Here is a 224032-nt window from a genome sequence, read left to right as displayed (position 1 = left end):
CGCAGCCGCTCGGCCAGATCGGCCGCGGATTGCACGGGCGACTCCGTGCGCACCGCCGCCACCACGAACTCGTCCTGGATCACGGCGATGGGAGTCAGGTCCCGATGGGGCAGGATGTCGAGATTGCCTGTCAGGTAGCTCGAGATGTAGCCGTGGGAATTGATCGACAGGTAGTGCGGATCGGCCCGTTTCTGCAACAGCACTTCGAAGGCGATCTTGCCGTTCGCCCCCGGCTTGTTGGTGACCAGGAAGGTCTTGCCGCCCGGCACGTGGCTTTCGTCGTAGAACTGCTTCATCGCCCGGCCGGTCTGGTCCAGCGCGCCGCCCGGCCCGGCCGGCACGACGAACTCCACGTTCTGGTCCGGCCGCCACGCGGCCCACGCGGGCCGTGCCGCCGCCCCCAGCAGCAATCCCCCCATGCCCGTCCCCAGCGCGGCGATGGCGCGGCGGCGGCCCTGATAGATAGTCTCCATGCTTCCCTCCTGACGGGAATGTGGTCTACGCGATCACTTCGGTCTCCAGCAAACGGCGGATCTCCCGCCAGTTCTCTTCCAGGCGACTGGCGAAAAACTGTTCAGCGGCGTCGGCATCGCCGCGCCGGATGGCATCGATGGCGCCGCGCCACAGGACGATGGAACGGCGGCGCCGATCCCGGGACTTCAGCCCCAGGCTGGTGTAGCGCAGCATCTGCATGGACAGCGAGGCGATCAGCGGGAACAGGCGGTCGTTGCCGCACAGCGCCGCGCACAGCAGGGTCATCTGGGCCGCGGTCTCGCCGTAGCGGCGCGCGGCGGCCGGATCGTCGGCCGTCTCGCCCAGAGTGCAGAAACCGATCTCCAGCAGCTCCAGCAGCCGCTCGGGACGGTGCTCGGCGGCGCGGCGCCCGACCAGGCGCACCAGGCTGGCGCGCACCTCGAACAGATCCTGGATTTCCTTCTGCGCCAGGAAGGTCGCGCGGGCGCCCCGCCTGGCGTGTATGCGCACCACGCCCTCGCGCTCCAGCAGACGCATGGCCTCGCGCACCGGACTGCGGCTGACGCCGAACTGCTGGCCGATTTCCTGTTCGCGTATCCATTCGCCCGGGGCGATGGCATGCGAGATGATGCGGTCGCCAACGCTGGCCGCGATCTGCTCGGGCAGCGTCAGCGTGTTGGACGGCCCGGCGAACACCCACCAGAACGCGATGGGCGTGCCGCGGTCCTCTTCGAAGGCCTGCAGGAACGCCGCGGCGCGGCTGGTGTCGGGCGGCGCGGGCCGTGCCGGTGTCACGGGCGCACTCCCGCGCGCAGCTTGGGCCCCAGCGTGGTCCGCAGCCGGCCCTGCGCGGCATCGATGAACTGGCACAGGTAGGGCCGTGTCTCGCGGGGATCGATCAGGTCTTCGACCGCGAAGGCCTCGGCGGTGCGGAAGGGCGAGGACAGCGCCCGCAGTTCGGCCTCGATCTCGGCTTCGCGCGCGGCCGGATCGGCGGCGCCCTGGATGTCGGCCCGGTAAGCCGCCTTGACGCCCCCTTCGATGGGCAGCGAACCCCAGCTGGCGGACGGCCAGGCGATCTTGAAGTTCAGCCCGGCGCGGTCGATCACGCTGCCGCCCGCGACGCCGAAGCACTTGCGCACCAGCACCGTGTAGATCGGCACCGTGGCCTGCGCCAGCACGTAGCGCTGCTGGATGCCGAAGCGCATGATCGCCTCGGATTCGGACTCGACGCCGATCAGCAGGCCCGGTACGTCGACGAAGAAGACCAGCGGGATGTTGAAGGCATCGCACAGGTCGATGAAATGCGTCTGCTTGCGTGCCGCCTTCACGTCGACGATGCCGCCGAACATGGGGTTGTTCGCCACCACGCCCACGACCTTGCCGTTCATGCGCGCCAGCATCGTGATGACGGCCCGGCCGAAGCCCGGCTGGATCTCGAACTCCGACCCGCGGTCCACGACCATGCCCACCAGCTTCTTCATGTTGTAGGCCTGGCGCTCGGAACGGGGCACGATGTCGACCAGCGCGTCCTCGCAGCGGTCCACGGGATCGCCCGACATCAGCACGGGCGGCAGTTCCCAGGCGTTCTGCGGCATGTACGCCAGGAAGCGCCGGATCTGCGCCAGGCAGGTTTCCTCGTCCGGCGCCACGTTGTCTATGGTGCCGGCGGTGTCGGCGGCGATCTTGGCGCCGCCCAGGTCGTTCTTGTGCAGCTTGACGCCGAAGGCACGCTCGACCACCGGCGGGCCGGCGGCGAATATCTGGCTGCTGTCGCGCACCATGACGGTCCAGTGGGCCAGCATGGCGCGCCCCGCCGGGCCGCCCGCCACCGTGCCCATGACCGCGCTCACCACGGGCACCATGCCCATCAGCGACACCGAACGCTCGAAGCCATCCTGGCCGTAGCCGGGCGTGACCGAATAGCCCTTGCGCTTGACCGTGTTGACGGTGCCGCCAGTGCCGTCGATCAGGTTGACCAGCGGGATCCGGTAGTGGAAGGCCAGGTCCTCGACGAAGCCGCCCTGCCCACCCTTGCGGCGGTCGCTGCCGAAGCCGGTGCCGGCGCGGATGGTGTAGTCCTCGCCCCCCACCGCCACGGGCCGGTCGGAGATACGCCCCAGGCCCATGACATAGGGCGCGGGCTCGAAGCCGGTCAGCTTGCCTTCCGTGTAGACCGCCCGCCCCGCCAACTGCCCCACCTCTTGGAACGAACCCGCATCCAGCAGCTTGCCGATGCGCTCGCGCACCGTGAGCTTGCCGGCCTCGTGCTGGCGCGCCACCGACGCCTCGCCACCGCATGCCCGCGCCAGTTCCCGCCTGCGCCGGATCTCGTCCGCTTCCGCCCGCCAGCTCATGCCGTCTCCTGGGATCGGTGAAATTCAGCTCACTATAATTGCCTGTTTTATTATTGTCGACAATTTTATTGAACAAGAAAAAAGGCGGACTCCCTGTCCGCCCCTTGCCCCGCCTACCTGCTCTTGCCTTCCCCTTCGTACGCGAATTTGCCGTCGCGCACGATACCCATCACGCGCGAACGTTCGTCGAAACCCTGGTGGTCGCTGGCCGAGATGTTCAGCACACCGTTGGGCACGGTCAGGTTGGAGGTCGACTCGATCGCGTCGCGCAGCGCGGCGCGGAAGGCCGGCGTCCCGGGCTTGGCCCCCTTCTTCAGCGCGCGCCCCACGGCGTCGTCCAGCAGCATCCAGGCGCCCCAGGCGTCGCCCGCGAACTGGGTGACCGAGCCGGCGCCGAACTTGGCTTCATAGCGGTCGACGAACTCGGTGGCCACCTTCTTGACCGGATGCGAGGCCGGCAGGCCGTGCGCCACCACACCGGGGCCGGTCGGGAACAGCGTGCCTTCCACGGCCTTGCCGCCCAGGCGCAGGAACTCGGGCGTGGCGATGCCATGGGTCTGGTAGAGCTTGCCGCGGTAGCCGCGGTCCACCAGCGTCTTCTGCGGCAGCAGCGCCGGCGTGGACGAGGCCGCCACCAGGATGGCGTCGGGCTTGGCCACCATCAGCTTGAGCACCTGACCGGTCACCGAGGTGTCGGTGCGGTTGTAGCGCTCGTTGGCGACGACCTTGATGCCGGCCTTCTGCGCCAGCGGCGAGAACTCGTTCCACCAGCTCTCGCCGTAGGAATCGTTGAAGCCGATGAAGCCGACCGTCTTCACGCCGGCGCGGGCCATGTGGCCGACGATGGCGCTGGCCATGAGCGAATCGTTCTGCGGCATCTTGAACGCCCATTTGCGCTTGGCATCGGCATGGGGCTCGATGATGGAGGCGTTGGCCGCCAGGGCCACCATGGGCGTCCGGCTTTCGGCGATCACGTCCAGTACCGCCAGCGCGGCCGGCGTGGTGTTGGGGCCGACCAGGACGTCGATGTGCTGCTCGGACGTGAGCTTGCGCACGTTGGTAACGGTGTTGGTGGGGTCGGACGCATCGTCCAGAATGATGTAGTTGGCCTTCTCGCCGCCCAGCGTGGGCGGCCACATCATGACCACGTTCTTGGACGGGATGCCGATCGCCGCGGCCGGACCGGTGGTGGCGAGGTCGATGCCGACGGTAATGTCCGCTTTCGCGGCCGACGCCAGCGCCAGCCCGGCCAGCAGGAAGCCGCGCAATGCCCATGATTTCATTTGAACCCCCGGAATGAGAACCGGCCGGAAAAAACCCACGCGGTGGGGCCGGCCATGTCCGCTAGTTTACGCCGCCGGGGGGGGCGGCGGCGGGCCGTTCCCGGGTCATTCGAGCAGGTCCGCCCCCAGCTCGCCGGAGGCGATGCGCACGTCCACTTCCGCTTGCATCACGGCCTCGAGCAGGTCCAGATAGGTGTTCTTCTTCTCGGCCACGGCCTGGATCGCATCGACCAGGTCGAGGATGCTGCCCCGGCCCAGCGTGTAGGAATCCTGCGCCATCTGCCGCAGCCGGGGGATCATGGACAGGCCTTCCTTCTCGAAGCGGTCGGCCAGTTGCTGGCGGCGGCTGAGCTGCTCGGTGGCGCGGCGCAGCTCGCTTTCCGCGGCCACGACGATGGCGCGGCTGCGCAAGCGCATGCCATCGGCCTCGGCGGCGGCACGCGCGATGGGGCCCTGATTGCGATCGAACAGCGGAATGGCCACCGATACGCCGTACTCGGTGCTGCGGCCTTCGCTGTTGTTCAGCCGCCCGACCATGAAGGTGGGCGTGGGATAGGCTTGGCGCCGTTCGGCTTCCAGCTGTTTCTCGGCGAAGGCCTGCTGGGCCAGTGCGGCGCGCACCGTGGGCAGGCGGTTCTGCGCCTGCGGCCAGATGGCGTCGAAGTTCAGCGCCGTCCAGTGCGAGACGATGGAACCGGCCGCGCGCGGCCGCCATGCCGGCGCGCCCACGGCGGCCGCCACCCGGGCCGACGCCTGCAGCGTCTCGGCCTGGGCCTGGGCCAGTTGCGCGTCCAGCGAGGCACGCTCCACCTCGAGCCGGGTCAGGTCGTAGCGGCTGCGGGCACCCGCCTGCACCTGCCCCTGCACGATGCGGAAGGCGCCTTCCAGGTCGTCCTTGGCGTCCAGCCAGCGCTTCTCGCGTTCCTGCGACACCAGCAGCGACATGAAATCCCGCGCCGCGTCCTGCAAGGCCTGGGCATAGACCAGGCGCAGTTGCGCCCGGGCCGCCTCGACCCCGCTCTTGGCGCTCTCGATGCGGGCGCCGCGCTGGCCGAAGATGGGAATGTCCTGCGAGATCGTGGTTTCCTTCTCGCCCCGCTTGTGGGTGTAGCCCACGCTGGGGTTGGAGAAGGTCTGCGCCGTCATCAGGTCGGCCTCGGCCATCGCCACCTGCGTGCGCTCGGCCTGCAGCGCGGGGCTGGAGGTCTTGACCAGCTCCAGCAGTTGGGGCAGCGACACCTCGGTGCCCAGCGCCGGGGGAATATCGGCGGCCCGCGCGGCCGGCAGGCACAGCGCCACCAGCAGGATACCTAGATACTTACGCATGATCGTTGTCCATAGTTGCCGCGTCGCGCTCCTCGGCGGTCAGCATGCGCCGGGGCCCCAGCCAGGCGTACAGCACGGGCAGGACGAACAGCGCCACCAGCGGCAGCACCGCCATGCCCCCCACCACCACGGAGGCGAACGGACGCTGGGTCTCGCTGCCCACGCCGGTGGACAAAGCCATCGGCAGAAGGCCGATCAGGCCCAGCAGCGCCACCATCAGGATGGAGCGCATGCGCTCGGCGGCCCCCTCGATCAACGCCGGGATCAGCGCCACGCCTTCGCGCCGCAGGTTCTCGACCGCGCTCAGGACCAGCAGGCCGGCCAGCGCCACCTGCCCCAGGAGCGCGATGAAGCCGATCGCCGCGCTGATGGACAGGTCGATGCCGGTCAGGTGCAGCGCGATGATGCCGCCTATCATGGCGAACGGCGCGGTCAGCAGGATGATGGATGCGCTGCGGGCGCTGCCCAGGGCGCTGAAGAGCAGGACGAACACCACCAGCAGCGAAAGCGGCACGACGACCTTCAGGCGCGCCGAGGCCCGCTGCTGGTTCTCCCACTGGCCGCCCCACTGGGCGATGTAGCCCTCGGGCATCTTCACGTCCTTCTTGAAGGCGGCGATGGCATCCTTCACGACCGAGCCCATGTCGCGCCCCTGGACGTTGAACTTCAGCGCCATGTAGCGTGCGTTGCCCTCGCGGAAGATCGAGGAGTTGCCCACCTTGAAGCTGATGCTCGCCAACGCGTGCAGCGGCACGTAGGTGCCGTCGGGCGCCGAGACCTGAATCTCGCGTATGCGCGCCTCGTCCATCCGGTCCACATACGGCAGGCGCACCCGCACGGGCACGCTGCGCTCGCCTTCCCAGGCGGTGGTGACCACCTTGCCGGCCAGCGCGGTCTCGACCGCGGTATCGGCCACTTCCATGGAAATGCCGTAGCGGGCCAACGCGTCGCGGTTGAACTCGATGTGCAGCTGGGGCGCCGGGGCGTCGCGGTACAGGTCCAGGTCGACCACGCCGTCGATATGGCTGACGACTTCCTTGGTTTGCTGCAGGATGCCGCGCATGGTCTCGATCTCGGTGCCGAACACCTTCAGCACCACATGGCCGCGCGCGCCCGAGGTCGATTCCTCGACGCTGTCGCGGATGGGCTGGGCGAAGTTGAACTGCACGCCCGGGATGTCGGCCAGCGACTGGCGCATCTGGGCCACCAGTTCGTCCTTGGTCAAGCCCTTGCGCCACTGCGCGCGCTCCTTCAGGCGCACCAGCACCTTGGCGACATTGATGGTCTCGTTGTCGGTGCCGTCCTCCGGCCGCCCCTGCTCGCTGGTAACGGAAATGGCCTCGGGCACCTCTTTCAGCCGCGTGCGTATGGTGCGCAGCAGCTCCTGCCCTTTCTCCAGCGAAATCGACGGCGGCATCTGCACGAGCACGTAGGCGTCGCCCTCGTCCAGCTCAGGCAGGAACTCCGTCCCCAGGTGCGAGCCGGCATACAGCCCCAGCAGCAGCGCCACCGTGGCCCCGGCAAACACGTTGCGCCGGTTGCGGCCGCTTTCCAGCACGCGCGAGATCCAGCGGGAATACGCATGATGCATGCGCAGGAACACCGCCGGTTCGGGCGCCACCACGTCCTTGGGGCGCAGCAGCAGCGCGCACAGCGCGGGCACCAGCGTCAGCGCGAACACCAGCGCGCCGATCAGCGCGAAGGTATAGGTCATAGCCAGTGGGCGGAAGATGCGCCCCTCGATGCTTTCCAGCGAAAACACGGGGATCAGCGCCGCGATCACGATGGCCATCGCGAACAGCGTCGGCTTGGCCACCGACATGGCGGCCTCGATGATCAGCTCGAACATGTCGCGGCGCGAAGAGGGTTTTCGCAGCCTGGCCTTGTGGATGATGGCCTCGGTCAGCACCACCGCGCCGTCGACGATGATGCCGAAGTCGATCGCGCCCATGGAAATGAGGTTGGCCGGCATGCCCAGGAAGTGCAGGCCTATGAACGCCACCAGCAGCGACAGCGGAATGACCACCGCGACGATGAGCGAGCCGCGCAGGCTGCGCAGGAACAGCCACAACACGCCCACGATCAGCGTCGCGCCGAACAACAGGTTGTGATAGACCGTCTGCAGCGTATGGCCGACCAGGTGCGAGCGGTCGTAGCTGGGTTCGATGCGCATGCCGGCGGGCAGCATGTGCGTGTTGATCTCGTCCACCTTGGCGTGGACCTGGTCCAGCACCTTGCTGGGATTCTCGTCGCGCTTGAGCAGCACGATGCCTTCGACGATGTCGTCCTCGTCGTTCATGCCCACCGAACCCTGGCGCGGCGTGTACGACTGCACCACGCGGGCCACGTCCTTGACGCGCACCGGCGTGTTGTTGTGCACGTCCAGCACGATGGTCTCGATGTCGCGCGGCGTGCGCAAGAGGCCGATACCGCGGATGATCAGGGACTGCTCGCCGCGGCGCAGCAGCCCGCCGCCGACGTTCTGGTTGGACTTCGAGACGGCCTCGACCACCTGGTCCAGCGTCAGGTTGTGCGCCATCAGCTTGGCCGGATCCACCTCGATGTGGAATTCCTTGACGAAGCCGCCCATGCTGACCACGTCGGCTACGCCCTGGATCTGCTTGAGGACCCGGGCCACGGTCCACTCCTGCTCCGAACGCAGCTGGGCCAGCGTGTGGCGGTCGCTATTGAGCCGGTAATAGAAGATCTTGCCCAACGGCGTGTTGTCGGGCGCCATCTCCGGCGTCACGCCGTCGGGCAGGTCGGCCGACGGCAGCCGCTGGGTGACCTGCACGCGCGCATCGAAGCTCTTGGTCTTGTCGTCGAAGACCATGGTGATCATCGACAGCCCGAAATAACTCTCTGACCGCAGCGACACCAGGCCGGGGGTCCCGTTCAAGGCCCGCTCGAGCGGGAATGTGACCTGCCGCTCGACCTCTTCCGGCGCCAGGCCGGGCGCGAGCGAGATGATGCCCACCTGGACGTTGGTGACGTCCGGATACGCCTCGATGGCGGTGTTCAGGAAGGCGTAGACGCCATAGATGGCGACGATCAGCGTCGCGGTCAACGCCACCAGGCGGCGATGGACCACCAGCGCGATTAGTGAACGCATGGCGGATCCTTACAGCAGTTGGTTGGCGGCGCCGTCGAGCAGCAAGCCGCCCTTGGTGACCACCTTGTCGCCGGGCTGGATGCCCGACAACACGGGGATGTAGCCGTTGGACGGCTGGCCCAGCGACACGGTACGTGCCTCGAACACGTTGTCCGACACCTGGATGAAGACGATGGAGCGTTGGCCGTCCTTGATCAGCACCGAGGTGACGGGCACCGACAATCCTTCGGCGGCACGGCTCTGGATGCCGGCCCGTGCCAGCATGCCGGCACGCAGGTTGGGATTGGACTCGTCCAGCGTGATGAACACCTGGCCGCGGCGGGTCTGGGCGTTCAGGGCCGAGCCCACGCGCAACACCTTGCCCGCCAGCGGGCGATCGAGCGAAGACACCACGACCTGCACCGCCGCCCCCTGGGTGATGGCGCTGAGGTCGCTCTCGAAAACGTCGGCGTTGATCCACAGCGCGGTCGGGTCGCCCACGGTGAACAGCGATCCGGAATCGGGCCCCACCGACGCGCCGGGCATGGTGTTGCGGTTGATGACCACGCCGGCGCGGGGCGCGCGCAGCACCAGGGTGTCGCTGCCGCCGCCGCCCAGGAAGCTGGCCGCCCGCGACGCCACGTCGGCGTTATGCTGAGCTTCCTGTAGCTTGGCCTCGGCCACGACCAGTTCGGCCTCGATGCCGATACCCTTCTCCGTCATCAGCCGCTGCCGCTTGGCTTCGGCCTGCGCCACCCGCAGTTCGACCTGGGCGTTGGCGTAGTCGGCGCGCACGCGCGAGGCGTCCGGACTGGACAGCGTCGCCAGCGGCGCCCCGGCCTTGACCACGTCGCCCACCTGGGCCTGGACCTGGAGAATGCGGCCGGACGCCGGCGCCACCACCTCGGCCACCTGTTCCTCGCGGAAAGCCACCCGGGCAGGCGCCCAGACGACGTGCATCGCGCCCTGGGTCCCCATTTCCTGGATTTCCATGTACTTGAGCGAAGCGGGCTTGACGCGGACCTGGCCGGGCGCGAGCGGCGCGGCGTTTTCGGTGGGAGCCGGGGGAGCTTCCTGCTTGTCCGAGCATGCCGCCAGGGCAAGCAGACAGGTGACGGCGACGAAATGGGCAAAACGCGGCATGAGAACCCTTTGACGATTTTACGGCTCGGACCGATCGTCGACGCGTCCCACGGCGCAACGTACTCGAAATCCGGATCGCGTGATGTTAGCGACCGGGCGAGCGGGAAAGCATGGCCGAAACATTACCGTTTAGTCATGTTCCCCAGCCTGGGCAGCGTGATACGGGCCACCAGGCCGGGGGCGGCGTCGTCCAGATCCAGCGACGCGTTGTGGAGGCTGGCGATGGCCGTCACGCTGGCCAGCCCCAGGCCGTAGCCCGGCACGCGGCGGTTCAGCCGGAAGAACCGGGTCCCCACCTTGGAACGTTCGATGGCCTGGATGCCCGGCCCGTTATCCTGCACCACCAGCGAAACCGTGTCGCTGTCGCGCCGCGTGCTGACCGTAACGCGGGCGGGACTGCCGGCATACTTGATCGCGTTGTCCAGCAGATTGGCCACCGCGCTGGCCAGCAGGTCCCGGTCGCCCGCCGCCATGACGTCCTCGTCCATGCGCACGCGCAGCTCCACGCCCTTTTCCTCGGCCACCGGCTCGTACAGCTCCACCACGTCGGCCACGATGTCATTCAGGGATACCGGTTGGAAAGCCTGGCGCCGCGCGCCCGACTCCGCCTCGGCGATCTGCAGCAGCTTGTCGAAGACGATGGTGAGTTCCTCGATCTCGCGGATGGCGAACGTCGTGGCCTGGGCCACCTGCGCCGGGTCCGTGCCCGGGCGGCTGGCCACCTCCAGCTTGGCGCGGATGCGCGACAGCGGCGTGCGCAGGTTGTGGGCGATGGTGTTGGAGACGTGCCGCACGCCGTCCATCAGTATCTCGATCCGGTCCAGCATCAGGTTGATGTCGTGGCTCAGGCGCGCGAATTCGTCGTCCTTGCCGGACACCGGGATGCGCTGCGTCAGGTCGCCGGCCTCGATCTGGGCGGCGGTGCGCCGGATCGCGCCGACCCGGCCCTCGAGCTGGTCGCGGAACACGATGGCGCCGATGATGGCCAGCAGCACCGAGACCACCGCCGCCGCCATCAACGCGTTGCCCACCAATTGTTCCAGGTCCTTCTGGTCGCGCATGTCGCGGCCGACCAGCAGGACGGAGCCGTCGGCCAGCAGTTCCGTGCGGAACCGGCTGTAGGAGATGCGCCCGTCCCGCAGCACCTGCTTTTCCACGATCCCGAAGGTGGGTTTGAGCAGGTCCCGGGAAACGGCGATGTTGCCGGCCACCTTCTTGCCCGCGGCGGTGGTCAGCAGGTAGACCTCGGTGTCGGAGTTGACGCCGTCGGTCAAGGTCTCGGTGATGTCGTCGGCCAGCCGCTCCAGGCCGTAAGCCTCGAAATGGCTGACCATGCGGTGGTTGGCCGAGATCAGTTGCCGGTCGATCCGGTTCTGCAGCACGCCGATGGTCTGCACGTACAGCACCGACAGCAGCACCATCATGAACAGCACCACCGACACGCCATAGCCCAGCGCGAGCCGGAACGCGACCGACTGCCACAGGCGCCGGACGAAGGCCAGCGGCCCGGTCTGGCGGCCGGGATAGTCGTCGTAGGCCGAGCTCAACGCGGCGCCGCCGAAATCATGTACCCCACCCCGCGCACGGTATGGATCAGAGGGGGCGTGAAGCCGTTGTCGATCTTGTTGCGCAGGCGGCTGATCTGCACGTCGATCACGTTGGTCTGCGGATCGAAGCGATAGTCCCAGACCGCCTCGAGCAGCATGGTGCGGGTCACGACCTGTTCCTGGTTCAACAGCAGGTAGACCAGCAGGCGGAACTCGCGCGGCTGCAGCGTGATGGTCTTGCCGTCTCGCTCGACGGTGCGCTTGGTCAGGTCGGCCCGCAGGTTGGCGATGCGCAGTTCGCGCACGTCGTCGCGCGCGCTGGCTCGGCGGTAGAGGGCCTCGACCCGGGCCGCCAGTTCGGAGAACGCGAACGGTTTGGTCAGATAGTCGTCGCAGCCGCCGCGCAGCCCTCTGACGCGCTCGTCCAGCCCCGCCAGCGCGCTCAGGATCAGCACGGGCGTGGTCTTGCCTATGCCCCGCAGCGTGGTCAGGATGGACAGGCCGTCCACGTCGTTGGGCAGCATGCGGTCCAGGATGATGACATCCCAGGCTTCGGTCATGGCGCGATTGAGCCCGTCGGCGCTGTCGCGGCAGGCCGCCACCTCGTGGCCGGCTTCCTTCAGGCCGTTGCAGATATAGCGCGAAGTATCGACTTCGTCTTCGATGACCAGGCAACGCATGGCGGCTAACGATTCCCGACTGATGAGGATCCGGCGCGCATGGACGGCGCCGGGCTCCTTATAGTCTACCCTTCGTTGCCGCGATGGGGGTCCGCCCGCTCAGGCCTCGATGACGGCCTCGAGGAACTGGCGCGTGCGCGCCTCGGCCGGATGGCCGAACACCTGGGCGGACGGGCCGTCCTCGACGATGCGGCCGCCTTCGAAGAACAGCGTGCGGTCGGAACTGCACTCGGCGAACTTCATCTGGTGCGTCACGATGATCATCGTCATGGTGCGCCGCGCGGACAATTCCCGCATGATCTCCAGCACGCCGCCAACCAGTTCCGGATCCAGCGCCGAGGTCACCTCGTCGAACAGCATGACCTCGGGCCGCATGGCCAGCGCGCGAGCGATGCCCACGCGCTGCTTCTGGCCCCCGGAAAGCTTGCCCGGATACTGGTCCAGCTTGTCTCCCAGCCCCACCATGTCCAGGTACTCGCGCGCCCGCTGCTCGGCCTCTTCCCGGCCCAGCCCCAACACGTGCCTGGGCGCCTCGGCCACGTTGCGCAGCGCCGTCATGTGGGGGAACAGGTTGAAGTGCTGGAACACCATGCCTATCCGGCCCCGCACCCTACGCAAGTGGGCGGCGCGGGCCGGGACCTCCTGGCCGCCCCGCGGCTCGGTCCACATGGATTCGCCGCCGATCAGCACGCGGCCGGCATCGGGCCGCTCCAGCGTCATCAGCAGCCGCAGCAGCGTGGACTTGCCCGATCCCGACGGGCCGATCAGCGCGACCGTCTGGCCAGCCGGAATGTGCAGATCGATGCCTCGCAGCACCTCGACGTCGCCGTAGCGCTTGCGAACATTCTCCAACGTGACACTGGCGCTCATGCTTCCTCCTTCATGTCGTCGCCCTAGCGCAGCCGGGCGCCCAGGCGCCTCACGCCCCAGGCCGCCAACAGGCTCAATGCCAGGAAGATCAGCCCCACCAGCGTGAGCGGCTCGGTATAGCGGAACGTGGCCGAGCCGGCGATCTTGCTGGCCTGGAGCAGCTCCACCACGGTGATGGCCGACAACAGCGGCGTGTCCTTGAACATGGCGACGAAGTAATTGCCCAGCGCCGGCACGATGGGCGGGATCGCCTGGGGCAGGATGACGTCGCGCAGCGTCCGCCAGCGGTCCAGGTTGAGTGCCAGTGCCGCCTCCCACTGACCGCGCGGCACGCTGTCCAGGCCGGCCCGGTACACCTCGGCGCAATAGGCGGCATAGTGCACCCCCAGCCCCAGCACGCCGGTGGTCAGCGGCGAGAACCGCACGCCCGTGACCGGCAGCACGTAGAACAGGAAGAACAGCTGCATCAGCAACGGCGTGCTGCGCACGAACTCGATGACCAGCGCAGCGCCCCAGGCCAGGGGCCGCACCGGCGCCCGCCGCATCAGCGCCAGCACCAGCCCCAGCGTCACGGCCAGCACCATGCCCAGCAGCGTGGCCTGCACGGTGATCGCCAGGCCGTCCAGCAAGGTGGGCAGCACGGCGCGGGCGTAGGCCCAGTCGAACAACGGCTGGCTGGCGGCCGCGGTCATGCCCGCTCCCGGTGGCGCGCGGCGCGCCGTTCCAGCAGCCGCATGCCGCCGTTCAATACCTGGGCGGCGACGAAATACATGAGCAGCGCGATGCTGAACACCTCCACGGTGCGGAAGGTCTCGCTGCGCAGCAGTTGCGCGCTGAAGGTCAGGTCGGTGATGGTGATCAGCGACACCAGCGCCGTGTTCTTGAGCAGTTCGATCAGCAGGTTGCCCGCCGGCGGCAGCATCAGCGGCACGGCCTGGGGCACCAGAATGCGCCACAGCGTGGCCAGCGGCGTCATGTTCAGCGCGACCGCGGCCTCGGCCTGCCCCTTGGGCACGTTGGCGATCGCGCCGCGCACGACCTCCGCACCATAGGCGCCGGTGTGCAGGCCCAGCACCAGGATGCCCGCCCAGACCGCCGGCAACCGCAGGCCCAGCAGCGGCAGCACGTAGTACACCCAGAACAGCTGCACCAGCGCCGAGGTCCCGCGGAACACCTCCACGTAGCAGGCCGCCGGCCACGACAGATAGGGCCGCCGCGACATGCGCCCCAGGCCGGCCAGCAGCGCCGCCGGCACCGCCAGCACCGCCGCGCCGGCGGTAAGCTGCAAGGTAACCCACAGGCCGCGCAGCAGCGGCGGCAACAGCTCCTGGAGGTCGATCATGACGGATCGGGAGCCGGGGCGGGCGCGGCGGGCGCCTGACCGCACAATTGCTCCGCGGTGACGCCGCCCGGCAGTTCGGTCCCGGTGAAGCCGAAGGGTTCGACCAGGCTCTGGTGTTCCGGCGTCCCGATGAAATGCGCCAGCTCGCGGTCGAAGGCTACGCGCAGCGCCACGTCGCCCTTGCGGAAGCCGAAGGCGCCGTATCCCCGAACCGCCTCGCCGTTCTCGGTGGGCTGGACGAACCGGGCCACCTTATCGATCTGCCAGTCCGGCACCTTGGTCAGCACATAGTTCAGGGTCAGGGCCGTCGCGGCATAGACGTCCGCGCGCCCCGCCACCACGCCCTCGACCGCGCTGACCACGTCGGGAAATACCACGACCTGCGACGGCGGCACGCCCGCGCGCGCGGCATAGTCGTTCTGCACCGCCCCGACCACTACCCCCACGCGGGCCGCCGGATCGGCCGCCACGTCCGCATAGCCGTGCAGCTCGCGGGGATTGTCCGTACGCTGGAGAAACCCGTCGCCCACGCCGTAGGTGGGGTTCGAGAAGGCGATCTGGCGGCACCTTTCGGGCAGCACGTACATGCCGGCGGCGATCATGTCGAAACGGCCGGCCAGAAGGCCCGGGATCAGCGCGCCGAACTCGGTCAGCACGCCCTCGACATCGCCTATGCCCAACCGCCCCAGGATCACGCGGGCGATCTCCGGCGCTTCGCCGGTCAATCGACCCGCCCGGCTGTCCATGTAGGCAAACGGCGCTTCGTTCGCGTAGCCGATGCGCAGCCTGCCGGCCTGGATGGCGCGCTGCAGGCTGTCGGGCGGGTTCGCGGCCCCGGCATCGGCCGCTCCCGCGGGAGGCGCGATGCCTGCCACCCCTACCGCCGTCCACATCGCGAGAAGAAAACGAGTCATGAGCTGCCCGGGTAATACCAAGGCAAATCATATCGCTTAATAATATTTCAGTTCAAATTAATTGAAGGCGAATGATCTGTACGGGATCGACGGCGCGGACGTGAAAACGCCCCCGCGTGCGGATCGAACCGCAGGTCGGGGGCGTCGGGACCAGGGGCTGCGCGGAGCAAGCCCCTGGCGCGCGGCGGCTAGCGGCCGCGCGGGATGCCGTCAGGCGGCGCGGCGACGGGAGTCGAAGCGGCGCACGGGGGCGTCGCGACGATCGCCTTCCGGACGAGCCGCGCGGGGGCGGTCGGCCCAGGCCTGGGCCGGGCGCTCGCGGCGGTCGCCTTCGGGACGGCCCTGGGGACGATCGCCCCAGGTGCGCTCGCCCTGCGGCCGGTCGCCACGCGGCCGGGCGGCGTAGCCCTGGCCTTCCGGCGCACGCTCGCGGCGGTCGTCCTGGATACGCGGCTCGTACCGGCGTTCGCCGTAGCCCTGGCGTGCGCCCTGGGGCGCGTCGCCGTAGCGGCGCTCCTGGCGATCGCCACGCGGACGGTCGCCGAAAGCCGGACGCTCGTCGCGGTTGCGCTCGAAATGGCCCCGGCCTTCGTACTGCCGCTGGCCGTCTTCGCGATTCTGGTAGCCGCTACGGCCGCCCTGGCGCCAGCCGCCCGGCTTGCCGCCAGGGCCGCCGCGGCGCGGACGGTCGGAACCGGGCCGCGGCGCGCGCTGCGGCTCGAGCCCGGGGATGACCTGGACCGGGATGCTCTGGTCGGTATAGCGTTCAATGGAACGGACCTTGTGGCGCTCGCCATGCGCGGCCAGCGTGAACGCCAGGCCATCGCGGCCCGCGCGGCCGGTACGGCCGATGCGGTGCACGTAGTCCTCGGCCTGCATGGGCAGGTCGAAATTGACGACGTGGCTGATGCCTTGCACGTCGATGCCCCGCGCCGCCACGTCGGTGGCAACGAGGATCTGCACCCGACCGCGCTGCATGTTGCCCAGCGTACGCGTACGCTGGCGCTGGTTCATGTCGCCATGCAGGGCTTCGGCAGCGAAGCCCTGGTCGGCCAGCGCATCGGCCAGTTCATCGGCCGCGCGCTTGGTCGAGGTGAAGACGATGGCTTGCTGGATGTTGGCGTCGCGCAGCAGGTGGTCCAGCAGGCGCATCTTGTGGGCCATGTCGTCCGCGTACAGCAGCGCCTGGGTGATGTTGGCGTGCTTTTCCTTCTGGCTGGCGATCTCGATACGCTGGGGCTCGCGCATCATCTTGGCGGCCATGCGGGCCACCGAGCCGTCCAGCGTGGCCGAGAACAGCAGCGTCTGCCGGGTGGCGGGCGTACGCGCCACGATGGCTTCGATGTCGTCGATGAAGCCCATGTCCAGCATGCGGTCGGCTTCGTCCAGCACCAGCACCTCGACTTCGGACAGGTTCACCTTGCCGGACTGGACATGGTCCAGCAGGCGGCCGGGCGTCGCGACCAGCACATCGACGCGGCGCGACAGCGCCTTCAACTGGGCGCCGTAGGGCATGCCGCCCACGACCGTGGCCGTGCGCAGCCAGCCCAGCGCCTTGCCATAGGTGCGCGTGGCGTCCGAGACCTGCTGGGCCAGTTCGCGCGTGGGAGTCAGCACCAGCACGCGCACGCCGGGCGTGCGCAGCGGCGAGGTCTCGACCTGCTTGTTCAGCGCCGGCAGCATGAAGGCGGCGGTCTTGCCGCTGCCGGTCTGGGACGACACCATCAGGTCGTGCCCTTCCAGCGCCAGCGGGATGGCCCGGGCCTGGACCGGCGTGGGTTCCACGAAGCCGGCTTCGGTCAGCGCGCCAACGATGGCGGGGGCAAGACCGAGTTCAGTGAAAGACATATTCATTCCTTACGTTACGTATGCGCAACGCAAGCCTTCCCTCGCGGGATGTTCCCCGGACGCGCAAAACGCGGCCATGGCCCCGCCAAAGGACGGTGCCGGATTCATCGAGCCTGGAAAGCTGGCGCTACGCTGCGGAGACGGACACGGCCGCTCCGGACGGATCATCGGCGCCGACCGATATCACCGTGCGCGCAACGCAAAGGGAAAAACGAGGTCAGAGACGATGCAGTTTTCGGTCAACCCATCTGGTTACCGATCGTCTGCATGAAGGCCACACCGGTGCCCGACAGGGCGATGGCGTGATTTGTGCAGTACAGCAATAATACCCCAGATTTACCCTAATAGATACCCCCACCCTCCGCAAAACCACACACCCCACAAGAAATGCCCCCACGCTTGCCGCTACGCGGCGGCGCTGCCCCCCGAGGGGGCGCTTTTTTGCCTTGGGGCGGCCCGGCGGCAAAAAATGCCCCCACGCTTGCCGCCATGCGGCGGCGCTGCCCCCCGAGGGGGCGCTTTTTGCCTTGGGGCGGCCCGGCGGCAAAAAATGCCCCCACGCTTGCCGCTACGCGGCGGCGCTGCCCCCCGAGGGGGTGCTTTTTTGCCTTGGGGCGGCCCGGCGGCAAAAAAACAGGCCGCCAACAACCGTCGACGGCCCCACACAGACCCAGGGCACAGCGGATCCGGCTCCGCCGGTCCGCCAGTGCCGCCCCCTGGGGGGCGCGCGTCAGCGCGTACGGGGGGGTCAGTCCGCCAGTTCCACCTCCGGCTGCGGCGCTGACTTGGGCGGTGTGTCGTCGAAGTTGAGCTTGATCTCGTCGTCGACCATATCCACGGTCACCCTGCCCCCGCTGACCAGCTTGCCAAACAGCAGTTCGTCGGCCAGCGCGCGGCGGATGGTGTCCTGGATCAGGCGCTGCATGGGACGCGCGCCCATCAGCGGATCGAAGCCCTTCTTGCCCAGGTAGGCGCGCAGCGCATCGGTGAAGATGACCTCGACGCGCTTCTCGTGCAGTTGCTCTTCCAGCTGCATCAGGAACTTGTCGACCACGCGCAGGATGATCTCTTCGTTCAGCGCCTTGAACGAAATGGTCGAATCCAGGCGGTTGCGGAACTCGGGCGTGAACATGCGCTTGATTTCCGCCATCTCGTCGCCCTGCTCGCGCGCGCCGGAGAACCCGATCACGTTCTTCTGCAGGGTTTCGGCGCCGGCGTTGGTCGTCATGATGATGATGACGTTGCGGAAATCCGCCTTGCGGCCATTGTTGTCCGTCAGCGTTCCGTGATCCATCACCTGCAGGAGGATGTTGAAGACCTCGGGGTGGGCCTTCTCGATTTCGTCCAGCAGCAGCACGCAGTGCGGCTTCTTGGTGATGGCCTCGGTCAGGAGGCCGCCCTGGTCGAAGCCCACGTATCCCGGCGGCGCGCCGATCAGGCGCGACACGGCATGGCGCTCCATGTACTCGGACATGTCGAAGCGCAGCAGCTCGATGCCCAGGATGAAGGCCAGTTGCTTGGCCACTTCCGTCTTGCCGACGCCCGTGGGGCCGGAGAACAGGAAGGCGCCGATGGGCTTGTCGGGCTTGCCCAGCCCCGAGCGCGCCATCTTGATGGACGCGGACAGCGCATCGATGGCGGCATCCTGGCCGAACACCACGGCCTTCAGGTCGCGCTCGAGCGTGGCCAGCTTGCTGCGGTCGTCGCTGGAGACGGACTGCGGCGGGATCCGGGCGATCTTGGACACGATGTCCTCGATCTCGGCCTTGCCGATCACCTTCTTCTGGCGCGACTTGGGCAGGATGCGCTGGGCCGCGCCGGCCTCGTCGATGACGTCGATGGCCTTGTCCGGCAGGTGGCGGTCGTTGATGAACTTGGCCGACAGCTCGGCCGCCGCCGACAGCGCCGCCGACGAATACTTGACGCTGTGGTGGTCCTCGAACCGCTGCTTCAGGCCGCGCAGGATCTGCACGGTCTGCTCGACGCTGGGCTCGTTGACATCGATCTTCTGGAAGCGCCGCGACAACGCGTGGTCCTTCTCGAAGATGCCGCGGTATTCGGTGTACGTGGTCGCGCCTATGCACTTCAACTGGCCCGAGGACAGGGCCGGCTTGAGCAGGTTGGAGGCGTCCAGCGTGCCGCCCGACGCCGCGCCGGCACCGATGAGCGTATGGATCTCGTCGATGAACAGCACCGCCTTGGGGCTTTCCTTGAGCTGCTTGAGCACCGCCTTCAGGCGCTGCTCGAAATCGCCGCGGTACTTGGTGCCCGCCAGCAGCGAGCCCATGTCCAGGGAATAGACGCAGGCGTCGGCCAGCACGTCGGGCACGGCGCCCTCGGTGATGCGCCAGGCCAGGCCCTCGGCGATGGCGGTCTTGCCCACGCCGGCCTCGCCCACCAGCAGCGGGTTGTTCTTGCGGCGGCGGCACAGCACCTGGATGACCCGTTCGACCTCGCTGTCGCGGCCGATCAGGGGATCGATCTTCCCGGCCTTGGCCGCCATGTTCAGGTTCTGGGTGTACTGGTCCAGCGGCGACTGCTTGGCCTCGGCCTCGGCTTCCGCCTCGGGTTCCTTGGGCGTGGTGGAGGCTTCCAGCTGCGGCTGCTTGGTGATGCCGTGGGACATGAAATTGACCACGTCCAGGCGGGTGATGCCCTGCTGGTGCAGGTAATAGACCGCGTGGGAATCCTTTTCGCCGAAGATGGCGACCAGCACGTTCGAACCGGCCACTTCCTTCTTGCCATTGCCCGTGGACTGCACGTGCATGATCGCGCGCTGGATGACGCGCTGGAATCCCAGCGTGGGCTGGGTATCGGCTTCTTCCGTGCCCGGGATCACGGGCGTGTTGTCATTGACGAAATTGCGCAGGTTGCGGCGCAGGTCGTCCAGGTTGGCGGCGCAAGCGCGCAGCACCTCGGCCGCCGACGGATTGTCGAGCAGCGAGAGCAGCAGATGCTCTACCGTGATGAATTCGTGCCGAGCCTGACGGGCCTCGACGAACGCCATGTGAAGGCTAACTTCCAATTCTTGAGAAATCACGCTTCCTCCATGATGCACTGAAGCGGATGCTGGTTCTGCCGAGAAAAACGGCTTACCTGGTCGATCTTGGTCCTGGCGATGTCCCGCGGATAGACCCCGCAGACGCCGCGACCCTCGTGATGCACCTTGAGCATGATCTGGGTGGCCTGCTCGCGCCCCTTGCTGAAAAATTTCTCCAATACCAGCACAACGAACTCCATCGGCGTGAAATCATCGTTCAACAACACCACCGTGAACATTGGAGGTGGTTTGGTCTTCGACGGTTCCCGCTCAAGCAGCGTTGTCTGATCCGGTTGAGAATCGAACCCGGTGCCCATGCGCCTATTCTATCCACTTGAAAGTGCCCCGCAAGCCGTCAGCATACTCCTATATGCCCGGGCCATCCCGAGCTTGACGCAGCGTGACATCTTTCCCATTATTTGATGTCCGGGGCCTGATTTATCAAGCCCCGGAAGTAGCAAACCCACCAAAACTCGCACCTGCGAAGCGCACAATCGTTTGCCTACGGCACCGGGGGAGCGCGCCTCGCATATGTTGTAACCGACTAGAAGAAGGCATTACGTCATGTCCAGCGATATCAACGAAGGCAAGAGGGGTAGCGGCACCGTCAAATGGTTCAATGACGCCAAGGGCTTCGGGTTCATCACGCCCGATGATGGCGGCGACGACCTGTTCGCCCATTTCTCCTCCATCCAGATGAACGGCTTCAAGACCCTGAAAGAAGGCCAGAAGGTCACCTTCGAGGCCGCCCAGGGTCCCAAGGGCAAGCAGGCGCTGAACATCAGCGAGGCGGCCTGATCCGCCGCGGCACCGCCGCCTGAACCGCCCCCGGCCCGCCAGACCTGTCCGCTCCGGCGGGCCTTATACATTCTGCCTCCAGCGCCGGCCCGACGCGCCTTTAACCTTGCCGTGGGCCAGGTCATGCTACCCTCGCCGGGAGCCTCCCGCGGCGGCCTTGCGCCGTGGCGGTCCACCTGTGTCCTTTTCCGCTCCCTGCCGACGTCATGACCCGCATCCGTTCCTTCCTGCCGCGCCTGGCTGCCGCCGCAGGCGCCTGCCTTACCGCCGCCCTCCTGGCCCCGGCCGCCTCGGCGCAGGCCACGCTGCCCGTGCAGACGCTGCGGGCCGGCATGCACCTCATCCACGCCGAGGTCGCCAGCACCCCGCCCACCCGCGAGCGCGGCCTGATGTTCCGCGAACAGCTGGGGCCCAACCAGGGCATGCTCTTCATTTTCGAGATGCCCGGCACCCAGTGCATGTGGATGCGCAATACGCTGATCCCGCTGTCGGTGGCCTTCATCGCCGATGACGGCACCATCGCGAACATCGAAGACATGGCCCCCAAGACGGAAGACAGCCACTGCGCGGTCCAGCCCGTCCGCTACGCGCTGGAAATGGAGCGCGGCTGGTTCGCCAAGCGCGGACTGAAGGCCGGCTCGCGCCTGGAAGGCATACCCCGCGCCCGCTAGCCGTCCCCCCGGCCTTGCGCCTGGCGTAAAACTCTTTTCCGATTTTTCCATTTCAATCGCTCCCGGCCACGTCTACAGTAGCCGGCCTGAGCACGCCCACCGCAGGCGGAAGACCCAAGCATCCAGGAGACCAGGCGCCATGCGCAACCTGAACGAAGACACCATCACCCAGGCCGTCCTGGCCCGGCACGCCCAGGCGCCCGACGCCCGTCTCAAAGAGATCATGACCAGCCTCGTGCAGCACCTGCACGAATTCGCCCGCGAGGTGAAGCTGACGGAGGCCGAATGGGCCGCGGGCATCGAATTCCTGACCGCCACGGGCCACATCACCGACGACAAGCGCCAGGAATTCATCCTGCTGTCCGACACGCTCGGCCTGTCGACGCTGGTGACGGCGATGAACCACCGCAAGCCGCCCGCCTGTACGGAAGCCACGGTCTTCGGCCCCTTCTTCGTCGAAGGCGCGCCCGACTACGCGCTGGGCGAGGACATCGCCAACGGCGCCAAGGGCGATCCGTGCTTCGTGCGCGGCACGGTCCGGAGTGCGGATGGCACCCCCGTGGGCGGCGCGGAAATGGAGGTCTGGCAGGCGGACGCCGAAGGTTTCTACGACGTGCAGAACCCGGACGACCCCACGCATCGGGGCCGGGGACGCATCCATTCCGCGCCCGACGGCAGCTTCCACTTCCGCTCCATCCTGGCCGAAGCCTATCCCATCCCCCACGACGGCCCGGTCGGCCGCATGCTGGCCGCGCTGGGCCGCCATCCCTGGCGGCCGGCCCACCTGCATTTCATGATCCGCGCCGGGGGTTACGAGACCCTGGTGACCCACGTGTTCCGCGACGGCGACCAGTACCTGGATTCCGACGCGGTGTTCGGCGTGCGCTCGTCGCTGATCGCACAATGGCTGCGGCACGAGCCCGGCCCCACGCCCGACGGCGGCACCAGCGCGCAGCCCTTCTACACCCTGGACTTCGACTTCGTGCTGAACCCGGCGTCCGGATCCGCCCCCTGACTTCCCTGACTGGAGGAGACATGTACGACCAAGAAAAACTCGCCATACGCGAACTGGTGGAGAACTGGGCGCTGTGGCGCGACGCCGGCGACTGGGAGCGCTTCGCCACCGTCTGGCATGAGGACGGCCGCATGAACGCGACCTGGTGCCAGGCCTCGGCCACCGAATTCATCCGGCAGAGCCGCGAAGGGATGGAGCGCGGCGTCAACATCCTGCACTTCCTGGGCGGCATGACCATCGACCGCGAAGGCGACCGGGCCGTCGTCCAGACCAAGATGACCATTTCCCAGCGCGCCACCGTGGACGGCGTGCCGTGCGACGTGGTGTGCACCGGCCGCTTCTACGATTTCCTGGAAAAGCGCGGCGGCCGCTGGGGCATGGTCGAACGCCAGCCGATCTACGAAAAGGACCGGATGGACCCGGTGGACCCGGCCGCCCGCCCGGAACTGGACGCGGCGCTGCTGGCCCGCTTCCCCGAGGGCTATCGCCACCTGGCCTATCTGCAGGTCAAGATAGGCATGGACGTCAAGACCACCATGCCCGGCCTGCACGGCCAGGAAGTCCAGGCGCTGTACGCTCGCGGCAAAGCCTGGCTGGCGGGATCCGCGCGGCCCTGACGCCTCGCGGGCAAGCTTGCCGCCGCCCCTGCAGCGGCGGCAAACCACAATAAGAAGCACCCAGGAGACTATCCATGTTCCATACCGACCCGAAACGGCCGGGCGCGTTACTGTGCGCGCTCGCCATGACCCTGGCCCTGCCCGCGGCCGCCCAGGACTGGCCCAGCCGGCCCGTGCGCATGGTGGTGGGCTTCGCGCCCGGCGGCGGTACCGACATCATCGCCCGGATGGTGGCCCAGCCACTGGCGGAAATCCTGGGCCAGCCCATCGTGGTGGAGAACAAGCCCGGCGCCGGCGGCACCCTGGCCGCGGGCACGGTGGCGCGCGCCGCGCCGGACGGCCACACGGTATTCGTCATGAACAATGGCCACGCGGTCTCGGCGGCCATCTACCGCAAGCTGCCCTTCGACTCGGTCAAGGACTTCGCGCCCGTCTCCATGCTGTGCGCCCAGCCGCTGGTGGTGGCGGCCGGCAAGAACTTCCCGGCCGCCGACATCGCCGGGCTGGTGAAGCTGGCCAGGGCGCAGCCCGGCAAGCTGAACTACGCGAGCGTCGGCATCGGCAGCACCCAGCATTTCGCCGGCGAGCTGCTGCGGCAGGTCAGCGGTATCGACATCGTCCACGTCCCCTACAAGGGCACGCCGAACGCGGTGGCGGCCGTGCTGAGCGGCGAGGTGGAACTGCTGGTGGACGTGGCCTCGCCCCTGCTGGGCCACATCCGCGCCGGGGAACTCAAACCCCTGGCGGTGACCTCGCCGCGGCGCTACGAAGGCCTGCCCCAGACGCCCACGGCGCTGGAGTCGGGCGTGGCCGGCTACGACGTGACGACCTGGTACGGGCTGGCCTTCCCGGCCGGCACGCCCACCGCCATCGTCGACAAGATGAACCAGGCGGTGCGCCGGGCGCTGGCCGACGAGAACCTCCGCAAGCAGACGCTGGCGGCGGCCTGCCTGCCGGAGGCCTCCACGCCGCAGGCGATGACCAGCCACGTCGGCGCCGAGATCGAACGGTGGCGCACGGTCATGCAGAAAGCCGGCATCGAACAGCAATAGGCCCGATCCCGGTGCCATCGGTCCCGGCGGCTGCCGGGACCGGACGGCGGGCCCGGAGGATCAGAGCAGCGTGGCGGCCTGCTCGAAAGACAGGCGCTGCTGGCGGTCGAACAGCTTGGACGTATCGCCGTAGCCCAGCGAGCAGATGAAGTTGGCGGTCAGGCGGCCGTCGGGGAAGAACTCGGCGTTGACTTTGGCGATGTCGAAGCCGCTCATCGGGCCGCAATCCAGGCCGATGGCGCGGGCCGCGATGATGAAATAGGCGCCCTGCAGCGTGCCGTTGCGGGCGGCGGTGGCGGCGGCCAGCGCGGCATTGCCCTCGAACATTTCCTTGGCGCCCTCGCGGAACCAGAGCTGCGGCATGAACTCGTGGAAGCGCGTGTCGGTGGCGATGATGGCCGTGACCGGCGCGGCCTTGACCTTGTCCAGGTTGCCCGGGCTGAGCGCGGGCACGAGCCGTTCCTTGGCTTCCTGCGTGCGCAGGAACACCACGCGCATCGGCTGGCAGTTCATCGAGGTCGGTCCCATTTTCGCAATGTCGTAGACTTGCTTGAGCTGCTCGTCGGACACGGGCTTGTCCAGCCAGCCGTTCTGCGTGCGGGCGGACGTGAACAACTGGTCTAGGGCTTCCTGCGAAATGATGGCCATGAAGAGCTCCGATTGGGCGGAATAGTCGTGAGGCTCCGGATTATAAGTGCGCAGCCCGGACAAAAAACACCGGTATAGCCCCGGCAAACGGAAATCACTTTTGCAATTCTGCTAATAATCGAGGGAGAAGCATGGACCGCTGGCGCGAACTGGAGCTGTTCGTCCACATCGCGGAACTCGGCAGCCTGACGCGCGCCGCCGAAGCCGCCGGCCTGTCGACCGCCGCCGCGAGCCGGCACCTGGCCACGCTGGAACAGCGCCTGTCGGCCCGGCTGGTCGAGCGCAACACCAGACGCCTGTACCTGACCGAGGTCGGACAGGAGTTCTACCGGCGCAGCAAGAACATCCTGGGCGAGATGCAGGAGGCCGAGTCCGCCGTCAACGCCACCGTGCTCAATCCGGTGGGCGACCTGCGCGTCACCTCGTCGCTGTCGTTCGCGATGCGCCACATCGCGCCGCTGCTGCCCGAGTACAACCGACGCTTTCCCAACGTAAACGTCCACGTGATCACCGCCAACCGCTACTACGACCTGATCGACAACGGCATCGACCTGGCGGTGCGCACGCGCGAATACGAATCCGACTCCAACCTGACCATCCGCCGGCTGGCCGAGACACGGCGCATCCTGGCCGCCTCGCCAGGCTACCTGCACCGCCACGGCACGCCGCGCACCATCGACGAGCTGGCCAGCCACAGGCTGCTGCTCTACACCTATTCCAACCGCTACGACGAGTTGCGCTTCTCGCGCGCGAACGAAGTCCGCGTGCTGCCGGTAAAGGGCGTGCTGGAAGCCAACGACGGCCAGGTGCTGTGCACCGCGGCGCGCGAGGGCCTGGGCATCCTGGTCCAGCCCAAGTACATCATCTACGACGACATCGTGGCCGGACGGCTGGTGCCGGTGCTGGACGACTGGGACCTGCCGCGCCTGACCATCAACCTGGCTTATCCGCACCGGCAGTACCTGCCGGCCAAGACGCGCACGTTCATTGATTTCATGGTGGAACACTTCCGCAAGATGGACTTCGACCGCAAGTGGGCCAGCTAGGGCCCTGTTCACGCCCCAAGCCCGGTTGCGTCTGCTTGCGAAACGCTCATGCCGCGAGCCGGCGCGCCGAAGTACCATAGCGGCGCCGCCGCGTGCGGCCTCCTCCCCTCCCTTCGCCCGGCACGGCGACCCGCGATGGAAGACACATGACAGAACCGCAACCGGTGCCTGCCCCAACCGAACTGGAACGCGACCTGCTCCGGATGGCCCGCCTTCCGGCCCGCCGGCTCGCGCTGGCCCGCATGCTGGGCGCGGGCGCCGCGGCGCTTGGCCTGCCGGGTCTCGCGCGCGCCGGCGATGCCGCGCCCTCGGGCGCCTGCATCGCGCTGCCCGAGGAAACCGCCGGCCCCTATCCGGCCAACGGCGGCGGCCCCACCAGCAGCGCGGCCAACGTCCTGGCCTCGTCCGGCGTCGTGCGCAGCGACCTGCGCGACAGCTTCGGCGGCCCGACCGGCACGGCCCAGGGCGTACCGCTGCAATTGACGATCAGGCTGGTCGACGTCAGCACCGGCTGCGCGCCGCTGCCGGGCCGGGCGGTCTACCTGTGGCATTGCACGCGCGACGGCGGCTATTCGCTGTACACCCGCGCACTGCGCGACGAGAACTTCCTGCGCGGCGTGCAGGTGGCCGACGCCCAGGGCGAGGTCCGCTTCCAGACCATCTTCCCGGGTTGCTACCCGGGCCGCTATCCGCACCTGCACCTGGAGGTCTACCCCACGGCGGACGGTACCCCGCGCTACGACCGCAAGTACCTGACGTCCCAGTTGGTGCTGCCGCAGGACGCCTGCGGCGCGGTCTACGGCGAGGCCCGTGGCTACGAGTCCAGCCTGCATGCCTACGCGCGCATCAGCCTCGCGAAGGACGGCATCTTCAGCGACAACTCGCCGGCCGAGATCGCCGCGCAAACCGTCGCGATGAAAGGCAATCCGGACCAGGGCTACGTCGGCCACGCAACCGTGGGCATGCTGGGCTGAAACGACGATGCCCCGGGGCTTGCGCCGCGGGGCATCGATACCGGGCGCCGCGTGGGCGGCGCCGGTGCCCGGGATCAGACCCGTTCGAGAATGACGGCGATACCCTGCCCCACGCCGATGCACATCGTGCACAGCGCGTAGCGGCCGCCGGTACGGTGCAGCTGGTTGATCGCCGTCGTGGCCAGCCGCGCGCCGCTGGCGCCCAGCGGATGGCCCAGAGCGATCGCGCCGCCGTTGGGGTTCACGCGCGCATCGTCGTCGGCCAGGCCGAGGTCGCGCAGCACCGCCAGGCCTTGCGCGGCGAACGCTTCGTTCAGCTCGATCACGTCGATCTGGTCCAGGCTCAGGCCGGTCAGCGCCAGCACCTTGCGGGTGGCGGGGGCCGGGCCCATGCCCATGATGCGGGGCGGCACGCCGGCGGTGGCCATGCCCACCACGCGGGCGCGCGGCGTCAGGCCGTGGCGGCCCGCCTCGGCCTCGCTGGCCAGCAGCAGCGCGCAGGCGCCGTCGTTCACGCCCGAGGCATTGCCGGCGGTGACGGTGCCGTCGGGGCGGACCACGCCCTTTAGTCGGCCCAGCGCTTCCATGCTGGTCTCGCGCGGGTGCTCGTCCTTGGTCACGACAACGGGGTCGCCCTTGCGTTGGGGAATCGTGACGGGGGTGATCTCGGCATCGAACACACCGGATTTCTGGGCCGCGGCGGCCTTGGCCTGGCTGGCCAGCGCCATGCGGTCCTGGGCTTCGCGCTCGATCTTGTAGTCGGTGGCGACGTTCTCGGCCGTCTCGGGCATGGAATCCACGCCGTACATCTGCTTCATCAGCTTGTTGACGAAGCGCCAGCCGATGGTGGTGTCATAGATCTGCGCGTTGCGCGAGAAAGCCGACTCGGCCTTGCCCATCACGAACGGGGCGCGGCTCATGCTCTCGACGCCGCCGGCCAGCATCAACCCTGCCTCGCCCGACTTGATCGCGCGCGCGGCGGTGCCGACCGCGTCCAGGCCCGAGCCGCACAGGCGGTTGACGGTCGATCCCGGCAGCTCCAGCGGCAGGCCCGCCAGCAGCGAGGCCATGTGGGCGACGTTGCGGTTGTCCTCGCCCGCCTGGTTGGCGCAGCCGAAGATGATGTCGGTGACGGCGGCCCAGTCCAGGCGGGGGTTTCGTTCCATCAGGGCCTTGAGCGGGATCGCCGCGAGGTCGTCGGTGCGCACCGATGCCAGGGCGCCGCCGTAGCGGCCGATGGGGGTACGGATCGCGTCGCAGATGAAGGCGTGTGTAGTCATGTTCTGTCTCGGATGGGGGATAAAGCTGTTCTAGGGGTTGCGACTGACGTTGGTAACCGGGCGTACACCCGCCCAGGCGTTCTGCAGCAGCGCGCGGATGGCCGTGCGCTCGATGGGACGCGGGTTCCAATAGGGATTGGACACCGCGATGTCGGCGGCGCGATCGAGATCGGCCTCCGGCATGCCGAGATCCCGCAGGGCAACGGGGGCGCCGTTGTCGCGGGCAAGGTCGTGGAGCCCCGCCGCCGCGTCCTGGGCACCGATGGCGCGCGCGATGCGCGCCATGGCGTCCGGCACGGCCGGGGCGTTGTAGGCCATCGCATGCGGCAGCACGATGGTATGGCATTCGGCGTGCGGCAGGTTGAAGCTGCCGCCCAGCGTATGGCAAAGCTTGTGGTGCAGCGCCATGCCGACGTTGCCCAGCACGATGCCGCACAGCCAGGCGCCATACAGCGCCTGCGACCGGGCCTCGATGTCGCCGGCCTGGCGCACGATGCCCGGCAGCGCGCGGGCGATGGCCGCCAGCCCTTCCTCGGCCATCAGCGACATGATGGGGTTGCTGTCCTGCGCGTACAGGCCCTCGGCGGCATGCGCCATGGCATTCATCGCGCTGGTGACCGACAGCGCCACCGGCAGCCCCGTCGACAGCTCGGGGTCGTAGATCACGGTGCGCGGCAGCACGCGCGCGTCCTTGCCCGTCTTTTTCAGGCCGCCTTCGGTGATGCCGTAGATCGGCGTCATCTCGGAGCCGGCATAAGTGGTGGGAATGGCCAGGATGGGCAGCCCGGACTCGAGCGCGATGGCCTTGCCCAGCCCCACCGTGGAGCCGCCGCCGATGGCGACGGCGCAATCGGCGTCCAGCCGGCGCGCCTCGTCGCGCGCCTGGCGGGCCGCTTCGATGGGCACATGCATGACCGCCCCGTCGAAGATGCCCGCCGCCTTCGCCCCCAGCAGGGCGGCCACGCGCTCGGCCAGCTTGCGCTGGCCCGGCGTGGACAACACCAGCGCCCGTTGCGCGCCCAGCAGCCCGATCTCCCGCTCCAGGTGCTGCAGGGAGCCCGCGCCGAACACCACGCGGGCGGCGTTGGCGTTGTAGACGAAGGCGTCCATGGCGTCAGGCCTTGCGCAGCGGCACGCCGCACAGGCGCTGCAATTCGTCGAACGACAGTCCGTCGACCACGTCGCTGGCGTAGACGCCGTCCTTCTTGATATCGAACACGGCCAGGTCGGAATAGACGCGGCTCACGCAGCCGACGCCGGTCAGCGGATAGGAGCAGGTTTCCACCAGCTTGCTCGAACCCGTCTTGGTCAGCAGGTCCATCATCACGAACACCTGCTTGGCGCCGATGGCCAGGTCCATCGCGCCGCCCACGGCGGGAATGGCATCCGGCGCGCCGGTGTGCCAGTTCGCCAGGTCGCCCTTGACCGACACCTGGAAGGCGCCCAGCACGCAGATGTCCAGATGGCCGCCGCGCATCATCGCGAAGGAATCGGCATGGTGGAAATAGGCGGCGCCGGGCAGCGCGGTGACCGGCTGCTTGCCGGCGTTGATCAGGTCCCAGTCCTCGTGGCCCTTCTCGGGCGCGGGGCCCATGCCCAGGAGGCCATTCTCGGTGTGCAGCAGGACCTCGCGGTCCGCCGGCAGATGATTGGCCACCAGGGTGGGCAGGCCGATGCCCAGGTTCACGTAAGCGCCCTCGGGAATGTCGCGCGCCACGCGCTGGGCCATCTGGTCTCGATTCATCTTGTTCATGTGCGTGTTCCTCAGGCGGCCTGTTGGGCGTTGGCTTGGGCCCCGACGGCCACCACGCGCTTGACGAAAATGCCGGGCGTCACGACCGCTTCCGGATCGAGCTCGCCCAGTTCGACGGTTTCGTGCACCTGGGCGATGGCCATCTTGGCGGCGGTCGCCATGATGGGCCCGAAGTTGCGCGCGGTCTTGCGATAGGTCAGGTTGCCCCAGCGATCGCCCTTGTAGGCCGAGATCAGCGCCACGTCGCCGTGGATGGGGTATTCCAGCACGTAGTCGCGGCCGTTGATGTGCCGCGTTTCCTTGCCTTCGGCCAGCAGCGTGCCGAAACCGGTGGGCGTGTAGAAGGCGCCCACGCCCGCGCCCGCGGCGCGGATGCGCTCGGCCAGGTTGCCCTGGGGCACGAGTTCCAGCTCGATCTTCTTGGCGCGATAGAGTTCATCGAACACGTAGGAGTCGGTCTGGCGCGGGAACGAGCAGATCACCTTGCGCACGCGCCCGGTCTGCAGCAGCGCGGCCAGGCCCGTATAGCCATTGCCGGCGTTGTTGTTCACCACCACGAGATCCTTGGCGCCCTGCTCGATCAGACCGTCGATCAGCGCGTTGGGCAGGCCGGCCGTGCCGAACCCGCCTACCAATATGGTGGAGCCGTCCTTGACGCCGGCCAGCGCTTCGGCCACCGAAGCCACGATTTTGTTGATCATCTATGTCTCCGCACGATGCCTGCCGTCCGGGGGGACGCAGGCGGCGTACCTGATTGCAAAACGGAAAAGTTCTATACGCGAACTATTGTTCGAATATTAAACATCGATTACGCACGAGGGGCAAGAGGCCAGAGTCATCATAAGCCTCCCGGGCCGTCATTCCGAGCGTGTTCCGGCAGCCCGCGCACGGTGAAGCGCACGCTGTCGTAGCGGCCGCCCTCGTCCATCACGGTGACGGTATGCGCCCCGTTGCGCGTGAAGCGCAGCGAGACCGGACCGGCGCCATCCGTACGGCGAACCGGCTTGCCATCCAGCATCCACCACAGCGCGCCGTCGCCGCCCAGCGTCCGCAGTTGCACATCGATCTGGTCGCGCCCCGGCACCGGGCGCAGGATCGCGCCCGTGTCCAGGCCTTCGAGCCGTACGCCCGTGCCCGCATGCGAGCCCGATCCGCACGCGGGATGCCAGCGCGCCGCGCCGGTTCCCGGCAGCATTCCCGCCTCCGCCCACGGCTGCAAGGCCAACGGCCAGCGCGCGACCTGCCTGGGCGTGCCCGGCACGCGGCAGCCGGGATCCGTGCGCATTCCCGAGCGTGGATCGACCCAGATCGTCTCCACCAGGCCCCCCTGTGTTCCGCGATCGGGCAGCGTGGGCGGCACGGCATCGTCCAGCGACCAGGCCTGGCGGCGTTGCAGGCACATGTCCTCGGGCGTGCTGTCGGCTCGCAGGCCCAGAGGCCAGCAGATGGACTGCGCGCGCACCGAGGCGGGCGGCATGCGGGGGATGGGTGCGGCCGCCGGCAGCGCCGCCACCAGGTCCTGCAGCAGCGGCGCGGCGACGTTGGCGCCGAAGAAACCGGGATTGGGCGTACCGTCGGGCCGGCCCACCCAGACGCCCAGCGTCCAGGCATCGGTCACGCCCACGGCCCAGGCGTCGCGAAAGCCGAAGCTCGTGCCGGTCTTCCAGGCCAGCCCCCGGCCGCCCGCGTAGAAGGGCCGATCGGGCCGGCCGCCGCTCTCCAGGATGTCGCGCACGATGAAGGCCGCGCCCTCGCTCATGATGCGGGACTCGACGCGCGGCTCGTCGGCGGTCAGCCGCACGCGGCCGGCCAGGCCGCCGCGGGCCAGCGCGCGGTAGGCGCCGACCAGTTCTTCCAGCGTGGTGCCCGCCCCGCCCAGGATCAGGCTCAGGTTCGGGGCCGCGCCCGCCGGGATGCGCAGGCGCAGGCCGCCCGCGCGCAGCACCGACGCGAAGCGCGCCGGGCCGATGCGATCGAGCAGGTCGACCGCGGGCACGTTGAGCGAACGCTGCAAGGCCTCGGACACGCTGACCGCGCCCGAGAAGGAGGCCTGGAAATTGCCCGGCCGGTAGCCGCCGAAGGTCTGCGGCGCATCGACCAGCAGGCTCTCGGAATGGACCATGCCCTCGTCCAGCGCCATCGCGTACAGGAAGGGCTTGAGCGTGGACCCCGGCGAACGCACGCCCCGGACCATGTCCACGTGGGCCGCCCGGCGCGCGTCGGAGAAATCGGCCGACCCCGCGTAAACGCGCGCCTCCAGACTGTCGTTGTCCACCACCAGCACGGCCATGGACACCTTGGGCGGCAGCGTGTCCACGCGGTCCAGCAGCATGTCCTCGACGATGGACTGCCATTCGGCATCCAGGGTCGACCGGACCATGCGGCGGGAGGCGGCGGTTCCCTGCTGCGGCCGCTGCCGCAGGCGTTCGGCGGCCAGCGGCGCCAGCCAGTGGCCGCGCAGCGGCTGCGCGATCACGCGTTCGATGCGCGCGTCGGCGACCACCTCGGCGCTCCAGCGGCCGCGTTGGGCCAGGCGGGCCAGCACCTTGTCGCGCGCGGCCCGGGCCGCCTCGGGCGCGCGGTCGGGGCGCAGCCGTGACGGAGCCTGCGGTAATGCCGTCAGCAGTGCGGCCTCGGCATGACTCAATTGGCGCGACGGCTTGCCCAGATACGCGCGGCTGGCCATCTCCACGCCTTCCACGATGCCGCCCATGGGCGCATGGTTCAGGTACAGGGTCAGGATGTCGCGCTTGGACAGGTGCCATTCCAGTTGCGCCGCGCGCGCCATCTGGCGCAGCTTGATACCCATGCTGCGCGGGGCGCCGCGCAGCGCCGGGTCGATCATGCGCGCGACCTGCATGGTAAGCGTCGATCCGCCCGAGACGATGCGGCCCGAAGTCGCCCACTGCCAGGCCGCACGCGCCATGGCGTAGGGGTTGATGCCCCAGTGCCAGTGGAACCAGCGGTCCTCGTAGGTCAGCAGCGCCTGCAGATACAGCGGGGACACGTCCTCGGGCGAGACGGGGTAGCGCCAGATGCCGTCCTCGCCCGGATAGGTGCGCAAGGGGCTGCCGTCGGCCGATGTGACCACCAGGCCCCCATCGGCCGGCCGGAAGGCCTGGGCCGGCAGCGGATGCATCCGGTCCGCCGCCCACAGCGCCCCCAGCGCGATCGCCCCCGCCGCCGTGGCGGCGCCCCAGCGCCGCCTCAGCGCGCGCCTCCGCGCGGGTCGTTGACCACCAGCGGGCCGGAAGACGCGCCCACCGCCCGGATCTCGGGACGATACATGTCCTCGACCACCGGCGCGGGCACGACGAAGCGGCCCGGCGTGACCACCCGCACGCGATAGAACACGGTGACCGGCCCCTGGATGCTCACGGCCGCGACGTAGCGGTCGTCGCGGTACTCGCGATGCTTGATGCGCGTATCGTTCAGCGCCTCGGACACCTGCACGCCGCCGACCTTCCAATCCGCCATGTCCGGCCCCTGGCTCAGGTTCATGTTCTCGACCTCGAACCCCGCCGGCACCCGGTCTACCACCAGCGCGTCCTCGATGCGGCGACCAGAGGCGACGTCCAGCTTGACGATCAGCATCTCGCCGGTCTGCAACGGGCGGCCGTTCCAGGGCCGTCCGTCCGATTCGTACCAGCTGCGCGCGATCGTGACGCCCGAGGCGCGCGGCGCCTCGGCCTGGCGCGGGTAGCCCTGCACGTCCACCTCGACGAACAGCGGATCGGCCTGCGTGTTGACGATGTCCACGCCGGCGGCCAACTGCGCGGCCGTGAAGCTGCGCGCCTCGGTGTCGCGCGAACTGAGCTGCTGCTCGCCCTGGCCCGTGCGCAGCGTCGCCGTCCATTGCGCCCCGGCCACGCCGCCCGCCGCCCGCGCGGCCAGGAACAGCGCCAGCTGCTCCTGGGTGGACAGATAGCTGCGGCTGCCCAGGCGGCCGGCCACGTCGCCCAGCAGGGCCTCGCGGCGCGGATGGTCGATCTGGTGCTGCATCATCAGCGCGTAGGACATCGCGTAGTCGCGCAGGGCCGAGCCGTAGTCGCCCAGCCATTCACCATAGCCGCCGTAGCGATTGGCGTCGATGCCGTAGCCGCGCGTCATCGCCTCGTCGAAGGCCGAGCGCGCGCGCGTCTCGTCGCCCATCAGCTTCAGCGCGATGCCCAGGTGAACCAGGGGCAGCGGCGAGCGCGACCGGTCGCGGTAGTTGTCGTACAGCACCCGCAGCGTGGACAGCGGCGCTTTCTGCTCGCGCGCCAGCACATAGGCCGCGTTGGCCAGCTCGGCGAAGCGGCGGTGGCTGTCGCGCAGCAGGTTGTAGTCATTGTCGCGCAGCCGCTGGCCAGGACCGGCGGCAAGCTGGGCCAGCAGGTTCTGCGGCAGGCTGGGGAAGTTGGCCGACGATTGCTGCAACTGGGCCAGCAGCCAGTCGGAGGCTCGGCGCGACACCAGGTCGGGCACGTTGAAGCCGGCCGTGCGGGCATCCTGCAGGAAGCTCGCCACATAAGCCGACAGCCAGATCTCCTGCGCGCCGTCGCCCCATAGCGCGAAGCCGCCGCCGGCCTTCTGCATGCCGGCGATGCGGCCGACCGCGCCTTCGATCATGCGTTCGCGCTCGGCCCGCGTGCGCGGTGTCAGCCCCCAGGCGCGGGCCTCGTCCTCGCCGATGAAGACGTGGGGATAGGCCGCGCTGGCGGTCTGCTCCAGGCATCCATAGGGATAGTCCAGCAGCCCCTGCACCAGGCGCTTCACGTTGAAAGGCGGCTTGTTGGAAATCGCCACGCTGGCGCTGGCCGAATCCGGATACAGCTTGTCGATCCAGCTGGACTCCAGCTTCAGGCTCTCGCCCTGCCCCAGCCGGACGCGACGCACGTCGCGCGTCGCCGCGACTGGCGGCTGGACCTGCAACAGCGACTCGCGCACGATGCGGATGGGGTTCGCGCCTCCCTGGCCGTCGACCGTCAATCGCAGCCGGCCCAGCCCGTAGGCGCCCGTGGCCTCGGCCACGAAGCGCAGGGTGGCGCGCTGCTGGTGGGCCAGGTTCACGCTTTGCGACCCGCCCCGTATCCGCACCGGGTCCAGGCCCTCCAGGTTCACCGTCAGCGTCTGCGGCGCGCCGCTCAGGTTGGTCACGTCCAGCGCGATCGCGGCCTCGTCGCCCGGGCTGATAAAGCGCGGCGTCGACAATTCGGCCACCACCGGCGCCGCCACCACCATCTCGGCCTGCGCGTTGCCGAAGCGGTCGGGCGTGAAGGCCGAGGCCATCAGGCGCAGCGTGCCGTTGAAGTCGGGCAGGTCCAACGGAATCTGCGCCTCGCCCTGCTCGTCCAGCCGCACCGGACCGCTGAACAGGTCCACCAGCCGCACCTTCACCGGCATGCTGCGGGTGTCGCGCATCGCGGCATCCCCGCCCCATTTCAGCTTGCCCTGCGTGCCCTCCATCTTCTCGATCAGCTTGCCGTACAGGTCCAGCAGCTCCGGCGCGTAGCGATGCTTGCCGAAGAAGAAGTCGAAGGGATCGGGCGTCGCATAGCGCGTGATGTTCAGGATGCCGACGTCGACCGCGGACAGCGTCACGTACGCCTGCTGGCCCTGCCCGGCGTTGCCCACCTTGACCTTCACGGTGGTCCGCTTCTCGGGCAGCACCTTGGGCGGCGCGGCCAGCTCCACGGCCAGCTTGCGATCGTCGCGGGACAGCGGCAGGTAGACCAGGCCCAGCGCGCGTGCCGGCGTGACGCGATCGCCCTGGCTGCCGGGCCGGAATACGGTCACCGACACGTACAGGTCGTGGCGGCTCCAGTCCTTGCCGATGGGAATCTCGACCATGGAGCCCGACGCCTTCACGCTGGTGCGCTGGCTCCACAGCATGGTGCCGCCCTCGACCGCGATCAGCGCCTCGCCGTCATGGGGCGGCGTGATCGACAGCTTGACCGTCTCGCCCTCGCGCACCGGCGCGTGGTCCAGCTTGAGCTGCACCCGGTCCGGCCGGTTGCCCATTTCCTCGGCATCCTGCGCGCCCCAGCCGGCATAGAAGCGGTAGCGCAGCGTGTCGCCGTTTTCCGGATCGCTCAGCTCCAGCCGGTAGCGTCCCCACTTGACCGGCACCCCGAACTTCACGCGATCGGGCAGCGCCAGCACGCGCGACTCGACCAGTTCCTCGGTTTCGGTGAATCCGCTGTTCCAGCCGCGCTGGTCGTCGAAGCGCCAGTAATACACCCGTTCCTCGCGGTATACGCGCAACTGCGCCTGCTTGAGCGGCACGACCTTGCCCTGCGGGTCCGCGCGCACCGCCTCGAACTCGGCCATCGTCCCTTCGCGCGCGACGTCGCGGTCGAACAGCGGCCGCACGCCGATCAATGCCGGCGCCGGCCAGACGCTGCGCTCGATGGAACGCACGACGGGCCGGCCGCCCGACTCCAGCAGGCTGAAGCTTGCCTTCACCTTCATGGGCGAGGCGGTGCCGGACACATCCACCGGGACGGCAACCGCCGCCGCGCCCTTGTCGTCCAGCGTGGTCTCGTCCAGGTCGCGCCGCTGCTTGCGGTCGTCGTCGGCGAAATCGCCGAACAGGAAGCCCGGCCATTGCTGCGGCAGCGCATAGCGGTCGCGATCGATGGACACCGTGCCCAGCAGCCGGTTGCCGGCCGCGGGCGCGCCGTACAGGTAGTCGCCCTGCACCTTCACGTTCAGGGGCCGGCCGGCCTCCAGCACGCCTTCGCGCGACTTCAGGTCCAGCTTCATGCGCTCGGGCAGGAACTCTTCCACCTGGAATTTCCACGAGGCATCGGCCGAGCGGGCCGCCGGGTCCAGGCGCGTCTCCAGCAGCCAGGTGCCCGTCTGCGCGTCGGCCGGCAGCTCGATGGCCTGGCGCACATAGCCCGGCACCTGCCCATCGGGCCGCCACAAGGCGGTACGCACGGTACGGCCGTCCGGCCGCTTCAGCGTGGCCGTGACCGGCGCGGCCTGCACCGCCCGTCCGTCGGCGTCGCGCACCAGCACGGAAACGTCGAAGCGCTCGCCCGGCCGGTAGAGATCGCGGCCGGCGTAGACGAACAGCTTGTTGTCGCGGGACGGATAGCCGCCCACGTCGAATTCGGACAGGTCCAGCGCCGGCTCGGCCAGCGCCACCACGGACAGCTCCGCGCCCCGGCGCGCCAACAGGATGCGCGCGGCCTCGAAGCTGCCCGAAAACACGGCGCGCCCCTGCCCGTCGGCCTTGGCGCGACCCAGCGACTTCGCGTTCGCGTCCAGCAGCTCGAACTCGACGTCGTCCATGGCCTTGCCGCTCTTGAGCGAGGTCGCGAACGCATCGAGCTGGCCGGCGTAGCGCCGCGTGTGCAGGCCGATGTCGCTGACGTAGAAATAGGTGACCTGGTATTCGTCGCGGAACCGTCCGGGCTGGCTCATCACGGCCACGTAGATCCCGGGCTCCTTCAGTTCCTTGATGCCCTCGACCGGCAGGAAGGTGACATGGCGGCGATTGGCCTTGTCGTCGGTCAGGAAACGGCCGGCATAGACGCTGCGCGTCACATCCTTCAGGCGATCCAGGTCCCAGCTTCCCACCGTCCCCTTCAGGCTGCGGTTGCCGCTGTAGCGCCACTCGTCGTCTTCGTCGCTGTCGTCCTCGGCATCCGGGTCGGTCTTGGCGACGGGCCGGCGCACGCCCAGCACCTGTTCGAAGAAGCGGGGGAATTGCGCGGGATCGATGCGCAGGAACTGCACGTCGACCTCGGGCGTATTGACCGTGACCACCGGCAGCCCGCCGTTCTGGCCTGCGGGCAGCACCACGCCGCGGCTGGCGAAATAGAAGGACGGCGGCATGGCCTCGCTGGCCACTTCGCAGCCGAAGGCCTCGGGCAGCGCCTGCCCGCCCGCGCCCTTGACGGACTCGGGCACCGCGATCGCATAGCGGCGGTTCGGCTGGATGTAGGGGAAGTAGGCGACGCGCGGGTTGTCGCCCAGCGACCAGTCGCCCGCCACCGGTTTGCCTTCCGGCAGGGCCTGGCCGGGCTGCGGCTTGCCCAGGGTCTTGGCGGCCTCGTCATCGCCGGAAGCGGCGCCCAGGTCCACCACCTGCAGCAGCTTGCCCAGCGACTGGCGGCGATCGAGCGGCTGCGAGAACGTCACGGCCAGCGCCAGCGACTCGTCAAACAGGCGCGTCCGGCATTCGAGCAACGTGAAGGGATCGGCACTGCCGACCAGCTCGGAAGCGGGCGGCTCGCCCCCTCCGCCGCCGGACTGCTTGCCCGCCCACCATGCGCCGCCCACCGCCGCGGCCAGCAATACCACGCCCGCGGCCCAGGCGGCCGCCTTTTTCCTGTCTGCCATGAAATCCCCCGGACACGCCTTCGTGCGTGCTTTCCGTAGCGCTATTAGAGGGTGAGAGCCCGCCTATTGTGAAGCATGGACTTCACAAAATTACATTTGGGCACCACTTGGCGGCGCGGTGCTTGCCGGGCCGCCGGATGGCCGATGGTGAGGGTGCATGACTTCCTTGTGAAAGCGCAGCGCCATCGCGTGATAGAACGGCCGCGGGCAGAACTGCCGGGACACCAGCGACGCGACGAGCGTGGCCATCAGCAGATGGAACATCAGGTCCTGGCTGCGCGTCATCTCCATGACGATCACGCTGGCCGTGATGGGCGCCTGGGTGGCCGCCGCCAGGAAAGCCGCCATCGACACCAGCGCCAGCGTGCGCGGATCGGCGGCGGGTCCGGCCAGTTGCACGATGTGTTCGCCCATGCCGGCGCCTATGGCCAGGGACGGCGTGAAGATGCCGCCGGGAATGCCGCACACGTACGAGGCCACGGTCGCCACCCACTTGGCGATCCCGAACCAGGCGCTCTCGACAGGATGCCCGTTCAGCAGCGCGGCGGTCTGCTCATAGCCCGTGCCATAGGTGGCGCCGCCCGTCAGGCAGCCCAGCACCGCCACGACCAGGCCACACAGGAAGGCCAGCCGCACCGGATGCCGCTGCAGCCAGGGAAGCCACCGCGCGGGGACCAGCCCCGTCACGCCGCGCACCATCGTGGCGGCGAACAGCCCGCCCACGGCGCCGTTCAGCACGCCGCTGGCCAGGGTCCAACCCCACGTCCCCTGGACGAAGCCGGCCGCCGCCGCGGCATGGAAGTAGGGATTGTTGCCGGCGATGGCCAGCGCGATGAAACCCGACGCCAGCACGCCGGACAACGCCAGGCGGTTCCAGCGCACGGCGGCGCTCCTCCCCAGTTCCTCGATGGCGAACACCACGCCGGCCAGCGGCGTGTTGAATGCCGCGGCCAGGCCGCCGGCGGCGCCCGCGGCGATCAATTCGTTCGCCCGGAATTCCAGCTTGACGCCTATCCGCTCCTGCCAGAACCGGCCCCAGGCCAGCATGGCCGCCGCGCCCACCTGCACCGAAGGCCCTTCGCGCCCCACCGAAGCGCCTGCCAGCAGCGCCACGGCGGTCAATGGAATCTTCCAGAGCGCCTGCCGCAGCGACACCAGCCCCGAGGAGGCGATGGGCGCCGGGATGGAGGTGGCCGCGATCACCTGGGGGATGCCGCTGCCCCGCGCCATCGGCGCGAGCCGCAAGGTCAGCCAGCGCAGACCCGCCATCGCCAGCGGGATGACCACCAGCGCGGCCCACGGCGCGGCCGAGGTCCAGTGGCGGTTCCACTCCAGCGCGATCTCGGCCAGCCAGGCGAACGCCAGCGACAGCAAGGCCACCACCGCCGCCCCGCACAGGACGAGCGCGTAGCGGAAGGTCTTGCGCGACACCCGCAGGACCTGCCGGCCCTTGCGTCGCACGGTGATGGAGGCCTGGTCGCGCCAGGGCACTGAGCGTCGGACTTTCATGGAGGCGAAGCAATGAGAAAATGCCCCCACGCTTGCCGCTTCGCGGTGGCGCTGCCCCCAAGGGGGCGTTTTTCATCTTGGGGCGGCCCGGCAATGAAAAACGCGCGCTGAGCATTCAAGCCTGAGCTTGCGACAGCGCGCGTCATGCGGCGGCCCCGCGGGGCCGCGACGGGAATCAGCCCAGGTTCTTGGCCACGAATTCCCAGTTCACGATGCCCCAGAAGCTCTCGAGGTACTTCGGACGGGCATTGCGGTAATCGATGTAGTAGGCGTGTTCCCACACATCACAGGTCAGCAGCGGGGTGTCGCCGGTGGTGAGCGGGTTGCCCGCGGCGCCGGTGTTGACGATGTCGATCGAGCCATCGGCCTTCTTGACCAGCCAGGTCCAGCCCGAACCGAAGTTGGCGGCGGCCTGCTTGTTGAAGGTGTCCTTGAAGGCGTCGAAGCTGCCCCACTTGGCATTGATGGCGTCGGCCAGCTTGCCGGCGGGCGGCGTGCTCTTGGGCGTCAGGCAGTTCCAGTAGAAGGAGTGGTTCCAGTGCTGGGCGGCGTTGTTGTAGATGCCGCCGGACGACTTCTTGACGATGTCCTCGAGCGAGGCGTTCTCGAACTCGGTGCCCTTGATGAGGTTGTTCAGATTGGTGACGTAGGTCTGGTGGTGCTTGCCGTGGTGGTACTCCAGCGTTTCCTTGGAGATGGTGGGGGCCAAGGCGTCCTGGGGATACGGCAATTGCGGAAGAGTGTGTTCCATCTGAGCTCCTGCTTCTGGTTGGGAGGTTTGCGGGGGCATTTTATCGGCAAGTATGCCGCTTGGCCCGGAAGTCCCCGCGTTACGCAAGGTTAACGCGCCAGGGCGACGCAGTCATGTCATGCCCTGGCGGCCGCGCGGATTCTGGCCGTCACACCAGCCCGCGATCGGCTTCGACCGCCGTCACCGAGGCCTGGGCCGCGCCTTCGGCGAAGCGGAGGTCGAGTCGGGCGCCGGGCTGCAAGCTGCGTGCCTGCCGCACGATGCCGCCCTGCTCGTCGCGCACGATGGCATAGCCGCGCGCCAGCGTCTGCTCGGGCCCGAGCGCGCGCAGATGCGCGGCATGCGAGGCCAGCCGCTGCTGCAGGCGGGCGAGCTGGTACGCCTGGCACTGCCGCACGCGCCGCGCCAGGTCGTCCACCCGCGCCGACAGCCGCGCGGGATCGGGCAACTGGGCGATCAGCCGCTGCCGCAACAGGCCGACCTCGGCCTCGCGGTCGCGCTGGGCGCCGGTCCAGGCCGCGTCCAGGCCGCGCACCAGCGCGGCCAGCCGCTCCTGCTGCCGCGCCAGGCGTTCACGCGGGGAAATCAACTGCGCCGCCGCCCGGTCCAGCCGCTGCCCGGCCTGCTCGAGGCGGCGTCGCTGCGCCCGCCGCAGGTCCTGGGCCGCCTGGCGCAGGCGCGCCAGCCACTGTTCGCGCGGCAGGCCCGCCATCTCGGCCGCCGCCGTGGGCGTGGGCGCCCGCAGATCGGCGGCGAAATCGGCGATGGTGAAGTCGGTCTCGTGGCCGACGCCGCTGATGACGGGGATCGCACTGGCGACGATGGCCCGCGCCAGCCCTTCATGGTTGAACGCCCACAGGTCCTCGATGCTGCCGCCGCCGCGCACCAGCAACAGGGTATCGACCTCGGCGCGCCGGTTCGCGAGCGCGATGGCCTGCGCCAGCCGCGGGCCGGCCTCGTCGCCCTGGACCGGAGCCGGATAGATCACCACCCGGGCGTGCGGCACCCGCCGCGCCAGCGCCGTCAATACGTCGCGCAGCGCCGCCGCCTGCAACGAGGTGACGACACCCAGCGCGCGCGGCACGGCCACCGGCGTGCGCTTGCGGGCCGGATCGAACAGTCCCTCGGCCGACAGCTTTTCCTTCAACCGCAGGAAGGCCTCGAACAGATCGCCCTGGCCGGCCCGGCGCATGGCCTCGACCTGCAACTGGTAGTCGCCGCGCGGTTCGTACAGCGATACCCGGGCCCGGATCTCGATGCGGTCGCCTTCGCGGGGCGTGAAGCCCACCAGCATGGCCCGACCGCGGAACATCACGCCGCGCGCGGCGGCGCCGCCGTCCTTGAGCGTGAAATACCAATGGCCGGAAGCCGCCGCGGTGAAATTCGACACCTCACCCCTCACCCATACCAGGGGAATGTTGCGCTCCAACAAGCCCGCCACCGCGCGGTTTAGCTGGGAGATAGTCAGAATCCCCCGCGAGAAATCGTCATGTGCGGACGCAAAACCAGAATTCATGAGGGTTTCCAGGCAAGAAGCTTTCCACAGGCTTGAAAACTATGGTTGTCAAGTAATTTCTCTGTCACAGACGGCATTATTTTCTTATAAGCCATTGATTTGATTGATTTTTTGACTTCACCAGCCACTGAATCAAAAGCGGGCATCCTAGCAAGAACCGCATATTCCGTGGCCCCGGGCCAAGTTACACACATAATTATCCACAGATTCTGTGGATACTTTCCGGCCGGCGACTTGCCCTCGTCCGTCCGCGCCCGTACATTCTCGCCTTCATCGAAAAGGAGAGGTTTCTTGCTCGCCATCGTCCGCGAGGCCGGCTGGCCCATCTGGCCGCTGATCGCCACTTCGTTCATCGCGCTGACGCTCATCGTCGAACGCCTGCTTGCCCTGCGCCGCAGCAGGATCGCCCCGCCCAGGTTGCTGGAAGACGTCCTGGCCCTGGTGCAGAAACGGCGCATCACCCCCGAGATCGTGACCCGGCTCGAAGCCGATTCGCCGCTGGGCCGCATCCTGGCCACGGGACTGCGCAACGCCCACCGCTCGCGCCCCGCGCTCAAGGACGCGCTCGAGCAATCGGGCGAGACGGTCGCGCACAACCTGAACCGCTACGTCGGCGCGATCGGCACCATCGCCGCGGTGGCGCCGCTGATGGGCCTGTTCGGCACCGTGGTCGGCATGATCGAGATCTTCGGCTCGTACGCGCCGGCCGGCAGCGACCCCGCGCAACTGGCGCACGGCATCTCGGTCGCACTGTACAACACGGGGCTGGGCATTTTCATCGCCATTCCCGCCATGATCTTCTACCGCTATTTCCGCGCCCGCATCACCGACAGCCTGCACGACCTGGAACGGGCCGCCGCCCGCCTGGCCGACAGCCTGCAAGCCGAGTGATGCCGCCCGGCGCCCAGCCATGAACTTCCGCCGCCACCTCGAGACCGACGAACCCGACATCAACCTGATCCCGCTGATCGACGTCCTGCTGGTCATCCTGATCTTCCTGGCCGCCAGCACGTCCTTCTCGCGCTTCAGCCAGTTGTCCGTGCGCCTGCCCGACGCCGCCGCCCAGTCCGCCGAAGCAGCCGCGGGCCTGACCGTCACGGTCGCCGCCGACGGCCGCTACGCGCTCAACGGCAAGGCGCTGCCCATCACCGACGCCGACCAGTTGTCCGAGGCGCTGCGCAAGGCGGCGGCCGGACGGGACGATCCCTCGCTGGTGATCGACGCGGACGCCTCGGCCACCCACCAGGCCGTGGTGCGGGCCATGGAAGCGGCGGGGCGCGCCGGCATCTCGCGCATAGGATTCACCACGCAGGCCGCGCCCGCGGGATCGGGCAGATGACGCCGGGCCCGGCCCTGCGCACCGTGCTGCAGCGCCAGTGGCAGACGGGCGGATGGCTGTCGTGGCTGCTTGCCCCCCTGTCCCTGCTGGCCGCCGCTGCCGTCGCCGCCAAGCGCCTCGCCTACCGGGCAGGCTGGCGACGGGCCGAGCGGGTAGGCGTGCCGGTCGTCGTGGTCGGCAACGTCTATGTCGGCGGCACCGGGAAGACCCCCTTCATCGTGGCCGCGGCGCACGCGCTGCGGGCGCGCGGCCGCCATCCCGGCGTGATCAGCCGCGGCTACGGCGTGCGGGTCGGCCCCGCCCCCCGCGTGGGCTGCGGCCGGCTGGATCCCGCGGACTTCGGCGACGAACCGGCCTTGATCGCGCACCAGGCGGACGTCCCGGTGGCCGTCCATCCCCGCCGCGCCGACGCCGCCCGCGCCCTGCTGGCGGCGCATCCCCATGTCGACGTGATCCTGTCCGACGACGGCCTGCAGCACCTGGCGCTGGCCCGCGACGTGGAAATCGTGGTGCAGGACGAACGCGGCATCGGCAACGGCCGGCTGCTGCCCGCCGGCCCGCTGCGCGAGCCGGCCTCGCGCCTGCGCGGCGTGGACGCGATCGTCACCAATCGCAGCGGCGGCACGTCCGGCGCCCTGCCCGCCGCGCCGGACGGCGTGCGCGCGGTGGACATGGACCTCGTCATCGACGGCGCCTGGCGCGTGGCCGACGGCAAGCGCCTGCCGCTGGCGGAGCTGGGCTCGATGCCTCGTATCGCCGCCGTGGCGGGCATCGGCAATCCCGAGCGCTTCTTCGCCACGCTGCGCCGCGCCGGCATCCGGCTGGACACCACGCTGGGCCTGCCCGACCACTATGATTACACCCGCTCGCCGTTCGCCGCGATCGAGGCCGATATCATCCTCGTCACCGACAAGGACGCCGTAAAATGTCCGGCTGCGGACGACCCGCGCGTGTGGGCCGTCACGGTTTCGGCGCATTTGTCCGACCCCGCGTTCTTCGATTGGCTGGAAACCCGACTCCATGGACATACGCCTGCTTGACATCCTGGTCTGCCCGCTCTGCAAGGGCCCGCTGCGCCACGATCGCGCCGCGCACCTGCTAGGCTGCCGCACCGACCGCCTGAGCTTCCCCATCCGCGACGGCATCCCGGTCATGCTCGAATCCGAGGCCCAGCCGTGGCAGGACGAATCCGATGCCCCGGCCGCCGAGGCGCCCCATGCCTGATCCGGCCGACTTCACCGCCATCATCCCGGCGCGCGCCGCTTCCACGCGCCTGCCGGGCAAGATGCTGGCGGACATCGGCGGCGTCCCCATGATCGTCCGCGTCGCGCGGCAGGCGCAGGCCAGCGGCGCATCGCGCATCCTGGTGGCGACCGACGACGCCGCCATCCGCGACGCCGTGCGCGCCCACGGCTTCGACAGCCTGATGACCCGCGTCGACCATCCGACCGGCACCGACCGGCTGGCCGAAGCCTGCGATGCGCTCGAACTCGACGACACGCAGATCGTGGTCAACATCCAGGGCGACGAGCCGCTGATCGATCCCGCGCTGGTCGCCCACGTGGCCCAGACGCTGGACCGCCACAGCGCGGCGGCCATCGCCACGGCGGCGCATCCCATCGACACCGCCGACGAATTGTTCAACCCCAACTTCGTGAAGGTCGTCTGCGGCGCCGACGGCCATGCCCTGTATTTCTCGCGCGCCCCCATCCCCTGGGCCCGCGATGCGCTGGCCGGCGGCGAGCGCGTCTTCGCGCCCGGCCTGCCCGCCCTGCGCCACATCGGGCTCTACGCCTACCGCGTCGGCTTCCTGCGCCGCTTCCCCACGCTGCCCCAGGGCCGCCTGGAACGCTGGGAGTCGCTCGAGCAATTGCGCGCGCTCGAGCACGGCTACGCCATCCAGGTCCACGTCACGCCGCAGGCCCCCGCGCCCGGCGTCGACACGGCCGCCGATCTCGAATTCGTGCGGCGGCTGGTGGACGCCCAAGGCTGATTTGACCGGCGCCGCGCGCTTGAGGTAAGTTTGGGGGCACTCGTGCCTGAAACACGCGGCCATAGGGGGGTCGGCATACCGACATCGACCGCATGCCGCAGCGCATCGGCCTTCATCACCATCCCGGCGACTCGCTCGCAGCCTGGACCCTGATGGGCCGGGCCAGCGGTGTGTGCGCCGGTAGCGCCGCAGGCCAAGAACACCAACTCAATCAGGAAGCATCAATGCGTCTAATCTTGCTCGGAGCGCCCGGCGCCGGCAAAGGCACCCAGGCCGCGTTCCTCAAGGACCGCTACGGCATTCCCCAGATATCCACCGGCGACATGCTGCGGGCCGCAGTCAAGGCCGGCACGCCCCTGGGCATCGAAGCCAAGAAAGTCATGGATGCCGGCGGACTGGTCTCCGACGACATCATCATCGGCCTCGTCCAGGACAGGCTGAAGGAAGCGGACTGCGCCAACGGCTACCTGTTCGACGGATTTCCCCGCACGATTCCCCAGGCCGAGGCGCTGCGCTCGGCCGGCGTGTCGCTGGATTTCGTGGTCGAGGTGGACGTCCCCGAGGAAGAGATCATCGAACGCATGAGCGGCCGCCGCGTGCACCTGGCCAGCGGCCGCACCTACCACCTGCGCTTCAATCCGCCCAAGAACGCCGGCGTCGACGACGTCACGGGCGAACCGCTCGTCCAGCGCGACGACGACAAGGAAGAGACCGTGCGCAAGCGTCTCGAGGTCTATCGCCAGCAGACCCGGCCGCTGGTCGACTATTACTCGCAGTGGGCCGCCGAAGGCGATGCGAAGGCGCCCCGCTATCGCAAGATCTCCGGTGTCGGCTCGGTCGACGAGATCAAGACCCGCCTGTTCGATGCGTTGAAATAAAGCCCCCCCGTACGCGCTTACGCGCGCCCCCCAGGGGGCGAAACCGGCGGACTGGCAAAGCCAGATCCGCGGTTTCCCCGGTCTGGGTGGAGGTGGGGTTGGGTCGGGTGCGGTAACTGCTTCACTGTTTTTGTTTGCTCGGTAGTTTTTGAAACTTTCGTAGTTGAACAAAAGGAGGAGTTGCATGGCAACCGGTCTGTCCTTTGCGCTCGTATGCGGCCTTCTGGCCGTCGCGTTCGGCGCGATTTCCACCTTCTGGATTCTCAAGCAGGAAAGCGGGAACACCCGCATGGTGGAAATCGCGACGGCCGTGCAGCAGGGCGCTCAAGCCTATCTCGCCCGTCAGTACACGACCATCGCCATCGTCGGCGTGGTGCTGTTCATCGTCATCGGCCTCGTGCCCGGCCTGGGTTGGCCGTGCGCACTGGGCTTCGCAGTGGGCGCCGTGCTTTCCGGCGCCGCGGGCTTCATAGGCATGAACGTCTCGGTGCGCGCCAACGTGCGTACCGCCCAGGCTGCCACGCGGGGCTTGAACGAAGCCCTGACCGTCGCCTTCCGCGGCGGCGCCATCACCGGCATGCTGGTGGTGGGGCTGGGGCTGACCGGCATCACCGTGCTGCTGTGGGTATTGCTGGGCACCAACCTGTCGGGCGCCGATGGCGCCGGGCTGCACGAGCAGTTGCAGCCGCTGATCGGCCTGGCCTTCGGCTCGTCGCTGATTTCCATCTTCGCCCGGCTGGGCGGCGGCATCTTCACCAAAGGCGCCGACGTGGGCGCCGACCTGGTGGGCAAGGTCGAGGCCGGCATCCCTGAGGACGATCCGCGCAACCCCGCCGTCATCGCCGACAACGTCGGCGACAACGTGGGAGACTGCGCCGGCATGGCGGCCGACCTGTTCGAGACCTATGCCGTCACCATCGTCGCCACCATGCTGCTGGGGTCGCTGGTGATCGAGGTGGCGCCGCTGCAGGCGGTCATCTACCCGCTGGTCCTGGGCGGCTTCTCCATCATCGCGTCCATCCTCGGCTGCATGGCGGTCAAGGCCAGCCCCGGCAAGCGCATCATGAGCGCGCTGTACCGCGGCCTCGCGGTGGCAGGCATCCTGGCGCTGGTGGCGTTCTATCCGCTGACGGCCTGGGTCTTCGCCGGCACCCCGCTGGACGACGGCAACAGCCTGGGCCGGCTCTACGGCTGCACCGTGGTGGGCCTGGTGCTGACCGGCCTGATCGTCTGGATCACCGAGTACTACACGGGCACCGAATACAAGCCGGTGCGCTACGTGGCGCAGGCCTCGACCACCGGACACGGCACCAACATCATCGCCGGCCTCGCGGTCTCGATGAAATCCACCGCCGCGCCCGTGATCCTGGTCTGCCTGGCCATCTACGGCGCCTACACGCTGGCGGGCCTGTACGGCATCGCCGTCGCGGCCACCGCCATGCTGTCCATGGCCGGCATCATCGTCGCGCTGGACGCCTACGGCCCCATCACCGACAACGCCGGCGGCATCGCCGAAATGGCGCAGATGCCCGAATCGGTGCGCAACATCACCGATCCGCTGGACGCGGTGGGCAACACCACCAAGGCGGTCACCAAGGGCTATGCCATCGGCTCGGCCGGCCTGGCCGCGCTGGTGCTGTTCGCCGACTTCACCCACGCGCTCGACCACCTCGGCAAGAACGTCGACTTCTCGCTGGCCGAGCCGGCCGTCATCATCGGCCTGTTCGTGGGCGGCCTCATCCCCTTCCTGTTCGCGGCGATGGCCATGGAGGCCGTGGGCCGCGCCGCGGGATCGGTGGTGGTGGAGGTCCGGCGCCAGTTCACCGAGATCCCCGGCATCATGGAAGGCACCGGCAAGCCCGAGTACGGCAAGGCCGTGGACATGCTGACCAAGGCCGCCATCAAGGAAATGATGGTGCCCTCGGCGCTGCCCGTGGTGGTGCCCATCGTGCTGGCCCTGGTCATCGGCGTGCTGATGGGCGGCGAATCGGCGCGCATGGCGGTGGGCGGCATGCTGATGGGCGCCATCGTGACCGGGCTGTTCGTCGCCATATCCATGTGCACGGGCGGCGGCGCCTGGGACAACGCCAAGAAATACATCGAGGAAGGCCACCACGGCGGCAAGGGCTCCGAGGCCCACAAGGCCGCCGTCACCGGCGACACCGTGGGCGACCCCTACAAGGACACGGCCGGCCCCGCGGTGAACCCGCTGATCAAGATCGTCAACATCGTCGCGCTGCTGCTGGTGCCGCTGCTCTAGCGGCCGGGCGCGGTGGCGGCGCCCGGGCCCCTCAGGCCCGGACCGCCGCCATCACCGTATTGCGCAGGCTTCCCACCTTCTCGATCTCGCATTCGACGACATCGCCCGGCCGCAGGTAGCGGCCGTCGGCCACCCCGCAGCCCGCGGGCGTGCCGGTGGCGATGACGTCGCCCGGCCGCAGCGTCATCGCGCGCGAAATGTGCGCGACCAGCGCCGGAATCTTGAAGATCATCTGCTCGGTGGACGCATCCTGCCGGATTTCGCCGTTGACCCGGCACTGAATGCGCAGCGGATACGGCCGGGGAATGTCCCGTGCCAGCGCGATGACCGGCCCCAGCGGGCAGGAACGATCCAGGCTCTTGCCCTGTATCCAGTTCTGGCCATAGCGGCCGGTCAGGGTGGGCGCCGCCTCGTTGGCCTGCAGCTCGCGGTAGCTCACGTCGTTGCAGACGGTATAGCCCGCCACGTGGTCGTAGGCGTCCGCTTCGGCGATGTCGCGCCCTTCCCGGCCGATCACGACCGCCAGTTCCGCCTCGTAGTCCATCTTGCGCGAGAAATCGTGGCCGCCGATGGGGTCGCCGGGGGCCACCACCGTGCCGGGCAGCTTGGTGAAGAAGAACGGCTGCTCGGGCGGCGTCAGCTTGCCCTCGGCGCCATGGTCGAAATAGTTGACGACGTGCGCGAGGATCTTCGATCCCGCTTCGATGGGCGCCAGCAGGCGCACCGACTCCAGCGCAACGGCGGGACCGGACGCGGCCAGGCCGGCGGCCGCGTCGCGGGCCATGTCGCCCGCCGCCAGGAACAGCCGCAGGTCGTGGAACAGCGGCGCCATCCATTCGCGACCCGCCGCATGGGCGGCCAGCGCCAGGTCGACCACGCGATCGCCCTCGATCGCGCACACGTGCGCTCCGGCCACGGTGGCCATGCGTCCTATCTTCATCTTCACTCCTCGCTTGGTGTCAGAATCCCGCCATGTCCTTCATCACGGCGTACAGGCCGGGCTGGCGCTCGAAACCTATGCCCGGCGACTGCGGCAGCGTGGCCTGCCCATCGGCGATGGCGACCTCCTGGCCAAAACCGCTGAAGATGCCGAACGTGTCCGGGTAGGACTCGCATCCCCCCAGCCCCAGGCCGCCGACCAGGTGCAGGCACATCAGGTTGCCGCCGTGGGGATACATCGCGGAGCGGGCGAAGCCATGCCTGCCGGCGACCGCCAGCACGTTCAGGTATTCGGTGATGCCGAAGGACAGCGGCGGATCGAGCTGGATGATGTCGCGATCCGCGCGAAAGCCCGCATAGGACAGGAAATGGTCCAGCTCCTTGCCGCAGGCCATGTTCTCGCCGGTGGCCAGCGGCCCCTCGTAGGCGCGGGCCAGGTCGGCGTAGATGCCGTACTCCAGGAAATCGCAGGGTTCTTCGTACCAGCGCAGGCCGTAGGGCGCGATGGCCCGCGCATAGTCCAGCGCTGTGTCGCGGCCGAACGCGCAACTCGCGTCCACGGCCAGGGCCCGGCCGTCGCCCATCTCGCTCAGCACCGCCTCGATGCGCCGGCAGTCCTCGGCCACGGACAGGCCCCCTATCTTCATCTTCACCATCCGGTAGCCGGCGTCGCGGTACCGGATCATCTCGTCCTTCAGGTCGCGCGCGTTCTGTCCCGGAAAGTACCAGCCGCCGCCGACGTACACCGGCGCGTGCGTGCGCGCCCGGCCGCCGCCGTGGCGCTCGGCCAGCACGGCGTGCAGCGGCTTGCCTTCGACCTTGGCCACCAGGTCCCACACGGCCACGTCCACCGTGCCCATGGGAATGGCGCGCTCCGCGTAGCCGCCGCGCCGCTCCCGCCGCTGCCCGCAGGCCAGGATCGCCGCGGGGTCGAAATTGCGTCCCGTCGCATCCAGCAGGCTGTCGGGATCGGCCCCCACGATGCGCGGCGCGATCCGGTCGCGGATCTGCTCGCCGCAGGCATAGCGGCCAAAGGAATTGAACGCGAAACCCACCAGCGGCCGCCCGTCGCGGATCACGTCCGACACCACCGCCACCACCGTGGCGGTCATCTGGCTGAAGTCGGAGCGGGCATTGGACAAGCGCGATTCCAGCGCGACCGTGCGCTCGATGATCTGGACGATACGCATCAGTTCACCGTCGCGCCGGAAGCCTTCACCGCGGCGGCGAACTTGGCCATCTGTTCGCGCACGAAATCCACGCTGCGCGGATACGGCACGACCGTGCGCTCGAACGAACTCTCGGCCAGCTTGGCCTGCATGTCCGGCCCGTCCATGGCCTGCCCGATGGCGGCCACCAGCTTGTCGTGGACGGCGGCGGGCAGGCCCTTGGGCGCGGCCACCACCCACAGCGACACGGCATCGACGCCCGGATAGCCCGCCTCGGCGAAGGACGGGGTGTCGGGGAACATCGGCGAGCGTTTGCCGCCGGTGACCGCGATCGGCGCCAACACGCCGCTCTTGACCTGCGGTGCGACCAGCGCCGGCAGGTTGAACATCATGTCGACCTGCCCGCCCAGGAGATCGGCGATCGCCGGCCCCGCCCCCTTGTAGGGCACGTGCAGCAGCTTGATGCCCGCTGCCGTCTTGAAGGTCTCGCCGTGCAGATGGACGACCGTGCCCGCGCCGGCGGACGCGAAGCTTAGCTGGTCGGGCCTGGCCTTGGCCTCGGCCACCAGTTCCTGCAGCGTCCGCGCCTTGACCCGCTTGGCGTTGACCACCAGCACGCCGGTCGCGGTAGCGACCACCGACAGAAAATCGAAGTCCTTCAGGCTGTCATAGGGCAGCTTGGCGTACAGGCTGGGATTGATGGCGAAGGCAGTGTCCAGCAGGCCGATGGTGTAGCCATCCGGCTGCGCCCGCGCCACCGTGGCGGTGCCTATCGTGCTGCCTGCGCCGCCCTGGTTCTCGACGAACACCTGCTGGCCCAGCGCGGTACTCAGCCGCTGCGCGAACTGGCGGCCCAGCAGGTCGGTGCTGCCGCCCACGACATAAGGCACCACCATGCGGACCGCACGGGACGGATAGTCCGCATCGGCCGCGGCGGCGGCTCCCAGCGCGCATGCCCACAGGCACGCGGCAAATCCCAGACGGCGTAACGGTCGATGCATGGCGCCCCTCCCTTTTTCCGGTGCTGAAAAGTATAGGAAGCGCGGCCGCCGCCGGCCATGGACGGGATTGGCGACTATTTGGACAAATCACGTCCGTGCGTGGCCTCGCCCCGCTGGGCCGGGTTCTCGCGGCCGCCGGCCTGGCCGCGGTAGGCGCTGGGCGTCACGCCGCGCAACTGGCGGAAACGCCGGGCGAAGTAGGCCTCGTCGGGAAAGCCCACGCTGGCCGCGATCTCGGCGATCGGGCGCGGCGACCCCGCCAGCATCCGGCACGCGAGGTCCATGCGCTGGTCGGCCAGGATCTCGGTGAAGGTCCTGCCGGTCTCCCGCTTGAGCAGGTGCGCCAGGTAGTGGGTCGACAGATAGGCGGCGGCCGCCGCGTCCGCCAGCGTGATGGGCTCGGCCAGGTGCTCGCGCATGAAGCGGCTCACGCGCGCCAGCGATGCCCGGCGGCTGCCCTGCAGCATCGAGGTCCGGGCCAGGGCCTGGAGATCGTCCTGGTGCCGGCGGCACACCAGGCCGATCAGGCGGAACAGGTCGGCGCGGATGAACTCGGCGGCATAGAAACCGCCCCCGCCGTGCTCGGCCTGCATGCGCAGGCACAAGCGGCGCACCTCGGCCAGTTCGTCGGCGCCGAGTTCGAAATCCAGGTGTTCCTGGTACAGGAAGGGCGCGAGTTCGGGCATCTCGTCGACGGCAACGTCCTCCAATTCCAGCAGGTCGATGCGCGACTCCGGCCGCAGGAAATCGCGACGGAAATTGATGACGAAGAACTCCGCCGGTTCGACGTGCCGGATGCAATGCACGCGCAGCGGCATGATGAAGCTGAGCGTGCCCGGCAGGATGGGCCGGACCGTCGCGCCCAGCACATGCTCGGTGCGGCCTGCCAGGTTCACATAGATCTGGAAATACTCGTGCTTGTGCAGCGGCGGCTGCCCGACCGAGGTGGCCTGGTCGCGGATCCAGAACGCGGTATGCGGAAGGTATTCGCTGGTGCGGTTGATCGGCGCCTCAGGCATCGCGTCGGTGCTCCCGGTTGCCGGCGCGGGCTATTCCCTGGGCGGGGCCGTGCGGCGCCGGAAGTCGCGCAGCCGGAAGCCCAGCAGGAACAACACGCCGAAATAGACCACGGCGGCGCCGCCTATCACGCCCAGCAGCAACGCCACCCGCAGCCAGGCGTGGGCCTGCAGCCCCAGCCAGTCCACGCGCTGCTCGGCCAGCCACAGCGTCAGGCCCATGGCCGCCAGCGCCGCCACCAGCCTGGCCAGGAAGCCGCCCCACCCGGCCGCCGGCCGGTAGACGCCGCGGCGGCGCAGTCCGGTCAGCAGGGCCAGCGCGTTGATGCAGGCCCCCAGGCCGATGGACAGCGCCAGCCCGGCATGATGCAGCCACGGCACGAACACCAGGTTCAGGCATTGCGTGGCCACCAGCACCACCAGCGCGATCTTGACCGGCGTGCGGATATCTTGCCTGGCGTAGAAGCCGGGCGCCAGGATTTTCACGGACAGGAGCCCGATCAGGCCCACCGCGTAAGCCACCACCGCCATCCGGGTCTGGGAGACGTCGGCGGCGGTGAAGGCGCCGTAGTGGAACAGCGTGCTGACCAGGGCCTCGGACATCAGCGCCATCCCCACGCAGGCGGGCAGGCCCAGCAGCAGCGTCAGGCGCAGCCCCCAGTCCAGCAGCGCGCTGTATTCCTCGGCGTGGCCGGCGGCATGCGCCTGCGACAGGTTGGGCAGCAGCACGGTACTGAGCGCGATGCCCAGCAGCGCGGTCGGGAATTCCATCAGCCGGTCGGCGAAGGACAGCCAGGTGACGCTGCCCGGCGCCAGCCAGGTCGCGATGTTGGTGTTGATCAGCAGCGATACCTGGGCCACCGAGACGCCCACGATGGCCGGCAGCATCTGCCGCAGGATGCGCCGCACGTAGGGGTCCGCCCAGGCCGCGCGCAGCCCGAGCCCGATGCGGGGGCACAGGCCCAGCCGCGCCAGGGCGGCGAACTGCACCGCCAGTTGCGCCACCCCGCCGGCCATCACGCCCACCGCCAGGGCGTAAAGCGGCACCTCCAGGTGTGGGGCCAGCCACAGGCTGGCGGCGATCATGGACAGGTTCAGCAGCACCGGGGTGAACGCCGGCACGCCGAAATGCCGCCAGGTATTGAGCACGCCCGAGGCAAAGGCCACCAGGGACATGCACAATATGTAGGGGAACATGACGCGGGTCATCCAGACCGCCGCCTGGAAATCGGCCGCGCGCTCCGCGCCCCGCAGCCCGCTGCCCATCGCGCTGACCACCCAGGGCGCCGCGATCACGCCGACCGCGGTCACCGCCATCAGCGCGAAGGTCAGCAGCGAGGCGACGTGGTCCAGCAGGCGGCGGGTGTCCTCGGGTGCATGCCGGTTCCGGGCCTCCCCCAGGATGGGCACGAAGGCCTGCGAGAACGCGCCCTCGGCGAACAGCCGCCGCAGCAGGTTGGGAATGCGGAAGGCCACCCAGAACGCATCGGTCAGGCTGCCGGCGCCGAAGGCCCGGGCGATCAGTACGTCGCGCACGAGGCCGGTAATGCGGGACAACAGGGTATAACTACTGATGGTGGCCGCGGCGCGCAGCAAATTCATGGATGACCTTGTACGCGGGGCGCCGCGCGAGTATGGTTGCCTTGCTCGTGGTTTTACGGGGACCCGGCCACGAAGCATTTGATTTTACGGCCATTTGGGGCTATAGTCTCTGGCTTTGCGAAGCTCCTGCCGCCGCGTATAGCATATATAGCAAGTCGTGACTTCGCCCTACCAGATACGGAATTTTCATGGCTAATACCGCCCAAGCACGCAAGCGCGCCCGCCAAGCAGTGGTCCGCAACAAGCACAACTCCAGCCTGCGTTCGATGCTGCGCACGTCGATCAAGCGCGTGCGCCAGGCCGTCGAAGCCGGCGACAAGACCGCCGCCACGGAAGTGCTGCAGAAAGCCACCAGCGTCATCGACCGCGTCGCGGACAAGAAGATCATTCACAAGAACAAGGCCGCTCGCCACAAGAGCCGCCTGGCCGCCGCCGTCAAGGCCCTGGCCTGATCTGATTCCGCTGCGCGGCCTGGCGCCGCGCGCGAGCAACGAAAGCCAGCTTGGCAGGATACCCTCCCGCCAAGCTGGCTTTCGTTCGTCCATACATTTCATGACAAGAGCCCGCCCCAACCCGGGGATCAGGCTAGATCAGCCCTTCAAGGCTGCTTCGGCTTGCCCGGCGCGTCGGGAATCAGGCAGGCCTCGACCGTGCGCAAATCGTTGTCGCGCGCGAAATCGTTGACGAACTGCCAGGCCAGGGGCTCGAGCGCCCGCAGCCGCTCGTCGACCACCACGCATTTGACGCCGTCGATGAAGGTGGGCACAACATAGGGGGAATAGGTAAAGGGGCTCGCCACGCTCCCCTTGGGCCGAAAGGGCGACATGACCCCGGCCAGGCGCTCGGCCCAATCGCTGGGGCGGAACTTGCTGCCACCGGAAGTGATACCCTGGATAATGAACTGCCTGACGCTTTCAGCCATCGTCGTTGTCTGCGGAAGGAGTCCGCGGTGAGGGGTCTCGTGAACCCGTTGGATCTTGAGCCCGGCCTGTCGCACACAGGCGCTGCATGCGCCGGCCGGACCGCCCCGCGCGGCGGCGCGGGACTCGACACGGGCCAGGCAAGACCCGATAGGGCCCGGCAGGACTCGCGACGGGCGGGGTTACGCCCCGCCAGAGAAGCTCGGCATTGTAGCCTATCGACCCACCCGGCCTCCACCCTCACGCTGAACGGCGCGAAAGCGCACGGCACGATTTCCGTCACCCCCAAACCATGACCGCCCACACCACCAAAACCCTCTTTCTTCCCGGTGCCGGAGGAAGCGCCTCGTTCTGGAAACCGGTCGCCGACCGCCTCGGGCGGGACGGGACCCTGCTGGCATGGCCGGGACTGGGAAACGAGCCCGCCCACCCCGACGTGAACGGGATCGACGACCTCGTGCACCTGGCGTTGCGCCACATGACCGAACCGGTCGACATCGTCGCGCAATCCATGGGCGGCCTGGTCGCGATCCGCCTGGCGCTCGCGGCGCCCTCCCGGGTCAACCGCCTGGTTCTGGCCGCCACCTCGGGCGGCATCCCTGTCGCGGACCTTGGCGGAGCCGATTGGCGCACCGACTATTTCCTGGCCTACCCCGGGGCGGCCCGATGGATCGCCGACCCACCGGAGGACCTGTCGGCGCACATCCCGTCGATCGCGGCCCCCACCCTCCTGCTCTGGGGCGACCGGGATCCCGTCAGCCCCCTGGCCGTCGGGCAGCGCCTGGCCTCGCTGCTCCGCCATGCACGGCTGCAGGTCGTTCCCGGCGGAAATCACGATCTGGCGCAGACTCACGCCACCTTCGTCGCCGACGCGATCGCGCACCATCTGGCCCCCGCCGCCTGTAACAATGCCTCGGGTATCATTGATCCTTTCCGCGAAACGAGCCGATGAGTCGATGGCCCGCGGCGCCATGGCGCCGCCCGCCGATTCGGCAACTCTCTGTCAGAGGCGTCGTATGAACGCAACTCCCCAGCAAAACTCGAAGACCAATCCTCCCCTGCGCCATTTCCTCCAGTTCAACGACCTCACGCGCGAGGAAATCGAATACCTGTTCAGCCGCGCCGCGCTGATCAAGCGCAAGTTCAAGAACTACGAGCCGCATTTCACCCTGAGCGACCGCACCCTCGCCATGGTGTTCGAGAAGGCCAGCACCCGCACCCGTGTATCGTTCGAAGCCGGCATGTACCAGATGGGCGGCTCGGTCATCCACCTGACCACGGGTGATTCCCAGCTCGGCCGCTCCGAGCCGGTCGAGGATTCGGCGCAGGTCATCTCCCGTATGGTCGACCTGGTCATGATCCGCACCTTCGAACAGACCAAGATCGAGCGCTTCGCCGCCTATTCGCGCGTGCCCATCATCAACGGCCTGACCAACGAGTTCCACCCCTGCCAGATCCTGGCGGACATCTTCACCTACATCGAGCATTGCGGCTCGATCCAGGGCAAGACCGTAGCCTGGGTGGGCGACTCCAACAACATGTGCAACACCTGGCTGCAGGCGGCCGAGCTGCTGGACTTCAACCTCCACGTCTCGACCCCGCCCGGCTACGAACTCGAGCCCGAACGCGCGGGCGTCATCGACGCCGAGCGGCTCAAGCAGTTCGCCGATCCCATGGAAGCCTGCAAGGGCGCCCACCTGGTCACTACCGACGTCTGGACCAGCATGGGTTTCGAGGCCGAGAACGAGGAACGCCGCGCCGCCTTCGCCGACTGGTGCGTCGACGGCGACATGATGGCCGTGGCCGACCCCGGCGCGGTCTTCATGCACTGCCTGCCCGCCCACCGCGGTGAGGAAGTCACGGCCGACGTCATCGACGGCCCCCAGAGCGTGGTCTGGGACGAAGCCGAGAACCGCATGCACGTCCAGAAGGCCCTGATGGAATTTCTCCTTCTAGGCCGGCTATAGCCCCCCCTACGCGCTTACGCGCGCCCCCAGGGGCGATGCGGGTGGACCGGCGGAGCCGGATCCACCGCATCCTGGGTCTAGTACCGGCTCTTTGGGTTGCGCACCCAGGCTTCGCTGGCTGCCAGCGGTAGCAACGGTGTGGCGTACCAAGAAACAGGCACTAGGCCCAGGGCGCCGCGGATCCGGCTTTGCCGGTCCGCCAGCGCCGCCCCCTTGAGGGGGCCCGCGAAGCGGGTAGGGGGTGGTACAATCACAGATCGTCCCTGTTAGGCCGGGGGGCGATTGCACGATCCCGCGCATATGGCACGGAGCGCCCCCTGGGTGCGCCCCCATATCCGGTGACCTGACCGGCCAGAAAGCTGCACCGCCCAAGCGCGGGCCGTCCATGCCCTGGGAACATCAATGAGCGAAGTAAAGAAGGTCGTACTTGCCTACTCGGGCGGTCTTGACACATCCGTGATCCTGAAATGGCTTCAGGACACGTATCAGTGCGAAATCGTCACTTTCACCGCCGACATCGGCCAGGGTGAAGAGCTCGAACCGGCACGCGCCAAGGCCCTGAAGTTCGGCATCAAGCCGGAAAACATCTACATCGACGACCTGCGCGAGGAATTCGTCCGCGACTTCGTCTTCCCGATGTTCCGCGCCAACACCATCTACGAAGGCGAGTACCTGCTGGGCACCTCCATCGCCCGCCCGCTGATCGCCAAGCGCCAGATCGAGATCGCGCGCGAGGTCAAGGCCGACTCGGTCTCCCATGGCGCCACCGGCAAAGGCAACGACCAGGTCCGCTTCGAGCTGGGCTACTACGCGCTGGAACCGGGCATCAAGGTCGTCGCCCCGTGGCGCGAATGGGACCTGCTCTCGCGCGAGAAGCTGCTGGCCTACGCCGAGAAGGCGGGCATCCCCATCGAGATGAAGCACAAGCAGGGCGGCGCGCCCTACTCGATGGACGCCAACCTGCTGCACATCAGCTACGAAGGCCGCCACCTGGAAGACCCCAAGGCCGAGGCCGAGGAATCCATGTGGCGCTGGACCGTGGCCCCGGAAGCCGCGCCCGATGCCCCCGAATACCTGGACGTCGAATTCGAGCACGGCGACATCGTCGCCCTGAACGGCAAGCGCATGACGCCCGCCGAAGTGCTGACCGAGCTGAACACGCTGGGCGGCAAGCACGGCATCGGACGCCTGGACCTGGTGGAAAACCGCTACGTCGGCATGAAGTCCCGCGGCTGCTACGAAACTCCGGGGGGCACGATCATGCTGCGCGCCCACCGCGCCATTGAATCCATCACGCTGGACCGCGAAGTCGCCCACCTCAAGGACGACCTGATGCCGCGCTACGCCAGCCTGATCTACAACGGCTACTGGTGGAGCCCCGAGCGCAAGGCGCTGCAGGTGCTGATCGACCATACCCAGCAGGCCGTGAACGGATGGGTGCGCCTGAAGCTGTACAAGGGCAACGTCTACACCATCGCCCGCGACTCGAAGAACACGCTGTTCGACCAGACCATCGCGACCTTCGACGACGACGGCGGCGCCTACGACCAGGCGGATGCCGGCGGCTTCATCAAGCTGAACGCCCTGCGCATGCGCATCGCGGAAAACGCCCGTCGCAAGCGCGGATGAACCAACCGTCCGAACCTGTGCCCAGCACCAGCCCGAAGACGGGCTGGCGTTGACTTACCGTCGGCGGCCCTCGGGCCGCCGATTTGTTTTTCGAGCGCCATGAACGAGAACACCCAACCTCCGCTGCTCATCATCCAGACCGGGCTCCCGCCCGAACCGGTGTCCAACCGGCACGGCACCTTCAGCTGCATGATCCGCGAAGCGGCCGGGCTGCGCGCCGGGGACATCGAGATCGTGGCCGTGCATCAGGGGGCCCAACTGCGCCCGCCCTCGAGCTATCGCGCAGCCATCATCACCGGCTCGCCCGCCATGGTCACCGACCTGGCCGACTGGAGCGAACGCACGGCCGACTGGATACGGCGGGCGGTGGACCTGGGCCTGCCCATCCTGGGCATCTGCTACGGACACCAGTTGCTGGCCCACGCGCTGGGCGGCCGGGTCGATTTCCATCCACGCGGCCGTGAAGTGGGTACCCAGACGGTCGAACTGCTGCCCGCCGCCGGCGACGTTCCCCTGCTGGCGGGGCTGCCCTCGCACTTTCCGGCGCACCTGATCCACCAGCAGAGCGTGATGGAGGTACCGGCCGGCGCCACCGTGCTCGCGCGCTCCGACCACGACGCGCACCAGATCGTGCAATACGGCGATGGCGTGATTTCCAGCCAGTACCATCCGGAGTTCTGCCCCGACATCATGGGGACCTATCTCACGCATTTCGGCCCCAGGCTGGGCGAGGAAGGCTTCGACGTCCAGGCGCTGAGCACCCGCCTGCGGCCCGCGCCCGAGGCCCGCGAACTGCTGCTGCGCTTCGTCCGGCAGCACGCCGCGATGCGGGAAGCCGCCTAGGAATCGATGCCCGGCACCACGACCGGCTCGATCTCCAGCTCCAGGCCGTAGCGTTCGCGCACGTCGTGCCGCACGGCCTGCGCCAGCGCCAGCACGTCGCCCGATTGCGCGCCGCCATGATTGACCAGCACCAGCGCCTGGCGCTCGTGCACGCCCACCGGCCCCATGCGGCGCCCCTTCCAGCCGCATTGGTCGATCAGCCACCCGGCGGCCAGCTTGTAGCCGCCGTCCTCTTGCGGATACGCCACCATGCCGGGAAAACGGGCATGCAGCCGCTCGTATTGCGCGGCCGGCACCACCGGATTCTTGAAGAAACTGCCAGCATTGCCCAGCACCGCAGGATCCGGCAGCTTGGCGCGCCGGATCGCGCAGACCGCCTCGTAGACATCGCGCGCCGTGGGCGAGCCCGCCAGGCTCTCGTGCCGCCGCAGATCGGGATAGTCCAGCACGGGCGTCCATTGCCGGGGCAGGCGCAGCCGCACGGCGGTGATGACCCAGCGTCCGGGTTCGCGCTTGAAGACGCTGTCCCGATAGGCGAAGGCGCATTGCGCCGCGTCCATCTCCACCCAGGCGTCGCGTAGCAGATCGTAGGCCGTCAGCCCCGCGAAGCGGTCGCGCAGTTCGACACCATAGGCACCTATGTTCTGGACCGGCGCCGCGCCGACCGTGCCGGGAATGAGCGCGAGGTTTTCCAGCCCGCCCCAGCCCTGCCCGACACAATAGGTAACCAAGTCGTGCCAGATTTCGCCCGCCGCGGCTTCGACCACGCGAGCCTGGCCATCCTCGCCCACCAGCCGGATGCCACGCAGCGCCATCCGCGCCACCAGGCCGCACACCCGGGGCGGCAGGACCAGGTTGCTGCCCCCGCCCAGCACCAGCACCCCCGCCTCGCGGGAACGCGCCAGGCGGGCCAGCGCCGGCAGGTCGTCGCGGCCGCGCAGCGTGACGCAGGCGGGTGCCGAACTGGCCAGCCCCAGGGTGTTGAGAGACGAAAGATCGCAGGCACCGGGCACGAGGCCCGTGCGAGCGCCGGAATCAGGAGCGACAGCCAATCTGGGCACCAGGCAGGACGAACAAGGACGGCGGGACGGATTTCCCGCAGCCCCGCCATCTTACTTGACTACAATTCCCCTATTCCAAGATAGGCCGCAAGCCGCATGCAAGGAGCTCACCCATGCCTACATTCGATGTCGTCTGCAAACCCAATCTGGTCGAACTGCGCAATGCCGTCGAGCAGACCAACAAGGAAATCACCACCCGCTTCGACTTCAAGGGTTCGGATGCCCGCGTCGAACAGACCGACAAGGAACTCACGGCCTATGCCGACAGCGACTTCCAGTTGAACCAGGTGCGTGACGTGCTGCTGAACAAGATGACCAAACGCAGCGTGGACGTGCGATTCCTCGATCACGGCAAGGTCGAGAAGATGGGCGGCGACAAGGTCAAGCAGGTGCTGACGGTGCGCAACGGCGTGCCCCAGGACGCCGCCAAGAAGATCGTGGCCCTGATCAAGAACAGCAAGATGAAGGTCCAGTCCAGCATCCAGGGCGACACCGTGCGCGTGCAGGGCGCCAAGCGCGATGACCTGCAAAGCGCCATCGCGCTGCTGAAGAAGGACGTGACCGACCTGCCCCTGGGCTTCGAGAACTTCAGGGACTGAGCGGTCCTGCTCGCGTAACGATCATGGACGCCCCGCCGGGACTCAAAGCACGGGGCGTTTGAACAGCATGGCGGGGTCGAGTTCGAGCGCCTTGGCCAGCTTCTCGATGTTGTCGACCGAGATGTTGACACGTGCCCGCTCGACCTGACTGACGAAGGTCCGGTCGAGGTGGGCGGCAAACCCGAGCTGCTCCTGCGACATCTTCTGCGCGACCCGGAACGCTCGTACGTTGTAGCCGAGGATCTCGCGCAGCGTCGTCAAGGACGCCGACGGATTGGGGGATCTCAGAGGTGCGGGCATTGACGCATACTCCCCACGACAGCGCGTTATATCTACCGCTTTTACATCACTTTTACTGGACGCGATTGCAACGCTTCGCAAAGCGCTTCAGCAAAAGTAATTCTGCGCCTGTCGGGGAGCGGCACACATACGGGGCTAACCCTCGGTCATGCACGGCGCGCCTGAAGCGGGAAGCGGCTGCTTCCCGCATTCGGGTCAACTCACCTGATCGGGAAAACGCCCGCGCACGGACGCTTCAATGCCCGCGGCGTCGAGCCCCAGGCCCGCCAGCAGCGCGGCCTGGTCGCCGTGATCGATGAAGCGGTCGGGCAGGCCGAGCTGCATCACCGGCACGCTCACGCCGGCCTCGCTCAGCACCTCGCAGACGGCGCTGCCGGCGCCGCCCATGATGCTGCCCTCTTCCACCGTCACCAGCGCCGCGTGCCGCGCGGCCAGGTCCAGGATGAGTTCGCGGTCGATGGGCTTGACGAAGCGCATGTCCGCCACCGACGCATCCAGCGCCTGCCCCGCCTGCAAGGCGGGAACGGCCAGCGTGCCGAACGCGAGGATCGCGACGCCCGCCTTGCCGCCGGGCTGCGCGCGGCCGCTTTCGCGCCGCACGACACCCTTGCCCAGGGCCACGGCATCGAGATTCGCCGCCGGCGACGCCCCCCGGCCCGCGCCGCGCGGGTAGCGGACCGTGGCGGGTCCGGGATGCCGATAACAGGTCGATAGCAGCAGCCGGCATTCGGCCTCGTCCGACGGCGTGGCCACCACCATGTTGGGAATGCAGCGCACGAAGGCGATGTCGTAGTTGCCGGCGTGCGTGGCGCCATCCGCGCCCACCAGCCCGGCGCGGTCCAGCGCGAAGGTCACGTCCAGGTCCTGCAGCGCGACGTCGTGGATCAACTGGTCGTAGCCCCGCTGCAGGAAGGTGGAATAGATGGCCACCACCGGCTTGAGCCCCTCGCAGGCCAGGCCGCCCGCGAAGGTCACCGCGTGCTGTTCGGCGATGCCCACGTCGAAATAGCGGTCGGGAAAGCGCCGCTCGAATTCGACCAGGCCGCTGCCTTCGCGCATGGCCGGCGTGATGCCGATCAGGCGCGTGTCCTCGGCCGCCATGTCGCACAGCCAGTCGCCGAACACCTGGGTAAAGGTCTTCTTGGGCGGCGTGGACGGCTTGCTGATGCCCACTGCGGGATCGAACTTGCCGGGTCCGTGGTACAGGACGGGATCGGCCTCAGCCAGCTTGTATCCCTGCCCCTTGCGGGTGACGACGTGCAGGAAGCGCGGGCCCGACAGCTTGCGCATGTTCTGCAGCGTGGGGATCAGCGAATCGAGGTCGTGTCCGTCGATGGGGCCGACATAGTTGAAGCCCAGTTCCTCGAACATCGTGGCGGGCGTGACCATGCCCTTGGCGTGTTCCTCGATGCGGCGGGCCAGTTCGAACACGGGCGGCACGTGCGACAGCACGGCCTTGCCCACGTTGCGCGCGGCGGCATAGAACCTGCCCGACATCAGGCGCGCGAGGTAGCGGTTCAGCGCACCGACCGGCGGCGAGATCGACATGTCGTTGTCGTTCAGGATCACCAGCAGGTCCACGTCGGGCATGACGCCGCCGTTGTTCAGCGCCTCGAAGGCCATGCCGGCGGACATCGCGCCATCGCCGATCACGGCGATGTGCTTGCGGTCGATGCCGGCATAGCGGGCGGCCGCCGCCATGCCCAGCGCGGCCGAGATGGAGGTGGACGAATGCGCGGTGCCGAAGGCGTCGTAGTCGGATTCGCTGCGGCGGGGAAAGCCCGAGATGCCGCCCTGCTGCCGCAGCGTCGCCATGCCGGCGCGCCGGCCCGTCAGGATCTTGTGCGGATAGGTCTGGTGTCCCACGTCCCAGACGATGCGGTCGTCGGGCGTATCGAAGACATAGTGCAGCGCCAGGGTCAGTTCGACCGTGCCCAGGTTGGACGACAGGTGGCCGCCGGTGCGGGACACCGACTCCAGCACGAAGGCGCGCAGTTCATCGGCCAGCGCCGACAGCTGGCAGCGGTCCAGTTTTTTCAGATCGGCCGGAGATTCGATGCGGTCGAGCATATCGGTGGGCATGTTTCGGTATCTCCGTTCAGCGGTCGCGCAGCACGATGAAATCGGCCAGCGCAGCCAGGCGCGCACCGCTCGCGCCCAGCGGAGCGATGGCCTCGTGCGCGGCCCGGCGCAAACGCTCCGCCAGGGTCCGGGCCTCGTCCAGGCCCAGTATGGATACATAGGTGGGTTTGTCGGCGGCCGCATCCTTGCCGGCCGTCTTGCCCAGGCGCGTCGAGTCGGCCGTGACATCGAGGATGTCGTCGACCACCTGGAACGCCAGCCCCACTGCCTGCGCATAGGCGTCGAGCGCCGCGCGATGGGCCGAGCTCGCGCCCACCACGATGCCGCCCAGGGCGGCGCTGGCGCGCAGCAGCGCTCCGGTCTTGAGCCGGTGCATGGCCTCGAGTTCGTCCCGCTGCAAGGGCTTGCCGACGCTGGCCAGGTCGATGGCCTGGCCGCCGGCCATGCCCACGCTGCCGGCCGCCGTCGCCAGCACCTGCACCGCCTGCACGGTCAGGCCAGGGGCAATCGGCATGCCCGCCAGGGCTTCGAAGGCCAGGGCCTGCAGGGCGTCGCCCACCAGCAGCGCGGTGGCCTGGCCGAACTCCACGTGCACGGTCGGACGGCCGCGGCGCAGGACGTCGTCGTCCATGCACGGCATGTCGTCATGCACCAGGGAGTAGGCGTGGATCAGTTCGACCGCGGCGGCGGCGGCGTCCAGCGCCGCCTCGCTGCCGGCGCCGGATGCCGCGCAGGCTTCGCCCGCGGCATAGGTCAACATGGGGCGCACGCGCTTGCCGCCGCCCAGCACCGCATAGCGCATGGCGCCGTGCAGCGTGCGCGGCTCGGCGTCCTGGGGGGGCAACAAGCGCGCCAACGCCTGTTCGGCGCGCACCCCGCACGCCGCCATCCAGGCGGAAAACTCTTCGCGACTGCCAGCCATCAAGTCAGTCCCCGGCCTCTTCGAAAGGACGCAGCAATTCTCCCTCGAGGACCCGGACCTGCTGCTCGGCGCGCGCCAGCCTGTCCTGGCAGACCCGCACGAGATCGACGCCGCGCCGGTAGGCGGCCAGCGAGGACTCCAGCGGCATGGAACCATCCTCCATCATCGCCACCAGCGCCTCGAGCTCGCCCAGCGCGGCCTCGAAGTCCTGAGGCAGGGCCTGCGCGGGGGCGTCGCCCTGCGCATCGGGAACATTCACGAATTTGTCGGCCAATCAAGCCTCCTGGATCTCGTCACGGCATCGAACCCGGAATTGTACGGGATGACGGGATTCCACCCCCGCTACAGGGCGGGCCGGGCCGGGGCGGCGGCGGGGACTTCTCGGGCCGTCCGGGGTACAATAGCCGGCTTGATCGGGCAGATCATTTTCTTCGCGCCAGTACCATCTGCGAAGTCCAAACACCGCTCCAGGTCGCGTAAGGGGTGGTTTCGCAGCGAGGGGGACTGGCTTCACAACTCTCGCGGAGGGAAGTCATGACCGATATCGGTCGCGTGGCACACGTGGCGGCGAGCCGAGCGCAGCTCCCAGTCAGTGCCTATTTCGATGAAGCGCGCTTCGCGCGCGAAATGCAAAACGTCTTTGGCCAGGCCCCGATGTACGTGGGCCACCAGAAAGGCGTCCCCGAAGTCGGGGACTACCGTACCCTGATACAGGAAAACGACGGCCGGGTGCTGGTGCGCAACCACGCCGGCGTCGAGCTGCTGTCCAACGTATGCCGTCACCGGCAGGCGCTGATGCTGGGCAAGTACCAGCCTGGCGGCGAACGGCAGGCCGCGCACTGCAGCGGCAACCTGGGCCGCCCGGGCAACATCGTCTGCCCGCTGCACCGCTGGACCTACGACGCCCGCGGCAAGCTGATCGGCGCCCCGCTGTTCAGCGAAACACCGGGCCTCGACCTGCAACGCTTCAAGCTGCAGGAATGGAACGGCTCGCTGTTCGAATCGCCTCGCGCGGGCGGCCGCCAGATCGCCACCGAGCTTGCCGCCCTGGACGGCAGGCCCGAGTTCGACTTCAGCGACTACGTCCTGGACCGGGTGCAGGTACACCAGTGCAACTACAACTGGAAGACGTTCATCGAGGTCTACCTCGAGGACTACCACGTCGGCCCGTTCCACCCCGGCCTGGGCCGTTTCGTCACCTGCGATGACCTGAGCTGGGAATTCGGCGACTACTACAGCCTGCAACGGGTGGGCGTGCACAACGCGCTGGCGCACCCCGGCTCGGGCGTCTACCAGCGCTGGCACGATGCCCTGCTGGCCTACCGCAATGGCAGCGCGCCGGAATTCGGGGCGATCTGGGTCACCCATTTTCCGACCCACATGATCGAGCTGTATCCGCACACGCTGGTCTTGTCGACGCTCTACCCCAAGAGCCCACAGGAAACGGTCAATATCGTCGAGTTCTATTATCCCGAGGAAATCGTCCATTTCGAACGGGATTTTGTCGAGGCCCAGCAAGCGGCCTATATGGAAACCGCCGTCGAGGACGACGAGATCGCGGAACGCATGGATGCCGGCCGCAAGGCATTGATGGAGCGCGGCGCCAACGAGGCCGGCCCCTACCAATCCCCCATGGAGGACGGCATGCAGCACTTCCACGAGTGGTATCGGAAGGTAATGGACGAACCGGAAGATATGTGAAGACGTAACTTTTGTCCGACTGCCCATCAAAGCGCCCTGCACGGGCGCTTTTCTTTTTTTCAATCGCCGCAAGCCCCCGTCGCTCATGACGGGTTTGAAGGCGCTACCCACCGATCTGTAATAAATACACGGTCACTCGACGGCATGCGCATCATTACAAATATATACACTGCCGCCTTGTCAACAGGGGAGCCGGCGCGTAGCTTTTAAAACGAAAGCCGGGCCCGGATGCATATAGGCCGGATTTTCGCCATAGCAAGAAAAGACGGGAGAAAAGCATGCTGCATTATGCAGTCGTATTTTTCGTCATCGCCATCATCGCGGCGGTTTTGGGATTCGGCGGCATCGCTGCCGGCGCCGCGTCGATCGCGAAGATATTGTTCTTCATTTTCATCGTGCTTGCGGTCCTGTCGCTGCTGAGCGGCCTGTTCCGAAAATGATTCACGCCCAAGGAGAAAAATCATGAACGTTCGTACCCTGCTCGTCGCCGGCATCATCGGCACCGCCACGGTCATGGGCGGCTGCACGGCAACCCGCACCCAGCAATCCGCGGGCGAATATACCAGCGACGCCGCCATTACCGCCAAGGTCAAGGCGGCCCTGGTCGCGGCCAAGGATGTCAGCGCCGTCGACGTCAACGTCGAAACCTTCCGCCGCACCGTTCAGCTCTCCGGCTTCGTCAACTCCCAAGCCGAAGCCTCCCGTGCCGTGGAAGTCGCCCGGGGCGTCGAAGGCGTCCAAAGCGTCCGCAACGACCTGCGGGTGAAGTCGTCCCCCCCTACGCGCTGACGCGCGCCCCCCAGGGGGCGGCACTGGCGGACCGGCAAAGCCGGATCCGCGGTGCCCTGGGTCTTCGGCACGGATGAAGTGAGAACGGCCTTGCAATCGATGCAAGGCCGTTCTTGTTTTCTAGCCGGCGGACCTGGTGGGAAACGCCAGTCCCCGCCAGCCGTTTGGTACCCCAGGATGCGGTGGATCCGGCTTTGCCGGTCCACCCGCATCGCCCCCTGGGGGCGCGCGTCAGCGCGTAGGGGGGGCCCTCTACTAGCCTTTTGCGTTCATCAGGGCGCGGATGCGCTGCTCGATGGGCGGGTGAGACGCGAACAAGGCGCCGAAGCCCTTGGCCGCGCCGGCGATGCCGGACGCCTCGAAGCTCTTGGGCAGGTCGCCCGGTTCCATGCCGCCCAGGCGGGCCAGGGCGCGGATCATCGGTTCACGCGAACCCAGCAGGTAGGCCGAGCCGGCGTCGGCGCGGTATTCGCGCAGGCGCGAGAACCAGGCGACGATGATGGAGGCCAGGATGCCGAACACGAGTTCACAGACGATGACGGTGGCGAAATAGCCGATGCCGCCGCTGCGTTCGTTCTTGAGCACCATCTGGTCGACCACGTAGCCGACCACGCGCGCCAGGAACACCACGAAGGTGTTGACCACGCCCTGGATCAAGGTCAGCGTGATCATGTCGCCGTTGGCGATGTGGGCCACTTCGTGTCCCAGCACCGCGCTGACTTCTTCCTCGGTCATGCCCCGCAAGAGGCCGGTGGAGACCGCGACCAGCGCGTCGTTCTTGAAGGCGCCGGTGGCGAAGGCGTTGGGCTCGCCCTCGTAGATGGCGACCTCGGGGCGGCCGATGCCCGCGCGGTCGGCCAGTTGGTGCACGGTGTCGACCAGCCACTGTTCCTCGGCCCCGTTGGGCGCGTTGGGGTCGATGACCCGGGCGCCGGTACTCCACTTGGCCATCGGCTTGCTCATCAGGAGCGAGATGATGGAGCCGGTGAAGCCGACGACGAGCGAGAAGATGGCCAGCGCCTGGATGTCCAGGCCGTTCGCGGTCAGAAAACGGTTGACGCCGAGCAGACTCAGCGTCGCCGTCAGGACCAGCATGACCGCGACGTTGGTCGCCAGAAATAGCACGATGCGTTTCATGAGGGCAGGAAGCTCCGAAAACCTTTGATGTTTTTTCCGGGGGTGGGTTTTCCCCTCGGCCACCGGGAACCGCCCCGCGCGGCGCCGAATGTGACGGCAACAGGCATCGGGAAGTTCCCTCCGGCCGCCGCAGAACGGCGAGAGGGACGATACCCGTTTCCCGGTTGGGGCTATATGGTAGCCGGGACGATGATTTCAAGGTGAATACTGGGGTTAACCCCAGCAGTTACAATCGAGGCCACCTCATCGCCGCCCGCCCTCCATGCAAGCCCTCTGGATGCTTTTCGCCTCGCTGATGTTCGCGATCATGGCCATGTTCGTGAAATTCGCCTCCGAGGAGGCCAGCCTGGGGCAGATCATCCTGTTCCGCGGGCTGCCCACGGCGGCGGGCATCCTGGCCTGGGCCTGGGCCACCCGGCGCGTCGTGATTCCGCCGACCTGGCGGCTGCACATCATGCGCAATATCGCCGGGGTGGGGTCGATCTGGCTGTCGTTCTTCGCCATGGGCCGGCTGCCGCTGGCGACCGCGATCACCCTGAACTACACCTCGCCGCTGTTCATCGCTGGCTGGATGATCTGGCGCCAGCACGACCTGACCGACCGGCTGCGCACGCTGGCGGTCGTCATCGGCTTCATCGGCGTGATCGCGATCCTGCGACCCACCCTGGACCACTCGCAGTGGCTGGCGGCGCTGCTGGGCCTGGCCGCCGGCAGCCTGACCGCGATCGCCGTGATGCAGGTGCGCTCGCTGGGCCAGTCCGGCGAACCCGAATGGCGCATCGTGCTGTTCTTCGCGCTCTCGTCCTGCCTGACGGGCGGCGTCGCCACCTCGCTCACCGGCTGGCAACCGCCCTCGCTCTATGGCTGGTTCACCCTGCTGGGCGTCGGGATCAGCGGCCTGCTGGGCCAGTTCGCGATGACGCGCGCGTTCAGCCGCGGCTCGGCCGCCCTGTCCTCGGTGCTCCAGTACAGCACCATCCCGTTCTCGGTCCTGCTCGGCTACCTGTTCTGGGACGACCATCCCGACATGCTGGGCTGGGCCGGCATGGTGCTGATCGCGGCGGCGGGCCTGGTCTCGACCTGGCGCACGCTGGCGCTGGCCCGGCGGGCCTGAGCCCGCGGTCGACCGCACCGAACTCTTCCCGCCGGCCATGCTGGGTTGCAGCAAAACGCCGCCGGGTTCACACTTGATGCGTTAACCGCCGTCCTTCCCTCCCCCATGTCCCTGAAGCTGTCCGTCCTCGACCTGAGCCCCATCCCCGCCGGCTACACGCCCACCGATGCCTTGTCCAACAGCGTGGACCTCGCGCGCCAGGCCGAGGCCGCGGGCTACCATCGCTACTGGCTGGCGGAGCACCACAACACGGGCATGCTGGCGTGCTCGGCGCCCGAACTGCTGATCTGCCGGATCGCCGGCGCCACCACCCGGCTGCGCGTGGGATCGGGGGGCATCATGCTGCCCAATCACAGCCCGCTGAAAGTGGCCGAGACCTTCCGCGTGCTGGAAGCGATGTTCCCGGGCCGGATCGACCTGGGCCTGGGACGCGCGCCCGGCACCGACCCCGTCACCGCCAGCGCGCTGCGCCGCGGCCATGCCGATGCCGATGAATTCCCGCAGCAACTGGCCGACCTGGTCGGCTATCTGAAGGACGTCATGCCGTCCGACCATCCCCATGCGCGGGTGCGCGCCACGCCCGTGGGCGTGCCCTGCCCGCCCATCTGGATACTCGGCTCGAGTCTGTTCGGCGCGCGCGTGGCCGCCGCCAACGGCTTCGGCTTCGCCTATGCCCATCACATCGTGCCCGAGAACGTCCATGCGGCGATGCGGCTCTATCGCGAGGAATTCCGCGCGTCGCCGTTCGGCCACGAGCCGCGCGCCATCCTGGCGGTGTCGGCCGTCTGCGCGCCCACCGCCGACGAAGCCGAGCGCCTGGCCTCCACCGCCGACCTCAGCATGATGCGCACGCGCAGCGGCCGCACCCGCACCCCGCTGCCCAGCGTCGAGGAGGCCCTGGCCTACGTCTACCAGCCCGACGAAGAGGCGCTGCGCCAGTACAACCGCACCCGCATCCACATCGGCACGCCCGAGGCGCTGGCCGATTCGATCGGCGCGCTGGCCCGGGCCACGCAGGCCGACGAGGTCATGGTCAACTCCCAGATCCACAGCCACGAGTACCGGGTCCGCAGCTACCAGTTGCTGGCCTCGGCGCTGATGGCCTGACCGCTTCCCCCCACGCGCATACCAAGGGATCCAACATGCAGCTTCATGGAAAAGTCGCTCTCGTCACCGGCGCCGCCAGCGGCATCGGCAAGGAAATCGCCGATACGCTGGCCGCGGCGGGCGCCGCCGTCGCCATCGCGGACATCAACCTGAAGGCCGCCCAGGCGGTGGTGGACGAACTCAAGCTCAAGGGCTGCCAGGCGATGGCGGTGGACTTCGACGTGACCGACGAAGCGGCGGTCGAGCGCGGCACCCAACTGGTGGTCGACACCTTCGGCAACGTGGACATCCTGGTGTCCAACGCCGGCATCCAGGTCGTCAATCCCATCGACCAGTTCGCGTACGCCGACTGGAAGAAGGTCATGGCCATCCACGTCGACGGCGCCTTCCTGACCACCAAGGCGGCCCTCAAGCACATGTACCGCGACGATCGCGGCGGCATCGTGATCTATACCGGATCGGTGCATTCGCACGAGGCCTCGCCGCTGAAGTCGGCCTACGTCACCGCCAAGCACGGCCTGCTCGGCCTGGCCCGCGTGCTGGCCAAGGAAGGCGCCCGGCACAACGTGCGCTCGCACGTGGTCTGCCCCGGCTTCGTGCGCACGCCGCTGGTGGAAAAGCAGATTCCCGAGCAGGCCCGCGAACTGGGCATCCCGGAAGACGAAGTGATCAAGAAGGTCATGCTGGGCAACACCGTGGACGGCGAATTCACCACCCTGCAGGACGTCGCGCAGACCGTGCTGTTCCTGGCCACCTTCCCCACGGCGGCCTTCACCGGACAATCGTTCGTCGTCAGCCACGGCTGGTATATGCACTAGAGATGGGAGCCCCCCCCTACGCGCTTACGCGCGCCCCCCAGGGGGCGGCACTGGCGGACCGGCGGAGCCGGATCCGCGGTGCCCTGGGTCCGGAGACATCCGCTACGTGCGCCATGGGTGACTGAAATGACTCGTTCCATCCAATCGCGGCGCGGCGAACTCGGCTACGACACCGTCGCGCTCGTCCTGCAGGGAGGCGGCGCGCTGGGTTCCTACCAGGGTGGCGTCTACGAAGGCCTGGCCGAGGCCGGGCTGCATCCGGACTGGATCGCCGGCATTTCCATCGGCGCGATCAACGCCGCCGTCATCGCCGGCAATCCGCCCGAGCGCCGGGTCGAACAATTGCAGCGGTTCTGGGACCATATCTGCCGTCCGCCGCTCTTGCCGCCCACGCCGGTCGACGCGCTGCGCGATGCGCTGGCGCATCTTCCCGGTCCGGCCGGCGCCGCGCTCAGCGCCTGGGAGGCCTGGCGCGCGGTGCTGGAAGGACAGAACGGCTTCTTCGTGCCCAGGCTGGTGCCCTCATGGCCCACGCAGCACGATCCCGGCACCGCCAGCGTCTACGACAGCACGCCGCTCAAGCGCACGCTGGAAGAATTCGTCGACTTCGACCGGCTCAACAACGGCGGGACCCGCATCTCGGTGGGCGCCGTCAACGTCCGCACCGGCAACTTCGCCTATTTCGACAACACCACCCGGGTGCTGACGGCCGACCACATCATGGCCTCGGCCGCCCTGCCGCCCGGCTTCGCGCCGGTGCAGATCGACGGCGAATACTACTGGGACGGCGGCGTCGTCTCGAACACGCCGCTGCATCAGATCCTGCAATCGAGTCCGCGCCGCTATTCGCTGGTCTTCCAGGTCGACCTGTGGAGCGCGCACGGCCAGGTGCCGGGCAACCTGAGCGAAGTGCCCATCCGCCAGAAGGACATCCAGTATTCCAGCCGCACGCGCCTGGTGACCGACTACATGCGCGAGGTCCAGGAGTACCGCGGCCTGCTGCGCGAACTGCTCAAGCACATGCCGGCCGGGCACGGCCGCGAGCCGTGGATGAAGCGGGCGCGCGAGCTGGCCAGCGACCGGCGCATCAACGTGCTGCACCTGATCTACCGCGGCGAGAAATGCGAGGCGCCCTACAAGGACTACCAGTTCGGCCGGCTGGGCATGGAAGAACGCTGGAGCGGGGGCCTGGCGGACATACGCCGTACACTTGAACATCCGTCCTGGCTCGAGGTACCCAGCGCCGACCATCCGTTCGTCACACACGACGTGCACCGGCCCCCGGACGGCCGCTGAACGTCATGAACGCCTATCTCACGCTCTTCGATATCGCCGGTTTCGTGGCCCTGCTGCTGTGGGGCGTACACATGGTGCAGACCGGCATCCAGCGGGCCTTCGGTCCGCGCCTGCGCACCACCCTGGGCGTGGCGCTGGGCAATCGCGTCTACGCCTTCTTCGCCGGCCTGGGCGTGACGGCCGTCCTGCAAAGCAGTACCGCCACCGGCCTGATCGTGGCGGGCTTCGCCGCCAACGGCCTGGTGGGCCTGGTGCCCGCACTGGCCGCCATGCTGGGCGCCAACGTCGGCACCACCCTCATCGTCCAGGTACTGTCGTTCGACATCTCGCGCATCGCGCCCATCCTGGTGCTGATCGGCGTGGTCATGTTCCGACGCGGCAACGCCACGCACGTGCGCGACCTGGGGCGGGTCTTCATCGGCCTGGGCCTGCTGCTGCTGTCCCTGCACCTGCTGCTCGCACAGCTCGAGCCCTATCGCGACCTGCCCGCCTTGCGCTCGGCGCTGGAGGCCCTGTCGGGCCAGCCCGGGCTGGCGATCCTGCTGGCCGCCGTACTGGCCTGGGCCGCGCACTCCAGCGTGGCGATCGTGGTCCTGGTCATGTCCTTCTCGGCCCAGGGGCTGCTACCCATCAGCGTCGCCTTCGCGCTGGTGCTGGGCGCCAACCTGGGCACGGCGATCAATCCGCTGCTCGAAGGCTCCGCCAAGGACGACCCGCAGGCGCGCCGGCTACCCGTGGGCAACCTGCTGAACCGCGTCGTCGGGGTGCTGATCGGACTCGCCATGCTGCACCACATCCATCCCTGGATGTCGCAGCTGGCGGGCGACAACGCGCGCGCCGTGGCCAACTTCCACACGGTCTTCAACCTGGTGCTGGCCGCCCTGTTCCTGCCGCTGCTGACGCCCTACGCCGCGCTGCTGCGCCGCTGGCTGCCGGCCAACCCCGCCGCCGATCCCGGGCAGCCCCTGTACCTGGACAGCGCCGCGCGCGACCTGCCGGTGGTGGCGCTGGGCAATGCGGCGCGCGAAGCGCTGCGCATGGCAGATACCTTGCAGACCATGCTGCACCACTCGCGCCAGGCGCTGGCCACCGGCGACCGCAAGCGCGTCGCGGAAGCGCGGCGCCTGGACGACGTGCTCGATCGCCTGAACGGCGCGATCAAGACCTACGTCGCGGGCCTGGACCCCGACGAACTGACGCGCGAAGACCGGCGCCGGGCCGATGAGATCCTGACCTTCATCACCAACCTGGAACATGCCGGCGACGTCGTCGACAAGAACCTGCTGAACGACATCAGCAAGCTGACCAAGCGAGGGCTCGCCTTCTCGCCCGAGGGGCGGCGCGAGCTGGACGACATGCATGGGCGGCTGGAAGCGAACCTGCGCCTGGCCGCCTCGCTGTTCGTGACGGCCGACGCGCGTGCCGCGCGGCTGCTCGCGGCCGAGAAGGAAACCTTCCGCGGCATGGAAGGCCAGGCCACGCAAACCCATTTCGAGCGCCTGCGCAGCGGCCGGGTCGACACCACCGAAACCAGCGCCCTGCACCTGGACGTGCTGCGCGACTTGCGCCGCATCAACAGCCATCTGGTGGCATCGGCGGCCTATGCCGCGCCGGAGGTGCTAAGCGCGCCCGGCGGCACGGCCCCGGTCGCGGCCGGCGCCCCGGAAGCCGCCGGGACGCCGGAATGACGCTCAATGCGTGGGCCGCGAAGGCGGGGAAACGGGGTCGGCGGTAATGGCCGCCTCGGCCGATTGCCCCACCTCCGGCCCATGGGCGTGGCGGTGGAACACGGAATTGACGGCGTAGATCGCCAGCACGCCGGCCGCGATCAGCACGAACTGCGGCAGGCTCTCGCGCACCGTGGTGCGGCGCTGCATCTGCGGCATCAGGTCCGCCACCGCGATGTACAGGAAACTGCTGGCCGCCAGGGTCAGCACATACGGCACCCACTGCTTGGAGCCGGCCAGCAGGTAATAGCCCACCAGCCCGCCGGCGATGGCAGTCATGCTCGACAGCACGTTGAATAGCAGCGCCTTCTTGCGGGTGAAGCCGGCGTTGACCAGCACGATGAAATCGCCCAGTTCTTGCGGGATCTCGTGCGCGGCGATGGTCAGCGTGGTCAGCAGCCCCAGCATGGGGTCGGCCAGGAAGGCGGCGGCGATGACGATGCCGTCGCAGAAATTGTGCAGCCCGTCCCCCACCAGCACGGCCATCCCGCCGCGCCCCGCCTCGTGAGCATCATGCCCCGGCGGATGCCCGTGGCCATCGTGCTCGTGGTGATGGTTGTGCCGCAGGATCGCCAGCTTCTCGAGCATGAAGAAACCCAGCAGGCCCGCCAGCAGCAGCGCGAACAGCACGCGCGTGTCGGCCTCGGACTCGAACGCCTCGGGCAGCGTGTGCAGCAGCGCCACCGACAGCATGACCCCGACCGAAAAGCTGATCATCTGGTGAAGAAAGCGGGCGAAATACCGGAAGGCCAGCCAGCCGGCAACGACCACCGACAGGACTCCGCTCGCCAGCGTGGCGAGCAGGATGTAGGTTAAGGTCACGGGATGCTCGTGAAACTCAGTTGCAGAAACAGAAGTATACGTAACTTCCGGAGTTTTACGAACCGATGTCGTCGGCCAACAGCCGCGCCGTGCGGAACAGGCGTTCGCGCTTCAGGATGGCGGCTGGCGACTCCTCGCGCCCCAGGATCCGGGCATAGTCGGGCAGGCGCCGCAGCGCGGCCACGAGACCGGCCCGGTCGCCGTCCACCCAGGCCGCCAGTTGCCGGTCAGGATCCCTGACGGACACGTCCAGGCGCCGCAGTTCCGAACGGTTGAAATCCTTCAGGTTCCAGGTCAGCACGCATACCTCGGGGCGCACCGCCGAGGCGCCGCGGGCACGGCTGGCCAGCCCCGCGGCCACCACATGCCTATCCTTGGGATCGCTGTAGTGCAGGCCAACCTCGTAGGCCGAGACATCGCCGGCATCGGCCTCGGGAAAGCGGCGGCCCATGGCCGCCCACTCCTCTTCCAGCAGCGCCGGCGCGACCTCCCAGATGCGAGCCGCGTTGCGCCGCCATTCCAGCCCGATGCGCTCGCTCCAGACCGGCCGGAACCAGCCGGACTGCGCCAGGTCCAGGAACAGCGGCCGCAGGATGCTGGACATCAGCACGCAGGCATCCAGGACCAGCCATAGCGGCGGGGGGTCCGCCACCGGCCGGGATATCGGAGGAACCGCGTTCACAGATGCCGCGCGAACCAGTCCCGGGCCAGCCGCCAGCCTTCCTTCGCTTGGGCTTCGCGGTAGCTTGGCCGGTAGTCGGCGTGGAATCCGTGGGGCGCGTCGCGAAACAGCACGAAGCTCGACTCGCGGGCGGCCCGGCCGCCCTTGGCCAGGGCATCCTTCATGGCGTTGAGGGAGGTGAGCGGAATGCCCGCATCCTGGCCGCCGTAAAGCCCCAGCACCGGCGCCTTCACCTGCGCGGCGATGTCGACGGGATTGAGCGGCTGCAAGGCGGTGGGATCGCCGACCAGCTTTCCGTACCAGGCAACGCCGGCCTTCACCGCGGGATTGTGGGCCGCGTACAGCCAGACGATGCGCCCGCCCCAGCAAAAACCCGTCACGCCCAGCCGGGAACGGCTGCCGCCATGCGCGGCGGCCCAGCGCGCGGTGGCGTCGAGATCGGCCAGGACCTGGTCGTCGGGCACCTTGCTGACCACTTCGGCGGACAGCCTGGCGATCTCGGTGTACTTGGACGGGTCGCCCTGGCGCGCATACAGCTCGGGCGCGACCGCCAGGTAGCCGGCCTTGGCCCAGCGGCGGCAGACATCGTGGATGTACTCGTGCACGCCGAAGATCTCCTGCACCACCAGCACCACCGGCGCGTTCTTCGTGCCGGCCGGCGCCGCCCGGTAGGCGGGGATCTCGCCGTCGCGCACGGGAATCCTGACCTCGCCCGCGACCAGGCCGTTCGTGTCGGTGCGAACCACCGTCTGGGCCATGACGGGCCCCGCGGCCAGCGTGAAGCCGCCGGCCAGCGTGGTGGTAAGAAAGCCGCGCCGGTTCAGGCCGAGGGGCGGCAGGAGACTGTCGAATTCGGTACCCGGGCTATCCATGGAACCCTCCTTGGGGGCACGGCGGTTTAGGAAGAAACGACTCAGCCCGGCGGGGGTTCGACCGTATTGCGGCCCCGTGTCTTGGCGCGCTCCAGTGCCGCCTGCGCCCTGGACAGCGTCGCCTCGAAATCCCCTTGTGCCTGGGCCACGCCCACCGACAGGGTGATCTGCGTGCCCAGGCTGCCCCGCAGCGCGAACTGGCGTCCGCCCACATGCAGGCGCAGGCGTTCGCACATGGCGAGCGTCTCCGCCAGCGAAGCCGGAACGAGCACGGCGAAGCGATCGCCGCCCACTCGCGCCAGCATGTCGAACGACGGCAGCAGATTCCTTGTCAGATCGGCCAACTGGCGCAGAATAGCATCGCCCGCGGCGCGGCCCAACGCCTGATTCAGGCGGTCGAAACGGTCGATGTCGATCAGCGCCAGGCACAGCGCTTCGCCGCCCCGTTCGGCGCGCGCCATCTCGGCGGGATAGGCGGTGGCCATCCACCGGCGGTTGTAGAGTCCCGTGACGGCATCGTGACTGGCCATGAAGTCGATGCCGGCTGCGGTCTCGCGCGGGTCGTGGCGCAGGTTGGCGGCCCGCAGCCTGGCGCTCAGCATGTCCAGCGCATTCAGCGCGATGCGCGGCACGGTTTCCATCACCGCGCGCAGCCGCGTCGCCTCCAGCGCCACCAGCCGCGCGGGCCATTGCACCGCCACGTACACGGTACCGCCTTCGGGCCCGACCAGCGCATGCTCGCCCAGGCCGTCGCCGGGGACGAAACGCGCCACTCGCTTCTGCAGGTCGGCGTCGAGGAACGCGGCCAGCTGCCCCTCGACCAGCACGTAGACATGGTGATTGGGCTCGCCCGGCTGCAGCAGAATCGCGCCATGGGCCAGGTGGGTGGCGAAGGCGAACGCCAGGACCAGGTCGCGCTGGTCGGCCGTGCAACCGGCGAACAGCGGCGAGCGAGCCAGGGCGTCCAGGTCCTCGGCGGTCAGGTCGCCGGGCGTGCCGTCGGGGGGAAGATGGGAGGGGATATGGCCGTTCATGCCCCGTTTATCGGCATCGCGGCGGGCAAATTGAGTTCGCCCTACAGTTCCGCCGGCCAGCGTCCGATAAGACGTTCATGAGCCCGCGAACCTTGCTTCTTCGTCCTTCCGCACTCCCGCCGGCCCGCCGCACGCTGCGCGCGGGATGCCGGCTGCTGGCGGCGTGCGTCCTGCTGGCGGCGGCTGGCTGCGATTACCTGGGACTGCAGCCCATCTCGCAGATCGAGGCCAGGAAGGATTCCGAAGGGCGTGCCATCGGCGGCGCCTGCCGCCAGGCGGGCCGAGCGCTGGAAGATTGCTACACGTTCAATCCGCACATGTCCAAGGCCGCCATCTTCACCGGCTGGAAGGAAATGAACGACTACATGCTGCAGAACAGCCTGACGGAAGTCCGCCCCGAGGTCGCGCCGGTGCTGCCCGCCGGCCGCGCCCGCGCCAACGCCGCGCCCGCCGGCACGTCGATGGCCAGCCCGCCCGGCAGGCCGGCGGCCCGCGCGACCGTTTACACTACGCCTTAGGACCGTCCCGACGCGGACGAGCGCCTTCCGGGAAACGCCGCGTTTCCCGTCCACAGGACATCCCATGTATCGCCGCTTGCCGCTTCTCGTCCTTGCGCTGGTCTCTCTGTACGCCTGCTCCAAGTCCCCCCCGGACTCCCTCCCTTCCGCCGCGCTGGCGGCCTCGGCCGACGGCCCGCCCCGCTACGACGCCGAACTGGTCTACGTCGACTTCGCCGCCCGCGATCCGCGCGCGCTGGAAAAATACCGCCAGGGTCCTTTCATCGTGACGGGACGCTTGCAGAAGATCCACATCGTCGGTGCCGGTGAATTGCAACTCGATCTGAAGGCGGCCGATCCGGCCCATCCGGTGCGGGTCTGGCTGAAATCCGATCCCGCCTGCGCCGGCGGGCGCGACTGTCCGGAGCAAGTGGCGCTGGATACGCTGCCGCGCGGCTTCAAGGTCTACCTGGAATGCGAGCGCGCCACGCTGCAGAACGGCATGCCCACCGTGGCCGACTGCGTGCTGACCGGGGCGCCGGGCCGCGCCAGCTAGGCGGGCGCCGTAGGCACGGGGGTTGCTGCACGCACGCTTTCCGCAAGGAGAGCCATCATGCCTGAACGCAAGACCATCGAGAAAGCCAAGCAGGACAAGCGCCAGGGCAAGTCCGCATCGACCCAGGCCGGCGAATTCGTCAAGGAACAGATCCACCACGTGCGCGAAGGCCGGCACGGCGTGCGCTCGACCAAGCAGGCCATCGCTATCGGCCTGTCGGAAGCCCGCCGCTCCGGCGTGGACCTGCCCGCTCCCAAGCCGGGCCGCGCCAGCGCGAAGACCCGGGCCAAGGCCGAACAGGACGTACGCAAGGGGGACGAGGCCCCGCACAAGAAATCGGCCACGCGCTCACGCGCGACCAAGACCGCGCTGAAACGGGAAGGCAAATCGGGAGCGTCGAAAAGCGCCCTGGCCGCCCATGCCAAGACGGCGGCCAAGCGCCGCAGCGCGGCGGACAGGTCGGCCGCGGCGAAGAAGGCGGCTCGTACCAAGGGCGCGGCCGGACGCTCGGCAGCCGCCAAGAAGGCCGCCCGGACCCGGGCGGCCAACCGGCACGCCTGAGCGGGTCAGTGCAGCCGCGCGACCTTGCGGGCGATGACCTCGGCGCATTCGTCGCTGTCCGACGATTGGAACAATCGATGGACGACGAATTCGGCGCCGGGGTCGACCCCCAGGGCTTCGGCGGCGGCGCGCCGCACTTCGGGGCTGGGGTTGCAGCAATAGACGCCGGCCTTTTCAGCCGCGGCCGCGGGTTCGGCACCCAGGTTGGTCAGCCACTCACGATCTTCGTTAAGCGCGCACCAACGCGACTCGCCGGCCGGATCAGTGGCCGCTACGACAAAACACACCAGCTTCTTACGATCAATCACCATTGTTGCCATGAATACGGCCCTCCAGCGTGCGCCCATCGTAGACCAACCGGGCCTCGATGTCAGCGCCACCATACTGGGATATCTACCTATCCCGTGGTTGGCGAAAACCCTTGTTGAAACACCCCAGGCAGGGAACCGTTAACATGCCGGTTGGACTCGAACCGAGTCTTGCAAATTCCCCAGAACAAGCCGTAGAAGGAGCCAACGTGACCGACCCTGAATTCATGAAGGGACAACTCACCGCCTTGCAGAACGTCGTGAGCATGCTGATTTCGGCCAACCCGAACGCCGAACAGCTACGCCAGGTGATGCAAGCCATTGCGCAACAGGTGGAGCCCACGCTGAACGAAGCCCACCCCTCGTTCAAGAAAGGCTGGCAGAACGTCATCGCCACCCTGTGCCAGACCGAGGAAGCCGGGTCCGACACGACCGGGCAACACTGAGACGGCGACGGCCGCGCCCTTTCAGGCGCGCGCTGCAAGATCCGCATAGTGCGGCAGGCGCTCCAGCGCATGCCGCGCCGCCCGCTCCCGGATGGCGTTGCGCCCGCCCGAGAAGCGGCGCGTCTCGCTATAGACGGTGATTTTCCCGCCCTGCCCCCGGAACACCCACGCGTAGCACTGGGTACCCGCCGGAACGCTGTCGCCTCCCCCATCCGCCACGCCCGTGTTGGCGATCGCCACATTGGCCCGGCTGCGCGCCAGCGCGCCCCGGCCCATGGCCCGCGCCACGTGCTCGCTGGTCAGGTTGTAGACGCGCAGGATCCGTTCGGGAACGCCCAGGGCATGCCGCTTCGCATCGGGCGAATACACGACGAAGGCGCAATCGAGCAAGGCGCCGGCCCCCTCCACGTCGGCCAGCATCGCCGCGATCAGGCCCGCGGTGCAGGACTCGGCGGTAACCAGCAGCAGCTTGCGCGCACGCATCTCGCGCGCGATTTCTTCCACGGTCCGCATGCGGATCTCCCGGATTCCGACGCCATGCTCCAGCACGCACCGTACCCGGCGCGTCCGGAAGGCCAGCTCCCGGCGGCCGCATGCATAAATCGCCAAGACTGCGTGTAAATCCTGCCCGCCGCCGTAGCGTCCGGCCTGGCCAGGGCCCGATACCGCCGGGCTGCGCAGCCCAAGCAGGCTGGCACGGGGATTGCGACCCGGCGGGCTCGTCAGCAGAACCCTTCCCTATCTTGGAGAACTTCATGCCTACGCTTACGAGCCAGAAGCGCCCCCGGGGCTTTGCCGCCATGGATCCGCAGAAACAGCGGGCCATTTCCGCCGAGGGGGGGCGCGCCGCCCACCAGTCGGGTAACGCGCACGAATTCAATTCGGAAGAAGCCCGGGCCGCGGGCGCCCTGAGCCACGCTCACCGCCAGCGCCGCGCGGCGGAGTCGCAGGCCCAGGCCCAGAGCCCTTCCCGCGAGGAAGCGGTGCAGACGAGCCCCGGAAGCTCGTGACCCCCCCGGCCCCGGCCATCCGGCCGGGGCCTTGCCGGGCATCGATCGGCCTAGCGAAACAACTCCCCCGACGCACGCGCGGGCTCCGAAATGCCCGCCAGCGCATCGTCCGTTCCCCCGGCCCGGGTGGCCAGGTCCCCCAGCGAGACGACACCGACCAATTCATTGTTCGTGCCCAGAATGGGCAGGCGGCGTATCTGCTCGTCCCGCATCTTGGCCTTGACCGTCTCGGCATCCTCGTCCGCATAGCACCAGCTCACGTGAGGCGTCATGGCCTCCCTGACCCGCGTCGAGGCCGGCGCGCCGGCGGCGGTGCAGCGCACCGCTATGTCCCGGTCCGTCACGACCCCCACCAGCCGGCGGCCATCGCAAACGGGAACCGAGCCGATATCCAGGTCGGCCATCAATTGCGCCGCGCGCTGGATGGGTTCGTCGGCGGACAGGAAGGCGACGTCGCGCGTCATGATTTCTGCGATCTGCATGGTTGATCTCCTGAAAAAAACGCCGCGGATGCGGCGCCCTCCAGGGCGAGCAACCCCCATTCCCATGGCGGCCACGAGGCCCGCCGCGCGAGCCTCTTGATTTCGTCATGATTTTCAGCGGATACTGTATATACATACAGTAACGTGTGCGAAAACCATGTATACCGTCACCCTGCAAGACTATCCCCAACTGCCCGAGGAACTCCGGCACCAGGCCGAGCGCCGCTACGCCCGCACGCTGGAAAAGGCGCTGGGCGGCACCGAAGGCCTTGCCGCCGCCTACAAGGCCTGGAATTGGGCCGAGGAATCGCTGGACGAAATCTCGGAAGAAGATAAATCGCTGGCGCTGCGCTGGCAGCGCGCGGCCGTCAACGCAGCCCAGGAAGGCTTCGCGGCCCTGGGCGAAACCGACACGGCCTACTTCGAGGTCAGGCTGGAACGCTAGCGCCCTGGCCCGATTCGCGTAATCGCCAGAAATTCGCTAGAATAGTGGTCTCGCTTCTTCGGGCTTCCGATCAGGCGTTGCAAGTGGTGGCTGTAGCTCAGTTGGTAGAGTCCCGGATTGTGATTCCGGTTGTCGTGGGTTCGAGTCCCATCAGCCACCCCACCCCGCATTCAGTACCCGCGCCGACCAAGGCGTGGCGCCGATCCCCCAGGCCAGACGGCCGCGGGGATTTTTTATTGCCTGTTCGCAGGCCGCAGACCTACAAGGGCCCACCCAAAAACAAAACGCCCCTGCATGGCAGGGGCGTTTTGTCAGGCCGGGACGAACGGCTTACAGGATACGGATCTTGGAAGCCTGCGGGCCCTTCGGACCCTGCACGGCCTCAAAGCTCACCTTCTGGTTCTCGTACAGCGTCTTGCGGCCTTCGGCCTGGATTTCCGAGAAGTGGGCGAACAAATCCTTCCCCCCATCATCCGGCATGATGAACCCGTACCCCTTGTCGTCGTTGAACCATTTAACGATGCCTGTCGCCATGATGCATTTCCTTCTTTGAATATGTGCGTACCGCGATAATCACTTAACCGGGATCAAGAACGGGGCGTGCCCAAATGGAAAGCCGACTTGCCGACCCAACCGAGAGAACCCTAGCCTGACACCTCGAAAATGACTATGCGGCGCATCGTGCGCTTAGTCAACTCGTTTTCGTTTCCTTCGGATACAAGCATATTGCCGGGCGTGGGGTGTTTTATATGAATTTTTCTTTACCCATATATCCCTGCGTAAATGCAGGGATATGACCCTTGCACGCCGCATTCCCAGAAATAGCGCGGCACATCGGCAACAAAGTGGACAAAATCAACTAATTTTTCCAGGGTTAACGCGTAGATTTCACGAAATCAATCCCCTAAACCTATCGTTTTCCCGCATGAGGTAAATACCTACAAGAAAAATGTCCCCGTGCATTTGTGGCCGAGAAAAATTTACAAGCTCCTCATCCAATAATTACATGGCAACAGCCTCTCCGATAATCCACGGCATGGTCCGCCGGGCACGGAACGGGAATTGCGGGTAAATCAAAGCGGCGTTACGCACCCACCACCCGGCGGGCATTCGCGCCCTTGCCCGCATCCATATAATCAAGGAGTAGGCTCATGAATCAGCAGAAGCAACCGTCTTCCGGCCAGCAGACGCAAGCCGGCCAGCGCCCCCAGAACCCTCAGCAAAGCCAGCAGCAGCAAACGGGCAACCAGCAAGGGCAGAAAGGGACGTCCTCGCCGCATCCCGACATGCAGCAAGGCCAGCAGCGGGGGCAAGGCCAACAACAGCAGGAACAGCAGCAACGGCAGCAGACCGGCCAGCAGCAAAAGCCCGGTCAGCAGCAACAGAAGTCCGGCCAGTAAGAAAGAAACGCTTGGACGAAGCGTATCGGCCGGCCAGGGCCCATGCCCTGGCCGGCATCCTGGAAAGCTCGGATCGGGCAGTGCCGGACGGATCCGGCCACGGCGCTACTTTCCTTTTTCGAGTTTGTCGATGTAGCGTCTGGCGGCTTTCTCGGCGTAGCGGTGGGCTTCGAATTCAGTGCCGAACACCTGGTCCTCGCCCAGGTGCTGGTCAGGGGGAATGGGGTGATATTGCGACCCCGGATCCAGCGATACCGTGGCGGTTCCCTCGAACAGCGACGTCATGCCGTCCCGGGGGTGATTGACCGCGCGCGCGACGGTTCGTATGTAATAACCCTTGTAGTGCTCTCCTGCGCCTTCTGACATAGAAGTCTCCTGCAGACGGTACACCCATGAGGCAATGCCACGGCGACGAAAGTTCAACCACCGCTGTCGCCTAGCGTACCGACCTGGCCTGCGGATTTCCCTTGGGAATATCACTTGCTGGACCGCCCGCCCCGACAAGAACAAGGCCGGCAATCCGCATGAATGGCACGCGCTCCGATGAAGCCTGGTGGAAAAACGCGGTGGTGTACCAGATCTATCCCCGCTCGTTCGCCGATGCCGATGGCGACGGCGTGGGGGATATTCCCGGCATGCTCGCCCACCTGGACCACGTCCGCGATCTGGGCGCCGATACCATCTGGGTGTCGCCCATATTCCGCTCGCCCATGGCGGACGCCGGCTACGACATCAGCGATCATTGCGACGTCGATCCCCTGTTCGGCACGCTGGCCGACGCGCAACGGCTGATCGACGAGGCGCATGCGCGAGGCCTGCGCCTGCTGCTCGATTTCGTGCCCAACCATACGTCCGACCAACACCCCTGGTTCCTCGAAGCGCGCTCGTCCCGGGCCAGCCCACGGCGCGACTGGTACATCTGGCGCGACGAGCCCAATGACTGGCGAGCGGCGCTGGGCGCCGGCAGCGCCTGGACCTGGGACGAGCACACGGGCCAGTACTACCTGCACTTCTTCCTGCCCCAGCAGCCCGACCTGAACTGGCGCAATCCCGAAGTGGTCGAGGCCATGCACGGCGTGCTGCGCTTCTGGCTGGATCGCGGGGTCGACGGCTTCCGCATCGACGTGGCCCACTGCATCGGCAAGGATCCGACCTTCTCCGACCATCCGCGCTGCCTGGCCGGAGAACCGCTGGTGGATTTCAACGACCAGCCCTACAGCCACGAGGTGCTGCGCGGCCTACGGCGGCTGGTGGACAGCTACCCCGGCCAGCGCGTCCTGGTGGGCGAGGTCAACATCCGTTCGACCGCCAGCATCGTCCAGTACTACGGCGCAGGCGACGAACTGCACATGTCGTTCAACTTCCCGCCGCTGGACGCGCCCTGGGATCCGGTCGTCTTCCGCACCTGCATACGCGAGGTGGATGCCCTGCTGCGCCCGGCCGACGCCTGGCCGACCTGGGTGCTGTCCAACCATGACAATGTCCGGCATCGCACCCGCTACGACGGCTCGCTGCGCCGGGCGCGCGCAGCCGCGATCCTGCTGCTGTCGCTGCGCGGCACCCCGTTCCTGTTCCAGGGCGAGGAACTGGGCCTGGAAGACGCCCACGTCGATCCGCGCAGACAGGTCGACCCGGGCGGACGGGACGGCTGCCGCGCGCCCCTTCCCTGGAAAGAGGCGCCGCCCCATGGCTGGGCCGGCGCCACGCCGTGGCTGCCGTTCCCTCCCGATCCGGCCCGGCATGCGGCGGAACGGCTATGGGCCGACGACGGTTCCATCCTTCATCTCTATCGGCAGGCGCTGGCGCTGCGCAAGGCAAGCCCCGCGCTCAGGCTGGGGGACTGGGAAGAACTCGAATCCCCGCCCGAGGTCCTGGCCTTTCGCCGCCGCCGGGGCGACGACGTCCGCCTGGTATGCGTGAACTTCGCCACGCAGCCGCGGCGTTTCGCGCCACCTGGAACCTGGCGCATCGCGCTGTGCAGCGATGGCCAGGCGCCAGGCACCGCCTTCGGCGGAGAATTGGCGGGCGACCATGCCGTGATGCTCGAACCGGGGAACTGAGACATGCTGCCGCTCTGGTATCGAAACGCCATCATCTATCAGGTCGACCCCAGCCTGTTCCGCGACGCCAACGGCGATGGCCTGGGCGACCTGGCAGGCGTCTCGGAGCGGCTGGAGTATCTGCGCGGCCTGGGTGTCACCTGCCTGTGGCTGACGCCTTTCTATGGCTCGCCGTTCCGCGACGGCGGCTACGACGTCACCGACCATCTGGCGGTCGATCCGCGCTTCGGCGCCCTGCCCGATTTCGTCGCGCTGATGGCCAAGGCCGAGGAACTCGGGCTGCGCGTGATCATCGACCTGGTGGTGCACCACACGTCCGACCGCCACCCGTGGTTCCAGGCCGCCCGCCGCGACCGGACATCGCGCTACCGCGACTACTACATCTGGGCCGACACCCCCGAGCCCACCGACGAGAAACCGATCTTCCCCACCGTCGAAGACAGCGTCTGGACCTGGGACGAACAGGCCGGCCAGTACTACAAGCACATTTTCTATTCGCACGAACCCGACCTCGATCTGGGCAACCCGGAGGTCCGACAAGAGGCCGAGCGCATCATGGACTTCTGGCTGCGGCTTGGCGTCTCGGGCTTTCGCGTGGATGCCGCCTCGCACATGATAGACAGCGCCCGCTCCTCCGATCCCGCCGACGACGGTTTCTGGCTGCTGGACGACATGCGCCGCTTCGTCTCCCGCAGGCGCGCCGACGCGGTGCTGCTGGGAGAAGTGGACGTGCCTCCGTGCCACTACGTCGACTACTTCGGCCGGGGCGACCGGCTGACGCTGGTGCTCAACTTCTGGCTGAACAACTACCTTTACCTGGCGCTGGCGCGCGGCAAGGCCGAACCGCTGCTGCGGGCGCTGGCTGGCCAGCCCGATCCGCCCGAAGGCGCGCAGTACGCGCTGTGGCTGCGCAATCACGATGAACTGGACCTGGAGCGCCTGAGCGAGGACGAGCGCCGGGAAGTCATGGACTGTTTCGCGCCCGACCCCGACATGCGCATCTACCACCGCGGCATCCGGCGGCGCCTGCCCCCCATGCTGGGCGGCGACCAGCGGCGGCTGGCGCTGGTGCACGCGCTGCTGTTCTCCCTGCCGGGCACGCCCATCCTGCGCTATGGCGAGGAGATCGGCATGGGCGACGACCTGTCGTTGCCCGAACGGCTGGCGGTACGCACGGCCATGCAATGGTCGGACGAACCCGGGGCGGGCTTTTCAGCCGCGCGTCCCGAGCGGTTGGCGGTACCGCTGATCGACTCCGGCCCCTATGACTACCGGCACGTCAACGTCTATGCGCAATCGCTGGACGAGGACTCGCTGCTGACCCATACCGGCAAGATGATCCGCGCCCGGCTGGGCATGCGAGAGATAGGCGCGGGCCACTGCCGGCCCGCGGCCATCGAGTGTCCGCAGGTGCTGGCGCTGCGGCACGAGCTGGACGGCGTGGCGGTGCTGACGCTGGTCAACCTTGGGCCAGAGGAGGTGCAGTTCACCCTGCACGACGCCGACTGCCAGCACATGACCGACGTGATGGCCGACGGCCCCTACGACGCGCCCTCGGGGCACCCGGTCCGGCTGCGGCTGCGCGGCTACGGCTACCGCTGGCTGCGTCCGCGCGTCGCGCTCTAGCACGCTGCTATTTCCGCTTGATGACGCTGACGTTGCCGTCGGCCTCCAGATACAGCGCCTTCACGTCTTCGATCGATTCGATGCCCTGCTGCCGGTACTTGGCCTCGAGCTCCTCGTCGGTGATCGATTGGCGCCGCATGTTGTCGCGCAGCTTCCTGCCGTTGCGTATCAGCATGATCTTCTCCGGATCGACGAAGCGGCGCATCCACGGGAAATGGAAGGCCAGGCGATCCAGGATCATGTTCCAGGCAACCAGCGTACTTACCAGCAACGCCGCGTCGCCCACACTCTTGCCATCGCCTGCCATGCCGTTCTGGGCCGCGTCGGCCACGATCACGACCAGCAGGATGTCCGCGATCCCCATCGAGCCCACGTCGCGCCGGACGACGAAGCGGAACAACAGGAACAGCAGCCAATACATGGCCGTGCCGCGGACCAGGGTTTCCAGGGGAGATATTGAAAAGGCGAAGATTCCGGACCAGTCCAAGGCGCATCCTCCGTGGCCACGACGGAAGGGCGTTTCGCAAGAAGCGGACCTGGCGGGGAAAGAGAAAGGCGTGCGGGCTGGCGCGGCGGACAGGAATCGAACCCGTAACCCCAGGCTTAGAAGGCCTGTGCTCTATCCAATTGAGCTACCGCCGCCCCGAAGCGCGGAAGTTTACCACCATGCCGGCCCGCGGCCGCCCACCGGTTCCGGGCAAACACCTAGGCCCCCAAGAGAAGGATTTGCGACACAATGCAGCAGGCGCATGCGGCATAGCCTGATACGGGAAACCATGAGCGACCTCATCCTCGAAACCCGGGACCTCAGCAAGGCCTTCAAGGGATTCGTCGCAGTCAAGGATGTGAACCTGCGCGTGGCGCGCGGCAGCATCCACGCCCTCATCGGGCCCAACGGCGCCGGCAAGACCACCTGCTTCAACCTGCTCACGAAATTCCTGACGCCCACTTCCGGGCGTATTTTCTTCAACGGCACCGACATCACCCGCGAGGCACCAGCCCAGGTCGCCCGGCGCGGAATCATCCGGTCGTTCCAGATCTCCGCCATCTTCCCGCACCTGACTGCCCTGGAAAACGTCCGCATCGGGCTGCAACGGCGCGACGGCGGGACCTTCCGGTTCTGGCGCAGCGTCTCGCTGCTGGACCGCCTGAATCCCCGCGCCATGGAACTGCTGGACGAAGTGGGACTGGCCGAATTCGCCGCCACCCCGGCGGTGGAGCTGCCCTACGGACGCAAGCGCGCCCTGGAAATCGCCACCACGCTGGCCATGGAGCCCGAGCTGATGCTGCTGGACGAACCCACGCAGGGCATGGGCCACGAGGACGTGGACCGCGTCACGCAACTGATCAGAAAGGTCGGCGCGGGCCGCAGCATCCTGATGGTGGAGCACAACATGAAGGTCGTGTCCTCCATCGCCAGCACCATCACGGTCCTGGCGCGCGGCATGGTGCTGGCCGAAGGCCCCTACGAAGCCGTGTCCCGCAACCCGGAAGTCATGCAGGCCTACATGGGCACGGTGGAAGGCGAGCTCCAGGGAGCCCACGCATGAACGGACCGGCGCTGCAAATCCGGGACCTGCATGCCTGGTATGGAGAATCGCACATCCTGCACGGCGTGGACCTGGACGTGGCGCGCGGGGAAGTCGTCACGCTGCTGGGCCGCAACGGCGCGGGCCGCACCACCACGCTGCGCGCCATCCTGGGCCTGACCGGCGCGCGCCGCGGATCGGTACGCATAGGCGGCGTGGAATCCATAGGCATGCCCACCCACCGCATCGCCCACCTGGGCGTGGGTTATTGCCCCGAGGAACGCGGCATCTTCGCCTCGCTGTCCTGCGAGGAAAACCTGATGCTGCCCCCTCCCCTGCGCGGCACCGGCGAACGGGCCATGTCGGTCGAGGAAATCTACGAGATGTTCCCCAACCTGCGCGAACGCCGGCATTCCCCCGGCACGCGGCTGTCCGGCGGCGAGCAGCAGATGCTGGCGGTGGCCCGGATACTGCGCACCGGCGCCGACCTCCTGCTGCTGGACGAGATCTCCGAAGGGCTGGCGCCCGTCATCGTACAGGCCCTGGCGCGCATGATCCTCGCCCTGAAGGCCCGCAACTACACCATCGTCATGGTGGAACAGAACTTCCGCTTCGCCGCGCCGCTGGCCGACCGCTTCTATGTCATGGAGCACGGCCGCATGATCGAAGCCTTCGCATCGTCGGATCTGGCCGCCAAGCAAGGCACCCTGCACGAACTGCTTGGCGTATGAGGAGTACCTCTTAGGAGACGCGCATGAAGAAGCAAGCCCTTGCAGCGGCCATCACGGCCGGTTTGGTTCTGGGATCCACGGCGCCGACGTTGGCGCAAGCGCCGAAGATTTCCGGCGATGTCATCAAGATAGGTTTCATTACCGACGGGTCGAGCGTCTATGCCGACATCGACGGCCCGGCGGGGGCCGACGCCATCCGCATGGCCGTGGCCGACGCCGGCGGCCAGGTCAACGGCAAGAAGATCGAGGTCCTGTACGCCGACCACCAGAACAAACCCGACATCGCCTCGGCCCGCGCCCGCGAATGGATAGACCAGCAGGGGCTGGACCTCCTGATAGGGGGCACCAATTCCTCGACCGCGCTGGCCATGGCCAAGGTCGCCACCGAAAAGAAGATTCCCTACGTCGTCATCGGCGCCGGCTCGTCGCGCCTGACCAATGAAGATTGCTCGCCCTACATCGTCCACTACGCCTACGACACCGTCGCGCTGGCGCGCGGTACCGGGTCGGCGGTGGTGGCCCAGGGCGGCAAGAGCTGGTTCTTCCTGACCGCCGACTATGCCTTCGGCCACTCGCTGGAAGCCGACACCAGCACGGTGGTCAAGGCCGCCGGCGGCACGGTAGTGGGATCGATCCGCCATCCCCTCGCGGCTTCGGATTTCTCGTCCTTCCTGTTGCAGGCCCAGGCCTCGAAGGCGCAGATACTGGGCATGGCGAACGCGGGCGGCGATTTCATCAATGCCACCAAGGCGGCGGCGGAATTCGGCGTCACCAAGACCATGAAGATCGCCGGCCTGCTGGTGTTCATCAACGACATCCATACGCTGGGGCTGGCCGCCACGCAGGGGCTCTACCTGACCGACGGCTGGTACTGGGACCAGAGCAACGAATCGCGCGCCTGGGCTTCCAAGTTCGAACAAAAGCTCAAGCGCAAGCCGTCGTCGCTGCAGGCGGCCGACTACTCGGCCGCGTCTTTCTACCTCAAGGCGGTCAAGGCCACGGGCACCGACGATCCCGACACCATCATGAAATGGTTCAAGTCGAACAAGATCAACGACATGTTCGCGCATGACGGCTACGTGCGCGCGGACGGCCGCATGATCTACGACATGTACCTGTTCCAGGTGAAGACGCCCAAGGAATCCAAGGGCCCCTGGGACTACTACAAGGTGGCGCAAAAGCTGCCCGGCGACAAGGTCTATACCACCCCCGCCGAGTCCAAGTGCCCGCTGCTGAAGAAGTCATGACGATCTTCGGCGTCCCGCTGCAGGCGATGCTCGGGCAGTTGCTGCTCGGGCTCGTCAACGGCTCCTTCTACGCGGTGCTGTCGCTGGGGCTGGCCGTCATCTTCGGCCTGCTCAACGTCATCAATTTCGCGCACGGGGCCTTGTACATGGTCGGTGCCTTCCTGGCCTGGCTGGGCCTGCAGTACCTGGGGCTCGGCTACTGGTGGATGCTGGTGCTGGCGCCGCTGGCGGTCGCCCTGCTGGGCATCGTGATCGAACGCACGATGCTGCGCTGGCTGTACAAGCTCGACCACGTGTACAGCCTGCTGCTGACCTTCGGCCTGACGCTGCTGATCGAGGGGCTGTTCCGCAGTTTCTACGGCGTCTCGGGGCAGTCCTATCCCGTGCCGGACCTGCTGCAGGGCGCCACCAACCTGGGCTTCATGATCCTGCCCAACTACCGCGCCTGGATCGTGCTGGCGTCGCTGGCTGTGTGCCTGGCGACCTGGTACGTGATCGAACGCACGCGCCTGGGCGCCTATCTGCGCGCGGGCACCGAGAACCCGCGGCTGGTGGAGGCCTTCGGCGTCAACGTCCCGCGCATGGTAACGCTGACCTACGCCTTCGGCGTGGCGCTGGCCGCCTTCGCGGGCGTGCTGGCGGCACCCGTGCAGCAGGTGTCGCCGCTGATGGGCTCGAACCTCATCATCGTCGTATTCGCGGTGGTGGTCATCGGCGGCATGGGGTCCATCATGGGCTCCATCCTGACCGGCCTGGGCCTGGGCGTGATCGAAGGCTTCACCAAGGTGTTCTATCCCGAGGCGTCGAACACCGTCGTCTTCGTGCTGATGGCCCTCGTGCTGCTCGCGCGGCCGGCCGGCCTGTTTGGAAAAGCCACATGAACCGACATCTCGCCGGCTGCCTGGCACTGGCGCTGGGGCTGGGCGTGCTGCCCTATCTCGGCGTCTATCCCATCTTCGCGATGAAGCTGATGTGCTACGCGCTGTTCGCCTGCGCGTTCAACCTCCTGCTGGGCTACACCGGGCTGCTGTCGTTCGGGCATGCCGCCTTCCTGGGCAGCGCGGCCTACGCCACCGGCTATGCGCTCAAGACCTGGGGGCTGCCCACCGAGCTGGGCATCCTGTTCGGCGTGGCGGTGGCGGCGGCGATCGGACTGGTCATGGGCGGGCTCGCCATCCGGCGCAGCGGCATCTATTTCGCGATGATCACGCTGGCCGTCGCGCAGATGCTCTACTTCTTCTACCTGCAGGCGCCTTTCACCGGCGGCGAGGACGGCCTGCAGGCCATCCCGCGCGGCACGCTGCTGGGCCACATCGACCTGGGTAACGACATGGCGCTGTACTACGTCGTGCTGGCGATCTTCCTGTTCGGCGTCTTCCTGGTCTACCGCACGGTTCAGTCGCCCTTCGGTCAGGTATTGAAAGCCATACGCGAGAACGAGGCGCGCGCCACCTCGCTGGGCTACGACGTCAACCGCTACAAGCTGCTGGCCTTCGTGCTGTCCGCCGCGCTGACCGGACTGGCGGGCGCGACGAAATCGGTGGTGTTCATCTCGGCCACGCTCAGCGACGTGGTCTGGCAGATGTCCGGGCTCGTCATTCTCATGACCCTGGTGGGCGGCATGGGCACCTTGACCGGCCCCATGGTGGGTGCGCTCATCATCGTCCTGGTCGAGAACAAGATAGGCGAATGGGGCAGCGCGCTGGCGAACACGACCGGCATCGCCTGGTTCGGCAGCCTGGGCGACGCGGTCACCATCGTCACGGGCCTGATCTTCGTCGTTTGCGTGCTGGCCTTCCGGCGCGGCATCGTGGGCGAGCTGGGCGCCTGGCTGGAGCGGCGCCGCACGCGGCCGGCGCGTTCCTAGGGCTGTCGGTCAGCCCAGGCCGTCCAGGAACGCAAGCAGCCGCCGCTCGGCCGCGCTCAAGCCGCGGGGCCCGGAGGCGGGCCACGTCGCCGGCAGTGCGCCGCGCAGATAAGCGTCGATGATGGCCGGATGGATGTAGCAGGCCCGGCACACCGCTGGCGTATTGGCCAGCCGCTGCGCCACCGCCTTCACCACCTCGGCCACGGCCTGACGCGCGGCCGCGCCTTCCTCGCTCGGCATGCCCCGCAGCCACTCCAGCGCCAGTACCGACCCCGCCCAGGTCCGGTAATGCTTGGCCGTGAAATCCCCGCGCCCCGCTTCGCGCAGGTAGGCGTTCACGGCGGACGAATCGATGCCGCGCGGCTGGCCTGCCTCGTCCTGGTAGTGGAACAGGGTCTGGCCGGGAATCTCCATGCAGCGGCGCACCACCCTCGCCACCCGTCGGTCGGCAATGGTGACGTCGTGCTCGATCCCGCTCTTGCCACGAAAGCGCAGCCGCAGGCGCGTGCCCGACAGCGACGCGTGGCGCGGCCGCAGCGTCGTCAAGCCGAATGAGCGGTTCTGCCGGGCGTAGGCGCGGTTGCCCACCCGCACCAGCGTCGCTTCGAGCAGGCGCACCACCGCGGCCAGGACCTTTTCCTCGCCCAGTCCCGGGGCATCGAGCGCGCGCTGCACCCGGCGCCGGATACGCGGCAGCGCGCGGCCGAACTGCGCCAGTTGCCCATACTTGTCGGCGTCGCGCACCACCTGCCAGTGCGGGTGGTAGCGATACTGCTTGCGGCCGCGCGCGTCGCGGCCGGTGGCCTGGATGTGCCCCGCGGGATCCGGGCATATCCACACGTCGCCATAGGCCGGCGGAATGGCCAGCGCATCGATGCGGGCGATCTCCTTCGGGTCGCGGATGCGCTCGCCCTGCTGGTCCACGTATACGAACCGCCCCCGGAACCGCTTGCGGCCATACCCCGGGCGGGTATCGTCCACGTAGACCAGCTCGGGCGCGGCGCAGTCGGCGGCCAGCGCGGCCACGGCGGAGGCACAAGTATGGGTGAAGTCCATGGCCAGGGCCGAGCAGGCTTCGTGCCAGGCGCCCCGCGCGGGCGTTCCCGGGCAAGCGCTCGCCCGGAAATGAAAAATCTACTCGCCCCCGGCGCAGAAGCTGCCATCGCGGCGGACTGGCGGCCCGCGCCGCGATGGCCGACAATCGAAGCGTCCGGGCGCCTCCCGTTGCGCCCCGCTCCAGGAGGCACCATGTGGCAAGCATCGCAGCGCTATCCCGACCCCGCCGTCCGCGCGTTCGACCCCCGGTTCGAGCAATACCGGCTGCCGTCGGCCGCGGTCGAGCGCCTGGCCACCGGCTGCCGCTGGAACGAAGGGCCGGTCTGGTTCGGCGACGGCCGCTACCTGCTGTGGAGCGACATTCCGAATGACCGGGTCATGCGCTGGGACGAAATCAGCGGCGCGGTCAGCGTCTTCCGTTCGCCGTCCGGCCATGCCAACGGCATGACCCGCGACCGGCAGGGCCGCCTGGTCACCTGCGAGCATAGCGGCCGCCGGGTGAGCCGCACCGAACACGACGGCGCCGTCACCGTGCTGATGGACCGCCATGACGGCAAGCCGCTGAACTCGCCCAACGACGTCGTCGTCAAGTCCGACGGCACGGTCTGGTTCTCCGATCCGCCCTTCGGCATCGCCGGCTACTACCAGGGGCTTCCCGCCCGGCAGGAACTGCCTTCCAACCTCTATCGGTTCGACCCCGCGACCGGCATGGCCGAGGTCGTGGCCGGCGACATCGCCAGCCCCAACGGCCTGGCCTTCTCGCCCGACGAATCCGTGCTGTACGTGGTCGAGTCGCGCGCCAAACCGCGCCGCATCCTGGCCTTCGACGTCGCCGCGGACGGCAGGAAACTGGCCAACCGGCGCGCGGCGATCGATGCCGGACCCGGTACGCCCGACGGCCTGCGCGTGGACGTGGATGGCAACCTGTGGTGCGGTTGGGGCATGGGCAGCGACGAACTGGACGGCGTGCGTGTGTTCGCGCCGGACGGCGAGGCCATCGGCCACATCGCGCTGCCGGAGCGCTGCGCCAACCTGTGCTTCGGCGGCCGGCACCGCAACCGCCTGTTCATGGCCGCCAGCACGTCCATCTACGCGCTGTACGTCAACACGCAGGGCGCGGCCGGCGGCTAGCGCCGGCGGTTCACCAGCACCAGCCCCGACACCACCAGCGCCACGGCCAGCAGGAACATCGGCCCGACCGGTTCATGCAGGATCAGCGCCGCGGCGGCCACGCCGAACAGCGGCGACATCGACGTGCCCGCCTGCAGGGTGCTGGCCGGATACAGGGTCAACAACCGCAGCCAGAGCAAGAAGGTCGTGGCCGCGATCCACACCGTCTGATAAGCCAATGCCAGCACCGGCGCCAGGTTCAGCCCGCGCACCGACTCGCCGGTGGCCATGCCCGCGCCCAGCCCGATCACGGCCGACATCGCCAGTTGATACAGCAGCACCTTCTCGGGCGGCGCCGTGGCCAGGCGCGTCGCCTTAATGCCCAGTGTCGTCGCAGCCCAGAACACCGCCGCCCCGATGATCATCAGATCGCCCAGCCAGGCATGCGGCGACGTGGCCCCGCGCGGGACCCCCATCACCAGGGCCGTGCCGCAGAACGACAGGCCCAGCCCCACCCACTGCGGCCAGCGCAGGCGCTCCGACGGCAGCAGCCAGGTCGCCCCCAGCGCCACGAAGAAAGGCGCCGTATACAGGAACAGCGAGGTGCGGCTGGCGTCGGTCCATTGCAGGCCCAGGTACAGCAGCACGAACTCGCTGGAGAACAGCAGCCCCGAGAACAGGCCCAGCCACAGCGAACCGTCCCGCGCGAACAGCTTGCCCCGCCCCGTGGCCAGGCAATAGATCAGTACCAGCAGCCCGGCCCCGGCCGAGCGTATGCCCATCTGCAGGAAAGGCGGGAAATCGGGCAGCGCGATCTTGACCGCGACCTGCTGCCCGCCCCAGCTCGCGCAAAGCAGCACGAGCATCGCGATGGCCGCGACATCCAGGGAACGTTTGGACACGGCGATCTAGCGATGCTGTTCCTGCGCGGTGGTCGCCACCAGCCGCACGGCGGCCAGGTCGGCGCCCGTCAGCACGCCCCCGCGGCCCAGCAGACGGCCGTGCTCCCAGTTGGACAACCCCAGCTCCGGCTTGCCCAGCGCATACTGCCCGTCCACCCAGCGGGTGAAACCATCGCCCACGAACGGCGCATCGATGCGCAGCCGGAAACGCTGGTGCGCCTGCGGATCGCTGGCGATCAGGCTGGCCACGAAGCGGGGGCTGTAGCGGTTGAACAGCGCCACCGCCTCGTCCACCGACTCCACCACCACCAGCGACAGCTCCGGCGTCTCTTCCCATTCCCACTCCTGCCCCAACCGGGCTTCGGGCAAGAGGCTGGCATAGGGCTCGTCCACATCGCCCTCCGCACGGCGGACCCGCGTGCGGCGCTCGAACAACTCCGCCGGCACGAAAGGCTGCGCCGAAGGCGTGACGTGCAGGCGCGGCGCCCCGGTCAGGGCCGCCCCCGCCTCGTCGATGGCGCGCAGGAAGCGCGGCATCAGGTCGGCCACTCGCTCGCGCACGATGCAGCATACATTCAGCGTGTTGCAGACCTTGCGGTCCAGCGAATGACGCACCGCCCGCTCGAAACGCTCGCCGTCCGCGCTGGGATCCGCCACCAGCCAGGCGCCGCCCGTGCCGTGCGCGCTGACCGGCACGCCGGCCTGCCGCGCCACGCTGCTCAGTTGCATCACCGCCGTGCCCGACCCCCGCGCCACCGCCAGCGCCAGCCGGTTGTCGCTGAACATCGCCCAGCCCGCCGCGCGGTCCTCGACCTCCACCAGGCTGACCGCCCCCTGCGGCAGCCCCGCCGCCTCCAGCGACGGCCGCAGCGCGCCACGCAACAGCGCACTGGCCGTACCCAGCGCATCGCTGCCTATGCGCAGTACCGCCGTATTGCCGCTGGCCAGCACGCCGCAGGCGTCCACCAGCACGTTCGGCCGGCCCTCGAACACGAAGGCCACCACGCCCAACGGCACCCGCAGCACATCCACCTGCCAGTCGCCATGGTCCACCCGGCCCAGCACCCGGTCATCCTGCGCCGCCAGGCCCGGCCAGACCCGCAGTCCCTCGATCATCGCGGCGCGCATCTTGTCCGACACCCTGAGCCGCGTGGTCGAACGGCCCCGCTGCTGGGCACGCCGCACGTCCTCGTCGTTGGCCGCCACCACCTGCGCCCAGACCTCGTCGCGCTCCAGCGCGTCGGCAAAGGCCTCGTAGAACCGGTCCACCGCGCCCGGCTGCACCTGCGCCAGCGCCTCGAAGGCCTCGCGCGCCTCGCCCACCCGGGCGCGGACGACCTCGTCCACCTGCCCCGGGATCCGCAGCAGCGCCCCGCTTTCCTGCACCACCAGCAGACGGTCGCCCGCCTGGAAGGCGCGCGCCAGCTCCGCGTCCACGCGCGTATACCGGTTACCGCCGTAAGGAATCATCATCCCCGGTTCCAGGCGATCCAGGGTCCCTTGTTCGTTCATGAAGCTCTCCTTGGCCATTCCGCCGCCGCGTCTCATCCGACGGATGGACGCGGCTTGGCCCGCATGGAAAGATATTACCCCGGCGCAGCGGCCGTTCCGGGGGTGGTGGGCCTTGCCGCCGGGGATCCCGCAGGTCAACCTGGTGGCTTATTCGGGTGCTTGCCTTCAGGAAATGGCCGACCAGGCATAGGGCGCCGGGCATCAGGTACAATGCGGGTCCGTCGGGGCGTAGCGCAGCCTGGTAGCGCATCTGCTTTGGGAGCAGAGGGTCGCGAGTTCGAATCCCGCCGCCCCGACCAATATTCATGCGGGTTTCCAGTTTCAAGGGCCCATCGGAAACCAGCTTAGTGGACCACCTAGTGGACCATCGAGCAAATCACGTCGTCGGCCGGTCTCGCACCCAAACAACCACATCCTCCGCTCGCCACCCGACAATCTTGTCGGTGATCCGGACCGGCCGAGGAAAATCCCCCTTCGCCAGCAACGCATAGATGGTGGTCTTGCTCAGGCCGACCAACCGCGTAACATCCGCGACCCGGTAGACCAGTTTTTCAGGCATTGTTTCCTCCTTTGTGACCGTCCGGCATTGCAGCGCGGATACCATCGGCCACCAAGCTCTGAATGGCGGCCAGATACTGCGTATGCCCCCCGCGCATCGCGATCGGGTCCAGCTTCTTGATTTCTCGTGCCACGTCGAGCGCGATGGCGTCGATGTCGATTGTCTGTGGACCGACGAACGCCATCAGGTGTCGCGCACACCCGCGGATCGTGGATGCCCAGGGCGCGATGTCGGCAACGCCAGCCAGGTGCTCGGACGAGATGGTTAGAATGTCGGCGCCCTCGGCCCGCACTGTTACGGCCCAGTTGCTGGTCATTTCGCAGCCTGCGGGGATATCTGGAGCAAGGGCCATCATCGCCTTCCCCTTCGCGCGAACTTGCACCGGCAGCCGGCGCAGATGTCTGTGGGATCGCACTCCGGCGACGGATCGCCAGCCGGCGCGCCGCAGGTGACGCCCAAGCCGGTCATGTCCAGCATGCCGTCGTCGCCGATGGCGTGGTCATAGCCGGCCAAGCGCAACTTGTCTGCGATTTCGCCGTAGGCGCCGGCCGACAGTTCGAGCTGTGCCAGGGTGTAGGTCATCGTGCTCCCTCCATGGATCTCCGCTGCGCCGCGCGGGCGCGGTCGTATGCGTTCAGGCATGCTTTGCACCAGCTCTTGAACCCGTCGCGGTTGTCGCTGGTGCGGCTAAAAAATTCATCATCGGCGGGCCAGAACTCGCGGCATCGCGTGCACTGCAATTCTTCGCCCAGCTCCGTCTGGATCGACTCGCGCGCCATCACCGCCTCACCGGGTGCGGCCCGCGGCCAGCGCGATATTCGGCCCACGCGTCATCCTCGGCGCGTTGCGCGGCCGAGTAGCTGGCGGGGCCTATCGGCATCCCAGCGGCGGCCAGGGCGCGGGAGACGGCCGCCAGCGCGTCGCGGTGCCCGTCCTGGTAGCAGGCGTCGCCGAAGTCAGACATTTCCCCCTCGGTGTACTGGAGCACTTCGCCGTCCACGTTGGCACTGGTGCCCCAGGCCTTGCGGACACGCGGCAAGGCCCGCGTGCGCACCGGTACTTCCGCGGTCATGCTCCCTCCATCCTGCTTGCAGCGGTGCTGCGGTGGTGGACAGCGATGGGGCGCTCGGCATCAAAGGCCGGCCGCTCGACCAAGGCAGCACTCTGCCCGCAGGGTGACTGATTCCCCCCCCTGCACCCATTTGCTTCCCCGGTAGTGTTTCCCGTAAATTGAACCCGGCATGTTGCCTGGATAGGGGGAAGATTATGCAGACCCAGATTGTCCAGTTGTCGTTCCTTGGTGCTGCCTGCGTATCGCTTCTTGGTGCCGCTGCGGGGCTCTCCCGTGGCCTCGGCCACCGCCTCTGGGTCCAGGTGCTGCTGGGCTTCGCCGTCGCAACGATTTTGGTCCAAGGGCTCATGTTTTGGTCCTTCTGAACGCCGACGCTGCTGTCGTTTAATATCGCGAAAGGCCTCATCTTCTTCTGCGGCGGTGTCCGCCCTGTCGCCCTCGGGCCGGGCGTCGTCCGTGTCGCGGGCCGCAGCGCAGATGCAGGCGGCGGCCACGCCGACCGTGCCGCCGAAGAGCATGCCCACGACCATCCCCACGATGAAACTGAGCGTCGAAGTCATGCTGCCTCCGGGTTGATGCCGTGGGCCACGAGCAACTGGCGCAGGCGGTGGTTATCGTCCATCGCCGCGAGATAGGCAACGGACCGGCGATGCAACGCCACCGTCTGCTGGTCGTACTGCCGCTTGGCGATGTCGCGCGCGGCGCATGCGCTCTCGTGGACGTGGCGCGGCACGGTCGGGGTGAGCAGGCGCACGGGGCGCGCCACCGTGGTGCTGGATTGCTGGTGCATGCTGGCTCCTACAGTTGCTTTGCAATCAATTCCTCGGCGTGGGCATAGCCCGCCTGGAACTGGTCGAACTCGGGAGTGTTGGTGGCCGGCCGCCCGAACCGGCCGAGCGGGTCCGCCATGTATCGCCGAGCGTGGGCGACCTGCATCCCCTGTCGGAACGCGTCGGACCGTGCCACGCCGCCGCGCTGGATCATTCGGTCTACCCAGGCGGTCGTGGATTCTCGGCGATCGATGCGGCCCGCACGGTAAGGGCGGCGGCGGGGATAACGGGTAGTTTTCATGGTCGCTTTCTCCGAGGCGCCCCACGGGGGTGAGGCGCCGCCCGGCTCTTAGGCCGGAGTCCCGTTGAAACCCACCAGGCCGGTTTCGGCCTCGATCGCCACGCGGAGCTGCTTCACCGCGTCGTCGATGATCTTGTGGGGGCGGTCGAGGTCGTACCAGAGGACCAACTTTCCATCCTGGATGCGGTAGCGCAGTCGGGCGATCAGCGAATAGGCCGCGTCACCCTCGAACACGGGAATGCCCAGGGTGAACGTCTCGGGGATTTCGAGCTGGCCACGTTCGCCAGCGCGCGCCTGGATCGTCTCTTCATACACGAGCTGGTTTTGACCATTTCCCAGCCTCGTGCCGCTGGCGAAGTTCACGGCCTTGGTGGCCTGGAAGTTCTGCGCCAGCTCCAGGAACTCGGCGGCGGTCGGCATGATCACGTCCGGCAGGTTCTGTTCGATGAACAGGGCGAACTCTTCCTGCTTCATCCTCTTGCCATCACTGGCCGTCCAGGTTTTCCACTCGGGCGACAGCGGCGCGTTGTAGACGGCGCGGTGATCGCCCCAGCTCGGGCTGCCCGCGGTCCGGTGATTCAGGACCGCGACAAAGGCCGGGCTCGGGGTGACCTGGTAGTACAGGCGGGCGGTTGCCGCGCCGCTGTACTCGCCCACGTAGCGGATGAAGCTTGCCGCATCGTTGAACGTGGCGCGGCCGGTGTGGCGGGTGGGCGCGGGCAGCAGCCGTTCAAAGGTGTGGGACTCGTAGCCCTCGGGCACGACGACGAAGGGCACACCGTGCACCTCGGACGGTTCGGCCAGCGCGGCGCCAGCGTTCAAAGCGGTTTTCAGGTCTTCCATGTGTTTCCTCTTGTGGGAAAGGTTGTGCTTGGGCTCACGCCCGGGTGGGAAAGGTGATCAGCCGGCGGCCTGGGCCGGCGTGGCGGACGACAGCGTGCGAATTTCGCGGGCCTCTTGCTCCACCGAGCGGATGCCCTCCAGCGATTTCTGGCGCGGGTCTTCGCGCTGCAAGTTGCCCTCGGGCGTGGCGAACATGATCGTGCTGCCCTTCTCTTCCTTGGGCGCGCTGACCTTCAGGTCATCGGTGATTTCCATCTGCCCGCCCTTGCCGGGCTTCAGCGCGATGGTGAGGGTCAGCTTGCCGCCCTTGCTGGCGGCGCTGCACTTGTTGACCAGCTCATTCATCGCATCGGTCAGTTCGTCATGCAGCGCGCCGTAGCGCAGCTTTACGAGGGTGTCGGTAAATGGACGGGCGCCCATTGCGTTCTCCTGGTGTGTTGCCCCGACAACCGGGGCGGGTTGTGGGGGTTAGGGAGAAACAGGAGGGGGGAACCACTGCACCGTGGAGTAGGTGCGCGCGGGCAGGCCCATGAATGCAACGGTTCGCTCGAACTGGGCCCGGGCGCCTAGGCCGATCGCCTGCACCAGGTTCTGGGCGGCTTCGGCGTGGCGCTCGCCGGTGACGATCAGCAGGCAGTCCGCATTGCCGAGGGCCGGCGCGCGGGCAACCATGACGCTGATGTCGGCACCGTGCAGACGGCGCGCCGAGGCAATGAACAGTTCAAGGTCTTGCATTCCCATCCTCTCTGAATCGGATGGGAGAATTCTACGATTGTAGATTTCTACATGTCAACAAATGTAGAAAAAGTAGATGCAAAAGTGCCGCCGTATCACGGCGGCGCACCAAAAATATCTTGAAGGGTCAGCCCGCGAAGCCCGAGCCGGAGCGGTAGACGATTTCCCCGACGATCTCGAAATGAGAGCCACTGCCAGGCTGTACCAGGCGATCGGGATACTTGTCGTTGAACGAATGCAGGGTCAGAGCACCCCCCGCCTGCCGGAAAAGCTGCTTCACCAGAAATTCGTCCTCGAAGCACACTGCATAAACGATACCGTCCCGCGGCTTGATCTTGCTCACGTCGATCATGATCATGTCGCGATCGAACAAGAAGTGCTCCATGCTGTCGCCGCGGGCCATTGCCAAGCGGCAATCTTTCGGGTCGGAACCGATAGCCCGGAAAAAGTCCAGGGTGAACGGCAGCGCATTTTTTTGGCGGATCTCCCACTGAACGGCGCCATGTCCAGCGGAGCAGATCAGGTCATAGCGATCAACCCACACCCGGTTCTCGTCCGGCGCCAGGTCGTCCGGCTTTTCCCAAACCGCGATTTGCCCCTCCGCGCTGCGGAGCTGGTCAGCGAATGAACTGCCGCCGGCCTCGATGTCGCGGGACTCGTCCAGAAGTTGGTCGAGCGTCAGCCCCAGCGCCTTCGCGAGCGCCGGCGCGTATTTCGACCGAGTGCTATCGCGGCTTTCCAGCGCGTGGATTGTGCCCGCAGCAACGCCGCTCAGCGCCTCAAGTTCTTCGAGGGTGAGTCCGCGCTTGTCGCGATAGTGCCGAACCTGTTTACCAAGTGCCATGGAGCGTGAACTTATACATTTGTAGATCGACTTGCAAATACACTTGTTGAAAAATAATTTCTACAAAAGTAGAATTCGTGGAAAACCACGGACAAGCGTATGGACAAGACGGACTCTCAGATCATCGATGACCTTGGAGGCAACGAGGGCGTAGCAGAACTGTGTGGGGAAATCTCGGCGGGCGCCGTGTCGCAATGGCGCCGTCGTGGCATCCCCCCGGGCTGGCGCCGCTATCTGCGCAGCATCCGGCCCACCGCCTTCTCCCCCTCCCCCGCTGGTGCTGGAAAGCAGGGAGCCCCCCATGCATAAGGGGGCCACAGATCAGTGCAGCGTCGGACGCTGGCGCGGGTGGATGGTGGTGCCGAGCGCGGCGCTGGCGCACACGTCGGCGAACACGGCCAGCACGGCGTCCTCGCTCGGGTTCGTCAGGACTTCGCGCGCGATGATCGTCGCCGCTTTCAGGCGCTGTTCGGCGCCGATGGCCGCGTCGATTTCGGCGGGGTCCGCGCCCAGCTCGCTCTGGCTCTCGATCCAATCGGCAAAAGACATTTCTCTGTTCTCCATTGTGGTGATGGTGGCCCGGTTACGCGCTGCCGTCGATCCGAGGTTCCCGAGTCGGGGGTTCCGCGTAGCCGGCGCTCGTTCGTTGAGCCATGGCGCCAGTGTGCCGTCGCGCACGTGCAGGCGCATTCAGTCCTTTTTGTGAGAGGTTGAGCAGCCATGAACGCTGTTGCAGCAGTACGCAAGCCGAGCATGGAGCGCATGTTCCGTGAGGCACTTTCTGACCCGGCGACCCGCGCGGACGTACGCGCCGCCCTGGGCTGGGATGACAGCCAGGTCAGCCGCTTCCTGTCGGGGCAAACGGGGCTGACCATCGACAAGATCGACGCAGCCATTACCGCACTGGACATGGTGGTAACCAGCCGCCGGTACATGGATTTCCTGGCCTATGGTAGCCAGATCGGTGCGGCTTGCCATTGCGCGCGCGCCGGCATGGGTGAATGCGGAGCTGGCCGATGAAGCACCGCGAGCGCACCTACGCCCGCGCCGGGCTGCGCCTGCCGAGGTTTGTTCCGCCCTCGGCGGGTGAAGTCCGCCAGCAAACGCGACGTCCGCATGCCCCGATCGTCGTCGGCATCGACCCTGCGCACCCTGCGTCCGACCGAACCTTCTACTACGACGGCTCGGGCCGCATCTGGATCGGACCGGGGGACGTGTGATGACGTGTGATCGCTGCACCCTGTCCACGTACTACGCCGATTGCGTGGCCTGCGGTGTCCGCCTGGTGCGGTCCGCCGAGTCGAAGGCCGCGCCCGCGCTGGCGCGCGAGCTGGCCCGTGGCCATCTGCTGTTCATCGAGCGGCGCGCCGGCCAGGACGTGCGCAAGGCCGTCGGCGCGAAGCTGCGGGGCGAAGCATGACGCCGCGCCGCCGCGATGAGCGGCTGTCCGGCCAGACGAACGTTGCGCAAAAGGTCTACGGCATCGTGCCGATCCGCGACTGCTTCACCGTGGGCGAACTGGCCCACGCCCTGAAAACCCAGACCGGCGCGGGCCTCGATATCCGCACGCTGCGGGGCTGCCTTCGCATGCTGGCCGACGCTGGTCTGGTGCGCGAGCCGGTGCCCGGGTCCTTCCGCCGCGCCGAGATCAAAGAAAAGGAAAAAACCGATATGCCGCGCTCCGCGAGCATTGCCCCCGCCGCCGCGCCCGTTGCGCCGGCGGCGTCCGCTGCGCCTACTGCCCTGGACCCCATCGACATCCTGGCCGGCTTCGCCACGCGGCTGCGCGGGCTGCGCAAGGACTTCGACCGCCTGGCCGACGACATCGACGCCGCTGCGCTCTCCATGGGTGAACACGGCCAGGCCACCGCGGCCGAGCTGGAGCGCTTCCGCCAGCTCAAGGCCTTGCTCAAGGACGTGGGGTAAGACGCGTGGCCGGGTCTTCGAACATGCTCGCCACCGATGTCGTGCAGCGATTGAGGCTACCGACGCATGCAGCGCTCTCCAACCGGGTATATGCGGTCCAGTCGCCAGGTCGCCTGTCGCCGGAGTCGGTCGAAGCGCACAGCCTCCTGGACGGTTCTCGGGGTTCGGGCATCGATGGCCCTGAGCAGGCAATAGGCGCGATAGCCCCTTTTCCATTGTCGTGCGGTCCTGATGGCTCTCCTGCATGGTTGCTGCGTGCTTTATCGCGTACCCAGGATGGGCCGCCCGTCCATTCTATGTATCGAACCCTCGAATACACCAGCGAGGCGCAACGATGAAGCGCACAACTCCCTTGCGGCGCTCGGCGCCGATGGCGCGCGGCACGAAGCCCATGAAACGGGCGCAGATGCGTCGAGGTCGGCCGAAGCCCCGCGCCGGGCACGATCCGAAGATGCGGAAGGCCTGCGAGGGGCAACGGTGCTGGCTGATCCTACCCGGCGTGAAGTGCGCGGGCCGCGACACGGTGGTGCCGTGTCACGCCAATTGGGGCGAGTTCGGCAAGGGCGGCAACCTCAAGGCGCACGACCGGTTCACCGTGCCGGGCTGCATGAACTGCCACCGCGAGTTGGACCACGGCAAGCGATTCACCCGGGCCGAGCGGTACGAATTCTGGACCTCGGCATACCGCGCCTGGGCCCCCTACCGAGACATGAAGATCCTGGCGCAGGACGCGCCGGAGTTTGAGGACATCCCCGTATGAGCATTCAGGCCACCAACTGGGCACTGACCCAGCAGACCATCCAGGACCCTACCGCGCGCCACGTGCTGCTGGTGCTGGCGAACTATGCCACGACGGACGGCGAGGCCTGGCCCCCCATCGGCGCGCTGGCTGCGCAGACCGGCCTGTCCGAGACCACGGTACGCCGCAAGCTGGATGCCCTGGTCGATGCGGGCGTATTGCTGCGCGTGTCTGGCGCGCTGGAGGCGGTGGTTAACGCCGTAGGCCGCTCACGCTGCACCCTGTACCAGATCGTCATGGAGGTCCGGCCGGCATGAGCACTGTGGTCATGTCGGCGGTCTGGCCGTTGCAGGGGATGACGCCCGCCCAGAAAGCGGTGTTGGTGTCCCTGGCGGACAACGCGAACGATGAGGGCGTGTGCTGGCCCGCGGTGGCAACCATCGCTATGCGCACGTGCCTGTCGGAGCGCGCCGTGCAGGCGGCCATCAAATGGCTGGTGCAGGCCCAGGCGCTCAGCGTCCGGCAACGTGATGGGCGTTCGACCGTTTATCAGGTGACCCCCGCAGCATATGCACCCCCGCAGGAAATGCACCCCCGCAAATCCCGCACCCCCGCAGGAAATGCACCCACCCCCGCAGATGCTGCACCCCCACCCCCGCAGATGCCGCACCCCACCCCCGCAGATGCTGCACCCAGAACCGTAAAGGAACCGTCAGTTGAACCGTCAGGGAACCGCAAAGGGGCCGCGCCGCGGCCTGCGGCTGGCGCCGCCTCGGACCTGCCGGCCGGGAAATCGGTGGAAGAGCTGAACAAGGACGAACTGTGGGCGGCAGGAAAGTCGCTGTTGCTGCAATCCGGCATGCCGAAGGCGCAGTGCGGGAGCTTCGTGGGCAAGCTGGTGAAGGACTACGGCGCCGACCTTGTCATGGGGGCAGTGCGCGCTGCTGTCGTGGAGCGCCCCGCCGACTCGGTGGCCTACCTCAAGGCGACCTGCCAGCGGCTCAGGGGCGAGCGCAAGGACGCCAAGGCCACGGTGTTCGAGCAGGGCATGGCAAACGCGGAGGCGGCGAAGCGGATGATCTTCGGGGACGCTCATGCAGCCCAGTGACTACGACGAGTTTTCCGCCTACCTCAACGCCACCGCCGAGTTGCTCAACCGCGGCAAAACGCTGTCCCCGGTGGCAATCGCAATGTGGTGGAACCTTCTGAAGGGCTACGACCTCGCCGCCGTGCGCGAGGCCTTCGACCGCCACATGCGCAATCCCGACACCGGGCAATTCATGCCGGCGCCAGCCGACATCACGAAGATGATCGAGGGCGGCACGCAGGACGCCGCGCTGGTGGCCTGGGCCAAGGTTGACTTGGCGGTGCGCTCCGTCGGCACCTATCGATCGGTCCAGTTCGATGACCCCCTCGTCCACCGGGTGGTCCAGGACATGGGCGGCTGGGTGCTGGTCGGGTCCAAGGACGACAAGGAATGGCCGTTCGTCGCAAAGGAGTTCGTGAACCGCTATCGCGGTTACCGAGGCCGCAGCCAGACCCCCGACTATCCGCCGGTGCTGGAGGGCATCGCCGCATCGCAGAATGCCCAGCTCGGGTTCGCCACCGAAGCGCCGGCGCTGATCGGTGACCCGGCCCGAGCCCGCGCGGTCGGCCTGGGCGGCGTGAACGCGCCCACGGTGGCGATTACCTACGCGGCGCCGCCGGCCTCGATGCGGCTGGCCGACGGCCGGAGGCCCGCATGACCAGCGTGAACAACGCGGCCGAGGCCGCAGCGCGCGAGCTGGCCCAGGCCAAGCCGGTCGGGCGCGACGTGCAATGGGCGCATCGCATCCTGGAGCGTGAGGCGTCCGGCCGAGACATGCCGCCCGCCGCCGTGCTCCGGATGGCGCGGCGCGCGCTCGACCTGCCGGAGGTGCCGCAGCAATGAAACGCATCATCCCGGCCCGGCGCGCCGTGCGTCCGCGTGCCTCGCGCCCGGCTGGTCCCAGCCACCTCGAAGAGGCGTTCGCGCTGCACCTACTCGCCGAGCGCCTGCCGGCGGCCCAGCGCGAATACCGCTTCGCCCGCCCCGAGCGGCAATGGCGCTTCGATTTCGCCTGGCCCGAACTGATGGTCGCCGCCGAGGTTGAAGGTGGCACGCGCTCGGGCGGGCGCCACACCCGCGGCTCCGGCTATGAGGCGGACTGCGAGAAATACAACGCGGCGGCCCTGCGTGGCTGGCGCGTATTCCGCTTCACAGGCGCCATGGTGCTGAAGGGCCAGGCCGTCGGCGTCATTGCCGAAGCGATCAACCAAGCAATCACCGACAAGGACCCGTCCCAATGAAGTTGCTCGGCTTCTATCTCCTGAGCGCGCTGGCCGCCGTCGGCGTGATCGTGTGGCGCCAGGCGCGCCGCTGCGAACGGCGCCTGGTGCTACGCCACGTGAAGAAACACCTCGCCTGGGCCGTCCTGGCCCTGGTGCTGGTCTACCTGCTGTTTCTCTTCAACTCGATGTTCACCGTAAAGGTATTCTGACTATGAAAAAAACCATCATCGCCGTCTTTGCCCTCGCCCTGGGCGCCTGCACGCAGATCGATTCCGGCAACGTCGGCGTCGAATCGACCCTCGGTCAGGTCAAGGACACGGCCCTGCCGCCGGGGGTCTACCAGACCTTCACGAAGACCGTTCACGAGTTCAGTGCGAAGCAGGTTGCGCTGGACATTGCGGACCTGCGCCCGAAGACCAAGGACAACGTGACGCTCCAGGACCTGGACATCACGGTCTACTACCAAATCAGCGCCCAAGCGGCGCCCGGCATCTACGTGAAGTACGCGGGCGACGTGGCGCAGATGAAAACCGGGGAAATAGTGCTGGGTTCCGGGCTGGTGCGGCGCGTGGCGGCCGAGGCGGCTTACAACGCCGTTTCCCAGCACGATTCGTCCGTCGCCCATACGAAGCGCGAGGAAATCGCCGCCTACGTGCGCCAGGCCGCGCAGCACGAGCTGGACACCGATTCGGGCAAAGGCGCGTTCACCATCACCAACGTCATCGTGCGGAATCTGCTGACCGACCCGCGACTGGAAGACTCGATCAAGCAGTCCGCCGAGGTGGAGTTCCAGGTGCGTCGCAAGCAGCAGGAAATCGCGCTGGCCCAGGCTGATGCCGAGCGCAAGAGGGTGGAGGCGGAGGGCGAGGCACGCGCGAACCGGATCATCTCGGAATCGCTGTCTTCCTCGCTGATCGAGCTGCGCCGCATCGAGGCTCAGCGCGAGTTCGCACAGAAGGGCACGCACACGGTTCTGCTGCCTTCCGGTGCCCAGCCGCTGGTGCAGGTGAAGTGACCATGATGGACGGCACCATTCAGAAGGCCGCGCCGGCCCGCCCGCGTGGGCGGCCCGCGTCGGAATCTCCCCCGGCGTTTCATCACCGCACCGTCGTGCGCACCCCGGCCGGCCCGAGATATCCGGAGTCGCTGGTGCGGCGTCTCTCGGGCGCGCCGGCCATGCGGCCGTACACGCCCACCAAGGAAACGCAGATCAACCAGCGGCGCGCATCCGAGGCACAGCCGCGCATGCTCAGCATCACCCACCGCGACGGACAGTAACCCATGAACGAGACCACCAGCGGCATTTTCAAGAGCGCCCACGAGGCGCTGACCTTCGCGTACCGCTTCGACAGCCAGCAATACGGCCGCTCGGCGATGGCCATCGCCCTGGCGAACCACGCCCCCAGCGGCCGTGGCCTGGGCGGGCTCGATGGCGCGGGCCAGGCCGGCATGATCCGCCGCATGGTGCGCAACCAGGGCGAGCTGTACGAAGCGCTCGCCCGGGCGCGCTACCTGCCCCGGACCCTGCATTGTTCCTGCGATGCCCCGTGTTGCTCCGGCATGCGTCCGAATCTGGCCTGGAACGCGGCCATACGCACTATCGGGCAGATGAGCATTGCGGCCACGCCCGGCTGCGTGTCGATCCTGGGGCTTCGCTGCGGGATCGTCGCGCGATATTTCGGAAACAAGGACATCGACCTGGGACGGCTGGCGGACCACTGCGACGTGCACAGGAACACCGCCACCAAACATAACGGGCTGATCGTGACCTGGCTGCGCGGGCAGCCGGGAAAGGGTAGCGAGCGCGCCAAACCGGGGATGGAGGCCCAGGCCATGCAGGCCATTGCCGAGGCGCTGGAGGCGGCCGGGCTGCTGATTGTGGAACGGTAGCGTTTGTAGCTACAAAAATAGATTGCCATCTCCTAATTCCGTAGCTACAATAATTAAATGGAAATCACATTCGACCCCGCCAAGGACCAAATCAACCAGCGCAAGCATGGCGTGTCCTTGGCGCTCGCCACCCGGATCGATTGGCCCGAAGTGATGTCGAAGCCTGATACGCGGCGCGACTATGGCGAGGTTCGAGAGATCGGGTATGCGGTTATCGAACAACGCCTGTTCTGTGTAGTGTTCACGCAGCGTGGCGATGTGATGCATGTAATCAGCCTGCGCAAGGCGAACTCCAGGGAGGTGAAGGCTTATGCCGAAGCTTAAGAAAGGGCTCATCATGCCCACGCCAGAAGAGGATGCGGCGATCAACGCCGGCATCGCCGCGGACCCTGACACCTACGAGCTGGGCAAACAGGAGTTCAAGCAACTGCGGAAAGTTGGGCGGCCGCGCGCGGCCCAAACGAAAGTCCAGCTCACTGTCCGCTACGACCAGGAAGTCGTGGACGCGTTCAAGTCCAGCGGGCCGGGCTGGCAGTCCCGGATGAATGACGCCTTGCGGGACTGGCTCCGGGATCACCGGGCACGGGACCTTGTGCAAAAGACGTAAAAAACGTGGTATATTTCGCCAAGCTCGCAAGAGTTGCGACCAAAGAAAGCCCGCCAGTCCCACGACGGCGGGCTTTTTGTCGCTCGTCATGGCCAGAAGGACATGAATGCAACGACAAGTGCCGCCGCTCCGACAAGATACGGAAGCAACACTTCGAATGCTCCTTCGCAATACGCACAAGTCAAGACAAACGTCTTGAGCATCAGCCAGCATCTCGTGGGATACGGTATCGAATAGCTGCTGCAAGGCTCACTCATTGGGTCGAACGCAGCTTCCGGCACCTCCCTTCCGAACTCGATGTCCTGCCACGTTGCGCTGACATAGTTCCCGACCCAACCAGCGCCGTCACCTAAACGCACACAGAAATCTTCGGCGGTTAGCTCGGACCTGCGGCCTTTTTGAAGTTGGCGTTCCTTGAAACCTTCTGCTTCGTGCCGAGCCAGATACCGCATGACAGCGGTTCGAACTCTGCGGGCATGATCTTCCTTGTAATCGGCCCATCGCGCTCGCCGCGATTCGCTGAAGTGATACCTCATCCAGCAGTACACAATGATTGTCGCAGCCGCCGACCAAAGGCGGCTTACCTCGATCGAAGCCAGGTGGATGCCAAAGAGCGAGATCGTGTTTGACGGCTTGGCACCGACCCACCAAGAGCCCAACGTAAGCGACGATACAAACAGGAAGTTGCGTCGTAGCTTATCCGGTGCTTCATCCATCGCTTCCCCCACGCTCCAGGCTTGATCGAATCTTTTGTGCTCGGAAGAGTACCCTACGCCTTCAACAGTATCCAATAGATGGCCCGACGCCCTAAGTACCCTTGCCGACATCGCGGATGCTCGGCCCTGGTAGATGGCCCCGGGTACTGTTCCGAGCATGCCGCCGAGGCCGTCGGATGGCATCGCGTGCATCAGCGCGGCAACCGCCATCAACGCGGGTATGGGACCGAGTGGGACAAGATCCGCGCACGCATCCTTCGGCGTGACGGCTACCTGTGCCAATGTGAGGATTGCCGGGCCGAAGGCCGGCCGCTACGCGCTACAGAGGTAGATCATCGCATCCCGAAGTCGCGCGGCGGCACGGACGACGACGGCAACCTGCGTGCGATCAATCGGGACTGCCACAGGCGCAAGACGCAGCGCGAGAGCCGCGCGGCTCGTCAGGGCTGACCCGCGCTCGATCGCGGCCCCTCCCACCCCTCCCAGGGGCGGGGGGGTGGGTCGGACCTGCGGCCGATCTCGGCCGGGACGGCCCATCCAGTCGAATTTTTACGCCCGCGAAAAATGAAATTTAGGAGTTGCCTATGCCCGGGGTTGCCGGGCGCTCGGGCCGGAAGCCTAAGCCCGCGGCGAAAAAGCAGTTGGCGGGCAACCCCGGCAAACGGGCGCTGAACAAAGACGAGCCCGATTTCGGAGCCGTGATCAACATCGATCCGCCGGAATGGCTGATCGGCCCAGGCCGGGACCTGTGGGAGCACCTGGCGCCCTTGCTTTGTGCTGAGAGGATCCTCCAGGCCACTGATATCCAGAACCTGGAGGCTTACTGCACGGCGTATGGCCGATTCCGCGACGGGCAGGCCGACATCACCGAGAACGGCATCACGGTCATGGGCGCCCAGGGCGGCGTGGTGAAAAACCCGGCCGCCACCATCATCAACGAAGCGTTGAAGCAGATGGCGACCTACGGCGCCATGCTCGGCCTGGACCCGTCCAGCCGGCAACGCCTGCAAGGTCCGAAGAAACCTGGCGCTGGCAACCCCTTCGCGCAGTTGCTCGGGCAGAGGTAAATCCATATGCCGAAACAGGAGTTTCCGCGCTGGGCCGCGGGGCTCCAGTTCGCGCGCGACGTGGTGCGCGGCAAGATCCCCGCCGGCCGGTATGTCGTGCTCGCTTGCCAGCGGCACCTGGATGATCTGGAGCGCGCCAAGAAGCGCGACTTTCCGTACAAGTTCGACCCGGCCGCGGCCGAGAAAAAAATCGGCTTGATCGAGCTGATGCCCCACACGAAAGGGGAATGGGCCTTCAAGCGGCAACTGGTGACGCTGGAGCCCTGGCAGCTATTCGGCATCGGGTGCACGTTCGGCTGGGTCCACAAGAAGTCCGGCCTACGCCGGTTCCGGGAGTCGTATTGGGAGGTCCCGCGCAAGAACGGCAAAAGCGTGATCGCCGCCGGCGTCGGCCTGGGCATGTTCGTCGCCGACGACGAGTTCGGCGCCGAAGTGTATTCGGGCGCCACCACGGAGAAACAAGCCTGGGAAGTGTTCCGGCCGGCGCGCTTGATGGTCAAGCGGTCGCCCATGCTGATGGAACACTGCGGCATCGAGGTCAACGCCCAGAACCTGAACATCCCGGCCGACAACAGCCGGTTCGAGCCCATCATCGGCGACCCCGGCGACGGTGCGTCGCCATCATGTGCGATCGTGGACGAGTACCACGAACACGCCTCGGCGAGCCTGTACGAAACCATGCTGACCGGCATGGGCGCGCGGCGCCAGCCCCTGATGTTCATCATCACGACGGCCGGCGCGGACATTGAGGGCCCCTGCTACGACAAGCGGCGCGAAGTCATCGAGATGTTGGACGGCACCGTGCCGGACGAAGAGTTGTTCGGCTGGATCTGGACGATTGACGAGGGCGACGACTGGACGGACCCCAAGGTGTTGGCGAAGGCCAACCCGAACATGGGCGTGTCGGTCTACAAGCCCTACCTGGAAAGCCTGCAACAGCGGGCGATTCGCCGGGCCCGGTTCACGAACACGTTCAAGACCAAGCACCTGAATGTGTGGGTGACCGCGAAAAGTGGCTACTTCAACATGGAGCAGTGGCGGGCCCTGGCGGACCCCACGCTGACCCTGGAGAAGTTCGCCGGCCAGTCATGCAATCTGGCGTTCGACCTGGCGCGCAAGCTGGACATGAACAGCATGGCGCGCTTGTTCTGGCGTGACATCGAGGGGTTGCGCCACTACTACAGCATCGCGCCGCGATTCTGGGTTCCAGAGGACACCGTGCGCGATAGCGACAACAAGCGCATGGCCGAGCGTTTCCAGGCATGGCTGAACCAGGGGTTGCTGTACGACACCCCCGGCGCCGAGATCGATTACCGGGAGATCCTAGCCGAGGCCGTCGAGGCCAACCGGGAGGCGCCGGTGGAAACGTCGTCCATCGACCCGCACGGCGCCACAGCGTTGGCGCACGACCTGGACGACGAAGGGCTGACGCCGATCGTCATCACCCAGAACTACAAGAACATGAGCGACCCCATGAAAGAACTGGAAGCCGCGATCATGTCCGGCCGCTTCCATCACGACGGCAACCCGATCATGACCTGGTGCATGGGCAACGTGATCGGCAAGTTTCTCCCCGGCAACGACGACGTGGTGCGCCCTATCAAGCAGGGTGCCGACAACAAGATCGACGGCGCGGTGGCGCTGATTATGGCCATCGGCCGCGCCATGCTTGGCGACGGCTCTACGACGGTCCAACAAGGGTTTGTGGTGATCGATGCTTAATCTCTTCTCTCGCAAGGCCGCGCCCGAGCGCGCCGAGCCGCACATTGGCGCGCTGATCGAGGGTGAAACCGTCGAATCGTCGGATCGTGTCCGGATGGCGGAAATCTTCGATATGCCGATGACCGCATCCGGCGCGCCAGTCACCGAAACCTCTTCCATGCGCGTGGCAGCGGTCTACGCGTGCGTGACCCGCATTGCCGGCGCCATCGCCCAGTTGCCGATCCACGTCTATGAACGCGTGGACAGCGAAAGTCTGCGGGTCGAGCACCCATACTGGTGGCTGCTGAATGAGCAACCCTGCCCAGTATGGAGTCGGGCCGCCTACTGGGAATTCATCGTGGCCCAGATGCTGCTGCGCGGCGATGGCATTGCCTACATCGCCCGCAACCGTGCCGGGCAGGTCACCGGCCTGATTCCCTGGCCGCGCGGCCGGGTGCAGGTCGAAGTGGTCAACGGCGCCACGCCGCGCGAGCCCAAGCGCCTGAAATACTTTTTCCAGGACGACGAAGGCAACTTCGGGGCCGACCAGGACGACGTGCTGCACGTCCCCGGCTTCGGCTTCAACGGCAAGCACGGCATGTCCGTCATCCAGTGGGGCGCCCGCAACGGGATCGGCATCGCCATCCGCGGCGACGAGTTCGCCGGCAAGTTCTACAGCCAGGGCGCCCAGCCTCAGTTCGCAGTTAAGACCCCGGGCAAGATGGGCCCAGATCTGCAAGACCAGTTCCGCGACGCCTGGGTGAAGAAATACAGCGGCAACGGCCCGAACGGCATTCCGCTGATCCTGACCGAAGGCCTGGACGTGAAGGAATTAACCATGTCCGCCGTGGACGCCCAGTTGCTGGAGTCGCGGCAATGGCAAGTTCTCGACATCGCCCGCGCGTTCGGCGTGCCTGGGCCACTGGTGGGCGAGATGGACAAGAGTTCGTCGTGGGGCAGCAGCATCGAACAGTTGGTGCTGGGCTTTTCCAAGTTCACCATCGGTCCCCATCTGACCCGCATCAAGGACGAGCTGAACCGCAAGCTGTTCCGCACCTACCGCTACTACTGCGTGCACAACCGGGACGCGATGCTGGAGCCCGACGCCAAGACCCAGAGCGAATTTATCGCCAAAGCCCTGGGCGGCCCCGGTACGCAGGGATACATGGCGGTCAACGAAGCCCGCCGCAACAAGGGGCTGCCGCCCATCCCCGATCCGAAATTCGACCGGCCGGCCATTGCTGGCTCGAAGCCTGCGCCCGCCGACACCAAGGAAACCACCGATGAAACAGATTCCGAAGCTGCTGCAACTGGCGCGTGACAACGCGGCCGAGACTCGGCCGCTCAACGTCGTGACCGCGGCGGATGCCGACGAAGCCACGATCTACCTGTACGGCGTGATCGGCGGATGGTGGGGCGACATCGACGCCGAGGCGTTCTCCAAGGCGCTCGCGGCCATCAAGGCCAGCACCATCCATGTACGGATCAACTCGCCCGGCGGCGACGTGTTCGACGCGCGTGCCATGATGACCGCGGCCCGGGCCCACAGCGCCAAGATCGTGGCCCATATCGACGGCCTGGCCGCCTCGGCCGCGACGGCGTTTGCCATGGCAGCGGATGAGGTCGAAATCTCCCAGGGGTCCCGCTTCATGATTCACCGGGCCTGGACCGTCACCATCGGCAACCAGAACGACATGCGCGAGGCCGCCACGCTGCTGGACGGCATCGACAACGACCTGGCGAGCGACTATGCCACGCGCAGCGGTCAGGACCGGGGCCAGGTCATGACCTGGATGGATGCTGAAACGTGGATGAACGCCGACGAGGCGGTCGAACGCGGCTTTGCTGATCGTGTCGTCCAGGTGGTCAAGGAAAAGGAAAGCGCATCCAACGCGGCGCAGGCCTCCAACGTCTGGAACCTCTCCGCTTACAAAAACGCGCCCAAGGACCTGTTGGATCAACGGCCCGGCGCCAATGCACACCGCGCAAACCTGGAACGCCGGCTGGCCTTCCTGGCGCGCGCCGCGTAAGGGGTAGCTCCCCCTCCCACCAACCAGCCGCCTACGGGCGGTTTTTTCATTTCTACGGAGTCATCAATGGCTGAAACCATCCAGGCCATGCGGGAGCGCCGCAACGCGCTGGTCAAGGAAACCCGCAATCTGCTGGACAACAACCCGGGCGCGACCTGGAACGACGACCACCAGAAGCAGTACGACGAGAAAATGGCCGAGGTCGAGCGTATCGACGGATCGATCGAGCGCCACCAGAAGCAACTGGACGCCGAAGCCGACGAGACGTTCAAGGCCGTGGGCGGCCGGGAAACCGACGCCAACGCCGAACAGACCCAACTCCAGGCCATGTACGCCCGCTGGCTCGCCCGTGGTGACAAGGCGCTGTCCGCCGAGGAATGGCAGACGGTGCAAGCGGCCATGAGCGGCAACCCTGACGTGAACCCCGAGCAGGGCGGCTACACCGTCCCCAAGGAAACCGCGCGCTCGATCCTGGAAGCACTCAAGGCCTACGGCGGTATGCGCGAAGCGGCCACCGTCATCCAGACCGCCGGCGGCAACCCGTTGTCCTATCCGACCACCGACGGCACGGCGGAGGAAGGCGAACTTGTCCCCGAGAACTCCACCGCGACGGACGACGACATCGAGTTCGGCACCAAGGGCCTGGGCGGATACAAGTTCAGCTCCAAGGTCGTCACCGTGCCGTTCGAGCTGATGCAGGACTCGGCTATTGACGTGGAAGCCCTCGTCAACGGGCGTCTGACCACGCGCCTGGGCCGAGTCACCAACCGCTTCTACACCACCGGCTCGGGCGTCGCCCAGCCCATGGGCGCCGTGACGGCTTCCGCCACCGGCAAAACCGGCGCGGTCAGCGCGATACCGGCAATCACCTACGAAGACCTGGTGGACCTCGAACACAGCGTCGATCCGGCCTATCGGATGAACGCAGGCTACATGTTCCACGACCAGGTGCTGGCGATGGTCCGCAAGATCAAGGACGCCGACGGCCGCCCCATCTTCGTCCCCTCGCTGGCCGACGGATCGGTGGGTGGAGCGCCGGCGCGTCTGATGAACCGCCCCATTACCATCAACCAGAGTATGGCCGTGCCGGCCGCGAGCGCGCGTTCGATCCTGTTCGGCGACCTGTCCAAGTACATCATCCGCGACATCATGCGCGTGACGCTGTTCCGGTTCACCGACTCGGTCTACACCAAGAAAGGTCAGGTCGGGTTCCTGGCGTGGATGCGCTCGGACGGCAACCTGATGGACGTTGGCGGCGCGGTCAAGCACTTCCGCCACGGCGCCGCGGCGTAATTGGTGTCGGGCGGGCCTCGCGCTCGCCCGCTCCATCCTGGAGACGATCACATGGCAAAGAAAGCACCGACCGATGCCAGCGCAACGGCATCGGCGCCGGTTCCTCCCGCACCGGCGGGACCCGACATCCAACCCATCACGGCGCCCCCGCCGCCGCCCGCGCTGCCCCCGCCGCCGCCCGCGCCGCCCCCCAGCGAACCTCCCGAGCAGGTCGAGGTAGCGGTGCTGCGCGACTGCTGGCTGGGCAGGGTCGATGACATTCTGACGCTGCCGCGTGGCATCGCCGATGCGGCCACGGCCGACGGCGCGGTCGATCCGCACCCGAAGGCGATCGAGGCGATCAAGAAGCAGCGCGCCTCGGCGCGCGGGGCCTCCGTGATGGACGACGCGCTGGAGGATTGATCATGTCGCGCACAGTGACGACGCCGCCAGCGGCCGAGCCGATCACCATCGAGCGCGCGCGCCGCCATCTGCGCGTCGATCAAACGGTCGAAGACGACGACATCAAGGACTGGATCGCGGCGGCGCGGCAGTTCGTGGAGGCCGTCACCGAGCACGCCCTTATGGCCCAGACCTGGACCGAGGCGCTGAACGCCATGCCCACGGCACTGGAGTTGCGCGGCGGGAACGTCCGCCAGGTAGCGGCCGTTCGGTATGTGGATGCCGGCGGCGACGAACGCACTGTGGCGCCGGCCCTGTACGAGGCTGTGCTAGACGAAAAGCCGCCGATGCTGCGCCTGGCGCCGGGCGCAGCGTGGCCTGCGGGCCGACGCTGGCGCGTCGAGTACCACGTTGGTTACCCGGACGCGGACAGCGTGCCCCGGCCTCTGGTGTCGGCTGTCTTGCTGATCCTGGCCGACCTGTTTGAGAACCGGGGTGCCCAGATGCCCGCGAACTTGCAGGACAACCCTGCGTTCTCCAACCTGGTTTTCTCCTACTCGCGGATACGGCCATGATCAACATCGGGGAATACAACCGACAGATCCGGATCGAGCGTCCCATCACGGAGAAGCAGCCGAGCGGTCAGGAAAAAGTCATCGGCCGGGTCCTGGTCGCGGAGCCGTGGGCGAAAGTCCGGGTGCTCAACGGCAAGGAATACATCACGTCCGGGGCGGAGGTCGCATCCACCGCCGCGAGCTTCCGCATCCGCTGGCGCTCGGACATCACCACGGATATGTGCGTGGTGTATGCCGGCGCGGTCTACGACATCGAAGCCGTGTTGCCTGACATGGCCGGCCGCGAGCACGTGGACCTCGCGTGCACGGTCGGAAAAAGGAAGACGCCGTGACCCCGCTCTCAACACTGGTGCCGCCGATCCTCAACGCTCTCGTGGACGGCCGCGTGTTTCCCGACGTTGCCCCCGAAGGCACGCCAGAACCGTGGATCGTGTACGGCCTGGCCGGCGGCACCCCTATTGTGGACCTCGACGGCCTGGACGAGCTGGCGCACTCGCGACTCCAGATCGATGTCTATTCGTCCGACAGCGCCGAGGCGGAAGTCCTGATGCGTAGCGTCGTCCAGGCGCTGGCCTCGACCTTGCAGGCGATGCCCATCGGCGGGCCCGTCTCGCTCCCAGAGGGAGACACCCGCCTGATCCACGTTTCGCAGGATTTCTCCCTGTTCCACTGACCCCGCTGTCCCCTCCCCTTTTTCATCGGCCGCCGCGTGCGGCCTTTTTTATTTTTGGAGATCGATATGGCCATGACCGCCATTTCCGCCCAAGGGTCCAAGATCGAGATTGCCGGCGCCGCTGGCGGCGCCAAGTCGATCACGGGCCTCCAGCTCAGCAACCCCGTGGTCATCACCGCGACCAACCACGGTTTCAAGCCCGGCGACGTGGTAACGGTCGCCGGCATCGTGGGGACCACTGAACTGAACGGCACCCGGGCCGTGGTGCAGTACGTCACCGCCAACACGGTCGCCCTGGCTGGCATTAACGCCAGCGGCATGACCGCCTATACCAGCGGCGGCACGCTCACGCCCGTGCAGTGGACGCCGGTCCGTGGCTTCAAGTCCTACAACGGCTTCGACGGCCAGGCGAACGAAATGGATATGACCGATCTGGACAGCACGGCCGAGGAAATCATGCTGGGCATCGCCAGGTACGGGAATTTCACGATCGAGCTGAACAAGAAGTTCGACGGCATCACCAACGCCGAAGACCCGGGCCAGCTCGCCCTGGCGGCCGCCTTCACGGCGCGCACGCGCTCCACCTTCCGGCTGACGCTCCCCAACGGCAAGACCAGGACCTTCGACGCCTACGTGCGCGCCAACCCGCTCCAGGGCGGAATCGATGCGCTCGCTACGTCCAGTGTCCCGCTGCGCATCACCGGCGAAGTTGTGAGCGGAGGCTAAGCCATGGACCTGCTGAACAAGGACGAATTTTTCGAAGCCGCGGCGGTTCGCCACGAGGATGTTCCCGTAGGCAAGCGCCTCCTGCGGTTGGGCGAACTCACGGCAGACGGCCGGGACATGTTCCTGACCTCGATTCCCACCGGCGCCAATCTGGCCGAGTTCCAGGCGCGCCTGGTGGCGGCCACCGCCATCGATGACGCCGGCGCGCTGGTCTTCACCGCCGCCGACATCGAGAACCTGCGGCGCCTGCCCGCTGGGGTGTTGAACACCCTGGCAAACGCAGCGTCGCGGCTCAACGGCATCGGGCAGCAAGCGCTGGAGGAAGCCGAAAAAAACTCCGGAGCCGCCCAGAGCGGCGATTCGCAATCCGGCTCTCCCTCGCCCTCGGCATCCCCGTCCGGGAACTCCTCCAGCGGCTGACCAGCTCGGAATTCGCCGAATACATGGCGTTCGCCAGGCTGGAGCCCTTCGGGTCGCACGTCGAAGACCGGCGCGCCGGCGTGGTCGCCTCGACGCTGGCGAACATCAACCGCGATCCGAAGGCGCGGCCCGAGCCGTTCGGGGACCTGGACCTGATCCCCTGGAACGACACCCACCGTTCCGACCAGGTGGCAGCGGCGGAGCAAGAGCCCATCTTGCTGGCCGACCCCGAGAAGCAAGCGGCGTTGATCAACGCCGTCATGTTCGGCGAAGCGCCGGTAAAGGATTGACATGGCCAGGACCATGACCATCGACAACCCGGCCGGCCTGACGGACATCTTGCGCCGGCTGGAAACCGTCGCGGCCGAGTCCACGCTACGGCAAGCCGCGGTGGCAGGCGCTCGGGTGGTGCACGGCGAAATCCTGCGCCGTGCACCGCTCGGCAAGAAGGCGCACAAGCGGTCCGGCAAGCTCTATCCGCCCGGCACCCTACGCAAGGCGATCTTGATCGCCTACGACCAGGACGAGTCCTTGGAAGGTGTCCGCGCCGTGTACCTCGTGGGTATCGCGCGCGACGCGTTTTATTGGCAGTTCAAGGAACGCGGCACGTCGCGTCAAGCGAAAGAGCCGTTTTTCCGACCGGGCTATGACGCATCGAAGAATGCGGCCGCCGCCGCAATGCTCGCCATCATCGATCGCAAGGTCGCGGCCGCGATACGAGGCATATAGGCATGAATCAAACCAACGTCCGTCTGGGCGCGGACGCGTCCGGGTACATCCTGGAGCTGGCGCGCGCCGGCAAATCGGCCGATGCCTGGGCCGCGTCCAACGAAGCGGCGGCACGCCGCACCGCAGCCGCCCAGGCCGCGGTGGCCGAGGCCACGCAGAACGGCAGCAATGCATCGACGGCGGCCATCAACCGCTTCATGCGCTCGCTGACCCAGCAGGCCAGCACGGCAGGCCTGACGCGCGCAGAGCTGCTGCGCTTGCAGGCCGCCCAGATGGGCGTGACCAACCAGGCCGCTCCCTTCATCGCCCAGATCGAAGCCGCGCAATCTTCCATGCAGCGGGCCGCCGGCCAGTCGTCTGCGCTGCGGGCCGGCCTGGATCGGATCACGGGCGGCGCGTCCTCTGCCGCTGCCCGCTTGGGCGAACTCACGGCGAACCTGAGCCCGCTGGCCACCGCGTTTGTGGGCGTCGGCGTCGGCGTGCCCGTGCTCGCAGGCCTGGAGACGGCCGCCTATCGTGCGGTCCGTGGCATGGTCGAAGTGCAGGCCCAGGTAGACAAGATCACCATCGGCCTGAAATTCATCAACGGCGGGAACCTGGTGGCCGCCGGCGAGGACATGGGCTACCTGCGCGACATGGCGAACCGCCTCGGCCTCGATGTCGCCCAGACCACGCAGGACTTTATCGGCCTGGCCGCGGCGTCGCGGGGCACCTCGCTGGAAGGCGAGCGCACGCGCGACATTTTCACCGCCGTGTCGGAAGCATCGACCGTGCTGCACCTGAGCGCGGGAGAAACCAGCGGCGCCCTGACCGCCATCCAGCAGATGATGTCCAAGGGCACGGTACAGGCCGAAGAACTGCGCGGCCAGCTCGGCGAGCGGCTGCCCGGTGCGTTCCAGATCGCGGCGCGCGCCATGGGCGTGACCACGGAAGAATTGAGCAAGATGCTGGAACAGGGCCAGGTGATCGCCACCGACTTCCTGCCCAAGTTCGCCGCGCAGCTCCGCAAGGAATTTTCCGGCTCCGTAGAAGAGGCCTCCGCCAGCGCGCAGGCCGCGCTGGGGCGTAGCGGCACGGCCTGGACCGACCTCAAGCAAACGATGGTCGATTCCGGCCTGGGCGAGTTCGCCGCCCAGCAGATGAACATCCTGACCGACGGCATCAACGGGATCACCCAGGCGATGCGCCGGGCACGGGAGGAAGGCTCCGGCTTCTGGGGCCAGATGGCGAGCGGGGCCGGCGCGCTGCTGCGATTCATGAACCCGGCCAACGCGGTGGACTACACCCCGCAGTCGGACCGGGAGCGCGTGAAATACCTCCAGGGCGAACTGGACCGGTATCAGGCCGCGGCAGACCGCGGCGACCGTGGCGCCAAGAACCGCGTGCGGCAGGTCACGCGCGAAATGCAGGAGATCAACGGCCGTCTGACGCCGGCCAACTCCGTCGGCGACTTCGAGGCCTACCAGGCGCGCATGGCCGAGGCTGAGGCCCGCGACCGGAAGGCGCTCCAGGACCGCGCCAATGCCTTTATATCCGGTGGGAAGCACCGGACCGGCCAAGAGCAATACCGGGACAACCTCAAGGCGATCGATGACCAGTTCGCCGCCGCGGTAGCTGGCCTGGAGAAAGGCTCCGAGCTATACAACCAGGCCTTGGCCGTGGCGACGGCGCGAAAGGCTGAGCTAACCGAGAAATTCAACAAGGCCGGCCGCACGTCCCAAACGAAGGCGGACCGCCTGGAGCTGTCCGGCCAGCTCGAAGCCCTCCAGCAGCAGTACCGCGACCAGGAAGGCGCCTTGCGCGACCACCTGGCCGACATCCGCGCACAGCAGCAGCTCGGCGTCATTTCGGCTCGGGAAGCACTCGACCAGGAACTGGCCGCCCGCCAGCAGGCCCTGGCGGCCCAGAAAGGCCTGTTGCAGCAGCAGGCCGAGCTGAACAAGGGCCCCGCCCAGATCAAGGCGCGGGAGCGATACGAAGGCGAGCTGCGCCGGGTGAATGCGGCGATCGAGCGCGCGCAGAAGGACCATGCCAACGCACTGGCGCAGTTGAACCGCCAGGAAGCCATGCAGGTCCAGGCGTTCAACGATTCGTTGCTGAACGCGGTAGAGACGCGCCGCAAGGCCGTCGATGCGCAGGTCGCAGCCCTCGGGCTGGGCGCCAACGCTCGGGAACAGCAGGAACGGCTGGCGCAGGTGTACCGAGAGGTCGATTCCAAACGGTACGACCTGGGCCGCTCTCGCACCGAGAACCGTATCAGCGAATTGGTCTACCAGGAAGAGCTGGCCGCGCTCCAGCGATTTCAGGAACAGCGTGTCGCGCAGGAGCTGGACGCCACCGCCCGGATGCGCGCTGCGGAGACGGATTGGCGCACGGGCGCGCAACGCGGCATCGCCGACTTCATCGACGCCAGCAACAACCAGGCCGCTCAATCGGCGGCCCTGGTAACCGGCGTGCTTGGGAACACCGTCAGCGCGATTGCCAGTTTCGCCACGACGGGCAAAGGCAGCATCAAGGACCTGGCCATCACCTTCATCGCGGAAGTGGTGCGCATGAAGGCTGCGGCCGCCGCGGCCGGCTTCATGAGCTGGCTGATGCCGATCGTCTCCGGCGCGCTCGGTGGTGGTGGCGCCGCCGGTGGCGCGGCGGCGGACAGCGCGATCAACACCGCGGTGCCGTCGCTAACGGCTGTTGCGGCTCACGGCAAGGTGTTCGATGGCGGCCGCACCGTGGCATTCGCCAAGGGTGCCGCGTTCACGAACTCGATCGTGTCGGTGCCCACCACGTTCCCGATGGCCGACGGCAACCGGGGAATGATGGGCGAGGCCGGGCCCGAAGCCGCCGTGCCTCTGGTGCGCACGGCCAGCGGCGACCTGGGGGTACGGGTTGCGGGTGGCGCCGGCGGCGGCGACCTGCACATCGAAACCAGCGTGCATGTCACTACCAGCGGGGGCGGCAGCGATCGGGCCGGCGGCAGCGAAACGATGGCGCGTGGTCTGGGCGACCAGATCAACCAATGGCTGATGGACGGCCTGCAACAGCAGATGCTGCCCGGCGGCCTGCTGTGGAAGTGGAAACAGGGGTACGGATGATGGAGATTTTCACGTGGGCGCCGGCGAACGGGCCAACCGGAACGGTTTCGTTCAAGTTGAACGAAGCGCAGTTCGGTGACGGCTACAGCCAGCGTGTCCCGGACGGGCTGAATCATCGGAGAAATTCGTGGCCGGTTACGTTCCGGGGCGACCTCGCCAAGATCAACGCCATTGCGGCATTTTTGGACGCGCGCGGCGGCGCCGAGGCCTTCCTGTGGACGCCGCCCGGCGGCACGCAGGGGGCCTATGTGGCGAAGGAGTACCAGCGCACGGCCACCGACGCGCTGACCCATTCCATCGCAGCCACGTTTGAGCAGGTGGCGGCATGACAATCTATGCAGATGTCCAGAAGCTCGAACCGGGCGCCCGGGTGGAACTGTTCGAGCTGGACGCGACCGAGATCGGCGGCGACCTGTTGCGCTTCCACGGATACATGCAGGTCGGTCCCATCTTCTGGCAGGGCGCGGAATATTCGCCCTGGCCGATCCAGGCCACCGGCATGGACAAAGTGGGCGAAGGCCAGCAGCCGAGCCCCATTTTTTCCGTGGGCGACGTAGGCGGCACGGTGTCGGCCATGTGCGTGTACCTCGATGACCTGCTGGACGCTCGGCTGGTCCGGCATGTCACCTTCGCCCGATACCTCGATGCGGCCAATTTTCCCGAGGGCAATCCGGAGGCGGACCCCAACGAGGAATTTCCTCCCGACATCTGGTACGTCGAGCAAAAGCAGAAAGACGACGGCACGACGATTGAATTCCTGCTGTCGTCGCCGCTGGCGCTGGAGGACGAACAGATTCCCCGCCGGCAGATCATCGCCAACGTGTGCCAGTGGCTGCGCTTCGGCGGCTACCGCGGGCCGTACTGCGGCTACACCGGCACGGCCATGTTCGACCGCAACGACAACCCCGTGACCGATCCGGCGCTGGACCGCTGCGGCGGCCGGCTGTCGTCGTGTAAGGCGCGATTCGGGGAATATGAGCCGCTGAGCTTCGGCGGCTTCCCCGGCGCCGACCTCTTGAGGACGTGACATGGTGAAAAAGGCAACGCTCTCGGCTATCCGGGCCCACGCCGTCGCAGACTACCCGCGCGAGGCCTGCGGCCTGGTGATCATCGAAGGCGGGCGGGAACGGTATGTTCCGTGCCGCAACCTGGCCGTCGGCACTGATCATTTCGTCCTGGCGCCGGAAGACTACGCGGCGGCCGAGGACCGCGGCGAGGTGGTGGCGGTGGTGCATAGCCACCCGGACGCCGCCGCCGCACCCAGTCAGGCCGACAGGGTGGCATGCGAGGCCTCGGGGCTGCCCTGGCTCATTGCCTCTGTGGGCAGAGATGCCGGCGGCCCGCCTGCCGCGCTGGACATCGCCGAGCTGGCGCCGGCCGGCTACGTGGCCCCGCTTGTGGGCCGCGAGTTCGCGCATGGGGTGCTGGACTGCTACAGCCTGGTGCGGGATTGGTACGCGCGCGAGCGCGGTGTGATCCTTCCGGACTTTCCACGCCGGGACGATTGGTGGACGCGCGGCGAAAACCTTTACATGCGCTATTACGCCGAGGCGGGCTTTTCGCCGCTGGAGCGTGACGAGCGGATCGAGGTTGGCGACGTGATCCTGATGCAGATTCGGGCACCGGACCCGAACCACGCGGGCGTCTATATAGGCGACGGCCGGATGCTGCATCATATGCACGGCCGGCTCTCCACGCGCGACGTATACGGCGGCTACTGGGCCGAGGTCACCCGCCTGGTGGTGCGCTATCGAGGAAAAGCGACATGAGCAAGATGACCACGATCCGGCTGTATGGGCGGCTGGGCGCGCGTTTCGGTCGTGTGTGGCGCTTGGCGCTCGACACAGGGACCCCAGCCGAGGCCATTCGCGCCCTGTGCAGCCAGGTCCGCGGCTTCCAGGGGGAACTGGCCGGAAGTGCCCCGCGCGGCATCCGATACGCCGTGTTCCTTGGCACCTCGAATCTGCCCGGCGACGAGCTGGGGCGCGCGGGGCGCGGCGCTGACGTGCGAATTGCCCCGGTCATGCAGGGCGCCAAGCGCGCCGGCCTGTTCCAGACGGTAATCGGTGTCGCGCTGATCGCGGCCGCTGCGGCATTCAGCGGGGGCCTGGCCGCAGCATTCGCGGCCAAGGGCTGGGTAGGGATGACCGCCACCATCGGCCTTTCGTTCACCCTGGGCGGCGTCGTGCAGATGCTCTCCCCGCAACAGCGCGGCCTATCCACAGCGGACCGGCCCGACAATGGCGCGTCCTACAACTTCAACGGCGCGGTGAACACCAGCGCCCAGGGCAATCCGATCCCGATCGGCTACGGCCGCATGATCGTGGGGTCCGCAGTCATTTCCGCGGGCATCTACGCCGAAGACCAAACATAGTTTGGCCTGCCTCGGGTATCCTTGAAACACTCCGTTTCAACAAATCCCAGGGGGAGAACGCATGGAAATCGTATTGGTGTGGGTTGCGCTGTCGGTCGCGGTCGGGCTGCTGGCGGTCAAGCGCGGGCGCAGCGGTATTGGCTGGGGCCTGGGCGCCCTTGTCTTTTCGCCCCTGCTGGCGGTGATCTTCCTCATGCTCTCGCGCAACCTGTCCGAGGCCTCCGACGCCCCGCACCCTGATACCCATGTGAAGTGTCCAGACTGCGCCGAGCTGGTTCGCTCGGAGGCCAAGGTTTGCAAGCATTGCGGATGTCGGCTGGTGCCGCAGGCGCCCGCCGCGTAACCCGCTTCACCTGACACACAAACCCGCTTCGGCGGGTTTTTTTTCGCCCCTACGACATGACCATCCTGATCGGCCATAAGAGCGGCGGGGATTCCCACGTCCCCGTCGAAGCCCCGGACAGCCTGCACTCTGTCGCCTATGCGAAGGTGCTGGACCTCATCTGCGAAGGCGAAATCGGCGGCCTGGTGGACGGCATGCGCTCGGTCTACCTGAACGAGACGCCGCTACAGAATGCCGACGACACCCTGAATTTCGACGGCGCCACCGTGGACGTGCGCCCCGGCACGCAGGACCAGGATTACATCGCAGGTTTCCCGGCTGCTGAGAACGAAACCCCGATCGCCAGCGAGCTGCGCGCCGGCACGCCCTGGACGCGCGCTTTCAGCAACCTGTCGCTGTCGGCCGTGCGCCTGCGCCTGGCCGTGCCCGGCCTTCAGCAGTTTCAGGAAAACGGCGACACCACGGGATACCGGATCGAGTACGCCATAGACCTATCGGTAGATGGCGGCCCGTTCAATGAGGTGCTGGCGGCCGCCTTCGATGGCAAGACTACCTCCACCTACGAACGGTCGCACCGTGTGGACCTGCCGCGCGCGACGATGGGCTGGACGTTACGTGTTCGCCGTCTGACGGAGAACGCCAACAGCTCGCGCATCGTGGATACCACGCGCGTGGAGTCGGTTACCGAAGTGATCGATGCGAAGCTGCGGTATCCGATGTCGGCGCTGGTCGGCGTGCAATGCGACGCTCGCCAGTTCAACGGCAACGTGCCGGCGCGCGCCTACGACGTGCACCTGAAGATCATTCGGGTGCCGTCGAACTATGACCCTGTGGCGCGCACCTATGCCGGCCCCTGGGACGGCACGTTCAAGCTGGCGTGGTCCGACAACCCCGCGTGGGTCTACTACGACCTGGTGCTGAACGATCGTTTCGGCCTGGGCCACCGGGTGAAGGCGTCGCAGCTCGATAAGTGGCAGCTCTACGACATCGGCCAATACTGCGATGTCATGGTGTCCGACGGCAAGGGCGGCCTGGAGCCCCGGTTTACCGTCAACGTGTATATCCAGACGCGCGCGGCGGCGTACAAGGTATTGCAGGACCTGGCCGCCGTGTTCCGCGGCATCTCGTATTACGCCGCCGGCAACGTGCTGGCCGTGGCCGATATGCCGCGGGACCCGGTTTACACCTACACGGCCGCCAACGTCATCGACGGAAAGTTCGTCCGGTCGGGCTCGAAGCGGAGCACCCGTTACACCTCGGCGAATGTCACCTGGAACGACCCGGCGGACTTCTATCGCGCCAAGGTGGCGCATGTGGAGGACCCCGAAGGCCTCGCCCGGTATGGAGACCGTCAGGCCGAGATTTCGCCGTTTGGCTGCACATCCGAGGGCCAGGCCCAGCGCGCCGGGCTGTGGCTGCTGCTGACCTCGCGCCTGGAAACCCAGGGCCTCACGTGGTCGGTGGGCCTGGATGGCTATGTGGCCATGCCTGGCCAGATCGTGCGCATTGCCGATCCGAAGCGAATGGGCCGCCGCAACGCTGGCCGCATCCGCGCCGCGACGGCGGACACCATCACGTTGGACAAGGCACCCACCATCGCTGTGGGCGACGCACTGACCGTCATTCTGCCGTCGTGCCTGGCGGAGACGCGCACGGTGCGGGAGGTGGATGGCGATGTCGTGTCAGTCACGCAGCCGTGGTCCGATATCCCGGTGCGGGATGCCGTCTGGTCCGTGGACAACGTGGATCTGGTGGCGCCGACCTATCGCATCCTCGCGGTGCGCGACAAAGGCGGTGGCCAGTTCGAAATATCGGCCACGCAGCACGAATCCGGCAAGTTCGCGGCGATCGACTCGGGCGCGCGGATCTCGCCGCGCCCGATCACGGTCATTCCGCCGTCCGTGCAGCCGCCGCCCGCTACCGTGACGATCTCGGCGCGCCAGGTCATCGACCAGGGCATTGCCACCTCGATCATGACCATCGCGTGGCCGCCGGCGCCGTCCGCCGTCTCCTATTCGGTTGAATGGCAACGGGACAACGGCGATTGGGTGCAGGTGCAGCCGATGGGCGCGCTGAGCGTGGAAGTTGCCGGAATCTACGCTGGCGACTACCTGGCGCGCGTCCGCGCCATCAACGCGCTGGGCGTGCGCTCCTTTCCCACCGCCTCGGTGCTGACCCGACTGGACGGCAACACCAGCCCGCCGCCATCGGTGGCGATGCTGACCACCACCCCGCTGTTGATGGGGATCGGGCTCGCATGGGGTTTCCCCACGGGCCCCAACACCATCGAGCGCACCGAGCTGTGGTACAGCCAGACACCGGACAGGGACAACGCCATCCGCCTCGGCGACTACGCCTACCCCCAGGACAGCCATCGGCTGATGGGCCTGGCCTTCGGGAAGGAGCTGTATTTCTGGGCGCGGCTGGTCGATCGGTCGGGCAACATCGGCCCCTGGTATCCCACCGGCGACGGTGTGCGCGGCGTCAGTCAGACAGAGCCCACCGAGATCCTGGAGGGCATTGCCGGCAAGATCGGCCGCACCGAGCTGGGCGAAGAGATCACCAAGCAGATCGATGACACGCGAGCGATTGCGGATCAGGGAGCTTGGGACGCCGCCGCCGCGCGCGTGGCGATCGAGGCCGAAAAGGTGGCCCGCATCGAGGGCGACCGCGCCATCGCGCGCCAGGTGTTCGGCGTGACAGCCGGCAGTGACGACTGGAACGCCGGCAGCCGGTCGGTATTCGCTGGAGCGCGTACCGTCATGACGACGATTGCCGAGGGCGACCAGGCGGTTGCGCAACTGGTGCAGCAGGTACAGGCCCAGGTGGCCGACCAGATAGCGGGCGTCACTCGCGAGCTGTCCGCCACGGCCACCGAGTTGGGCGCTGTCGCTCGGGATGTGGGCACGCTGGCCGTGAAGGTGGGGAACACCACCGCAGCAGTTGAGCAGGTCGCGCAGGCCCAGGTGGACACCGACGGCAAGCTGGCGGCCATGTATGCGGTCAAGGTCGGCGTGACGGTTGACGGCAAGTATTACCAGGCCGGAATCGGCGTTGGCGTGGAAAACACGCCCGACGGCATGCAGACCCAGGTGTACGCGCTGGCGGATCGGTGGGCGCTGCTGAACCTCACGGACGGCGTGATCACCACGCCCTTTGTGGTGGAGAACGGCCAGACGGTCATTGCCCAGGCCCTGATCGGGGACGCGCGCATCACCAACGGCATGATTGCCAACGCCGCCATCACGCGGGCCAAGATCGAGGACGCGGCGATCGACTCGGCGAAGATCGAGGACCTGGCCGTGACCACCGCGAAGATTGCCAACCTCGCGGTGGACGAAGGCAAGATCAAGAATCTGTCCGTCAGCACCCTCAAGATCCAGGACCGCGCCGTAACGATTCCGGTCGCCTACACCTCGCCCAGCGGCACCATCGCCTCGGACCCATGGCTGGTGATCGCCAGCGCCACGCTGAACGATGTTATCGGCGTTTCCATGTGGGTCGATTTCGACGTGGCACTGCTGGTACGGGACACCATGTGGATCGAAGTCTGGTTCAACGGGACGCGGGTGGACTTTTTCACCTTTCACCCGCTGCCTTGGAGCGATCCGGAGTCCACGCCCACCGACGAACAAGTTACCCGGCTGTTTTCCTACAAGCGCATTCTCACGTCCGGTTCGAACAGCGGATACATCGAGATCAAGGCGAGGACTCAGGATTTCTACTGTAACTACAAGGACCTGGCGCTGCTGGTGCTGGGGTGCAAGAAATGAACATGCACTACTACGCGAAGATCGACGGGACCGGCGCCATCGTGGGTATCCAGAGCAGCGGCGCTCCGATTCAGGGGCTCGATGAAACCTGGGTGCCCGTCGATGCAACCGTTACGCCGCATACCCATTACGTGCGCAACGGGCGGGTGCGGCAGTACAGGGCCGGCCAGGCGGATCGCCGGCGGGCTCCGGCTCGGGCGGGCTTCGATTGGGACGCAACGACGTTTGCGTGGCACGACCGTCGGCCACTCGCCCAAGCCCGCGCCGACAAGCTGCGCGAGGTCAACGCCGCATTCGAGCAGGCCGCGGCGGCACTGACCACCGGCTACCCACGCACGGAAACATTGACGTGGGGCATCCAGCAGTCCGAGGCCCTGGCGTGGCTCGCAGATAGCGCGGCGCCCACCCCTTACCTGGACGGCCTGGCCGCCGCGCGCGGTCTGCCTGCTGCCGAAATGCGGGCACGGACCGCGGCGAAGGTCCAGGCCTTTATGGCCGCGTCCCAGGGGCTGGTGGGCCGCCGCCAGGCGCTGGAGGCTGCGGTGCATGCCGCAGAGACCGCAGCAGCAGTCGAGCGCATCGCCTGGCCATCCCCTCCCGCCTGATCGAGTTTCCACGGCCCGCACTGCGGGCCTTTTCTTTTGCAGGGACACACATGGCGATTCAAGAAATCGACCTGACCACGCCCCAAGTGGGCGGCGGGGTCGGGGACGCGGCGCGCGTGGCGTTCGAGAAGGTCAACGCGAATTTCTCGTTGCTCGCATCCCAGTACGAGGCGCTGAAAGCGTTGGTGGAGGCCGGCGGCGGCGCCGGTGGCGCCCTCTACTGGCAAAACGACGAAACCGGCGAACTCATTGTGGACGACGACAACACCCAAATCGAAGGACTTTAGATGACCATTCAGACCAACCAATTTCAGGTCCTAAGCGATGTGCCGGCGGACTTCCAGTTCCTCGGCCGCATTCCGGCAGGCAACCGGCGGCTGCCGCTGGCGCTCGGCAAGCAGCTCATGCTGGGCGCCGTCGGCACGGCTCAGGCCTACGTCGGCCTGGCTGCGGTGGGCGACTCGATCACCCAGGAAAACCGCACGGACAAAGCCGGCTGGCTGCATCTGCTGTGCGCGCTGTCCGGTCAGCGTTACCGCTGGCGTAGCGAGTTCGCCGTGGGCGGCAAGCGTGCCGAGGAAGTGGAGGTGGAACAGATCCCGCAGATACTCGCGATGGATCCGTTGCCCAAGGCCGTGGTGCTCGCGTGCGGGAGCAACAACTACTATTCCCCGGCCGCGGTCGATACCGGCATCAACGCGATCGTCCGCATGTGCGCCACGCTGCGCGCCGTGGGCATCCTGCCGATCCTGTGGACGATCCCGCCGCGGAACGACCTGCCGGATAGCGTGCTGAACATCCACCGCTGGAACGCCCGTATCCAGGCCCTGCGCGGCCTCTATGGCTACCCGTTGCTGGACGCCTACGGCGCGCTGACCGATCCCGCCACCGGCCTGCAAAAAGCGGCGTACACCTACGACGGCACCCACCCGACGAAGCTCGGATGCGCGCAGATCGCCACGCACGCGCTGGCCAGCGACCTGTTCGTGGGCGTGCCGGCGGACGGCGTGCCCTGGCTCGCCCAGTCCAACACCGACAGCCAGAACCTGGTGCGCAACGGGCTGTTCATGACGGACACCAACAACGACGGCTTGGGCGAATACATGGAGCGCGTGGGCGGCATGCCGGCGTCGGCCGTCACCGCCCTGGTGGCCGGCGATGTCGGTCGGTGGCAACAAGTGACGTGGGCGACCAGCGCGGCGGCCAACGGCCAGCTTTCCACGAACCTCCTGAACATCTCGCCGGGCCGCGTATTCGAGTTCACGGCCCGCATTCGCTGGGACCTGCCCGCCGCCCAGGTGGCCGGCATGTTCACGTCGATGATGTCCGTCAACTGGGTCAACGCCTCGTGGGCACAGACCGGGTTCGAGTTCCTAGCCGCGCCGCCGGCGTCCGCTCAGGGAGAAATGACCGTGTGTATTCGCGCGACGACGCCGCCCAACACGGCAAACGGGAACCTGATGTTCCTGTCCGCCAACGGGTCGAAGACCCCGACCGCGCCGGCCATCGCCGCCATCTCGCAACTGACCGTTCGGGACATCACCGCCTTGGTGTGACCTCCACCCGTCATCGAAGCGCCCGCCGCCTGGCGGGCTTTTTTCGTCCCAGAGGGAGGCAGCCATGTCCCAAAGGAATTCACGAATGAAACTCATAGATGACCTGGCCATCATTTTGTCGAACCGCACGACGGAGGCCGGCGCCATTACCGGCGTTGTCGGCTGGCTGGCCAGCATCAACTGGATCGGCTGGACCGGCGTGCTGATCGCGCTCGTTGGCCTGGCCTCCAACATTCATTTCCAACGCAGGCGCGACCGGCGCGAGCGGGAGCACCACCGCGCCCGCATGGCAGCCCTTCACGATCGGTGCGACGTATGAGCCGGGCCGGAAAAATCGGCGCGGCCGCGCTGATCGCATCCGGCGCCCTGTCCCTATTCAGCCCCCAGTTCCAGGACTTCCTGGGGCGCTGGGAGGGCGAGGGACAGAACGTCGTTTACGCGGACCGCCTGGCGCGCGGGCTGCCCACCGTATGCAAGGGCATCACCCGCCACACCAGCCCATACCCTGTCGTCGTCGGCGACTACTGGAGCGACCAGCGATGCGCCGAGGTCGAGCGCCTGGTTGTCGAGCGTGGCCAGCTCAGCCTGGCGGACTGCATCACGGCCGACGTGTCCCAGGGCACGTTCGACGCGCTTAGCTCGCACTCGCACAATTTCGGCGTGCCGGCGACGTGCGCCAGCCGGGCGCTGGGTCTGATCAACGCCGGCCGGCTGGCCGACGGCTGCCGCGCCATCGCCAACGGCCCGGACGGGCGGCCGGTCTGGTCCTACATCACCCTGGCCGACGGGTCGCAGCGGTTCGTGCCGGGCCTGTACGCGCGCCGGCTGGACGAGGTGACGCTATGCCTGTCGTGATGCCCGCGTGGGCCAGATACGGGGCCGTGGCGGCGCTCTCCGCCGCCGCTGCGGGTGCTGGGGCATGGACGGCCCAGGAATGGCGCCTGAATGCCAGAAACAGCGATCAGGCCGCTGAGATTGCCCAGGAGCGCGAAGATCACGCCGAGGCCGCGCGCACGGCGGAGGCCGACCAGCGCGCCATCGAATTTGCCAGAATGGAGGCGAACGCCCATGTTACCCACCAGACCCACGAGCGCCTGGCGGCTGCGGCTGCTGCTGTGCGCGACCGCGAGTTCGCTATTGTCGGCCTGCGCAACGCCCTCGCCGCCGCCGAGTCCCGTAGTGGTCAGGCCAGCGGCGATCCCGGCCCCGGCACCGGCGCTAATGACCCCGCAACCCTACGAACAGTGGTCCGAGAATGCACGGCGGAATATTCAACGATGGTCGGAAATGCTGTCGGCGCCGGTGTCGCCGCAACGGGACTCCAGGAATACGCCGGAGACATGCAGCGGTAAGTGATGTACTTGAAACAACTGTGCCCGGTGGCACATCAGTGCCACCGGGCACAGTTGTTTCAAATGAGGCATGGATGTCCAATTTTGGCTCGTGTATGGTGAATACGGCAAGGCACCACGCAGGACTTGGCTGATCCGGTCAACCCGACCGGGGCATGAAGCAAGGCCATGCGAGGCCAGATGTAGATTCAACGGCATCGCAGACAGGCCAGTGGGATGGGTGCTGCACCACGAACTCCAACGCTTCAGACGTCGGTGCCAATGATGAACCGAGAGCCGGATCACTTACCCACGGAGCTGGTTGACCGCTTCACGCAGCCATTCGTGCGCTTTCTCGACATCGAGGCGGTGGCAGGCGCCATCCTGCTGGTATGCATCGTCATTGCGTTGGGTATGGCCAACTCCCCATTCTCGGAGAAATATCTCGCCTTTTGGGAAATGGAACTCGGGTTCTCGGTGGGACATGCTGACTGGTCGCGCTCGCTACAGCACTGGATCAATGACGCGTTGATGACGCTGTTCTTCTTCGTCGTTGCACTGGAGTTGAAGCGAGAGATGGTCCTCGGGGAATTGAGGACTCCGCGGCTGGCAGCATTGCCGCTAGCGGGGGCGGTGGGGGGCATGGTCGTTCCGGTGGGTATCTACCTGATCTTGTCGAGTACGGGCGCCGATGCCCAGGGATGGGGCGCCGTCATGTCCACCGATACGGCTCTTGTCGTAGGGGCCCTTGCTGTCCTGGGGCGCCGCGTTCCAGAGGCTTTGCGCTTATTCTTGCTGGCGCTTGCAATCTTCGATGACATTGGGGCCATTCTCGTGGTCGCTGCGAAGTACGGCACGGCGTTGAATTGGTTCTTTCTCGCCAGCGCGGGAGCCGGATGTGTCCTGGTTGCTTGCGCGACATGGGTGGGAATCCGAAGCCTCGGATTCTACGCTGTCGCCGGCTTGGCCATCTGGTGCGCATTCGACGCTTCTGGCGTGCATGCAACGGTCACGGGAGTCATACTTGGCTTGATGACTCCAGCGCGAAGCTGGGTCAGCGGCAATCGTCTACATGCCATCCTTGGGCGTGTGGTCGCACATGCGCCCATAGAGCGCGGAAAGGTCGATGTCCAGGGGCGTCTCGACGTGCATCGGGCTGGCATAGCAGCGCGGGAGTCGGAATCTCCCGTCGAACGCTTGGAGTTCGATCTACATCCCTGGGTCGCGTTTGCGATCCTGCCTCTTTTTGCCCTTGCCAATGCGGGCGTTCACTTCGATTCGGCCGATCTCCGGGGGTCCGTAATAGTAGCGACTTTCGGGGCGTTCGTGATCGGCAAACCGGTCGGAGTATTGCTGTTCAGTCTTGTGGCGGTGAAGATTCGACTGGCCCTACGCCCGCCAGACCTGCCCTGGAAGTCGATTACTGCGGGGAGTATGTTGACGGGCGTAGGGTTCACCATGGCGCTGTTTATCTCCGGACTGGCGTTTCCACCGCAGGTCCTGCCGTCTGTGAAGCTGGGCATTCTCGTTTCATCAGCTGTGGCGATGTTGGCGGGCCTGGGGGCGTTGTGGTGGACAAGCAAAGGCATGAAGATGCAGCCAACCGTGTAACCGTCGAACCGGAGAGAGACGCCATGATGCACGACTTTCTATCGAATAACCGTGACGAGCTTATCGACAGATGCCGACTGAAGGTGGCGTGCCGGCCAGCCCGCAGTGCCACGGACGCTCAATTGCAAAACGGAATTCCGCTATTTCTGAATCAACTGATCCAGACGCTACGTGTTGAACAGACTGCCGACCCAATGGGCAGCCGGAGAATTTCTGGCCTGACTGGTGGCGGGGTGTCGTTTTCGACGATCGGCATCTCGGCTGCGCAACATGGGCGACAGCTCTTGGCACTCGGCTTTTCGGTCGACCAAGTGGTTCACGACTATGGCGACTTGTGCCAGGCGATTACCGATTTGGCCTATGAGCGCGATGTGCCGTTCGAAATAGATGAATTCCGGACGCTCAATCGGTGCCTAGACAACGCCATCGCCGATGCAGTGACGGAATTCAGCTATCAGCGCGATGCGGAATCCACCGACAGGCATGTGCGGGAGATGAACGAACGGTTGGGGTTTTTCGCCCACGAACTACGCAATTTTCTGCAAACGGCGACGCTCGCTTTCGCCGCGGCGCGAGCCGGAAACCTGAGTCTATCGGGCGCGACTGGGGCGGTCCTGGAGCGTAGTCTAACCGGCCTGCGTGACTTGATCGACGAATCGCTGGCCGATGTACGTTTGACCGCTGGCGGGACGGAGTCGGCACAGATTTTTCCTCTTGCCGATTTCGTGGCCGATATCAAGGAGATGGCGACCCTTTCCGCCCAAGCTTACGGATGTGACTTCACGGCATCCGACGTTGACGCAAGGCTGGCAGTCTCTGCCAACCGGGAACTCCTGCTTTCTGCTACCGGGAATCTGCTCCAGAACGCCTTCAAGTTCACTCGGCACAACACCGAAGTCACGCTGGACGCGTATGCAGTGGGCGATCGCATCTGGATCGATGTAACGGACCATTGCGGCGGCCTGGCTGCTGGCGATGTTGAAACCATGTTCGAGCCCTTTCGGCAAAATGGAGTGGATCGCACCGGCATCGGGCTTGGGCTTTCCATCGCCCGGCGCAGCGTTGAGGCAAATGCAGGCACGCTGAGTGTTCGCAACATTCCCAAATCGGGCTGCGTCTTCACCATAAGCTTGCCGCGCTACGCTCTTCCGGAAGAATGAGTCCATGAGATCGCCGAGCCGCCGGAGCGACAGCTCTACCTGAGTCTTAGCAGCGTTACTGACAGTCCGCTTTTATGATCATCAACGATGCCTTTTCCCTGAATGATCGCTCCGTCAACTCCTTCTGCTTTCGTGCGATATCGATGAACATCCGGAAACCGTTCGGACCCGGATATTCCCGTGCGTCCGATCCTGGTCGCGCACGCCCAACTACTGCCCAGAGGCCCGCAATCTGCCTCGACCCAATAGCCTTCGTATTCTTCCCGTCTCATGTTGCCTCCGGGTAATGAACGCAGCGAGTGACCAAGCCCGAGCGAGGTCAGCTTCCATTTCCACCGTCGGACTGAAGGCGGTCCCGTTGGCGCGCATCCTCATCGCGCTTGTCTTGATCCGATTTGGACATATCGTCCGCATCCTCGTTGGGTTGGGGTTGTGCTTGAGGAACTTCTTTCTCGACCGGCTTATCCGTCTCAGTAGGCTTGCTGCCTAGAGTCCAGTTGGACCGCTTAAAGAGTGAAGAAAGTTCGTTGGTTTTCATGCTGGTACCTCGGTCGTTTCATGGCGGTTCACCATGTCTTCACCATACGCGGGTGGCATTGAATAACCTACGCCTCATTTGAAACAGATCGAGGGAGAAAGGAGAGACAACGACGGGTCCGGTCTTGCGTCAGCTGCGCAGGCTTCAGCTCTTTCAGCCGGGAGAGGGGAAGCGGGGGCGGTATCGCATATCATGCCCCGCTCGTGGATAGATCGGTTATGTGGCTCATGGCCATCAGCTTGGGGCTGCATGGATATACAGTGTACCCATACCGCGGCATGCTGATCTGCGGGGATGCTTCACCGTTCCGCGTTCATGCTGTCTTGCGCAAAGGCACGACAGTCGCTGGCGACCGGAAACCTTCCGGGTTCGGCAGCCACGCCTCGGGGTCGCCGAGTATCTTAGTAAGGTGTTCGCCCAGCAGATCGAATGCTGCCTTCCGCTGGGGCATCATCTTCTGGCGCTGGTACGTACGAGTGACCTTCTTTGCCTCCCGGTGGTTCAGGCATCGATCGATCACCTCGCTCGGCACGCCGGCCTCGCCCATGATAGTGGAGGCGGTGCGCCGTAGGTCGTGCTGCGTCCAGTGGCCACCAGGCAGGTCGAGAACCGTTGCGTTCTTGCGGCCCTTAACCGGCTTTGCCCTCGTCTGCCGGTCGGTCAAGCGCCGAGTGACCTCCTTTTCTGAAACATGTGTGCCTTCCTTTCGGCCCTCGAAGACATACTTGTCACCGGCAATGAACTCGAGCCGTCTCCAAACGGCCATTGCAAAGCTACTCAGGTGGACGACGTGGGCCTCGTCGTTCTTCGCGATCGCGGCGAGTATCAGCCATTGAGCCCTGACCTTGGAAACGTCTCGAGGTTGCATCGAAGCGATCTCAATGGCGCGGCCGGCTGTTGCAAGAGTCCACCATATCGCCAGCTCGGTACGGATCGGAAGCACCCGGCGCTTGGCGACGTAATACCGCGACCCTCCCTCCGGCGGCTTGGCCAGCGCATCGCGCACCATGACCAGTTCCTCATCCGACAGAACTCGATCGCCCTCATTGTCGGTGCCGCCGGCGTCCTTTCTGGTGATCGCCGCAGTGGGGTCGCCCTGCATCCACTCTCGCGCGACCGCGAAGCGGAACATCTGTCGCAGTTCCCCCAGCACGAGGTTGGCGGTACGCATTTTGCCGCCATCGCGAGCGCCATCGATGCTCTTCATGATCTGGCCCCGCCGGACCTGAAAGAGCGGGATGGAGCCGATCTGCGGCCCGACGTAAATGTCGTACCGACTTTGAATCGATGCCCGGTCGTTCTCGTTGGTGCGGTTCCTCTCGACGTGTTTCTCGAACCAGACCTTGAACAGCTCACCGACCGTGGCCGGAGCCTGCTCGCCTTCTTTGTCGAGCAAGGCGCCCGCGCCGGCCGGGTCAAGGCCCTTCGCTATCAATGAACGGCGCTCGGCAGCTTTGGTCCTCGCGTCCTGCAAGGACAGGTCCGGGTATGACCCCAGATACACCCGAGGGCGCTTTCCTGTGACCGGGCTGACGAGGCGGACCGCCCACAGCTTTGACCCATCCGGGCGCACGCGCAGCGCCAGGCCTCCACCGTCGGTCAGCTCGTATTCTTTCGTGCGCGGTTTTGCGGTTAAGATCGCCCGGTCCGTGAGCTTATTCGTTGCCATGCCAGATCGTCAGATAGCCTCGTAGTGGACCAATAGTGGACCACCGTGCAGCGGCTTAAGGCAACCCATGCCGAACCATCCCGAACTGAATTCCCGAATAACCCTTTGAAAACAAACAATAAAAAAATTATCCGCGAACTGTCGCGAACCATAGCAAACACATGTCAACTTGCTTTGGGAGCAGAGGGTCGCGAGTTCGAATCCCGCCGCCCCGACCATGCGAATCGAAGGGCTAGCTGATTTTTTCAGCTGGCCCTTTTCTTTTCCCGCCCCTGCCATCGGTTCCCGCGCTCAAACTCCCAGATACGCCCGCCGGACTTTCTCGTCCGTCAACAGCGACTTGGCGGAACCGCTATGCACAATCCGCCCCGTCTCCATGACATAGCCGCGGTCGGCCGTCGACAAGGCCAGGTGGATGTCCTGTTCGACCAGCAACGTCGTCACCCCCTCGCGCTGGATGTCGGTCAATACCCCCATCAACTGCTCGACCACCACCGGAGCCAGGCCCAGGCTCATTTCGTCGATCATCATCAGCACGGGCGCGGCCATCAGCGCGCGGGCCATGGCGCACATCTGCTGCTCGCCGCCGGACATGCTGCCGGCCAGCTGCCGGCGCCGGTCCGACAGCCGCGGAAACAATCCGTAGACCTTGTCCAGGTCGCGCGCGATGTCGGCCTTGGCCTTGCGCCGATAAGCGCCCATCAGCAGATTGTCCTGAACCGTCATGCGGTCGAATAGCTGCCGGCCTTCGGGCACCTGCACCATCCCGCAAGCGAAGGCCTGGTCAGGCTCGGCCCCGGCCAACGAGTGGCCGCTCATGGTGATGCTGCCGGTGCTGGGCAGGACACGCGAGAGCGCTCGGAGCAGCGTGGTCTTGCCCGCGCCGTTGCTGCCGACCAGCGCCACTATCTCGGCGCGCCGCACTTCCAGGCTGATGTCGTGCAGCACCGGCAGCTCGTCGTAGCCGGCGCTCAGGCCCTCGACGACCAGGAGGGGTTCCGCGGGCCCGCTCATGCGCGCTGCTTACCCAGATAGGCCTGCACCACGTCGGCGTTGGCCAGCACCTCGGCCGGCGCCCCGTCGGCGATCTTCTCACCGTGGTGCAGCACCAGCAGCCGGTCCGACAGGCTCTTGATGGCCTTGATGACGTGTTCGATGACGAGCACGCTGATACCGGTGGCGCGCACCTTGCGGATCACCTCGATGACCTCGTCGATCTCGACCAGGTTCAACCCGGCCATGACCTCGTCGCAAAGCAGCACCCGGGGCTGCATGGCCAACGCTTTCGCCAGTTCAAGCCGCTTGCGGCCGGGGCCGCCGAGTTCGTCGGCCCGCTGGCCCGCCGTACGGCCCAGGCCGACGAAATCCAGGCAGGCGCGGGCCTGTTCCCGTGCCTTGCCCAGGTCGGGCTGGCCGCCATCGCGGCCGAACAACGCCCCGACCGCGACGTTGTCCAGGACGGACAATCCCGGGAAGGGACGCATGATCTGGAACGTCCGGCCGATGCCCTGGCGTGCCCGGCGGTAGGCGGGCAAATGGCTTATCGGCTTGCCCTGGTACAGGATTTCGCCGTTCGTGGGCGCAAGCGTACCGCTGATCAGGCTGACCAAAGTGGTCTTGCCCGCGCCGTTGGGCCCGATCAGGCCCAGGATCTCGCCTTCGCCCAGCGTGAAGCTGACCTGGTTCACGGCCACCAGTCCGGCGAAGCGCCGCGTGACGTTGCGGATTTCCAGGATGGCGGTCATAGCCTGTGCATCCGGATGTTTTCGATGAAATAGCGCCATCCCGATTTCCGGTAGCGGCGCAGCACGTCGGCCAGCCCGCGGGGCATCAGCACCACCGCCGCGACGATGACCATGCCGAAGAACAGGCCCGCGACGCTGGTGATTTCGCTGGACAGCAGCTCGGATATGGCCGACAGGGAAAAGGCGCCGACGACCGGACCGAGCACCGTGCCCGCGCCGCCGAATACGGCCATGATGATCATCTTGACGTTCAGGCTGATGTCGAAAGCGCTTTCCGGATCCAGGAACGTGATCCAGTAGGCATGGATGCCGCCGGCCAGCGCGCTGAACACACCCGACAGCGCGAACGCCGCCACTTTATAAAGGGTGGTGTTCACGCCCATGACGGCCGCGCCCTCTTCGTTCTCCCGGATCGCGATCAGGCCGAAACCGAACTTGCTGCGCGTCAGCCACGCGACGGTCAGCGTCGCCAGCACCAGCAGCCCCAGCGACAACTCGTAGAACAGCGGATCGTTGTTGAGCGGGGGCAGGACCAGCCCGATGTTCTGGCCGGCCAGCTCGATGTTGGAGACGATGGCCGTCATGACCTGCGCCAGCGCGAGCGTGGCGATGGCAAAGTAGTGGCCGCGCAGCCGCAGCACCGGCATGCCCAGCAGCAGCGCGAAGGCCACCGCGAACACCACGCCCAGCGCCAGCCCCGCCGCGAAGGGCAGCTCCCACTGCACCATGGCGATGGCCACGCCATAGCTGCCCAGGCCATAGAAAACCGAATTACCGAAGGACGCATAGCCGGCATACCCGCCGATGATGTTCCAGCCCTGGGCCAGCACGGCCAGCAACAGGGTGTTGATGCCGAACTGCACCAGCACGTCCGAGCCGTACCAGGGCACGCCGGCCAGGGCCGCCAGCGCGACCAGTGCCAGGATCGCGCGCCGGGCGCTCATGCCGCTCTGCCAAGAAGGCCGCTGGGCCGCAGGAACAGCACCAGCACCAGGATGCCGAAGCTGGCGACATCGGCGAACGTCGGCCCCACGTACAGCGTCGTGAGCGATTCGATGATGCCCAGGAACAATCCGCCGACCAGGACACCCAGGGGATTGTCCAATCCGCCGATGATGGAAATGGCGAAGCACTTCGCGGTCAGCGTGGCCCCGATGTAGGGATTGATCTGCGAGACCGTTCCATACAGGCCGCCGGCCGCCCCCGCCAGCGCGAGGCCCAGGCCGAACGTGACGGCGTAGAGATGGCGCGGCTCCACGCCATAGAGCCGCGCCGCCACCAGGTTCTGCGCGGTGGCACGGATGGCCCGGCCCAGCCGGCTGTGCAGCAGGAACAGCCACATGCCCAGCGTCAAGGCCACCGCCACCCCGAAGGCAGCCAGCCGCGCCATGGGCAAGGTCACGGGTCCGAGCGCGTAGCTGTCGCCCGCGTACGGCGGATTGATCGTGCGGAAGTCGGCGGAGAAGGCCAGTTGCGCCAGGTAGGTCAGCACGACCTCCAGGCCGAAGGTGATGAGCAGCGTATTGAACATCGGCGCCCGCACCACCAGGTTCAACAGCCCGCGCTGAAGGGCATAGCCCAGTACAAACAGCGCGGCGGCGGTGATCGGCAGCCCCAGGAACGGATCCACGCCGAGATCCGTGTACAGGTACCAGGACGCGTAGGCGCCCAACATGATGAACGCGCCATGCGCAAGGTTGACGATGTTCAACACGCCCCAAACCAGCGCCAGCCCTTGCGCCATCACGGCATACAGCCCCCCGAGCAGGATGCCGTTGACAAGGATTTGCGCAAGCAGGTCCATCGCGTGTCCCCGTGGCTTTGAACCGCCTAACGCGCGTCCCAGGCCGGCATCGGATACTTGGGCTGCGTGATGAAGCCCTTGGCCCCATAGACCTCGGCCAGCTTGTCGCCCTGCACCTGGATCACGACCTGCGGCAAGTCGATCTGCCCCTGGGCATTGAAGGCGATGGGGCCATACAGGCTGTCGAAGCGGGTCTTGGCCAGGGCGTCGCGCACTTTCTGCGGGTTCAGGCTGTCGGCGCCTTCCATGGCCCGGACCAGGGCCTGGACGTCGGCCACGCCCGAGGCCGCATGGTAGTCCGGGTCATAGCCATACTTCGCCTTATAGGCCTGGGCGAACTGCTCGGCGTCGCCGAACCAGCGGTCCTTCAACGCTGCGGACGGCAGCCATGCCGTCATGCCGAAAGCGTAGTCCGCATCGGCGCCAAGCGCCTTGCGGAAGTCCTCGGACGGGACACCGACCGTGAACGAGTACAGCTTGGGCGCGACGGCTAGACTCTTGGCCTGCCGCACGAAATTCAGGATCTCCGTCTCGTGCCCGGCCACCAGGACCGCATCCACCTTCTTGCTCTTGATCTGCGACAGGAGCGAGGCGAAGTCCGTGGCGTTGGTGCTGTAGCGCTCGTCCATCGCCACCTGCAATCCCGCGGACTTCAGCAGCGGACGCGTGCCCTGCGCGACCGACACATCGAACGCGTCGTCCGCGTACAGCAGCGCCACGCTGGCCGGCACGGGCTTGAGCGCCTTGAGCATGTCGACCGTGCTGCCGAAGTAATTGCTGGCGGGCGCCAAGGTGCCGAATATGTATTTGAATTTGCGCGAGAAGATCTGGTCCGAAGCGCCACCGCCCTGCACCATCGGCACCTTGTATTTTTCCGCGACGGCGGAATCGGCCAGCGCGAAGTTGCTGGCGAAGGGGCCCAGCAGCAGGTTGACCTTGTCCTGGGTCACGAGCTGCGTGTACTGGCGCACGCTCAGGTTCACGTCGGACTGGTTGTCGTAGATCTTGAGCGCCAGCGTGTGGGGCACGCCCCCGATCTTCACGCCGCCGGCGGCGTTGATCTGGTCGACCGCGATCTGGTAGGCATCGCGGTAATAGCGTCCGGTGTTCGCGACGGGGCCGGTGAGCTGGATGGAGGCCCCCAGGACGATGGTGGGAGCAGCGGGGGCTGCCGATGCGCCGGAGCACAGGACAAACGCCAGAGCGGGCAAGGCCCGCAGTAGATGTCGAGACATGATGATGTCTCCTTTCGAACCTATGGCGTCCATTCTCGGGCGCATATCCTTACGTTCGCCTGAACCTCGTGCCAATGACGCGCCGACTCCTCCGTCCCATCTGCTATCGTTCCCCTCCATGACCACCGCCCCCGCCGACTCCTCCACCGACGACCGCCCTCGTGTCGAAGCCGTGGAGCGCTCCCTGCTGCTGCTCAAGTGCTTCGAGAAGCCGGGCGAGGCGCTGTCGCTGGCCGTGCTGGCGCAGCGTTCGGGCCTGTACAAGAGCACCATCCTGCGCCTGGCGTCCTCGCTCATCCACATGGGTTTCCTGCAGCGCGATGCCATGGGGGTGTTCCGGCTGGGCCCGGAATTGCGCCGCCTGGGGGCGCTCAGCCACAGCCAGGTGGATCTGGCGCCGCTGATGCGGCCGGTGTTGCTGAAGCTGTCGGCCCAGACCCAGGAAACGGTGTCTTTCTACGTACGCGACGGCGACGAGCGCATCTGCCGCTATCGCGTCAATTCGCCGCGCTCGGCCCGCCACCATCTAGAGGAAGGCACGCGACATCCGCTGTCCAGCGGCGCGGCGGGCAAGATCCTGCGGGCTTTCGGCGGCGAACCCATGGATGACGCGGAAGCGATCCGGACGCAGGGGTGGACGGCTTCGTGCGGCGAGCGCGATCCCGACCTGGCGGCGGTGGCCGTGCCGGTGCGCAACGCTCAGGGGGAACTGCTGGGCGCGCTGGCTGTGTCGGGGTTGATCTACCGTTTCACTCCTGAGCAGATCGAACTGGCGCGGCGCGCGCTGCAGGAGGCCGTGCGCGCGCTGGAACCGCGCCTGCCGCCCCTGGAAATGACCGATCTGACCGACCAGGGCTGATCCCGCCGCGACGATCGAGCCGCCAGTTCGATACCGGGCTGGCTTTTTTTTTCGCCTCAACCGTTCTATCTAACAGAATTTATTCTTCTTGACAGAACGCATGGCACTGACCAGAATGCCTGCATCCGGAAAGCACTGCCGCTATCACGAGGAGACCAGAGATGTTGAGCGAAGCGATGAACGAACGCCTGACCCGGGTCGGGCCCGGCACCCCCTGTGGCGAGCTGATGCGCCGCTACTGGATCCCGATCTATCCCTATTCCCAACTGCTGGAAGATCCCGTGCGCAAGGTGCGCATCCTGGGCGAGGATCTGGTGCTGTATCTCGACAAGAGCGGCCAGATGGGCCTGGTGGGAGACCGTTGCCTGCATCGCAAGGTGGACCTGAAGTACGGCATTCCCGACGAGCACGGTCTGCGCTGCCCGTATCACGGCTGGTTGTTCGATCAGTCGGGCAAATGCACGGAGCGGCCCATGGAGCTGCGTCCGCACGAAGAGATCAAGCACAAGCTGGTGGCCTATCCGGTGCAGGAACTGGGCGGCCTGGTGTTCGCCTACATGGGACCGTCGCCGGCGCCGGCGCTGCCGCGCTGGGACATGTTCGTGTGGCCCAATGCCATTCGCCAGATCGGCATCACGGTCATCGACTGCAACTGGCTGCAATGCCAGGAGAATACGGGCGACCCGACCCATAGCGCGTGGGCCCACGGCCATCTGTTCGAGTACGAGCTGAATCGCAGGGGCAAGCTGCAGGAGCGCAGCTCGGACAGCCTGCACACGCTGCACCAGCGCAAGCGCGTGGGCGTGGGCATCAAGGAAATCTACGCCAGCCAGTCCGAGCACGGCTTCCGCAAGGGAATACGTTATTCGAAGGAACTGGGCGCCGATGCCGACAAGGACCAGGAGCACTCGACGGTCATCTTCCCGTTCTATACCCAGACCGGCAAGACGGGAGCGCCGCGCAGCGAATACCAGATCCGCGTGCCGATGGACGATACCCATACCTACCATATCTGCTATCAGGTCTACGCCGCGCCGCCGGGGGTCGAGGCGCCCAGGCAGGATGTGGTGCCCTATTACGTGCCGCCCACCCACGACGAGAACGGCCGCCCCATCCTGGACTACGTGCTGGCGCAGGATGCGATCGTGTGGGTGGCGCAAGGCCCGATCGCGGATCGCAGCACGGAGCTGCTCGGCCGTACCGACCTGCCCATTATCGTGCTGCGCCGCCAGCTGGACGAACAGATCACACGGGTCGAGCAAGGCCAGGAGCCTATCAATTTCTTCCGCGAAAGCCCGGACATGATCCACCCGACCGGCTCGCCGCCCGACTACAGCAAACCCGAAACGCTGAACAAGCACGGCTTTCGCAAGTACTACCACAAGGGGTTCGCGAACGACGACGCCGACCGCTACGGCCCGCTGATCGAAACCGTGAAAGAACTGCATCGCGCGATCGAGGAATTCGAACTGCGCCGGGCCGGCGACACGGTGGTCTCGGCATGAGCGCGCCCGCACGGCCGCCCGAAGGGCGCGCGACCTCCCCCGGGGAGGATGTCGCGCAGCGACAGGAGGGTAGTCCAGTGAGCGCGCCCGCACGGCTGTCCGGAGAAGACGCGGCCCTGACTCCGCTGGATCAGGCCAAGCAGACCCTGATCGCCGCCGGCCGGGTGCTGGCCGCCCATGGGCAGGGCGATATGACGCGCGGCCACATCTCGGTGCGCGTGCCCGGCGATCCCTCGCTGTTCCTGATGAAGCCCCACGGCTTCGGCTTCGACGAAATGACGATGGACAACATCGTCACCTGCGACCTGGAGGGTCGCAAGGTGGCGGGCCACGCCGGCCGCCACAGCGAGGTGTTCATCCATTCGGAGATCTACCGCGCCCGGCCCGACGTGGAGAGCGTCCTGCACGCGCACCCTGCCCAGGTAGTGGCATTCACGGCCACGGGGCGCAAGCTGCGGCCCATCAGCCAGCCGGGCGCCGTCTTCGCCGAGGGCGTGCCTGTCTACACCGGCAGCATCGACCTGGTCCGCACACCCGAGATGGGGGCCGACGTGGCCGCCGCGCTCGGCCCCTGCAAGGCGGTGCTGATGCGCCACCACGGGATGGCGATCGCCTCGCGCAGCGTGCAGGAAACCGTGGTGCTGGCGCTGATGCTGGACGAGGCCTGCACCATCCAGCTCCTGGCCGAGGCCGGCGGCGCCCAGCTATGCGAGGAGTTTCCGGCCGACGACGTGATGAAGCTGCACGACAAGCTGAACCGGCCCGCGCAGTTCGGCATCAATTTCGACTATCTGCATCGCTGCGCGCTGCGGCGTGGAGCGACATGATGCGATACCGGCGCATGGGCCGCACCGGCCTCGCGGTGTCCGAGATCGGCTTCGGCTGCGGCGGCAACGCCGGGCTGATGTTGCGCGGCACGGCGGCCGAGCAGGCCCGCATCGTGGCACGGGCGCTGGAACTGGGCGTTAATTATTTCGACAATGCGCCCGATTACGGCGACGGCGCGGCCGAACGCAACCTGGGCCGCGCGCTGAAAGCGGCGGGCGCACGCCCGCTGCTGTGCTCGAAGGTGGAGATCCGCCGCGCGGACCTGGACGACATCGCCGGCCATGTCGTGCGATCCACGGAAGACAGCCTGCGCCGGCTGGGAGTCGATGCGCTGGACGTGCTGCAGATCCACAATGCCCCGTGGCACGAGGCGCCGGCGATGGAAGGCGTCTATTACGCCCGGTTGGGCATCGATGATTATCTGCGCGACGGCGGCGTCCTGGATGGCCTGGCTCGGCTACTGCGCGACGGCAAGGTGCGCCACGCGGGCTTCGTCTGCCGCGGCGACGACGTGAACGTGGCCCAAAGGTTGTTCCAGACCGGGATGTTCGGAATGATCAACGTTCCCTATACCCTGCTCAACCCGACGGCCGGCCAGGCCCCGCCCCCTGGCCTGAATGTGGCGCGCGACGGCGGCGGCGTGCTGTGCCATGCGCGCGGGGCGGATGTCGGCGCCGCCATCTACAGCGTGCTGGCGGGCGGCTTCCTGAGCGAGGACAGCGCCGCGGGGCGCCCGCGCCACCCGGTGGCGCGAACGGTCGACCCCGCGGCCGAGGCGGTACGGCTGAACATGGAGCGGGCGCGCAGTCTGCGCTTCCTGGCGGCGGACACCGGCGGCACCCTGGCACAGGCGGCCTTCCGCTTCGTGCTGTCGCACCCTGGGGTCAGCACGGCGCTGGGGGGATTCTCGGCCATGGAGCAACTGGAGGAGATCGCCGCAGCGTCCGACGCCGGCCCCCTGCCCGGCTCGGCCCTGGCCGCGCTGGAGCGCGTCTGGCGCACGGACTTCGGACTGGCCACCGCCCTGCCGTAACGCCCCGCCGCGCCCTAACGCGACATCCATTTTCGCTCGTTGGCGTTCTGCTCGAAATGGCGGGACATGAAGTCGATGAAGGCCCGCACCTTGGCCGGCAGGTGCTTGCGCGTCTGGTAGGCGATGTTGATCGACAGCAGCGGCAGTTCCCAATCCTCCAGCAGCGGCACCAGCCGGCCTTCGCACAAATCGTCGTACACGGCATACATGGGCTGGATCAGGATGCCCATGCCATCGAGCGCGGCCACCTGCAGCAGCAGGCCGTCGTTGGCTTCCAGCAGGCTCTTGACCTTCAGCACCTGCGTCTCGCCGCCACGCGAGAAATGCAGTTCGTTGGGATGCTGCACGTAGCTGTACAGCAGCAGCTTGTGCTGCGTCAGTTCATCGATGGTGCGCGGCGTGCCATGGCGCGCCAGATAGGCGGGTGACGCCACCACGACGCGGCGCGTGCGTGCCAGCCGGCGCACGGTGATGTTGGATTCGACCTCGTATTCGCGGGTGCGGATGGCGATGTCGATGCCGCTTTCGATGAAATCGAAATAGCGGCTAGCCGACACCAGTTGCACGTCCACCTCGGGATAGAGCGCCATGAACTCGGGCAGCAGCGGCAGGATCAGCTTCATGCAGAAGAGTTCCGAGCTGGTGATGCGCAGCGTTCCCGACGGATGCAGCGCCGTCGCGTTGATGGCGGCCTCGGCCTCGCGCATGGTGCCCAGCGCCTGCTTGCACTGATGGTAGAAGTCCTCGCCCGCGGCCGTCACGCCCAGGCGCCGCGTGGTGCGATCCACCAGCCGCACGCCCAGCCGCTGTTCCAGTGACTCCAGGTAACGGCTGGCCGTGGCGTTCGACACGTCGATCGCCTCGGCCGCTTTCGACAGGCTACCCAGTTCGGCTATCTGCACGAACAGTTCGAATTCTGCCCATCGGTCCAATGTTCCGTCTCCTTGCCGGGGGAATGCGCGCGCCGCGGAGGCCGGCGGCTTCATGCGAAAAAACTGAAAAAGACAATTGCAGTCGGGGCGTTCTTCTTCTCATGACGCGACGATATATTGCCTGCTATCGAGAATAACTCATAGCGAGAGCGAGACAGCCATGCAGCCCCCCTTCCCGCCGGCCTAGGTCGCCCCTTCCGGGCTCCGGCCCGGCCCCCATCCCATCGCGCATCGATGCGGCCCGCGCGGGCCGCAGGCCACCGGCTTGCCCGCGGACGATGCGCCGCTCCACTCCAAGTTCGAGGAACCCTTATGAAGCTTGAAGGCAAAGTCGCCATCATCACCGGCGCCGGCCGCAACATCGGCGAGGAAACCGCCAGGTTGCTGGCCGCCGAAGGCGCCCGCATCGCCGTGGTGGACATGGACGCCGGGCGCGGCGCCCGGGTCGCCGCCGACATCCGCAAGACCGGTGGCGATGCCGCCGAGTTCGTGGTGGACATCGCCAGCGAAAGCGACGTGCGCGGCTTGATCGATGCCGTCGCCGAGCGCTGGGGGCAGGCGGCCGACATCCTGGTCAACAACGCGGCCATCTCCGACAACAAGCACGTGCTGGATATCACCAAGGAAGACTGGGACCGCGTGATCGCGGTGACGCTTACCGGGCCTTTCCTGCTCAGCCGCTATTTCGCCAAGAAACTGGTGGAACAGCAGCGTCCGGGCGCCATCGTCAACGTCGGCTCGACCTCGGGTTTCTACGGCCGCAAGCGGGCCGTGGCCTATGCCGCGGCCAAGGGCGGCGTGGCCAACCTGACGCGTGCGCTGGCGGTCCAACTGGCGCCGCACGATATCCGCGTCAATGCCGTGATCCCGAACAAGATCGGCTCGCCCGTGGGCAAGGACGAATTCGATCCCACCCGGCCGGTGGTCAACCTGCGCGGCCGCGTGGGCGTGCCGCTCGACATGGCGCGCGCCGTGTTGTTCATGGTGTCCGAGGACTCGGACTTCATCGTTGGCGACATGCTGTTCGTCGACGGCGGCGTGACCTCGATGATGGCGGGGGAATGATGGACGCTCCCGTGCATCGCTATCGCCTGGGCGTGGACGTAGGCGGCACGCATACCGACCTGGTGGTGCTGGACGTGGCCACCGGCGAACTGATGGTGGAAAAGGTTTCCAGCACCCCCGAGAACCCGGCGCTGGGCGTGCTGAACGGCGTGGCGCGCTTCGTCGAACGCGGCGTGGACGTCCGCCGCATGGAATTCTTCGCGCACGGCACGACCATCACCACCAACGCGCTGCTGGAATCCCGCGGCGCCCGCGTCGGCCTGCTGATCACCCAGGGCTACCGCGCCGTACAGGAAGTGCAGAACCAGGCGCGTGACGGCAACCTGTTCGACTATTTCTACGCCAAGCCCGAGCCCATCGCGCCGCAGCGGCTCACGCGCGAAATTCCCGAGCGTTCGGACCATGCCGGCAACGTGCTCGTGGCGCTGGACCATGACGCCGTGCGGCAGGCGGCACGCGAACTGCGCGAGGCGGGCGTCGAATCGATCGCCGTCTGTTTCCTGTTCTCGTTCATGAACCCGGCCCACGAGGAAACCGCCCGCCGCCTGATCCATGAGGTATGGCCCGAGGTCCACGTATCGCTGTCCAGCGAGGTGCTGCCGCGCATCCGCGAATGGCCGCGGCTGTCCACCACCTTGCTCAACGCCTATCTGGAGCCGGTCCTGGTACGCTACATCGCCCACCTGAACAAGGGGCTGGACGAGTCCCGCCTGGGCACGCAGCAGCGCTTCCTGATGCAATCCAACGGCGGCGTGATGCCGTTCACCGCCGCGGTGGGCGGCGGCAAGACGGTCCATACGCTGTTGTCCGGGCCCGCCGCCGGCGCCCAGGCCAGCGCCTACCTGGCCGAATCGCACGCGCAGCGCGGACTGGTGACGCTGGACATGGGCGGCACCAGCGCCGACATCGCCTTCATCGAAGGCGGCATTCCGCTGGAAGTCACCGAGGGCAGCATCGCCCGCCGCCAGGTGGACGTGCCGGCGCTGGACATGACGACCATCTCCGCCGGCGGCGGGTCGATCGCCTGGGTCGACGGATCGGGCTTCCTGGCGATCGGCCCCCGCAGCGCCGGCGCCACCCCCGGCCCGGCCTGCTACGGACGCGGCGGCACCGAACCGGCCGTGACCGACGCCGACCTGGTGTGCGGCTGCCTGAATCCCGACTACTTCCTGGGCGGCTCGCAAGGCCTGGACGTCGCGGCCTCGCACGCGGCCATCGAAAGCCGCATCGCCCAGCCGCTGGGCATGACGGTGATCGAGGCAGCGGTCGGCATCCGCCGCATCGTCGACATGCGCATGGCCGACGAGGTGCGCGTGTTCGCGGCCCGGCGCGGCGTCGACCTGACCTCGTTCACGCTGCTGCCCTTCGGCGGGGCCGGCGCGGTGCATGCGGCCGCGGTGGCCGAGGAACTGGGCATCCGCCACATCCTGGTGCCGCCCCGGCCGGGCGCGTTCTCGGCGCTGGGCCTGCTGTGCACCGACGTGGTCCACGACTACATCCGCTCCGACCTGAAGCCGCTGGCCGACCTCGAAGCCGGGCACGTCGAATCGGTATTCCGGCAACTGGAGGACAAGGCGCGCGAGGAACTGGCCGCCGAGGACATGGACGTGCGTTCGGCCCGTTTCCTGCGCGAGATGGACTTGCGCTACACCGGCCAGGGCTATGAACTGCGTACGTCGCTCGACGGCCTGTACCAGGACCAGGTGGATGCGGCCACGCTGGCGGCGGCGCGGCAGCGCTTCGACGAGCGGCATGCGCAGATCCACGGGCATGCGGCGGCCAACCGGCCGGTGGAAGTGGTGAGCTACCGCCTGCGCGTGCGCGTGGCGGTACCCAAGTACCAGCCGCGGGAGCAGCCGGGCGGCACGCCGCGCCCGGCCGCCGACGCGCTGAAAGGCCGGCGCCAGCTTTACTTTGCCGGCCCGGAGGCGCTGGACGCGTCCGTCTACGAGCGCGATCGCCTGGACGTGGGCGCCGTCATCGCCGGCCCCGCCATCGTCGAACAGTTCGACGCCACGACCATCGTGCCGCCGGGCTGGACCGGCCGCGTCGATGGCTATCACAACCTGATGCTCGAACACGGAGAAGCCTGATGGATGCCATTACCGTCCAGATCCTGCGCAACAAGGTCGCCAGCCTGGTCGACGAAATGCACTACCATTTCTATCGGTCGGGCTACTCGTCCATCATCCGCGAATCGCGCGACTTCAGCTGCGTGATCCTGGACCGCGAGGGCCGCCTGATCGTCGCCCCACCCATGTTCTTCCACGCTCCGGTGTACCGCCATCTGGTGGGCCGCATCCGGGCTTTGTACGACGGCGGCGAGAACGGCGCCATCCAGGACGGCGACGTGTTCGTGTCCAACCACCCCTACGAGGGCGGACTGCCGCACGTGTCGGACATGGCCTTCGTGGCGCCGGTGTTCTCCGGCGGCGAGATCGTGGCATTCGCCGGCTCCATCGCCCACAAGGCCGACGTGGGCGGCACCGTACCGGGCTCGACCTCGGCCAACGCCACCGAGATGTACCAGGAAGGCCTGCTGCTGCCGCCGCTGAAGATCCACGCGTCGGGCCAGTCCCTGCCCGACGTCGAACGCCTGATCCTGGCCAACAGCCGTCAACCCGAGCTGGTGCGCGGCGACGTCCGGGCACAGATCGCCATCACGAAGATGGGCGCGGCTCGGGTGGCCGAGCTGTGCGAACGCTTCGGCAGCGACACGCTGACCACGGCCTTCGCCGCCATCCTGAAAGGCGCCGCCGACGAGCTTCGCGCGGCGCTGGCGGCTCTGCCCGCCGGCACCGCATCGGCCGAGGGCCTGTTCGACTCGGACGGCATCGACGTCGACAAGCCGGTGCGCCTGGCGGTGACCATCACGGTCAAGGACGGCTCGGCGCACTTCGACTTCTCGGACAGCGGCCCCCAGGCGCGCGGTCCGATCAATCTGCGCCCGCCCATGGTCGAAGCCTGCGTGTTCTATTCGCTGCTGGGCAGCCTGGGGCCGCACCTGCACTTCAACGACGGCATGCGCGACGTGCTGACCTTCACCTACGCGCCGCGCACGGTCACCAATTCCGAGGCGCCCGCGCCAGTGTCGAACTACCAGATGACCAACCTGAAGCTGGTGGACGTGATCATCGAGGCGCTGGCGCATTTCAATCCGGGACGCGCCGCCGCCAACGCCGGCTCGTCCAGCGCGCTGGGCATCCTGTGGTCGCGCGGCCGGCAGGGCCAATCGAACCTGCAATACGAGATCATGGGTTCGGCCTACGGCGGCGGCATGGGACACGACGGCGCCTCCGCCACCGCCACCCACCTGAGCAACCTGCACATCACGCCGATCGAGATCCTGGAGTCGGAGAATCCCTGCCGCATCCGCCGCTTCGAACTGGTGGCGGATTCGGGCGGCGCCGGCCAGTGGCGCGGCGGCCTGAGCTACCAGCGCGAGTACGAGCTGCTGGAAGACGCCGTGGTGATCCGGCGCTTCGACCGCGCGCGCCACGCGCCCAACGGCCTGAACGGCGGTGCGGCAGGCAGCCGCAGCCGCTTCGTCCTGCGCCCGGGCACCGACGCCCAGCACGAGGCCACGCAGTCGGGCCGCTTCGAGCTCAAGGCCGGTGACCGCTTCGTGCTGCAGAGCGCGGGCGGCGGCGGCTTCGGCGATCCGGCCAGGCGCAGTCCCGCGGCGGTGGCCGCCGACGTGGCCGAGGGCTATGTATCGGCCACGGCAGCGCGCGAACAGTACGGGCAATCGCTTTCTTCTTCATTCGACAACGCGAGGCATCCATGACCCGCAACAAGGAACGCGTCGGCATCGTCGGTGCCGGCCGCATGGGCCAACCCATGGTCAAGCACCTGGTCCGGCACGGCTATGCCGTGACCGCCTTCGACATCAGCGCGGACAATCTGGCCAAGACCCGGGAGCTGGGCGCCGCGACCGCCGCCGGGCCGGCCGAGCTGGGCGCGAACGTGGACTTCGTCATCCTGGGGGTGGGCTACGACGCCGAGGTGAACCAGGTCACCCAGAGCCCGGGCGGATTGCTCGAGACCCTGCCGCGCGGCGCGGTGGTGGCCGTGTCGTCCACCGTTGCCCCCGACACCGTCAAGGCACTGGCGGCCCGGGCGGCCGAGCGCGGCGTGGGCGTGCTCGACGCGCCGATCTGCCGCGGCCGATGGTTCGCCGACGAAGGCAAGCTGCTGGCGCTGTTCGGCGGCTCCGCCGAGGTCGTGGAACGGGGACGCAAGGTCTACGGCACCTTCTGTTCCGACATGGTGCACCTGGGCGAGGTCGGCCACGGCCAGGTCGCCAAGGCCATGAACAACCTGTTGCTCTGGATCAATTCCATCGGCCTGATCGAGGCCGGCCGCATCGCCGAATCCACCGGCATCGACCTGCCCAGCCTGCGCGAGGCGCTGATGATGAGCTCGGGCAAGTCGCAGGCGCTGGAGGACTGGGAGCAGACCAGTTTCACGTGGGCGCTGAAGGACATGCAGATCGTGTCCATGATGGCCGATGCCGCGGGCCTGTCGCTGCCGGTGACCGGCGCGGTGCGTGAACTGGTCAAGGATGCGCGCCGGGTCAAGGCCACCAACCCGCCGGGGTGGTCCGGCAAGCCCGCCTGAGGTGAAATGTGCCGTCCTGCGAAAGGCGGCGCGTCCGGATCGTTAACATCCCGCCCACAACGAGGAGAAAAGAGACAATGAAAAAGGCCTGGCTCGTCCCGCTGCTGTCAGCGGCCATTCTTGCCTGTTCGCTTCCCGCCCACGCCCAGACCTACCCGGTCAAACCGGTGAAATTCATCGTGCCCTATCCGCCTGGCGGCACGACGGACGTCCTGGCGCGCGCTGTCGCCAAGGCGCTGTTCGCCAAGTGGAACCAGCCTGTCGTGATCGAGAACCATGGCGGGGCTGGCGGGAACATCGGAGCCGAGATGGTCTACCGTGCCGATCCGGACGGCTACACCCTGCTGTTCGCCTCGCCCGGCCCCCTGGCGATCAACAAGGACCTGTACGCCAAGGTCGGCTACGAACCCGAGAAGTTCGCGCCGATCTCCATCGTCGCCGACGTGCCCAACGTGCTGGTGACCGGCAAGCGGCTGAAGGCCCAGTCGGTGCAGGCCCTGATCGAACTGGCCCGCAAGGAGCCCGGCAAGCTGAACTACGCCTCGCAGGGCAATGGCAGCACGTCGCACCTCAGCGCCGAGATGCTCAAGTCCATGGCCGGCATCAATATCGTGCACGTCCCCTACAAGGGCAGTTCACCAGCGCTGACCGGCCTGATCAGCGGCGAGACGGACATGATGTTCGTGGAGCTGAGTTCGGTGCTGCAGCACATCCGTGCCGGCACGCTGCGGCCGCTGGCGGTGGCCGGCGAGCGCCGCGATCCCCTGCTGCCGGATGTGCCGGCCATGTCGGAACAGTTGCCTGGCTTCGTGTCGACCACCTGGTTCGCGATGGTCGCGCCGCCCCGCACCCCGCAGGCCGTCGTCGACAAGCTGTCGGGCGACGTCGCGGCGGTCATCAAGACCCCAGAGCTGGCCAAGCTCATGGCCGACATCAATCTGCAGGCGGGCGGCACCGACTCCGCCCAGACCCAGGCCTTCCTGGCGCGCGAGCGCGAGCGGTGGAGCAAGGTGATCAGGATGACGGGGGCACAGGTGGAGTGACGGCGTCCGGCCCCGGCCGTCAGCCGTCGCCCCACACCTCCCGCGCCGTCTCCAGCACCAGCCTGAGCTTGTCCCGCTGGGCCGCCACGGCGATGTCATTGCCGTGCACCGTACTGGCGAAGCCGCACTGCGGCGACAGCGCAAGCTGTTCCAGCGGCACATGGCGCGCGGCTTCGTCGATGCGTCGCTTCAGGTCGTCCTTGGACTCCAGTTCGCCGAACTTGGTGCTGACCAGGCCGAGCACCGCGATCTTGCCCTTGGGCAGGAAGCGCAACGGGCGGAAATCGCCGCTGCGGTCGTCGTCGTATTCGAGGAAATAGGCGTCGACGTTCATCTCGGCCAGCAGGGCCTCGGCCACCGGTTCGTAGCCGCCGCTGGCGGCGAAGGTGCTCTTGAAGTTGCCCCGGCACAAATGGATGGCCAGGACCATGCCTTCGGGCTTGTGCGCCGCGACCTTGTTGATGAACCGGGCGTAGCGGTGCGGCAGTTCGTCGGGGTCGTCGCCCCGGCCGGTGGCGGCGGCGCGCATGCGGGCGTCGCACAGGTAGGCCAGGTTGGTGTCGTCGAGCTGCACGTAGCGGCAGCCGGCCGCCGCCAGCGACTTCAGTTCGTCGCCATAGGCGCGCGCGACGTCGTCATAGAAGTCGGGGTCGAGCTCGGGATAGTGCCGGGCGCTGATCCCGGCTCGGCCACCGCGAAAGTGCAGCATGGTCGGCGATGGGATCGCTACCTTGCCGACGCTGCCGGGCGACAACCGGCCTTGCAGGTATTCGAAATCGGCGCGCTGGATGTCGGCCACGTGTCGCACCTTGTCGACCACGGAGATGACGGGCGGCGCGAGTTCGGTCTTGCCGTCGGACCGCTGCACCGCGACCGGCTCGCCGCTGGACACGCCGCCCAGCCGGCGCAGGAAATCGACGTGGAAGTAGGTCCGGCGGAACTCGCCGTCGGTGATGCTTTTCAGGCCGACGTCTTCCTGGAACTTGACGATCTCGGCGATGGCTCGGTCTTCGACGCGCCGAAGTTCATCAGCCGTGATTTCGCCCTTGGCGTGATGGTCGCGCGCCTCGATCAGGTAGGCGGGACGCAGAAAGCTGCCGACGTGGTCGGCGCGGAACGGGGGGTTCAAGGGCAGGCTCATGTTCTTAGCTCGCTTCGCCGCGCAAGGTCCGGGCGGCGGCCACCATGTTGGTCAGCGCCGGGATGACCTCGGCCCATTGGCGGGTCTTCAGGCCGCAGTCCGGATTGACCCACAGGCGCTCGGCCGGCACGCGCTCGGCCGCCTTGCGCATCAGTTGCACGATGTGCGCCTGGGTCGGGATGTTGGGCGAGTGGATGTCGTACACGCCCGGCCCGATCTCGTTCGGGTACTTGAAATCGTCGAACGCATCCAGCAGTTCCATGTCGGAACGGGAGGTCTCGATGGTGATGACGTCCGCATCCATGTCGGCGATGGCCTGGATGATGTCGTTGAACTCCGAATAGCACATGTGGGTGTGGATCTGGGTCTCGTCGCGCACGCCGTTGGCGGTGATGCGGAAGGACTCCACCGCCCAGTCCAGGTATTCCTGCCATTGCGCGCGGCGCAGCGGCAGGCCTTCGCGCAGCGCGGCCTCGTCGATCTGAATCACGCTGATGCCGGCACGCTCCAGGTCCAGGACTTCTGCGCGGATGGCCAGCGCGAGCTGGTAGCACGAGACCGAGCGCGGCTGGTCGTCGCGTACGAAGGACCAGTTCAGGATGGTGACCGGTCCGGTCAGCATGCCCTTCATCGGCTTGTCGGTCAGCGACTGGGCGTACTTGATCCAGGCGACGGTCATCGGGTCCGGGCGGCTGATGTCGCCGAACAGGATGGGCGGCTTCACGCAGCGGGACCCGTAGGACTGCACCCAGCCGAACTGGCTGAACACATAGCCTTCGAGCTGTTCGCCGAAGTATTCGACCATGTCGTTGCGCTCGGCTTCGCCGTGCACCAGCACGTCCAGGCCCAGGACTTCCTGTTCGCGCACGCTACGGCCGATCTCGGCCCGCATGGCGGCCAGGTAGCCGGCCTCGTCCAGCGCGCCGGCCTTGTACTGGCTGCGCGCCAGGCGGATCTCGGCGGTCTGCGGGAACGAACCGATGGTCGTGGTCGGGAAGGCCGGCAGCTTCAACAGAGCCGCCTGCTTCGCGGCCCGCTCGGCGTAGGCGTGCTGGCGGCGCCCCATATTGGCGGCCAGGCGGGCGACGGCTTCCTTGACGGCCGGATTGTGCACGCGCGGCGACGCGCGCCGCGCCTCGATCGCGTCGCGGTTGGCACGCAACGCCGCCTGGGCGGCGCTGCGCCCCTCGCGCAGCGCGACGGCCAGCACCTTCAGTTCTTCGAGTTTCTGCAGCGCGAAGGCCAGCCACGGCTTGACCTCGGCATCCAGCTTCTGCTCGCTGTCCAGGTCCACCGGCACGTGCAGCAGCGAGCACGACGGCGCGATCCACAAGCGTTCGCCCAGTTGCGCGGCCACCGGCGCCAGCCAGTCCAGCACGCCGTTCAGGTCGGTCTTCCAGATGTTGCGGCCGTTGATCACGCCCAGCGATACCACGCGATCGGCCGGCAGGCCGGCGATCAGCGGCTCGACTTCGGCGCGCGCGTTGACCGCGTCCAGGTGCACGCCCTGCACGGGCAGCTCGCACACCAGCGGCAGGTTCTCCTGGAGCTGGCCGAAGTACGTAGCCAGCAGCAGCTTCGCCGGGCCGCCGGCGAACGCGGCGTAGGCGGTGCGGAAGGCCTCGCGCCAGGCGGGGGCCAGTTCAGTGACCAGCACCGGCTCGTCGATCTGCACCCATTCGGCCCCCTGGGCGGCCAGCGTGGCCAGCAGCTCGACGTAGGCCGGCAAGAGGCGCGGCAACAGCGCGAGCTTGTCGGAATCGTCCTTGGCCTTACCCAGCCACAGGTAAGTAACGGGACCGATGACGACGGGCTTGGCCTTGACGCCCTGGGCGCGGGCCTCGGCCAGTTGTTCGACGTAGCGCGAGGCGTCCAGCCTGAACGTCGTGTCGACCGTGAACTCCGGGACGATGTAGTGGTAGTTCGTGTCGAACCACTTCGTCATTTCGCCGGCGGCAACCCCGCCGCAGCAGGCGGCGTGCGCATCCGCGGATTCGGCCGAACGGCCGCGCGCCACGCGGAAGTAGTTGTCCAGCGCATCGCCATGGAAATCTTGCACGCGCGCGGGCAGATTGCCCAGCGTGAAACTCATGTCGAGCACCTGGTCGTAGAACGCGAAATCGCCCACGGGCGCCAGGTCCAGCTCCTTCTGGCTGACCCAGTTCAACTGGCGCAGCTGCGCACCGAGCGCCTTCAGTTCGTCGCGCGCGGACTCGCCCTTCCAGTACCGCTCGAGCCCGAACTTCAGCTCGCGCTTGGCGCCTATGCGCGGAAAACCAAGGTTGTGAGTGGTGACCATATGACCTGCCATCCGATGAATGAGTGCGCGAAACCACGCGGGAAGGCAGTCATCATAGGAGCATCGATCAATGAAATAAAATGGCATTATTTCATTGTTCCATTATATTTATTCATCAATTTCCGAGTGCCGCCCCATGCTCGAACGCATACACCTCGTCATCATCCGGGAAGTCGATCGCCAGGGATCGCTGACCGCGGCCGCCGGCACGCTGCATCTGACGCAGTCCGCGCTCAGCCATACCGTCAAGAAGATCGAACAGCAACTCGGCACGCCCATCTGGGACCGCGAAGGCCGCAGCCTGCGGCTGACCCAGGCCGGCCAGTACCTGCTCTCGCTTGCCGAGCGGCTGCTGCCGCAATTCGAGCACGCCGAATCGCGCATGAAACAGTACGCCGCGGGCGAACGCGGCACCCTGCGCATCGGCATGGAGTGCCACCCGTGCTACCAATGGCTGCTCAAAGTGGTTTCGCCCTATCTGGCGCGCTGGCCCGACGTGGACGTGGACGTCAAGCAGCGCTTCCAGTTCGGCGGCATAGGCGCCCTGTTCGGCTACGACATCGACATACTCGTCACGCCCGATCCGCTCAAGCGCCCCGGCCTGCGCTTCGATCCGGTGTTCGACTACGAACAGGTGCTGGTCGTGGGGGAAGACCATCCCTTGGCGGCGCAGCGCTACGTCAAGCCCGAGCAGCTCGTGGACGAAACGCTGATCACCTATCCGGTCGAGACCGACCGACTGGACATCTACAACCAGTTCCTGCGCCCCGCCGGCGTCGCGCCGCGCCGTCACAAGACCATAGAAACGACAGACATCATGCTGCAGATGGTGGCCAGCAACCGCGGGGTGGCGGCCTTGCCGCGCTGGCTGGCCGAGGAATACGCCGACCGCATGCCCGTGGCCAGCGTGAAGCTGGGCAGGGACGGCATCGCCAAGCAGATCTTCCTGGGCACGCGCGAGGCCGATGCCTCGATCGACTACCTGGCTTCGTTCGTGGCCTACGCACGGGCCTCGATGGCGCAGGCGCCGCGCCCGAGACGCTAAGACCTCGCCGATTGCTTGGGATAGTGTTACAAAATGCTTCCGAAACAATCAACAAGAGGATAGTCGCATGTTCGCCCCCGATTTCCCGGCTTTCCGCCTCTTGGCGGCCCGCCTGCGATCGGCCTTCGCCATCGCGGCGCTGGCCCTGCTCGTCGTCAGTTGCGGGGGGTCCGGCAGCCAGCCCGCCGCCAAGGCCGACGTCACCCTGCTCGTCTACATGATGGGCACCAATCTCGAAAGCGAGGACGGCTCGGCCACGGGCAACATCGACGAGATGCGGAGCGTCGCGCCCAGCGACCGGGTCAACGTCGTGCTGGCCACCGGCGCCGCCGACAAGGACGGCTGGCGCACCGTCCAGCGCAAGCGCGTGCGCGGCCAGCAGGTCGACGTGCTGGACGATCTGGGCAACGTGGACATGGGCAGCGCCCAGACCTTGCAGGACTTCGTGTCCTGGGGCATGAAGGCCTACCCGGCCGAGCGGACCATGCTGGTGCTATGGGACCACGGCGGCGGCCCCAACCGCGGCATAGGGTCCGATCCCTTCACCCACAACTCCCTGTCGCTGGACGACATACGCAGCGCCATCGCCCTCGCCACGCAGGCCGCCGGGCGCAAGCTCGCGCTGGTCGGCTTCGACGCCTGCCTGATGGGATCGGTCGAAGTCGCCCAGGCAATGGCTCCCTACGCCGACTACATGATCGGATCTCAGGAACTCGAACCCGGCGCCGGCCAGGACTGGGCCGCGCTGCTGTCGCACCTGACCCGCTCTCCCACCGACAGCACCGCGGCCTTCGGCCGCACCATCGTCGATGCCTTCATCGCCAAGCAATTGAAGGACGACGCCGACGCCGAGGCCACGCTGTCGCTGATCGACCTCGGCCGGATAGACGGCGTGGGCGCGGCGCTCGCGGACATTGCCGCCACGCTGAACGGACAACTGACCGCCGATCCGGTGCAGACCTGGCTCGACATCGCCGACGCGCGCGCCCGGGCCTTCCTCTTCGGCTCCGTCCTGCTGTCCGCCGGGCCCGCGGAACTGGTCGACCTGGGCATGTTCAGCTGGGGCAGCCTCAGGCTGGCCGACGGGCAGCGGGAGCGGCTGACGCAGGCCCTGGAACAGGCGGTGGTTCATCAGAAACACACGGCAGCCTTCTCCAACCTCGCCGGCCTGACCTTCTACCTGCCCCAGCGCGTGGCCGAGACCTCGGCCGACACGAAGACCTACACGTCGCTGTCCTTCGTCTCCGAGACCCAGCGCGCCTTCATCCGGCAGCATTCCGACATCGGCACCGACAACACCCGGCTGCCGCTGCCCGCCGTAGGCATCATCGACTGGCACGACGGCACCCCGCTGGCCCCGACCTCGGTCCAGGCGCCGTTGAACGCCGTGAACCGCGCACTCGTGGCCCAGGACTTCGCCGCGGTCCAGAACGCCGCCGGCTGGATCACCGCCCTCAAGCCGCTAACGGACGGCACCGTCGACCAGCTCGTCGATCCGGCCTTCATGCAAGGCTGGTTCCGGCTGGACGCCGCCGGCACGCCCGTCTACTTCTCCGCGCTGCCGGACGGCATGCGCTTCGCGGTCGACTCCCCCGAGAACTTCCTGATCCCCGTCACCCTGCGCAACGACGCTCCCGACGACAACGTTCCCGCCGACGACCCGCGCCGCCTGCAACGGGGCCTGCTGATCGTGTCGGACGCCGCGAAACCCGGCGTACTGCGCATCACCGGATTCCTGAATGCCCTGGGGAACAATGACTCCGCTGGTGTGGCACGTCCGCAAGGCGTACCACGCCAGGCCTCGGTGCAACCCCTCTGGCTGGCCCGAAACAAAAGCAACCTCGGGCGCTGGTTTCCGCCGCCGGCCACCGACGCGGTGCCGTTCGTGCCGGTCATCGACAAGCAGCAAATCTCCCGTGGCACGCGCGACCAACTGCCCTCGGGCACCCACGCCCGCCTGGGTATCGTCGACGTCCGGGGCTGGATCAGCCTGGATACGGCGTCCTACTAGCAGGCGGCCGTGTGGCGGCCTTGGCCAACGCGCCCAAGGCCGCCACGGTCATTCCATCTTGAAGTCTATGGCGGCCAGCATCGTCTTCCAGCGGCCATCGGTCTCGCGAATGTCGCGCGCGAAATCGGCCGCGTTCAGCCACTGGACTTCGACACCGCTGTTGACGAAGTCCTCTCGCACATTCGGCAAGGCCATCACGCCACGCGTGGCTTCGGCCAGCCGGGCCACCGTGGACGGCGCCATGCCGGCCGGCCCGATCAAACCCAGCTCGGTGCCGATGTCCATGCCCTGCACGCCCATCTCGGCCATGGTCGGCAGGCCGGGGAATAGCGCGCTGCGCTTGAGCGCGACCACGCCCAGCAGTCTCACCTTGCCGGTCTTGGCCAGCGCCACCGCCCCCGAGGACGACGCGAACTGCAGGTGCACGCGTCCCGTGATGAAGTCCTTGGCCACGTCGTTGGCCCCCTTGTAGGGCACATGAACCATGTCGATCTGAAGTTGGCGCGCCAGCATCTGGCCGAAGATGTGCGCGGCGGTGCCCATCCCTTGCGACACGTAGTTGAGTTGACCGGGATGGGCCTTGCCGTACGCCGCCAACTCGCGCGTATTGGTTGCGGGAATGGAGTTGTGCAGCACCAGCACGGTCGGGCCTAGCGCACACTGCGCCACCGGCGTGAAGTCGCGGAAAGCATCGTAGCGGGCGGCCCGCACCGTATGTGGCAACTGTGCGATGGTGGAACTGGGCGTATACATCAGCGTATGCCCGTCGGGCACCGCCCTGGCGACCTCCGTCGCCGCGAGTATGGTACCGGCGCCTGGCCGGTTCACCACGACCACGGGCACGCCAAGACTGGGGCTCAGGAACCGCGCAAGCAGTCGCGCCTGCATGTCCGTCCCGCCTCCCGCCGGATAACCCACGGTCAGGCTGATCGGACGGCCCTCCACGGGAAAGTCGGCCGCGAAGGAAGGTCTGGCCAGGGCCGTGCCCGCCAGCGCCAGCAACAGCCGGCGCCGATCGATGACGAGATCGCTCATGCAAGGTCTCCGATTGATATCAGGTCATGCACGATAGCCATCGCGGTCGACGTGCCGCTTTGCTGTGCAGCCACCAAGGTGTAGGGAATGCCGGCGCGGATGTCGCCGGCCGCGTACACGCCCGCGATCGAGCTGCGCCCTGTCGGGCCGCAGACGACGCGGCCCGCCCCATCCAGTTCCACCAGACCGTCCAGGAAGCCGCTGGCGGCCCGCAACCCCGCATAGATGAAAACGCCAGAGACCGGTACCGATTGTTCCGCTGCTCCCGAACGGATGCGAACACCGGTGACACCGTTGCCGCCCTCGATCGCGGTCACCCTGGCGCGCCGCAGCAGACGCACGTTGCCGCACTCGCTCAGCGCATCCATCAGATAAGCCTGGGCGTGCGGCGCCTCGCCCTCGAAGACCAGCGTGACCTCGCTGGCGTATCGTGCCAGCACGACGGCCTCGCCCACCGCGGAATCGCCGCCTCCCACCACGCACACCGGTTCGCCGCGAAACAATGGACCGTCGCATGCGGCGCAGTGCGATACGCCGCGCCCCTCGAGCGCATCTTCGCCAGGCACCCCGAGCGCGCGCCGCGACGAGCCGGCGGCCACCAGCACGGCGCGCGCCATGATGCTGCCGGACTCGCCCTGGACCTCCAGGCGCGCGCCGGCACCCGCGGCCTGGATCCGCGTCACGGAGTCCAGCCGAAACCGGACGCCTGCCTCTTCCGCGACCGCCTGGAGCGCGGGGCCAAGCTCGAAGCCGGCAATGCCCCCGGGGTAGTCCGGGTAGTTGGCGATGCGCTCCACGGCCATGACCTGGCCTCCGGCTCCCACGCGCTCGATCACCAGCACCTCCAGGCCCCGGCGCGCGGCATGCGTGGCGGCGGCCAGGCCGGCGACGCCTGCCCCAATGACCACGAGATCGGTCTGATCCATGCCTGCGGTCCTAGCGCCAGTCGTCCACCGAGACGGTCGCGCGATGCAACGCGCCCATCATCTGCCAGTAGCCGTTGGCCTCGCCGCCGACCACGACCACATGGATGTCGTGCTCCTCGAAAATGCGCACCGGCGCGTCGTCGGGCAGACCCACGTAGCGAGCCTTGGGGGATTCGGACTCTCCGAACGTGGCCTTGGAATAGACGTAGTTCTGCACCAGTTGCAGGTCCCAGTAGCGGCCGGCCGGCATCTCGGCGGCCTCGTGCAGCCAGCGCACCAGCTTGGCCTTGGTATCGAAGCCGCCACGGTCGATGAACTGCTGCGCGGTAATCGGATCGAGCAGCAACACCGGCCCGGTAATCGAATCCGTGCCCAGAAGCATGTCCTTGACGTGCTCCTTCCAGTAGGTCTTGCGCAGGCCCAGACTGAAGGTGGTCGAACGGCACCCGTGGAACACCGTCACGGTGCTGGCGCCCCGGTCGAAGCCCTTGTCCACGTGCAGCGGCTGCCACGGGCTGCGCTCCTCGTTCTCCGCGAAGGTGATGCCGTTGTAGGTGTAGTTGTTGCCCAGCGACCCCATGAAGGTCTCACCCGGCACCGAACCGCCCTGCAGGTTCTGTGACAGCAGCCCGTACGCTCGGCCAATGGTCGCGTTGGCATGGTTGTAGGGCCCCATGGCGCCGATGCCGCAGTTCATGCCGATCTCGTGGCGCACCGGACCGTTGACCACGCTCATTACCGAAGCGGAGCTCGACGTGCTGCCGCGAGCCGACACCCCGGTGGAAGCCAGAGCCAGGATGACCGGGAAATACTCGGGCCGGGCGCCGGCCATCACGGCGTTGACGGCGACCTTCTCGACCGTATATTCCCATAGGCCGCGATTGGCCGTGGGCTGCATGCGCCCCACCACCTCGTCGGGCCCGCGGCGGGTGCCCGCCAGCATGGCCGCCACGCGCTCTTGCGTGGGCAGCACGATGGGCAGGTGGTCGGTCCATCCGTTGCGTTCGAACAGCGCGTGCAGGTTTTCCTCGGCGTCCGGCTGCTCGAACCGCGGCGCATCGCGTGCATAGGGCTCGTCGCCCGCTTCGCTGGCAGCAAGGCCGCGCGTGAGGCCCTCGACGATCTCCTGCATCACGGGTCGGCCGGTATAGGGATCCTTGCCTTCGACGTAGGCGCGCAGTTCGGATTCGCTCTTGCCCATCACCGGCTGCGGCACGAAGACCATCGGCGACTGGATCAGCCCTCCCATGCGCGCGACCGACTGCGCGATCTTCACGAACATGTCCGTGTAGATGGCCACGGTGGGGACGCCATATTGCGTCTCCAGCGTAATCGCATGGGTCGCAACCGCTGGCGTGCATGTGCTGCAATGGCCCACGCCAATGATGGCGGCGTGGCCCTTTTCCCGGATCTCACTCCAAAGCTGAGGGTCGTCCTTGCCGTAGTAGCTGGACATCTGGCGCAGTTCGGTGCGCACGCCTGGCATCCGGGCGGCAAACCACGCCTGCACTTGCTTGAGCAGTTCGACGGAATCGTCAAACTTGCTGTCGATCAAATAAACAGTTCTGCCGTCCAGGCTCGCCGGGCGCGGCGCCGGTTGCTTGCGGTGGATCCTGGGCGCGTAGCCGACCGGATTATGGACAGTAAGCAAGGCGGGCGATTTGACGGAGGTAAGCATGACGGGTTTTATTTCCAGAATTCCGCAGCGCCGAGGCGTTGCGGTTAACAGTGGTTGATGCGATTATTTTCTCGAGCGCGCGGCCCGGCAATTGAAAAGAAAATCGTCACTGTTAACCACGGGTTAATACCCAGCGGCGGGATGGAGCCACCATGAACTTACGCCAGATGGAGGTCTTCCGGGCCGTGATGCTGACGGGCGGCGTCAACAGCGCGGCGCAGTTGCTGCACGTCTCGCCGCCGGCGATCAGCAAGGTACTGGCGCAAGCCGCGCGGTCCAGCGGCCTGGTGCTGTTCGAGAACGTGCGGGGCCGGCTGATACCCACGCCAGAGGCCCAGCAGCTCTATGACGAAGTCACTGGCTTGTGGGACAGGGTCGAGAAAGTCCGCGACATGACGCAGCAGCTGGCGCAACCGACACGTGCCGTGCTCAAACTGACGTGTACGTCCAACGTCGCGCAATTCCTGGTGTCGCGTACCATCGCGCGCTTGTACATGCGGTATCCGCACCTGAAATGCCGGTTGCAGGTGACGTCGCCCGAGCTCGTCAACCAGTTGCTGCTGGAGCGTTCGTTCAACCTGGGGGTCGCCCTCGAGGCTCACGAGCACCCGAACCTGGAAGTCTTGAAAGGCTACCGTTGCGGACTCGCCTGCATCATGCGGGCCGACCATCCCCTGGCGAAACGCAAATCCATCAAACCCGCCGATCTGGCGGGCGAGCGCATCATCGCATCTCCCGAGAGCACGCCGTTCGGGCAGACGCTGCGCCGGGCCTTCGGGGCTGCGGCCGCCCGCATGCACATCGACTTCGAATGCGGCAGTTCTGCCACCGCCTGCTGGTTTGCGCAGGCCGGAGTCGGTATCGCGGTGGTGGATCTCGCGGGCGTTTCGGGTGGTCAGCTGGAGGGCCTGGAAGTGCGGCCGTTCCGATCACCCGAGACCCTGTCGGTAAGTATCCTGCGTAACCGCTACCGGCCGATGTCGGTAGTGGAACGCGCGTTTGCCGAGGAGTTCGATACGGTCTGGGCGCAGGTTTCGCCGACCTAGTCAGCCATGCGCGACCGGCCTCCCCTACCAGTGCGCATCCCCATCGCTACCACCGGCCGCCCGCGCCGCCGCCTCCGCTGGACCCACCCCCGAAACTGCTTCCCGAGCTGCCGCCCCCGGAACTCCCGCCCCCGCCTCCCGAACCGGAACCGGAGCTGCTGCGGCTGGCCAGTGCGGCCAGCGTCACCATGCCCAGCGATACGGCGTGGTTGCAGAAGGCACACGTCCGCATGCGTTCGCCCACCCCGGTCGAGGTCTGTGTGGCCCGCTGGCGGACCTTGATGGCGGGAGGGGCCAGGGTCTGTCCATGGCATTTCGGACACACCTCGTATTTCGCGATCTTCTCGCCGTCGAACGCCGCGATGTGCGTACGGCCGGTTTCCTCGTTCAGCCAGATCTCGTAGGACTTGGCGCCCAGCTTTTCTTCCGCCAGCTGCTGCCGGCTCAGATACGCATCGAGTTTCGCGGGCTTGAGCGCATCGCGGTTCAAGCGGGACCACTTCCCCGTGCCGTCCGGCGGGGTATCCCGCAGGCGGGCACGCTTCCTGTTCCTTCCAAGATCGTAGTAGGCCTTGTAGGACAGGGGCGAGAGCAGCAGCGGCAGCAGGGTCAGGCGCGTGAACGCGACGCTCATGTCCAGGCCGGTTTTCGGATCCTTGGTGCTTTTCTTGAGGAACTGCGCCGACCCGGAGTAATGGAACAGGAGCACGAAGGTTCCGAACGCGGCCAGGAAGTATGGCAGGTTGTCGACCCGGTACACGCGCTCCACGACGTCCAGGATCACGAATGCGAACAGGCTCAGGAACAGGAGCAGCAGGAAGGTGAACAGGGCGAACCAGAAGGCATGGCCCCGGTAGCGCGTGCGCTTGATGCCGAATTTCTTCAGGACGCGCCTGCGCGCCAGGCTGATCCAGCCGAAACCGGCGGCGAATATCGCCAGCACCCAGGCTGCCCGCTCCAGCGCCGCGGCGTGGCGGTTCCAGAAGGTGGGCTGATACGCCTCGAGGTTCGCCAGCTCCAGGGCATGATCGGGCGACAGGAACACGCTTTCGATCGCCTTCGCGGCGGCCAGCACGGCCATGTCGGTATTGCCGAGCTTCAGGTAGGGAACCAGGTAGGTCTCGCCGATCTGCTTGAGCAGGGCATCGGGAAAGATGCCTTCCAGCCCGTAGCCGCTGATGAAGCGATACTCCCGCCGGTCCATGCCCAGGAACAGCAGCAGGCCGTTGTCGCTGCCCTGCTTGCCGACGCCCCAGTGGTTGAACAGATCCAGCGCGAAGCTGAAATCGCTGGCCCCCTGGTAGTCGCCCACGACCACGATGGCGAACTCGCTGCCGTTGTTCCGTTCGATGCCGGCACTGATCGCGTCCAGCTTCGCGACGGTATCGCCGCTCAGGTGGCCGTCGGGGTCGCTGACGTAGTGGTCGCTGCCCTGGCTCTTCGGGTTGGGGACGGCCGGGACGGAATATTGCGCGTAGGCGTTCAGGACGCCAAGGAGGCCGGCCAGGGCGGCAATCAGGACGATGAGTTTCTTGTACATTCCTTTTCCCGAATGTACCCCACCGCCCTGCCAGCGCGACCGGCACCGTGTCCGGATGCCGGCGCGTATGCGGGAAGACTCAGCCGAAGCGGCCGGTGATGTAGTCTTCCGTCGCCTTCTTGGTCGGCTTGATGAAGATCTGGTCCGTCACGCCGAACTCGACCAGTTCACCCAGGTACATGTAGGCAGTGTAGTCGGAACAGCGCGCCGCCTGCTGCATGTTGTGGGTGACGATGACCACCGTGTAGTCGTTCTTCAGTTCGGCGATCAGTTCCTCGATCTTGGCCGTGGAGATCGGGTCCAGCGCGGAGCAGGGTTCGTCCAGCAGCAGGACCTCGGGCTTGATCGCGATGCCGCGCGCGATGCACAGGCGCTGCTGCTGCCCGCCCGACAGGCTGTGGCCGCTCTGGTGCAGCTTGTTCTTGGCCTCTTCCCACAGCGCGGCCTTGGTCAGCGCCCATTCCACGCGCTCGTCCATCTCGCCCTTGCTCAGGTTCTCGAACAGGCGCACGCCGAAGGCGATGTTGTCGTAGATGCTCATCGGGAACGGGGTGGGCTTCTGGAACACCATGCCGACCTTGGCGCGGATCAGCGAGATGTCCATCTTCGAGGTCAGCAGGTTCTCGCCGTCCATGTTGATCTGGCCTTCGGCCCGCTGTTCGGGATACAGCTCGAACATGCGGTTGAAGGTGCGCAGCAGCGTCGACTTGCCGCAACCCGACGGGCCGATGAAGGCCGTGACCTGCTTCTCGGGGATCTGCATGCTGACGTTGCGCAGGGCGTGGAATTTCCCGTAGTAGAAGTTCAGGTTCTTGACTTCCAGCTTGGGATTCGAAATGTTGGCGATGTTTTCCATGGCGTGTCCGATTTGTCGCGGGCGTCAGGCGGCCTGTTTGCGGAACATGATGCGAGCAATGATGTTGATGGCCAGGACCAGCAGCGTGATCAGCGTCGCGCCGGCCCAGGCCAGGCGCTGCCAGTCGGCGAAGGGGCTCATCGCGAACTGGAAGATCGTGACGGGCAGGTTGGCCATGGGGGCGTTCATGTTGAACGACAGAAACTGGTTGTTCAGCGCGGTGAACAGCAGCGGCGCGGTCTCGCCGGCGATGCGGGCCACGGCCAGCAGGATGCCGGTGACGATGCCCGAGCGCGCGGCGCGATAGCACACCATGGTGATCATCTTCCAGTGCGGGCAGCCCAGCGCGATGCAGGCCTCGCGCAGGCTGTTGGGCACCAGCTTGAGCATGTCGTCGGTGGTGCGGACCACGACCGGGATCACGATCACGGCCAGGGCCAGCGTGCCCGCCCAGCCCGAGAAGTGCTGGATGCGCGCGACGAACACGGTGTAGATGAACAGGCCGATCACGATCGACGGCGCCGACAGCAGCACGTCGTTGATGAAGCGCGTGGCCGGGGCCAGCCAGCCGCGCTGGCCGTATTCGGCCAGGTAGGTGCCGGCCAGGATGCCGATGGGCGTGCCGATCAGCGTGCCCATGCCGGCCATCATGATGCTGCCCACCAGCGCGTTGAGCAGCCCCCCGCTCTGTCCGGGAGGCGGCGTGATCTCGGTGAACAGCGCGGGCGAGATCGCCGCGGCGCCCTTGGACAGCAGCGTCAGGATGATCCAGAACAGCCAGAAAAGACCGAACACCAGGGCGACCGCCGACAGGGTCAGCATGACCTTGTTGGTCAGCCGGCGGCGGCGGTAGACCGTGTTCTGCATGGTGATGACGGACATCGCGGCTCCTTAGGACCGGGCGCCTTCGCTCTTCGCCAGGCGCAGCAGCAGAAGCTTCGAGCAGGCGAGCACGATGGTGGTGATGAGGAAAAGGATCAGGCCCAACTCGATCAGCGCCGACAGGTGCACGTCGTCGGAGGCCTCGGCGAACTCGTTGGCCAGCGACGAGGCGATCGAGTTGCCCGGCGCGAACAGCGAGCCGGACAGCCGGTAGGCGTTGCCGATGACGAAGGTGACGGCCATGGTCTCGCCCAGCGCGCGGCCCAGCCCCAGCATGATGCCGCCCACGGCGCCGACCTTGGTGAACGGCAGCACCACGCGGGAGACGACCTCCCAGGTGGTCGCGCCCAGCCCGTAGGCCGATTCCTTCAGCATGGCCGGCACGAGCTCGAACACGTCGCGCATCACGGCGGTGATGAAGGGGATGATCATCACGGCCAGGATGATGCCGGCGGTGAATACGCCTATGCCGAAGGCCGGCCCCTGGAACAGGATGCCCGCGCCCGGGATGTTGCCCAGCGTGGCGATCAGGAAGGGCTGCACGTATTCCTTGAACAGCGGAGCGAAAATGAACAGGCCCCACATGCCGTAGATGATGGAGGGAATGGCCGCCAGCATTTCGACCGCCGTGCCCAGCGGCCGGCGCAGCCAGGTGGGCGACAGCTCGGTCAGGAACAGCGCGATGCCGAACGACACCGGCACCGCGATCAGCAGCGCGATGGCCGAGGTGACGAGCGTGCCGACGATGGGCACCAGCGCGCCGTATTCATTGTTGACCGGGTCCCATTCCGAGGACCACAGGAACGAGATGCCGTACTTCTCGAGCGTGATCTGGCTGCCCACGACCAGCGACACCAGGATGGCGGCCAGCAGGCTCAGCACGGCAAAGGCGAAGAACCGGGTCAGGTTCTTGAACAACGCGTCCATGGCCGCGTTACGGTTTTTCTTCATCGGGGGCGTATTCCCGGTAGTAGTCGGCTCGGAGGAAGAATTTCCTCGAATCTCGCCCGAAATGTTATCAAGGACCGCGCTCATGGGGGTTTCCGGAAAGGGAGACAGGTCGAGCCAGAGGGCCTGGAAACGCGAAAAACGGGGCGGACGACTCCGCCCGGCCCCGTTTCACGCCACTATGGCACCTCGGCGGATCAGTACAGCGACTTGCCGCTGGTGTCCTTGATGTCGGACTTCCACAGCGAGCGGATCTGCGTCGTTACCGCGTCGGGCAGCGCCACGTAGTCCAGCTCGGAAGCCGATTTCTTGCCGTTCTTGAAGGCCCAGTCGAAGAACTTCAGGACTTCGGCGCCTTGCGTCGGCTTGTCCTGCGCCTTGTGCATCAGGATGAAGGTGGCGCTGGTGATGGGCCAGCTCTTGTCGCCCGGCTCGTTGTTCAGGATCACGCCCATGCCCGGCGCGCTCTTCCAGTCGGCGTTCGCGGCGGCGGCGGCGAAGGCGGCCTCTTCCGGCTGAACGAACTTGCCGTCCTTGTTCTGGACCTGGCCGTGCGACAGCTTGTTCTGCTTGGCGTAGGCGTATTCGACGTAGCCGATGGCGCCGGCGAACTGCTTGACGTAGTTGGCGACGCCTTCGTTGCCCTTGCCACCCTGGCCGGCGGGCCACTTGACGGCCTTGCCTTCACCCACGGACGACTTCCAGTCGGCGGAAACCTTGGACAGGTAGTTGGTCCAGCCGAAGGTCGTGCCCGAACCGTCCGAACGGTGGACGACGATAATGTCGGCGGCGGGCAGGTTCACGCCGGGATTCAGCTTGGCGATGGCCTCGTCGTTCCACTTCTTGACCTTGCCCAGGTAGATGTCGGCCAGCAGCGCGCCGGTGAACTTCAGTTGGCCGGGCTGGATGCCTTGCAGGTTGACGACGGGAACGATGCCGCCGATCACGGCGGGGAACTGCACCAGGCCGTTCTTTTCCAGGTCGGCGCCGCTCATGGGATCATCCGAAGCGCCGAAATCCACGGTCTTGGCGATGATCTGCTTCTGGCCGCCGCCCGAACCGATGGACTGGTAGTTCACGGTGTTGCCCGTGGCGGCCTTGTAATCCGAGGCCCACTTGGCGTAGATGGGGTAAGGGAACGACGCGCCGGCACCGGTGATATCGGCGGCGTGCGCGGACAACGCGGCAACGCCCAGCACGACGCCCACCGAAACTTGCTTGAATACGAGTTTGAACATTTGCAGGTCCTCTGCTTTTGTGGGAGGTAAAGCTCACGACGGCGTCAGATTACGTAGCAAATATGACATGACCATGACAGAACACATGACGGTCATGGAGCGAGCATGTAGAATCAGGAACGATTCTCATTCAAATCCATGATATCCGCCCCGATGCCCGAACAATGGCATGTCCCCGCGATGACCGCCTCGCTGTCCATCAGCGGCGGTATATTGCGCGCGGATCACGACCAGGCCATTACCGAGCAGAATGAAGCCGGATTGAAGCTGGTCCTGCTGCTGGGCGGGGAACTGCGTTACTCGATGCAAAAACACCGGCAGGTGGGCTTGAAGGGCCCTGCGGTCCACCTCAGTCTGAGCCGCAGCCCGTTCACGGTCAGCCATGCCTTCCATGCCGCCTCGCCGCTACGCTACGTGGCCGTGCGCATGCCCGAGGAAGCGCTGCAGCAAGGCCTGGACCTCGACATAGGCCGGCATGCCCGCCAGCGCAACGGTGCCGATGCCCCGTTCTTCCTCGACCAGCAGGCCAACCGGATCCTGCAGGCCCTGGGCCGGCAATTGCTGGCCTGCCCCCTGCGCGGGAACCTGCGCGACCTCTACCTGGCCGGCAAGGCCCTGGAATTGACCGCTACCGTGCTGGCCGGCCTGGAACTCGCGCCCGCCGCCGAACCATCCCAGGCCGATGCGCTCAAGCTGTCGCCGCGCCAGCTCGACGCACTGCACGAGGCTCGCGCGCGACTGCTCGAGCAGCTTTCCGAACCGCCTGGCCTGGCGGCCCTGGGGCGCCAGGTCGGCTTGAACGTGACGACGCTCACGCGCGGGTTCCGGGCCCTGTTCGGCTGCAGCGTCTATCAGTTCGTGCGCGACCAGCGCCTCGAACTCGCCTATCGCATGCTGGCCGCCGGCCGGTGCACCGTGGCCCAGGCCGCGTCCGCCGCCGGCTACAGCGACTCGCACTTCTCCAAGGCTTTCCAGAAACGCTTCGGCCTCGCGCCGCGCGGACTTCGCCGCTAGCCTAGCCGGATACGCCCGACCGCCAGATTGATACCGGCAATCGCCAATTCGTACCCGTCTCCCTTCCTAGAATTGATGAGATTGATTCTCAATTCAAAAAAAGGGAGAGGGTCTTCGTGGATACCCGCAAGCCATTTCATGCCCGCCAGGGCGCCTTCCACCCCGGCCTGGCCCGCACCGCCCTCGCCTCGGCCATCCTGCTGCTGGGCGCGAGTGCCCATGCCCAGGCCGCCCCCGAGCCGCCGGCCAGCACGCTGCCCGCGGTCACCGTCACGGGCGGCGCGGACACGCCGTCGTCACTGCTCAAGACGTCGCAGTCCGCCAGGGAAACGCCGCAGTCGGTCACGGTCATCGACCGCGAGCGCATGCAGCAGCAGAACCTGCAGACGCTGGAAGAAGTGCTGCAGCAGGCACCCGGGATCACCGTCCAGCCCTATCAGCAACTCACCACGGGTTACTACGCCCGGGGCTTCAAGATCGACTCCTTCCAGCAGGACGGCGTACCCGTGCTCATGGGCCAGACGGCCGGCGCGCCGGAGGACATGGGCATGTACGAACGGGTGGAGATCCTGCGCGGCGCCAACGGCCTGCTCCAGGGCACGGGCAACCCGGCCGCCACCGTCAACCTCGTCCCCAAACGGGCGCCGCGGCAGTTCGGCGCGCGCGGCGCGCTGACCGCCGGCAGTTGGAACCGCTACCGCGCCGAGGCGGACGTGGGCGGCCCGGTGAACGAAAGCGGCAGCCTGCGCGCAAGGATGGTCGCCAGCCACGAGGACCGCGATTTCTTCTACGACGTGGCGGGCCAGAAATCCACCAACCTGTACGGCACGGCCGAACTCGACCTCGGCCCCGACACCGTGCTTTCCTTGGGCGTCCATCACCAGCGCATCCGCTCCATCACCAACATGGCCGGGGTGCCCTTCTACCGCGACGGCGGCGACATCGGCCTGCCGCGCTCGACCTATCTGGATGTCGCCTGGGACCGCTTCAACTGGGACAACACGCGGCTGTTCGCCGGCCTGGAACATGCGTTCGACAACGGCTGGACGGCCAAGCTCAACGTCAACCACCTGACGGGCGAGGTCGACCTGAAATATGCCGGCGCCAATGGCGCGGTCGATCCCGCGACGGGCACCGGTCCGCGCCTGACGGGCGGCGCCTATGAATTCGAGAACCGACAGACCAGCGCCGACGGCTATCTGAATGGCCCGTTCACGCTGTTCGGCCGCAGGCACGAGGCACTGATCGGGGTCAACCACCTGCGCACCAGCACCGAGCAGTTCTCCGCCAGTTTCCTGACACCGATCGGCATGCCGGTGGATGTATGGAAATGGGATCCGCGCAGCGTGCCCGAACCAGCGGTCGGTCCCTACACGTCGCGCGGTCCGACGCGCATGGTCCAGTCGGGCATCTATGCGATGGGCCGGTTCTCGCTGGCCGACCCCCTGAAACTCATCTTGGGAGGGCGGGTGAGCCGCTGGAAGCAGGACACCTCTTCCGCCAGTTCCCGGCTCAGCAGCGAGTTCACGCCCTATGGCGGCCTGGTGCTGGACATCGCGCAGCGGTGGGCGCTCTACGCCAGCTACGCGCAGGTCTTCCAGCCCCAGACCCAGACCACGTGGGAAGGCGGCATGCTCGACCCGGTCCAGGGAAGCAACCGGGAGATCGGCATCAAGGGCGGCCTGCTGGACGGGCGGCTGGATGCCAGCCTGGCCCTCTTCAACATCCGGCAGCGCAACCGCGCACAGGCCGACCCCGCACATCCTTGCGCGGGGTCGGCCTGCTACTACGTCGCCGGCGGCGAGGTCGAGAGCCGCGGGATCGAGGCGGAAGTGAACGGCCAGGTCATGCCGGGGCTGGACCTGTCGCTGGGCTATACCTACAACGCCACGGAGTACCTGAAGGACGCCCAGTCGCAGGGGCAGCCCTTCGCCCGCTTCACGCCCAAGCACATCTTCAGGCTCTGGGCGAACACCGTGCTGCCCGGGAACGACGGCCGGCTCAGCGCGGGCGTGGGCATCCAGGCGCAAAGCGCCTACACCGTGCAGTCCGGCGGCGTAACCCTGCGCCAGGGCGGCTATGCCCTGGCCAGCCTGCGGATCGGCTACCGCATCAACAAACACATGAGCGCGGCGCTGCACGTCAACAACCTGTTCGACAGGCGCTACTACCAGAGTCTGTCCGGCACCAGTTGGAACAACCGCTACGGCGACCCCCGCAGCGTGGCGCTGACGCTGCGCGTGGAGTACTAGGGTGCCGGCTCCGCACTGGCCCCTGCGCACCGTCCTGGCCGTCCTGGCCGCCCCGGCGGCCGCCATCGGACTGGCGATCGCCATCGCGCGCTGGGCACCGCTGGACGACGCGCTGGACAGGCTGTATGCCGGCATGTTCATCGGCGTGCTGGCGCAGTTGCTGCTGCTGGGCGGCAGCCTGCTTCCGGGCACGCGCGCAGCCCTGCCCATGCGCCGCGCCGTGGCCGTCACGCACGCCTGGGCCGGCATGATCGTCGGCCTCGTGCTGTTCGTTGTCTGCCTGACCGGTGTATTCGCCGTGCTCAAGCAGGAAGTCCGCTACTGGGAAATGCCATCCGAGCGAAAGGCCCTCGTCCCGCGCCTCGACCTGGACGCCCTGCTGCATGCGGGCCGGGCACGATTCGGCAATGCCGCTTCCTTGACGATCCAGTTGCCGGACGGCCTGCGGCGCCATGCCATCGTGGCTCCCGCCGGCGGCGGGCCGGCTGCCGGCCCATCCCCGTTGCTTCTGCGCGCCGACGACGCCAGCCCCATGCCCGCTCCCCACGGCGGCGCGACGGACCTGCTGGTCACGCTGCACAACACCTTACACGCGGGCTTTCCCGGGCGGGTGGTCGTGAGCCTGTTCGGCTTCGCGCTGGCCTTCATGGTCGTGGGCGGCGTGGCCAACCATCCCCGCCAGGCCTCGGGACTGCTGCGGCTGCGCATCGGCGCGGACACGCGGACGCTGGCGCTCGACGCCCACAAGCTGCTGGGACTCTGGCTTTCGCCGCTCCTGCTGCTGATCGCGGTAACGGGCATCTTCTCGGGCGTGGGTGCATTGGCGACCGTCAACCTGGCGCCGCACGCCTTCCCCAACGACCCGCGCCAGGCCCTGCAGGCGCTGATGGACAACGCGGCCTTCCCGGCCCTGGGGCAGCCCGCCGCCATGCACGGCCTGAACGCCCTGGTCGACCGCCACCGGCAGGCCCACCCCAGGTTCCAGGTGGAGAGCATCGCCATCCGGCATTGGGGCGATGCGCAGGCCTACGCCACCCTGCGCGGCCATGGCGCCGGCCAGTTGAGCACCGGCGTATTCGAGCGCTTCCACTACCGCCTGCGCGACGGCGCGCTGCTGCGCCACGACAGCGCGGCGCAACGCGGCCCCTGGACCCAGGCGTTCATCGCCATCCAGCCCCTGCACTTCGCGCAATACAGCGGCTCGGCCAGCCGCTGGCTGCACGCGGCCGGCGGTCTGGCCGCCGCGCTGCTGGCCGCCTCCGGCACCTGGCTCTGGCTGCGGCGGCGAGCCACGCCGCAGCGTCCGCTGGCCTGGCCGCGGCGGGCAACACAAGGCGTCTGCCTGGGGCTGACGCTTTCATGCTGCGTCCTCCTGGCGGTCACCAGCCTGACGCCGGACACCCTGCCGGCCCGGCCCGCGCTGCAAGTGTGGGCCTTCTGGGGCTCCTGGCTGGCGGCGGCCGCCGGCTTCGCCTGGCCGGGACACGGCAGCCGGCGCGCCACGGCCGCGCTGCGGCTTGCAGGCCTGCTGCTCTGGCTGGCGGCCCTCGCCAGCCTGGCGCGCCAGGTCGGCCGCCCGCTGGCCGCTGAACTGCCGGCACTGGCCTTCGACCTCCTGCTGATCCTGGCGGGCGCCCTGTCGTGGCGGCTCGCCCGTTTTTCCTTTCGTCATCCATCATGACCCGACACAAACTTCCCACCCCCGCCGGCGACGCCTCGCGCCTGCCCCGGCTCTTCGCGCTGTCCTCCTCGCTGGCAGTCCTCCAGGCCGACGCAACCGTCCACCTGATGCCGTTCCAGCGGGATGGCCTGCCTCGGGCCGGCTGGATCATGGGCATCAAGCCCATCACCGACACCGCATCGGTCCACGGCAACCACTGGGAACGACATCCGCGCGGCGACGAGATCCTGACGCTGCTGGAAGGATCGTTGCGCGTCGTCCTGGCCGCGGACGCGGGCGACGAACGCGAACTGAAGGTCGCCGCCGGGGAATCGCTCGTCGTTCCCCAGGGGTGGTGGCACCGGCTGGAGGTACACCAGCCGGGCCGCCTGATGTTCGTCACCCCCGCCACCGACAGCGAACACCGCCTGCACCGCCCTCACGACCAGGAAGACTGACATGCCCTCCCTTTCCCCCACCTCGACGGCACGGCGCGGCGCCACGCTGCTGCAATGGCCCATGATCGCCTGCCTGTACGCTTCCCAGGGCATCCCCTTCGGCCTCGCGATGGAAGCGCTGCCGGCCATCCTGCGCGGCCAGGGCGCCAGCCTCGGCGCCCTGGCCTATCTTCCCCTGGTGAGCCTGCCCTGGGTGCTGAAATGCGGCTGGGCCCCGGTCGTGGACAATCATTGGTCGCCTCGCCTGGGACGCCGGCGCAGCTGGATCCTGCCCATGCAGGGGCTGGTCCTGGCCCTGCTGCTTGGCGTCATGGCGATCGGGGTCACGCAGGCCACCCTGCCCTATCTGCTGACGCTCTCGGTGGCGGCGTCGCTGGCCAGCGCCACACAGGACATCGCCACGGACGGCCTGGTCGCCGAACGGTTCGCAACCCGCGCGCTCGGCACCGCCAACGCGGTCCAGGTCGCCGGCACCATGATCGGCTTCTTCTACGGTGGCCCGGTGTTCCTGATGGCCTATGCGCGCGTCGGCCTGACCGGCGCGCTGCTGCTCCTGGCCCTGCCCATCGCGTTCAGCCTGGCGATGGTCGCGGCCTGGCGCGAACCCGCGCCGCCGCCCGAACAATGGCTGCGCCCACGGCAAGCCAGCCTGTGGCGCTTCCTGCGCTCGGGGCGGCACGCCTGGGCGCTGATCGCCGCGGCCTTCCTGTCCGCCGTGACCGTGGTCGCGTGCCACGGACTGTCCAAACTGCTGCTGGTCGATGCCGGCTGGGCGCTCGGGAAGATCGGCCAGGTCGGCATGGTCGGCGGCGCCGTCACCATTGTTCTTGGATGCGGCGGCGGGGCCTGGCTGGTGTCGCGGCTGGGCACCTGGCCGGTGTTCTTCGCCGGCATCGCCTCGGCGGGCGTGGCGGCAGCCGTCTGGACCGTGCTGGCGTGGACCTCGCCCGCCCTGCCCGCGTACGCGGTCTGGCTGGCGACGCTGCTGACCAGCTTCGGGGCCGGCAGCGCATCCGTCGCGATGATGACCGCCGCCATGCGCTTCGCCCATGCGCGTGACCAGGCCGGCACCGACATGACAGCAGTGCAGAGCATGCGCGACCTGGGCGAGATGGCCGCGTCCTCGTCGCTGATGGCCCTTGCCGCGCTGGCGGGCTATGGCGGCAGCTTCATGGTGGGTGTCGGACTGGCGCTGGCCACGCTGGTGCTCACGCCAGCGCTGCTGCGGACGCGCCGGAACTAACCGGCGGTTTCGTCGAAGCCGCCCAGCGCCTTCATCAGATGCGCATGGAGGTTGAACGGCCGGCGGCGCGACCGCACCCGGACGTAGTCTCCCGAGGGCTGCTGCTGCCAGGCCAGTTGGTTGTCGCGCAGCGCGAAGGTGAAGGATTCGTCGATCACCCGCTTCTTCAAGGCCGGATCGAAGATGGGGAAGGCGACTTCGACGCGGCGGAAGAAATTCCGGTCCATCCAGTCGGCCGAGGCCAGGTAGACCATCTCCTGGCCGCCGTTCAGGAAGTAGAACACCCGCGAGTGTTCGAGGAAGCGGCCGACGATGGACCGCACGGTGATGTTGTCCGACAGCCCCGGCACCCCGGCGCGCAAGGTGCACACGCCCCGCACCACCAGGTCGATGCGCACGCCCGCGCGGCTGGCCTTGTACAGTTCCTCGATCACCGAGGGTTCCAGCAGCGAGTTCATCTTGGCCATGATCCGCGCCGGCTTGCCCGCGCGCGCGTGGCGCGCCTCGCGGCGGACCAGCGCCACCATGGTCTCGTGCAGCGAGAACGGCGCCTGCAGCAGGCATTTCAGGTGGCGGCGCGCGCCCAGTCCGGTCAGTTGCGAGAATATCTGCTCCATGTCCTCGCACATGCGCGCGTCAGCGGTGAACAGGCCGAAATCGGTGTACAGGCGCGCCGTGCTGGGATGGTAGTTGCCGGTCCCCAGGTGTCCATAGCGACGGATGCGGCCGCGCTCGTGGCGCAGCACCAGGGCCATCTTGGCGTGGGTCTTGTGGCCCACCACGCCGTAGACCACGTGCGCGCCCACCTCTTCCAGCCGCGCCGCCCAGTTGATATTGGTCTGCTCGTCGAAGCGGGCCATCAGTTCCACCACCACGGTCACTTCCTTGCCCGAGCGCGCCGCCGCCAGCAGGAGGCGCATCAGCTCGGAATCCTCGCCGGTGCGGTAGATGGTCTGCTTGATGGCGACCACGCTGGGATCGGCCGCCGCCGCGGTCAGGAAATCGATGACGGGCTGGAACGACTGGTAGGGATGATGCAGCAGCCGGTCCTGCGCGGCAATGGCCTTGAAGAGCTCGTCGGGCGTCAGATTGCTGCGGTCGAACGGCGCCGGCAGGGCCGCGCGGAACGGCGGAAACTTCAGTTCCGGCCGGTTGATGCCGTTTACCAGCTGCATCAGCCGCGCCAGGTTGACCGGGCCGTCCACCCGATAGGCGTCGGCCGGCGTGAGCGAGAACTCCTTGAGCAGGAAGCTCTCGAGTTCCGGCGGGCTGGAGTCGGCCAATTCCAGCCGGACGCCGTCGCCGAAGTGCCGCTGGGTCAGTTCCCCTTGCAGGGCCTGGCGCAGGTTGGTGATTTCCTCGTCGTCGACGAACAGGTCGCTGTTGCGCGTCAGGCGCCACTGGTAGCAGCCGTCCACCGTCATGCCGGGGAACAGGTCGCCCACGAACGCCTGCATGAACGAGGTCAGCATGACGTAGCCATGCGGGTGGCCGGACAGCTCGGGCGGCATCTGGGTCAGGCGCGGCAGCGCGCGCGGCGCCTGCACGATGGCGATGGCGGCATTGCGGCCGAAGGCATCGCGGCCCGACAACTGGACGGCGAAGTTCAGGCTCTTGTTGAACACGCGCGGGAACGGATGCGCCGGATCGAGCCCGATGGGCGTCAGAAGCGGCATGACGTCCAGCCGGAACACCTCGTGCGCCCACGCGCGCTGCGCCGGCGTCCAGCTCTGCGCCATGTGCAGCACGATGCCCTCGGCCTGCAGGCGCGGCAGCACCTCGCGATTGAGCAAAGCGTACTGGCGCTCGACCAGGGCGTGCGCGGCCTCGGACACGCGCTGCACGACCTCGGCCGGGGTCCGGCCGTCCAGCCCGCGCGCGCCGGGATTCTGCCGCACCTGCTCGTGCAGGCTGGCCACACGGATCTCGAAGAACTCGTCCAGGTTGGAAGCCACGATGCACAGGAAGCGCAACCGTTCGAGCAGGGGCGCCCGGTCGTCCTCGGCCAGGGCCAGGACCCGTTCGTTGAACTTGAGCAAGGCAAGCTCGCGATTCAGGAACAGGTCTTTGGCAGGCAATCTGGCAACCATGGGATATCCGCAAAAATGGGGGACGAAGCTGAGAGGGCTATTTTTGCGTCAAAATGATGACTACCTTATGACAGTGCAACCATTCTGTCATTGAAGCGCCTTATTCTTGCAGTTCGCATCTCAACTTTCCATTCCATGAATCAATTGCTCGCCGCCGTCGATCTTGGCTCCAACAGTTTTCGTCTGGTCATCGGCCGCGTGGTCGACGAAGGCGGAACCATCCAGATCTACCCGGTCGACCGGCTCAAGGAAACCGTGCGGCTGGCCGCCGGCCTGCAGGCGGACAAGACGCTGGACAGCTCGACCACCGATTTCGCCCTGCAGGTACTGAGCCGCTTCGGCGAGCGCCTGCGCAGCTTCCATCCGGAACGCGTGCGGGCGGTGGCCACCAATACATTCCGCGTGGCGCGCAACGTCAGCGAATTCCTGCCCCTGGCGGAAGAAGCCCTGGGCTTTCCCATCGAGGTCATCGCCGGCCGCGAGGAAGCGCGCCTGATCTTCTCCGGCGTTTCGCACTCGCTGCCCCCCTCGCCGGCCAAGCGGCTGGTGGTCGATATCGGCGGCGGCTCGACCGAGTTCATCGTCGGCCGGCGCTTCGAGCCCGAGCTGATGGAATCGCTGTACATGGGTTGCGTAAGCTTCAGCCGTGCCTACTTCCCCGACGGCATCATCGACGCCCATGCCATGAAGCAGGCCGAAATGGCCGCCCGCCGCGAGATCGAGGTTATCGCCAAGCAGTATCGCAAGGCCGGATGGCAGGAAGCCTACGGCTCGTCGGGGACGAGCAAGGCGCTGGGCGCGATCCTGACCGAGTCCGGCTTCTCGGAGTCGGGCATCACCCGGCGCGGCATGGACAAGCTCAAGGACAAACTGATCAAGGCGGGCACGGTCGAACGCGCGCAACTGGCGGGCATCAAGCCCGACCGCATCTCGGTGCTGCCGGGCGGCCTGGCCATCATGAGCGCGATTTTCGACGAACTGGGCCTGGACGTGATGCGCACGGCCGACGGCGCGCTGCGCGTGGGCGTGCTGTACGACCTGGCCGGCCGCGACGCCTCGCTGGACAAACGCGACGACACGGTGCGCCAGTTCATGAGCCGCTACAAGGTGGACCGCGCCCAGGCGACGCGCGTGCGGCAGACGGCGCTGGAGCTGTTCAAGCAGCTGGTGCCCATGCCCGCCGACGAACACCAGGAATTGACCCGGGTGCTGGGCTGGGCCGCCGAGCTGCATGAGATCGGCCTGTCCATCGCCCACAACACCTATCACCGGCACTCGGCCTACATCCTGGAACACGCCGACATGCCGGGCTTCTCGCGCCAGGACCAGGCCCTGCTCGCGCTCCTGGCGCTAGGCCATCAGGGCAAGCTGGCCAAGCTCCAGCACCTGGTCAACCACCACGAACAATGGATCGCCATCCTGTGCCTGCGCCTGGCGGCCATCCTCTACCGGCGGCGCGAGGACATCACCGCGCCGCCCGTCAAGGTGTCGGTCAAGGGATCGTCCATCATCGTCAAGACTGACGCGGCCTGGATGAGTGCCCACCCGCTGACCGACTTCACCCTGCGCGCCGAGGAATCAGAATGGCGCAAGGTGGGATTCACGTTCGAGCTGCTTGAGCTCTGAACGCAGGCGCCGGGTCAGCCGGCGCAATACCTTCACTCCGGTGCGGCGCAGCCGCCGCGTCAACCGCAAGCGCCTGCGCCGCGTTGCCGACGGGCGCGGGAACGCCGCCGCCAGGCGGCGGCCACGCGACACCGCGGACCTCACGAACGCCTCGAGACCTGGGATTCCAGCCCGAAGTGCCGACGATAGCGATCGTCCAGCGCGTCGATGGACAGCAGCATGGGGAAATCGGCCGTGTTGAAGTCGGCATCCCAGGCCGGCTCGCCGCATACGCGTGCGCCCACTTTCAGGTAGCCCTTGATCAGCGGCGGTACGCGGGTCGGCAGATTGCAGTCCAGGCGCTCGACGGGCAGCCGGTGCAGCGGCTGCACGCGCAGGTCGCGGGCCTGTTCGATGTCGGCCGCCACCGAGCGGTACACCCCCGCCGCGGTCGCGCCGTCGTCGCGCAGGCTGACGCTGGCGCAGCCGAACACATAGCGTTTGCCGGTACGGCGCAGGAACTCCGCCAGCCCCGACCACAGCAGCATGATGACGGCTCCGCTGCGGTAGTCGCGGTGGGTGCAGGAGCGTCCGAATTCGACCAGTTCGCTGCGGATGGCCCCCAGGCCAGACAGGTCGAACTCGGATTCGGAGTAGTAGCCGCCGGCGTGGCGGGCCTGGTCGGGCCCGAGGATGCGGTAGGTGCCCACGACCCGGCCGGTATCCAGTTCGCGCACGATGAGGTGTTCGCACCAGGCATCGAATCGGTCCTCGTCGATGCCGTCGATGGCGGTCGGGAACACGGCCCCCATGTCTTCGGTGAACACCTCGTAACGCAGGCGCTGGGCTTGCCGGACTTCTTCCCAGGAACGCGCCAACCCCACGACCAGGCCGGGGGTCTGGACACCGCCATGAAGTTCGTCGGCCAGGCCGCGACGCGCTTCGATGCGGGTGAATTCGAGCATATGCACACTCCTTGACAGGTAAGTCGAGTGTCGGTGCTTAGCGTTTCACGTCATTGACAGAATCATGACGGTACCATGAATCAAACGATACCCGTGGCCCGCATACCCGTGGCCCACCGGAAACGCCTGCTTACGAATGGAGTCCCCCCCTACGCGCTTCGCGCGCCCCCCAGGGGGCGATGCGGGTGGACCGGCAGAGCCGGATCCACCGCATCCTGGGTCTAGTACCTGTTTCTTGGGGGGTGGCACCGGTGCTATCGCTGGCAGCCAGCGGTAGCAACCGTGCTTCAGTCCAAGATGGTTTCCCTAGGCCCAGGAAACCGCGGATCTGGCTTTGCCAGTCCGCCGGTTTCGCCCCCTTGAGGGGGCCCGCGCAAGCGGGTAGGGGGTGGGATTCCCCTCCCTAGACGAACTCGGGATTGATGACGGCGCGGATGACGACCTGGAAGTCCTCGTCGCGCTGGCGGCGGGCCAGCCACCACAGGCCGCCCTTCTTCAGGCTCCAGGGCAGGTCTTCGCCGGCCAGCAGGGTACTGGCCACGCGGCCCAGCGTCGGCTGGTGGCCCACGACCAGCACCGATCGCGGCGACAGGGGCCAGCCGGTGGCAGCCAGGACGTGGGCCGGCGAGGCCTCGGGCGCCAGGTCCGGCACGACGGTGTAGTCGCAGCCCAGGGCATCGGCGGTCTGGCGCGTGCGCACCGCGGGGCTGGCCATGACCATCAGGTCGGAAGGGGCATGGGCCCGAAGCCACGCGGCGACGGCCTCGGCCTGCTTGTGCCCGCGCCGCGTCAAGGCGCGCTGCAGGTCGTTCGGGCCGTCTTCGGCCTCGGCGTGCCGCCAGAGGATCAGGTTCATGGACGATGCTTGCATGGTCATAATCGAAGTTCCCGATTGTGCCCGCGGGGCATGACTGAGGCTTGACAGGGGCGCGGCGCCGCCGAAGCTAGGCCAGGCTGGCGGACAGGAGGGCCAGGCAGTCGTCGACCAGCGCTTCGTCGGCCGCCTCGACCATCAGGCGCAGCTTGGGCTCGGTGCCCGAGGCGCGGATCAGCACCCGCCCCTGCCCGTCCAGCCGCCGCTCGACCTCTTCCCTGGCCTGGGCCAGGCCGGCATGCTCGTGCCAATCCACGCCCGGCGCGAGCGGCACGTTGACCAGTTTCTGAGGATACAGCCGCAGCGGTTCCAGCAACTGGGCCAGCGACTTGCCCTGTCGGCGCATCGCCGCCAGCACCTGGAGCGCGGCCATGGTGCCGTCCCCCGTCGTATGGCGATCCAGGCAAAGCACATGGCCGGAGCTTTCGCCGCCATACAGCCAGCCCTTCTTGCGCAGCATCGCCAGCACGTAGCGGTCGCCCACGGCGGCCCGCGCGAACGGCACGTTCAGGTCGCGCATCCGGTGTTCGAAGGCAAGGTTGGTCATCTGCGTGCCGACCACGCCCGCCACCGGCCCGGCCAGCAGGCGGTCCGTCACGATGGCATACAGCAGTTCGTCGCCGTTGTAGCGTCTGCCGTCGCCATCGACCATCAGCACGCGATCGGCGTCGCCGTCCAGCGCGATGCCCAGGCCGGCCTTCTGCGCCTGCACCGCCTCGGCCAGCGCATCCAGGTGCGTGGCGCCGACGCCGTCGTTGATGTTCATCCCGTTGGGCGCGCAGCCTATGCAGGTCACGGTGGCGCCCAGTTCCTCGAACACGGCGGGCGCCACGTGGTAGGCCGCGCCATGGGCGGCGTCGATCACCAGTTGCATGTCCGTCAGGTCGAGATCGTTGGGAAAACCGCTCTTGCAGAACTCGATGTAGCGCCCCGCGGCATCCGTCAGGCGCTTGGCGCGCCCCAGCTTGCCGGAGGACACGCACCCGACCGGTTCGCCCAGCTCGGCCTCGATGCGCAGCTCCACTTCGTCGGCCAGCTTCATGCCGGTGGCCGAGAAGAACTTGATGCCATTGTCGAAATAGGGATTGTGCGAGGCGCTGATCACGATGCCGGCCGACAGGCGCAGCGCCCGGGTCAGGTAGGCGATGGCCGGCGTGGGCATGGGCCCGGCCAGGAGGACGTCGATGCCCGCCGCGGACAGCCCCGCCTCGAGCGCCGATTCCAGCATGTAGCCGGAGATGCGCGTGTCCTTCCCGATCAGGACGACCGGCCGCCCTCCGTCGCGATGCTCCGCCGTCAGGACGCGTCCCGCGGCATAGCCCAGGCGCAGCGCGAATTCCGCATTGATGACCTTTGAACCGACCTTGCCCCGAATGCCGTCGGTACCGAAATACTTGCGTCGTCCAACCATCTTGGATGGCCCCCTGCTTGTTGTTCTTGTCCGCGCGGGAAGCGCGCGGCCATCATTCGTCCCAGGCCCGCACCGCTTGCCAGACCTTCAGGGCGTCCACCGTGGCCGCGACGTCATGGACACGGACGATGGCCGCCCCGCGGTCCACCGCGGCCAGTGCCGCCGCGACGCTGCCGGCCACCCGTTCCCCCACGGGCTTGCCGGTCACCGCCCCGATCATGGTCTTGCGGGACACCCCGATTAGTAGCGGATATCCCAGCGAGCCGATACTGGGCAAACTACGCATGAGCTGGTAGTTGTGGGCGGTGGTCTTGCCAAAACCGAACCCCGGATCCAGGCAGATCCGCTGGCGCGCCACGCCCGCGGCCAGCAGGCGCTGCGCCTGCTGGCGCAGGAAAGCCGTCACGTCGCCGACCACGTCGCCGTAGGCCGGCGCCTGCTGCATGGTGCGCGGCTCGCCCTGCATGTGCATCAGGCACAAGCCGCTCGCGCCCCGCGCCACCGCCTCGATGGCGCCCGGCTGCCGGAAACCGTAGATGTCGTTGATCATGTCGGCGCCGGCATCCAGTACCGCCCGCATCACCGCCGGCTTGAAGGTATCCACCGACAACGGCACCCCGCACTCCCGCAGCGCCTCGATCAACGGCAACAATCGCGCCAGCTCGGCCTCCAGCGCCACCGGCGCCGCCCCCGGCCGCGTCGACTCGCCCCCAATATCCAGCATGTCGGCCCCTTCCGCGACCAACTGCCGCGCATGCGCGATCCCCGCGTCCAACGCCAGATTCTTCCCGCCATCGGAAAACGAATCAGGCGTGACGTTGATGATCCCCATGACCAGCGGCCGGGAAAATTCAAGAGAAAAGCGACCGCACTGAAGCACAGAACCAGAATGAGCCGACACGGAATCCCGCATACCCACCTTCACTCAAAAACAACAAAGGGCGGCAAAAACGCCGCCCTCCACCAGCCAGTTGGTACCCCAGGATGCGGTGGATCCGGCTCCGCCGGTCCACCCGCATCGCCCCCTGGGGGGCGCCCGAAGCGCGTAGGGGGGGCCCCTACGCCGGAGCCGTTGCGTTCTGCGCGACACCGCCGGTGCTGGGCGGCGTGTTGGGCGGCGCGCCGGCCGAATCCGAGGCCTTGGGCGGCCGCGGCGGACGTCCGTCGACGATGTCGTTGATCTGGTCGGCGTCGATGGTTTCCCATTCGAGCAGCGCCTTGGTCATGACCTCGACCTTGTCGCGGTTGTCCTCCAGGATCTTGCGCGCCACCGCGTACTGCTCGTCGATGATGCGGCGGATCTCGCCGTCGACCTTCTGCATGGTCGCCTCGGACACCTGGGTCGTCTTGGTGATGCTGCGGCCCAGGAACACCTCGCCTTCGTTCTCGGCATAGACCATGGGGCCCAGCGAGTCGGTCATGCCGTAGCGGGTGACCATGTCGCGCGCGATCTGGGTCGCCCGCTCGAAGTCGTTCGAGGCGCCGGTGGTCATCTGATTCATGAACACTTCTTCAGCGATACGGCCGCCGAACAGCACCGCGATGGTGTTCAGCATGCGGTCCTTGTCCATGCTGTAGCGGTCGCCCTCGGGCAACTGCATGGTCACGCCCAGCGCGCGGCCACGCGGGATGATCGTGACCTTGTGCACCGGATCGGTCTTGGGCAGCATCTTGGCGACGATGGCGTGGCCGGACTCGTGATAGGCGGTGTTGCGGCGCTCTTCCTCGGGCATGACGATGGAGCGGCGCTCGGCCCCCATGATGATCTTGTCCTTGGCCTTCTCGAAGTCCAGCATGTCCACCGTGCGGCCGCTGCGGCGGGCGGCGAACAGCGCGGCCTCGTTCACGAGGTTGGCCAGGTCGGCGCCCGAGAAGCCGGGCGTGCCACGGGCCAGGATGGTCGCGTCGACGTCGGACGACACCGGCACCTTGCGCATGTGGACCTTCAGGATCTGCTCGCGGCCGCGGATGTCGGGCAGCGGCACCACGACCTGGCGGTCGAAGCGGCCCGGACGCAGCAGCGCGGGGTCGAGCACGTCGGGCCGGTTGGTGGCGGCGATCACGATGATGCCCTGGCCGGTCTCGAAACCGTCCATTTCCACCAGCATCTGGTTCAGGGTCTGTTCGCGCTCGTCGTTGCCGCCGCCCAGGCCGGCGCCGCGCTGGCGGCCGACCGCGTCGATTTCATCGATGAAGATGATGCAGGGGGCATGTTTCTTGGCGTTCTCGAACATGTCGCGCACGCGGGCCGCGCCCACGCCCACGAACATCTCGACGAAGTCCGAACCCGAGATGCTGAAGAAAGGCACCTTGGCCTCGCCGGCGATGGCGCGCGCCAGCAGGGTCTTGCCGGTACCCGGCGAGCCCACCATCAGCACGCCGCGCGGAATGCGGCCGCCCAGCTTCTGGAATTTCGAGGGGTCGCGCAGGAAGTCGACCAGTTCCTGGACGTCTTCCTTGGCCTCGTCGCAGCCCGCGACGTCGGCGAAGGTGACGGTGTTGGAGTTCTCGTCCAGCATGCGCGCGCGCGACTTGCCGAAGTTGAACGCGCCGCCGCGCCCGCCGCCCTGCATCTGGCGCATGAAGAATATCCAGACGCCGATCAGCAGCAGCATCGGGAACCACGAGACGAAAATGCTCATGAAGAGCGAGGGCTCTTCCTTGGCCTTGCCCGACACCTGGACGCCGTACTTCATCAGGTCGCTGACCAGCCAGAGGTCGCCGGGGGACGTGATGCTGTAGGGACGGCCGTCGCTGGGCGTGACGCTCAGCACGTCGCCCTGGATATCCACTTTCTGGATGCGCCCGGCCTTGGCCTCCTCCATGAACTGGGAGTAGGACACGGTGTCCTGCGGACGGGTACGGCCCTCGAACTGCTTGAAGACCGTAAACAGGACGAATGCGATCACCATCCAGACCGCGACTTTGGAGAACATATTGTTCAAGGTCGATCTCCTACTTGATTGCCGATCGGTCGACCTGCCGGGAAATGCCCGGCCCGATCGGACACTAAGTCCGATTCTACTATTGTCGGCCGCCGGGATTCTTCAGCCCTACCCCCACGAGAAAGGTCTCGGAGGATTTGTCCCGCGACGCCTTGGGCTTGCGTTCCACCACCCTGCGGAAAGTCTGCTTGAAACTCTGCACGATCTGGGAAAAGCCGCTGCCGTGAAAAGCCTTCACGATCAGCGCCCCGTCGGGCTTGAGGTGCTCTTGCGAGAATTCCCGTGCCAGATCGCACACATGCTGGATACGCGCCGAGTCCGCGGCACCGACCCCCGATAGATTGGGGGCCATGTCGGAAATCACAAGGTCCACCGGCTGGCTGCCCAGCAGGGCCTCGAGCTGGCGCAGCACCTCTTCCTCGCGGAAATCGCCCTGGATGAACTCCACCCCGGCCACGGGCTCCATGGGAAGCAGGTCCAGCGCGATGATCCGTCCCCGTATCGTACCCTGCGGGCCGGCCAGGCGCTCGCGGGCGACCTGGGACCAGCTGCCGGGCGCCGAACCGAGGTCGATGACCACGTCGCCCGGGCGCATGAGCTTCTCGGTATCCAGGATCTCGGTCAGCTTGAAGGCGGCCCGGGCACGGTATCCCTTCTGCTGCGCGAGCTTCACATAGGGATCGTTGATGTGCTGGTGCAACCAGTTCTTCGAAAACTTGTTCTTGGCCATATCTGCCCGGTCTTCCGGGTCGGTATCGATTCAAATCAATGCGGCATTGCCGCGCTATCCGGAGCATACTGCGGACCAGGGCCTGTTCCCTCTAGCCATCGCGCCGTTGGCCCGGCTCCCGTACAATCTCGTCATGCCAGTCCTAGACATCAACTCGACACTGCGCAGCGCCCTTCGCGCCGCTGCCCACCCGCTCAAACCGGTCGTCCTCATCGGCGACAAGGGCCTGAGCGAAGCCGTCCTGCAGGAAATCGACCGCAACCTCTCGGCGCACGGCCTGATCAAGGTCCGCGCCGGCGGCGAAGACCGCGCCACGCGGGACGAACTGCTCTACCAGATCTGCGGCGAACTTTCCTGCGCGCCCGTCCATCACCTGGGCAAGGTCTTCATCCTGTACCGCCCGACCGAGCGCGATCCCGACGCGGCCGACCTGCTGGGCGCCCGCAAGCCCAAGTCGGACGTATCCACGCTGGGTACCGGCGCGCGCAAGGCCAACGAAGCCCACCTGCCCAAGAAACTGGCGGTGGCCGGCAAACCCGTGGCGCCGGCCCGCACCCGCGCGGAACGTCAGGACCGCGCCGAGCGCGACGATGGCCCCATGACCGCCCGGGAACGCTACCTGGGCACGGACAAGCGCCAGCGGCCTTCCACCCACGAGGAAACCGGTTCGCGCCGGGGCGCCGCGCGCACCACGCCGGCACGCCGGCCCTCGGGCCTGAGCTCCACGCTGGGCGCGGCCCGCAAGACCGCGTCGGGCAAGCCGGCAGCCAAGCGGGCGGGCAGCGCGCTGTCGCTGCGCGCCGGCGCCCGCGCGCGCCCGGCCGAAGGCGGTCAACGCACGACCGCCACCAGCCGCAAGCCCAGAACCGCCACCAAGAAGTAAAGCACGCTCGACACCCCGTGCCAGGTCCCGAAATCCGCCCAGGCGGGTACGGCCTGGCCGGCGGCGATCAAGGCCCGTCCGTAGTCCATCACGGGCCGGGTGCCGAAATACCCCAATCCCACTCCCACGGCCATGACCAGCACGGTGCGGCGCCCCGCCGCTCCCAGCGGCAACCCGCGCCCCAGCCGGTCCAGCAGCAGCATCAGCAAGGCCATCAACAGCCCGCCATAGGCCAGCAACCGGAATAACGACCCCGCCGTCGCCGCCGCGCGCATGGGCTCGAGCTGCGAAAACAACAGCGGCACCACCAGCAGCCCGATCGTCCAGAGCGCCCCACACCACAGCGCCGCCAACAGCCGCACCACCGTAGCCATCAATCAGCCTCCAGGGCAGACCAACACATTGAATCAGGACACGCCCCCCTCAAGCCCAGGATGCGGTGGATCCGGCTTCGCCGGTCCGCCCGCATCGCCCCCCGGGACCCGGCGCCGGGCCGCCCCAAGGCGGGTCCCGGCCCCCTTGGGGGGCTGCCGCGTAGCGGCTGGGGGTCCACCATTCTGGGCGCGCGCAAGCGCGTAGGGGGGGTGCCAAATCAGGGGGACTAGATATACCGAACGTCCAGAACCTCGTATTCCCGGACGCCCGACGGCGCCTGCACCTCGGCCACGTCGCCGACCGACTTGCCGATCAGCGCCCGGGCGATGGGGCTGGACACCGAGATCAGGTTGGACCGGATGTCGGCCTCGTCGTCGCCCACCACCTGGTAGGTGACGCGCTCGCTGGACTCCAGATCCTCGAGGTCGACCGTGGCGCCGAACACGATGCGGCCGTCCGCGTCGAGCTCGACCGGGTCGATGATCTGCGCGTTCGACAGCTTGGCCTCGAGTTCCTGGATGCGCCCTTCGATGAAGCCCTGCTTTTCCTTGGCGGCATCGTATTCGGCGTTCTCGGACAGGTCCCCCTGGGCGCGGGCGTCGGCAATCGCGGTGATCACGGCGGGACGTTCCACCGTCTTCAGTCGATGCAGCTCCTGCTTCAGGCGCTCGGCCCCGCGCAAGGTCAGCGGAATGGCAGCCATGTGTACTTCCTTTACGTCTGTTGGATTTCCCCACCCCCACGAAAGCGCAAGCTGGCGCCCGCCGCACCGTGAGCGCGGCCAGGAATGGCGAAAGTGAAAAATAAAACCCCGGCTCGATCAGGAACCGGGGCGATCAATGTAGATTGTCCAAAAACTCAGGGGAACAAGCAAGCGCCCTCGGGCAAACTTTACCGTTTGAAAACCAAGGGTTAACCCCTAATAAAGAAAACATCCCCGCCCACCTGCTCTATCCTGACTCCCGGTTTCTGCCTACACGTCACATCCAACTCGGGGGATTGCCATGTTCGAGAACACACCACGCATGAGCTATGTGAGCGATCAGTTCACGATCTGGGGGCCACGCATTCTGATCGCGATCGTCATCCTGGTCGCCACCCATTTCATCGCGCGCGGCGTGAAATGGGCCGTCGTGCGGGGCGTAGGCGCCCTACCCGTCCTCACCCGGTCCACCAATCGTTCAGGAGAGACCCTGGCCACCTCCCTGGGCACGCTGGCCTACTGGATCGTCTGGCTGGTCGGGCTGATCGTCGCCATGCAGCCGCTGGGGCTGGACCAGGCGATGTCCCCCATCCATGTCCTGACCAACCAGGTCTTCGCCTACGCCCCCCAACTGGTGGGCGCGGCCCTGATCTTCTGCGTCGGGCTGATCTTCGCCAAGATCGTCCGCAACATCGTCGAGGCGGCCCTGGGAGCGATCAACTTCGAGCGCATCGGATCCAGGCTGGGCCTGTGCCAGTCGGCCGACAAGCCAGCCGGCGACGGCCAGTGCGCGGACTCGCTGGTGCGCGTGTGCGGCGCCGTCGTCTTCACGCTGATCATCATCCCCGTGTCGATCGCGGCCCTGCAGACGCTGGGCATTTCCTCGATCGCCGACCCTGCCGTCGCGGTGCTCCAGACCGTGCTGGCGGCGATTCCGCGCGTGGTGGCCGCCGCGTTGCTCCTGGCCATTGCCTTCGTCATCGCCCAATGGGTGCGCCAGCTGGTCGCCAGCACCCTGGCTTCGCTGGGCTTCGACCGCGCCCTGGGCAGCCTTGGCGCCTTCAGCCCGGCGACGAAACCGTCGTCGGTCGCGGCCCTGATCGCCCTGGTCGCCATCATGCTGTTCGCGGCGGTCGAGGCGGCCAGCCTGCTGGCCTTCGACGCCGTGGCGGTGATGCTGACTCAGGTCACCGAACTGGGCGGCCAGGTCGTCTTCGGCAGCGTCATCATCCTGGTAGGCGTCATCATGGGACGCATCGTCGCACGCATCGTGGGCGATTCCGTCGGCGAGAGCGGGCTGCCCTCGATCCTGAAATACGCCGTCATCGCGTTGGCGGTGGCCATAGGCCTGCGCTTCATGGGGCTGGCCAACGAGATCGTGAACCTGGCTTTCGGGTTGATCCTGGGCGCCGCGGCGGTGGCGTGCGCGCTGGCGTTCGGGCTGGGGGGCCGCCAGACCGCTCATCAACTGCTGCAGAAATGGACATCGGGGAACCGGCTGCTCACCCCCGAGGATGGGGATGAGCAGCCCCGCCCGCCCGAGACCAGGCTCTGATCCGGGGCAGGCACCGCCGGTGGGGTCAGGCCACCGAGCGGTGCAGCTCTTGCAGCGAATACACCTGCAGGCCGGCTCCCTGGCGCATGTACTGCATACCCTCGACCGCCGCCCAGGCACCCGCCACCGTCGTGTAGTAGGTCACGCGCGAGGCCAGCGCCGAGGTCCGGATGGCCCGCGAATCGGCGATCGCGTTGCGGCGCTCTTCCACGGTGTTGATCACCAGCGCGACTTCGCCGTTCTTGACCATGTCGACGATGTTGGGCCGGCCCTCGGTGACCTTGTTGACGACCTTCACCGGGATGCCGGCGGCCTCGATGGCGGCCGCCGTGCCGCGCGTGGCGACCAGCGAGAAGCCCAGGCCGTGCAGGCCGCGCGCAACCGCGATGACCTTGCCCTTGTCTTCGTTCTTGACGCTGATGAAGGCGGTGCCGCTTTCCGGCAGGCGCACGCTGGCCGCGAGCTGCGACTTCACGAAGGCCTCGCCGAAGCTCTCGCCCACGCCCATCACTTCGCCGGTGGACTTCATCTCGGGCCCGAGGATGGTGTCCACGCCCGGGAACTTGACGAAGGGGAACACCGCCTCCTTGACCGAGAAGTACTTGGGCACGATTTCCTCGCCCAGCCCCTGGTCGTCGAGCGAGCGGCCGGCCATCGCGCGGGCGCCGATCTTGGCCAGCGGCAGCGAGGTCGCCTTCGAGACGTAGGGCGCGGTACGCGAGGCGCGCGGATTCACTTCCAGCACGTAGACGGTGCCCTGCTGGATCGCGAACTGCACGTTCATCAGGCCGACCACGTTCAGCGCGCGAGCCATCAGGCCGGTCTGGCGCTTGATTTCCTCGATCAGCTCGGCCGACAGCGAGTACGGCGGCAGGCAGCAGGCGGAGTCGCCCGAATGCACGCCGGCCTGCTCGATATGTTCCATCACGCCGCCGATGAAGACGCGCTTGCCGTCGGACAGGCAGTCCACGTCGACTTCGATGGCGTCGTTCAGGAAACGGTCCAGCAGCACGGGCGAGTCATTGCTGACCTTGACCGCCTCGCGCATGTAGCGCTCGAGGTCCTTCTGCTCGTGCACGATTTCCATCGCGCGGCCGCCCAGCACGTAGCTGGGGCGCACCACCAGCGGATAGCCGATGTCCTGGGCATGCGCCAGGGCCTCGGCCTCGGTGCGCGCCGTGCGGTTGGGCGGCTGGCGCAGGCCGAGCTTGTGCAGCAGCTTCTGGAAGCGCTCGCGGTCCTCGGCGATGTCGATGGATTCCGGGCTGGTGCCGATGATGGGCACGCCGTTGGCTTCCAGCGCCTTGGCCAGCTTCAGCGGGGTCTGGCCGCCGTACTGGACGATCATGCCGACCGGCTTTTCCTTGTCGACGATCTCGAGCACGTCTTCCAGCGTGAGCGGCTCGAAATACAGCCGGTCGGACGTGTCGTAGTCGGTCGACACGGTTTCCGGGTTGCAGTTGACCATGATGGTCTCGAACCCGTCCTCGCGCAGCGCCATGGCGGCGTGCACGCAGCAGTAGTCGAACTCGATGCCCTGGCCGATGCGGTTCGGTCCGCCGCCCAGGACGATGATCTTCTTCTTGTCGGTGGGGTTGGCCTCGCACTCTTCCTCGTAGGTCGAGTACATGTAGGCCGTATGCGTGGCGAACTCGGCCGCGCAGGTATCGACGCGCTTGTAGACCGGACGCACGTCGTACTGGTGGCGCAGCTTGCGCACCTCGGTCTCGGTGGTGTCCAGCAGGTAGGCCAGGCGGCGGTCGGAGAAGCCCTTGCGCTTGAGCTTCCAGAAGGTGCCGCGATCGAGATCGGCCAGCGTCTTCTTCTCGAGCGCCAGCTCGATGTCGACGATTTCCTTGATCTGCGCCAGGAACCACGGATCGATGTGGGTGAGCTGCTGCACTTCCTCGAGCGAGAAGCCCTGGGCGAAGGCGTCGCCCACGTACCAGATGCGCTCGGGACCGGGCTCGCCCAGTTCGACCTCGATGCGCTCGCGGTCGGTGGTCTTCTGGTTCAGGCCGTCCACGCCCACTTCCAGGCCGCGCAGCGCTTTCTGGAACGACTCCTGGAAGGTACGGCCGATGGCCATCACCTCGCCCACGGACTTCATCTGCGTGGTCAGGTGGGCATCGGTCTGCGGGAATTTCTCGAACGCGAAACGCGGCACCTTGGTGACCACGTAGTCGATGGTGGGCTCGAACGAAGCGGGCGTCGCGCCGCCGGTGATGTCGTTGCGCAGCTCGTCCAGCGTATAGCCGACCGCCAGCCGGGCCGCCACCTTGGCGATGGGAAAACCCGTGGCCTTCGAGGCCAGCGCCGACGACCGCGACACGCGCGGGTTCATCTCGATCACGATCATGCGGCCGTTGGCCGGGTTGACCGCGAACTGCACGTTCGAACCGCCGGTGTCCACGCCGATCTCGCGCAGCACCGCGATCGAGGCGTTGCGCATCAGCTGGTATTCCTTGTCGGTCAGCGTCTGCGCCGGCGCGACCGTGATCGAGTCGCCCGTGTGGATACCCATGGGGTCCAGGTTTTCGATGGAGCAGACGATGATGCAGTTGTCGGCCTTGTCGCGCACGACCTCCATCTCGAATTCCTTCCAGCCGACCAGCGATTCCTCGATCAGGAGCTCGCTGGTGGGCGAGGCCTCCAGGCCGCGGCGGCAGATGGTCTCGAATTCCTCGGCGTTGTAGGCAATGCCGCCGCCCGTGCCGCCCAGCGTGAAGCTGGGCCGGATCACGACCGGAAAGCCGCTGGTGCCGGTCTGCTCGGCGATGCGGCGCTGCATGTCCCAGGCTTCGTCCATGGTGTGCGCGACGCCCGACTTGGCCGACTCCAGGCCGATGCTGGTCATCGCGTTCTTGAACTTCTGGCGGTCTTCGGCCTTCTCGATCGCGTGGGCGTTGGCGCCTATCAGCTCCACGCCGTACTTGGCCAGCACGCCGTGCTTGTCGAGGTCCAGCGCGCAGTTCAGCGCGGTCTGCCCGCCCATGGTGGGCAGCAGCGCGTCGGGGCGCTCTTTCTCGATGATCTTTTCGACCACCTGCCAGGTGATGGGTTCGATGTAGGTGACGTCGGCCGTTTCCGGGTCCGTCATGATCGTGGCCGGGTTGCTGTTGACCAGGATCACCTTGTAGCCCTCGGCCTTCAGCGCCTTGCAGGCCTGCGCGCCCGAGTAGTCGAACTCGCACGCCTGGCCGATGACGATCGGACCGGCGCCGATGATGAGGATGGTATGGATGTCTGTACGCTTGGGCATGATGTTACGGTCAACCTTGTTGTTCAACGTGCTTCGCTAGAGCGTGAGGCCTGAAATTGCCGTCGCGGATCCGGGACGCCGCGGATCCGGCTTCGCCGGTCCGCCCGCGTCGCCCCTCGAGGGGCGCGCGAAGCGCGTAGGGGTGGGTTCATCCTTTGCTGTTTTGCATCAGCTGCACGAACCGATCGAACAGCACAACGATATCGTGGGGCCCCGGGCTGGCCTCGGGGTGGCCCTGGAAGCAGAACGCCGGCCGGTCGGTCAGCTCGAAGCCCTGCAGCGAACCATCGAACAGCGACACGTGCGTGACGCGCGTATTGGCAGGCAGGGTCTCGGGATCGACGGCGAAGCCGTGGTTCTGGCTGGTGATGAAGACCCGACCGGTGGCGACGTCCTTGACCGGATGGTTGGCGCCGTGGTGGCCCAGCTTCATCTTCAGCGTCTTGGCGTTCAGCGCCAGGCCCATGAGCTGGTGCCCCAGGCAGATGCCGAACACCGGGATGCGGCGCTCGAAGAAGGCGCGGGTGGCCTCGATGGCGTAGTCGCAGGGCTCGGGATCGCCCGGGCCGTTCGACAGGAACACGCCGTCGGGGTTCAGGGCCAGCACCTCGGCGGCCGTGGTCTGCGCCGGCACCAGGGTGACGCGGCAGCCGCGGTCCACCAGCAGGCGCAGGATGTTCCACTTCACACCGAAGTCATAGGCGACGACGTGGAAGCGGCCATCGCCCTTGGGCGCGTGGCCGGCACCCAGGCGCCAGATGCCTTCCGTCCACTCGGCGGCCTTGTCCACCGACACGACCTTGGCCAGATCCAGGCCCGACATGCCGGGGAACTCGCGCGCCAGGCGCAGCGCTTCCTGTTCGTCGCCGCCGGCGTACACGCAGCCGTTCTGGGCGCCCTTGTCGCGCAGGATACGGGTAAGCTTGCGGGTGTCGATGCCGGCGATGCCCACGACGTTCTGCTGGACGAGATAGTCGGACAGCGAACGCTGCGAGCGGAAGTTCGACACGACCAGCGAATAATCGCGCACGACCAGACCCGCCACGTGGACCTTGGCGGCCTCGCAGTCCTCGTCGTTGATGCCGGTATTGCCGATGTGGGGATAGGTGAGCGTTACGATCTGGCGGCTGTAGCTGGGATCGGTAACGATCTCCTGGTACCCTGTGATGGCGGTATTGAACACGACCTCGCCCACTGCATGGCCAGGCGCCCCGATGGACGTGCCACGAAAGATCGTGCCGTCGGCAAGCGCCAGTATTGCGGGGGTAGTCTCGGGAAAGAGAGACGGCAACAAGAGAGAATCTCCGAATGGAGTCCTCCTCCCGAGGGTACGCCAACAGGCGCCGCAAGGTGTCGGGCGGCACAACCCGGTCAGCCATTCTTGCGCAGCTTCCTGCGCGGGCCTGGCGCGGTGCCAACTCGCCACCGCCGCCGCCCTGCGGACACCGAAAAACGGGCACGGGACGGCGAATCGTGTGGCGGCACCAGGCCTTCGACGGCTACGGCTGCAAAAGATGATCTTGCAGCACGCGGTTGTACGAATCAGCAGCGGGGATCGGGGTACGCGCTAAGGGGAGGACGTGAAATTTGAACGTCAAACCTTACAATTATAGCTTATAGAACCTGTTATACGGAGGAACCGTGTCCAATCAGCTCGAAGCCCTGCGCCAGCATTCCGCCGTCGTCGCCGACACGGGCGACTTCGAAGCCATGCGGGCGTTCCGTCCCACCGACGCCACGACCAACCCGTCCCTGATCCTGAAGGCGGTACAGAAGAGCGAATACCGGCCCCTGCTGGACCGGGTGGTGCGGGACCATGCGGGCGCTTCCACGGCCGAGCGGATGGATCGCCTGCTGGTGGCCTTCGGCCGGGCCATCCTGGACATCGTGCCGGGCCGGGTCTCCACCGAAGTCGATGCCCGCCTGTCCTTCGACACCCGCGCCACGGTCGAGCGCGCCCGCGCCATCATGGCGCTGTACGCGGCCGCCGGCATCCCCCGCGAACGAGTACTGATCAAGATCGCCTCCACCTGGGAGGGCATCCAGGCCGCGCGCCTGCTGCAAAGCGAGGGGGTGCGCTGCAACATGACCTTGCTGTTCTCGCTGGAGCAGGCCATCGCCTGCGCCGAGGCACACGTCCAGCTGATCTCGCCCTTCGTCGGCCGCATCTACGACTGGTACAAGAAAAACCAGGACGCGGCCTGGGACGAGGCGGCCAATGCCGGCAGCGCCGATCCGGGCGTGCAGTCGGTCCGGCACATCTACGAGCACTACAAGCGCGCCGGCGTCCCGACCGAGATCATGGGCGCCAGCTTCCGCAACGCCGGGCAGATCCTGGCGCTGGCCGGCTGCGACCTGCTGACCATCAGCCCCGAGCTGCTGGGCCAGTTGCAGGCGGCCGAGGGCGGAGTGCCCCGGCAATTGACGCCCCCGGACAGCACCGTGCCGCCCGGGGCGCCGCTGGGCGAGGCCGATTTCCGCTTCGCGCTGAACGAGAACGCGATGGCCACGGACAAGCTGGCCGAGGGCATACGCGCGTTCGTGGCCGATGCGCGCAAGCTCGATGGGCTGCTGGAAACGGCCTGAGCCGGCGCATGCCGTCAAACAAGGATAAACGCCGGATGCCGCCCACCGGACTTCGATGGCACAATTCGGCGGCCAGCCGTCTTGCCGGAGCCAGCCAGGCACTCCGGCCGCCAGCTATCCAGGGAAACACTTGACCTCGCCATCCGCCCCCTCTCCTCTTCTGTCCGTCCGGCAGATCGCCGCGATGCTGCGGGCCCGCGCGCCCCTGGTCGCGGCCGTCACCGCCGCCTGCCTGGTCGCGACGGCGGCGATCTCGCTGCTGCAAGCCTCCAAGTGGTCGGCCACGGCCAGCATCTACGTCGACTACCGCGAGAACGACCCCATCGCCGGCCGCAACTTCTCCGCGCTGCTCGACGACAGCTACCTCCAGACCCAGATCGACATGCTCAAGAGCCGGGCCATCGCCGAGAAGGTGGTGGACCAGTTGCACCTGGACGAGAGCGCCGATTTCCGCGAAGCGGCGGGCAAGGTGGGCGAGGCCAGGGCGCGCGACGGCCTGATCACCCGGATCATCAAGAACACCGAGGTTGCCAACAAGCGCGGCAGCCGGGTGCTGGAAGTCTCGTACACCGACCGGAACGCGGAATCGGCCCGCATCCACGCCCAGGCGGTGGTCGACGCCTATATCGCGCTGAGCCAGGGAATCGCCAACCAGGCCGCCCGTTCGCGCACCGAGCAATACACCGCGCAGCTGGAGCAGTTGCGCGGCCAGGTGGACACGATCCAGGAAAAGCTCAGCGCCTACCAGCGCGAGACCGGCGTCATCGACCTGCCCAACTCGGAAAGCCTGGAGGAACAGCGGCTGCGGCAGATGCAGGGCGAACTGGCCGAATACCAGGCCCAGCGCCAGCAGGCCGCGGCACAGCGCCAGACCACGCAGGCCATGATCAGGAACGGCATGCGTCCCGACGAGATCCCCGAGATAGGCAGCCTGCCGGTCATCAACGCCCTGAAGGACCGCCTGAACGCCGTGAACCAGCGCCTGCTGGAAGTGCAGGCCACCCTGGGCGTCAACCATCCGACGGTCAAGAGCCTGCGCCAGGAGCAGCAGAACCTGAGCGGCCAGCTGGCCCGCGAATCGCGCGCGGCGGTGGACCGCCAGGCCAGCGATTCGTCCCGCGTGGCCCTGCAGGAAGCCTCGCTGCAAGGCGCCATCGAGGAACAGCGCAAGAAAGTCTTCGACCTGATGCAATACCGCGACCGGATGGCGTCCTACCGCCAGCAGTTGGCGGGCGCCCAGCAGGTCTACAACGCCGCCGTGCAGAAGTACGACTCGCTGCTGATGGCCAGCAGCATCACCCTGCCCGGCGCGACCGTGCTGCGCCAGGCCGAAGCGCCCAGCGCCCCGTCCAACCCCGGCCTGCTGCGGTCCATGGCCCTGGGCGTGCCCGTCGGCCTGCTCCTGGGGCTGATGCTGGCGCTGGCGCTGGAACTGGCGTTCCGCCGCGTCCGCTGCGAGGACGACGTCACTCACGATCTCGGGCTGCCCGTGCTCGGCACCATCGGAGCCCAAGCATGACGCCCCCCATTTCCAACGACCACGGCCGCCTGGGAGAGCTGCTCCAGCAGGCTGGCCTGCTGACCCCGGAACAGGTGACGCGCATCGCCGCGGTCCAGGCCGAACAGGGGCTGCGCTTCGGCGAAGCGGCGGTCCGGCTTGGCCTGCTGACCGAGGAACAGATACGGACCGTGCTGGCCCAGCAATTCCGCTACGCGATCTCGGCTTCGCCGCAGTCCGGCGTCTCGCCGATGCTGTCCATCGCCCACGCGCCCTTCGGCCCCGAGGCCGAGGCCATCCGGCGGATCCGCACCCAGTTGGCGCTGCATTTCGGCGACCAGCGCCGGATCGCCTTCGCCGTGGTCAGCCCGGATGACGGCGAAGGCAAGAGCTACCTGGCCGCGAGCCTGGCCATCGCCTTTTCCCAGGCCGGCCTGCGCACGCTCTACATCGACGCAGACATGCGCGGACCGGACCGCCCCAGCCTGCTGGGCGTGCAACAGGGCACGGGGCTGTCGACCATGCTGGCCGGCCGCGCCGATGCCGAGGCCAGCCCGCCCCTGCCCGACTTCCCGCTGCTGCAGGTCATCGACCGGGGGCCGCGTCCACCCAATCCCACCGAGATACTCGGCACCTCGGCCCTGCGGCAGCTGATGCACGAACTCGACCAGCGTATCGACGCCTTCGTCGTCGATACGCCCTCGGCCACCTTGTCCGCCGATGCGCAGATCATCGCGGGCCAGGTGGGCTCGTGCGTGCTCGTGGCGCGCCAGCACCGCAGTTCGCTCAAGGCCATGCGCGCCGCCACGGGCCAGTTGCGCAGCGCCGGCGTCGAGATCCTCGGCGCGGTCTACAACGAATTCGCGGGCGCCCGGGGGGCTTCGGGACGAAAGCCGGGGCTTCTTTCGCGGAGTGCATGAGTTGGACGGCCCGGCCTCGGCGCGGCGCCTCGATCACTTCCTGATCGGCGCGCTGGTCGCGCTCTGCTTCATCTGCTCGCTGGTGCCGACGACCTTCCAGATGGGCGAACTCGGCCCCGAGGCGGGGCACCAGATCGCGGAAGGCTCGCTGCTGCGGCAGATCCAGTTCGGCACCATCTTCCTGACCGCCGGCTGGCTGGCCTACCGGCATCCCGCCGAGGCGCTGGGCATCTTCCGGCGCATGAATCCGTTCCTGATCCTGCTGCTGATCTATTGCGCGGCCTCGATCGCCTGGTCGCCGGCGCCCAACGTCACGATCAAGCGGGTCATCCTTCTGGGCGGCCTGCTGCTGACCGGCATCGTCATCTCCCCGCCCATCGCCACGCCGCGCCAGTTCTCCCATGCTCTGCTGGGCACCCTGTCGGCGCTGGTCGTGGTGTCCGCTTTTGTCGCCGTGGCGCTGCCCCACATCGGCGTCGACTTGTTCCTGGATGGCGCCTGGCGCGGCATCATGTGGCAGAAGAACCTGCTGGGCGCGGTGGCCGGGCTGTGCGTGATGCTGTGGCTGCGCGAATGCATGGAGCGGCGGCTGCCCCTGGGCCGCACGGTGGCGGCCACGCTGTTCAGCCTCTTCGTGCTGTTCATGTCCAAGAGCACGACGTCCATGGTGGTGACGGTGGTCGGCATCACCATCTATCTCGCGCTGCGCCAGCGGTGGGTGCGGAACAGTCATGCGGGACTGATCGCCTCCCTGGTGGGGCTGTCGCTGCTGCTGGTACTCACCTACGTCTTCTATATCGCGACCGGGCGCCTGCCCACGTGGCAGGACGTGATCGCGCCGATCGCCACGCTGCTCAACAAGAGCCCCGACCTGACCGGCCGCACCGAAATCTGGCGCCTGGTGCTGGTCGCCGCCCGGCAGCACCTGACCTTCGGTATCGGCTACGGCGCCTTCTGGATCGGGGAAGGCGGGCCGGCCCAGTTCATCGCGGACGAGTTCGGCTGGATGCCTTCGCACGGGCACAACGGCTACATCGACCTGCTGAACGAGCTCGGCATCGTCGGCCTCGTGCTTTTCATCGGATTGCTGCTGTGGCACCTGGTGTCGCTGTTCCTGCTGATGCGCGTCGACCGCGACGAAGCGGCCCTGCATCTGTCCATCCTGGTGCTGATGGTCATCAGCAATTTCTCGGAAAGTCAGTTCCTGCGGGACGTCTCGCTTCAGAACATGGTGTTGGTCTTCTCGTCCATTACCGTGTCGGCGCGGCTCCAGCTTGCCCGGCGGGACTCGCCATGACCGCGCCGCGCCTGGGGGCCTGGGTGATCGCCGCCGGCCTGTGCGCGCTCGCGCCGGCGCCCGCCGCCGCCCGGGAGGCCGCTCCGGCGCCGTATCCCTATGCAATCGACGAGGATCGCCTGGGCGGCGCGCCCGATCAATCCGCCCTCGATCGACCGCTGTCCGGCGCCGACCGCCTCGTCGCCCGGCAGGGCCACTTCTATGCCGTCGGCGCCGACGGCATCCCGGGCACGCAAGACGACCGCCGGGTCCGCCTGTTCGGCATCAACCTGAGCTTCGGCGCCAACTTCCCGCCCGCCGGCGAGGCTCCCGCACTGGCGCGGCGGCTGCGCAAGCTGGGATTCAACGCGGTCCGCCTGCACCACCTGGACTCGCTGCCGTCCGGCCCCGACGGCGCGCCCATCGGCATCCTGACCGCTGGCCCCCACCCGAGCTTCCACGCCGACGCGGTGGCCCGGCTGCGGGCCTTGATCGAAGCCCTGACGCGCGAAGGGCTGTACGTGAATCTGAACCTGCACGTGGGCTACCGGTTCCGGCCCGCGGTGGACGGCCTGCCGCGCCTGGACGCCGGCCGGGACTCGACCTCGATCGCCTCGCCGCTGCACGTGTACGCCTCCGCCCTGGTCGACCGTCAGGAGACCTATGCGCGCCAGTTGATCCGGCGCCTGGGCTTGAAAAACCATCCCGGCCTGGCCATGGTGGAGATCAACAACGAGGCCTCGCTGCTGTGGTCGTGGACCCGGCGCGGCGCGTGGGCCGAGGCAAGGCAGCGCCACTATGCTCCCGAACTGGAACGCCGCTGGCAGGCATGGCTGGTGGAACGCCACGGGTCGGTCGAGGCCGCGTGCCGCGCCTGGATCCATTGCCCGGGCGCCGCCTGGGCCGGCGCCCTGCCGGCGCCGGAGGACGAGGACGGCCCGGACGGGCCGCTGGACCTTGCTGCCCAGCGCGTGGACCGGATGCTTCAGCGCCTGGGCGTCGACCGCGCGCCGGGACGCGCCGCGCCCCCCCGCAAGAAGCGCGACTTCGTCCAGTTCCTGGCCGACACCGACGCGGCCTATTTCGCCCGGCTGCGTCGCGTGGTGCACGAGGAAACCGATCCGCGCGTGCCCGTCACCGGCACGCAGATGGCGTTCGGCGGCATCATGAATCTCTTCTCGCAGCGGGATATGGACTACGTGGACGAGCACGTGTACGTCGCCCACCCCGTCGCCGGCGGCGCGCAAGACCGCGCGGACGACTGGCGCATGACGGCCGCGAGCGCGTCGGGCTCGTCCGAACTGTCCCGCCTGCTGGCCCTGTCGCTGCGGCGCGACGCCCTCAAGCCCTTCGTCGTCAGCGAATACAATCAACCCTATCCCAACCCCGGCGGCTCCGCGATACTCCCCATCATGGCGACCCTCGCTTCGCTGCAGGACTGGGACGGGCTGTTCTTCTTCGACTACGCGGACCAATGGCCGCCGCCGGAGGGGCCGACACGCTTCTCGCTGGCGGGAGACTGGGGCAAGCTGGCCCTGGCCGGACAAAGCGCCCTGCTGTTCCGCTCGGCGTACGTCCGTCCCCTGGCGCGCAGCCTCGATCTTCCCCTGCCCGAATCCGCCGCGCTCGACATCGCGCAGTCGACCGCGGCTGACGCGCTCGAACGCAGCGTCGAGCGCCGGCTGTCCGTCGTTCCCCCGCACGCATGGTCGTTCCGGCTGGCCCAGGCGCCGGGCGCCGACGATGCGTCCTGGACGCCTCCTCCGCCTTCCGGTCAGGCCACGCCCGATGGACAGGTGCGCCATGACCCGGCGCAAGGACTCGTCATCGTCGATACCCCCCAGGCGTGGGGAGTGTTCGGCCCGCTGGCCGGCCGCCTGTCCGGGGCGGGCATCTCGGTTCGGCCCACCGGTCCCGCGGCCCCGCTGTCGCTGCTGCTGACCCCCCTGGATGGACAAGCCCTGGCCGATTCCGGCCACATGCTGCTGACCGTGGGCAGCGCCACCGCCGGCAGGCAGCCGGGCTCCCAGCCGCCGCGTCCCAAGCGCGTGATTCCCTACCCCGGCAAGCCGGGGTGGATCACGCTCGAGCCCGATGCGGGCGCGGCCGGTCCGTCGGCGCCGCGCGCCACCCTCGGCCCCACCTGGCTTGCCCGCCATCCGCTGGAGCTCGAGATCGCCACGCTGGACCGCCCGGTCGCCGTCCACCCTCTGGACGGCGCGGGGCGGCGCATGGCGCCCCTGCCCACGGTGGCTGCCGGCGACCAGGCCGTGCGCGTGCGCCTGTACGCGGCGCCCGAACAATCCAGCCCGTGGTTCGAGATCGTCCGAGGCACCGCCGGACAGGAGACCCGTCCGTGAACTCACGCGATCTGCGCATCGAGACCTTGCGCGGCCTGGCCTGCATCCTGCTGGTGGCCTACCACGTGATCGGCGACGACGTGCGCGGCCTACGCCTGCCCGACGATGCATGGCTGCGGTGGTTCTCGGACAGCCTGGTGTACCTGCGCATGCCGCTGTTCACCTTTCTGTCCGGCTATGTCTATGCCATGCGCCGGCCCGCCCAGGCCGGCGATTTCGTGCCCTTCTTCCGCGGCAAGGTGCGACGGCTGCTGCTGCCGCTGCTGATGGTGGGACAGATCTACCAGTACGTGCAGCGCCATGTCGGCGAAGTCAACGTCGAACACGATGGCTCGTGGTTCCGGTTCATGTTCTACGCCTATGACCACTTCTGGTTCCTGCAGGCGCTGTTCCTGATCTTCATCGTCATCTACGTCCTGGACGTCTCCGGGGCCGGCCGCAATCGCCGCTGGCTCTGGACGGTCACGCTGCTGGCCTTCCTGGTCCTGCCGCACATCCGGTTCGCCGCCAATCCGTTCTCGATCAACGGTGCGTTCTACCTGCTGCCCTACTTCCTGCTGGGCGTCGCGCTGCGCCGCACGCCTGGCCTGGACGCGCCCGCCTCGCTGCCGCGCTACTGGCTGCCCTGCGCGGCCGCGGCCCTGCTCGTCTGCCTCGTCTGGCACCAGGCCAGCCTGGCCGGCTGGAACGTTCCGCACCTGTCGGCCGACGCCCTGTCGGGGCAGTTGTACTCCGCCGTCAGCATCGCCTTCCTGTATGCGATCGCCTGGCAATGGAAGCCGCTGGTGCGCATAGGCGGCTACTCCTATTCCATCTACCTGTTCCACGTGTTCGGCACCGCCGGCTGCCGCATCCTGCTCACCCACTTGAACGTGCACGAACCGGTGGTGCTGTTCGTCTGCGGCCTGGCCTCCGGCATCCTGCTGCCCATCCTGCTGGAGATCGTGTTCGACCGCTGGGGCATCACGCGGCTGCTGTTCCTGGGCAAGGCCTATGTCCGCGGCGGCTCGGCCCGCCGCACCGGAGTCCAGCATGAATGAGCCGCCCCGCATCGCGGTCTGCATCGCCACCTATCGGCGCGCCGAGCGCCTGGACGCGCTGCTGGGCGATCTGGCCGGCCAGACGCTCGCGCCGGTCCAGGTGGTCGTGGTGGACAACGATCCGGCCGGCAGCGCCCGGGCCGTGGTCGAAGCGCGCCGGGCGACGTTTCCGGCGCCCCTGGTCTACGACGTCCAGCCGGAAAAGAACATCTCGCTGACGCGCAACCGCTGCGTGGCCCATGCGCGCGCGGACTGGCTGGCCTTCGTCGACGACGACGAGCGCGTGGGCTCGACGTGGCTGCAGGCGCTGTACGCCGCCGCCCTGGACCATGCCGCCGATGGCGTGCTGGCCCCCGTGGTGCCGGTCGTGCCCGCGGACGCGCCGGCCTGGATCCGGCGTGGCGGGTTCTACGACGGCCCCCGGATGGCGACGGGCTCGCTCGTGCCGCTGAACGTCATGCGCATCGGCAACGCCCTGATCGCGGCGCGGTGGCTGGCCGGCCAGGAGGCGGCGGGGCCGTTCGATCCCTCGTTCGGGCTGACCGGCGGCGAGGACGGCGACCTGCTGATGCGGCTGGTCGGCCAGGGCGCCCGGATCGTCTGGAGCGACGAGGCGGTGGCCACCGAGGACGTGGTGCCGTCCCGCCTGCGCCTGAAATGGATCCTGGCGCGCGCCTTGCGCGGGGGCCAGGACTATGCCCGCCACTTCCTGGAAGGCAAGCTTGGCGGCTCGGGATTCGCGCACAAGCTGCTGTTCTTTGCCCGCGCCCTGGCGCAGGCGCTGGCCGCGCTGCTGCTGGCCCTGGTCACGCTGCCCACCGGCCTGCACCGCAGCGCGCACTGGCTCGCGCGCGCCTGTGCGAATGCCGGCAAACTGTCCGTGCTCGCGGGCTGGCATTATCGCGAATATGCCTGAGGATCCATTCGTGGGACTGATCTATTTCCTGCTTTGCCTGGCGGCCGTTCCCGCCACCATTTCCTGCCTCTACCTGGGCCTGATGACGCTGTTGTCATGGCGCGCGCCCACGCCGCAGCCGGCGTCGCGCTCGCTGCGCTTCGACATCCTGGTCCCCGCCCACAACGAGGCCGCCGTGATCGAACGCACGGTCGCCAGCCTGCGGCAGATCGACTGGCCCACCGACTGCATGCGCGTCGTCGTGATCGCCGACAACTGCGCCGACGACACCGCGCAACTGGCCGCGGCCGCGGGTGCCACGGTCATCGAGCGCCGCGACGAGACGCTGCGCGGCAAGGGCTATGCGCTGGCCCATGGCATCGCCCACAGCGCCGCGGGACGATGGGCGGACGCCATCGCCGTGGTCGATGCCGATACGGTGGTCTCGCCCAATTTCCTGTCGGCCTTCGCCGCGCGCATCGAGCAAGGCGCACAGGCCCTGCAAGCCAACTACGGCGTGCTGAATCCCGACGACTCCTGGCGCACGCGCATCATCACCATCGCCTACGGCGCCTTCCATGCGGTCCGTGGGCGTGCCCGGGAACGGCTGCGCGTTTCCTGCGGCCTGCGCGGCAACGGCATGGGTTTCACCCATGCGCTGCTGCGCGACCACCCGTTCCGCTCGGTCTCGCTGACCGAGGACCTGGAACAGGGGATCGTCCTGGGCCTGGAGGGCATCCGCGTCTGGTACGTGGACGAGGCCCACGCCGACGCCGAGCTGGTAGCCTCGGGATCGGCCTCCGTCTCGCAGCGCCAGCGCTGGGAAGGCGGCCGCTTCGCTGTCATCCGGATCTACACCGGCAGGCTGCTGCGCGCCGGACTGACGCGGCCGGACCGCATCTGCATGGATCTCGCGCTGGACCTGCTGACCCTGCCCATCGGCTACGTCGCGCTGGAAATCGGCGCCCTGCTGGTGCTCGCGCTGCTGGCCGCGCTGGTCACGCCCGCTGCCTGGGCCTGGGTGGGCTGGGCGGTCCTGATGGGCATCATCCTGGGCGCGCACATCCTGCGCGGCTGGCAACTGGGGCCGCTGGGCCCGCGAGCGCTGCTCGACCTGGCGCGGGCACCGTTCTTCGTGCTGTGGAAACTCCATGCTCTCCTGCGGCGGCGCGGGGAACAGGGCTGGGTCAAGACCCGGCGCGACGGGCAATGACAGGCTCGCCATTCTCTTCCCGGCTGGTACGACTGTTCGGCAGCTCGATCGTCGACCAGGCGCTGCTGTCCGGCGCCAACTTCCTGGTCGGGCTCATCCTGATCCGTTATGCCAGCGAGACCCAGTACGGGTACTACGTGCTGGCCTTCAACGGCATGATGCTCGCCACCACGCTGCAAGGCACCTTCATCTCGACGCCGCTGGTGATACGCCTGCCCGGCCTGGACGCCGACGCACGCCGGTCGTGGATCGGCGGCCTGTGGCGGGACCAGCGGCGCTGGACCCTGGCCGGCAGCGCCGTGGCGCTGACCGCCATCGGGCTGGCCTGGGCGATGGACGCGCTGCAGCCCGACGCCCTGCCCGTCTGCATCGCGGCGGTCGCCCTGCTGGCCGCCGCGACCTACCGGGAATATTTCCGCGGCATCCTGCTCGTCTACCAGCGGCCGCACGCGGTCCTGGCCGCCGACACGGTCTACGTGGCGGGCCTGATCGCCGGGGGCCTGCTGGCCATGAACCAGCCCATCGCCGCCACGATCGCGCTGGGCGGTGCCGCGCTGTCCGCGCTGGCCTGCGGCAGGCTGCTGCGCCGCGCACTGCGCGACGACATGGATGCCGGCGCCCCGCCGGGCCGCATGCGCGAGATCGCCCACGTCGGCTTCTGGGCGGCCTCGGGCGGCGTCATCTACTGGCTGTTCAACCAGGGCTACAGCTTCCTGGCCGCGGCCACGCTGGACCTGACTGCCGTGGCCGCCCTGGCCGCGTCCCGGCTCGTCATGATGCCCGTGAACCTGGTGACGGCCGGCGTGCAGAAGCAATTGACGCCCATCGCCTCGGGCTGGCTGCACGAGCTCGGGCCGCGCGCAACCGCACGGCGCCTCGCGCTGTTCTCCGCCATCCTGGGGACGATGACGCTGGCCTACCTGGGCATCGCCTGGCTGCTGCGCGACTGGATCTTCATCGACCTGATGCGCAAGGATTTCGCGCAGCGTGACGTCCTGTTCCAGCTGTGGGCCGCCGTGTTCCTGGTCATGTCGCTGCGGGACCCGCTGATGCTTCTGCTGTTGCTGCGGCAGCGGCTGCGCCTGCTGACCGCCATCACGCTGGGATCGGCGCTGCTGTCGCTGGCCATCTGCTATGCGGCGATGCTGCGCTGGGGCGCGACCGGCGCGCCGTTCGGCGTTCTATGCGGCGAACTGTTCTACATCACCGCCGTCCTGGTCTGCACGCGCGCCGAGATGCGCCGCGCCGAGACGGCGGCCGGCACGCGGGAGGCCTTGCCGTGACCCGGGCCATCCCCATCCTGATGTACCACCAGATCGACGCGATGCCGCCCGCGGGCACGCCGTTCCGGCATCTGACGGTCACGCCGGCCGCGTTCGCCGCGCAGATGCGCTGGATGCACAGGCTGGGCTATCGCGGCCTGTCGATGCGGGACCTGCAACCCTATCTGTCGGGCGAACGGCGGGGCCAAGTGTTCGGGATCACCTTCGACGACGGCTATCTGAACGTGCTGCGCCACGCGCTGCCCGTGCTGCGCGACGTAGGGTTCAGCGCGACCAACTACGTGGTGGCCAACCGCGTGGGCGGAACGAACGACTGGGACGCCGCGCACGGCATCCGGCAGGTGCCCCTGATGTCGGCCGACGAGCTGCGGCAATGGGCCGAGGCGGGCCAGGAGATCGGTTCGCATACGACCGACCACGTGGACCTGACCCGGCAGGAGCCCGAACAGGCGCGGGCGCAGATCGCCGGCTCCCGCCAGCGGCTGCAGGCCCTGACGGGCCAGCCCGTGGATGCCTTCTGCTTCCCCTATGGACGCTACGACGAACGGCACGCCGAACTGGCGCGCGAGGCTGGCTATCGCACCGCGACCACCATCCAGCGCGGGCGCGCCAGGGCGGGGGACAACGCCTGGCAGTTGCCCCGCATCACGGTGGACGGCACGGCCGGTTTGGCAGCTTTCCTGGCGCAACTGCTGACGCCCTACGAGGACTGGCGCGCGGGCTGGCAACGGTTCAAGCGGGCAAGGACCCATCGGCATGGCTGACCCGACCGTGCCCCAGCTGCCGCGCCACGCGCACATCGACGTCGCCAAGGGGATAGGCATCGCGCTGGTGGTCCTGGGCCACGGCTGGTGGCTGTTCGATTCGCGGCCCCGGCTGCTCGACGTCATCACCTCCTTCCACTTGCCCATCTTCCTGTTCCTGTCCGGCGTCCTGCTGCACCCCGGGCGCTCGTGGCCGGCGTTCGCGGCGGGCCGGGCCCAGGCCCTGCTCAAGCCGTATTTCACGGTGCTGCTGGTGCTGGCCGTGGCGGCGGTGGCGCTGCGCGGCCAGCGCTTCATCGACCGTGCCGCCGCCATGCTCTACGGCAACGGCGAGACGCTGACCTGGATTCCGATGTGGTTCCTGCCCTATGCGTGGCTGGTCATGCTGGCGACCTACTGGCTGATCCAGCGGCGCGCGGTGGCCGAGCGCGCGGCGGTACGCACGGCGCTGCTGCTGGCGCTGGCCTGGGGCGGCGCGCTGGCCGTCCCGCTGGCCTGGGACCTGCCCGTCTCGCTGTTCGGCCAGCAGATCGTCGTGCGCGGCCTGCCCTTCAGCGTCGACCTGCTGCCCATAGGCTGCTTCTTCATGCTGCTGGGCTACGCCTTGCGCCGCCACGTGCTGGCCGATACCGGCCGGGCGGCGCGCATCGCGTGCTGGGCAGCCCCCATCGCGTTCCTGGCCTGGCATGCCCTGGTGCCCGCCTCGCTCGACCTGAACCTGCGACGCTACGACGATCCGCTGCTGTCCACGGTGGCAGCACTGATCGGCATCGCCGGCGCGCTGGCCGTGGCCCGCGCCCTGGCCCCGGCGCGCGGGCTGGGCCCGATGCTCGGCTACCTGGGCAAGGCCTCGCTGTTCATCCTGATCTTCCACCAGCCCGTGCAGACCGCGGCCTGGCAGGCACTTCATCCCGCCTTGGGCACCGCCGGCGCGGCCCTGCTGGCCTGGCTGGCCGGACTGGCGCTACCCACCCTGTTTTTCGCCGCGGCCGGCCGCGTCGCGCCGCTGCGCGCCCTGCTGCTGCCCGCGCCGCGCGCCGCCGGGCCGGACGCAAGAAGGAACTGAACATGGAAATCCGCTCCATCCAGCACTTGCGGGCGATCGCGGCGCTGATGGTCGTCGTCTTCCACCTGCATCCGCAGCTGGCCCGCATGGGCTACGAGGGCGCCTGGCCCGACTGGCTGTCCAACGGCGTGGACATCTTTTTCGTGATCAGCGGCTTCATCATGTGGACCACGACCACGGGCCGCCCGGTCACGCCCCTGGACTTCTACCGCCGGCGCATCGTCCGCATCGTGCCGCTGTACTGGCTGATCACCTCCGTCGTCGTAGCGATCATGCTGGCGGCGCCGCATCTGCTGCAGTCCGCACGCTTCGACCTGCCACACGTGCTGGCCTCGTATGCCTTCATCGCCTGGCCATCGCCGGCGGGCCATGTGGAGCCCGTGCTCGTCCCGGGCTGGACGCTGAACTACGAGATGTTCTTCTATCTGCTGTTCGGCCTCGCCCTGCTGCTGCCCGAACGGCGCCGGCTGGCCGCCACGGGCCTCGTGCTGGCGGCGCTCGCGGCGGTGGGCTGGTGGCTGCGGCCCGCCTCGCCCGCGGCGGGCTTCTATACGTCGGACATCATGCTGGAATTCCTGGCCGGCATGATGCTGGGCCAGGTCTATGCCCGCGGCCGGTGGCCGTCGCGCAACGCGGCGGGTTGGCTGCTGGTGCTGGCCGGTCTCGCGCTGCTGGCCGGATCGGGCGCCTGGCCCGCCGGCACGTCGCGCCTGTTGCAGGCGGGCCTGCCCTCGATCCTGATCGTGGCCGGGGCCCTGACGATCGAACGTGCTCGCGGCACCCCGGCATGGCCGCTGCTGCATCGGGTGGGCGACGCCTCGTATTCGCTGTACCTGATCCACCCGCTGGTGCTGTCGGCCCTGTCGCAGGCTTGGCGCAAGGCCGGCCTGGGCGGCACGACGGCGGGCATGGCGGCCTTCTGCCTGGTCGCGATCGCCGTCTCCACCCTGGCCGGGCTCGCCTGCCACCGGCTGGTCGAACGGCCGCTGGGGCAGCGGTTCGCGCGCCGGCGGCTGCCGGCCACCCGCGCTACGACAGGTTGAGGCGGTCTTTCAGCAGCCGCCACAGGCGGCGGGAACGGCGGTTGGCCTGGCGCTGCGCGCTCCAGTCGATCATGCTGTCGTTCATGTCGTAGTCGCCGCGCTGAGCCTCCGGCACGTCGCCCGACTCCACCGCGGCGATCAGCTCCGGCAACCGCCGATAGAACTCGTCGCTGCGGTAGGGAGGATGCAGCGACCACATGCCCGGCGCCGTCCCCAGGAAATCCACCCGGTACAGGCCGTGCTCGCGCAGCACTTCGCCCAGGATGACCTCGGCCTCGCGCGCGATGGGCGGATTGCCCAGCAGATGCGACTTGATCCGGCTGGCCAGCACCGGCGGCGTCAGCGGCAGGACCCCGACCTTCTCGCGCAGCTTCTGCTGGTCCATCACGAACACGCGGGTGCTGGCGTGCTGGAACCGGTAGGCAAGCCCCAGCTCCGGCCGGTCCAGGCGTTCGGCGCCTTCCCCGTGGCCGAAGATCCGCCCGTCCTCCCTGGGCGGCCCCGGCAGCGGGCCCGCGAGCAGCACGTCGGCATCGCCGTCGAGCAGGCGCACCGCTTCTTCGACCCACTGCCGGCTCGCGCCACCGAACAGCATGTCGCCGTCGAAATGGACCACGTACCGCGCCCGCGCCTCCAGCAGGCCGTGGAAATAGGCGTAGAACGGTCCTCCGTCCCAGGCCTTGACCGGAATGTCGTCCCGGCCGAAATAGGTGTTGGCCACTTCCCGGCGGGCTTCCGGGCGATAGTCGACCTCGTGCCAGGATACCCGAGGATCCTGGGTCCGCAGTTCGTCGACGATGGCGCGCAGGGCCGCCAGGTTCTCGTCGAAACCGGCGCCGCGATACCGTCCCGCGCGGCTGCGGTGCACGTCGATGGTGACGACGAAGCGGTCGACCATCGGCCCCCACACCCTCAGTTGGTGGGCCAGCAGGTGCCTGGCGTGGCGCACGTCCATCGGGTACATGCTGATCTGCACCGCCACGCGGTAGGGATAGGCCACGTCAGTTCCTCGTTTCTTCCGATTGCCCGGGCCGGCTGGCCAGGGATTCCGCCAGGCCGGTCTCGAGGGTTGTCCATTGCATGCCGAGCACCTGCTCCGCGCGCCGCACGTCCAGGCGGATGTCCTGCTGCCACAGCCGCAGCAGCGCGGGCGAGATCACGGGCGGCAGGCCGCGCAGACCGGCCTTGCCGCCGGCGATCTCCAGAATTTTCAGGGGCGGCGCCAGCACCTTGCCTTCCAGCTTGAGCCGCCGGGCGGTCACGCGCCGCACCGGCACCGCGCCCATGGCGCGCGCCAGGCGCATGAAATAGACATTCCAGTTGGGGGCGCCAGCCATCGCGAGGTTGAACGCGCCGTCCGCGCCCCGTTGCAGCACCGCGGCGGCCGCGGCCACGACGTCGTCGACATGGACGAGGTTGCTGCATCCGTCGCCCGCCGGCCCGAGATCGCCCAGGCGACGGGCCCGCAGCAGGCGCACGATGCGCTCGGTCCACTGCGGACTGCCCGCGCCGTAGATGCAGCCGGGCCGCAGGATGCCGACCTGGGGCACATCCGCCAGCAGCGCCTCCGCCTGGATCTTGGCACCGCCATAGGACTGGGCCGGCAGGCTGGCGAAGGGGTGGTCCTCGTCCACCCTGCCGACGGCGTCGCCGTAGACAGCCATGGAACTGAAATGCACGATGCGCAGCGGCCGCGAGCGCGAGGCCTGGACCTCGGCCATCGCGCGTGCCGTGGCCACCATGGCCTCGGCGCTGCCCGCCACGCAATTGACCAAGGCGTCCACGCCGGCCGCGGCCTGAGTCAGGGACGATGTATCGGTAGCCTCGCAGAAGACGGTCTCGATATCACCACCGGCGACCGGCTTGCGCCGCGTCGCGGCCACGGGCTCGGCCCAATCGGAGGCATGCAGCGCGGCGGCAAGCCGGCGGCCGACGTAGCCGGTGGCACCCAGGATCAGGACACGGGTCTTCATGTGGGACTCCCAGGGTCGGCCGGCTCACCGCCGGCATGCCGGACCTGCAGGTGCCGCGCCAGGCGCAGCGCCAGCGCGACGAGGGTCAAGGTGGGATTGGCCTGGCTGGACGTCGGGAACACCGCCGCCCCGGCCACGTACAGGTTCCGCACCTCGTGGACGCGGCAGTTCCTGTCGACCACGCTGGTGCGCGGATCGTCGCCCATGCGCGCCGTGCCGATGTGGTGGCCGCCGTAGGCGCCGTAGCGCGTCATCTCCCGCTCGACCACGCCAGGATCGTAATCGAATTCGCCGATGCCCGAATCCCGGACGTCGGCCGCCAGCAAGGCCAGGGATTTCTGCACCGTCGCCACGTCCTGGCGCGTGTAGCGCCAGTCGACGTGCAGCCGCCGCATGCCGAGTTCATCGACGGACGCCCCCAGGCTTACCCGGCTTTCCCGATTGGGTTCCTGCTCGGCATGGAAATCCAGGCTGTAGCGCTCGGTCCGGGGGTAGACGATGATGGAAGGAAATTTGCGTGCGGCCAAGGTCCTGTCGCGCAGCCAGTGCCACAGGAAGCCCACCACCGACGGCGCGCCCCGCAGCACGTTCACGCCGTGCCGCAGCCAGGCCCCCACGGTGACCCGCTCGTCGCCATGCAGCCGCTTGGCGTACTCGTAGGGCACGAACGCCCGGGCCAGGAACAGCAGCGACAGGATGGCGGTTCCGTGCGCGGGATCGGTGATCCTGGGGTGATGCAGCCGGGCCACGAAATTGCCGATGCCCTGCTCGCGCTGGACGCCGGGCCGCAGCGCCAGCCGCCGCCGGCAATACGTGCCGTCGTCGGCGACGTCGTAGCCGTGCCAGGCGCGATGGGGCGGCGCCAGCACGAGGTTGCCTATGGTGCCGGCCAGGTGGCACATGTAGTAGCGGCCCACGACGTCGTGCGCGTTGCCCAGGCCTCGTCCCGTGCGGCCAGGACTGTTCAGCAGCAGCCGGACCACCTCCAGGCCGCCCGCGGCCAGCACCACGCTGTCCGCCGACACGGCGAAGGTCTTGCCATCGAGCGTCTTGAATTCCACGCGACGGATCGCCTCGCCGGCCTCGTCCAGCTCCAGCCGGGTCACGTTCGCGTGCAGGACGACGCGCAGGTCCGGCGCCGTCCGCAAACGCTGGAGGTAGCGTCCGCCGAAATTCGTGGGACAGCTGAAGCGCTCCAGCGTATGGGTGGAGAAGTGGCTTTCGTCGAAACCGTCCAGCATGGGCCGGCGCGGCCCCGCGAATGCTTCGGCCATCGTGTAGGCATAGTCGCCGGCCTCGCACCAGGCATTGGCTGCCGGATAGTAGGGAGCCAGGTCCTCGGCGCCGATGGGCCAGCCGCTGCCGGCGATATACGGGCGGGCCTCGAAATCGATGGGATCCAGGGGCATGCAGCGTCCGCCCCAGATCGTGGTCGAACCGCCCAGTTCGCGCTGGCGGTAGCGATCGAGCGGACTGTGCAGCGCGGCGTCCTCGACCGTGCCTTCGTACAAGGCCTGCGTGCGCGGCTCGGGCTCCTGGCCGCCCGCCTCCAGCACGATCACGTCCAGGCCGGAATCGGCCAGCGAGAGCGCCATGGCGATGCCGGCCGCGCCGGCTCCCACGATACAGATGTCGGCGTGCAGCCGGGCGTCCTGCGGCAGCGTGTTGGCGTCGAGCAACATGGTGGGCCTCAGGAAAAGAAAATCGTCATTGGTCGCACATCCGGGTATCCAGGTAGCGCGGCGCGTCGCACTCCTCGCGCATGTACAGGCGCGACGGACGCGGCGAGCCATTGTCATACATCAGGGTGACCCCGGCGCGGACCACCGTGCCGCCGTAGCCCGGATACCCGGCCCCGCTGACGCGCTCGCGCCAGCCGTCCAGGGTCAGCAGCACGCGGGGATTCATCTGCCATTCCAGGCGCGGGCCCACGCGCCAGCTCATCGTCTCGGACGTGCCGCCCGCGCCGATGCGATAGTTCTTCTGCCGTTCCCGCACGACGTTCAACGACAGCCAGGTCTTCTCGCCCGCCTGCCAGCGCATGCTCACCCGGCCGCCGGTCAACGTGGAGTACAGCGTGGAAGGGTCTTCCTCGTTGCCGAACGGCCGGTGCCACAGGTGGACGTGGAACGCGGTCTTCACCGAATAATCCCAGTACGCGCGCAGCTCGGCGGTGACGAAATCCACGTTGCGGTCGGTCAGTGTCGCGTACCGGCGCTGGCGCCATCCCGCGTAGCCTTCGAGGGCCGTCCTGGCGCTGTAGTGCCAGATGCTGTTCAGGAAGAACTCCGTGTCGGTGTAAGCCCGGTCCAGTTGCTGTACCTGCAGCGGCGTGCGGTCCGGATAGCTGCTGCGCACCCGCGACACGCCGGCCATCACATAGGAGTTGTCCCGGCCCATGAGGCGGCCGGCAAGCTGTATCTGGCTGTCGTCCCGGTTGTACAGCTGCTGGTTCAGCGCGAACTCGTTGCGGGAGGACGTGCGCGAAACACCCAGGATCGGCAGCGTCAGCGACTCGGTCACGCGCAGTCCGATGTCGGCGTTGAACACCCGCTGCTTGAGCAGGTCGCGCTCGGGCCAGCTGGAGGCCATGTAGCGGTTGAGCCGGACCCGGTCGGATATCGAGGCGCTGCCCTGGAGCAGATCGCCGGCGTGCCACTGCAAGGTTGTCTTGAGCGCGTGGGGATGGTGGTCGAGCTGCCCCTGGTGCCGGTAATCGACATTGCCGAAGGCCGCCGAGGTCAGCAGCCGCGTGCGCTCGGACGCCAGGGGAATGATCGCGGCCGCACGCACCTCGTCGCCCACGGCAAGATCGCTGCGGCGCCGGTCCCCCACCGTATCCGGCAGGCGGTAGGGGTTGCTGACCTGCTGGATCACGCGGGAGATCTGGACCGAATATTCGATGCCCTCGGGAAAGACCGGCGAGCCCGCGCCCAGGCCGCGGCGGGTCAATGGCGCCCGCCCGGCCTCCGGGTCGGGGGAAGGTGCCGGCCCGGCGGGTTCGGGCGGCTTCGGCGCCACGACGCCGACGGTCTTGGCGATGACCGCCTCGATCATCGCGTCCGCGCCGGCATCGGACTGGGCGGAGGCCACGGACGAGGCGGCGCACATCAACACGGCGGCTGCCAGCGGTATCGCCGGCGGCCAGACAGAGGAATGCTGGTGCGCGCGCACGCCCGCCCCGGCTAGAAAAAGCGTTCGTCGACGTAGATGACGTCGCCGGCGGCAACCGGATCGTCCAGGTTGACGCGCTGCTTGCGTTGCTCGCCCGTGCCGGGATCCGGCCGGCTGATGCTGATGCGGCGCTCGGAAGCCCGCTGCGTGAGCCCCCCGGCCAGCGACAGCGCGCGCATCACGTTCAGGCCCCGCTCCATGGGATAGGCGCCCGCCCGCGTGACTTCGCCGTAGATGTAGAAAACCTTGGCCTGCGGCACATAGACGACGTCGCCGGCCTGCAGTTGCAGGTCTTCGACGGGACGCTCGGGCAGGCTCTTGTTGCCGATCAGCAACTCCATGCGGCGCTGGCCGCTTTCGGCCTGGCCGTCCTTGCGCAGGACGACGGCGACGTCGTCGGCGTTGTCCTTCAGGCCGCCGGCCTGGGCCAGCAATTCCAGCAGCGTCAGACTGCCCTCGATGGGATAACGGCCGGGCTTGGCGACGCTGCCGAGGATGGACGCCATGCGGCTGCGGACCCGCAGCACCTCGATCGCCACCTGGGGATCGTTCAGGTAACCGCGCTGGCGCAGTCCGTCGGCGATTCGCTTGGCGATGGCCGAGGGGGCCTCGCCCCCGACGGCCATGTCGCCCAGGAAGGGCACCACGATGTGCCCCCGGACGTCCAGGGTGACCTGGGCGGCCAGTTCGGGCTGGCCGTAGACTGTGAGATACAGCGTGTCGCCCGGCCCCACCGTGGCGACGGCGCCCCCTTCGACTTCGGAGGGCACGACGGTTGCCGGCGCCAGGCGTCCGGGATGAGGCATCTCATCGGCGGCGTAGGCGGTACCAAGCGCCAGCCAGGCCACCAGCGCCGCCAGCATCCTGGGCAGACATATGCGTAATTGCCTCAAAACTACTCCATTGAAGTCGCGGAAACGCCCGCTAAAATCATCACGCCGATTATAGAGGGGGATCAGGGACGGACCGCAGGTGCGACATTCTCGCAGAACAGCCTGGCAAAGGAACAGCAAACAACTCCAAGCCGGGAAATAACAGGCGCAATTTTTTGTAGCATTCTTCCGGCGTTCCTCCTGCCCCGCGCTTACCACGCCCGTCCTCCATTTCGACATGCCTACACACTCTGCCCAGCCCGATATCGTCCGGATGCGGCTTTTCGACCTGGATATCATCGCGGCGACCTTTCCCGAGGCCGTCGCGATCCTGACCGACGCCGTCGCCAGCCGGCGCGGGCCGGCGGGCATCGTGTCGACCCCCAACGTCGACCACGTGGTGCGCCTGGACAAGCAGCCCGATCTCCAGCCCATCTACCGCCAGGCCGAATACCTGTTCGCCGACGGCATGCCTATCGTCTGGGCCAGCCGCCTGCTGGGCCGTCCGCTGCCCGAGCGCGTGACGGGCTCGGACCTGTTCGTGGCGCTCTGCCAGCAGGCGGTCGCGCACGGCTGGAAGATCGCGATCCTGGGCGGCATGCCCGGCGACGGCCCCATGCTGGAAAGCCGCTTCGCCGCCACCTATCCCGGCATCGACGTCACCGTGATGACGCCGTCGATGCGGTTCGACCCGCTGGGCGACGAAGGGCGCGAAGCCGCGGACCGCATCCGCGCCCTGGCGCCCGACCTCGTCTTCGTCTGCCTGGGCATGCCCAAGCAGGAAACCTGGGCCGGCCGCTATGCCGCCACGCTGCCCCACGGGCTGGTGCTGTGCGTAGGAGCGGCCATGGAATTCGCCATCGGCCTGCAACGGCGCGCGCCGCGGCTGGTCCAGCGCGTGGGCATGGAGTGGCTCTGGCGCCTGCTCAGCAATCCCGGCAGGCTGTGGCGGCGCTATCTGAAGGAAGACCCCCGGTTCTTCGCCATCTGCTGGCGGGAATATCGCTCCGGCGTTCGCGGACGCTGACAGGAAACCCCATGGCCACCAGCCGCCTCCCCTCCCACCAGCGCATGTTCTACAGCATGGCCGCCATCGGAGCAGCCGTGATCGCGCTGCTCTGCCATGCCGCCACCAGCGTCTATTTCGGGCGCCAGCCCTCGAACGAGGACGGGGCGCTGCTGCTCGTCATCGCGCTGGCCACCGGCATCGCCTACTACCGTTTCGAACAGCTGCTCAGCACGCGGACCATGGCCTTCATGCTGTGGCGCGCCATCCTGACCTGGTCGCAGGTGGTCATGGTGACGCTGCTCGCCTTCATTCTGCTGCCCATCGAGCACCGCAATCTGGGCCGGGAAATCCTGCAGGCCTGGGCCTTCCTGACACCCGTGGCGCTGCTGCCGGGCCTGGCGCTGATGCGGCTCAGCGCGCAACACCTGTACGGCGCCAGCCAGTACGTCCGCCGGGCCATCTTCATCATGCCCGGCTTCCAGGCCCAGACCCTGGCCATCCGGCTGCGCCGCTCGCCGGCCATGGGCATCCTGGTGGACGGCTACTTCGACGACACCCCGCGGCAGGAGCCGCTGGACTCGCTGCCCTACCTGGGCGACCTGCCCCAGGCCGTCGAACACCTGAAGGAACAGAAATCCAACGTCGCCTTCATCAGCATGACGCTGATGAAGACCCCCTACGCCCAGCCCATCCTGAATCAGCTGGGCGATTCCACGTCGGCCATCTACCTAATCCCGGAATCGCCCGCGCTGGGCGATTTCGAGGTCAGCGTCAGCAACATGGCGGGCGTGCCCCTGCTGCGCCTGCACGACACCCAGATCCTGGGCATCGCGCGAGGCATCAAGCGCTGCATGGACCTGCTGTTCGCCGGCCTGATGCTGCTCGCGGCGGGCATCCCCATGCTGGTGATCGCGGCGCTGGTGCGGCTGAGCTCGCCCGGCGCTGTCCTGTTCCGCCAGACCCGCTATGGCCTGGACGGCGAGCCGATACAGGTCATGAAGTTCCGGTCCATGTACACGCACCAGCCGGACCCCGGCAAGATCCACCAGGCTACCCGGGGCGACCCACGCATCACGCCCGTGGGCCGGATCCTGCGCCGCACCTCGCTGGACGAACTGCCCCAGCTGTTCAACGTCTTCAACGGCAGCATGAGCCTGGTCGGCCCGCGCCCCCATGCCGCGGAACACAACGAGTTCTACCGGCAGCAGATACGCGGCTACATGCTGCGCCACACGGTCAAGCCGGGCATTACCGGCTGGGCTCAGGTCAACGGGCTGCGCGGCGAAACCGACACGCTGGACAAGATGATGAAGCGGGTGGAGTACGATCGCTACTACATCCAGCACTGGTCGCCCTGGCTGGACATCCGCATTCTTTTCATGACCTTGCGTCTGATTGTCCACGACAGCAAGGCCTATTGACGACAGCCCCACATGCCCGACACGCCTGCCCCCCAGCGACTGATGGAAGTCGAGATCAAGCTCGCCTTCATGGAAGACCTGGTCGAGCAATTGAACGAACTGGTCTACCGGCAGCAGCAACAGATCGATGCGCTGGCGCGCGAGCTGGCCCGGGTCCGGGAACAGAGCACGCAGGGACCGGCCGCGCCGGCATCGCTGCGCGACGAGATCCCTCCGCACTACTGAAACGGAAAAGCGCACCTACGGCGCGCGGCGGTCCATCAGCGCCCAGGCGATGGTGCCGGCATCGACGTATTCCAGCTCGCTGCCGGCGGGCACCCCGCGCGCCAGCCGGGTCACGCCCAGGCCCTGCGCGCGCAGCAGCTCGGCCAGATAGTGGGCGGTGGTCTCGCCTTCGGTCGTGAAATTGGTGGCCAGGATGACTTCCCTGACCTGGCCGTCGGTGGCACGCTCGAGCAGGCGGTCGAAACCGATCTCGTGCGGCCCCACGCCCTCGAGCGGGGACAGCCGGCCCATCAGGACGAAATACAGCCCGTTGTAGCTGTGGCTGGCCTCGATCATGTTCTGGTCGGCCGGCGTCTCGACCACGCACAGCAGGCTGGCGTCGCGGCGCGGGCTGGCGCAGGTTTCGCAGATCTCGGACTCGGTGAAGGTATTGCAGCGCACGCAATGGCGCAGCCGGTCGACGGCGTCGCCCAGGGCCTGGCCCAGCATGCGGGCGCCGTGCGGGTCGTGCTGCAGCAGGTGATAGGCCATACGCTGCGCCGACTTGGCGCCTACCCCCGGCAAGCGCTTGAGGGCATCGACCAGTACCGACAGCGGCGCCGGTCCGACGAATCGATCGCCTGCCATGACCGTCCCGCTCAGAAAGGCAGCTTCATGCCCGGAGGCAGGGGCAGGCCGGCGGTCAGCGCGGACATCTTCTCCTGGCTCGTGGCTTCGGCCTTGCGCAGCGCGTCGTTGAGCGCGGCCGCCACGAGATCCTCCAGCATGTCCTTGTCGTCGGCCAGCAGGCTGGGATCGATGGCGACGCGCTTGACGTCGTTACGGCAGGACATGGTCACCTTGACCAGTCCGCCGCCGGAGACGCCCTCGACGAGCATGTCGGCCAGCGCTTCCTGCGCCTTCTTCATGTTTTCCTGCATCTGCTGCGCCTGGCGCATCAGGCCGGCAAGCTGTCCTTTCATCATGGCTGGGTTCCTTGTTGGGATTCGGAAGATACCGGGCGGATCGAATCGGGCACGATCTGGCCGCCGAAATTGTCGAGCAATTCACGTACGAAGGGGTCGGCCATGATCGCGCGCTCGGCCTCGGCCTGGCGCGCCTGGCGCTCGGACTCGGCCACCGCGAAGGCAGTGGCGTCGCCGGTCTGGCCGATCTCGAAGCGCAGCCGCACAGGCACGCCGAAATGCTGCTCGAGCACGACGCGCAGGCGCTCGACTCCCGCGCCTTCGGCCAGCCCGCGGGTCGCGACCTTCAGCACCACGGTGCCGCCTTCGACGCCCACCCACTCGCTTTGCTGCGCGAGCTGGGCGGCGATGCCCTTGATAGGCAGCCGCGCCGCCAGCACGGGCCAGGGCTCGTTCAATGCGATGGGACTGCCGTCCGCTCCGGCAGCGCCTTCGCCGCCACGGGGGGGCGCCGCCTGGACCAGGGGTGGGGCCGGCACGGCGGGCGCTTCCCGTACCACGGGCGGCTTGGCGGCCTGGGCCTGCGGCCGGACGGCCGGCGCGGGACGAGCGGCCACCGGCATCGTGTCCGGGGGACCCGCGTCGTCGGGCTCGAACGACGGTGACGGCCCGTCCTGCAGCCCGGCTTCGATCTCCGAGTGCCAGGCAGGCGGCCCGTCTTCGTCGGCACCCGCCCCGTCCGGGGGCGAGGCCGGCGCCGGTGCCGGCGCGGTCCGCGCCGTGTTGCCGGCGGGCCGGGCGGGCGCCGATGCGGGCGCACGCTTGTTGCCGGCCATCGACATGTTGCGGGCGGCGGCCAGCGCTTCGGCCGCCGCCGACGCACGGGCCGGCGCGGCAGGCGCGGGCGCAGGCGCAGGCGCACGCGCGGCCGGCGGCACCGGGGCAGGAGCCGGCATCGACGCGGCCACCGCGGGCGCCGCCTTCAAGGCCGCGGATCGCGGGGCCGGCGCGGAGGCTTCCTGGGATACCCCCTGCGGTTCGGCGGTGAACGCCAGCATGCGCAGGCAGGCCATCACGAAACCGGCGTATTCGTCGGGCGCCAGCGCCAGTTCGGCGCGGCTGTGCACGGCAATCGAATAGAACAGCTGGATCTCGTCGGCGGAGAATTCCGTGGCCAGCCGCTGGATGTCCGCCGCCAGCGGATCCTCTTCGGACACCGCGCCCGGCACGCGCTGGGCCATGCCCATGCGCGACAGCATCACCGCCAGGTCGGCCAGCGCCCCGGCATACGACAGGCTGCGCGCCGCCAGCTCGTCGGCCACACCCACCACGCCGGCGCCGTCGGCCGCCCGGATCGCGTCCAGCAGCCGCACCAGGTGGCGTTGGTCGATCGTGCCCAGCATGCCGCGCACGGCCTCTTCCGACAGGTTGCCGGCGCTGTAGGCGATGGCCTGGTCGGTCAGCGACAGCGCGTCCCGCATGGAGCCGCGCGCCGCCTGGCCGATCAGGCGCAGGGCCGGGACCTCGAACGGCAGTTGTTCATCCGCCAGCACATGCTCGAGGTGGCCGACGATGGACTCCGGCGGCATCTGCTTGAGGTTGAACTGCAGGCAGCGGCTCAGCACCGTGACCGGTATCTTCTGCGGATCGGTGGTGGCCAGGATGAACTTGACGTGGGGCGGCGGCTCTTCCAGCGTCTTGAGCATGGCGTTGAACGCATGCCCGGTCAGCATGTGCACTTCGTCGATCATGTAGACCTTGAAGCGGCCGGAAGTGGGCGAATAGACCGCCTGCTCGAGCAGTTGCGTCATCTCGTCCACGCCCCGGTTCGACGCGGCGTCGAGTTCGAGGTAGTCGACGAAGCGGCCGGCGTCGATCTCGGTGCACGCCCGGCACTGGCCGCACGGCGTGGCCGTGATGCCGGTCTCGCAATTGAGCGATTTCGCCAGGATGCGCGACAGCGTGGTCTTGCCCACTCCGCGCGTGCCGGTGAACAACCAGGCATGATGCAGGCGCTGCGTGGAAAGCGCGTGCGTCAACGCACGCACCACGTGTTCTTGTCCGACCAGCGTATCGAATGAACGCGGCCGCCATTTACGAGCCAGCACCAGATATGTCATAGGGGATATTGTACCCCCCTACGCCCTTCGGGCGCCCCCCAGGGGGCGGCACTGGCGGACCGGCAAAGCCGGATCCGCGGTGCCCTGGGTCTAGTGCGGTTTTCTTGGTTTGTGCCACTGTTGCTACCGCTGGCAGCCAGCGAAGCACGGGTGCCATAAACCAAGAAAACCGCACTAGACCCAGGATGCGGTGGATCCGGCTTTGCCGGTCCACCCGCATCGCCCCCCTGGGGGGCGCGCGTAAGCGCGTAGGGGGGGTGCTATACTGGCATTGGCGGGCCCCTTCGCATGGCGGAGCGGTGAACCTGGTCAGGTCGGGAACGAAGCAGCCATAGCTGTAAACCGTCAGTGCCGAAGTCAGGCTCGCCACCCAATTCCCTTGCCGGGGCTATAAAAACCACACTAGCCGGGCCGGCACTTGGAAAAACCGCTTTATTGCGGTTACCATTGGTTCATCTCGGGCTCTACGCCGACCGATTCCGGCGCCTACCTGCCCCGCTCCCCTCGCGTTTCGCGCTTCCCACGCATCGCCCAGGGGTACTCCCGTCAGGATCCGCGCATATAAAAAAATTCCCCTCAGGGGTCTGGAATCCAAGCACACGCGCCCACATATATCTAACGAATCACATATCCGTTTACCGCGCACTGCACCACTCTTCCTGCGCTTTGCGCACACCTCCAGAAGGAAAACCATGAGCGACGCGATCAAGCACGTGAGCGACTCCAGCTTCGATGCCGACGTACTTCAAGCCAATGAGCCTGTCCTGGTCGATTACTGGGCAGAATGGTGCGGTCCCTGCAAGATGATCGCCCCCATCCTGGAAGAGGCTGCCACCCAGTACAAGGGCAAGCTGACGGTTGCCAAGCTGAACGTCGACGACAACAACGCCACGGCCGCCAAGTACGGCATCCGCGGCATTCCGACCCTGATGCTGTTCAAGAACGGCCAGGTCGTGGCCACCAAGGTCGGCGCGCTGTCCAAGTCGCAGCTCACCGCCTTCCTGGACAGTTCGCTGTAAACAGGTAGCAAGACACGGACCGGCCCAGAGCCGGTCCTTTCCGATCAACCTTTACCACGCCCTCTCCTTGCGCACCGGCGGCGCGCCCCGGCCTCGGGATCCAGCCCTCCGCCTCAAGAGCACCAGACTCTCCGCGCAAAATCCTCCCACGAGGACGTGTCACCACCAAGAACTCCCCCCGGAGCTTTATCCGAGATGCATCTCAATGAACTGAAGGCGCTGCACGTTT

At 67.4% G+C, this 224032-nt stretch carries 226 protein-coding genes, 3 tRNA genes and 1 other RNA gene (2 of these 230 cut by a window edge); 128 read left to right on the top strand and 102 right to left on the bottom strand.

Features of this window, described 5'->3' with window-relative positions; translation table 11 throughout:
• The 16 genes from WKR98_RS23735 to clpS all read right to left on the bottom strand — a co-directional run.
• A protein-coding gene (locus WKR98_RS23735; protein WP_341434843.1) for a tripartite tricarboxylate transporter substrate binding protein crosses the window boundary here: on the bottom strand, positions 1 to 473 show its start. The gene continues 550 nt to the left of window position 1, outside the view; 473 of the gene's 1023 nt are visible here — the first part of the coding sequence; the start codon lies at positions 471 to 473; its stop codon lies beyond the left edge, outside the window.
• A 25-nt stretch (positions 474 to 498) separates the two neighbouring features.
• Positions 499 to 1269 (bottom strand): GntR family transcriptional regulator, encoded by a 771-nt coding sequence (locus WKR98_RS23730; RefSeq protein WP_161567869.1) that lies wholly within the window; start codon positions 1267 to 1269, stop codon positions 499 to 501.
• On the bottom strand, positions 1266 to 2831 hold the full coding sequence (locus tag WKR98_RS23725; RefSeq protein WP_341434842.1) for an acyl-CoA carboxylase subunit beta: 1566 nt from the start codon (positions 2829 to 2831) through the stop codon (positions 1266 to 1268). Before WKR98_RS23725 ends, WKR98_RS23730 begins: the two co-directional genes overlap by 4 nt.
• Before the next feature lie 113 nt (positions 2832 to 2944).
• Positions 2945 to 4114 (bottom strand): ABC transporter substrate-binding protein, encoded by a 1170-nt coding sequence (locus WKR98_RS23720; RefSeq protein ID WP_124690318.1) that lies wholly within the window; start codon positions 4112 to 4114, stop codon positions 2945 to 2947.
• Between the two features lie 105 nt (positions 4115 to 4219).
• A complete protein-coding gene (locus WKR98_RS23715; RefSeq protein WP_124690319.1) occupies positions 4220 to 5440 on the bottom strand; it encodes a TolC family protein in 1221 nt (406 codons plus the stop codon).
• The gene (locus WKR98_RS23710) at positions 5433 to 8552 is read right to left on the bottom strand and encodes an efflux RND transporter permease subunit (RefSeq protein WP_341434841.1); all 3120 of its coding nucleotides are present in this window, start codon (positions 8550 to 8552) and stop codon (positions 5433 to 5435) included. Before WKR98_RS23710 ends, WKR98_RS23715 begins: the two co-directional genes overlap by 8 nt.
• 9 nt (positions 8553 to 8561) lie before the next feature.
• Positions 8562 to 9674, bottom strand: coding sequence for an efflux RND transporter periplasmic adaptor subunit (locus WKR98_RS23705; RefSeq protein ID WP_341434840.1), 1113 nt, complete (start codon positions 9672 to 9674; stop codon positions 8562 to 8564).
• A gap of 122 nt (positions 9675 to 9796) precedes the next feature.
• Entirely contained in the window at positions 9797 to 11221 is a 1425-nt protein-coding gene (locus WKR98_RS23700) for a sensor histidine kinase (RefSeq protein ID WP_238160089.1), read from the bottom strand.
• On the bottom strand, positions 11218 to 11901 hold the full coding sequence (locus WKR98_RS23695) for a response regulator transcription factor (RefSeq protein ID WP_124690322.1): 684 nt from the start codon (positions 11899 to 11901) through the stop codon (positions 11218 to 11220). The genes WKR98_RS23700 and WKR98_RS23695 overlap by 4 nt, the downstream gene beginning before the upstream one ends.
• Positions 11902 to 12000: 99 nt before the next feature.
• Positions 12001 to 12771, bottom strand: coding sequence for an ectoine/hydroxyectoine ABC transporter ATP-binding protein EhuA (ehuA, locus tag WKR98_RS23690; protein ID WP_341434839.1), 771 nt, complete (start codon positions 12769 to 12771; stop codon positions 12001 to 12003).
• A 23-nt stretch (positions 12772 to 12794) separates the two neighbouring features.
• A complete protein-coding gene (ehuD, locus tag WKR98_RS23685) occupies positions 12795 to 13463 on the bottom strand; it encodes an ectoine/hydroxyectoine ABC transporter permease subunit EhuD (RefSeq protein ID WP_124690324.1) in 669 nt (222 codons plus the stop codon).
• A complete protein-coding gene (ehuC, locus tag WKR98_RS23680; protein ID WP_124690325.1) occupies positions 13460 to 14113 on the bottom strand; it encodes an ectoine/hydroxyectoine ABC transporter permease subunit EhuC in 654 nt (217 codons plus the stop codon). Before ehuC ends, ehuD begins: the two co-directional genes overlap by 4 nt.
• Positions 14110 to 15027 (bottom strand): ectoine/hydroxyectoine ABC transporter substrate-binding protein EhuB, encoded by a 918-nt coding sequence (gene ehuB, locus WKR98_RS23675; protein WP_341434838.1) that lies wholly within the window; start codon positions 15025 to 15027, stop codon positions 14110 to 14112. The genes ehuC and ehuB overlap by 4 nt, the downstream gene beginning before the upstream one ends.
• Positions 15028 to 15237: 210 nt before the next feature.
• Positions 15238 to 16875: a DEAD/DEAH box helicase gene (locus WKR98_RS23670; RefSeq protein ID WP_124690327.1), complete on the bottom strand. Its 1638-nt coding sequence runs from the start codon at positions 16873 to 16875 to the stop codon at positions 15238 to 15240.
• 748 nt (positions 16876 to 17623) lie between these two features.
• Positions 17624 to 19915 (bottom strand): ATP-dependent Clp protease ATP-binding subunit ClpA, encoded by a 2292-nt coding sequence (gene clpA / locus WKR98_RS23665; protein WP_124690328.1) that lies wholly within the window; start codon positions 19913 to 19915, stop codon positions 17624 to 17626.
• Entirely contained in the window at positions 19912 to 20232 is a 321-nt protein-coding gene (gene clpS, locus WKR98_RS23660; RefSeq protein WP_124690329.1) for an ATP-dependent Clp protease adapter ClpS, read from the bottom strand. Before clpS ends, clpA begins: the two co-directional genes overlap by 4 nt.
• 247 nt (positions 20233 to 20479) lie before the next feature.
• Between clpS and WKR98_RS23655 the strand changes: the two genes are divergently transcribed.
• From WKR98_RS23655 to WKR98_RS23635, 5 genes are all read left to right on the top strand, one after another.
• A complete protein-coding gene (locus WKR98_RS23655) occupies positions 20480 to 20713 on the top strand; it encodes a cold-shock protein (protein WP_124690330.1) in 234 nt (77 codons plus the stop codon).
• Positions 20714 to 20919: 206 nt separating this feature from the next.
• Positions 20920 to 21384: a DUF192 domain-containing protein gene (locus WKR98_RS23650; protein ID WP_341434837.1), complete on the top strand. Its 465-nt coding sequence runs from the start codon at positions 20920 to 20922 to the stop codon at positions 21382 to 21384.
• Positions 21385 to 21523: 139 nt separating this feature from the next.
• Positions 21524 to 22399, top strand: coding sequence for an intradiol ring-cleavage dioxygenase (locus WKR98_RS23645; protein ID WP_341434836.1), 876 nt, complete (start codon positions 21524 to 21526; stop codon positions 22397 to 22399).
• A 20-nt stretch (positions 22400 to 22419) separates the two neighbouring features.
• The gene (locus WKR98_RS23640) at positions 22420 to 23016 is read left to right on the top strand and encodes a nuclear transport factor 2 family protein (protein WP_124690333.1); all 597 of its coding nucleotides are present in this window, start codon (positions 22420 to 22422) and stop codon (positions 23014 to 23016) included.
• Between the two features lie 74 nt (positions 23017 to 23090).
• The gene (locus WKR98_RS23635; protein WP_124690334.1) at positions 23091 to 24068 is read left to right on the top strand and encodes a Bug family tripartite tricarboxylate transporter substrate binding protein; all 978 of its coding nucleotides are present in this window, start codon (positions 23091 to 23093) and stop codon (positions 24066 to 24068) included.
• Between the two features lie 60 nt (positions 24069 to 24128).
• Here WKR98_RS23635 and WKR98_RS23630 read toward each other — a convergent pair whose 3' ends face one another.
• Positions 24129 to 24716 carry a malonic semialdehyde reductase gene (locus WKR98_RS23630; RefSeq protein ID WP_124690335.1) on the bottom strand — a complete coding sequence of 196 codons (588 nt, stop codon included), beginning with the start codon at positions 24714 to 24716 and terminating at the stop codon, positions 24129 to 24131.
• 131 nt (positions 24717 to 24847) lie between these two features.
• On the opposite strand from WKR98_RS23630, the gene WKR98_RS23625 reads away from it, so the two are divergent.
• Positions 24848 to 25762 carry a LysR family transcriptional regulator gene (locus WKR98_RS23625; RefSeq protein ID WP_341434835.1) on the top strand — a complete coding sequence of 305 codons (915 nt, stop codon included), beginning with the start codon at positions 24848 to 24850 and terminating at the stop codon, positions 25760 to 25762.
• A 146-nt stretch (positions 25763 to 25908) separates the two neighbouring features.
• Positions 25909 to 26736, top strand: a complete 828-nt coding sequence (locus tag WKR98_RS23620; RefSeq protein ID WP_202865547.1) for a dioxygenase family protein — start codon at positions 25909 to 25911, stop codon at positions 26734 to 26736.
• A gap of 74 nt (positions 26737 to 26810) precedes the next feature.
• Here WKR98_RS23620 and pcaF read toward each other — a convergent pair whose 3' ends face one another.
• The 9 genes from pcaF to xseA all read right to left on the bottom strand — a co-directional run bounded on the left by pcaF (position 26811) and on the right by xseA (position 41879).
• Positions 26811 to 28016, bottom strand: coding sequence for a 3-oxoadipyl-CoA thiolase (pcaF, locus tag WKR98_RS23615; protein ID WP_341434834.1), 1206 nt, complete (start codon positions 28014 to 28016; stop codon positions 26811 to 26813).
• Between the two features lie 30 nt (positions 28017 to 28046).
• Positions 28047 to 29126: a maleylacetate reductase gene (locus WKR98_RS23610; protein ID WP_341434833.1), complete on the bottom strand. Its 1080-nt coding sequence runs from the start codon at positions 29124 to 29126 to the stop codon at positions 28047 to 28049.
• A 4-nt stretch (positions 29127 to 29130) separates the two neighbouring features.
• Entirely contained in the window at positions 29131 to 29769 is a 639-nt protein-coding gene (locus WKR98_RS23605) for a 3-oxoacid CoA-transferase subunit B (RefSeq protein WP_124690339.1), read from the bottom strand.
• An 11-nt stretch (positions 29770 to 29780) separates the two neighbouring features.
• Positions 29781 to 30470 (bottom strand): 3-oxoacid CoA-transferase subunit A, encoded by a 690-nt coding sequence (locus WKR98_RS23600; protein WP_124690340.1) that lies wholly within the window; start codon positions 30468 to 30470, stop codon positions 29781 to 29783.
• A 137-nt stretch (positions 30471 to 30607) separates the two neighbouring features.
• Positions 30608 to 32908 (bottom strand): penicillin-binding protein 1C, encoded by a 2301-nt coding sequence (gene pbpC, locus WKR98_RS23595; RefSeq protein WP_445936151.1) that lies wholly within the window; start codon positions 32906 to 32908, stop codon positions 30608 to 30610.
• 68 nt (positions 32909 to 32976) lie between these two features.
• Entirely contained in the window at positions 32977 to 38103 is a 5127-nt protein-coding gene (locus WKR98_RS23590; RefSeq protein WP_341434832.1) for an alpha-2-macroglobulin, read from the bottom strand.
• 90 nt (positions 38104 to 38193) lie between these two features.
• The gene (locus tag WKR98_RS23585; RefSeq protein ID WP_341434831.1) at positions 38194 to 39612 is read right to left on the bottom strand and encodes a chloride channel protein; all 1419 of its coding nucleotides are present in this window, start codon (positions 39610 to 39612) and stop codon (positions 38194 to 38196) included.
• Positions 39613 to 39787: 175 nt separating this feature from the next.
• Complete coding sequence (locus WKR98_RS23580; protein WP_124690344.1) at positions 39788 to 40363, bottom strand: superoxide dismutase; 576 nt, start codon at positions 40361 to 40363, stop codon at positions 39788 to 39790.
• 148 nt (positions 40364 to 40511) lie between these two features.
• Positions 40512 to 41879: an exodeoxyribonuclease VII large subunit gene (xseA, locus tag WKR98_RS23575; RefSeq protein ID WP_124690345.1), complete on the bottom strand. Its 1368-nt coding sequence runs from the start codon at positions 41877 to 41879 to the stop codon at positions 40512 to 40514.
• 291 nt (positions 41880 to 42170) lie between these two features.
• On the opposite strand from xseA, the gene WKR98_RS23570 reads away from it, so the two are divergent.
• From WKR98_RS23570 to WKR98_RS23540, 7 genes are all read left to right on the top strand, one after another.
• Positions 42171 to 42770: a MotA/TolQ/ExbB proton channel family protein gene (locus WKR98_RS23570; RefSeq protein WP_124690346.1), complete on the top strand. Its 600-nt coding sequence runs from the start codon at positions 42171 to 42173 to the stop codon at positions 42768 to 42770.
• A 19-nt stretch (positions 42771 to 42789) separates the two neighbouring features.
• Entirely contained in the window at positions 42790 to 43218 is a 429-nt protein-coding gene (locus tag WKR98_RS23565) for an ExbD/TolR family protein (protein WP_124690347.1), read from the top strand.
• Positions 43215 to 44258, top strand: coding sequence for a tetraacyldisaccharide 4'-kinase (gene lpxK / locus WKR98_RS23560; RefSeq protein WP_124690348.1), 1044 nt, complete (start codon positions 43215 to 43217; stop codon positions 44256 to 44258). Before WKR98_RS23565 ends, lpxK begins: the two co-directional genes overlap by 4 nt.
• Entirely contained in the window at positions 44239 to 44442 is a 204-nt protein-coding gene (locus WKR98_RS23555) for a Trm112 family protein (protein WP_124690349.1), read from the top strand. Before lpxK ends, WKR98_RS23555 begins: the two co-directional genes overlap by 20 nt.
• On the top strand, positions 44435 to 45211 hold the full coding sequence (kdsB, locus tag WKR98_RS23550) for a 3-deoxy-manno-octulosonate cytidylyltransferase (protein WP_124690350.1): 777 nt from the start codon (positions 44435 to 44437) through the stop codon (positions 45209 to 45211). The genes WKR98_RS23555 and kdsB overlap by 8 nt, the downstream gene beginning before the upstream one ends.
• Before the next feature lie 224 nt (positions 45212 to 45435).
• Entirely contained in the window at positions 45436 to 46089 is a 654-nt protein-coding gene (gene adk, locus WKR98_RS23545; RefSeq protein ID WP_124690351.1) for an adenylate kinase, read from the top strand.
• A 184-nt stretch (positions 46090 to 46273) separates the two neighbouring features.
• Positions 46274 to 48349: a sodium-translocating pyrophosphatase gene (locus WKR98_RS23540; RefSeq protein WP_124690352.1), complete on the top strand. Its 2076-nt coding sequence runs from the start codon at positions 46274 to 46276 to the stop codon at positions 48347 to 48349.
• Positions 48350 to 48380: 31 nt separating this feature from the next.
• Here WKR98_RS23540 and WKR98_RS23535 read toward each other — a convergent pair whose 3' ends face one another.
• The 5 genes from WKR98_RS23535 to murJ all read right to left on the bottom strand — a co-directional run bounded on the left by WKR98_RS23535 (position 48381) and on the right by murJ (position 54076).
• The gene (locus WKR98_RS23535) at positions 48381 to 49289 is read right to left on the bottom strand and encodes a fumarylacetoacetate hydrolase family protein (RefSeq protein WP_341434830.1); all 909 of its coding nucleotides are present in this window, start codon (positions 49287 to 49289) and stop codon (positions 48381 to 48383) included.
• A 19-nt stretch (positions 49290 to 49308) separates the two neighbouring features.
• Positions 49309 to 50478 carry an enolase C-terminal domain-like protein gene (locus tag WKR98_RS23530; protein WP_124690354.1) on the bottom strand — a complete coding sequence of 390 codons (1170 nt, stop codon included), beginning with the start codon at positions 50476 to 50478 and terminating at the stop codon, positions 49309 to 49311.
• On the bottom strand, positions 50478 to 51458 hold the full coding sequence (locus WKR98_RS23525; protein WP_124690355.1) for a Bug family tripartite tricarboxylate transporter substrate binding protein: 981 nt from the start codon (positions 51456 to 51458) through the stop codon (positions 50478 to 50480). The genes WKR98_RS23530 and WKR98_RS23525 overlap by 1 nt, the downstream gene beginning before the upstream one ends.
• 74 nt (positions 51459 to 51532) lie before the next feature.
• Positions 51533 to 52477 (bottom strand): AraC family transcriptional regulator, encoded by a 945-nt coding sequence (locus WKR98_RS23520; RefSeq protein ID WP_124690356.1) that lies wholly within the window; start codon positions 52475 to 52477, stop codon positions 51533 to 51535.
• A gap of 30 nt (positions 52478 to 52507) precedes the next feature.
• Positions 52508 to 54076: a murein biosynthesis integral membrane protein MurJ gene (gene murJ, locus WKR98_RS23515; protein WP_124690357.1), complete on the bottom strand. Its 1569-nt coding sequence runs from the start codon at positions 54074 to 54076 to the stop codon at positions 52508 to 52510.
• A gap of 188 nt (positions 54077 to 54264) precedes the next feature.
• Between murJ and rpsT the strand changes: the two genes are divergently transcribed.
• Positions 54265 to 54528: a 30S ribosomal protein S20 gene (gene rpsT, locus WKR98_RS23510; protein WP_124690358.1), complete on the top strand. Its 264-nt coding sequence runs from the start codon at positions 54265 to 54267 to the stop codon at positions 54526 to 54528.
• Between the two features lie 146 nt (positions 54529 to 54674).
• Here the strand turns inward: rpsT and WKR98_RS23505 are convergent, their stop codons facing one another.
• Positions 54675 to 54998, bottom strand: a complete 324-nt coding sequence (locus WKR98_RS23505; RefSeq protein ID WP_124690359.1) for a DUF3579 domain-containing protein — start codon at positions 54996 to 54998, stop codon at positions 54675 to 54677.
• Positions 54999 to 55288: 290 nt separating this feature from the next.
• Between WKR98_RS23505 and WKR98_RS23500 the strand changes: the two genes are divergently transcribed.
• The 4 genes from WKR98_RS23500 (at position 55289) to WKR98_RS23485 (ending at position 59435) form a co-directional block, all read left to right on the top strand.
• The gene (locus WKR98_RS23500) at positions 55289 to 55948 is read left to right on the top strand and encodes an alpha/beta fold hydrolase (RefSeq protein WP_124690360.1); all 660 of its coding nucleotides are present in this window, start codon (positions 55289 to 55291) and stop codon (positions 55946 to 55948) included.
• A 64-nt stretch (positions 55949 to 56012) separates the two neighbouring features.
• Positions 56013 to 56963 carry an ornithine carbamoyltransferase gene (argF, locus tag WKR98_RS23495; RefSeq protein WP_124690361.1) on the top strand — a complete coding sequence of 317 codons (951 nt, stop codon included), beginning with the start codon at positions 56013 to 56015 and terminating at the stop codon, positions 56961 to 56963.
• Positions 56964 to 57365: 402 nt separating this feature from the next.
• Entirely contained in the window at positions 57366 to 58592 is a 1227-nt protein-coding gene (locus WKR98_RS23490) for an argininosuccinate synthase (protein WP_341434829.1), read from the top strand.
• A 99-nt stretch (positions 58593 to 58691) separates the two neighbouring features.
• The gene (locus WKR98_RS23485; RefSeq protein WP_341434828.1) at positions 58692 to 59435 is read left to right on the top strand and encodes a glutamine amidotransferase; all 744 of its coding nucleotides are present in this window, start codon (positions 58692 to 58694) and stop codon (positions 59433 to 59435) included.
• Here WKR98_RS23485 and murB read toward each other — a convergent pair.
• Entirely contained in the window at positions 59432 to 60487 is a 1056-nt protein-coding gene (gene murB / locus WKR98_RS23480) for a UDP-N-acetylmuramate dehydrogenase (protein ID WP_445936150.1), read from the bottom strand. The genes WKR98_RS23485 and murB overlap by 4 nt on opposite strands.
• A gap of 122 nt (positions 60488 to 60609) precedes the next feature.
• On the opposite strand from murB, the gene WKR98_RS23475 reads away from it, so the two are divergent.
• Positions 60610 to 61095 carry a YajQ family cyclic di-GMP-binding protein gene (locus WKR98_RS23475; protein ID WP_124690365.1) on the top strand — a complete coding sequence of 162 codons (486 nt, stop codon included), beginning with the start codon at positions 60610 to 60612 and terminating at the stop codon, positions 61093 to 61095.
• Positions 61096 to 61137: 42 nt separating this feature from the next.
• On the opposite strand, the gene WKR98_RS23470 is transcribed toward WKR98_RS23475, so the two are convergent.
• The 4 genes from WKR98_RS23470 to WKR98_RS23455 form a co-directional block, all read right to left on the bottom strand.
• A complete protein-coding gene (locus WKR98_RS23470) occupies positions 61138 to 61395 on the bottom strand; it encodes a helix-turn-helix domain-containing protein (protein WP_087780824.1) in 258 nt (85 codons plus the stop codon).
• 195 nt (positions 61396 to 61590) lie between these two features.
• Complete coding sequence (gene dxs / locus WKR98_RS23465) at positions 61591 to 63477, bottom strand: 1-deoxy-D-xylulose-5-phosphate synthase (RefSeq protein ID WP_124690366.1); 1887 nt, start codon at positions 63475 to 63477, stop codon at positions 61591 to 61593.
• A gap of 16 nt (positions 63478 to 63493) precedes the next feature.
• Positions 63494 to 64366, bottom strand: coding sequence for a polyprenyl synthetase family protein (locus WKR98_RS23460; RefSeq protein ID WP_341434944.1), 873 nt, complete (start codon positions 64364 to 64366; stop codon positions 63494 to 63496).
• A 37-nt stretch (positions 64367 to 64403) separates the two neighbouring features.
• Complete coding sequence (locus WKR98_RS23455) at positions 64404 to 64658, bottom strand: exodeoxyribonuclease VII small subunit (protein ID WP_124692427.1); 255 nt, start codon at positions 64656 to 64658, stop codon at positions 64404 to 64406.
• Positions 64659 to 64933: 275 nt separating this feature from the next.
• Between WKR98_RS23455 and WKR98_RS23450 the strand changes: the two genes are divergently transcribed.
• The 3 genes from WKR98_RS23450 (at position 64934) to WKR98_RS23440 (ending at position 66889) form a co-directional block, all read left to right on the top strand.
• Positions 64934 to 66100: an aromatic ring-hydroxylating oxygenase subunit alpha gene (locus tag WKR98_RS23450; protein WP_341434827.1), complete on the top strand. Its 1167-nt coding sequence runs from the start codon at positions 64934 to 64936 to the stop codon at positions 66098 to 66100.
• Between the two features lie 278 nt (positions 66101 to 66378).
• Positions 66379 to 66540 carry a DUF1328 domain-containing protein gene (locus WKR98_RS23445; RefSeq protein WP_087780828.1) on the top strand — a complete coding sequence of 54 codons (162 nt, stop codon included), beginning with the start codon at positions 66379 to 66381 and terminating at the stop codon, positions 66538 to 66540.
• A 22-nt stretch (positions 66541 to 66562) separates the two neighbouring features.
• Positions 66563 to 66889, top strand: a complete 327-nt coding sequence (locus tag WKR98_RS23440) for a BON domain-containing protein (protein WP_341434826.1) — start codon at positions 66563 to 66565, stop codon at positions 66887 to 66889.
• Between the two features lie 255 nt (positions 66890 to 67144).
• On the opposite strand, the gene htpX is transcribed toward WKR98_RS23440, so the two are convergent.
• Complete coding sequence (gene htpX, locus WKR98_RS23435; RefSeq protein WP_124690370.1) at positions 67145 to 68026, bottom strand: protease HtpX; 882 nt, start codon at positions 68024 to 68026, stop codon at positions 67145 to 67147.
• 262 nt (positions 68027 to 68288) lie between these two features.
• Here htpX and WKR98_RS23430 point away from each other — a divergent pair, with 262 nt between their 5' ends.
• The 5 genes from WKR98_RS23430 to WKR98_RS23410 all read left to right on the top strand — a co-directional run bounded on the left by WKR98_RS23430 (position 68289) and on the right by WKR98_RS23410 (position 74049).
• Positions 68289 to 69140, top strand: coding sequence for a DMT family transporter (locus tag WKR98_RS23430; protein ID WP_341434825.1), 852 nt, complete (start codon positions 68289 to 68291; stop codon positions 69138 to 69140).
• A gap of 105 nt (positions 69141 to 69245) precedes the next feature.
• Positions 69246 to 70247, top strand: a complete 1002-nt coding sequence (locus WKR98_RS23425; protein ID WP_124690372.1) for an LLM class flavin-dependent oxidoreductase — start codon at positions 69246 to 69248, stop codon at positions 70245 to 70247.
• Positions 70248 to 70282: 35 nt separating this feature from the next.
• Positions 70283 to 71065: a 3-hydroxybutyrate dehydrogenase gene (locus WKR98_RS23420; protein ID WP_341434824.1), complete on the top strand. Its 783-nt coding sequence runs from the start codon at positions 70283 to 70285 to the stop codon at positions 71063 to 71065.
• A 126-nt stretch (positions 71066 to 71191) separates the two neighbouring features.
• A complete protein-coding gene (locus WKR98_RS23415) occupies positions 71192 to 72361 on the top strand; it encodes a patatin-like phospholipase family protein (protein WP_341434823.1) in 1170 nt (389 codons plus the stop codon).
• A gap of 5 nt (positions 72362 to 72366) precedes the next feature.
• Entirely contained in the window at positions 72367 to 74049 is a 1683-nt protein-coding gene (locus WKR98_RS23410) for a Na/Pi cotransporter family protein (RefSeq protein ID WP_341434822.1), read from the top strand.
• Between the two features lie 3 nt (positions 74050 to 74052).
• Here WKR98_RS23410 and WKR98_RS23405 read toward each other — a convergent pair whose 3' ends face one another.
• From WKR98_RS23405 to WKR98_RS23390, 4 genes are read right to left on the bottom strand one after another with little or no spacing between them, the layout of a single operon-like run.
• Positions 74053 to 74910, bottom strand: a complete 858-nt coding sequence (locus WKR98_RS23405) for a ZIP family metal transporter (protein WP_124690376.1) — start codon at positions 74908 to 74910, stop codon at positions 74053 to 74055.
• 55 nt (positions 74911 to 74965) lie between these two features.
• The gene (locus WKR98_RS23400; protein ID WP_255465708.1) at positions 74966 to 75562 is read right to left on the bottom strand and encodes a PIN domain-containing protein; all 597 of its coding nucleotides are present in this window, start codon (positions 75560 to 75562) and stop codon (positions 74966 to 74968) included.
• Between the two features lie 26 nt (positions 75563 to 75588).
• Entirely contained in the window at positions 75589 to 76464 is an 876-nt protein-coding gene (locus WKR98_RS23395; protein ID WP_341434821.1) for a dienelactone hydrolase family protein, read from the bottom strand.
• 41 nt (positions 76465 to 76505) lie between these two features.
• Positions 76506 to 77498: a GGDEF domain-containing protein gene (locus WKR98_RS23390; RefSeq protein ID WP_124690378.1), complete on the bottom strand. Its 993-nt coding sequence runs from the start codon at positions 77496 to 77498 to the stop codon at positions 76506 to 76508.
• Positions 77499 to 77575: 77 nt separating this feature from the next.
• On the opposite strand from WKR98_RS23390, the gene WKR98_RS23385 reads away from it, so the two are divergent.
• From WKR98_RS23385 to WKR98_RS23375, 3 genes are all read left to right on the top strand, one after another.
• Positions 77576 to 78016, top strand: a complete 441-nt coding sequence (locus WKR98_RS23385) for a hypothetical protein (protein WP_192901762.1) — start codon at positions 77576 to 77578, stop codon at positions 78014 to 78016.
• Positions 78017 to 78080: 64 nt separating this feature from the next.
• Positions 78081 to 78551 carry a hypothetical protein gene (locus tag WKR98_RS23380; RefSeq protein WP_124690379.1) on the top strand — a complete coding sequence of 157 codons (471 nt, stop codon included), beginning with the start codon at positions 78081 to 78083 and terminating at the stop codon, positions 78549 to 78551.
• Between the two features lie 57 nt (positions 78552 to 78608).
• Positions 78609 to 79112: a DUF6496 domain-containing protein gene (locus WKR98_RS23375; protein WP_124690380.1), complete on the top strand. Its 504-nt coding sequence runs from the start codon at positions 78609 to 78611 to the stop codon at positions 79110 to 79112.
• 5 nt (positions 79113 to 79117) lie between these two features.
• On the opposite strand, the gene WKR98_RS23370 is transcribed toward WKR98_RS23375, so the two are convergent.
• Positions 79118 to 79432, bottom strand: a complete 315-nt coding sequence (locus WKR98_RS23370) for a hypothetical protein (protein WP_124690381.1) — start codon at positions 79430 to 79432, stop codon at positions 79118 to 79120.
• Positions 79433 to 79629: 197 nt separating this feature from the next.
• Here WKR98_RS23370 and WKR98_RS23365 point away from each other — a divergent pair, with 197 nt between their 5' ends.
• Complete coding sequence (locus tag WKR98_RS23365; protein ID WP_124690382.1) at positions 79630 to 79866, top strand: hypothetical protein; 237 nt, start codon at positions 79630 to 79632, stop codon at positions 79864 to 79866.
• 21 nt (positions 79867 to 79887) lie between these two features.
• On the opposite strand, the gene WKR98_RS23360 is transcribed toward WKR98_RS23365, so the two are convergent.
• Positions 79888 to 80379 (bottom strand): CinA family protein, encoded by a 492-nt coding sequence (locus WKR98_RS23360; protein WP_341434820.1) that lies wholly within the window; start codon positions 80377 to 80379, stop codon positions 79888 to 79890.
• 242 nt (positions 80380 to 80621) lie between these two features.
• On the opposite strand from WKR98_RS23360, the gene WKR98_RS23355 reads away from it, so the two are divergent.
• The gene (locus tag WKR98_RS23355) at positions 80622 to 80876 is read left to right on the top strand and encodes a KGG domain-containing protein (protein WP_124690384.1); all 255 of its coding nucleotides are present in this window, start codon (positions 80622 to 80624) and stop codon (positions 80874 to 80876) included.
• Positions 80877 to 80926: 50 nt separating this feature from the next.
• On the opposite strand, the gene WKR98_RS23350 is transcribed toward WKR98_RS23355, so the two are convergent.
• Positions 80927 to 81358, bottom strand: a complete 432-nt coding sequence (locus tag WKR98_RS23350) for a CBS domain-containing protein (RefSeq protein WP_124690385.1) — start codon at positions 81356 to 81358, stop codon at positions 80927 to 80929.
• Positions 81359 to 81515: 157 nt separating this feature from the next.
• Between WKR98_RS23350 and WKR98_RS23345 the strand changes: the two genes are divergently transcribed.
• The gene (locus WKR98_RS23345) at positions 81516 to 81803 is read left to right on the top strand and encodes a hypothetical protein (protein WP_341434819.1); all 288 of its coding nucleotides are present in this window, start codon (positions 81516 to 81518) and stop codon (positions 81801 to 81803) included.
• A gap of 86 nt (positions 81804 to 81889) precedes the next feature.
• Positions 81890 to 81965: transfer RNA gene (locus WKR98_RS23340), tRNA-His, on the top strand.
• A gap of 168 nt (positions 81966 to 82133) precedes the next feature.
• Here WKR98_RS23340 and WKR98_RS23335 read toward each other — a convergent pair.
• Positions 82134 to 82337, bottom strand: coding sequence for a cold-shock protein (locus WKR98_RS23335; protein ID WP_124690387.1), 204 nt, complete (start codon positions 82335 to 82337; stop codon positions 82134 to 82136).
• Between the two features lie 617 nt (positions 82338 to 82954).
• Between WKR98_RS23335 and WKR98_RS23330 the strand changes: the two genes are divergently transcribed.
• A complete protein-coding gene (locus WKR98_RS23330) occupies positions 82955 to 83203 on the top strand; it encodes a hypothetical protein (protein WP_124690388.1) in 249 nt (82 codons plus the stop codon).
• Positions 83204 to 83308: 105 nt separating this feature from the next.
• Here WKR98_RS23330 and WKR98_RS23325 read toward each other — a convergent pair whose 3' ends face one another.
• Complete coding sequence (locus WKR98_RS23325) at positions 83309 to 83569, bottom strand: hypothetical protein (protein WP_124690389.1); 261 nt, start codon at positions 83567 to 83569, stop codon at positions 83309 to 83311.
• 158 nt (positions 83570 to 83727) lie between these two features.
• Between WKR98_RS23325 and WKR98_RS23320 the strand changes: the two genes are divergently transcribed.
• Positions 83728 to 85263, top strand: coding sequence for an alpha-amylase family glycosyl hydrolase (locus tag WKR98_RS23320; RefSeq protein ID WP_341434818.1), 1536 nt, complete (start codon positions 83728 to 83730; stop codon positions 85261 to 85263).
• A gap of 3 nt (positions 85264 to 85266) precedes the next feature.
• On the top strand, positions 85267 to 86889 hold the full coding sequence (locus WKR98_RS23315; RefSeq protein ID WP_341434817.1) for an alpha-amylase family protein: 1623 nt from the start codon (positions 85267 to 85269) through the stop codon (positions 86887 to 86889).
• Positions 86890 to 86896: 7 nt separating this feature from the next.
• On the opposite strand, the gene WKR98_RS23310 is transcribed toward WKR98_RS23315, so the two are convergent.
• A complete protein-coding gene (locus WKR98_RS23310) occupies positions 86897 to 87376 on the bottom strand; it encodes a DUF421 domain-containing protein (RefSeq protein ID WP_238160093.1) in 480 nt (159 codons plus the stop codon).
• 78 nt (positions 87377 to 87454) lie between these two features.
• Positions 87455 to 87531, bottom strand: a tRNA-Arg gene (locus WKR98_RS23305).
• 134 nt (positions 87532 to 87665) lie between these two features.
• Here WKR98_RS23305 and WKR98_RS23300 point away from each other — a divergent pair.
• From WKR98_RS23300 to WKR98_RS23280, 5 genes are read left to right on the top strand one after another with little or no spacing between them, the layout of a single operon-like run.
• Complete coding sequence (locus WKR98_RS23300; protein WP_161567870.1) at positions 87666 to 88439, top strand: ABC transporter ATP-binding protein; 774 nt, start codon at positions 87666 to 87668, stop codon at positions 88437 to 88439.
• The gene (locus WKR98_RS23295) at positions 88436 to 89149 is read left to right on the top strand and encodes an ABC transporter ATP-binding protein (protein WP_124690393.1); all 714 of its coding nucleotides are present in this window, start codon (positions 88436 to 88438) and stop codon (positions 89147 to 89149) included. The genes WKR98_RS23300 and WKR98_RS23295 overlap by 4 nt, the downstream gene beginning before the upstream one ends.
• Before the next feature lie 23 nt (positions 89150 to 89172).
• Positions 89173 to 90396 carry an ABC transporter substrate-binding protein gene (locus WKR98_RS23290; RefSeq protein ID WP_124690394.1) on the top strand — a complete coding sequence of 408 codons (1224 nt, stop codon included), beginning with the start codon at positions 89173 to 89175 and terminating at the stop codon, positions 90394 to 90396.
• Positions 90393 to 91277 (top strand): branched-chain amino acid ABC transporter permease, encoded by an 885-nt coding sequence (locus WKR98_RS23285; protein ID WP_124690395.1) that lies wholly within the window; start codon positions 90393 to 90395, stop codon positions 91275 to 91277. Before WKR98_RS23290 ends, WKR98_RS23285 begins: the two co-directional genes overlap by 4 nt.
• A complete protein-coding gene (locus tag WKR98_RS23280) occupies positions 91274 to 92263 on the top strand; it encodes a branched-chain amino acid ABC transporter permease (protein WP_124690396.1) in 990 nt (329 codons plus the stop codon). The genes WKR98_RS23285 and WKR98_RS23280 overlap by 4 nt, the downstream gene beginning before the upstream one ends.
• 9 nt (positions 92264 to 92272) lie before the next feature.
• Here the strand turns inward: WKR98_RS23280 and WKR98_RS23275 are convergent, their stop codons facing one another.
• The gene (locus WKR98_RS23275; protein WP_341434816.1) at positions 92273 to 93319 is read right to left on the bottom strand and encodes a DNA topoisomerase IB; all 1047 of its coding nucleotides are present in this window, start codon (positions 93317 to 93319) and stop codon (positions 92273 to 92275) included.
• A 192-nt stretch (positions 93320 to 93511) separates the two neighbouring features.
• Here WKR98_RS23275 and WKR98_RS23270 point away from each other — a divergent pair, with 192 nt between their 5' ends.
• Complete coding sequence (locus tag WKR98_RS23270) at positions 93512 to 94450, top strand: SMP-30/gluconolactonase/LRE family protein (RefSeq protein ID WP_124690398.1); 939 nt, start codon at positions 93512 to 93514, stop codon at positions 94448 to 94450.
• Here the strand turns inward: WKR98_RS23270 and WKR98_RS23265 are convergent.
• Positions 94447 to 95331 (bottom strand): DMT family transporter, encoded by an 885-nt coding sequence (locus WKR98_RS23265; protein WP_341434815.1) that lies wholly within the window; start codon positions 95329 to 95331, stop codon positions 94447 to 94449. The two genes, WKR98_RS23270 and WKR98_RS23265, sit on opposite strands and share 4 nt — an antisense overlap.
• Before the next feature lie 6 nt (positions 95332 to 95337).
• Entirely contained in the window at positions 95338 to 96843 is a 1506-nt protein-coding gene (locus WKR98_RS23260) for an aldehyde dehydrogenase family protein (protein ID WP_341434814.1), read from the bottom strand.
• 222 nt (positions 96844 to 97065) lie between these two features.
• Between WKR98_RS23260 and WKR98_RS23255 the strand changes: the two genes are divergently transcribed.
• Positions 97066 to 97142: transfer RNA gene (locus WKR98_RS23255), tRNA-Pro, on the top strand.
• Between the two features lie 77 nt (positions 97143 to 97219).
• Here the strand turns inward: WKR98_RS23255 and WKR98_RS23250 are convergent.
• The 12 genes from WKR98_RS23250 to WKR98_RS23195 all read right to left on the bottom strand — a co-directional run bounded on the left by WKR98_RS23250 (position 97220) and on the right by WKR98_RS23195 (position 102516).
• Positions 97220 to 97402 (bottom strand): helix-turn-helix transcriptional regulator, encoded by a 183-nt coding sequence (locus WKR98_RS23250; protein WP_341434813.1) that lies wholly within the window; start codon positions 97400 to 97402, stop codon positions 97220 to 97222.
• Positions 97395 to 97757: a hypothetical protein gene (locus tag WKR98_RS23245; RefSeq protein WP_341434812.1), complete on the bottom strand. Its 363-nt coding sequence runs from the start codon at positions 97755 to 97757 to the stop codon at positions 97395 to 97397. The genes WKR98_RS23250 and WKR98_RS23245 overlap by 8 nt, the downstream gene beginning before the upstream one ends.
• Positions 97754 to 97984, bottom strand: coding sequence for a hypothetical protein (locus tag WKR98_RS23240; RefSeq protein WP_279820875.1), 231 nt, complete (start codon positions 97982 to 97984; stop codon positions 97754 to 97756). The genes WKR98_RS23245 and WKR98_RS23240 overlap by 4 nt, the downstream gene beginning before the upstream one ends.
• A 196-nt stretch (positions 97985 to 98180) precedes the next feature.
• Positions 98181 to 98474, bottom strand: a complete 294-nt coding sequence (locus WKR98_RS23235; protein WP_341434811.1) for a hypothetical protein — start codon at positions 98472 to 98474, stop codon at positions 98181 to 98183.
• Positions 98471 to 99034, bottom strand: coding sequence for a hypothetical protein (locus tag WKR98_RS23230; RefSeq protein ID WP_279820879.1), 564 nt, complete (start codon positions 99032 to 99034; stop codon positions 98471 to 98473). The genes WKR98_RS23235 and WKR98_RS23230 overlap by 4 nt, the downstream gene beginning before the upstream one ends.
• Positions 99031 to 99264, bottom strand: a complete 234-nt coding sequence (locus WKR98_RS23225) for a hypothetical protein (RefSeq protein WP_279820881.1) — start codon at positions 99262 to 99264, stop codon at positions 99031 to 99033. The genes WKR98_RS23230 and WKR98_RS23225 overlap by 4 nt, the downstream gene beginning before the upstream one ends.
• A gap of 8 nt (positions 99265 to 99272) precedes the next feature.
• A complete protein-coding gene (locus tag WKR98_RS23220) occupies positions 99273 to 99545 on the bottom strand; it encodes a hypothetical protein (RefSeq protein WP_279820883.1) in 273 nt (90 codons plus the stop codon).
• 48 nt (positions 99546 to 99593) lie between these two features.
• Positions 99594 to 100388 carry a DUF2303 family protein gene (locus tag WKR98_RS23215; RefSeq protein ID WP_341434810.1) on the bottom strand — a complete coding sequence of 265 codons (795 nt, stop codon included), beginning with the start codon at positions 100386 to 100388 and terminating at the stop codon, positions 99594 to 99596.
• 57 nt (positions 100389 to 100445) lie between these two features.
• A complete protein-coding gene (locus WKR98_RS23210) occupies positions 100446 to 100808 on the bottom strand; it encodes a hypothetical protein (protein WP_341434809.1) in 363 nt (120 codons plus the stop codon).
• A 48-nt stretch (positions 100809 to 100856) separates the two neighbouring features.
• Positions 100857 to 101123: a hypothetical protein gene (locus tag WKR98_RS23205; RefSeq protein ID WP_341434808.1), complete on the bottom strand. Its 267-nt coding sequence runs from the start codon at positions 101121 to 101123 to the stop codon at positions 100857 to 100859.
• Between the two features lie 127 nt (positions 101124 to 101250).
• Positions 101251 to 101967: an XRE family transcriptional regulator gene (locus WKR98_RS23200; protein ID WP_341434807.1), complete on the bottom strand. Its 717-nt coding sequence runs from the start codon at positions 101965 to 101967 to the stop codon at positions 101251 to 101253.
• A gap of 321 nt (positions 101968 to 102288) precedes the next feature.
• Positions 102289 to 102516 carry a hypothetical protein gene (locus WKR98_RS23195; protein WP_341434806.1) on the bottom strand — a complete coding sequence of 76 codons (228 nt, stop codon included), beginning with the start codon at positions 102514 to 102516 and terminating at the stop codon, positions 102289 to 102291.
• A gap of 171 nt (positions 102517 to 102687) precedes the next feature.
• Between WKR98_RS23195 and WKR98_RS23190 the strand changes: the two genes are divergently transcribed.
• The 16 genes from WKR98_RS23190 to WKR98_RS23115 all read left to right on the top strand — a co-directional run bounded on the left by WKR98_RS23190 (position 102688) and on the right by WKR98_RS23115 (position 109439).
• On the top strand, positions 102688 to 102987 hold the full coding sequence (locus WKR98_RS23190; protein WP_341434805.1) for a DNA-binding protein: 300 nt from the start codon (positions 102688 to 102690) through the stop codon (positions 102985 to 102987).
• A complete protein-coding gene (locus WKR98_RS23185; RefSeq protein ID WP_341434804.1) occupies positions 102984 to 103187 on the top strand; it encodes a hypothetical protein in 204 nt (67 codons plus the stop codon). The genes WKR98_RS23190 and WKR98_RS23185 overlap by 4 nt, the downstream gene beginning before the upstream one ends.
• Positions 103187 to 103387, top strand: coding sequence for a hypothetical protein (locus WKR98_RS23180; protein ID WP_341434803.1), 201 nt, complete (start codon positions 103187 to 103189; stop codon positions 103385 to 103387). The genes WKR98_RS23185 and WKR98_RS23180 overlap by 1 nt, the downstream gene beginning before the upstream one ends.
• A complete protein-coding gene (locus tag WKR98_RS23175; RefSeq protein ID WP_341434802.1) occupies positions 103384 to 103893 on the top strand; it encodes a hypothetical protein in 510 nt (169 codons plus the stop codon). The genes WKR98_RS23180 and WKR98_RS23175 overlap by 4 nt, the downstream gene beginning before the upstream one ends.
• A gap of 334 nt (positions 103894 to 104227) precedes the next feature.
• Positions 104228 to 104653: a nuclease domain-containing protein gene (locus tag WKR98_RS23170; protein ID WP_341434801.1), complete on the top strand. Its 426-nt coding sequence runs from the start codon at positions 104228 to 104230 to the stop codon at positions 104651 to 104653.
• On the top strand, positions 104650 to 104949 hold the full coding sequence (locus tag WKR98_RS23165) for a helix-turn-helix domain-containing protein (protein WP_341434800.1): 300 nt from the start codon (positions 104650 to 104652) through the stop codon (positions 104947 to 104949). Before WKR98_RS23170 ends, WKR98_RS23165 begins: the two co-directional genes overlap by 4 nt.
• Positions 104946 to 105740 carry a helix-turn-helix domain-containing protein gene (locus WKR98_RS23160; protein ID WP_341434799.1) on the top strand — a complete coding sequence of 265 codons (795 nt, stop codon included), beginning with the start codon at positions 104946 to 104948 and terminating at the stop codon, positions 105738 to 105740. The genes WKR98_RS23165 and WKR98_RS23160 overlap by 4 nt, the downstream gene beginning before the upstream one ends.
• Entirely contained in the window at positions 105727 to 106377 is a 651-nt protein-coding gene (locus WKR98_RS23155) for a DUF6475 domain-containing protein (protein ID WP_341434798.1), read from the top strand. Before WKR98_RS23160 ends, WKR98_RS23155 begins: the two co-directional genes overlap by 14 nt.
• Positions 106374 to 106562: a hypothetical protein gene (locus tag WKR98_RS23150; RefSeq protein WP_341434797.1), complete on the top strand. Its 189-nt coding sequence runs from the start codon at positions 106374 to 106376 to the stop codon at positions 106560 to 106562. Before WKR98_RS23155 ends, WKR98_RS23150 begins: the two co-directional genes overlap by 4 nt.
• Complete coding sequence (locus WKR98_RS23145) at positions 106559 to 106960, top strand: hypothetical protein (RefSeq protein WP_341434796.1); 402 nt, start codon at positions 106559 to 106561, stop codon at positions 106958 to 106960. The genes WKR98_RS23150 and WKR98_RS23145 overlap by 4 nt, the downstream gene beginning before the upstream one ends.
• Positions 106957 to 107151, top strand: a complete 195-nt coding sequence (locus WKR98_RS23140) for a hypothetical protein (protein ID WP_341434795.1) — start codon at positions 106957 to 106959, stop codon at positions 107149 to 107151. Before WKR98_RS23145 ends, WKR98_RS23140 begins: the two co-directional genes overlap by 4 nt.
• Positions 107152 to 107153: 2 nt before the next feature.
• Positions 107154 to 107957: an SPFH domain-containing protein gene (locus WKR98_RS23135; RefSeq protein WP_341434794.1), complete on the top strand. Its 804-nt coding sequence runs from the start codon at positions 107154 to 107156 to the stop codon at positions 107955 to 107957.
• A 2-nt stretch (positions 107958 to 107959) separates the two neighbouring features.
• Positions 107960 to 108220: a hypothetical protein gene (locus tag WKR98_RS23130; protein WP_341434793.1), complete on the top strand. Its 261-nt coding sequence runs from the start codon at positions 107960 to 107962 to the stop codon at positions 108218 to 108220.
• A 3-nt stretch (positions 108221 to 108223) separates the two neighbouring features.
• A complete protein-coding gene (locus WKR98_RS23125) occupies positions 108224 to 108832 on the top strand; it encodes a DNA-binding protein (protein WP_341434792.1) in 609 nt (202 codons plus the stop codon).
• A 57-nt stretch (positions 108833 to 108889) separates the two neighbouring features.
• Positions 108890 to 109156: a BrnT family toxin gene (locus WKR98_RS23120; RefSeq protein ID WP_341434791.1), complete on the top strand. Its 267-nt coding sequence runs from the start codon at positions 108890 to 108892 to the stop codon at positions 109154 to 109156.
• Positions 109143 to 109439: a BrnA antitoxin family protein gene (locus WKR98_RS23115; protein ID WP_341434790.1), complete on the top strand. Its 297-nt coding sequence runs from the start codon at positions 109143 to 109145 to the stop codon at positions 109437 to 109439. The genes WKR98_RS23120 and WKR98_RS23115 overlap by 14 nt, the downstream gene beginning before the upstream one ends.
• 86 nt (positions 109440 to 109525) lie before the next feature.
• On the opposite strand, the gene WKR98_RS23110 is transcribed toward WKR98_RS23115, so the two are convergent.
• Entirely contained in the window at positions 109526 to 110155 is a 630-nt protein-coding gene (locus WKR98_RS23110) for a hypothetical protein (protein WP_341434789.1), read from the bottom strand.
• Between the two features lie 78 nt (positions 110156 to 110233).
• Between WKR98_RS23110 and WKR98_RS23105 the strand changes: the two genes are divergently transcribed.
• The 29 genes from WKR98_RS23105 (at position 110234) to WKR98_RS22965 (ending at position 135595) form a co-directional block, all read left to right on the top strand.
• Complete coding sequence (locus WKR98_RS23105; protein WP_341434788.1) at positions 110234 to 110605, top strand: HNH endonuclease; 372 nt, start codon at positions 110234 to 110236, stop codon at positions 110603 to 110605.
• Between the two features lie 134 nt (positions 110606 to 110739).
• Positions 110740 to 111222 carry a phage terminase small subunit P27 family gene (locus WKR98_RS23100; protein ID WP_341434787.1) on the top strand — a complete coding sequence of 161 codons (483 nt, stop codon included), beginning with the start codon at positions 110740 to 110742 and terminating at the stop codon, positions 111220 to 111222.
• Between the two features lie 6 nt (positions 111223 to 111228).
• Positions 111229 to 112944 (top strand): terminase large subunit, encoded by a 1716-nt coding sequence (locus WKR98_RS23095; RefSeq protein ID WP_341434786.1) that lies wholly within the window; start codon positions 111229 to 111231, stop codon positions 112942 to 112944.
• Positions 112937 to 114244, top strand: coding sequence for a phage portal protein (locus WKR98_RS23090; RefSeq protein WP_341434785.1), 1308 nt, complete (start codon positions 112937 to 112939; stop codon positions 114242 to 114244). The genes WKR98_RS23095 and WKR98_RS23090 overlap by 8 nt, the downstream gene beginning before the upstream one ends.
• Positions 114207 to 114953 (top strand): head maturation protease, ClpP-related, encoded by a 747-nt coding sequence (locus WKR98_RS23085; RefSeq protein ID WP_341434784.1) that lies wholly within the window; start codon positions 114207 to 114209, stop codon positions 114951 to 114953. Before WKR98_RS23090 ends, WKR98_RS23085 begins: the two co-directional genes overlap by 38 nt.
• A 66-nt stretch (positions 114954 to 115019) precedes the next feature.
• The gene (locus WKR98_RS23080) at positions 115020 to 116246 is read left to right on the top strand and encodes a phage major capsid protein (protein ID WP_341434783.1); all 1227 of its coding nucleotides are present in this window, start codon (positions 115020 to 115022) and stop codon (positions 116244 to 116246) included.
• A gap of 51 nt (positions 116247 to 116297) precedes the next feature.
• Positions 116298 to 116648 carry a hypothetical protein gene (locus WKR98_RS23075; protein ID WP_341434782.1) on the top strand — a complete coding sequence of 117 codons (351 nt, stop codon included), beginning with the start codon at positions 116298 to 116300 and terminating at the stop codon, positions 116646 to 116648.
• Between the two features lie 2 nt (positions 116649 to 116650).
• Positions 116651 to 117202: a head-tail connector protein gene (locus WKR98_RS23070; RefSeq protein WP_341434781.1), complete on the top strand. Its 552-nt coding sequence runs from the start codon at positions 116651 to 116653 to the stop codon at positions 117200 to 117202.
• Complete coding sequence (locus WKR98_RS23065) at positions 117199 to 117534, top strand: phage head closure protein (RefSeq protein ID WP_341434780.1); 336 nt, start codon at positions 117199 to 117201, stop codon at positions 117532 to 117534. Before WKR98_RS23070 ends, WKR98_RS23065 begins: the two co-directional genes overlap by 4 nt.
• On the top strand, positions 117504 to 117875 hold the full coding sequence (locus WKR98_RS23060) for a DUF3168 domain-containing protein (protein WP_341434779.1): 372 nt from the start codon (positions 117504 to 117506) through the stop codon (positions 117873 to 117875). Before WKR98_RS23065 ends, WKR98_RS23060 begins: the two co-directional genes overlap by 31 nt.
• 72 nt (positions 117876 to 117947) lie before the next feature.
• A complete protein-coding gene (locus WKR98_RS23055; protein ID WP_341434778.1) occupies positions 117948 to 118601 on the top strand; it encodes a ubiquitin-activating E1 FCCH domain-containing protein in 654 nt (217 codons plus the stop codon).
• Positions 118602 to 118604: 3 nt separating this feature from the next.
• A complete protein-coding gene (locus tag WKR98_RS23050; protein ID WP_341434777.1) occupies positions 118605 to 119021 on the top strand; it encodes a hypothetical protein in 417 nt (138 codons plus the stop codon).
• Positions 118967 to 119311 (top strand): phage tail assembly protein T, encoded by a 345-nt coding sequence (locus WKR98_RS23045; RefSeq protein ID WP_445936158.1) that lies wholly within the window; start codon positions 118967 to 118969, stop codon positions 119309 to 119311. The genes WKR98_RS23050 and WKR98_RS23045 overlap by 55 nt, the downstream gene beginning before the upstream one ends.
• 13 nt (positions 119312 to 119324) lie before the next feature.
• Entirely contained in the window at positions 119325 to 119750 is a 426-nt protein-coding gene (locus tag WKR98_RS23040; protein WP_341434775.1) for an HK97-gp10 family putative phage morphogenesis protein, read from the top strand.
• 2 nt (positions 119751 to 119752) lie between these two features.
• The gene (locus WKR98_RS23035; RefSeq protein ID WP_341434774.1) at positions 119753 to 122842 is read left to right on the top strand and encodes a phage tail tape measure protein; all 3090 of its coding nucleotides are present in this window, start codon (positions 119753 to 119755) and stop codon (positions 122840 to 122842) included.
• On the top strand, positions 122839 to 123171 hold the full coding sequence (locus WKR98_RS23030; RefSeq protein WP_341434773.1) for a phage tail protein: 333 nt from the start codon (positions 122839 to 122841) through the stop codon (positions 123169 to 123171). Before WKR98_RS23035 ends, WKR98_RS23030 begins: the two co-directional genes overlap by 4 nt.
• On the top strand, positions 123168 to 123869 hold the full coding sequence (locus WKR98_RS23025) for a phage minor tail protein L (protein WP_341434772.1): 702 nt from the start codon (positions 123168 to 123170) through the stop codon (positions 123867 to 123869). The genes WKR98_RS23030 and WKR98_RS23025 overlap by 4 nt, the downstream gene beginning before the upstream one ends.
• 4 nt (positions 123870 to 123873) lie before the next feature.
• Entirely contained in the window at positions 123874 to 124611 is a 738-nt protein-coding gene (locus WKR98_RS23020; protein WP_341434943.1) for a C40 family peptidase, read from the top strand.
• The gene (locus tag WKR98_RS23015) at positions 124608 to 125216 is read left to right on the top strand and encodes a tail assembly protein (protein WP_341434771.1); all 609 of its coding nucleotides are present in this window, start codon (positions 124608 to 124610) and stop codon (positions 125214 to 125216) included. The genes WKR98_RS23020 and WKR98_RS23015 overlap by 4 nt, the downstream gene beginning before the upstream one ends.
• A 61-nt stretch (positions 125217 to 125277) precedes the next feature.
• Positions 125278 to 125559 carry a hypothetical protein gene (locus tag WKR98_RS23010; protein WP_341434770.1) on the top strand — a complete coding sequence of 94 codons (282 nt, stop codon included), beginning with the start codon at positions 125278 to 125280 and terminating at the stop codon, positions 125557 to 125559.
• Between the two features lie 56 nt (positions 125560 to 125615).
• Positions 125616 to 129332 (top strand): host specificity protein J, encoded by a 3717-nt coding sequence (locus WKR98_RS23005; RefSeq protein ID WP_341434769.1) that lies wholly within the window; start codon positions 125616 to 125618, stop codon positions 129330 to 129332.
• Positions 129329 to 129937 carry a hypothetical protein gene (locus WKR98_RS23000; protein WP_341434768.1) on the top strand — a complete coding sequence of 203 codons (609 nt, stop codon included), beginning with the start codon at positions 129329 to 129331 and terminating at the stop codon, positions 129935 to 129937. The genes WKR98_RS23005 and WKR98_RS23000 overlap by 4 nt, the downstream gene beginning before the upstream one ends.
• 50 nt (positions 129938 to 129987) lie before the next feature.
• The gene (locus WKR98_RS22995; RefSeq protein WP_341434767.1) at positions 129988 to 130224 is read left to right on the top strand and encodes a hypothetical protein; all 237 of its coding nucleotides are present in this window, start codon (positions 129988 to 129990) and stop codon (positions 130222 to 130224) included.
• Positions 130225 to 131493 (top strand): SGNH/GDSL hydrolase family protein, encoded by a 1269-nt coding sequence (locus tag WKR98_RS22990; RefSeq protein ID WP_341434766.1) that lies wholly within the window; start codon positions 130225 to 130227, stop codon positions 131491 to 131493. It abuts the gene before it with no gap.
• A gap of 85 nt (positions 131494 to 131578) precedes the next feature.
• Positions 131579 to 131812 carry a holin gene (locus WKR98_RS22985; protein ID WP_341434765.1) on the top strand — a complete coding sequence of 78 codons (234 nt, stop codon included), beginning with the start codon at positions 131579 to 131581 and terminating at the stop codon, positions 131810 to 131812.
• Positions 131809 to 132348, top strand: a complete 540-nt coding sequence (locus WKR98_RS22980) for a lysozyme (protein ID WP_341434764.1) — start codon at positions 131809 to 131811, stop codon at positions 132346 to 132348. The genes WKR98_RS22985 and WKR98_RS22980 overlap by 4 nt, the downstream gene beginning before the upstream one ends.
• Complete coding sequence (locus WKR98_RS22975; protein WP_279820893.1) at positions 132336 to 132845, top strand: hypothetical protein; 510 nt, start codon at positions 132336 to 132338, stop codon at positions 132843 to 132845. Before WKR98_RS22980 ends, WKR98_RS22975 begins: the two co-directional genes overlap by 13 nt.
• Positions 132846 to 133109: 264 nt before the next feature.
• The gene (gene nhaA / locus WKR98_RS22970) at positions 133110 to 134435 is read left to right on the top strand and encodes a Na+/H+ antiporter NhaA (protein WP_341434763.1); all 1326 of its coding nucleotides are present in this window, start codon (positions 133110 to 133112) and stop codon (positions 134433 to 134435) included.
• Positions 134436 to 134458: 23 nt separating this feature from the next.
• Entirely contained in the window at positions 134459 to 135595 is a 1137-nt protein-coding gene (locus WKR98_RS22965) for a sensor histidine kinase (protein ID WP_279820897.1), read from the top strand.
• A gap of 319 nt (positions 135596 to 135914) precedes the next feature.
• Here the strand turns inward: WKR98_RS22965 and WKR98_RS22960 are convergent, their stop codons facing one another.
• The 7 genes from WKR98_RS22960 to WKR98_RS22930 form a co-directional block, all read right to left on the bottom strand.
• The gene (locus WKR98_RS22960; RefSeq protein ID WP_279819207.1) at positions 135915 to 136133 is read right to left on the bottom strand and encodes a hypothetical protein; all 219 of its coding nucleotides are present in this window, start codon (positions 136131 to 136133) and stop codon (positions 135915 to 135917) included.
• Positions 136134 to 136446: 313 nt separating this feature from the next.
• Positions 136447 to 137802: a tyrosine-type recombinase/integrase gene (locus WKR98_RS22955; protein ID WP_279819205.1), complete on the bottom strand. Its 1356-nt coding sequence runs from the start codon at positions 137800 to 137802 to the stop codon at positions 136447 to 136449.
• A gap of 291 nt (positions 137803 to 138093) precedes the next feature.
• Complete coding sequence (locus WKR98_RS22950; protein ID WP_124690400.1) at positions 138094 to 138816, bottom strand: ABC transporter ATP-binding protein; 723 nt, start codon at positions 138814 to 138816, stop codon at positions 138094 to 138096.
• Positions 138813 to 139547 (bottom strand): ABC transporter ATP-binding protein, encoded by a 735-nt coding sequence (locus WKR98_RS22945; RefSeq protein WP_124690401.1) that lies wholly within the window; start codon positions 139545 to 139547, stop codon positions 138813 to 138815. Before WKR98_RS22945 ends, WKR98_RS22950 begins: the two co-directional genes overlap by 4 nt.
• Complete coding sequence (locus tag WKR98_RS22940; protein ID WP_124690402.1) at positions 139544 to 140491, bottom strand: branched-chain amino acid ABC transporter permease; 948 nt, start codon at positions 140489 to 140491, stop codon at positions 139544 to 139546. Before WKR98_RS22940 ends, WKR98_RS22945 begins: the two co-directional genes overlap by 4 nt.
• Positions 140488 to 141351, bottom strand: a complete 864-nt coding sequence (locus WKR98_RS22935) for a branched-chain amino acid ABC transporter permease (protein WP_124690403.1) — start codon at positions 141349 to 141351, stop codon at positions 140488 to 140490. Before WKR98_RS22935 ends, WKR98_RS22940 begins: the two co-directional genes overlap by 4 nt.
• A 26-nt stretch (positions 141352 to 141377) precedes the next feature.
• The gene (locus tag WKR98_RS22930; protein ID WP_124690404.1) at positions 141378 to 142586 is read right to left on the bottom strand and encodes an amino acid ABC transporter substrate-binding protein; all 1209 of its coding nucleotides are present in this window, start codon (positions 142584 to 142586) and stop codon (positions 141378 to 141380) included.
• 118 nt (positions 142587 to 142704) lie between these two features.
• On the opposite strand from WKR98_RS22930, the gene WKR98_RS22925 reads away from it, so the two are divergent.
• The 4 genes from WKR98_RS22925 to WKR98_RS22910 all read left to right on the top strand — a co-directional run bounded on the left by WKR98_RS22925 (position 142705) and on the right by WKR98_RS22910 (position 146811).
• Positions 142705 to 143445, top strand: coding sequence for an IclR family transcriptional regulator (locus WKR98_RS22925; RefSeq protein ID WP_124690405.1), 741 nt, complete (start codon positions 142705 to 142707; stop codon positions 143443 to 143445).
• Positions 143446 to 143606: 161 nt separating this feature from the next.
• Positions 143607 to 144950 carry a Rieske 2Fe-2S domain-containing protein gene (locus WKR98_RS22920; RefSeq protein ID WP_124690406.1) on the top strand — a complete coding sequence of 448 codons (1344 nt, stop codon included), beginning with the start codon at positions 143607 to 143609 and terminating at the stop codon, positions 144948 to 144950.
• 77 nt (positions 144951 to 145027) lie between these two features.
• On the top strand, positions 145028 to 145777 hold the full coding sequence (locus tag WKR98_RS22915) for a class II aldolase/adducin family protein (RefSeq protein WP_341434762.1): 750 nt from the start codon (positions 145028 to 145030) through the stop codon (positions 145775 to 145777).
• Positions 145774 to 146811, top strand: coding sequence for an aldo/keto reductase (locus WKR98_RS22910; RefSeq protein WP_341434761.1), 1038 nt, complete (start codon positions 145774 to 145776; stop codon positions 146809 to 146811). The genes WKR98_RS22915 and WKR98_RS22910 overlap by 4 nt, the downstream gene beginning before the upstream one ends.
• A 14-nt stretch (positions 146812 to 146825) precedes the next feature.
• Here the strand turns inward: WKR98_RS22910 and WKR98_RS22905 are convergent, their stop codons facing one another.
• On the bottom strand, positions 146826 to 147743 hold the full coding sequence (locus tag WKR98_RS22905) for a LysR family transcriptional regulator (protein ID WP_124690408.1): 918 nt from the start codon (positions 147741 to 147743) through the stop codon (positions 146826 to 146828).
• Between the two features lie 312 nt (positions 147744 to 148055).
• Here WKR98_RS22905 and WKR98_RS22900 point away from each other — a divergent pair, with 312 nt between their 5' ends.
• From WKR98_RS22900 to WKR98_RS22880, 5 genes are all read left to right on the top strand, one after another.
• Entirely contained in the window at positions 148056 to 148808 is a 753-nt protein-coding gene (locus WKR98_RS22900) for an SDR family NAD(P)-dependent oxidoreductase (RefSeq protein WP_341434760.1), read from the top strand.
• Positions 148805 to 150901, top strand: coding sequence for a hydantoinase/oxoprolinase family protein (locus tag WKR98_RS22895; RefSeq protein ID WP_341434759.1), 2097 nt, complete (start codon positions 148805 to 148807; stop codon positions 150899 to 150901). Before WKR98_RS22900 ends, WKR98_RS22895 begins: the two co-directional genes overlap by 4 nt.
• The gene (locus WKR98_RS22890) at positions 150901 to 152595 is read left to right on the top strand and encodes a hydantoinase B/oxoprolinase family protein (RefSeq protein WP_341434758.1); all 1695 of its coding nucleotides are present in this window, start codon (positions 150901 to 150903) and stop codon (positions 152593 to 152595) included. The genes WKR98_RS22895 and WKR98_RS22890 overlap by 1 nt, the downstream gene beginning before the upstream one ends.
• Entirely contained in the window at positions 152592 to 153428 is an 837-nt protein-coding gene (locus tag WKR98_RS22885; RefSeq protein ID WP_341434757.1) for an NAD(P)-dependent oxidoreductase, read from the top strand. The genes WKR98_RS22890 and WKR98_RS22885 overlap by 4 nt, the downstream gene beginning before the upstream one ends.
• 77 nt (positions 153429 to 153505) lie before the next feature.
• On the top strand, positions 153506 to 154471 hold the full coding sequence (locus WKR98_RS22880; protein ID WP_341434756.1) for a Bug family tripartite tricarboxylate transporter substrate binding protein: 966 nt from the start codon (positions 153506 to 153508) through the stop codon (positions 154469 to 154471).
• A gap of 19 nt (positions 154472 to 154490) precedes the next feature.
• Here WKR98_RS22880 and WKR98_RS22875 read toward each other — a convergent pair whose 3' ends face one another.
• Together WKR98_RS22875 and metE are read right to left on the bottom strand one after the other, a co-directional pair.
• Entirely contained in the window at positions 154491 to 155612 is a 1122-nt protein-coding gene (locus WKR98_RS22875) for a 5-methyltetrahydropteroyltriglutamate--homocysteine S-methyltransferase (RefSeq protein WP_341434755.1), read from the bottom strand.
• Between the two features lie 4 nt (positions 155613 to 155616).
• A complete protein-coding gene (metE, locus tag WKR98_RS22870) occupies positions 155617 to 157911 on the bottom strand; it encodes a 5-methyltetrahydropteroyltriglutamate--homocysteine S-methyltransferase (RefSeq protein WP_341434754.1) in 2295 nt (764 codons plus the stop codon).
• Between the two features lie 136 nt (positions 157912 to 158047).
• Here metE and WKR98_RS22865 point away from each other — a divergent pair, with 136 nt between their 5' ends.
• Together WKR98_RS22865 and WKR98_RS22860 are read left to right on the top strand one after the other, a co-directional pair.
• Positions 158048 to 158956: a LysR family transcriptional regulator gene (locus tag WKR98_RS22865; RefSeq protein ID WP_124690419.1), complete on the top strand. Its 909-nt coding sequence runs from the start codon at positions 158048 to 158050 to the stop codon at positions 158954 to 158956.
• Positions 158957 to 159023: 67 nt separating this feature from the next.
• Positions 159024 to 160967 carry a clostripain-related cysteine peptidase gene (locus tag WKR98_RS22860; protein ID WP_341434753.1) on the top strand — a complete coding sequence of 648 codons (1944 nt, stop codon included), beginning with the start codon at positions 159024 to 159026 and terminating at the stop codon, positions 160965 to 160967.
• A 48-nt stretch (positions 160968 to 161015) separates the two neighbouring features.
• Here the strand turns inward: WKR98_RS22860 and WKR98_RS22855 are convergent, their stop codons facing one another.
• The 3 genes from WKR98_RS22855 to WKR98_RS22845 are packed head-to-tail and all read right to left on the bottom strand — an operon-like array spanning position 161016 to position 164606.
• Positions 161016 to 162002, bottom strand: coding sequence for a Bug family tripartite tricarboxylate transporter substrate binding protein (locus WKR98_RS22855; protein WP_341434752.1), 987 nt, complete (start codon positions 162000 to 162002; stop codon positions 161016 to 161018).
• Positions 161999 to 162928 carry an NAD(P)/FAD-dependent oxidoreductase gene (locus tag WKR98_RS22850; protein WP_124690422.1) on the bottom strand — a complete coding sequence of 310 codons (930 nt, stop codon included), beginning with the start codon at positions 162926 to 162928 and terminating at the stop codon, positions 161999 to 162001. Before WKR98_RS22850 ends, WKR98_RS22855 begins: the two co-directional genes overlap by 4 nt.
• Positions 162929 to 162938: 10 nt before the next feature.
• The gene (locus tag WKR98_RS22845) at positions 162939 to 164606 is read right to left on the bottom strand and encodes a UGSC family (seleno)protein (RefSeq protein WP_341434751.1); all 1668 of its coding nucleotides are present in this window, start codon (positions 164604 to 164606) and stop codon (positions 162939 to 162941) included.
• Between the two features lie 152 nt (positions 164607 to 164758).
• On the opposite strand from WKR98_RS22845, the gene WKR98_RS22840 reads away from it, so the two are divergent.
• On the top strand, positions 164759 to 165652 hold the full coding sequence (locus WKR98_RS22840) for a LysR family transcriptional regulator (RefSeq protein ID WP_124690424.1): 894 nt from the start codon (positions 164759 to 164761) through the stop codon (positions 165650 to 165652).
• A 46-nt stretch (positions 165653 to 165698) separates the two neighbouring features.
• On the opposite strand, the gene WKR98_RS22835 is transcribed toward WKR98_RS22840, so the two are convergent.
• The 5 genes from WKR98_RS22835 to pstS all read right to left on the bottom strand — a co-directional run bounded on the left by WKR98_RS22835 (position 165699) and on the right by pstS (position 171116).
• The gene (locus tag WKR98_RS22835) at positions 165699 to 167192 is read right to left on the bottom strand and encodes a TPM domain-containing protein (protein WP_341434750.1); all 1494 of its coding nucleotides are present in this window, start codon (positions 167190 to 167192) and stop codon (positions 165699 to 165701) included.
• A 79-nt stretch (positions 167193 to 167271) separates the two neighbouring features.
• Positions 167272 to 168048, bottom strand: coding sequence for a phosphate ABC transporter ATP-binding protein PstB (pstB, locus tag WKR98_RS22830; protein ID WP_124690425.1), 777 nt, complete (start codon positions 168046 to 168048; stop codon positions 167272 to 167274).
• Positions 168049 to 168072: 24 nt separating this feature from the next.
• The gene (gene pstA, locus WKR98_RS22825; protein ID WP_238160097.1) at positions 168073 to 168930 is read right to left on the bottom strand and encodes a phosphate ABC transporter permease PstA; all 858 of its coding nucleotides are present in this window, start codon (positions 168928 to 168930) and stop codon (positions 168073 to 168075) included.
• Positions 168931 to 168939: 9 nt separating this feature from the next.
• Complete coding sequence (gene pstC / locus WKR98_RS22820) at positions 168940 to 169965, bottom strand: phosphate ABC transporter permease subunit PstC (protein ID WP_124690426.1); 1026 nt, start codon at positions 169963 to 169965, stop codon at positions 168940 to 168942.
• Between the two features lie 110 nt (positions 169966 to 170075).
• Complete coding sequence (gene pstS, locus WKR98_RS22815) at positions 170076 to 171116, bottom strand: phosphate ABC transporter substrate-binding protein PstS (protein WP_124690427.1); 1041 nt, start codon at positions 171114 to 171116, stop codon at positions 170076 to 170078.
• A gap of 153 nt (positions 171117 to 171269) precedes the next feature.
• Here pstS and WKR98_RS22810 point away from each other — a divergent pair, with 153 nt between their 5' ends.
• From WKR98_RS22810 to WKR98_RS22790, 5 genes are all read left to right on the top strand, one after another.
• Complete coding sequence (locus WKR98_RS22810) at positions 171270 to 172130, top strand: helix-turn-helix domain-containing protein (RefSeq protein ID WP_161567874.1); 861 nt, start codon at positions 171270 to 171272, stop codon at positions 172128 to 172130.
• Positions 172131 to 172246: 116 nt separating this feature from the next.
• Positions 172247 to 174382, top strand: coding sequence for a TonB-dependent siderophore receptor (locus WKR98_RS22805; RefSeq protein ID WP_238160099.1), 2136 nt, complete (start codon positions 172247 to 172249; stop codon positions 174380 to 174382).
• A gap of 1 nt (position 174383) precedes the next feature.
• On the top strand, positions 174384 to 176063 hold the full coding sequence (locus WKR98_RS22800) for a PepSY-associated TM helix domain-containing protein (RefSeq protein WP_341434749.1): 1680 nt from the start codon (positions 174384 to 174386) through the stop codon (positions 176061 to 176063).
• Complete coding sequence (locus WKR98_RS22795) at positions 176060 to 176500, top strand: cupin domain-containing protein (RefSeq protein ID WP_124690430.1); 441 nt, start codon at positions 176060 to 176062, stop codon at positions 176498 to 176500. The genes WKR98_RS22800 and WKR98_RS22795 overlap by 4 nt, the downstream gene beginning before the upstream one ends.
• A 61-nt stretch (positions 176501 to 176561) precedes the next feature.
• Positions 176562 to 177743: a RhtX/FptX family siderophore transporter gene (locus WKR98_RS22790; RefSeq protein ID WP_370283053.1), complete on the top strand. Its 1182-nt coding sequence runs from the start codon at positions 176562 to 176564 to the stop codon at positions 177741 to 177743.
• On the opposite strand, the gene ppk1 is transcribed toward WKR98_RS22790, so the two are convergent.
• Positions 177740 to 179833 carry a polyphosphate kinase 1 gene (gene ppk1, locus WKR98_RS22785; protein WP_124690432.1) on the bottom strand — a complete coding sequence of 698 codons (2094 nt, stop codon included), beginning with the start codon at positions 179831 to 179833 and terminating at the stop codon, positions 177740 to 177742. The two genes, WKR98_RS22790 and ppk1, sit on opposite strands and share 4 nt — an antisense overlap.
• Before the next feature lie 135 nt (positions 179834 to 179968).
• On the opposite strand from ppk1, the gene ppx reads away from it, so the two are divergent.
• Positions 179969 to 181459 (top strand): exopolyphosphatase, encoded by a 1491-nt coding sequence (gene ppx / locus WKR98_RS22780; RefSeq protein ID WP_341434748.1) that lies wholly within the window; start codon positions 179969 to 179971, stop codon positions 181457 to 181459.
• Positions 181460 to 181599: 140 nt separating this feature from the next.
• Here the strand turns inward: ppx and WKR98_RS22775 are convergent, their stop codons facing one another.
• From WKR98_RS22775 to WKR98_RS22750, 6 genes are all read right to left on the bottom strand, one after another.
• Complete coding sequence (locus tag WKR98_RS22775; RefSeq protein ID WP_124690434.1) at positions 181600 to 182403, bottom strand: GNAT family N-acetyltransferase; 804 nt, start codon at positions 182401 to 182403, stop codon at positions 181600 to 181602.
• Between the two features lie 403 nt (positions 182404 to 182806).
• Positions 182807 to 183259, bottom strand: a complete 453-nt coding sequence (locus tag WKR98_RS22770) for a SixA phosphatase family protein (RefSeq protein ID WP_124692434.1) — start codon at positions 183257 to 183259, stop codon at positions 182807 to 182809.
• 88 nt (positions 183260 to 183347) lie between these two features.
• Positions 183348 to 184688 carry a phosphoglucosamine mutase gene (glmM, locus tag WKR98_RS22765; RefSeq protein WP_124690435.1) on the bottom strand — a complete coding sequence of 447 codons (1341 nt, stop codon included), beginning with the start codon at positions 184686 to 184688 and terminating at the stop codon, positions 183348 to 183350.
• A gap of 52 nt (positions 184689 to 184740) precedes the next feature.
• Positions 184741 to 185601: a dihydropteroate synthase gene (folP, locus tag WKR98_RS22760; protein ID WP_341434747.1), complete on the bottom strand. Its 861-nt coding sequence runs from the start codon at positions 185599 to 185601 to the stop codon at positions 184741 to 184743.
• A 145-nt stretch (positions 185602 to 185746) separates the two neighbouring features.
• Positions 185747 to 187633 (bottom strand): ATP-dependent zinc metalloprotease FtsH, encoded by a 1887-nt coding sequence (ftsH, locus tag WKR98_RS22755; RefSeq protein WP_124690437.1) that lies wholly within the window; start codon positions 187631 to 187633, stop codon positions 185747 to 185749.
• Between the two features lie 79 nt (positions 187634 to 187712).
• The gene (locus WKR98_RS22750; RefSeq protein ID WP_124690438.1) at positions 187713 to 188363 is read right to left on the bottom strand and encodes an RlmE family RNA methyltransferase; all 651 of its coding nucleotides are present in this window, start codon (positions 188361 to 188363) and stop codon (positions 187713 to 187715) included.
• A 133-nt stretch (positions 188364 to 188496) separates the two neighbouring features.
• Here WKR98_RS22750 and WKR98_RS22745 point away from each other — a divergent pair, with 133 nt between their 5' ends.
• Positions 188497 to 189246 (top strand): YhbY family RNA-binding protein, encoded by a 750-nt coding sequence (locus WKR98_RS22745; protein ID WP_124690439.1) that lies wholly within the window; start codon positions 188497 to 188499, stop codon positions 189244 to 189246.
• Here the strand turns inward: WKR98_RS22745 and WKR98_RS22740 are convergent.
• Together WKR98_RS22740 and greA are read right to left on the bottom strand one after the other, a co-directional pair.
• Entirely contained in the window at positions 189195 to 189620 is a 426-nt protein-coding gene (locus WKR98_RS22740; protein ID WP_124690440.1) for a DUF4149 domain-containing protein, read from the bottom strand. The two genes, WKR98_RS22745 and WKR98_RS22740, sit on opposite strands and share 52 nt — an antisense overlap.
• Positions 189621 to 189847: 227 nt before the next feature.
• Complete coding sequence (gene greA, locus WKR98_RS22735) at positions 189848 to 190324, bottom strand: transcription elongation factor GreA (RefSeq protein WP_341434746.1); 477 nt, start codon at positions 190322 to 190324, stop codon at positions 189848 to 189850.
• A 301-nt stretch (positions 190325 to 190625) separates the two neighbouring features.
• Here greA and WKR98_RS22730 point away from each other — a divergent pair, with 301 nt between their 5' ends.
• Entirely contained in the window at positions 190626 to 191879 is a 1254-nt protein-coding gene (locus WKR98_RS22730; RefSeq protein WP_202865550.1) for a mechanosensitive ion channel, read from the top strand.
• Between the two features lie 25 nt (positions 191880 to 191904).
• Here the strand turns inward: WKR98_RS22730 and carB are convergent, their stop codons facing one another.
• Positions 191905 to 195141 (bottom strand): carbamoyl-phosphate synthase large subunit, encoded by a 3237-nt coding sequence (gene carB, locus WKR98_RS22725; RefSeq protein ID WP_124690442.1) that lies wholly within the window; start codon positions 195139 to 195141, stop codon positions 191905 to 191907.
• Between the two features lie 148 nt (positions 195142 to 195289).
• Positions 195290 to 196435, bottom strand: a complete 1146-nt coding sequence (gene carA, locus WKR98_RS22720) for a glutamine-hydrolyzing carbamoyl-phosphate synthase small subunit (RefSeq protein WP_124690443.1) — start codon at positions 196433 to 196435, stop codon at positions 195290 to 195292.
• A 347-nt stretch (positions 196436 to 196782) separates the two neighbouring features.
• On the opposite strand from carA, the gene tal reads away from it, so the two are divergent.
• From tal to WKR98_RS22660, 12 genes are all read left to right on the top strand, one after another.
• Entirely contained in the window at positions 196783 to 197727 is a 945-nt protein-coding gene (gene tal / locus WKR98_RS22715) for a transaldolase (protein WP_341434745.1), read from the top strand.
• 130 nt (positions 197728 to 197857) lie between these two features.
• Positions 197858 to 199246: a GumC family protein gene (locus tag WKR98_RS22710; protein ID WP_161567875.1), complete on the top strand. Its 1389-nt coding sequence runs from the start codon at positions 197858 to 197860 to the stop codon at positions 199244 to 199246.
• A complete protein-coding gene (locus WKR98_RS22705; RefSeq protein ID WP_124690446.1) occupies positions 199243 to 200145 on the top strand; it encodes a polysaccharide biosynthesis tyrosine autokinase in 903 nt (300 codons plus the stop codon). Before WKR98_RS22710 ends, WKR98_RS22705 begins: the two co-directional genes overlap by 4 nt.
• Position 200146: 1 nt before the next feature.
• Entirely contained in the window at positions 200147 to 201442 is a 1296-nt protein-coding gene (locus WKR98_RS22700; protein ID WP_124690447.1) for an O-antigen ligase family protein, read from the top strand.
• A complete protein-coding gene (locus WKR98_RS22695) occupies positions 201439 to 203781 on the top strand; it encodes a capsular biosynthesis protein (RefSeq protein WP_341434744.1) in 2343 nt (780 codons plus the stop codon). The genes WKR98_RS22700 and WKR98_RS22695 overlap by 4 nt, the downstream gene beginning before the upstream one ends.
• The gene (locus WKR98_RS22690) at positions 203778 to 204821 is read left to right on the top strand and encodes an acyltransferase family protein (protein ID WP_341434743.1); all 1044 of its coding nucleotides are present in this window, start codon (positions 203778 to 203780) and stop codon (positions 204819 to 204821) included. Before WKR98_RS22695 ends, WKR98_RS22690 begins: the two co-directional genes overlap by 4 nt.
• Positions 204814 to 205737, top strand: coding sequence for a glycosyltransferase family 2 protein (locus tag WKR98_RS22685; protein ID WP_341434742.1), 924 nt, complete (start codon positions 204814 to 204816; stop codon positions 205735 to 205737). Before WKR98_RS22690 ends, WKR98_RS22685 begins: the two co-directional genes overlap by 8 nt.
• A gap of 10 nt (positions 205738 to 205747) precedes the next feature.
• Positions 205748 to 206929: a glycosyltransferase family 2 protein gene (locus WKR98_RS22680; RefSeq protein WP_238160103.1), complete on the top strand. Its 1182-nt coding sequence runs from the start codon at positions 205748 to 205750 to the stop codon at positions 206927 to 206929.
• On the top strand, positions 206926 to 208212 hold the full coding sequence (locus WKR98_RS22675; protein ID WP_124690451.1) for a lipopolysaccharide biosynthesis protein: 1287 nt from the start codon (positions 206926 to 206928) through the stop codon (positions 208210 to 208212). Before WKR98_RS22680 ends, WKR98_RS22675 begins: the two co-directional genes overlap by 4 nt.
• A complete protein-coding gene (locus tag WKR98_RS22670) occupies positions 208209 to 208976 on the top strand; it encodes a polysaccharide deacetylase family protein (protein WP_341434741.1) in 768 nt (255 codons plus the stop codon). The genes WKR98_RS22675 and WKR98_RS22670 overlap by 4 nt, the downstream gene beginning before the upstream one ends.
• Positions 208969 to 210042: an acyltransferase family protein gene (locus tag WKR98_RS22665; protein ID WP_341434740.1), complete on the top strand. Its 1074-nt coding sequence runs from the start codon at positions 208969 to 208971 to the stop codon at positions 210040 to 210042. Before WKR98_RS22670 ends, WKR98_RS22665 begins: the two co-directional genes overlap by 8 nt.
• A gap of 2 nt (positions 210043 to 210044) precedes the next feature.
• Positions 210045 to 211085 (top strand): acyltransferase family protein, encoded by a 1041-nt coding sequence (locus WKR98_RS22660; RefSeq protein WP_341434739.1) that lies wholly within the window; start codon positions 210045 to 210047, stop codon positions 211083 to 211085.
• Here WKR98_RS22660 and WKR98_RS22655 read toward each other — a convergent pair.
• From WKR98_RS22655 to WKR98_RS22635, 5 genes are read right to left on the bottom strand one after another with little or no spacing between them, the layout of a single operon-like run.
• Positions 211072 to 212085 carry a capsular biosynthesis protein gene (locus WKR98_RS22655; RefSeq protein WP_341434738.1) on the bottom strand — a complete coding sequence of 338 codons (1014 nt, stop codon included), beginning with the start codon at positions 212083 to 212085 and terminating at the stop codon, positions 211072 to 211074. The genes WKR98_RS22660 and WKR98_RS22655 overlap by 14 nt on opposite strands.
• 1 nt (position 212086) lies before the next feature.
• Complete coding sequence (locus WKR98_RS22650; RefSeq protein ID WP_341434737.1) at positions 212087 to 213058, bottom strand: NAD-dependent epimerase/dehydratase family protein; 972 nt, start codon at positions 213056 to 213058, stop codon at positions 212087 to 212089.
• Positions 213055 to 214740, bottom strand: a complete 1686-nt coding sequence (locus tag WKR98_RS22645; RefSeq protein WP_341434736.1) for a GMC family oxidoreductase — start codon at positions 214738 to 214740, stop codon at positions 213055 to 213057. The genes WKR98_RS22650 and WKR98_RS22645 overlap by 4 nt, the downstream gene beginning before the upstream one ends.
• 25 nt (positions 214741 to 214765) lie before the next feature.
• Positions 214766 to 216232 (bottom strand): hypothetical protein, encoded by a 1467-nt coding sequence (locus WKR98_RS22640; RefSeq protein WP_341434735.1) that lies wholly within the window; start codon positions 216230 to 216232, stop codon positions 214766 to 214768.
• An 11-nt stretch (positions 216233 to 216243) separates the two neighbouring features.
• The gene (locus WKR98_RS22635) at positions 216244 to 217125 is read right to left on the bottom strand and encodes an SLBB domain-containing protein (RefSeq protein ID WP_341434734.1); all 882 of its coding nucleotides are present in this window, start codon (positions 217123 to 217125) and stop codon (positions 216244 to 216246) included.
• Positions 217126 to 217342: 217 nt separating this feature from the next.
• Here WKR98_RS22635 and WKR98_RS22630 point away from each other — a divergent pair, with 217 nt between their 5' ends.
• From WKR98_RS22630 to WKR98_RS22620, 3 genes are read left to right on the top strand one after another with little or no spacing between them, the layout of a single operon-like run.
• Entirely contained in the window at positions 217343 to 218131 is a 789-nt protein-coding gene (locus WKR98_RS22630) for a WecB/TagA/CpsF family glycosyltransferase (RefSeq protein ID WP_341434733.1), read from the top strand.
• Positions 218132 to 218142: 11 nt separating this feature from the next.
• Positions 218143 to 219534 (top strand): undecaprenyl-phosphate glucose phosphotransferase, encoded by a 1392-nt coding sequence (locus WKR98_RS22625; protein WP_341434732.1) that lies wholly within the window; start codon positions 218143 to 218145, stop codon positions 219532 to 219534.
• 12 nt (positions 219535 to 219546) lie between these two features.
• Positions 219547 to 219759, top strand: coding sequence for a SlyX family protein (locus WKR98_RS22620; RefSeq protein ID WP_124690461.1), 213 nt, complete (start codon positions 219547 to 219549; stop codon positions 219757 to 219759).
• Positions 219760 to 219774: 15 nt separating this feature from the next.
• On the opposite strand, the gene recR is transcribed toward WKR98_RS22620, so the two are convergent.
• Genes recR through WKR98_RS22605 form a run of 3 tightly spaced genes read right to left on the bottom strand, consistent with a single transcriptional unit; the run spans position 219775 to position 222784 of the window.
• Positions 219775 to 220386, bottom strand: coding sequence for a recombination mediator RecR (recR, locus tag WKR98_RS22615; protein ID WP_124690462.1), 612 nt, complete (start codon positions 220384 to 220386; stop codon positions 219775 to 219777).
• Positions 220387 to 220397: 11 nt separating this feature from the next.
• Positions 220398 to 220724 (bottom strand): YbaB/EbfC family nucleoid-associated protein, encoded by a 327-nt coding sequence (locus tag WKR98_RS22610; protein ID WP_124690463.1) that lies wholly within the window; start codon positions 220722 to 220724, stop codon positions 220398 to 220400.
• Entirely contained in the window at positions 220721 to 222784 is a 2064-nt protein-coding gene (locus tag WKR98_RS22605) for a DNA polymerase III subunit gamma/tau (RefSeq protein ID WP_341434731.1), read from the bottom strand. The genes WKR98_RS22610 and WKR98_RS22605 overlap by 4 nt, the downstream gene beginning before the upstream one ends.
• A 273-nt stretch (positions 222785 to 223057) precedes the next feature.
• Between WKR98_RS22605 and ffs the strand changes: the two genes are divergently transcribed.
• The 3 genes from ffs to rho form a co-directional block, all read left to right on the top strand.
• Positions 223058 to 223155, top strand: an RNA gene (ffs, locus tag WKR98_RS22600) — signal recognition particle sRNA small type.
• Between the two features lie 321 nt (positions 223156 to 223476).
• The gene (trxA, locus tag WKR98_RS22595; protein WP_124690465.1) at positions 223477 to 223803 is read left to right on the top strand and encodes a thioredoxin TrxA; all 327 of its coding nucleotides are present in this window, start codon (positions 223477 to 223479) and stop codon (positions 223801 to 223803) included.
• Positions 223804 to 223998: 195 nt separating this feature from the next.
• On the top strand, positions 223999 to 224032 hold the 5' portion of the coding sequence (gene rho / locus WKR98_RS22590) for a transcription termination factor Rho (protein WP_124690466.1). The gene runs 1223 nt beyond the window's last position; 34 of the gene's 1257 nt are visible here — the first part of the coding sequence; its start codon is at positions 223999 to 224001; its stop codon lies beyond the right edge, outside the window.

The organism is Pigmentiphaga sp. YJ18 (assembly GCF_038066655.1).
Classification (GTDB): domain Bacteria; phylum Pseudomonadota; class Gammaproteobacteria; order Burkholderiales; family Burkholderiaceae_B; genus Pigmentiphaga.
Note: the sequence above shows the minus strand (reverse complement) of the source record. Positions and strands in the feature narration are given on the sequence as shown.

Coding starts and splice junctions, on each gene's coding strand:
- ehuD (WP_124690324.1), bottom strand. CDS start 13,463: ATGACCGCGGCCGCCAGCCAGCCGTTGTTCGACTGGGCCTACGCCCGC.
- WKR98_RS22790 (WP_370283053.1), top strand. CDS start 176,562: ATGATCGCCTGCCTGTACGCTTCCCAGGGCATCCCCTTCGGCCTCGCG.
- WKR98_RS23095 (WP_341434786.1), top strand. CDS start 111,229: ATGCCGAAACAGGAGTTTCCGCGCTGGGCCGCGGGGCTCCAGTTCGCG.
- WKR98_RS22665 (WP_341434740.1), top strand. CDS start 208,969: ATGGCTGACCCGACCGTGCCCCAGCTGCCGCGCCACGCGCACATCGAC.
- clpS (WP_124690329.1), bottom strand. CDS start 20,232: ATGGGCACCGGGTTCGATTCTCAACCGGATCAGACAACGCTGCTTGAG.
- WKR98_RS23065 (WP_341434780.1), top strand. CDS start 117,199: ATGATCAACATCGGGGAATACAACCGACAGATCCGGATCGAGCGTCCC.
- greA (WP_341434746.1), bottom strand. CDS start 190,324: ATGGCTGCCATTCCGCTGACCTTGCGCGGGGCCGAGCGCCTGAAGCAG.
- WKR98_RS23040 (WP_341434775.1), top strand. CDS start 119,325: ATGACCATCGACAACCCGGCCGGCCTGACGGACATCTTGCGCCGGCTG.
- WKR98_RS22695 (WP_341434744.1), top strand. CDS start 201,439: ATGACCGCGCCGCGCCTGGGGGCCTGGGTGATCGCCGCCGGCCTGTGC.
- WKR98_RS22900 (WP_341434760.1), top strand. CDS start 148,056: ATGAAGCTTGAAGGCAAAGTCGCCATCATCACCGGCGCCGGCCGCAAC.
- WKR98_RS23655 (WP_124690330.1), top strand. CDS start 20,480: ATGTCCAGCGATATCAACGAAGGCAAGAGGGGTAGCGGCACCGTCAAA.
- WKR98_RS23725 (WP_341434842.1), bottom strand. CDS start 2,831: ATGAGCTGGCGGGCGGAAGCGGACGAGATCCGGCGCAGGCGGGAACTG.
- WKR98_RS22740 (WP_124690440.1), bottom strand. CDS start 189,620: ATGGCTACGGTGGTGCGGCTGTTGGCGGCGCTGTGGTGTGGGGCGCTC.
- kdsB (WP_124690350.1), top strand. CDS start 44,435: ATGCCTGATCCGGCCGACTTCACCGCCATCATCCCGGCGCGCGCCGCT.
- WKR98_RS23695 (WP_124690322.1), bottom strand. CDS start 11,901: ATGCGTTGCCTGGTCATCGAAGACGAAGTCGATACTTCGCGCTATATC.
- pstB (WP_124690425.1), bottom strand. CDS start 168,048: ATGGAAAACATCGCCAACATTTCGAATCCCAAGCTGGAAGTCAAGAAC.
- ehuB (WP_341434838.1), bottom strand. CDS start 15,027: ATGACTCGTTTTCTTCTCGCGATGTGGACGGCGGTAGGGGTGGCAGGC.
- WKR98_RS23250 (WP_341434813.1), bottom strand. CDS start 97,402: ATGCCTGAAAAACTGGTCTACCGGGTCGCGGATGTTACGCGGTTGGTC.
- WKR98_RS23135 (WP_341434794.1), top strand. CDS start 107,154: ATGAAAAAAACCATCATCGCCGTCTTTGCCCTCGCCCTGGGCGCCTGC.
- pstS (WP_124690427.1), bottom strand. CDS start 171,116: ATGTTCAAACTCGTATTCAAGCAAGTTTCGGTGGGCGTCGTGCTGGGC.
- WKR98_RS23235 (WP_341434811.1), bottom strand. CDS start 98,474: ATGACCGCGGAAGTACCGGTGCGCACGCGGGCCTTGCCGCGTGTCCGC.
- WKR98_RS23015 (WP_341434771.1), top strand. CDS start 124,608: ATGAGCAAGATGACCACGATCCGGCTGTATGGGCGGCTGGGCGCGCGT.
- WKR98_RS23330 (WP_124690388.1), top strand. CDS start 82,955: ATGAATCAGCAGAAGCAACCGTCTTCCGGCCAGCAGACGCAAGCCGGC.
- WKR98_RS22605 (WP_341434731.1), bottom strand. CDS start 222,784: ATGACATATCTGGTGCTGGCTCGTAAATGGCGGCCGCGTTCATTCGAT.
- WKR98_RS23635 (WP_124690334.1), top strand. CDS start 23,091: ATGTTCCATACCGACCCGAAACGGCCGGGCGCGTTACTGTGCGCGCTC.
- WKR98_RS23130 (WP_341434793.1), top strand. CDS start 107,960: ATGATGGACGGCACCATTCAGAAGGCCGCGCCGGCCCGCCCGCGTGGG.
- WKR98_RS22750 (WP_124690438.1), bottom strand. CDS start 188,363: ATGGCCAAGAACAAGTTTTCGAAGAACTGGTTGCACCAGCACATCAAC.
- WKR98_RS23625 (WP_341434835.1), top strand. CDS start 24,848: ATGGACCGCTGGCGCGAACTGGAGCTGTTCGTCCACATCGCGGAACTC.
- WKR98_RS23650 (WP_341434837.1), top strand. CDS start 20,920: ATGACCCGCATCCGTTCCTTCCTGCCGCGCCTGGCTGCCGCCGCAGGC.
- WKR98_RS22850 (WP_124690422.1), bottom strand. CDS start 162,928: ATGGATCAGACCGATCTCGTGGTCATTGGGGCAGGCGTCGCCGGCCTG.
- WKR98_RS23270 (WP_124690398.1), top strand. CDS start 93,512: ATGTGGCAAGCATCGCAGCGCTATCCCGACCCCGCCGTCCGCGCGTTC.
- WKR98_RS22810 (WP_161567874.1), top strand. CDS start 171,270: ATGCCCGAACAATGGCATGTCCCCGCGATGACCGCCTCGCTGTCCATC.
- WKR98_RS22855 (WP_341434752.1), bottom strand. CDS start 162,002: ATGAGCGATCTCGTCATCGATCGGCGCCGGCTGTTGCTGGCGCTGGCG.
- WKR98_RS23430 (WP_341434825.1), top strand. CDS start 68,289: ATGCAAGCCCTCTGGATGCTTTTCGCCTCGCTGATGTTCGCGATCATG.
- WKR98_RS22985 (WP_341434765.1), top strand. CDS start 131,579: ATGAAACTCATAGATGACCTGGCCATCATTTTGTCGAACCGCACGACG.
- WKR98_RS23375 (WP_124690380.1), top strand. CDS start 78,609: ATGCCTGAACGCAAGACCATCGAGAAAGCCAAGCAGGACAAGCGCCAG.
- WKR98_RS22840 (WP_124690424.1), top strand. CDS start 164,759: ATGAACTTACGCCAGATGGAGGTCTTCCGGGCCGTGATGCTGACGGGC.
- WKR98_RS22675 (WP_124690451.1), top strand. CDS start 206,926: ATGACAGGCTCGCCATTCTCTTCCCGGCTGGTACGACTGTTCGGCAGC.
- WKR98_RS23610 (WP_341434833.1), bottom strand. CDS start 29,126: ATGGACGCCTTCGTCTACAACGCCAACGCCGCCCGCGTGGTGTTCGGC.
- WKR98_RS22730 (WP_202865550.1), top strand. CDS start 190,626: ATGTTCGAGAACACACCACGCATGAGCTATGTGAGCGATCAGTTCACG.
- WKR98_RS23385 (WP_192901762.1), top strand. CDS start 77,576: ATGAGCCCGCGAACCTTGCTTCTTCGTCCTTCCGCACTCCCGCCGGCC.
- WKR98_RS23030 (WP_341434773.1), top strand. CDS start 122,839: ATGATGGAGATTTTCACGTGGGCGCCGGCGAACGGGCCAACCGGAACG.
- WKR98_RS22935 (WP_124690403.1), bottom strand. CDS start 141,351: ATGGACCTGCTTGCGCAAATCCTTGTCAACGGCATCCTGCTCGGGGGG.
- WKR98_RS22895 (WP_341434759.1), top strand. CDS start 148,805: ATGATGGACGCTCCCGTGCATCGCTATCGCCTGGGCGTGGACGTAGGC.
- WKR98_RS23290 (WP_124690394.1), top strand. CDS start 89,173: ATGAAGAAGCAAGCCCTTGCAGCGGCCATCACGGCCGGTTTGGTTCTG.
- WKR98_RS23470 (WP_087780824.1), bottom strand. CDS start 61,395: ATGCCCGCACCTCTGAGATCCCCCAATCCGTCGGCGTCCTTGACGACG.
- WKR98_RS22880 (WP_341434756.1), top strand. CDS start 153,506: ATGAAAAAGGCCTGGCTCGTCCCGCTGCTGTCAGCGGCCATTCTTGCC.
- WKR98_RS23450 (WP_341434827.1), top strand. CDS start 64,934: ATGACCGATATCGGTCGCGTGGCACACGTGGCGGCGAGCCGAGCGCAG.
- WKR98_RS23350 (WP_124690385.1), bottom strand. CDS start 81,358: ATGCAGATCGCAGAAATCATGACGCGCGACGTCGCCTTCCTGTCCGCC.
- WKR98_RS22955 (WP_279819205.1), bottom strand. CDS start 137,802: ATGGCAACGAATAAGCTCACGGACCGGGCGATCTTAACCGCAAAACCG.
- WKR98_RS23240 (WP_279820875.1), bottom strand. CDS start 97,984: ATGACCTACACCCTGGCACAGCTCGAACTGTCGGCCGGCGCCTACGGC.
- WKR98_RS23275 (WP_341434816.1), bottom strand. CDS start 93,319: ATGGACTTCACCCATACTTGTGCCTCCGCCGTGGCCGCGCTGGCCGCC.
- WKR98_RS23590 (WP_341434832.1), bottom strand. CDS start 38,103: ATGGCAGACAGGAAAAAGGCGGCCGCCTGGGCCGCGGGCGTGGTATTG.
- WKR98_RS23180 (WP_341434803.1), top strand. CDS start 103,187: ATGACGTGTGATCGCTGCACCCTGTCCACGTACTACGCCGATTGCGTG.
- WKR98_RS23500 (WP_124690360.1), top strand. CDS start 55,289: ATGACCGCCCACACCACCAAAACCCTCTTTCTTCCCGGTGCCGGAGGA.
- WKR98_RS23145 (WP_341434796.1), top strand. CDS start 106,559: ATGAAACGCATCATCCCGGCCCGGCGCGCCGTGCGTCCGCGTGCCTCG.
- WKR98_RS23120 (WP_341434791.1), top strand. CDS start 108,890: ATGGAAATCACATTCGACCCCGCCAAGGACCAAATCAACCAGCGCAAG.
- WKR98_RS23335 (WP_124690387.1), bottom strand. CDS start 82,337: ATGGCGACAGGCATCGTTAAATGGTTCAACGACGACAAGGGGTACGGG.
- WKR98_RS23170 (WP_341434801.1), top strand. CDS start 104,228: ATGAAGCGCACAACTCCCTTGCGGCGCTCGGCGCCGATGGCGCGCGGC.
- WKR98_RS23140 (WP_341434795.1), top strand. CDS start 106,957: ATGAAGTTGCTCGGCTTCTATCTCCTGAGCGCGCTGGCCGCCGTCGGC.
- WKR98_RS23185 (WP_341434804.1), top strand. CDS start 102,984: ATGAAGCACCGCGAGCGCACCTACGCCCGCGCCGGGCTGCGCCTGCCG.
- WKR98_RS23715 (WP_124690319.1), bottom strand. CDS start 5,440: ATGCGTAAGTATCTAGGTATCCTGCTGGTGGCGCTGTGCCTGCCGGCC.
- WKR98_RS22775 (WP_124690434.1), bottom strand. CDS start 182,403: ATGCTCGAATTCACCCGCATCGAAGCGCGTCGCGGCCTGGCCGACGAA.
- WKR98_RS23070 (WP_341434781.1), top strand. CDS start 116,651: ATGTCGCGCACAGTGACGACGCCGCCAGCGGCCGAGCCGATCACCATC.
- WKR98_RS23530 (WP_124690354.1), bottom strand. CDS start 50,478: ATGCGTATCGTCCAGATCATCGAGCGCACGGTCGCGCTGGAATCGCGC.
- WKR98_RS23370 (WP_124690381.1), bottom strand. CDS start 79,432: ATGGCAACAATGGTGATTGATCGTAAGAAGCTGGTGTGTTTTGTCGTA.
- WKR98_RS23460 (WP_341434944.1), bottom strand. CDS start 64,366: ATGGCGGCGTGCGGGGTGCGCGCCGAACAGGCGTTGGCGCGCTTGTTG.
- ehuA (WP_341434839.1), bottom strand. CDS start 12,771: ATGAGCGCCAGTGTCACGTTGGAGAATGTTCGCAAGCGCTACGGCGAC.
- WKR98_RS23035 (WP_341434774.1), top strand. CDS start 119,753: ATGAATCAAACCAACGTCCGTCTGGGCGCGGACGCGTCCGGGTACATC.
- WKR98_RS22685 (WP_341434742.1), top strand. CDS start 204,814: ATGAATGAGCCGCCCCGCATCGCGGTCTGCATCGCCACCTATCGGCGC.
- WKR98_RS22625 (WP_341434732.1), top strand. CDS start 218,143: ATGGCCACCAGCCGCCTCCCCTCCCACCAGCGCATGTTCTACAGCATG.
- WKR98_RS22885 (WP_341434757.1), top strand. CDS start 152,592: ATGACCCGCAACAAGGAACGCGTCGGCATCGTCGGTGCCGGCCGCATG.
- WKR98_RS23000 (WP_341434768.1), top strand. CDS start 129,329: ATGAACATGCACTACTACGCGAAGATCGACGGGACCGGCGCCATCGTG.
- WKR98_RS23160 (WP_341434799.1), top strand. CDS start 104,946: ATGAGCACTGTGGTCATGTCGGCGGTCTGGCCGTTGCAGGGGATGACG.
- WKR98_RS23390 (WP_124690378.1), bottom strand. CDS start 77,498: ATGAACGGCCATATCCCCTCCCATCTTCCCCCCGACGGCACGCCCGGC.
- WKR98_RS22630 (WP_341434733.1), top strand. CDS start 217,343: ATGCCTACACACTCTGCCCAGCCCGATATCGTCCGGATGCGGCTTTTC.
- WKR98_RS23425 (WP_124690372.1), top strand. CDS start 69,246: ATGTCCCTGAAGCTGTCCGTCCTCGACCTGAGCCCCATCCCCGCCGGC.
- xseA (WP_124690345.1), bottom strand. CDS start 41,879: ATGAATTCTGGTTTTGCGTCCGCACATGACGATTTCTCGCGGGGGATT.
- WKR98_RS23580 (WP_124690344.1), bottom strand. CDS start 40,363: ATGGAACACACTCTTCCGCAATTGCCGTATCCCCAGGACGCCTTGGCC.
- WKR98_RS23205 (WP_341434808.1), bottom strand. CDS start 101,123: ATGCAAGACCTTGAACTGTTCATTGCCTCGGCGCGCCGTCTGCACGGT.
- folP (WP_341434747.1), bottom strand. CDS start 185,601: ATGCGGGATTCCGTGTCGGCTCATTCTGGTTCTGTGCTTCAGTGCGGT.
- WKR98_RS23050 (WP_341434777.1), top strand. CDS start 118,605: ATGGACCTGCTGAACAAGGACGAATTTTTCGAAGCCGCGGCGGTTCGC.
- WKR98_RS22845 (WP_341434751.1), bottom strand. CDS start 164,606: ATGCTTACCTCCGTCAAATCGCCCGCCTTGCTTACTGTCCATAATCCG.
- WKR98_RS22890 (WP_341434758.1), top strand. CDS start 150,901: ATGGATGCCATTACCGTCCAGATCCTGCGCAACAAGGTCGCCAGCCTG.
- WKR98_RS22705 (WP_124690446.1), top strand. CDS start 199,243: ATGACGCCCCCCATTTCCAACGACCACGGCCGCCTGGGAGAGCTGCTC.
- WKR98_RS22995 (WP_341434767.1), top strand. CDS start 129,988: ATGGCGATTCAAGAAATCGACCTGACCACGCCCCAAGTGGGCGGCGGG.
- WKR98_RS23415 (WP_341434823.1), top strand. CDS start 71,192: ATGACTCGTTCCATCCAATCGCGGCGCGGCGAACTCGGCTACGACACC.
- WKR98_RS22620 (WP_124690461.1), top strand. CDS start 219,547: ATGCCCGACACGCCTGCCCCCCAGCGACTGATGGAAGTCGAGATCAAG.
- WKR98_RS23410 (WP_341434822.1), top strand. CDS start 72,367: ATGAACGCCTATCTCACGCTCTTCGATATCGCCGGTTTCGTGGCCCTG.
- WKR98_RS22865 (WP_124690419.1), top strand. CDS start 158,048: ATGCTCGAACGCATACACCTCGTCATCATCCGGGAAGTCGATCGCCAG.
- WKR98_RS23540 (WP_124690352.1), top strand. CDS start 46,274: ATGGCAACCGGTCTGTCCTTTGCGCTCGTATGCGGCCTTCTGGCCGTC.
- WKR98_RS22660 (WP_341434739.1), top strand. CDS start 210,045: ATGGAAATCCGCTCCATCCAGCACTTGCGGGCGATCGCGGCGCTGATG.
- WKR98_RS23645 (WP_341434836.1), top strand. CDS start 21,524: ATGCGCAACCTGAACGAAGACACCATCACCCAGGCCGTCCTGGCCCGG.
- WKR98_RS23360 (WP_341434820.1), bottom strand. CDS start 80,379: ATGCGGACCGTGGAAGAAATCGCGCGCGAGATGCGTGCGCGCAAGCTG.
- WKR98_RS23345 (WP_341434819.1), top strand. CDS start 81,516: ATGTATACCGTCACCCTGCAAGACTATCCCCAACTGCCCGAGGAACTC.
- nhaA (WP_341434763.1), top strand. CDS start 133,110: ATGAACCGAGAGCCGGATCACTTACCCACGGAGCTGGTTGACCGCTTC.
- WKR98_RS23475 (WP_124690365.1), top strand. CDS start 60,610: ATGCCTACATTCGATGTCGTCTGCAAACCCAATCTGGTCGAACTGCGC.
- WKR98_RS23165 (WP_341434800.1), top strand. CDS start 104,650: ATGAGCATTCAGGCCACCAACTGGGCACTGACCCAGCAGACCATCCAG.
- dxs (WP_124690366.1), bottom strand. CDS start 63,477: ATGCCCACCGATATGCTCGACCGCATCGAATCTCCGGCCGATCTGAAA.
- WKR98_RS23080 (WP_341434783.1), top strand. CDS start 115,020: ATGGCTGAAACCATCCAGGCCATGCGGGAGCGCCGCAACGCGCTGGTC.
- WKR98_RS22645 (WP_341434736.1), bottom strand. CDS start 214,740: ATGTTGCTCGACGCCAACACGCTGCCGCAGGACGCCCGGCTGCACGCC.
- WKR98_RS23215 (WP_341434810.1), bottom strand. CDS start 100,388: ATGGAAGACCTGAAAACCGCTTTGAACGCTGGCGCCGCGCTGGCCGAA.
- WKR98_RS23300 (WP_161567870.1), top strand. CDS start 87,666: ATGAGCGACCTCATCCTCGAAACCCGGGACCTCAGCAAGGCCTTCAAG.
- WKR98_RS23630 (WP_124690335.1), bottom strand. CDS start 24,716: ATGGCCATCATTTCGCAGGAAGCCCTAGACCAGTTGTTCACGTCCGCC.
- WKR98_RS23485 (WP_341434828.1), top strand. CDS start 58,692: ATGAACGAGAACACCCAACCTCCGCTGCTCATCATCCAGACCGGGCTC.
- WKR98_RS23705 (WP_341434840.1), bottom strand. CDS start 9,674: ATGCCGCGTTTTGCCCATTTCGTCGCCGTCACCTGTCTGCTTGCCCTG.
- WKR98_RS23320 (WP_341434818.1), top strand. CDS start 83,728: ATGAATGGCACGCGCTCCGATGAAGCCTGGTGGAAAAACGCGGTGGTG.
- WKR98_RS23195 (WP_341434806.1), bottom strand. CDS start 102,516: ATGTCTTTTGCCGATTGGATCGAGAGCCAGAGCGAGCTGGGCGCGGAC.
- WKR98_RS23100 (WP_341434787.1), top strand. CDS start 110,740: ATGCCCGGGGTTGCCGGGCGCTCGGGCCGGAAGCCTAAGCCCGCGGCG.
- WKR98_RS23490 (WP_341434829.1), top strand. CDS start 57,366: ATGAGCGAAGTAAAGAAGGTCGTACTTGCCTACTCGGGCGGTCTTGAC.
- WKR98_RS22980 (WP_341434764.1), top strand. CDS start 131,809: ATGAGCCGGGCCGGAAAAATCGGCGCGGCCGCGCTGATCGCATCCGGC.
- WKR98_RS23620 (WP_202865547.1), top strand. CDS start 25,909: ATGACAGAACCGCAACCGGTGCCTGCCCCAACCGAACTGGAACGCGAC.
- htpX (WP_124690370.1), bottom strand. CDS start 68,026: ATGAAACGCATCGTGCTATTTCTGGCGACCAACGTCGCGGTCATGCTG.
- WKR98_RS22860 (WP_341434753.1), top strand. CDS start 159,024: ATGTTCGCCCCCGATTTCCCGGCTTTCCGCCTCTTGGCGGCCCGCCTG.
- WKR98_RS23600 (WP_124690340.1), bottom strand. CDS start 30,470: ATGATCAACAAAATCGTGGCTTCGGTGGCCGAAGCGCTGGCCGGCGTC.
- ehuC (WP_124690325.1), bottom strand. CDS start 14,113: ATGATCGACCTCCAGGAGCTGTTGCCGCCGCTGCTGCGCGGCCTGTGG.
- ppx (WP_341434748.1), top strand. CDS start 179,969: ATGAATCAATTGCTCGCCGCCGTCGATCTTGGCTCCAACAGTTTTCGT.
- WKR98_RS22910 (WP_341434761.1), top strand. CDS start 145,774: ATGATGCGATACCGGCGCATGGGCCGCACCGGCCTCGCGGTGTCCGAG.
- argF (WP_124690361.1), top strand. CDS start 56,013: ATGAACGCAACTCCCCAGCAAAACTCGAAGACCAATCCTCCCCTGCGC.
- WKR98_RS22745 (WP_124690439.1), top strand. CDS start 188,497: ATGCCAGTCCTAGACATCAACTCGACACTGCGCAGCGCCCTTCGCGCC.
- WKR98_RS23210 (WP_341434809.1), bottom strand. CDS start 100,808: ATGGGCGCCCGTCCATTTACCGACACCCTCGTAAAGCTGCGCTACGGC.
- WKR98_RS23200 (WP_341434807.1), bottom strand. CDS start 101,967: ATGGCACTTGGTAAACAGGTTCGGCACTATCGCGACAAGCGCGGACTC.
- WKR98_RS23710 (WP_341434841.1), bottom strand. CDS start 8,552: ATGCGTTCACTAATCGCGCTGGTGGTCCATCGCCGCCTGGTGGCGTTG.
- WKR98_RS23090 (WP_341434785.1), top strand. CDS start 112,937: ATGCTTAATCTCTTCTCTCGCAAGGCCGCGCCCGAGCGCGCCGAGCCG.
- WKR98_RS22945 (WP_124690401.1), bottom strand. CDS start 139,547: ATGACCGCCATCCTGGAAATCCGCAACGTCACGCGGCGCTTCGCCGGA.
- pstC (WP_124690426.1), bottom strand. CDS start 169,965: ATGAGCGCGGTCCTTGATAACATTTCGGGCGAGATTCGAGGAAATTCT.
- WKR98_RS23260 (WP_341434814.1), bottom strand. CDS start 96,843: ATGAACGAACAAGGGACCCTGGATCGCCTGGAACCGGGGATGATGATT.
- WKR98_RS23380 (WP_124690379.1), top strand. CDS start 78,081: ATGTATCGCCGCTTGCCGCTTCTCGTCCTTGCGCTGGTCTCTCTGTAC.
- WKR98_RS23325 (WP_124690389.1), bottom strand. CDS start 83,569: ATGTCAGAAGGCGCAGGAGAGCACTACAAGGGTTATTACATACGAACC.
- WKR98_RS23025 (WP_341434772.1), top strand. CDS start 123,168: ATGACAATCTATGCAGATGTCCAGAAGCTCGAACCGGGCGCCCGGGTG.
- WKR98_RS22835 (WP_341434750.1), bottom strand. CDS start 167,192: ATGTACAAGAAACTCATCGTCCTGATTGCCGCCCTGGCCGGCCTCCTT.
- WKR98_RS23605 (WP_124690339.1), bottom strand. CDS start 29,769: ATGAACAAGATGAATCGAGACCAGATGGCCCAGCGCGTGGCGCGCGAC.
- WKR98_RS23445 (WP_087780828.1), top strand. CDS start 66,379: ATGCTGCATTATGCAGTCGTATTTTTCGTCATCGCCATCATCGCGGCG.
- WKR98_RS23125 (WP_341434792.1), top strand. CDS start 108,224: ATGAACGAGACCACCAGCGGCATTTTCAAGAGCGCCCACGAGGCGCTG.
- WKR98_RS22875 (WP_341434755.1), bottom strand. CDS start 155,612: ATGAGCCTGCCCTTGAACCCCCCGTTCCGCGCCGACCACGTCGGCAGC.
- glmM (WP_124690435.1), bottom strand. CDS start 184,688: ATGGTTGGACGACGCAAGTATTTCGGTACCGACGGCATTCGGGGCAAG.
- WKR98_RS22930 (WP_124690404.1), bottom strand. CDS start 142,586: ATGTCTCGACATCTACTGCGGGCCTTGCCCGCTCTGGCGTTTGTCCTG.
- WKR98_RS23565 (WP_124690347.1), top strand. CDS start 42,790: ATGAACTTCCGCCGCCACCTCGAGACCGACGAACCCGACATCAACCTG.
- murJ (WP_124690357.1), bottom strand. CDS start 54,076: ATGAATTTGCTGCGCGCCGCGGCCACCATCAGTAGTTATACCCTGTTG.
- WKR98_RS23355 (WP_124690384.1), top strand. CDS start 80,622: ATGCCTACGCTTACGAGCCAGAAGCGCCCCCGGGGCTTTGCCGCCATG.
- WKR98_RS23150 (WP_341434797.1), top strand. CDS start 106,374: ATGACCAGCGTGAACAACGCGGCCGAGGCCGCAGCGCGCGAGCTGGCC.
- WKR98_RS23220 (WP_279820883.1), bottom strand. CDS start 99,545: ATGAAAACTACCCGTTATCCCCGCCGCCGCCCTTACCGTGCGGGCCGC.
- pbpC (WP_445936151.1), bottom strand. CDS start 32,908: ATGCATCCGCTGCCGGCCCAGGCCTTCCGGCCGGCCGATGGGGGCCTG.
- WKR98_RS23105 (WP_341434788.1), top strand. CDS start 110,234: ATGGCCCGACGCCCTAAGTACCCTTGCCGACATCGCGGATGCTCGGCC.
- trxA (WP_124690465.1), top strand. CDS start 223,477: ATGAGCGACGCGATCAAGCACGTGAGCGACTCCAGCTTCGATGCCGAC.
- ppk1 (WP_124690432.1), bottom strand. CDS start 179,833: ATGGTTGCCAGATTGCCTGCCAAAGACCTGTTCCTGAATCGCGAGCTT.
- WKR98_RS23115 (WP_341434790.1), top strand. CDS start 109,143: ATGCCGAAGCTTAAGAAAGGGCTCATCATGCCCACGCCAGAAGAGGAT.
- WKR98_RS23055 (WP_341434778.1), top strand. CDS start 117,948: ATGACCGCCATTTCCGCCCAAGGGTCCAAGATCGAGATTGCCGGCGCC.
- WKR98_RS23155 (WP_341434798.1), top strand. CDS start 105,727: ATGCAGCCCAGTGACTACGACGAGTTTTCCGCCTACCTCAACGCCACC.
- WKR98_RS23585 (WP_341434831.1), bottom strand. CDS start 39,612: ATGAAAGTCCGACGCTCAGTGCCCTGGCGCGACCAGGCCTCCATCACC.
- pcaF (WP_341434834.1), bottom strand. CDS start 28,016: ATGACTACACACGCCTTCATCTGCGACGCGATCCGTACCCCCATCGGC.
- WKR98_RS23535 (WP_341434830.1), bottom strand. CDS start 49,289: ATGAAGATAGGACGCATGGCCACCGTGGCCGGAGCGCACGTGTGCGCG.
- WKR98_RS22770 (WP_124692434.1), bottom strand. CDS start 183,259: ATGAACCTGATCCTCTGGCGGCACGCCGAGGCCGAAGACGGCCCGAAC.
- pstA (WP_238160097.1), bottom strand. CDS start 168,930: ATGTCCGTCATCACCATGCAGAACACGGTCTACCGCCGCCGCCGGCTG.
- lpxK (WP_124690348.1), top strand. CDS start 43,215: ATGACGCCGGGCCCGGCCCTGCGCACCGTGCTGCAGCGCCAGTGGCAG.
- WKR98_RS23225 (WP_279820881.1), bottom strand. CDS start 99,264: ATGCACCAGCAATCCAGCACCACGGTGGCGCGCCCCGTGCGCCTGCTC.
- WKR98_RS22960 (WP_279819207.1), bottom strand. CDS start 136,133: ATGAAAACCAACGAACTTTCTTCACTCTTTAAGCGGTCCAACTGGACT.
- adk (WP_124690351.1), top strand. CDS start 45,436: ATGCGTCTAATCTTGCTCGGAGCGCCCGGCGCCGGCAAAGGCACCCAG.
- WKR98_RS23295 (WP_124690393.1), top strand. CDS start 88,436: ATGAACGGACCGGCGCTGCAAATCCGGGACCTGCATGCCTGGTATGGA.
- WKR98_RS23280 (WP_124690396.1), top strand. CDS start 91,274: ATGAACCGACATCTCGCCGGCTGCCTGGCACTGGCGCTGGGGCTGGGC.
- WKR98_RS23420 (WP_341434824.1), top strand. CDS start 70,283: ATGCAGCTTCATGGAAAAGTCGCTCTCGTCACCGGCGCCGCCAGCGGC.
- recR (WP_124690462.1), bottom strand. CDS start 220,386: ATGGCAGGCGATCGATTCGTCGGACCGGCGCCGCTGTCGGTACTGGTC.
- WKR98_RS22950 (WP_124690400.1), bottom strand. CDS start 138,816: ATGAGCGGGCCCGCGGAACCCCTCCTGGTCGTCGAGGGCCTGAGCGCC.
- WKR98_RS22925 (WP_124690405.1), top strand. CDS start 142,705: ATGACCACCGCCCCCGCCGACTCCTCCACCGACGACCGCCCTCGTGTC.
- WKR98_RS22920 (WP_124690406.1), top strand. CDS start 143,607: ATGTTGAGCGAAGCGATGAACGAACGCCTGACCCGGGTCGGGCCCGGC.
- WKR98_RS22940 (WP_124690402.1), bottom strand. CDS start 140,491: ATGAGCGCCCGGCGCGCGATCCTGGCACTGGTCGCGCTGGCGGCCCTG.
- metE (WP_341434754.1), bottom strand. CDS start 157,911: ATGGTCACCACTCACAACCTTGGTTTTCCGCGCATAGGCGCCAAGCGC.
- WKR98_RS23555 (WP_124690349.1), top strand. CDS start 44,239: ATGGACATACGCCTGCTTGACATCCTGGTCTGCCCGCTCTGCAAGGGC.
- WKR98_RS22610 (WP_124690463.1), bottom strand. CDS start 220,724: ATGATGAAAGGACAGCTTGCCGGCCTGATGCGCCAGGCGCAGCAGATG.
- WKR98_RS23230 (WP_279820879.1), bottom strand. CDS start 99,034: ATGACTTCGACGCTCAGTTTCATCGTGGGGATGGTCGTGGGCATGCTC.
- WKR98_RS22650 (WP_341434737.1), bottom strand. CDS start 213,058: ATGAAGACCCGTGTCCTGATCCTGGGTGCCACCGGCTACGTCGGCCGC.
- WKR98_RS23720 (WP_124690318.1), bottom strand. CDS start 4,114: ATGAAATCATGGGCATTGCGCGGCTTCCTGCTGGCCGGGCTGGCGCTG.
- WKR98_RS23190 (WP_341434805.1), top strand. CDS start 102,688: ATGAACGCTGTTGCAGCAGTACGCAAGCCGAGCATGGAGCGCATGTTC.
- WKR98_RS23075 (WP_341434782.1), top strand. CDS start 116,298: ATGGCAAAGAAAGCACCGACCGATGCCAGCGCAACGGCATCGGCGCCG.
- WKR98_RS23175 (WP_341434802.1), top strand. CDS start 103,384: ATGACGCCGCGCCGCCGCGATGAGCGGCTGTCCGGCCAGACGAACGTT.
- rpsT (WP_124690358.1), top strand. CDS start 54,265: ATGGCTAATACCGCCCAAGCACGCAAGCGCGCCCGCCAAGCAGTGGTC.
- WKR98_RS23395 (WP_341434821.1), bottom strand. CDS start 76,464: ATGGATAGCCCGGGTACCGAATTCGACAGTCTCCTGCCGCCCCTCGGC.
- WKR98_RS23245 (WP_341434812.1), bottom strand. CDS start 97,757: ATGATGGCCCTTGCTCCAGATATCCCCGCAGGCTGCGAAATGACCAGC.
- WKR98_RS23315 (WP_341434817.1), top strand. CDS start 85,267: ATGCTGCCGCTCTGGTATCGAAACGCCATCATCTATCAGGTCGACCCC.
- WKR98_RS22990 (WP_341434766.1), top strand. CDS start 130,225: ATGACCATTCAGACCAACCAATTTCAGGTCCTAAGCGATGTGCCGGCG.
- WKR98_RS23005 (WP_341434769.1), top strand. CDS start 125,616: ATGACCATCCTGATCGGCCATAAGAGCGGCGGGGATTCCCACGTCCCC.
- WKR98_RS23085 (WP_341434784.1), top strand. CDS start 114,207: ATGAAACAGATTCCGAAGCTGCTGCAACTGGCGCGTGACAACGCGGCC.
- WKR98_RS23110 (WP_341434789.1), bottom strand. CDS start 110,155: ATGGATGAAGCACCGGATAAGCTACGACGCAACTTCCTGTTTGTATCG.
- WKR98_RS23520 (WP_124690356.1), bottom strand. CDS start 52,477: ATGCCTGAGGCGCCGATCAACCGCACCAGCGAATACCTTCCGCATACC.
- WKR98_RS22965 (WP_279820897.1), top strand. CDS start 134,459: ATGATGCACGACTTTCTATCGAATAACCGTGACGAGCTTATCGACAGA.
- WKR98_RS23505 (WP_124690359.1), bottom strand. CDS start 54,998: ATGGCTGAAAGCGTCAGGCAGTTCATTATCCAGGGTATCACTTCCGGT.
- WKR98_RS23440 (WP_341434826.1), top strand. CDS start 66,563: ATGAACGTTCGTACCCTGCTCGTCGCCGGCATCATCGGCACCGCCACG.
- WKR98_RS22975 (WP_279820893.1), top strand. CDS start 132,336: ATGCCTGTCGTGATGCCCGCGTGGGCCAGATACGGGGCCGTGGCGGCG.
- WKR98_RS23640 (WP_124690333.1), top strand. CDS start 22,420: ATGTACGACCAAGAAAAACTCGCCATACGCGAACTGGTGGAGAACTGG.
- WKR98_RS23670 (WP_124690327.1), bottom strand. CDS start 16,875: ATGTCTTTCACTGAACTCGGTCTTGCCCCCGCCATCGTTGGCGCGCTG.
- WKR98_RS23525 (WP_124690355.1), bottom strand. CDS start 51,458: ATGCATCGACCGTTACGCCGTCTGGGATTTGCCGCGTGCCTGTGGGCA.
- WKR98_RS23285 (WP_124690395.1), top strand. CDS start 90,393: ATGACGATCTTCGGCGTCCCGCTGCAGGCGATGCTCGGGCAGTTGCTG.
- carB (WP_124690442.1), bottom strand. CDS start 195,141: ATGCCCAAGCGTACAGACATCCATACCATCCTCATCATCGGCGCCGGT.
- WKR98_RS22795 (WP_124690430.1), top strand. CDS start 176,060: ATGACCCGACACAAACTTCCCACCCCCGCCGGCGACGCCTCGCGCCTG.
- WKR98_RS23010 (WP_341434770.1), top strand. CDS start 125,278: ATGGAAATCGTATTGGTGTGGGTTGCGCTGTCGGTCGCGGTCGGGCTG.